General features: G+C 51.8%; 221 protein-coding genes, 3 pseudogenes and 1 riboswitch (2 of these 225 only partly in view). Of the genes and pseudogenes, 47 read left to right on the top strand and 177 right to left on the bottom strand.

The features are described 5' to 3' along the window. The 9 genes from H581_RS0115115 to ehuB form a co-directional block, all read right to left on the bottom strand. A protein-coding gene (locus H581_RS0115115; protein ID WP_028610745.1) for an ATP-dependent DNA helicase crosses the window boundary here: on the bottom strand, positions 1 to 582 show its start. 1,362 nt of this gene lie to the left of the window's left edge; only the first 582 of its 1,944 coding nucleotides appear in the window; the start codon lies at positions 580 to 582; its stop codon lies beyond the left edge, outside the window. A 153-nt stretch (positions 583 to 735) separates the two neighbouring features. Beyond that, the gene (thpD, locus tag H581_RS0115110) at positions 736 to 1,644 is read right to left on the bottom strand and encodes an ectoine hydroxylase (protein WP_028610744.1); all 909 of its coding nucleotides are present in this window, start codon (positions 1,642 to 1,644) and stop codon (positions 736 to 738) included. Positions 1,645 to 1,740: 96 nt separating this feature from the next. Then, complete coding sequence (locus H581_RS0115105; RefSeq protein ID WP_028610743.1) at positions 1,741 to 2,127, bottom strand: ectoine synthase; 387 nt, start codon at positions 2,125 to 2,127, stop codon at positions 1,741 to 1,743. A gap of 47 nt (positions 2,128 to 2,174) precedes the next feature. Continuing rightward, positions 2,175 to 3,491 (bottom strand): diaminobutyrate--2-oxoglutarate transaminase, encoded by a 1,317-nt coding sequence (gene ectB / locus H581_RS34105; protein ID WP_036718654.1) that lies wholly within the window; start codon positions 3,489 to 3,491, stop codon positions 2,175 to 2,177. Positions 3,492 to 3,505: 14 nt separating this feature from the next. Then, entirely contained in the window at positions 3,506 to 4,048 is a 543-nt protein-coding gene (ectA, locus tag H581_RS34100; protein WP_051250818.1) for a diaminobutyrate acetyltransferase, read from the bottom strand. A 36-nt stretch (positions 4,049 to 4,084) separates the two neighbouring features. After that, positions 4,085 to 4,936 carry an ectoine/hydroxyectoine ABC transporter ATP-binding protein EhuA gene (ehuA, locus tag H581_RS0115090; protein ID WP_028610742.1) on the bottom strand — a complete coding sequence of 284 codons (852 nt, stop codon included), beginning with the start codon at positions 4,934 to 4,936 and terminating at the stop codon, positions 4,085 to 4,087. Continuing rightward, positions 4,933 to 5,613: an ectoine/hydroxyectoine ABC transporter permease subunit EhuD gene (gene ehuD, locus H581_RS0115085; RefSeq protein ID WP_028610741.1), complete on the bottom strand. Its 681-nt coding sequence runs from the start codon at positions 5,611 to 5,613 to the stop codon at positions 4,933 to 4,935. Before ehuD ends, ehuA begins: the two co-directional genes overlap by 4 nt. A gap of 7 nt (positions 5,614 to 5,620) precedes the next feature. Then, on the bottom strand, positions 5,621 to 6,271 hold the full coding sequence (gene ehuC / locus H581_RS0115080) for an ectoine/hydroxyectoine ABC transporter permease subunit EhuC (protein ID WP_028610740.1): 651 nt from the start codon (positions 6,269 to 6,271) through the stop codon (positions 5,621 to 5,623). Positions 6,272 to 6,273: 2 nt separating this feature from the next. Next, complete coding sequence (ehuB, locus tag H581_RS0115075) at positions 6,274 to 7,104, bottom strand: ectoine/hydroxyectoine ABC transporter substrate-binding protein EhuB (protein ID WP_425414618.1); 831 nt, start codon at positions 7,102 to 7,104, stop codon at positions 6,274 to 6,276. 381 nt (positions 7,105 to 7,485) lie between these two features. Further along, positions 7,486 to 7,545: riboswitch (Fluoride riboswitch) on the top strand. Positions 7,546 to 7,609: 64 nt separating this feature from the next. Between ehuB and H581_RS34095 the strand changes: the two genes are divergently transcribed. Then, on the top strand, positions 7,610 to 8,797 hold the full coding sequence (locus tag H581_RS34095) for a voltage-gated chloride channel family protein (protein ID WP_051250816.1): 1,188 nt from the start codon (positions 7,610 to 7,612) through the stop codon (positions 8,795 to 8,797). A 48-nt stretch (positions 8,798 to 8,845) separates the two neighbouring features. Here the strand turns inward: H581_RS34095 and H581_RS0115065 are convergent, their stop codons facing one another. The 18 genes from H581_RS0115065 to sdaAB form a co-directional block, all read right to left on the bottom strand. Then, a complete protein-coding gene (locus tag H581_RS0115065) occupies positions 8,846 to 9,688 on the bottom strand; it encodes an undecaprenyl-diphosphate phosphatase (RefSeq protein WP_028610738.1) in 843 nt (280 codons plus the stop codon). Positions 9,689 to 9,814: 126 nt separating this feature from the next. After that, complete coding sequence (locus tag H581_RS0115060; protein ID WP_028610737.1) at positions 9,815 to 10,495, bottom strand: ABC transporter permease; 681 nt, start codon at positions 10,493 to 10,495, stop codon at positions 9,815 to 9,817. Continuing rightward, positions 10,488 to 11,411 carry an ABC transporter ATP-binding protein gene (locus H581_RS0115055; protein ID WP_028610736.1) on the bottom strand — a complete coding sequence of 308 codons (924 nt, stop codon included), beginning with the start codon at positions 11,409 to 11,411 and terminating at the stop codon, positions 10,488 to 10,490. Before H581_RS0115055 ends, H581_RS0115060 begins: the two co-directional genes overlap by 8 nt. A 159-nt stretch (positions 11,412 to 11,570) precedes the next feature. Next, positions 11,571 to 12,533 (bottom strand): sensor histidine kinase, encoded by a 963-nt coding sequence (locus tag H581_RS34090; protein WP_051250814.1) that lies wholly within the window; start codon positions 12,531 to 12,533, stop codon positions 11,571 to 11,573. Between the two features lies 1 nt (position 12,534). Beyond that, a complete protein-coding gene (locus H581_RS0115045; protein ID WP_028610735.1) occupies positions 12,535 to 13,239 on the bottom strand; it encodes a response regulator transcription factor in 705 nt (234 codons plus the stop codon). A gap of 16 nt (positions 13,240 to 13,255) precedes the next feature. Continuing rightward, positions 13,256 to 14,131, bottom strand: coding sequence for a radical SAM/SPASM domain-containing protein (locus tag H581_RS0115040; RefSeq protein WP_028610734.1), 876 nt, complete (start codon positions 14,129 to 14,131; stop codon positions 13,256 to 13,258). 132 nt (positions 14,132 to 14,263) lie between these two features. Continuing rightward, positions 14,264 to 14,941: a DUF4166 domain-containing protein gene (locus H581_RS0115035; RefSeq protein ID WP_028610733.1), complete on the bottom strand. Its 678-nt coding sequence runs from the start codon at positions 14,939 to 14,941 to the stop codon at positions 14,264 to 14,266. Then, complete coding sequence (locus H581_RS0115030) at positions 14,925 to 15,872, bottom strand: DoxX-like family protein (RefSeq protein WP_028610732.1); 948 nt, start codon at positions 15,870 to 15,872, stop codon at positions 14,925 to 14,927. The genes H581_RS0115035 and H581_RS0115030 overlap by 17 nt, the downstream gene beginning before the upstream one ends. Beyond that, a complete protein-coding gene (locus tag H581_RS34085) occupies positions 15,862 to 16,329 on the bottom strand; it encodes a thiol-disulfide oxidoreductase DCC family protein (RefSeq protein ID WP_036718650.1) in 468 nt (155 codons plus the stop codon). Before H581_RS34085 ends, H581_RS0115030 begins: the two co-directional genes overlap by 11 nt. A gap of 123 nt (positions 16,330 to 16,452) precedes the next feature. Next, positions 16,453 to 17,094 carry a response regulator transcription factor gene (locus H581_RS0115020; RefSeq protein ID WP_028610731.1) on the bottom strand — a complete coding sequence of 214 codons (642 nt, stop codon included), beginning with the start codon at positions 17,092 to 17,094 and terminating at the stop codon, positions 16,453 to 16,455. Between the two features lie 25 nt (positions 17,095 to 17,119). Next, the gene (locus H581_RS0115015) at positions 17,120 to 18,433 is read right to left on the bottom strand and encodes a sensor histidine kinase (protein WP_028610730.1); all 1,314 of its coding nucleotides are present in this window, start codon (positions 18,431 to 18,433) and stop codon (positions 17,120 to 17,122) included. Positions 18,434 to 18,555: 122 nt separating this feature from the next. Further along, positions 18,556 to 18,771 carry a cold-inducible protein YdjO-related protein gene (locus tag H581_RS0115010; protein WP_028610729.1) on the bottom strand — a complete coding sequence of 72 codons (216 nt, stop codon included), beginning with the start codon at positions 18,769 to 18,771 and terminating at the stop codon, positions 18,556 to 18,558. 45 nt (positions 18,772 to 18,816) lie between these two features. Then, a complete protein-coding gene (locus H581_RS0115005; RefSeq protein ID WP_028610728.1) occupies positions 18,817 to 19,899 on the bottom strand; it encodes a lactonase family protein in 1,083 nt (360 codons plus the stop codon). An 85-nt stretch (positions 19,900 to 19,984) separates the two neighbouring features. Beyond that, entirely contained in the window at positions 19,985 to 20,191 is a 207-nt protein-coding gene (locus H581_RS0115000; protein WP_028610727.1) for a hypothetical protein, read from the bottom strand. Positions 20,192 to 20,215: 24 nt separating this feature from the next. Next, entirely contained in the window at positions 20,216 to 20,935 is a 720-nt protein-coding gene (locus H581_RS0114995) for a DsbA family oxidoreductase (protein ID WP_028610726.1), read from the bottom strand. 150 nt (positions 20,936 to 21,085) lie between these two features. Beyond that, the gene (locus H581_RS0114990) at positions 21,086 to 21,742 is read right to left on the bottom strand and encodes a cell wall hydrolase (protein WP_028610725.1); all 657 of its coding nucleotides are present in this window, start codon (positions 21,740 to 21,742) and stop codon (positions 21,086 to 21,088) included. Between the two features lie 274 nt (positions 21,743 to 22,016). Then, the gene (sdaAA, locus tag H581_RS0114985) at positions 22,017 to 22,928 is read right to left on the bottom strand and encodes an L-serine ammonia-lyase, iron-sulfur-dependent, subunit alpha (protein ID WP_028610724.1); all 912 of its coding nucleotides are present in this window, start codon (positions 22,926 to 22,928) and stop codon (positions 22,017 to 22,019) included. Beyond that, positions 22,929 to 23,609 carry an L-serine ammonia-lyase, iron-sulfur-dependent subunit beta gene (gene sdaAB / locus H581_RS0114980; protein WP_028610723.1) on the bottom strand — a complete coding sequence of 227 codons (681 nt, stop codon included), beginning with the start codon at positions 23,607 to 23,609 and terminating at the stop codon, positions 22,929 to 22,931. Between the two features lie 372 nt (positions 23,610 to 23,981). Between sdaAB and xerS the strand changes: the two genes are divergently transcribed. After that, complete coding sequence (gene xerS / locus H581_RS0114975; RefSeq protein ID WP_028610722.1) at positions 23,982 to 25,076, top strand: tyrosine recombinase XerS; 1,095 nt, start codon at positions 23,982 to 23,984, stop codon at positions 25,074 to 25,076. Between the two features lie 188 nt (positions 25,077 to 25,264). Here xerS and H581_RS0114970 read toward each other — a convergent pair whose 3' ends face one another. Then, positions 25,265 to 25,807, bottom strand: a complete 543-nt coding sequence (locus H581_RS0114970; protein ID WP_028610721.1) for a hypothetical protein — start codon at positions 25,805 to 25,807, stop codon at positions 25,265 to 25,267. 192 nt (positions 25,808 to 25,999) lie between these two features. On the opposite strand from H581_RS0114970, the gene H581_RS0114965 reads away from it, so the two are divergent. After that, positions 26,000 to 26,995: a YpdA family putative bacillithiol disulfide reductase gene (locus tag H581_RS0114965; RefSeq protein ID WP_028610720.1), complete on the top strand. Its 996-nt coding sequence runs from the start codon at positions 26,000 to 26,002 to the stop codon at positions 26,993 to 26,995. Positions 26,996 to 27,656: 661 nt separating this feature from the next. Here the strand turns inward: H581_RS0114965 and H581_RS0114955 are convergent. The 6 genes and pseudogenes from H581_RS0114955 to H581_RS0114930 all read right to left on the bottom strand — a co-directional run bounded on the left by H581_RS0114955 (position 27,657) and on the right by H581_RS0114930 (position 31,567). Then, a complete protein-coding gene (locus tag H581_RS0114955; protein ID WP_028610718.1) occupies positions 27,657 to 27,848 on the bottom strand; it encodes a lipid II flippase family protein in 192 nt (63 codons plus the stop codon). Between the two features lie 35 nt (positions 27,849 to 27,883). Continuing rightward, positions 27,884 to 28,661, bottom strand: a pseudogene (locus tag H581_RS34080) (SDR family oxidoreductase). 58 nt (positions 28,662 to 28,719) lie between these two features. Next, positions 28,720 to 29,280 (bottom strand): methylated-DNA--[protein]-cysteine S-methyltransferase, encoded by a 561-nt coding sequence (locus H581_RS34075; RefSeq protein ID WP_036718643.1) that lies wholly within the window; start codon positions 29,278 to 29,280, stop codon positions 28,720 to 28,722. Positions 29,281 to 29,319: 39 nt separating this feature from the next. Further along, positions 29,320 to 29,886, bottom strand: coding sequence for a DNA-3-methyladenine glycosylase I (locus H581_RS0114940; RefSeq protein WP_028610717.1), 567 nt, complete (start codon positions 29,884 to 29,886; stop codon positions 29,320 to 29,322). Between the two features lie 62 nt (positions 29,887 to 29,948). Next, positions 29,949 to 30,559: pseudogene (locus H581_RS34070) on the bottom strand (transglutaminase-like domain-containing protein). A 63-nt stretch (positions 30,560 to 30,622) separates the two neighbouring features. After that, the gene (locus H581_RS0114930) at positions 30,623 to 31,567 is read right to left on the bottom strand and encodes an ornithine carbamoyltransferase (RefSeq protein ID WP_028610716.1); all 945 of its coding nucleotides are present in this window, start codon (positions 31,565 to 31,567) and stop codon (positions 30,623 to 30,625) included. A 202-nt stretch (positions 31,568 to 31,769) separates the two neighbouring features. Here H581_RS0114930 and H581_RS0114925 point away from each other — a divergent pair, with 202 nt between their 5' ends. Together H581_RS0114925 and H581_RS0114920 are read left to right on the top strand one after the other, a co-directional pair. Then, positions 31,770 to 32,654 (top strand): daunorubicin resistance protein DrrA family ABC transporter ATP-binding protein, encoded by an 885-nt coding sequence (locus tag H581_RS0114925; protein WP_028610715.1) that lies wholly within the window; start codon positions 31,770 to 31,772, stop codon positions 32,652 to 32,654. Further along, complete coding sequence (locus H581_RS0114920; protein ID WP_028610714.1) at positions 32,651 to 33,442, top strand: ABC transporter permease; 792 nt, start codon at positions 32,651 to 32,653, stop codon at positions 33,440 to 33,442. The genes H581_RS0114925 and H581_RS0114920 overlap by 4 nt, the downstream gene beginning before the upstream one ends. A gap of 104 nt (positions 33,443 to 33,546) precedes the next feature. Here H581_RS0114920 and H581_RS0114915 read toward each other — a convergent pair whose 3' ends face one another. Then, positions 33,547 to 34,332 carry a TetR/AcrR family transcriptional regulator gene (locus tag H581_RS0114915; protein ID WP_028610713.1) on the bottom strand — a complete coding sequence of 262 codons (786 nt, stop codon included), beginning with the start codon at positions 34,330 to 34,332 and terminating at the stop codon, positions 33,547 to 33,549. Positions 34,333 to 34,539: 207 nt separating this feature from the next. Here H581_RS0114915 and H581_RS0114910 point away from each other — a divergent pair, with 207 nt between their 5' ends. Both H581_RS0114910 and H581_RS0114905 read left to right on the top strand, forming a co-directional pair. Further along, a complete protein-coding gene (locus tag H581_RS0114910) occupies positions 34,540 to 34,830 on the top strand; it encodes an ArsR/SmtB family transcription factor (protein WP_028610712.1) in 291 nt (96 codons plus the stop codon). Further along, positions 34,827 to 37,301: a DsrE/DsrF/DrsH-like family protein gene (locus H581_RS0114905; RefSeq protein ID WP_028610711.1), complete on the top strand. Its 2,475-nt coding sequence runs from the start codon at positions 34,827 to 34,829 to the stop codon at positions 37,299 to 37,301. Before H581_RS0114910 ends, H581_RS0114905 begins: the two co-directional genes overlap by 4 nt. A gap of 172 nt (positions 37,302 to 37,473) precedes the next feature. On the opposite strand, the gene H581_RS0114900 is transcribed toward H581_RS0114905, so the two are convergent. From H581_RS0114900 to H581_RS0114825, 16 genes are all read right to left on the bottom strand, one after another. Further along, complete coding sequence (locus H581_RS0114900; protein WP_036719118.1) at positions 37,474 to 37,782, bottom strand: hypothetical protein; 309 nt, start codon at positions 37,780 to 37,782, stop codon at positions 37,474 to 37,476. Positions 37,783 to 37,844: 62 nt separating this feature from the next. Next, positions 37,845 to 38,723: a macro domain-containing protein gene (locus tag H581_RS0114895; RefSeq protein WP_028610709.1), complete on the bottom strand. Its 879-nt coding sequence runs from the start codon at positions 38,721 to 38,723 to the stop codon at positions 37,845 to 37,847. A 36-nt stretch (positions 38,724 to 38,759) separates the two neighbouring features. After that, entirely contained in the window at positions 38,760 to 42,104 is a 3,345-nt protein-coding gene (locus H581_RS0114890; protein WP_028610708.1) for an AAA family ATPase, read from the bottom strand. Further along, positions 42,091 to 43,845, bottom strand: coding sequence for a hypothetical protein (locus H581_RS0114885; RefSeq protein ID WP_028610707.1), 1,755 nt, complete (start codon positions 43,843 to 43,845; stop codon positions 42,091 to 42,093). Before H581_RS0114885 ends, H581_RS0114890 begins: the two co-directional genes overlap by 14 nt. 174 nt (positions 43,846 to 44,019) lie before the next feature. Beyond that, positions 44,020 to 44,661, bottom strand: coding sequence for a YfbR-like 5'-deoxynucleotidase (locus H581_RS0114880; RefSeq protein ID WP_028610706.1), 642 nt, complete (start codon positions 44,659 to 44,661; stop codon positions 44,020 to 44,022). A gap of 251 nt (positions 44,662 to 44,912) precedes the next feature. Further along, on the bottom strand, positions 44,913 to 46,256 hold the full coding sequence (locus tag H581_RS0114875) for a hypothetical protein (protein ID WP_028610705.1): 1,344 nt from the start codon (positions 46,254 to 46,256) through the stop codon (positions 44,913 to 44,915). After that, complete coding sequence (locus tag H581_RS34065; protein WP_051250812.1) at positions 46,253 to 47,395, bottom strand: DUF58 domain-containing protein; 1,143 nt, start codon at positions 47,393 to 47,395, stop codon at positions 46,253 to 46,255. Before H581_RS34065 ends, H581_RS0114875 begins: the two co-directional genes overlap by 4 nt. Positions 47,396 to 47,407: 12 nt before the next feature. Next, positions 47,408 to 48,367, bottom strand: coding sequence for an AAA family ATPase (locus H581_RS0114865; RefSeq protein ID WP_028610704.1), 960 nt, complete (start codon positions 48,365 to 48,367; stop codon positions 47,408 to 47,410). Between the two features lie 18 nt (positions 48,368 to 48,385). After that, positions 48,386 to 49,309, bottom strand: coding sequence for a polysaccharide deacetylase family protein (locus H581_RS0114860; protein ID WP_028610703.1), 924 nt, complete (start codon positions 49,307 to 49,309; stop codon positions 48,386 to 48,388). Continuing rightward, entirely contained in the window at positions 49,306 to 50,289 is a 984-nt protein-coding gene (locus H581_RS0114855; RefSeq protein WP_028610702.1) for a phosphotransferase, read from the bottom strand. The genes H581_RS0114860 and H581_RS0114855 overlap by 4 nt, the downstream gene beginning before the upstream one ends. Positions 50,290 to 50,304: 15 nt before the next feature. Next, on the bottom strand, positions 50,305 to 50,979 hold the full coding sequence (locus H581_RS0114850) for an MOSC domain-containing protein (RefSeq protein WP_028610701.1): 675 nt from the start codon (positions 50,977 to 50,979) through the stop codon (positions 50,305 to 50,307). 178 nt (positions 50,980 to 51,157) lie between these two features. Continuing rightward, positions 51,158 to 52,795 carry an amino acid permease gene (locus tag H581_RS0114845; protein WP_028610700.1) on the bottom strand — a complete coding sequence of 546 codons (1,638 nt, stop codon included), beginning with the start codon at positions 52,793 to 52,795 and terminating at the stop codon, positions 51,158 to 51,160. Between the two features lie 129 nt (positions 52,796 to 52,924). Beyond that, positions 52,925 to 53,533: a response regulator gene (locus H581_RS36460; RefSeq protein WP_051250810.1), complete on the bottom strand. Its 609-nt coding sequence runs from the start codon at positions 53,531 to 53,533 to the stop codon at positions 52,925 to 52,927. Between the two features lie 60 nt (positions 53,534 to 53,593). Next, positions 53,594 to 54,205 (bottom strand): DUF3298 and DUF4163 domain-containing protein, encoded by a 612-nt coding sequence (locus H581_RS0114835; protein WP_028610698.1) that lies wholly within the window; start codon positions 54,203 to 54,205, stop codon positions 53,594 to 53,596. A 15-nt stretch (positions 54,206 to 54,220) separates the two neighbouring features. Beyond that, entirely contained in the window at positions 54,221 to 54,736 is a 516-nt protein-coding gene (locus H581_RS0114830; protein ID WP_028610697.1) for a GNAT family N-acetyltransferase, read from the bottom strand. Beyond that, the gene (locus tag H581_RS0114825; RefSeq protein ID WP_028610696.1) at positions 54,733 to 55,458 is read right to left on the bottom strand and encodes a phosphonate ABC transporter ATP-binding protein; all 726 of its coding nucleotides are present in this window, start codon (positions 55,456 to 55,458) and stop codon (positions 54,733 to 54,735) included. The genes H581_RS0114830 and H581_RS0114825 overlap by 4 nt, the downstream gene beginning before the upstream one ends. Before the next feature lie 160 nt (positions 55,459 to 55,618). On the opposite strand from H581_RS0114825, the gene H581_RS0114820 reads away from it, so the two are divergent. Then, on the top strand, positions 55,619 to 55,843 hold the full coding sequence (locus tag H581_RS0114820) for a hypothetical protein (protein ID WP_036718639.1): 225 nt from the start codon (positions 55,619 to 55,621) through the stop codon (positions 55,841 to 55,843). Between the two features lie 427 nt (positions 55,844 to 56,270). Continuing rightward, complete coding sequence (locus H581_RS0114815; protein ID WP_028610694.1) at positions 56,271 to 57,005, top strand: HAD family hydrolase; 735 nt, start codon at positions 56,271 to 56,273, stop codon at positions 57,003 to 57,005. Between the two features lie 87 nt (positions 57,006 to 57,092). Here H581_RS0114815 and H581_RS0114810 read toward each other — a convergent pair whose 3' ends face one another. From H581_RS0114810 to pdhA, 11 genes are all read right to left on the bottom strand, one after another. Beyond that, positions 57,093 to 59,327 (bottom strand): type IA DNA topoisomerase, encoded by a 2,235-nt coding sequence (locus tag H581_RS0114810; RefSeq protein WP_028610693.1) that lies wholly within the window; start codon positions 59,325 to 59,327, stop codon positions 57,093 to 57,095. Positions 59,328 to 59,362: 35 nt separating this feature from the next. After that, positions 59,363 to 60,496, bottom strand: coding sequence for a glucosaminidase domain-containing protein (locus H581_RS36455; RefSeq protein ID WP_051250808.1), 1,134 nt, complete (start codon positions 60,494 to 60,496; stop codon positions 59,363 to 59,365). A 50-nt stretch (positions 60,497 to 60,546) separates the two neighbouring features. Further along, complete coding sequence (locus H581_RS0114800) at positions 60,547 to 60,867, bottom strand: hypothetical protein (RefSeq protein ID WP_028610692.1); 321 nt, start codon at positions 60,865 to 60,867, stop codon at positions 60,547 to 60,549. Positions 60,868 to 60,963: 96 nt separating this feature from the next. Beyond that, complete coding sequence (locus H581_RS0114795; protein WP_028610691.1) at positions 60,964 to 62,451, bottom strand: glutamate synthase subunit beta; 1,488 nt, start codon at positions 62,449 to 62,451, stop codon at positions 60,964 to 60,966. A gap of 288 nt (positions 62,452 to 62,739) precedes the next feature. Beyond that, entirely contained in the window at positions 62,740 to 63,246 is a 507-nt protein-coding gene (locus tag H581_RS0114790; protein WP_028610690.1) for a dihydrofolate reductase, read from the bottom strand. A 29-nt stretch (positions 63,247 to 63,275) separates the two neighbouring features. After that, a complete protein-coding gene (locus H581_RS0114785) occupies positions 63,276 to 64,235 on the bottom strand; it encodes a thymidylate synthase (protein WP_028610689.1) in 960 nt (319 codons plus the stop codon). A gap of 61 nt (positions 64,236 to 64,296) precedes the next feature. Next, positions 64,297 to 64,782 carry an acyl-CoA thioesterase gene (locus H581_RS0114780; RefSeq protein ID WP_028610688.1) on the bottom strand — a complete coding sequence of 162 codons (486 nt, stop codon included), beginning with the start codon at positions 64,780 to 64,782 and terminating at the stop codon, positions 64,297 to 64,299. A gap of 111 nt (positions 64,783 to 64,893) precedes the next feature. Then, complete coding sequence (gene lpdA, locus H581_RS0114775) at positions 64,894 to 66,309, bottom strand: dihydrolipoyl dehydrogenase (RefSeq protein ID WP_028610687.1); 1,416 nt, start codon at positions 66,307 to 66,309, stop codon at positions 64,894 to 64,896. A gap of 3 nt (positions 66,310 to 66,312) precedes the next feature. Beyond that, positions 66,313 to 67,629: a dihydrolipoamide acetyltransferase family protein gene (locus H581_RS0114770; protein WP_028610686.1), complete on the bottom strand. Its 1,317-nt coding sequence runs from the start codon at positions 67,627 to 67,629 to the stop codon at positions 66,313 to 66,315. Between the two features lie 15 nt (positions 67,630 to 67,644). Next, a complete protein-coding gene (locus tag H581_RS0114765) occupies positions 67,645 to 68,622 on the bottom strand; it encodes an alpha-ketoacid dehydrogenase subunit beta (RefSeq protein ID WP_028610685.1) in 978 nt (325 codons plus the stop codon). Between the two features lie 20 nt (positions 68,623 to 68,642). Then, positions 68,643 to 69,710 (bottom strand): pyruvate dehydrogenase (acetyl-transferring) E1 component subunit alpha, encoded by a 1,068-nt coding sequence (gene pdhA / locus H581_RS0114760; protein WP_028610684.1) that lies wholly within the window; start codon positions 69,708 to 69,710, stop codon positions 68,643 to 68,645. A 291-nt stretch (positions 69,711 to 70,001) separates the two neighbouring features. Here pdhA and H581_RS0114755 point away from each other — a divergent pair, with 291 nt between their 5' ends. Continuing rightward, positions 70,002 to 70,739, top strand: a complete 738-nt coding sequence (locus tag H581_RS0114755) for an alpha/beta hydrolase (RefSeq protein ID WP_028610683.1) — start codon at positions 70,002 to 70,004, stop codon at positions 70,737 to 70,739. Between the two features lie 64 nt (positions 70,740 to 70,803). Here H581_RS0114755 and H581_RS0114750 read toward each other — a convergent pair whose 3' ends face one another. Both H581_RS0114750 and H581_RS0114745 read right to left on the bottom strand, forming a co-directional pair. Then, positions 70,804 to 71,304 (bottom strand): low molecular weight protein-tyrosine-phosphatase, encoded by a 501-nt coding sequence (locus tag H581_RS0114750; RefSeq protein ID WP_028610682.1) that lies wholly within the window; start codon positions 71,302 to 71,304, stop codon positions 70,804 to 70,806. Next, positions 71,301 to 71,942, bottom strand: coding sequence for a trimeric intracellular cation channel family protein (locus H581_RS0114745; protein WP_028610681.1), 642 nt, complete (start codon positions 71,940 to 71,942; stop codon positions 71,301 to 71,303). The genes H581_RS0114750 and H581_RS0114745 overlap by 4 nt, the downstream gene beginning before the upstream one ends. 221 nt (positions 71,943 to 72,163) lie before the next feature. Between H581_RS0114745 and H581_RS0114740 the strand changes: the two genes are divergently transcribed. Next, entirely contained in the window at positions 72,164 to 72,802 is a 639-nt protein-coding gene (locus H581_RS0114740; RefSeq protein ID WP_028610680.1) for a thiamine diphosphokinase, read from the top strand. A gap of 58 nt (positions 72,803 to 72,860) precedes the next feature. Here the strand turns inward: H581_RS0114740 and H581_RS0114735 are convergent, their stop codons facing one another. The 22 genes from H581_RS0114735 to H581_RS0114625 all read right to left on the bottom strand — a co-directional run bounded on the left by H581_RS0114735 (position 72,861) and on the right by H581_RS0114625 (position 100,314). Then, entirely contained in the window at positions 72,861 to 74,810 is a 1,950-nt protein-coding gene (locus tag H581_RS0114735) for an endonuclease MutS2 (protein ID WP_036718635.1), read from the bottom strand. Between the two features lie 443 nt (positions 74,811 to 75,253). Further along, positions 75,254 to 76,030 carry an MBL fold metallo-hydrolase gene (locus H581_RS0114730; protein ID WP_028610678.1) on the bottom strand — a complete coding sequence of 259 codons (777 nt, stop codon included), beginning with the start codon at positions 76,028 to 76,030 and terminating at the stop codon, positions 75,254 to 75,256. Then, entirely contained in the window at positions 76,027 to 76,755 is a 729-nt protein-coding gene (locus H581_RS0114725; protein ID WP_051250806.1) for a hypothetical protein, read from the bottom strand. Before H581_RS0114725 ends, H581_RS0114730 begins: the two co-directional genes overlap by 4 nt. Beyond that, positions 76,718 to 77,293: a GNAT family N-acetyltransferase gene (locus tag H581_RS0114720; protein WP_084134652.1), complete on the bottom strand. Its 576-nt coding sequence runs from the start codon at positions 77,291 to 77,293 to the stop codon at positions 76,718 to 76,720. Before H581_RS0114720 ends, H581_RS0114725 begins: the two co-directional genes overlap by 38 nt. Positions 77,294 to 77,422: 129 nt before the next feature. Then, positions 77,423 to 78,283 (bottom strand): carbon-nitrogen hydrolase family protein, encoded by an 861-nt coding sequence (locus H581_RS0114715; RefSeq protein ID WP_028610675.1) that lies wholly within the window; start codon positions 78,281 to 78,283, stop codon positions 77,423 to 77,425. A 24-nt stretch (positions 78,284 to 78,307) separates the two neighbouring features. Further along, positions 78,308 to 79,666 (bottom strand): sensor histidine kinase, encoded by a 1,359-nt coding sequence (locus H581_RS0114710; RefSeq protein ID WP_028610674.1) that lies wholly within the window; start codon positions 79,664 to 79,666, stop codon positions 78,308 to 78,310. Continuing rightward, a complete protein-coding gene (locus tag H581_RS0114705) occupies positions 79,663 to 80,361 on the bottom strand; it encodes a response regulator transcription factor (RefSeq protein ID WP_028610673.1) in 699 nt (232 codons plus the stop codon). The genes H581_RS0114710 and H581_RS0114705 overlap by 4 nt, the downstream gene beginning before the upstream one ends. 137 nt (positions 80,362 to 80,498) lie before the next feature. After that, entirely contained in the window at positions 80,499 to 81,710 is a 1,212-nt protein-coding gene (gene chrA / locus H581_RS0114700; RefSeq protein WP_028610672.1) for a chromate efflux transporter, read from the bottom strand. A 13-nt stretch (positions 81,711 to 81,723) separates the two neighbouring features. Next, the gene (locus tag H581_RS0114695) at positions 81,724 to 83,274 is read right to left on the bottom strand and encodes an ABC-F family ATP-binding cassette domain-containing protein (protein ID WP_028610671.1); all 1,551 of its coding nucleotides are present in this window, start codon (positions 83,272 to 83,274) and stop codon (positions 81,724 to 81,726) included. 88 nt (positions 83,275 to 83,362) lie between these two features. Continuing rightward, the gene (locus tag H581_RS36450) at positions 83,363 to 84,991 is read right to left on the bottom strand and encodes a serine/threonine protein kinase (RefSeq protein WP_156889586.1); all 1,629 of its coding nucleotides are present in this window, start codon (positions 84,989 to 84,991) and stop codon (positions 83,363 to 83,365) included. 144 nt (positions 84,992 to 85,135) lie between these two features. Next, positions 85,136 to 86,167, bottom strand: coding sequence for a glycoside hydrolase family 88/105 protein (locus tag H581_RS0114685; protein ID WP_028610670.1), 1,032 nt, complete (start codon positions 86,165 to 86,167; stop codon positions 85,136 to 85,138). Between the two features lie 33 nt (positions 86,168 to 86,200). Beyond that, complete coding sequence (locus H581_RS0114680) at positions 86,201 to 87,037, bottom strand: carbohydrate ABC transporter permease (protein WP_028610669.1); 837 nt, start codon at positions 87,035 to 87,037, stop codon at positions 86,201 to 86,203. A 2-nt stretch (positions 87,038 to 87,039) separates the two neighbouring features. Then, complete coding sequence (locus H581_RS0114675; protein WP_028610668.1) at positions 87,040 to 87,939, bottom strand: carbohydrate ABC transporter permease; 900 nt, start codon at positions 87,937 to 87,939, stop codon at positions 87,040 to 87,042. 91 nt (positions 87,940 to 88,030) lie between these two features. After that, the gene (locus tag H581_RS0114670; RefSeq protein ID WP_036718631.1) at positions 88,031 to 89,365 is read right to left on the bottom strand and encodes an ABC transporter substrate-binding protein; all 1,335 of its coding nucleotides are present in this window, start codon (positions 89,363 to 89,365) and stop codon (positions 88,031 to 88,033) included. 115 nt (positions 89,366 to 89,480) lie between these two features. Beyond that, positions 89,481 to 91,037, bottom strand: coding sequence for a response regulator transcription factor (locus H581_RS0114665; protein WP_028610666.1), 1,557 nt, complete (start codon positions 91,035 to 91,037; stop codon positions 89,481 to 89,483). Next, on the bottom strand, positions 91,030 to 92,784 hold the full coding sequence (locus H581_RS0114660; RefSeq protein WP_028610665.1) for a sensor histidine kinase: 1,755 nt from the start codon (positions 92,782 to 92,784) through the stop codon (positions 91,030 to 91,032). The genes H581_RS0114665 and H581_RS0114660 overlap by 8 nt, the downstream gene beginning before the upstream one ends. A gap of 177 nt (positions 92,785 to 92,961) precedes the next feature. Further along, positions 92,962 to 93,978 carry a 23S rRNA (cytidine(2498)-2'-O)-methyltransferase RlmM gene (locus H581_RS0114655; protein WP_028610664.1) on the bottom strand — a complete coding sequence of 339 codons (1,017 nt, stop codon included), beginning with the start codon at positions 93,976 to 93,978 and terminating at the stop codon, positions 92,962 to 92,964. Positions 93,979 to 94,625: 647 nt separating this feature from the next. Next, on the bottom strand, positions 94,626 to 94,958 hold the full coding sequence (locus tag H581_RS0114645) for a cyclic-phosphate processing receiver domain-containing protein (protein ID WP_028610663.1): 333 nt from the start codon (positions 94,956 to 94,958) through the stop codon (positions 94,626 to 94,628). A gap of 39 nt (positions 94,959 to 94,997) precedes the next feature. Then, positions 94,998 to 95,816 carry an Fpg/Nei family DNA glycosylase gene (locus H581_RS0114640; protein ID WP_028610662.1) on the bottom strand — a complete coding sequence of 273 codons (819 nt, stop codon included), beginning with the start codon at positions 95,814 to 95,816 and terminating at the stop codon, positions 94,998 to 95,000. Positions 95,817 to 95,856: 40 nt separating this feature from the next. After that, positions 95,857 to 96,669 carry a TIGR01457 family HAD-type hydrolase gene (locus H581_RS0114635; protein ID WP_028610661.1) on the bottom strand — a complete coding sequence of 271 codons (813 nt, stop codon included), beginning with the start codon at positions 96,667 to 96,669 and terminating at the stop codon, positions 95,857 to 95,859. Positions 96,670 to 96,712: 43 nt separating this feature from the next. Continuing rightward, positions 96,713 to 98,032 (bottom strand): ribonuclease H-like domain-containing protein, encoded by a 1,320-nt coding sequence (locus tag H581_RS0114630; protein ID WP_028610660.1) that lies wholly within the window; start codon positions 98,030 to 98,032, stop codon positions 96,713 to 96,715. After that, positions 98,029 to 100,314 (bottom strand): DEAD/DEAH box helicase, encoded by a 2,286-nt coding sequence (locus tag H581_RS0114625; RefSeq protein WP_028610659.1) that lies wholly within the window; start codon positions 100,312 to 100,314, stop codon positions 98,029 to 98,031. Before H581_RS0114625 ends, H581_RS0114630 begins: the two co-directional genes overlap by 4 nt. A gap of 107 nt (positions 100,315 to 100,421) precedes the next feature. Here H581_RS0114625 and H581_RS37180 point away from each other — a divergent pair, with 107 nt between their 5' ends. Next, on the top strand, positions 100,422 to 100,697 hold the full coding sequence (locus H581_RS37180) for an ArsR family transcriptional regulator (RefSeq protein WP_084134592.1): 276 nt from the start codon (positions 100,422 to 100,424) through the stop codon (positions 100,695 to 100,697). An 80-nt stretch (positions 100,698 to 100,777) separates the two neighbouring features. On the opposite strand, the gene pyrH is transcribed toward H581_RS37180, so the two are convergent. The 3 genes from pyrH to metH all read right to left on the bottom strand — a co-directional run bounded on the left by pyrH (position 100,778) and on the right by metH (position 106,197). Beyond that, positions 100,778 to 101,518, bottom strand: coding sequence for a UMP kinase (pyrH, locus tag H581_RS0114615; protein WP_028610658.1), 741 nt, complete (start codon positions 101,516 to 101,518; stop codon positions 100,778 to 100,780). A 185-nt stretch (positions 101,519 to 101,703) separates the two neighbouring features. Then, positions 101,704 to 102,633, bottom strand: coding sequence for a ribonuclease Z (gene rnz, locus H581_RS0114610; RefSeq protein WP_028610657.1), 930 nt, complete (start codon positions 102,631 to 102,633; stop codon positions 101,704 to 101,706). A 117-nt stretch (positions 102,634 to 102,750) separates the two neighbouring features. Then, positions 102,751 to 106,197, bottom strand: a complete 3,447-nt coding sequence (gene metH / locus H581_RS0114605) for a methionine synthase (RefSeq protein WP_425414604.1) — start codon at positions 106,195 to 106,197, stop codon at positions 102,751 to 102,753. A gap of 139 nt (positions 106,198 to 106,336) precedes the next feature. Between metH and H581_RS0114600 the strand changes: the two genes are divergently transcribed. Next, positions 106,337 to 106,885 carry a 1,2-dihydroxy-3-keto-5-methylthiopentene dioxygenase gene (locus H581_RS0114600; RefSeq protein ID WP_028610655.1) on the top strand — a complete coding sequence of 183 codons (549 nt, stop codon included), beginning with the start codon at positions 106,337 to 106,339 and terminating at the stop codon, positions 106,883 to 106,885. Between the two features lie 91 nt (positions 106,886 to 106,976). Here the strand turns inward: H581_RS0114600 and H581_RS0114595 are convergent, their stop codons facing one another. The 8 genes from H581_RS0114595 to yneA all read right to left on the bottom strand — a co-directional run bounded on the left by H581_RS0114595 (position 106,977) and on the right by yneA (position 113,381). Continuing rightward, entirely contained in the window at positions 106,977 to 107,765 is a 789-nt protein-coding gene (locus H581_RS0114595; RefSeq protein ID WP_028610654.1) for an HAD family hydrolase, read from the bottom strand. Between the two features lie 24 nt (positions 107,766 to 107,789). Continuing rightward, complete coding sequence (locus H581_RS0114590) at positions 107,790 to 108,296, bottom strand: hypothetical protein (RefSeq protein WP_028610653.1); 507 nt, start codon at positions 108,294 to 108,296, stop codon at positions 107,790 to 107,792. Positions 108,297 to 108,320: 24 nt separating this feature from the next. Next, positions 108,321 to 109,310, bottom strand: coding sequence for an aldo/keto reductase (locus H581_RS0114585; protein WP_028610652.1), 990 nt, complete (start codon positions 109,308 to 109,310; stop codon positions 108,321 to 108,323). A gap of 46 nt (positions 109,311 to 109,356) precedes the next feature. After that, positions 109,357 to 109,548 carry a DUF896 domain-containing protein gene (locus H581_RS0114580; protein ID WP_028610651.1) on the bottom strand — a complete coding sequence of 64 codons (192 nt, stop codon included), beginning with the start codon at positions 109,546 to 109,548 and terminating at the stop codon, positions 109,357 to 109,359. Positions 109,549 to 109,669: 121 nt separating this feature from the next. Continuing rightward, complete coding sequence (locus H581_RS0114575) at positions 109,670 to 110,749, bottom strand: efflux RND transporter periplasmic adaptor subunit (protein WP_028610650.1); 1,080 nt, start codon at positions 110,747 to 110,749, stop codon at positions 109,670 to 109,672. Between the two features lie 26 nt (positions 110,750 to 110,775). Continuing rightward, positions 110,776 to 112,128: an ABC transporter permease gene (locus H581_RS0114570; protein ID WP_028610649.1), complete on the bottom strand. Its 1,353-nt coding sequence runs from the start codon at positions 112,126 to 112,128 to the stop codon at positions 110,776 to 110,778. After that, positions 112,115 to 112,837 carry an ABC transporter ATP-binding protein gene (locus H581_RS0114565; RefSeq protein WP_028610648.1) on the bottom strand — a complete coding sequence of 241 codons (723 nt, stop codon included), beginning with the start codon at positions 112,835 to 112,837 and terminating at the stop codon, positions 112,115 to 112,117. Before H581_RS0114565 ends, H581_RS0114570 begins: the two co-directional genes overlap by 14 nt. A gap of 169 nt (positions 112,838 to 113,006) precedes the next feature. Beyond that, entirely contained in the window at positions 113,007 to 113,381 is a 375-nt protein-coding gene (yneA, locus tag H581_RS0114560; protein WP_051250802.1) for a cell division suppressor protein YneA, read from the bottom strand. A 159-nt stretch (positions 113,382 to 113,540) separates the two neighbouring features. Here yneA and lexA point away from each other — a divergent pair, with 159 nt between their 5' ends. The 3 genes from lexA to H581_RS0114550 all read left to right on the top strand — a co-directional run bounded on the left by lexA (position 113,541) and on the right by H581_RS0114550 (position 114,781). Continuing rightward, positions 113,541 to 114,161, top strand: coding sequence for a transcriptional repressor LexA (lexA, locus tag H581_RS0114555; RefSeq protein ID WP_028610646.1), 621 nt, complete (start codon positions 113,541 to 113,543; stop codon positions 114,159 to 114,161). Between the two features lie 153 nt (positions 114,162 to 114,314). Beyond that, on the top strand, positions 114,315 to 114,518 hold the full coding sequence (locus H581_RS37175; protein WP_245600038.1) for a hypothetical protein: 204 nt from the start codon (positions 114,315 to 114,317) through the stop codon (positions 114,516 to 114,518). 56 nt (positions 114,519 to 114,574) lie between these two features. Beyond that, positions 114,575 to 114,781 carry a DUF6199 family natural product biosynthesis protein gene (locus H581_RS0114550; protein WP_245600037.1) on the top strand — a complete coding sequence of 69 codons (207 nt, stop codon included), beginning with the start codon at positions 114,575 to 114,577 and terminating at the stop codon, positions 114,779 to 114,781. 63 nt (positions 114,782 to 114,844) lie between these two features. Here H581_RS0114550 and glnA read toward each other — a convergent pair whose 3' ends face one another. From glnA to H581_RS0114445, 21 genes are all read right to left on the bottom strand, one after another. After that, positions 114,845 to 116,173: a type I glutamate--ammonia ligase gene (gene glnA / locus H581_RS0114545; protein WP_028610644.1), complete on the bottom strand. Its 1,329-nt coding sequence runs from the start codon at positions 116,171 to 116,173 to the stop codon at positions 114,845 to 114,847. 48 nt (positions 116,174 to 116,221) lie between these two features. Beyond that, positions 116,222 to 116,632: a MerR family transcriptional regulator gene (locus H581_RS0114540; RefSeq protein WP_028610643.1), complete on the bottom strand. Its 411-nt coding sequence runs from the start codon at positions 116,630 to 116,632 to the stop codon at positions 116,222 to 116,224. A 62-nt stretch (positions 116,633 to 116,694) separates the two neighbouring features. Then, positions 116,695 to 117,942: a methionine gamma-lyase family protein gene (locus H581_RS0114535; protein ID WP_036719097.1), complete on the bottom strand. Its 1,248-nt coding sequence runs from the start codon at positions 117,940 to 117,942 to the stop codon at positions 116,695 to 116,697. Positions 117,943 to 118,031: 89 nt separating this feature from the next. Next, positions 118,032 to 119,321 (bottom strand): GTPase HflX, encoded by a 1,290-nt coding sequence (hflX, locus tag H581_RS0114530; protein ID WP_028610641.1) that lies wholly within the window; start codon positions 119,319 to 119,321, stop codon positions 118,032 to 118,034. Between the two features lie 30 nt (positions 119,322 to 119,351). Further along, positions 119,352 to 120,338, bottom strand: coding sequence for an AAA family ATPase (locus tag H581_RS0114525; protein ID WP_028610640.1), 987 nt, complete (start codon positions 120,336 to 120,338; stop codon positions 119,352 to 119,354). A 102-nt stretch (positions 120,339 to 120,440) separates the two neighbouring features. Further along, complete coding sequence (locus H581_RS0114520; RefSeq protein WP_028610639.1) at positions 120,441 to 121,106, bottom strand: YdcF family protein; 666 nt, start codon at positions 121,104 to 121,106, stop codon at positions 120,441 to 120,443. Continuing rightward, positions 121,103 to 121,660, bottom strand: coding sequence for a ribonuclease FAU-1 family protein (locus H581_RS0114515; RefSeq protein WP_028610638.1), 558 nt, complete (start codon positions 121,658 to 121,660; stop codon positions 121,103 to 121,105). The genes H581_RS0114520 and H581_RS0114515 overlap by 4 nt, the downstream gene beginning before the upstream one ends. Positions 121,661 to 121,884: 224 nt before the next feature. Then, positions 121,885 to 122,532 carry a peptidylprolyl isomerase gene (locus tag H581_RS0114510; protein WP_036718626.1) on the bottom strand — a complete coding sequence of 216 codons (648 nt, stop codon included), beginning with the start codon at positions 122,530 to 122,532 and terminating at the stop codon, positions 121,885 to 121,887. 2 nt (positions 122,533 to 122,534) lie between these two features. After that, on the bottom strand, positions 122,535 to 125,030 hold the full coding sequence (locus tag H581_RS34045) for a PBP1A family penicillin-binding protein (protein ID WP_051250801.1): 2,496 nt from the start codon (positions 125,028 to 125,030) through the stop codon (positions 122,535 to 122,537). A gap of 151 nt (positions 125,031 to 125,181) precedes the next feature. Next, on the bottom strand, positions 125,182 to 125,427 hold the full coding sequence (gene hfq / locus H581_RS0114500) for an RNA chaperone Hfq (RefSeq protein ID WP_028610636.1): 246 nt from the start codon (positions 125,425 to 125,427) through the stop codon (positions 125,182 to 125,184). Between the two features lie 16 nt (positions 125,428 to 125,443). Beyond that, entirely contained in the window at positions 125,444 to 126,352 is a 909-nt protein-coding gene (miaA, locus tag H581_RS34040; protein WP_245600081.1) for a tRNA (adenosine(37)-N6)-dimethylallyltransferase MiaA, read from the bottom strand. Between the two features lie 101 nt (positions 126,353 to 126,453). Beyond that, positions 126,454 to 127,230: a class I SAM-dependent methyltransferase gene (locus H581_RS0114490; RefSeq protein WP_028610635.1), complete on the bottom strand. Its 777-nt coding sequence runs from the start codon at positions 127,228 to 127,230 to the stop codon at positions 126,454 to 126,456. Then, complete coding sequence (gene mutL / locus H581_RS0114485; protein ID WP_028610634.1) at positions 127,227 to 129,296, bottom strand: DNA mismatch repair endonuclease MutL; 2,070 nt, start codon at positions 129,294 to 129,296, stop codon at positions 127,227 to 127,229. The genes H581_RS0114490 and mutL overlap by 4 nt, the downstream gene beginning before the upstream one ends. Positions 129,297 to 129,330: 34 nt before the next feature. Then, positions 129,331 to 132,000, bottom strand: coding sequence for a DNA mismatch repair protein MutS (mutS, locus tag H581_RS0114480; protein ID WP_028610633.1), 2,670 nt, complete (start codon positions 131,998 to 132,000; stop codon positions 129,331 to 129,333). Between the two features lie 304 nt (positions 132,001 to 132,304). After that, on the bottom strand, positions 132,305 to 133,936 hold the full coding sequence (locus H581_RS36445) for a putative amidoligase domain-containing protein (protein WP_051250797.1): 1,632 nt from the start codon (positions 133,934 to 133,936) through the stop codon (positions 132,305 to 132,307). A 214-nt stretch (positions 133,937 to 134,150) separates the two neighbouring features. Next, entirely contained in the window at positions 134,151 to 134,717 is a 567-nt protein-coding gene (locus H581_RS0114470) for an outer spore coat protein CotE (protein WP_028610632.1), read from the bottom strand. Between the two features lie 207 nt (positions 134,718 to 134,924). Next, positions 134,925 to 135,893 (bottom strand): aromatic acid exporter family protein, encoded by a 969-nt coding sequence (locus H581_RS0114465; protein ID WP_028610631.1) that lies wholly within the window; start codon positions 135,891 to 135,893, stop codon positions 134,925 to 134,927. 38 nt (positions 135,894 to 135,931) lie between these two features. Then, positions 135,932 to 136,816 (bottom strand): ABC transporter permease, encoded by an 885-nt coding sequence (locus H581_RS0114460; RefSeq protein ID WP_051250795.1) that lies wholly within the window; start codon positions 136,814 to 136,816, stop codon positions 135,932 to 135,934. Beyond that, on the bottom strand, positions 136,809 to 137,606 hold the full coding sequence (locus H581_RS34030; protein WP_036718624.1) for an ABC transporter ATP-binding protein: 798 nt from the start codon (positions 137,604 to 137,606) through the stop codon (positions 136,809 to 136,811). The genes H581_RS0114460 and H581_RS34030 overlap by 8 nt, the downstream gene beginning before the upstream one ends. Positions 137,607 to 137,636: 30 nt before the next feature. Next, on the bottom strand, positions 137,637 to 138,647 hold the full coding sequence (locus H581_RS0114450) for an ABC transporter substrate-binding protein (RefSeq protein ID WP_028610629.1): 1,011 nt from the start codon (positions 138,645 to 138,647) through the stop codon (positions 137,637 to 137,639). Positions 138,648 to 138,802: 155 nt separating this feature from the next. Next, positions 138,803 to 140,317: a carboxypeptidase M32 gene (locus H581_RS0114445; protein WP_028610628.1), complete on the bottom strand. Its 1,515-nt coding sequence runs from the start codon at positions 140,315 to 140,317 to the stop codon at positions 138,803 to 138,805. Positions 140,318 to 140,458: 141 nt separating this feature from the next. Here H581_RS0114445 and H581_RS0114440 point away from each other — a divergent pair, with 141 nt between their 5' ends. Then, entirely contained in the window at positions 140,459 to 140,794 is a 336-nt protein-coding gene (locus tag H581_RS0114440) for an iron-sulfur cluster biosynthesis family protein (protein WP_028610627.1), read from the top strand. 23 nt (positions 140,795 to 140,817) lie between these two features. Next, positions 140,818 to 141,387 carry a beta-class carbonic anhydrase gene (locus H581_RS0114435; protein ID WP_028610626.1) on the top strand — a complete coding sequence of 190 codons (570 nt, stop codon included), beginning with the start codon at positions 140,818 to 140,820 and terminating at the stop codon, positions 141,385 to 141,387. A gap of 34 nt (positions 141,388 to 141,421) precedes the next feature. On the opposite strand, the gene H581_RS0114430 is transcribed toward H581_RS0114435, so the two are convergent. Then, the gene (locus H581_RS0114430; protein WP_028610625.1) at positions 141,422 to 141,955 is read right to left on the bottom strand and encodes a DUF309 domain-containing protein; all 534 of its coding nucleotides are present in this window, start codon (positions 141,953 to 141,955) and stop codon (positions 141,422 to 141,424) included. A 120-nt stretch (positions 141,956 to 142,075) separates the two neighbouring features. Here H581_RS0114430 and H581_RS0114425 point away from each other — a divergent pair, with 120 nt between their 5' ends. The 3 genes from H581_RS0114425 to H581_RS0114415 all read left to right on the top strand — a co-directional run bounded on the left by H581_RS0114425 (position 142,076) and on the right by H581_RS0114415 (position 144,875). Continuing rightward, on the top strand, positions 142,076 to 142,492 hold the full coding sequence (locus H581_RS0114425; RefSeq protein ID WP_028610624.1) for a hypothetical protein: 417 nt from the start codon (positions 142,076 to 142,078) through the stop codon (positions 142,490 to 142,492). A gap of 2 nt (positions 142,493 to 142,494) precedes the next feature. Then, positions 142,495 to 142,776 (top strand): YxcD family protein, encoded by a 282-nt coding sequence (locus H581_RS0114420; RefSeq protein ID WP_036718621.1) that lies wholly within the window; start codon positions 142,495 to 142,497, stop codon positions 142,774 to 142,776. Between the two features lie 179 nt (positions 142,777 to 142,955). Continuing rightward, positions 142,956 to 144,875, top strand: a complete 1,920-nt coding sequence (locus H581_RS0114415) for a glycosyl hydrolase family 18 protein (protein WP_028610622.1) — start codon at positions 142,956 to 142,958, stop codon at positions 144,873 to 144,875. Positions 144,876 to 144,922: 47 nt separating this feature from the next. On the opposite strand, the gene H581_RS0114410 is transcribed toward H581_RS0114415, so the two are convergent. After that, entirely contained in the window at positions 144,923 to 146,107 is a 1,185-nt protein-coding gene (locus H581_RS0114410) for an ATP-binding protein (protein WP_169507506.1), read from the bottom strand. Positions 146,108 to 146,562: 455 nt separating this feature from the next. On the opposite strand from H581_RS0114410, the gene H581_RS38605 reads away from it, so the two are divergent. The 3 genes from H581_RS38605 to H581_RS34025 all read left to right on the top strand — a co-directional run bounded on the left by H581_RS38605 (position 146,563) and on the right by H581_RS34025 (position 148,942). Continuing rightward, positions 146,563 to 146,679, top strand: a complete 117-nt coding sequence (locus tag H581_RS38605; protein WP_084134590.1) for a sporulation protein YjcZ — start codon at positions 146,563 to 146,565, stop codon at positions 146,677 to 146,679. Positions 146,680 to 146,864: 185 nt separating this feature from the next. After that, positions 146,865 to 147,224 (top strand): BlaI/MecI/CopY family transcriptional regulator, encoded by a 360-nt coding sequence (locus tag H581_RS0114400; protein WP_028610620.1) that lies wholly within the window; start codon positions 146,865 to 146,867, stop codon positions 147,222 to 147,224. Next, entirely contained in the window at positions 147,221 to 148,942 is a 1,722-nt protein-coding gene (locus H581_RS34025; RefSeq protein WP_084134589.1) for a M56 family metallopeptidase, read from the top strand. The genes H581_RS0114400 and H581_RS34025 overlap by 4 nt, the downstream gene beginning before the upstream one ends. Before the next feature lie 31 nt (positions 148,943 to 148,973). Here the strand turns inward: H581_RS34025 and H581_RS0114390 are convergent, their stop codons facing one another. From H581_RS0114390 to H581_RS34020, 3 genes are all read right to left on the bottom strand, one after another. After that, positions 148,974 to 150,107: a sensor histidine kinase gene (locus H581_RS0114390; protein ID WP_051250794.1), complete on the bottom strand. Its 1,134-nt coding sequence runs from the start codon at positions 150,105 to 150,107 to the stop codon at positions 148,974 to 148,976. A gap of 149 nt (positions 150,108 to 150,256) precedes the next feature. Then, positions 150,257 to 150,859, bottom strand: a complete 603-nt coding sequence (locus H581_RS0114385) for a GNAT family N-acetyltransferase (RefSeq protein ID WP_028610618.1) — start codon at positions 150,857 to 150,859, stop codon at positions 150,257 to 150,259. Positions 150,860 to 150,962: 103 nt separating this feature from the next. Continuing rightward, positions 150,963 to 152,171: an MGDG synthase family glycosyltransferase gene (locus H581_RS34020; RefSeq protein WP_084134588.1), complete on the bottom strand. Its 1,209-nt coding sequence runs from the start codon at positions 152,169 to 152,171 to the stop codon at positions 150,963 to 150,965. A gap of 296 nt (positions 152,172 to 152,467) precedes the next feature. Between H581_RS34020 and H581_RS0114370 the strand changes: the two genes are divergently transcribed. Next, the gene (locus H581_RS0114370; RefSeq protein ID WP_028610617.1) at positions 152,468 to 152,815 is read left to right on the top strand and encodes a hypothetical protein; all 348 of its coding nucleotides are present in this window, start codon (positions 152,468 to 152,470) and stop codon (positions 152,813 to 152,815) included. Positions 152,816 to 153,190: 375 nt separating this feature from the next. Here the strand turns inward: H581_RS0114370 and H581_RS0114365 are convergent, their stop codons facing one another. The 4 genes from H581_RS0114365 to H581_RS0114350 all read right to left on the bottom strand — a co-directional run bounded on the left by H581_RS0114365 (position 153,191) and on the right by H581_RS0114350 (position 154,605). After that, entirely contained in the window at positions 153,191 to 153,760 is a 570-nt protein-coding gene (locus tag H581_RS0114365) for a manganese catalase family protein (RefSeq protein ID WP_028610616.1), read from the bottom strand. A 28-nt stretch (positions 153,761 to 153,788) separates the two neighbouring features. Further along, positions 153,789 to 154,052 carry a spore coat protein CotJB gene (locus H581_RS0114360; protein ID WP_028610615.1) on the bottom strand — a complete coding sequence of 88 codons (264 nt, stop codon included), beginning with the start codon at positions 154,050 to 154,052 and terminating at the stop codon, positions 153,789 to 153,791. Beyond that, positions 154,052 to 154,279: a spore coat associated protein CotJA gene (locus H581_RS0114355; protein ID WP_028610614.1), complete on the bottom strand. Its 228-nt coding sequence runs from the start codon at positions 154,277 to 154,279 to the stop codon at positions 154,052 to 154,054. Before H581_RS0114355 ends, H581_RS0114360 begins: the two co-directional genes overlap by 1 nt. A gap of 140 nt (positions 154,280 to 154,419) precedes the next feature. Then, positions 154,420 to 154,605, bottom strand: a complete 186-nt coding sequence (locus H581_RS0114350) for a hypothetical protein (RefSeq protein WP_028610613.1) — start codon at positions 154,603 to 154,605, stop codon at positions 154,420 to 154,422. Between the two features lie 309 nt (positions 154,606 to 154,914). Between H581_RS0114350 and H581_RS0114345 the strand changes: the two genes are divergently transcribed. Genes H581_RS0114345 through H581_RS0114335 form a run of 3 tightly spaced genes read left to right on the top strand, consistent with a single transcriptional unit; the run spans position 154,915 to position 157,765 of the window. Continuing rightward, a complete protein-coding gene (locus H581_RS0114345; protein ID WP_028610612.1) occupies positions 154,915 to 155,781 on the top strand; it encodes a class I SAM-dependent methyltransferase in 867 nt (288 codons plus the stop codon). Further along, complete coding sequence (locus tag H581_RS34015) at positions 155,781 to 156,515, top strand: RluA family pseudouridine synthase (RefSeq protein WP_051250792.1); 735 nt, start codon at positions 155,781 to 155,783, stop codon at positions 156,513 to 156,515. Before H581_RS0114345 ends, H581_RS34015 begins: the two co-directional genes overlap by 1 nt. Next, a complete protein-coding gene (locus H581_RS0114335) occupies positions 156,515 to 157,765 on the top strand; it encodes a CapA family protein (RefSeq protein WP_051250790.1) in 1,251 nt (416 codons plus the stop codon). The genes H581_RS34015 and H581_RS0114335 overlap by 1 nt, the downstream gene beginning before the upstream one ends. 24 nt (positions 157,766 to 157,789) lie before the next feature. Here H581_RS0114335 and H581_RS0114330 read toward each other — a convergent pair whose 3' ends face one another. After that, positions 157,790 to 158,191: a MarR family winged helix-turn-helix transcriptional regulator gene (locus H581_RS0114330; RefSeq protein ID WP_028610610.1), complete on the bottom strand. Its 402-nt coding sequence runs from the start codon at positions 158,189 to 158,191 to the stop codon at positions 157,790 to 157,792. A gap of 206 nt (positions 158,192 to 158,397) precedes the next feature. Here H581_RS0114330 and H581_RS38380 point away from each other — a divergent pair, with 206 nt between their 5' ends. Beyond that, positions 158,398 to 158,565: a hypothetical protein gene (locus H581_RS38380; protein WP_169507505.1), complete on the top strand. Its 168-nt coding sequence runs from the start codon at positions 158,398 to 158,400 to the stop codon at positions 158,563 to 158,565. On the opposite strand, the gene gyrA is transcribed toward H581_RS38380, so the two are convergent. The 3 genes from gyrA to H581_RS0114310 form a co-directional block, all read right to left on the bottom strand. Next, positions 158,546 to 161,008, bottom strand: coding sequence for a DNA gyrase subunit A (gene gyrA / locus H581_RS0114320; protein ID WP_028610609.1), 2,463 nt, complete (start codon positions 161,006 to 161,008; stop codon positions 158,546 to 158,548). The two genes, H581_RS38380 and gyrA, sit on opposite strands and share 20 nt — an antisense overlap. 13 nt (positions 161,009 to 161,021) lie before the next feature. Beyond that, positions 161,022 to 162,992 carry a DNA topoisomerase IV subunit B gene (parE, locus tag H581_RS0114315; protein WP_028610608.1) on the bottom strand — a complete coding sequence of 657 codons (1,971 nt, stop codon included), beginning with the start codon at positions 162,990 to 162,992 and terminating at the stop codon, positions 161,022 to 161,024. Between the two features lie 260 nt (positions 162,993 to 163,252). Then, complete coding sequence (locus H581_RS0114310) at positions 163,253 to 163,528, bottom strand: YqkE family protein (protein WP_028610607.1); 276 nt, start codon at positions 163,526 to 163,528, stop codon at positions 163,253 to 163,255. Positions 163,529 to 163,806: 278 nt separating this feature from the next. Between H581_RS0114310 and H581_RS0114305 the strand changes: the two genes are divergently transcribed. The 6 genes from H581_RS0114305 to H581_RS0114280 are packed head-to-tail and all read left to right on the top strand — an operon-like array spanning position 163,807 to position 170,170. Next, positions 163,807 to 165,342, top strand: a complete 1,536-nt coding sequence (locus H581_RS0114305) for a spore germination protein (protein WP_036719081.1) — start codon at positions 163,807 to 163,809, stop codon at positions 165,340 to 165,342. Between the two features lie 25 nt (positions 165,343 to 165,367). Continuing rightward, the gene (locus tag H581_RS0114300) at positions 165,368 to 166,564 is read left to right on the top strand and encodes a Ger(x)C family spore germination protein (RefSeq protein WP_028610605.1); all 1,197 of its coding nucleotides are present in this window, start codon (positions 165,368 to 165,370) and stop codon (positions 166,562 to 166,564) included. 5 nt (positions 166,565 to 166,569) lie between these two features. Then, entirely contained in the window at positions 166,570 to 166,803 is a 234-nt protein-coding gene (locus tag H581_RS0114295) for a hypothetical protein (RefSeq protein ID WP_028610604.1), read from the top strand. A 17-nt stretch (positions 166,804 to 166,820) separates the two neighbouring features. After that, the gene (locus H581_RS0114290) at positions 166,821 to 167,921 is read left to right on the top strand and encodes a GerAB/ArcD/ProY family transporter (RefSeq protein WP_084134587.1); all 1,101 of its coding nucleotides are present in this window, start codon (positions 166,821 to 166,823) and stop codon (positions 167,919 to 167,921) included. Between the two features lie 34 nt (positions 167,922 to 167,955). Continuing rightward, entirely contained in the window at positions 167,956 to 169,080 is a 1,125-nt protein-coding gene (locus H581_RS0114285; RefSeq protein WP_028610602.1) for a GerAB/ArcD/ProY family transporter, read from the top strand. Continuing rightward, positions 169,070 to 170,170 (top strand): GerAB/ArcD/ProY family transporter, encoded by a 1,101-nt coding sequence (locus tag H581_RS0114280; protein ID WP_028610601.1) that lies wholly within the window; start codon positions 169,070 to 169,072, stop codon positions 170,168 to 170,170. Before H581_RS0114285 ends, H581_RS0114280 begins: the two co-directional genes overlap by 11 nt. 107 nt (positions 170,171 to 170,277) lie before the next feature. Here H581_RS0114280 and purT read toward each other — a convergent pair whose 3' ends face one another. The 11 genes from purT to leuC form a co-directional block, all read right to left on the bottom strand. Next, positions 170,278 to 171,462, bottom strand: a complete 1,185-nt coding sequence (gene purT, locus H581_RS0114275) for a formate-dependent phosphoribosylglycinamide formyltransferase (protein ID WP_028610600.1) — start codon at positions 171,460 to 171,462, stop codon at positions 170,278 to 170,280. A 134-nt stretch (positions 171,463 to 171,596) separates the two neighbouring features. Then, positions 171,597 to 173,420: an ABC transporter ATP-binding protein gene (locus H581_RS0114270; protein WP_028610599.1), complete on the bottom strand. Its 1,824-nt coding sequence runs from the start codon at positions 173,418 to 173,420 to the stop codon at positions 171,597 to 171,599. After that, positions 173,420 to 175,207 carry an ABC transporter ATP-binding protein gene (locus H581_RS0114265; RefSeq protein ID WP_028610598.1) on the bottom strand — a complete coding sequence of 596 codons (1,788 nt, stop codon included), beginning with the start codon at positions 175,205 to 175,207 and terminating at the stop codon, positions 173,420 to 173,422. Before H581_RS0114265 ends, H581_RS0114270 begins: the two co-directional genes overlap by 1 nt. A 295-nt stretch (positions 175,208 to 175,502) precedes the next feature. Continuing rightward, the gene (locus tag H581_RS0114260; protein WP_028610597.1) at positions 175,503 to 179,180 is read right to left on the bottom strand and encodes a dynamin family protein; all 3,678 of its coding nucleotides are present in this window, start codon (positions 179,178 to 179,180) and stop codon (positions 175,503 to 175,505) included. Between the two features lie 11 nt (positions 179,181 to 179,191). Then, positions 179,192 to 179,464 carry a hypothetical protein gene (locus H581_RS0114255; protein ID WP_028610596.1) on the bottom strand — a complete coding sequence of 91 codons (273 nt, stop codon included), beginning with the start codon at positions 179,462 to 179,464 and terminating at the stop codon, positions 179,192 to 179,194. Between the two features lie 5 nt (positions 179,465 to 179,469). Beyond that, entirely contained in the window at positions 179,470 to 180,165 is a 696-nt protein-coding gene (gene nth, locus H581_RS0114250) for an endonuclease III (protein WP_028610595.1), read from the bottom strand. 143 nt (positions 180,166 to 180,308) lie between these two features. After that, on the bottom strand, positions 180,309 to 182,786 hold the full coding sequence (locus tag H581_RS0114245; protein WP_028610594.1) for an S-layer homology domain-containing protein: 2,478 nt from the start codon (positions 182,784 to 182,786) through the stop codon (positions 180,309 to 180,311). A gap of 24 nt (positions 182,787 to 182,810) precedes the next feature. After that, positions 182,811 to 183,329 carry a GerMN domain-containing protein gene (locus H581_RS0114240; RefSeq protein ID WP_028610593.1) on the bottom strand — a complete coding sequence of 173 codons (519 nt, stop codon included), beginning with the start codon at positions 183,327 to 183,329 and terminating at the stop codon, positions 182,811 to 182,813. A gap of 19 nt (positions 183,330 to 183,348) precedes the next feature. Further along, complete coding sequence (locus H581_RS0114235; protein ID WP_028610592.1) at positions 183,349 to 184,788, bottom strand: N-acetylmuramoyl-L-alanine amidase family protein; 1,440 nt, start codon at positions 184,786 to 184,788, stop codon at positions 183,349 to 183,351. 157 nt (positions 184,789 to 184,945) lie between these two features. Beyond that, positions 184,946 to 185,545, bottom strand: a complete 600-nt coding sequence (gene leuD, locus H581_RS0114230; RefSeq protein WP_028610591.1) for a 3-isopropylmalate dehydratase small subunit — start codon at positions 185,543 to 185,545, stop codon at positions 184,946 to 184,948. 28 nt (positions 185,546 to 185,573) lie between these two features. Further along, positions 185,574 to 186,989 (bottom strand): 3-isopropylmalate dehydratase large subunit, encoded by a 1,416-nt coding sequence (leuC, locus tag H581_RS0114225; protein WP_028610590.1) that lies wholly within the window; start codon positions 186,987 to 186,989, stop codon positions 185,574 to 185,576. 166 nt (positions 186,990 to 187,155) lie between these two features. On the opposite strand from leuC, the gene H581_RS0114220 reads away from it, so the two are divergent. Further along, positions 187,156 to 188,049 carry a LysR family transcriptional regulator gene (locus H581_RS0114220; RefSeq protein WP_028610589.1) on the top strand — a complete coding sequence of 298 codons (894 nt, stop codon included), beginning with the start codon at positions 187,156 to 187,158 and terminating at the stop codon, positions 188,047 to 188,049. Here H581_RS0114220 and H581_RS0114215 read toward each other — a convergent pair whose 3' ends face one another. Next, positions 188,050 to 188,850, bottom strand: a complete 801-nt coding sequence (locus H581_RS0114215; RefSeq protein ID WP_028610588.1) for a carbon-nitrogen family hydrolase — start codon at positions 188,848 to 188,850, stop codon at positions 188,050 to 188,052. A 118-nt stretch (positions 188,851 to 188,968) separates the two neighbouring features. Here H581_RS0114215 and H581_RS0114210 point away from each other — a divergent pair, with 118 nt between their 5' ends. The 9 genes from H581_RS0114210 (at position 188,969) to H581_RS0114170 (ending at position 198,015) form a co-directional block, all read left to right on the top strand. Then, positions 188,969 to 189,439 carry a hypothetical protein gene (locus H581_RS0114210; protein WP_028610587.1) on the top strand — a complete coding sequence of 157 codons (471 nt, stop codon included), beginning with the start codon at positions 188,969 to 188,971 and terminating at the stop codon, positions 189,437 to 189,439. An 85-nt stretch (positions 189,440 to 189,524) separates the two neighbouring features. Continuing rightward, positions 189,525 to 190,721: a pyridoxal phosphate-dependent aminotransferase gene (locus H581_RS0114205; RefSeq protein ID WP_028610586.1), complete on the top strand. Its 1,197-nt coding sequence runs from the start codon at positions 189,525 to 189,527 to the stop codon at positions 190,719 to 190,721. A 332-nt stretch (positions 190,722 to 191,053) separates the two neighbouring features. Next, positions 191,054 to 192,163: a glutamate 5-kinase gene (proB, locus tag H581_RS0114200; protein ID WP_028610585.1), complete on the top strand. Its 1,110-nt coding sequence runs from the start codon at positions 191,054 to 191,056 to the stop codon at positions 192,161 to 192,163. 13 nt (positions 192,164 to 192,176) lie between these two features. Next, entirely contained in the window at positions 192,177 to 193,427 is a 1,251-nt protein-coding gene (locus H581_RS0114195) for a glutamate-5-semialdehyde dehydrogenase (RefSeq protein WP_028610584.1), read from the top strand. Positions 193,428 to 193,448: 21 nt separating this feature from the next. After that, positions 193,449 to 194,318 (top strand): pyrroline-5-carboxylate reductase, encoded by an 870-nt coding sequence (gene proC / locus H581_RS0114190; RefSeq protein WP_028610583.1) that lies wholly within the window; start codon positions 193,449 to 193,451, stop codon positions 194,316 to 194,318. Continuing rightward, positions 194,315 to 195,547: a 2,3-diketo-5-methylthiopentyl-1-phosphate enolase gene (locus tag H581_RS0114185; RefSeq protein ID WP_028610582.1), complete on the top strand. Its 1,233-nt coding sequence runs from the start codon at positions 194,315 to 194,317 to the stop codon at positions 195,545 to 195,547. The genes proC and H581_RS0114185 overlap by 4 nt, the downstream gene beginning before the upstream one ends. Continuing rightward, positions 195,526 to 196,224, top strand: a complete 699-nt coding sequence (locus tag H581_RS0114180; protein ID WP_245600036.1) for a 2-hydroxy-3-keto-5-methylthiopentenyl-1-phosphate phosphatase — start codon at positions 195,526 to 195,528, stop codon at positions 196,222 to 196,224. Before H581_RS0114185 ends, H581_RS0114180 begins: the two co-directional genes overlap by 22 nt. Beyond that, positions 196,221 to 196,871 carry a methylthioribulose 1-phosphate dehydratase gene (gene mtnB, locus H581_RS0114175; protein WP_028610580.1) on the top strand — a complete coding sequence of 217 codons (651 nt, stop codon included), beginning with the start codon at positions 196,221 to 196,223 and terminating at the stop codon, positions 196,869 to 196,871. Before H581_RS0114180 ends, mtnB begins: the two co-directional genes overlap by 4 nt. 124 nt (positions 196,872 to 196,995) lie before the next feature. Further along, complete coding sequence (locus tag H581_RS0114170; protein ID WP_245600079.1) at positions 196,996 to 198,015, top strand: MerR family transcriptional regulator; 1,020 nt, start codon at positions 196,996 to 196,998, stop codon at positions 198,013 to 198,015. A gap of 286 nt (positions 198,016 to 198,301) precedes the next feature. On the opposite strand, the gene H581_RS0114160 is transcribed toward H581_RS0114170, so the two are convergent. The 21 genes from H581_RS0114160 to H581_RS0114060 form a co-directional block, all read right to left on the bottom strand. Continuing rightward, entirely contained in the window at positions 198,302 to 198,982 is a 681-nt protein-coding gene (locus H581_RS0114160; protein ID WP_028610578.1) for a DnaD domain protein, read from the bottom strand. Between the two features lie 29 nt (positions 198,983 to 199,011). Further along, positions 199,012 to 200,223, bottom strand: a complete 1,212-nt coding sequence (locus tag H581_RS0114155) for an acetate/propionate family kinase (RefSeq protein ID WP_028610577.1) — start codon at positions 200,221 to 200,223, stop codon at positions 199,012 to 199,014. Then, positions 200,223 to 201,095: a 3-hydroxyacyl-CoA dehydrogenase family protein gene (locus H581_RS0114150; protein WP_028610576.1), complete on the bottom strand. Its 873-nt coding sequence runs from the start codon at positions 201,093 to 201,095 to the stop codon at positions 200,223 to 200,225. The genes H581_RS0114155 and H581_RS0114150 overlap by 1 nt, the downstream gene beginning before the upstream one ends. Before the next feature lie 149 nt (positions 201,096 to 201,244). Next, complete coding sequence (locus tag H581_RS0114145) at positions 201,245 to 202,738, bottom strand: AAA family ATPase (RefSeq protein ID WP_028610575.1); 1,494 nt, start codon at positions 202,736 to 202,738, stop codon at positions 201,245 to 201,247. A gap of 1 nt (position 202,739) precedes the next feature. Further along, on the bottom strand, positions 202,740 to 203,270 hold the full coding sequence (locus tag H581_RS0114140; RefSeq protein ID WP_084134585.1) for a hypothetical protein: 531 nt from the start codon (positions 203,268 to 203,270) through the stop codon (positions 202,740 to 202,742). Positions 203,271 to 203,385: 115 nt separating this feature from the next. Further along, on the bottom strand, positions 203,386 to 203,883 hold the full coding sequence (locus H581_RS0114135) for a cell wall elongation regulator TseB-like domain-containing protein (RefSeq protein WP_211231471.1): 498 nt from the start codon (positions 203,881 to 203,883) through the stop codon (positions 203,386 to 203,388). A gap of 32 nt (positions 203,884 to 203,915) precedes the next feature. After that, positions 203,916 to 205,217, bottom strand: a complete 1,302-nt coding sequence (locus tag H581_RS0114130) for an amidohydrolase (protein WP_028610572.1) — start codon at positions 205,215 to 205,217, stop codon at positions 203,916 to 203,918. After that, positions 205,198 to 205,854 (bottom strand): redox-sensing transcriptional repressor Rex, encoded by a 657-nt coding sequence (locus H581_RS0114125; RefSeq protein WP_028610571.1) that lies wholly within the window; start codon positions 205,852 to 205,854, stop codon positions 205,198 to 205,200. Before H581_RS0114125 ends, H581_RS0114130 begins: the two co-directional genes overlap by 20 nt. Continuing rightward, a complete protein-coding gene (gene dinG / locus H581_RS34010; RefSeq protein WP_051250788.1) occupies positions 205,851 to 208,760 on the bottom strand; it encodes an ATP-dependent DNA helicase DinG in 2,910 nt (969 codons plus the stop codon). Before dinG ends, H581_RS0114125 begins: the two co-directional genes overlap by 4 nt. Positions 208,761 to 208,776: 16 nt before the next feature. Next, positions 208,777 to 209,487, bottom strand: coding sequence for a tetratricopeptide repeat protein (locus H581_RS0114115; protein ID WP_028610570.1), 711 nt, complete (start codon positions 209,485 to 209,487; stop codon positions 208,777 to 208,779). 121 nt (positions 209,488 to 209,608) lie between these two features. After that, entirely contained in the window at positions 209,609 to 209,992 is a 384-nt protein-coding gene (panD, locus tag H581_RS0114110; RefSeq protein WP_028610569.1) for an aspartate 1-decarboxylase, read from the bottom strand. Then, positions 209,943 to 210,869 (bottom strand): pantoate--beta-alanine ligase, encoded by a 927-nt coding sequence (gene panC, locus H581_RS34005; protein ID WP_051250786.1) that lies wholly within the window; start codon positions 210,867 to 210,869, stop codon positions 209,943 to 209,945. Before panC ends, panD begins: the two co-directional genes overlap by 50 nt. Next, a complete protein-coding gene (gene panB / locus H581_RS0114100; RefSeq protein ID WP_028610568.1) occupies positions 210,866 to 211,777 on the bottom strand; it encodes a 3-methyl-2-oxobutanoate hydroxymethyltransferase in 912 nt (303 codons plus the stop codon). Before panB ends, panC begins: the two co-directional genes overlap by 4 nt. 258 nt (positions 211,778 to 212,035) lie before the next feature. Continuing rightward, positions 212,036 to 213,010, bottom strand: a complete 975-nt coding sequence (locus H581_RS0114095; protein ID WP_028610567.1) for a biotin--[acetyl-CoA-carboxylase] ligase — start codon at positions 213,008 to 213,010, stop codon at positions 212,036 to 212,038. Further along, on the bottom strand, positions 213,003 to 214,310 hold the full coding sequence (locus H581_RS0114090) for a CCA tRNA nucleotidyltransferase (RefSeq protein WP_169507504.1): 1,308 nt from the start codon (positions 214,308 to 214,310) through the stop codon (positions 213,003 to 213,005). The genes H581_RS0114095 and H581_RS0114090 overlap by 8 nt, the downstream gene beginning before the upstream one ends. 31 nt (positions 214,311 to 214,341) lie before the next feature. Next, positions 214,342 to 215,505, bottom strand: coding sequence for an N-acetyl-alpha-D-glucosaminyl L-malate synthase BshA (bshA, locus tag H581_RS0114085; RefSeq protein WP_028610565.1), 1,164 nt, complete (start codon positions 215,503 to 215,505; stop codon positions 214,342 to 214,344). A gap of 63 nt (positions 215,506 to 215,568) precedes the next feature. Beyond that, positions 215,569 to 216,267: a bacillithiol biosynthesis deacetylase BshB1 gene (gene bshB1 / locus H581_RS0114080; protein WP_028610564.1), complete on the bottom strand. Its 699-nt coding sequence runs from the start codon at positions 216,265 to 216,267 to the stop codon at positions 215,569 to 215,571. Then, complete coding sequence (gene mgsA, locus H581_RS0114075) at positions 216,264 to 216,686, bottom strand: methylglyoxal synthase (RefSeq protein ID WP_028610563.1); 423 nt, start codon at positions 216,684 to 216,686, stop codon at positions 216,264 to 216,266. The genes bshB1 and mgsA overlap by 4 nt, the downstream gene beginning before the upstream one ends. 33 nt (positions 216,687 to 216,719) lie before the next feature. Beyond that, the gene (gene dapB, locus H581_RS0114070; RefSeq protein ID WP_028610562.1) at positions 216,720 to 217,526 is read right to left on the bottom strand and encodes a 4-hydroxy-tetrahydrodipicolinate reductase; all 807 of its coding nucleotides are present in this window, start codon (positions 217,524 to 217,526) and stop codon (positions 216,720 to 216,722) included. A gap of 7 nt (positions 217,527 to 217,533) precedes the next feature. Continuing rightward, on the bottom strand, positions 217,534 to 218,079 hold the full coding sequence (locus tag H581_RS0114065; RefSeq protein WP_028610561.1) for a tetratricopeptide repeat protein: 546 nt from the start codon (positions 218,077 to 218,079) through the stop codon (positions 217,534 to 217,536). A 54-nt stretch (positions 218,080 to 218,133) separates the two neighbouring features. Then, positions 218,134 to 218,469 carry a nucleotide pyrophosphohydrolase gene (locus H581_RS0114060; protein WP_028610560.1) on the bottom strand — a complete coding sequence of 112 codons (336 nt, stop codon included), beginning with the start codon at positions 218,467 to 218,469 and terminating at the stop codon, positions 218,134 to 218,136. Between the two features lie 134 nt (positions 218,470 to 218,603). On the opposite strand from H581_RS0114060, the gene H581_RS0114055 reads away from it, so the two are divergent. Next, a complete protein-coding gene (locus H581_RS0114055; RefSeq protein ID WP_028610559.1) occupies positions 218,604 to 219,467 on the top strand; it encodes a YitT family protein in 864 nt (287 codons plus the stop codon). 2 nt (positions 219,468 to 219,469) lie between these two features. Here the strand turns inward: H581_RS0114055 and H581_RS0114050 are convergent, their stop codons facing one another. The 9 genes from H581_RS0114050 to H581_RS0114010 all read right to left on the bottom strand — a co-directional run bounded on the left by H581_RS0114050 (position 219,470) and on the right by H581_RS0114010 (position 226,054). Then, a complete protein-coding gene (locus H581_RS0114050) occupies positions 219,470 to 220,339 on the bottom strand; it encodes a sporulation protein YpjB (RefSeq protein ID WP_028610558.1) in 870 nt (289 codons plus the stop codon). Between the two features lie 42 nt (positions 220,340 to 220,381). Further along, positions 220,382 to 221,011 carry a DUF1405 domain-containing protein gene (locus H581_RS0114045; protein ID WP_036718610.1) on the bottom strand — a complete coding sequence of 210 codons (630 nt, stop codon included), beginning with the start codon at positions 221,009 to 221,011 and terminating at the stop codon, positions 220,382 to 220,384. 82 nt (positions 221,012 to 221,093) lie between these two features. Beyond that, positions 221,094 to 221,969: a menaquinol-cytochrome c reductase cytochrome b/c subunit gene (locus tag H581_RS0114040; protein ID WP_028610556.1), complete on the bottom strand. Its 876-nt coding sequence runs from the start codon at positions 221,967 to 221,969 to the stop codon at positions 221,094 to 221,096. 18 nt (positions 221,970 to 221,987) lie between these two features. After that, positions 221,988 to 222,659: a menaquinol-cytochrome c reductase cytochrome b subunit gene (gene qcrB / locus H581_RS0114035; RefSeq protein ID WP_028610555.1), complete on the bottom strand. Its 672-nt coding sequence runs from the start codon at positions 222,657 to 222,659 to the stop codon at positions 221,988 to 221,990. A 16-nt stretch (positions 222,660 to 222,675) separates the two neighbouring features. Continuing rightward, positions 222,676 to 223,209, bottom strand: coding sequence for a Rieske 2Fe-2S domain-containing protein (locus H581_RS0114030; protein ID WP_028610554.1), 534 nt, complete (start codon positions 223,207 to 223,209; stop codon positions 222,676 to 222,678). 240 nt (positions 223,210 to 223,449) lie between these two features. Continuing rightward, on the bottom strand, positions 223,450 to 223,872 hold the full coding sequence (locus H581_RS0114025) for a DUF2487 family protein (protein ID WP_028610553.1): 423 nt from the start codon (positions 223,870 to 223,872) through the stop codon (positions 223,450 to 223,452). Positions 223,873 to 224,058: 186 nt separating this feature from the next. Next, positions 224,059 to 224,241: an IDEAL domain-containing protein gene (locus H581_RS0114020; RefSeq protein ID WP_028610552.1), complete on the bottom strand. Its 183-nt coding sequence runs from the start codon at positions 224,239 to 224,241 to the stop codon at positions 224,059 to 224,061. A gap of 22 nt (positions 224,242 to 224,263) precedes the next feature. Then, positions 224,264 to 224,770 carry a gamma carbonic anhydrase family protein gene (locus H581_RS0114015; protein ID WP_028610551.1) on the bottom strand — a complete coding sequence of 169 codons (507 nt, stop codon included), beginning with the start codon at positions 224,768 to 224,770 and terminating at the stop codon, positions 224,264 to 224,266. A gap of 96 nt (positions 224,771 to 224,866) precedes the next feature. Next, positions 224,867 to 226,054 carry a hypothetical protein gene (locus tag H581_RS0114010; protein WP_028610550.1) on the bottom strand — a complete coding sequence of 396 codons (1,188 nt, stop codon included), beginning with the start codon at positions 226,052 to 226,054 and terminating at the stop codon, positions 224,867 to 224,869. Positions 226,055 to 226,392: 338 nt separating this feature from the next. Between H581_RS0114010 and H581_RS37165 the strand changes: the two are divergent. After that, positions 226,393 to 227,717: pseudogene (locus H581_RS37165) on the top strand (IS3 family transposase). Positions 227,718 to 227,793: 76 nt separating this feature from the next. Here H581_RS37165 and H581_RS0113995 read toward each other — a convergent pair. From H581_RS0113995 to H581_RS0113980, 4 genes are all read right to left on the bottom strand, one after another. Continuing rightward, entirely contained in the window at positions 227,794 to 228,375 is a 582-nt protein-coding gene (locus tag H581_RS0113995) for a histidine phosphatase family protein (RefSeq protein ID WP_028610547.1), read from the bottom strand. Between the two features lie 66 nt (positions 228,376 to 228,441). Further along, entirely contained in the window at positions 228,442 to 229,050 is a 609-nt protein-coding gene (locus H581_RS0113990) for an anti-sigma factor family protein (protein ID WP_156889584.1), read from the bottom strand. Next, on the bottom strand, positions 229,047 to 229,640 hold the full coding sequence (locus tag H581_RS0113985) for an RNA polymerase sigma factor (RefSeq protein WP_028610545.1): 594 nt from the start codon (positions 229,638 to 229,640) through the stop codon (positions 229,047 to 229,049). The genes H581_RS0113990 and H581_RS0113985 overlap by 4 nt, the downstream gene beginning before the upstream one ends. 428 nt (positions 229,641 to 230,068) lie before the next feature. Further along, positions 230,069 to 230,686: the 3' portion of a prephenate dehydrogenase gene (locus H581_RS0113980; protein ID WP_028610544.1), read on the bottom strand. It continues 474 nt past the right edge of the window; 618 of the gene's 1,092 nt are visible here — the last part of the coding sequence; the start codon falls outside the window, past its right edge; it ends in the stop codon at positions 230,069 to 230,071.

Raw genomic sequence — 230,686 nt, 5'->3', positions numbered from 1 at the left:
CTGGAACACGTCCCAGCCTACCCGCTTCCACTGCTCGTCGCCTAACACCGGATAATCCTTCCGGCTCCCGTAAGGGTAGAAGCTTTGCAGGGAATCCGGTTTATTCACGAAGCTTGGCAGCTCCCGGTAAATGCGTTCGTACAGCTCCGCGTCTTCTAACTTATTACGGGCATCGTCCAGTTTATTCAAACATATATACTGGTCGGCTGATTTGCCCAATCTCGCGTCCACCGTCAGATCCAAATGCCGGGCAAGCTTCGCGATATCGCCTTCCGGCTTCACGAGCTGCTCGATCAGCGATTCGTCCGCGCAAGCGATAATGGCGGGCTTTCTCGTATAACGGGCATAGCTGACCGCATAGAGCAGGTAGGCGAGCGTTTTCCCTGTGCCGACGCCCGCTTCCGCGAAGATCGTCTGTTTCTCGGCGTATGCCCGCTCCAGCTGGAACGCCATGTAAATCTGCTCGTCTCTAATTTCAAAACCGGCTTCAGGCAATTTTTCATAAAAGACATCGGCGATCCAATCGCTCGCTTGCTGAATGAACGGCTGATTCGGATCAAATTCAAACGGATAATTGTTCACGGATCGGTATCCTCCATATAATAGGCACAGAACGGCTGCGTGCAAGCACGCAGCCGTCAATGCGGTTCCCATTTTCCAAGCATACATTCTAATATAGCATTCTGTGCCATGCCAAGTCAAAGGGATTACTATATGTCCGGTTCACCATCCTGTCTATGTTCTGGAAGCGATGTAGCTTGGCCGCGGTTTTTGTCCGGAATACGGCTCCTGAAGCTTATTTTCGACCGAATTATAGACGAGAAACACATTACTGCGCGGGTCGGGCGTAATGTTGCTGTTGGAGCCGTGCATCGTGTTGCAATCGAACAATACGATAGACCCCGCAGCCCCGATCGTCGTATGAATGCCGCCTTCTTTGCTTAACGCCTCTAAGCTGTCCGGATCGGGCACGCCATACTCCTGACGGCGCAGCGATTGCTTAAAGTGGTTATCCGGCGTCTTCCCGATACAGGATATGAACTTCGTATGCGAGCCGGGTATGACCATAAGAGGGCCGTTATGATGGAAATTATCCTCCAGCGCAATCGAGCAGCTGAACGCGCGCATGGCCGGCATACCGTCCTCGACATGCCAGGTTTCAAAATCGGAATGCCAATAAAATTCTTTTCCGGTGAAGCCCGGTTTAAAATTAATTCTGGACTGGTGGATGTACGTATCCGAACCTAGCAAGTAATTGGCGATCGCTACCAGCCGGGGATGCGCTGCCAGCCGCTTGAAGATTTCATTGTTTTCGTGAACAGCGAAGATCGAACGCACTTCTTTGCTTTCCGGCTCGGCAATCACATGCTCCGCTTCCTTGTTCTGGTACTCGTCTCTCAGCCTCTTAAGCTCCATCCGCCACTGTGCAATCTCTTCTTTCGAGAAAAACTGATCCAGCACGAGGAAGCCGTTTTCTTCGTAAAAGGCTGTTTGCTCCTTGCTTAGCGGGCTGCTCTCCGTGTGGGTGGAGTAGACGACGGGATCCGACCGTTTGATGACCGTCGGGCGATCCTCCACCCGGGATGGATAACGGTCAGGGATAGTCCCTTTCATAACATGCTCGGTATTGGCAAAAGAACTCATAGCTTTCACTCCTTCATTATAATTTGCCTCAATAAAAACGATCTCTAAACGCGGTCAACTCGCTCATCCTCAAACGACTAAATTAGAAGTTTTTTTTCATTTCGTTTCAACCAATGGATAAACGCCGTCTGCATCATGCACTTCATCGCCGACTAACGGGGGATTAAAGACACAAATCATGCGCATTTGCGTTTTTGCCCGGAGCAGATGCTTCTCATGGCCGTCCAGCGCGTATAACATCCCCGCTTGAATGCCGTACACACTGCCGCCGACGACCTCGATTTCACCCTCGCCTTCGACGCAATACACCGCCTCCACATGGTTCCGGTACCAGATGAGCGTCTCGGTGCCTGCTTTAATAAGCGTGTCATGCATCGAGAAGCCCATTCCGTCCTTCTTTAATAAAAGGCGTCTCGCATTCCAGTTTTTCGTGTCGATATCGTCCTTCGTGCCAATGACGTCGGATAAATGTTTGACGATCATAAATGCAGCCTCCTCGTTATGCTTCATGCTTTAGATGCATCGATGTATTAAACCTTGACTTCTTCCTTCTTCCGCGTATCAGCCAAGCCGGCTTGCAGCGACTTCAACCCCTGCTCGACGATAGCGAGCCCCTGCTTCAGGACGGCATCCTCAATCGTCAACGGAGGCATAAGCTTGGCTACTTCGTCGAACGGTCCTGATGTTTCCATAATCAATCCGTTGCTGAAAGCGTAAGCGCATAAGGCGGATGCATGCTTCGGGTCATGGAATACAAGCCCTTGAATGAAGCCGCGGCCGCGCAATTGTTGAATCAGCTCCGGATATTCCGCCGCAAACCTGGTTAACGCGCTGCCGATAACGGAAGACTTTTGTTTGATGCTTGCCTGGAATTGATCGGATTCCCAGAAGGTCAGCGCTTCGGCTGCCGCAACAAAGCCGAGATTATTGCCGCGGAATGTCCCGTTATGCTCGCCCGGACGCCAGATGTCGTATTCCGGCTTGATGAGCGTAATCGCGAGCGGCATTCCGTAACCTCCGATCGACTTGGAGAGGCAGACGATATCCGGCTTGATGCCGGCCTCTTCGAAGCTGAAGAAGCTGCCGGTGCGGCCGCAGCCCATCTGCACATCATCCACGATGAGCAGCATGCCATGCTTACGGCAAATCCTTTCTACGCTGCGAAGCCAGGAGGCCGACGCCATATGGAGCCCGCCTTCTCCCTGAAGCGTTTCCAGAATGACCGCCGCCGGCAGGTCGATCCCGCTTCCGGGGTCATCAAGCAGCTTATCCAGCATCAAGCTCGTATCCTGCGACTCGCCGAAATATCCGTCATACGGCATAAAGGTCGTGCCGCTTAGATGCTGTCCCGCTCCGCTTCGTTTAAACCGGTTCCCGGTTGCCGATAAAGAGCCCTGCGTCATGCCGTGGAAAGCATTCGTAAAGCAAATCACATTCGTTCGTCCCGTCACTTTGCGGGCTGTCTTCAAGGCGCTTTCAACCGAATTCGTACCTGTCGGCCCGGGAAACATCACCTTATAAGAAAGGCCGCGCGGCTTCAGGATCACTTCGTTCAACTTGACCAGGAAGCTCTCCTTCGCCTCCGTCGCCATATCCAGGCTGTGCGCTACGCCGTCATTCATCAAATAGTCGACGAGCTTCGTCCGGATTCCCCGGTGGTTATGACCATAATTTAGAGCGCCGGCGCCGGCAAAAAAATCGATATAACTTTTTCCGTGAACATCCCACATGACCGCATTGCTGGCCTTCTTGAATACCGTCTGAAAGCTCCGGCAGTAGCTGCGAACCTCCGATTCCATCCGGTTAAACACGTGAAGATCCTGTGCTGCCGATTGTTTTGCATTCATATTGCAACCCCTCCTTATCCTTTTTTGTCAAGTGGCGGTTGGACATTGGCTGATGACACCAGCGGGCCGATCCGGTATAACAGCTCCTGATCATGCCTCATCGATTCGGGGAACAGGCTGACTCCGTATTGTTCGGCAACGGCGCAGCCGCACCCGTATTCTTCGGCCAGACTCCTGAACAATCTGCTTGAAGCCGCGTTCTCTGGACCGATGGTCGCCTCCACGAAACGGATACTTTCATTGCCTTTACGCGTCAATATTTCCCGTAGAAGAGATTTGGCAACGCCTCTGCCCCGCGCTTCAGCCGCAACGGCAACCTGCCAGACGAATAACGTATCCGGATCATCGGGCCTGCGGAAAGCAGACATAAAGCCGATCGCTTCCGTACCGTTCCTCGCAACTGCGCAGGTGTCGCGGAATAAATCGCAGAGCATGATATAACAATAGGGTGAATTCAAATCCAGCGTGCCCGCTTCTTTTATAAGCCGCCATACGGCCGCCCCGTCGCTCGCGTCAGTGACGCGGCAGCGATCGATTAGTCCGGAAGAAATACTCATTTCATTTCCCTCCTTTCGGGCGAGAAAATCGTTTCCTTACAGAAAACGCTGCAGAAACGACTTTAACCGGTCGCTTTGCGGATTCTCGAACAGCTGCTCCGGCGTTCCCTGCTCGACAATCCGGCCTTCCGCTCCGAATACGATGCGGTCGGCGACCTCTCTTGCAAATTCCATTTCATGCGTTATGAGCAGCATGGCCATATCGTCGTCTTCAGCTATATCTTTAATGACCGTCAGCACTTCCCCTACTAATTCGGGATCCAGCGCTGAAGTAACCTCATCGAATACCATCACCTTCGGCTGCATGACCAGCGCTCTCGCGATGGCAACCCGCTGCTTCTGTCCGCCGGACAATTGGGCGGGAAAGTCATGAAGCTTCTGCTCCAAGCCCACCTTGCGAAGCATCTCGACGGCGCGTTCTTCGGCCTCTTCCTTCGATAATTGAAGAACGGAACGGGGGGCGAGCGTGACATTTTTCAATACCGACATATGAGGGAATAGATTAAAATGCTGAAAAACCATGCCGATTTTGCTGCGAATCCGGTGCAGATGCTTTTCATTGGCCCGGACAATCTTCCCTTTCCTCTCCATTTGCCAGAGCGGCTCATCATCGATCAGAATCGATCCCGACGTAGGCTCCTCCAGGGTCATGAGCATCCGCCCGAGCGTCGTTTTCCCTGAACCGCTGGGGCCGATTAACGCGATTTTCTCTCCTGAGAAAATATCCAGATCAATACCGTTGATGACCTCAAGTTCCCCGAAGCTCTTGTGAATGGATTGATACCGCACAATGGGCTTCCGCTTCGCCGGCTGTTGACGGCCGAGCTTCTCGAGCCGAATAGAGGGCTCCTCTTCGGAGTACGGTCCTCTCTGCGCTTCCGCAATCATCGTTTTCCACCTCCCGTTAGTTGCTTCGTGCCGAAATATCGTCGTTCCAATAACCGGATGCCGAATGAAAAGAGCAGGCTCGTAACAAGAAATAATAGTCCTGCAAGCGTATAAGGCTCAAATACCCGATACGTTATGGAAGCTTCGCTCTTCGCGGTCAATAGCAGTTCAACCACGGTTATAGCCGATAATGTCGGCGTTTCTTTGAAAATAACGATCAAATAGTTGCCCATCACCGGAATAACCGGCGGCAGCGCCTGCGGTAGAATAACGGAAAGCCACGTCTTCCTTTTGGACAAATGAAGCGCTGTCGACGCCTCCCACTGTCCGGTCGGCACGGCATCAATACCGGAACGGAACACCTCCGACATATAGGTTCCATAATGAAGGCCAAGGCCGATGATCCCGGTAATGAATGCAGGCATCGCGAACGGCGTGAGCATAGGCAGACTGAAATACAGGAAGAACAGCTGCACAAGCAGCGGCGTGCTTCGGATAAATTCGACGACGGCGCGTACGATCCAGCGGACGGGGCCGATGGAAGAACGCGCAGCCACGGCAAATACCAATCCGATGACAATCGACAGCAGAAAGCCCGCAATCGTGGCGCCGAGCGTTACGCCGAACGCTTTGAGCAAGGAGGGCAGCAGGTCATTTACATAATCCCAATTCCACAATTCCCTCTCACCTCCAAGCCGTAAGCTTGCGTTCAAGCAATCGGAACGTCACGAATACGCAAGAAGATAGTATAAAATAAATGATCAATAACGATCCGAAAATTTGCGGCGTCCATGTGTAATAATTGTTCCGAATGACCATCGCCTCATAGGTCAGGTCCGATAAGGTAATAAAGTAAACAAGCGAAGTCGATTTCAACAATTCGATCAGTAGGTTGCCGAACGGCGGCAGCATCCTTGCCGCGGCCTGCGGCAGGATAATGCGAAGCATCCGCTCGTTCGGCGATAAATTTAGCGCAATTCCCGCTTCATGCTGTCCGCTCGGAATCGCCTTGATCGAGCTGCGGACGATCTCGGCGCCGTATGCGCCGATATTTAACCCAATGGCCAGTACAGCAGCCGTAACTTTTGACAGCTCGATGCCGAGGAACGGCAGAGCGAAGTAAACCCAGAACAGCAGAACCAGCAGCGAACAGGAACGAAACAATTCAACATAGCCGGTTGCAATCCCCCGAATGATCGCATAGCGGGATAACCGGGCGAGGCCTGCTGCTGCCGCCAGCAGCAGAGCAACCAATGAAGCCAGCAGCGTTACCTGGAGAGTAATGAGCAGCCCGTCAGCAAGCAAGGGCAATGATTCCAACCAAGGCGCATTCATCTTTAAGCCTTACAAAGCGCTTCGGCCGTCGCTTCTCCCGGAAGCTCCTGCTCGGTGAAACCGAACTCTTGCAAGATTTCCAGAAGCTCACCGGACTCCTTCATTTTCTCAAGCTCCGCGTTATATGCCTCCTGGAACGCTTCATCGCCAAACCGGAATGCCGTTGCGCCGTAACCGCGCACGCTTTCACCATCGATCACCGGCTGCTCGAAATCCATTACACGCTCCAGCTTGCTGTCGTTAGCGGCGGTTAAGCGCGATTCTAACGCCGGACCGGTCATCGTCATCGCATCCGCGCGACCGGATTGCAGGGCGCTGATCGCCGCATCCTGGTCAGGAACAATGACGATGCGATCTTCCGGTATGCCGGATTTTTTCAAATACTCGACCTCAACCGCTCCTGCCATTACCGCTACCTTCGCATCCGCATGGTCCGCTATCGCCTGATAGCTCGTTAATCCAAGAGGATTGCCTGCTTCCACGGCGAGCCCCTCGCCAATGCTGTACTCCGGATTTGCGAATAGCACGGCGCTGCAGCGGTCTTCCCTGATGAACATACCTGCCGTAATCAGATCAAACCTTTTGGCCTGAAGACCGGCGATCAGAGACGTAAATTCGGTCAACTCTCCGCGCAGCTCATCGATTCCAAGCCGTTTCAAAATCACTCTCGCAATCTCAACCGCTTCCCCCGTTAGTTCACCGTCGGCATTTTTGAAAGCATACGGATTCTCGTTCGCGAAGCCGACTGTAATGTAGCCTCTCTTCTGCGCTTCCGCAAGCGTATCCGCTGCCGCCTCCTCGCCTTTGTTTGCGCAGGCTGCCAGAAGCAGCATAGACAGAGCCATCAGAATGGCTATACCCTTTCTCACGCTTTCTCACATCCTCTGCTTTTTTTTCGTACACCTATAAGGCTACCATTCATTCGTTTGGAGGTCATTTCCAGAAATTTGTGATAATTCAGCGAATAAAGAGCTCTCGTTACGAGAGGGGGGATCAGGGGACTGATCCACCCAATTCCTCCCACATCCTCCCGAATCGTATCCGATACGACGGTTTTATCCAGCTGATTCGTATGTTATATAAGGATCCCTTATAGTCAGACAATTTGTCCGAGTCTCATTAATTCTTATTTGGTTCACCATCTTAAATATTATTTTTATTTATATTTTTTTCGTGCAATTGACCCCTGCCCGATTTCTAGCTATAATGAAACACATCATATCGGCGATGGAGTTCGCCATAATCGCCTTAGCGCTAATGACTCCTACCAGTCTTATTTGTTGCTGGTAGGAGTTTTTTTTGAATGCAAGGGGAACGAAATGAAAGGATCGTATCAGCATGGGGGTTCTAGTTCAATTCTCGTTAAAATGGCTGCTGATCGCCGGACTTGCCGGAGCTGCCGCAGGAAGCGCCTCCGCCCTGTTCCTCGCCGGCTTGGACTGGGTGACGAACGCGCGGGAAGCCAATCCCTGGCTGCTTTGGCTGCTGCCTGCGGGCGGTGCGATCGTCAGCTTCCTCTATTTGAAGGTCGGTAAAGAGGCCGGCAGAGGCAATAATCTAATCATCGAACAAATCCATAACGGATCAGGAGCCATTCCGCTGCGGATGGCCCCGCTCGTCTTATTCGGGACATTAACGACGCATTTATTCGGCGGCTCCGCCGGACGCGAAGGAACCGCCGTGCAAATGGGCGGCAGCTTGTCCGAAGGGATCGGCAAGCTGCTGAAGCTTAGCCCGCTCGACCGGAAAATCATTTTGATGTGCGGGATAAGCAGCGGCTTTGGCTCCGTGTTCGGCACGCCGCTTGCAGGCACGATGTTCGGCCTTGAGGTGCTGGCCATCGGCTTGATCAGCTATGAAGCGCTGCTTCCCTGTTTTATCGCGAGCTATGTCGGACATCTGGTCACGACGGCCTGGGGCATCGGACATATTCATTACGAGATGGGGCCAGTCCCCTCCCCGGATGCGCTGCTTATCGTCAAAATAACCGCCGCTTCGATTCTTTTCGGCTTAGCCGCCATGTTATTCACCCGTCTCACCCGCTGCCTTAGGCAGGTATTTGGCAGGTGGTTTAAAAATCCTGTCGTCAAAAGTTTCGTCGGCGGATCGATCATCATCATGCTTGTATATGTATTCGGCACGCGCGATTATTTGGGACTCGGCATTCCGCTTATCCAGCAATCATTTCAGGAAGCCGCGCCGCCGTTTGCTTTTCTCCTCAAAACCTTATTTACATCTATTACGCTCGGAACTGGCTTTCAGGGCGGCGAGGTGACGCCGCTGTTCGTCATCGGTTCTGCGCTTGGAAGCTCATTAGCCAGCTTGCTTGGCGTATCCGTACCTTTCCTTGCCGCAATCGGCTTTGTCTCCGTATTTAGCGGCGCAGCAAAAACACCTCTAGCCTGCTTCATTATGGGCATGGAATTATTCGGCTCCGAAGGCGCGGTTTATTTGTTTATCGGGTGCGTGATCAGCTTTCTGTTCTCTGGACGGACGGGGATTTATGAAGCTCAGCTCCAAAAATAAAGGCCTGCTTCCCTTCAAGGGAAACAGGCCTTTGCCGTTTACTTTTATTTAGAAATAAACGATATAAATAACCGCTGCAAGCACGATCCGGTAAATCGCGAAAGGGACAAGCTTAATCTTGTTAATTAGTTTCAAAAAGAAACGGATCGATATGACGGCGAATACGAATGCGCTAATAAATCCGGCGATAAAGAACGGAAGCGAATCCAGCGTGAAATACTCCCAATTCTTCGCAAGCGACAGCAGGCTGGCTCCAGCCATGATCGGCACCGCCATAATAAATGTGAAGTCCGCGGCGGCACGGTGGCTCATGCCGAGCAGCACCCCGCCTGAAATGGTCGAGCCGGAACGGGAGAAGCCGGGCCAAAGCGACAAGCATTGAATAAGTCCGACTGACAGCGCCTGCCTGTACGTGATCTGGTCTACCGACTCTACCTTCGGCTTCGAAGGACGCAGCCTGTCCGCGATGATCATAAATACCGCGCCGATCACAAGGCCGAACAGCACCGTTCTGATCGAGAATAAATACTCGTCGATATAATCGTCGAACAACAGGCCGAACACGCCGGCGGGAAGAAGTCCGACAATGACATGCGTCAGCTTAAGCTTGCTCTTCCGTTCAGCCGGTACGACTTCCGCCTTATTCTTGCCGAACCGCAGGCCGAGCAGCTCAATGAACCGGTTCCGGAACAAAATAACGACCGCCAGAATCGATCCGAGCTGAATGACGATTTTGAACGTATTCGCTGCATATTTCGTCAAAAATTGCTCCGATTGCAGCCACATATCATCCACAATGATCATATGCCCGGTTGACGATACGGGGGCAAACTCCGTCAAGCCCTCCACAATACCCAAAATAATCGCTTTTAAAATCGTTAAAAAATCCATGCGCGGCATAACTCCTAACTTTAATAATGATAGATTCATAGGACTAATAACCCGATTCAAATCATAACACAAATCGCACTAACCGACAAAAGCTGAAACGCCTATCTTTTTCCTTGTTTTCTATTTTTATAGAATGTCCTCGCGTACGGCTCTACGAATAGACAAGATAACCGCCAGCAGCCCGGCAGCGACGCAGCCTGCGGCCACGATCACCGCCAGCGCCCAATTATGCCCGCTCTCGTCGTGCGAACCGCCCAGGCCGAGGGCTAGGACAAAAGAGGCGATAATTACGGCGGATGCCGATTTCCGCAGCATGCCGATATAGAGAGGCAATATCGCTATTCCCGTTACGGCAAAGGCGTTAATGAATATACGCAGCGCTTCATCCGTCAGCAGCTCTGCTGTCAGCGGTTCCGTTATAAACCCGTTCTTGGCATTGGACAGAAGAAAAAAAGCTGCCACAAACGCATTGGAAACAATGGAAGCGGCAAAGGCGAAAATGGCCGTAACCATCAGTTTCGCGGTCAGAATTTGTTTTCTCGGAACCGGATACGTGAATAGCGCTGTAACGGTTTTCGACTTGTATTCCTCCATCATCAGCTTCGACATAAACACCGAAGAGTAAATAATAAACGTCATCTCCACGTAGGACCGGATACTGTAAAAGGCTTCGAGATAATTGCGAACGCCTTCGTTCGGAAGATTCGTTACCACCCACAGCGCAATGAGCAGATTAGCCACGGCAAACGACAACAGCCAATTGCGGGGCTTAATCTTCCTGAGCTCCAGCTTCATCAGCTTATTCATTCGGTTCGCCCCCTTGCATCCATTTCAGGAAATGCTCTTCAAGCGAAATGTTTTTTCGCATCAGCCCTTCCAGCCCGATCTCATTCATGACGAGCGCTTTCGCCAGCTCGGAAGCCGTCACACCGGGATCATAGACGCGTATCGTTTCATTCTCCATGACCTTATAATTCCGGATGCCTAGCTTATCCACCAGTACATAGGACGCTTGCTTCACATCAGTCGTAACGGCTTCAATATAAGCCGTCTGCTCGTTCCTCACCTGCTCCATCGATACCTCTTCGATCAGTTTCCCTTTATGGATCATGCCGATCGTGTCAGCCAGCTTTTCAATCTCATGCAGGATATGGCTGGAGATGAGCAGCGTGATCCCGTAATCCTTGCTTAATCGCAAGAACAACTCGCGCAGCTCGCGAATCCCGACCGGATCCATCCCGTTGACGGGTTCATCCAGAATAAGCAGCTCCGGCTTCGTGCAGACCGCTCTTGCGATGCCAAGCCTTTGCTTCATGCCGAGCGAAAATGCCTTAACCGGCTTGGAGCCGGCATCCTCCAGTCCGACCATCCGCAGCGCTTCTGAGACCGCACGAGGCTCATAGTAGCCCATATAAGCGCAATGAAGCTCCAAATTTTGAGACGCGGACAAATGCTCATAGAACATCGGGTATTCGATCATGCTTCCCATCCGCTTCTTCAGCTCGGAGGCTTCCGCGCCCATCGGCTCGCCGAACAGTTGAATCGTCCCGCCGCTTGGCTGCACGAGTCCCGTCAGCATTCGCATGATCGTCGTCTTGCCTGCCCCGTTCGGTCCGAGGAAGCCGTAAATCTCGCCTTTGCGGATGGTCATGCTGACGTTTGATACAACCTCTTTCCCGTTAAATGATTTACTCAGCTCATGCGTTCGCAGCAGTATACTCACAACCTAACCACTCCTTCGATCCTTCCGCGTTACATCTTTTTCTTCACCAATACAGTGTAACCGATCAAGCTGTCATTCCCGTTTCGCAAATCTTAAGAATGTCTTTCGAATGAAACGCAGAAAAAAAATCGCCGGCTGCCCAAGGGCATCTAGCGGCGATCAAGCTTTGGTTCGAGCTTTATTGGATTCGGCTGCCGGTTTGAGATTTAAAGTAAAAACGGTTTTCTCGTAAGGAATGCTGCGGACGCTAAGCTCGCCGCCAACGTTTTGCGCAAGCCGCTTGGATATGGTCAAGCCGAGTCCGCTGCCTTGATACAACGGGTTTCTCGAATCCTCAAGCGTATACAGTCTCTCGAAAACGCGCTGCTGATCCGTTTCCGCTATTCCCTGTCCGCGGTCCCATATCTCGACTATAACCGCCGACTCACCGCCGCGCAGCGCGAGTCCGACGATGCCGCCCTCGCTCCCGTACCGGATCGCATTCCCGATGAGATTGCCGAAAATCCGCTCGAGCGCCTCCTCGTTGCCAAGCGCGTACAGAGGGGTTTCCGGAATTTCAATCGCGACATCAAGACCTTTGGCCGTAATCGAATCGTAGAAGAATAACATCATATTTTGACAGAAAACATTCATATGGACTTTCGAAAGGGGGATAGGCTTGTCCTCTGACTCCAGTCTCGCCAGATCAAAAAACTTGTTCATCGACGCGGCCATTTCCAGCGCCTTCGCATGTATCCGGCTTAGAAGGCGGTCGCGCTCCCGATCGCCGATGGTTTGGTCTTTCGCAATCGTCTCCGTTAGTCCAAGCACGACGGTCAGCGGAGTCTTAAGATCGTGGGACATGTTCGTCAGCATTTTGCGCATCGAACGTTCCGTTCCCGCATACGCTGCCGTTGCTTTGCGATTGCTCTCGATCAGGCGGTTGATTTGGATTAGAAGATTCTGGAGCTCGCGGTCGGATGTAAACAGCAACAGCTGCTCCGGCGAGCCGCCTTCATTCGCCTCTTGCAGCTTGGCTCGTATATATGAAAGCTGCTTCGTTCGCGCAATGCGCAGTCGGATAAGAATGATCATAATGACCAGCATTGCCGCCGCGGCAGCAAGCGTTAGAGGCAGCAGCATGCTAGAACTCCCCCAGCTTATATCCGATTCCCCACACGGTTTTTATATATCGGGGCTTGGACGGATCATCCTCGATCTTGTCCCGCAGCCGGCTAATGTGTACATTGATCGCATTATCGTCCCCAAAATAGTCCTCGTTCCATACTGCCGTATAGATCTGCTCCTTGGAGAAGGCGCGCCGCGGATTGATCAGCAGCAGCTTCAAAATTTGAAACTCCTTGGTCGTCAGTCTAATATCATGCCCATTCTTGCTTAGCGTCAGCTGATCCGTATCAAGCGTCAGCTCGTGAATACGCAGTTGCGGACTGGCTGAGGTATCCGGCTTCCCTTCCTCCGCGTATACGGTTGCTCTGCGCAAAGCCGAGTTCACCCGCGCCGAGAGCTCTACGAGCGAGAACGGCTTCGTCATATAATCATCTGCGCCGAAGCCGAGTCCGAGCGCTTTATCCAGCTCGCCGTCCTTGGCGGATACGATAAGAACGGGAACGAAGCTCCGCATACGCACAAGCTTAAGAAATTCGGTTCCGTTCAGCCCGGGCAGCATCAGATCCAATACGATCAGATCGATTTTCTCTTGCTCGAACAGCTGAAGCGCCGATCTCCCGTCAACGGCATGGCTTATCCGGTAGCCGTCACGTAGCAGATAATCGGACACCATTTCGGCAATGGCGAGATCGTCCTCTACAATTAATAAGTGCTTTTGCATCCGCTGCTTCCTCCAATCAGCCGAACCGCTGGCGATACCCGCATTTGCGGCACAGCTCCTCGACGGCTTCCCTCCGGGAGAAGCCGTCGTGCAGGCGAGTCGACCGTTCGTTCCCGATGATGTCCGCGAAGGGAGTTTCATGAATATTGCCGAGATTAATGACGCCCTCGCCGTCAAGGCAGCAAGGAATGACGGTTCCGTCGATGAGAACCCCCGCTTGGTTGCGAAGCGCGTGGCAGAATCCTTTGCCGTCATCCTCGGGCTCCTTCAAATCCGGCCATTTGAATTCAGGGTCCTGATTCAGATAAATGCGGTCAGCGATTTTGACGCCGGTGCCCGGTTTAAACTTCTCTTCGATTTTGTAATCCAGCTGGAACGCCTTCTCGATCATGCTAAGCAGCTCACGGTTTTTGCTGCGCTGCAGGTTCGTCTCGTTATCCATTTCCAGGTTCCACAGCCGGAAGGATATAATGATGCTGCTTGCGGCAACCGCCTCGTTCACGAAGGATAAGATATCAGCCAAATATCCTTCCTTATCCTTAGATCCCGGATGGCCGTCGAAGCTGTGCAGCGAGAAATTAATTTGCCGCAAAGCGGGTTTATTAAGAAGTTTGGCTTTGTTTTTCGTAATCAGCGTCCCGTTAGACGTGATGTTGACCTTAAAGCCCTTCTCATGGGCAATGTCGAGCAGCTCGCCGATCTTCGGATGAAGCAGCGGCTCGCCCTTCACATGGAAATAAATATAGTCCGTAAAGGGCTTAATTTGATCCAATGTCTTCGTGAAATCCTCGATGCTGATAAAGCCCTTTGCCCGCTGCGTTGGCGGACAGAAAGTGCATGAAAGGTTGCAAATGCTTGTCGTTTCTATATAAAACTTTTTAAATTTCCTCATCTGCTTATAAGCTCCGTTTCCAATAGGCCGCGGTCCGATGCCGTTCCGATAACCTCAGCCGTCTATGACCAATCGGACCTATTATACTACGTCCGGCCGGAAACTGACAAAAAGGAATAAACGGTCTGCCGCTTATTCCCTGCGCTCGTACCGCAAAGGCTTGATGCCGACCGGTATTGCGCCGGACTCGGCCGCGATGAAAGCCGCCTGAAAGGCGCCTTCATAGAGAAAGATTCGTCCGACGACCGGATTCCGCACCTCAACCGTTATTTTGTAACAGCCTTCGCCATCGTCATACCATTCATGAACCTCGGCGCTTCCTGTCAGCCACCTTGGAAACCGGAAGCGGAACCGTCCCTCGTAGAATCGCTGCTCGCCGGATCGAATCCGTATGCCGCCGTTCGCATCTGCAGAAACGTCCAAATCAACGGCTAAATGTTGTTTATTGCCCAAATAATCGACGATCCTCTTCCGCTCGCCGCTGTAGATCATCGTTGCGTCAAAGCAGCGAACCTTCCGTGGGAATTGAAACCTCCGAACCCAGGTCACGGTCTCACGGCCGTACCGGTCGATATAAGCGTAATTTTCAATCGTGAAAGGAATGCCGCATCCTCCTTGCGGAAACAGGATGTGACGAAACGTGCCGATAAACAAAGGGAAAGCAACCAGCTTGTTATACCAGATTCGCTTCATTACACCGTATCCGATTGACGCGGTCCGGTCTTGGCTGTTGAACCCGAACCGCTGCCTGATCCGGGGATGCAGTTTCTGAAAGCTTTCTCCTAACGCCAGCTCATAAATGGATCTCATCGGACCGCCTCCTCGTCGTGCGTGCGCGGGACAACCGCCGGCTGCACCGCCTTGCGTCAGGCAAATGCCGCTTCGTTCCATTCGCCGCCAGGCATAAGGCGATCATAGGCAGCATTAACGTAAGCGGATTAAAGGGGGACCTGAATAGTTCGGGATTATAAATCATGGCCGGCAGCGTCACCGAGAGCAGAACGGCGATTTGCGCCAAGGCTGTCCATCGCCGTCGATGAAGGAAGGCGGTAATAAGACCGAAGCCGATCTCGCCAATGCCGAGCAGCTGCACGGCCTGCCGCTCCGCTCCGTCAAACCACCCGGTTTGGCTCATGAATGTCAGTTCGCCCCACTCGGGGAACAGCAGCTTGGGAACGATACCTTCATAACACCATAAAGCGCAGAGCAGAAAGACGCAGCCGTAATGAATAAGAGCCCGCTCGGCGGTCACAGACGGAGGGATCCGTTCCTCCAGCCAAATTCGCAACCGGTCAAAGCTCCATGCGGTTGCGTAGCCGAACATCGGCCTAAACAACCAGCGGTCGAGCAGCTGGCCCGCAATGCCGAAGCGCGTGCTGTAATCAAACAACGTAGAGAAGGTAACATGCCGCCCTTGCGGTTTGTATTGCCAATAGCCGCCGCCTTGCCGAATAAGCGATACCTTCTGCTCAGAAGCGAATGCTAAGGTCGAGAGCCGCTCTCCGCTCTTCTCGTCCGTTTCGCTCCCCGTTTCGCCGGTCCCTTCGATGCGGAGGCCGAACCCGATACGCGTCCGGTACAGAAATTTCTGGCGCTCCGCCTCGGCTGGCTTCGGCAAATATTGAATTTCTGAGAAACGAAGATCCCATTGCTCATGCAGCTCCGGCGTCTGCGTGCGCTCCCATAACTCCTCGAGTGAAGCATTTATATCCAGTTCGACATAAACCGGCTTATTTTTCATCTTGAGCCTCCTCCTTCTCCGGCGCTAATATGCCGTCCTTCACAAATCGGTCCCGTTCTTCTGCCGTCGGCAGTAAACAAGTATCCGACTTTCCGAACCAGCGGTAACGGTGTACGGCGATCCCATCGTATACCCGGTCCCGAATAGCAGCCGGTGTCAGGATCAACAGATAAAGCAACGGCCACAGCCCGTTCAGCTGACGAAATACGCGCAGCGCGGCATTCGATTTCGTATAAGTCCGGCCGTCTTTAATCATGACAAAGGTATAGAAATCATCAACCGGCAGTTGCGATTCCAATAAGTACCGTTTACCGGCTTTCGATTGCAGCGAAGCAAATCGAAACCGTTTATTTCTGTCCCTCTGAACGACGAATCGGGTAATGGCGCTGCAGAGCAGGCATTGGCCGTCAATAAGCAGTATGGCGGACTGCCGGTCATCCGTTGCGATTTCCTTCATGCTCCCGTCCCCTCCTCTTGCTGCTATTGTACGCGCCGCGCTTGCCCAACGGCAGTTCCAACTTTCGTAGAACAATACGTAAAGGGGTACTACATTTCGTAGTACCCCTTCGACATTCTTTCGCTATTCTTTTCTGTTTCTCGGCTCAAACAGCCCTTTCCGCCGCACCTTTTCCACGGCCTCCCTGCTGCTTCGCACACCGAATTTTTTCAGCATTTTGTTGATCTGATTTTTGAGCGTGCTTTCAGCTTTGTACAGCTTCCGTTCGATCTGAGGCTGCGTATAGCCGGCTTCGATCAGCTCGAACACCTCGCGCTCCGCGCCTGTCAATGCCTTGAGCTGCTCCTCGCGCTTCAGCCGTGCCAGCTCCTTAAGCAGCGCTTCCATCGGCGCGGAATGGTGATAAGCGGTTCGGATCGCTTGCGGCAGCTCCTGAAATCGCGTTTTCTCCAAATATTGAACGGCCCCCGCCGTAAAAGATTGCGTCATGGATTGCTCGTCGTTCAGCGAGGTAAGCATAATGATCTTGGCCGATGAAAGCTCATGCAGCATGACGGCCGTCCGGATGCCGTCCAGCTCGCTTCCCGCAAGTTGAATATCCATGAGCACAATATCGAAACGGATGCTCTTCGCCAGACTTAACGCTTCGTCGGAATTGGCCGCCGTACCAACGACAAGCAAATCTTCCTCCCGGTTCAAATACGCCGTGAGCGCCTTGACCCAATCCGCGTCATCCTCAACCATGAACACTCTGATTGAACTCACGTAAAATTCACTCCCTAAGCTAACGTCAAATGACTTTTTTGCGCGGCCAGAAAAACGAAACCCTCGTTCCTCCGCTATCCCTTCCGGCTAACGCTACGTTCCCGCCGCTTTTCTGCATCACGTTATATACATAGGATAAGCCTAGCCCGAAATTACGTCCTCCTTTGCCGCTGCTGTAGAACGGCTCGAACACTTGGCCAAGCTTATCGTCTGCGATGCCGACGCCGTTGTCCAGTATAGACAACTCCAGGCCACTCTTATGAGGCTCCAGGCAAATCTCGATTAAGCCCCCGCCCGGCATGGCTTCACAAGCATTCATCAAGACATTGCCGATAGCTTCGCTCATATGGATCGGATCGCATAAAATAACCGGTCGGATCGTATAGTCCGCGCTTATCCGCACCCCCTGCTTCTCCATCAATCCCTCATGCTGACGGATACAGGCATCCAATAACCGGTCAAGCCGGATTGGCTCTTCCTTGAGGATAATGTCTTTCGTTTGGCTATGGATGCGGGACATCATCTCCAGCATATGACGGGTGGCATTCGTAATAATTTGCATATGCTGCAGCGTATGTTCATTCTGGTCCGGCAGCATTCCTTTTAAGTTCTCGGTGCTGATTGATATTTTGCCGATCTCATTCTTAATCGTATGATTCAGCATCGTAGTGCCCGTGCTTACCGCCTTCATCGCGCTTTCCAGCGGATCATGTTCAATGCGGAGCCTTACTCCCAGCACGCCATACACGAATGTGCACAACAGAGCCAGCCCGAGCGAATAAATGATGAATACGGAAATGTAATTGAAAAATTCGAAGTTAGGAGAAAAAACCTTCGCCACATAAATAAAGACAAGCACCCCAAGCAGTGTCGGCACGATAATAATCGACGTAATGAACCGGCTTCGCTTAATCCTCGGATCCTGCTCTTTCCAGAAGGAAACCGTAAGAAGCCAACAGGATACAAGATAATAAGGCGCGCTCCATAAGAGCAGCAGCATAAAAAATAACCGTTCATCCGGAACAAGCAGCGTCTGGATGGCCATGAGGACAGCCGGCAGTATCAGCCAGAGCTTCAAGCTTCGCCGTGTGCCTCGATTGAGGCGTTTCCCAGCGTATACGATGCTAAAGACGAGCACCGCATAAGGCGTTACCGTGTAATTCAAAAATTGCAAAACTTCGGCTGTCGTCAGCCAATGTCCTGCGCGCAATAAATCCGTGAGCCCTCCAACGGACGCGCTGATCAAGAAGAAAGCGGCCCACCTGTTTGATTCATTGTTCCGGTTATTGAGCCATACGATGAAAGCCGCAGTAAACAAGGCCATAAAATAAAAAAGCATTATCCGGTACCGTCCTGATCAGTATTTGCTCCCTCTATCCTATCACATCCGGACAATGGAGAGTATACGTCAAAAAACCAACCCTGCTATGTCACAGCGGATTGGTTTTTTGACGTACCTTATCACAATTCCGATAAGGGCTTGCGCGGTTGAGGCTTCGCTTTATTTTGAACGGCCGGGAGATGACGCATGCTTCTAAGCATCGGGCCCTTGCAGATCGGACAGGACTGTTCCGCATCAGCGAACTCATCACGCACCCAGGCCTTGCAATCCTGGTTTTTGCATTTGAAAATTTTGGTCGGCTTTAATTTTGGTTTCTCTTCTCCGGTCGTTGACACGCTTATTAATTCTCCTCTTTTCTTACTCAAAACGCCATTAATTATTTATGCCATTAAATATGCGGGAAGCACACAAACCGGCTTGCTTACCTGGGTGCTTTTCCCTGTAGACTCGAGTGTTCCGCTCTCACGATCTACCGCGAAGGTAACGATATTGTCGGAGTCGCGGTTAGCGGCTAACAAATAACGGCCGTTTGGCGTCAGGGCAAAATGACGAGGATGCCCGCCACCCGACGGCACATGCTGTACAAGCGTCAGAAGACCGGTCTGCTCGTCGCTGGCAAATACAACAATGCTGTCATGTCCGCGATTCGAGCCATATACGAATTTCCCGTCCTTCGAGACGGTAATCTCGGCGCATGTATTTTCGCCATCGAAATCTGCCGGAAGCGTGTTAACGGTGCCTGTTGCATCAAGACGTCCGCTTGCGTCGTCATATGTAAATGAAGTAATCGACGAATCCACTTCATTAATGACATAGGCAAATTTGCCGTTTGGATGAAACGACAGATGACGCGGGCCCGCGCCGGGATGAAGCTTAACTTCGCCATGGCGAATGAATTTACCGTTATCAATCGCGTACGTCACGATAAGATCGAGCCCCAGATCCTGCACGAACAAGTATCGTCCGTCGGGACTATACATGGCGGAATGCGGATGCGGCCGGTCTTGGCGCTCCGGATGAACGCTGTGCCCCTCATGCTGCCGGACGTCCAGCATCTCCCCTACCGTCCCGTCTTCCGCAATGCGAATTAAACCGACCATCCCGCCGTGATAGCTGACCACCGTTAAATAACGGCTATCGGCATCGCGCTGAATATGACAGGTTGTCGAATCTACCGTTACCGCCCGATTCAATAAACGGAGCTTTCCATCAACCCCGTCAATGGCGAAAGAGGCTGCTTCGCCTACCTTTCTGCCGTCTTCGCTTACCGTCTCGGATATGGAATACAATATTTTTTTTCCGGCGTCTACATTTAGAAATGTCGGATTTTTAAGTCCGGCGAACTCGTCCTGCAACGTTAATGTACCCCATTCTTCATCTAAAGCATACACATAAACGCCGCTCTCCTCCGTTTCCGCATAAGAACCGGCGAATACGAGCAGCCGCTGCTGTTCAGTTGTCACAAGCTTTCCCCCCCAGAACCAAAGATTTACCAAGCATGCTCTATTATAAAACGTCAGTCCGTTTGACACAAACCCTTATCATTCATTACAGTGCTGATTCAGGCGCCATCCGGCGCCAGAGATTGCCCGACCAGACAACTCTGTCGCCGGGACAAAGGTCTGCCTCCGCCTTTATCAACGGGACGGAAATCAATTTGCCGTTAACGTCAATAATCACTGATTCCGCCCCGATTTGGATGACCTCGCCGGACCTTATGATTTGACAGCTGCTTTCCAGGGATTGATCATCCATTTCGACGCCTCTTTCCCGGATGATTCATTGCTGCGGTGCACGAGGCGCGCAGACGCCGTCGGCACATAGCAAGTCATCGTCTCCGTCTTTCACTTGATTCAATGCCGGATGCTTCTCATCCCATGCTTTATTCAGCGTATCCAGGAGTACCTCCGGCGATTGCGCTCCCGATACAGCGTATTTGCGATCGATGACAAAGAAGGGAACGCCACGGATTCCAAGGCGGCTGCCCTCCTCTTCTTCCTCCCGAACAACGTCTGCATACAGGCTTGATGCCAGCACCTCTGCAACTTCCGCCGTATTTAATCCGACTTCACCGGACAGCTCAGCCAGCTTTTCCCTGCTGCCGACATTAACCCCATCCGTGAAATAGGCTTTAAACAGCCTTTCCGCAAGCTCTTTGTCCTTGCCGTGCTCAGCGGCGTAATGGACAGCGCGATGCGCGTCGAAAGTATTCGTCTCAACCGTGCCGTCAAAATGAAACGTAAGGCCTACCGCTGCCGCCTGCTCAGCTACGTTCTTCGATGTAGCTTTTGCTTGATCAATGCTCATGCCGTATTTGGCAGCCAGCATGCTGTACGTGCTGATATTCGAATTCGGATCAGCGCCAGGGTTCAGCTCAAAGCTGCGGTAAGCTGTTTCGATTTTTTCCTTATGCGCGAACTGATCCAGCGCCGTTTCTAATTTTCTTTTGCCGATATAACAGAACGGGCATACGTAATCCGACCAAATTTCCACTTTCATTACAGGCACCTCCCTATAATAACCTTCATGATATCTTTTTTACATTGTAACATGTTTAGTTACTACTTTAACAATGGTCAATGCCTGCTTAACAAAGAAAAAAAGATCTTCCACTGAGCATGCTGCCCAATCGTGAAAGATCGCTTCTAATTATACTGCAAATATATGCTTGCCGATTTTCATCGTCTGCTTACGGGACCAAATCCATTCGGATGTCGCCGTATCCGGGTTGAAATAATAGAGGGCGCCGTTCGTAGGGTCATAGCCTTTAACGGCTTCTATAGCCGCCTTATAAGCGGTTGTATCCGGCTTTAATTGGTATTGCCCGTCTGCGACGGCAGTAAAAGCCTGCGGCTGTTCGATCACCTCTCGAATCGTATCCGGAAAGCTGGATGAGGCCAGGCGGTTCATTACGACCGCTCCAACCGAAACCTGCCCCTTATAAGACTCGCCTCGCGCTTCTGCGTATATAATTCTTGCAAGGAGATCCAGCTCCTTCTGGTTGACGGATACCTTCTTAAGCGTAGCCCATGTCTGCGGTCCGGCGATACCGTCGGAGGCGATTCCGTAATCCTTCTGGAATTTCATGAGCGACTCAAGCGTAGCCGTTCCAAAATGAGCGGATAAGTTTTCTTTGAAATAGCCGAGCGTCTTTAACCGGTACTGCAGATCAGGCACATCAACGCCTGTGCTGCCCTTCTTGAGCGTGGCCGGCGGAGCTGCTTCCACGTCTTGAGCAGGCACGCCAAAAGCCATCATGAAGATGAGAATGGCGGACAAACTATATTGAAACATTTTTTTGTTCATCTCAGAATGAACCTCCCTTTTCTTTTGCGCGTGCACGAATCATTCGCAAATTAGAATAAGTTTGGTAACCGTCGACTGGTTTTTACGAGTTTAGCACAGCCGTCAATGAAATGTAACCGTAAATAAACAATTACATATATTTACTAATTTACTTTTTCGGAAATCTGTGAAGGTGATGCCGTCTCCGATTCCCGCGAGCTTAGCTCCGGATAACGGTGCAGCCCGCGCCGAAACGGATAAGCGTTTCGCCCGCCCGATGACCCGCCTCTATTGTTTATTGAGGCGATCCCCCTTTGTTATTGCCGGTATTCTTCTTGCCGTACAAATCCCGAATGATGCGTTTGCCGGTAGGCGTTTGGGCTAGTCCGCCCATGCCGGTCTCCCGGTGCTTGTCCGGCATGGCGCCGCCCACCTCGAGCATCACCTGAATAACTTCATCCGACGGGATGACGCTGCGAACGCCGGCAAGCGCCATATCCGCTGCGGCAAGCGCGGTGACAGCTCCGAATCCGTTGCGGACGATGCACGGAATTTCCACGAGCCCGCCAACCGGATCGCAGATCAAGCCGAGCGAATTTTTCAGCGCCAAGCCGACCGCATGAACGGCCTGCACGGGCGTTCCCCCACGCATCTCCGTCAACGCCCCCGCCGCCATGCCGATAGCGGAGCCGACCTCGGCTTGGCAGCCGCCCTCGGCTCCGGATATGAAGGAGTTGTTGGCGATGACATATCCAATCGCGCCTGAGGCAAACAACCCCATTACCAGCTTGTTGTCATCCCAGCCGAACCTCTCCTGCAAGCTGACGAACACGCCGGGAATAATACCGCATGACCCGGCTGTCGGCGTCGCCACGATCCGGCCCATAGAGGCGTTTACTTCAGACACGGAAAGCGCATAAGCAAGCGCCATGCAAGCCTCTCTGCCTAAGGATGTCTCGCTGCCCTCCATATATTGCCTCACACGGCGCGCATCCCCGCCGGTAAGCCCGCTTCTGGAAGGTACCGGCTCATCGAGTCCGCGTCGGACGGCCTCCTTCATGATCTCATAATATTCCGCCATTTGACGGTATACCTGCTCTTCATCCTGTCCCGTCTCGATCGCTTGCTCCGAGAGCATGATACGTCCGATCGTCTTTTCTTCTTCCTGGCAGCATGCGGCCAGTTCGCTTAACGTTTTGAATTTCATTCAAACAACTCCTTTGGCCGTTAAATCGACAATACCGATGCGCGTAACCTCTTGCATGCCGCGGATGGTTTCCATCAGACTTTCGGATAAGGATTCATCGGTTTCGATTACGGTAAGCGCGTCGCCCAGACGACTTTTCCGGTCGACTTCCATGAAGCCGATATTTATACCCCCGCCCCCTAATAAACCCGTAATCTCGGCCACAATACCGGGCCGGTCTCGGTGAAAGACAAGAAGCGTCGGCGTTCTAACGGTGAAATTCACTTCGAATCCGTTGACGTCCGTCACTACGATATTGCCGCCACCGATCGACGATCCGACGATGACGTCCTCCCGGCCGCCCCCGCTCAGCTTGAGGCGGACGGTATTCGGATGGGAGAAGGGCCCCTTCCCCTTGGTGAACGAAATATGCATGCCGGTTTCCTCCGCGAGCAGCAGCGAGTCCCGGATTCGCATATCGTCTGCCTCGAAGTCCAGAAGGCCGGCGGCAAACGCCAAATCGCTGCCATGCCCTATATACGTTTCGGCGAAAGAGCCATAGAGCATAATTTCGGCTATTTCCGGACGCTGTCCGAATATGCGCCTGGCGGCGCGTCCGATTCGCAGCGCTCCCGCCGTATGCGAGCTGGACGGTCCTACCATACTCGGACCTATAATGGAAAATACGTCTTTGAACCGCACGGCGTTAGCCACCTCCAACTGTTTCCATCCTTTATTATTCGCTCAGCCACTCCCGAAGATGCGCTTGAACGGATACATCGTCATTTAGATGAAGATAGTCCTTATGGATCCCGATTCAGTGTTTGATTTCTTCGGGCAGTTATAATCCGGCATCCGTTTCAAACAAGGTTTTCGCAAGAACGTTATATGGAGGCAGCTTTATAACCATTGGGCTTGTTTTTTGTCATGTAACCGGTCGGGACATTGTCCCGCTCGGCTTTGCTTGCTACAATAGAACCGTAATTGTTTTTACTAACGGTCTGCAATAATAATTAACTCACTTATTTTACCTAGTAAATGAATGATGGCATTAAGTAATCGGGGTGATCGCGAATCAATATTTTAAAACAAAAGGATCGGTTAGAGCTCGACAGGAAGCTGCCGGCAATGCCCTGGTATATCGAGAAATTTATCAACTATAAGCTGCCAGATCTGTCTCCTTCGTCACTTGTTGAATACATGAGGGATTATGAAACGTTCCTGAGGTGGCTTATGGCTGAAGGCCTATCGGAAGCTGGCAGCATCAGAGAGGTTACCCTGCTCGAGCTGGAGAAGCTGCATATGGACAGCATCGACGGCTTCCGGATGTTCTTGTCGACGCATAAGGAAGAGCGCAACAGCAAGACGACGATTTCCCGCAAGCTCTCATCCCTTCGATCCCTGTTCCATTACCTGAGCCAAATCGCGGAGGATGAGAACTTCTATCCCTTGCTGAAACGGAACGTTATGGCGAAGGTTGCGATCAAGAGGACGCATAAGCCGAAGGATACGGCCGCCAAGCTTGAAGGCAAACTGCTTCAGGAGGAAGAAATCGCGGAATTTATGGCCTATGTCAAGCAGCATTACGGTACGGATATCGCATCGAATAAGCAGGCCTTATATGCTTACGAGCTGAACATGATCCGCGATGCCTGCATTATCAGCTTCATTTTGCATTCGGGCTTACGGGTTTCGGAGCTCGTTAATTTGAATGTCGACGATATCGATTTGAAGAAGAAACTGTGCTATGTTTACCGGAAAGGCAAAAACGACGACACGTTCAAGACGCCCGTCTATTTCCGTCAGGAAGCGGTAGAGGATCTGCAATCTTATTTGTCGCTTCGCGATGTGCGCTACAAGGCTCCAAAGCGGGAGAAAGCTCTATTCCTTGCCATTGCGAACGGAAAAAAAGAAGGTTCCCGCATGACGAAGCGCGCCATTCAGGAGATGGTCATCAAATATGCGAAGCGTTTCGGGAAGCCTTACCTTTCCGTTCACAAATTAAGGCATTCATTCGCTACCGATTACTACCTGCGCAACGATATATACAAGACGCAGGAGCAGCTGGGGCATGCTTCGCCGGAAACGACGCAGATATATGCTCATTTAACCGACAAAACGATGGCGCAAGCGATCGACCGAACCAAAAAAGAGGACGAGACAGGTTAGCGTGCTGCACGCTCCTGTCACGTCCTCTTTTTCAATCTGAAGCCGGCTCATACGAAGTCGAACTCGTCTGCATGACAACCGATTCCTGCATCCCCCTTATTCCTATTCCGAATGAAAATCAAGTCCTAACCCATCCAAATCTTAATATCGGAATTGACCGCTGCGCGAGAGGCTTTCACGAAAATTTATTAAAACCTGTCCGATTCGTTAAACTGCTCCAAATCGCTAACCGATATGCCTTCCTCTACGGCAAATTCAAAATCCTCGATATCGTACACTTGGACCGGCACTTCAGCTTCGATCAGCTTATCTTGATATTCGAATTGATCAGACAGCAGCGGGACATTCAGCTTCAACGCGGTCAGCAGCAGCTCCGTCTCGATCGGATCGAACATTTCGCCGTAATGCGCGTTATCGACGGCATGCACAACCGTGAACTGAATGCGGTCATTCAGGAGCAGTGGCGAACTCTCTCTCCATGGGACCTGCATCGCTTTCTCTATCTTCTTGCGGTTGAGCGAATCTTCGAAAAAAGTAATAAGTTCGTTTATTTTGCCCTTCACGTGACCGTCATCTTCAGGATCGTCCATAACGGGCTCCGCTCCGTCCCGCATTTCGTACAGCTCCGCGATCGATGAATACGGCACGACATAATCAATGGGACGGCTCGGTACGAGAAGATGTCCATACGTTGCCACCAAAACTGCTTCAATTACAAAACGCCGCCGCATGTGATCTCCTCCCAAATCAATTTCCAGTTTATAATAAAAACATTTCCACATTATTATACAATATTCCAATGCCTGTACAAGAGAGCCATATATCCAAATTTGCGCAATAGGCGCGCTTCGCAGTAAAATGATCGTTGAACCATCTGTCTGATTCGACTATGTTTGCACAGCATTTTGGGGAGGGAATAACAGATGCAACAAGAAGAAGCGATCGTCATTGGAGCAGGTCCCTGCGGTTTGGCGGCAGCGATCGAGCTTGAACGAGTCGGTCTTCATCCGCTCATTATAGAGAAGCGGAATATCGTACATTCGATCTCGCAATATCCGACATATATGCATTTCTTCAGCAGCCCCGAGCTGCTGGAGATCGGCGGCATCCCTTTCACGACGGCAAACGACAAACCTTCCAGGCTGGAAGCGTTGAACTACTACCGAACGGCCGCTCAGCGCAACCGATTAAGAATACAACCTTATACAGCCATTACCGGGATTCGAAAAGCGGAGGACGGCTTCCTCCTGACGGGGGAAGACCGGTTCGGACAAGCGTGCGCTTACCGCAGCCGTTACGTCGTTATTGCGACCGGTTACTTTGACCATCCGAACGAGCTCAGCATTCCTGGCGAGCAAATGGATAAAGTAAGCCACTTCTTCCGGGAATCGCATCCCTATGTCGGCATGAAGGTAGCTATTATAGGCGGCAGCAACTCTGCGATTGACGCAGCGCTTGAGCTGGAACGCGTCGGTGCCTATGTTACCGTCGTCTATCGCGGCGAGCAATACTCCTCCAGCATCAAGCCGTGGGTTAGACCGGGGTTTGAGAGCAAAGTTGCCAAAGGCGCGATAAGCATGCTTTTTCGCTCCGTCGTTACATCCATTGGGCATCATGATATTACGATCCGAGGACCGGAAGGCGAATTTCTCATTCCGAACGATTTTGTGCTGGCGCTCACGGGCTTTCATCCCGACCGCAACTTCCTGACCTTATCCGGCGTGACGATGGAAGCCGAAGGCTACCCGACCTTCCATGAAGAATCGATGGAAACGAATGTTCCCGGCATTTATTTGGCAGGCGTCGTCGCTTCGCGTCATGAGGCCAATGAGATTTTCATTGAATCCGGACGTTTTCACGGCCAGAAAATAGCGGAGCATATCGGCAAAATTAGAGGCCAGTCTGCAAATGGATGCTGACGTCTGAAGAAAACGAGAGCCCGACGCAGCGTCTCGGGCACTGAAGTTGAATGATACCGCCAGGAGGCAAACTCTATCCGACTTCGCCCCCGATGCAGCGGCATCATGCACCGCAGTTGAACAAGTCCGACCGGGACGGCCAACTTGATGCGTCTTCAATTACCATCGTTATTAGCAGCAATATCAAAACAACGGACGTCATCATCTCGCGTAAATCGTCTCGCTTTAAGAACGCACGAGATGGTCGTATTGCGTTCTTGCGTAAAGCCGACCTGATCGTCGTCCTCACAGAGAAGTCTGAAAACTGTTTATGAAGCAACTGTAATCTTTTTTAATGCGGTCATAAGCCGGGTTTCAGCTTGCTTTAAGGGAAAGAGCCTATACTGAAATCCAACGACTCCCTTTCCTGCTAGATAGCACGATTTGGACCCGCAGCGATGCGGGTTATTTTTTGAGGGATGGAAAAAAGCTGCCGAAGCAGCCGGAATTCCTTTATCTTTTATTTTTTTTGCAACGAATCAGTAGGAAAACAAGCAAGAGCATGCCTATCAACCATAAGGGGATCGTTATCGTCGTCCATTGGACGGGAGAAGGCCGTTCGAGTAGTTCAGCTTCTTTCTTCACGATTGTATTCGATTCCGTTGCGGGAGAGACGAGCTTCTCAACGGAATTTCTTAAGCGGAGCCTGTACCCTATTCGCCGTTCTTGAAACCAGCAGAATAATTCCCGATAAGAATAAACCATCCACTGTTTTCCCTAAACGTACGCCCGCCAAACGAAGAGAATAGGTAAGCGTCTCGGAGAGATGAATCACAAAAGTAAACAAAGGTACGAGCAGTACCTGTTCCGCCAATTGGACACCTCATATCGTTCCATCCGTTACGCGTTTCACCAGAACCCGCCGTCCGAATGGATGATCTGACCCGTCACCCATTCAGCGTCGTCGCTGGCCAAGAAAGCGATTAGCCGCGCGACATCCTCCGGTTGGCCGATACGCCCCATCGGGAATCTAGGTAACAGAAAATGTTTAATATCCTCTGTCATCCATCCGGAATCGGTAGGGCCGGGGTCAACGGCGTTTACTGTAATTTTGAGCGGAGCCAGTTCGGCCGATAATGATCTTTTAAAACGCCGATATGGCTCCCTTAGTGGTAACGTAAGCAATGTTCCCCGCCATAGGGGCTTTGTCCTGACCCGATACCATATTGATAATGCGTCCTCCGTGTTTCCCCTCCAGTCGACGGGCGAATTCCACGGATAACATACACGTCCCTCTAACATTGACTCCGTAATGGGCATCGAGTATATCATGATTTAACTGCCGAAAATCTACGTCTACGCTATAAGTAGCATTATTCACTAGAATTGTCGGCAGGCCCATTCTTGCTTCCACTTCATCCAAGAGTCTTGAAAATGAATCGTTACCCGATAAATCCAACTCCATATTTTCTGCCCTTACGCCAAACTTGCGTAACTCTTGCGAGAGTTGTTCCGACCAATCCTCTTCCGCATCGTCGTAATGAATGACATTTTTGTCATAGCTTGAAAAATGAGTAAAAAACAGGTCCGCGCCTTCATTTGCCAGCGTCCTGCATATGGCGGTGCCAATGCCTCTTCGACGACTGGCTCCCGTAACGATGGCTATTTTCCCTTTTAATCGGCTCATTGGAATCCCTCCTGCACGTTAACCGCTTATGAAAACTATTTTGCGCTCCATATCTTCATCAGAATTGAAACCGCGAATGGCCTTTATTGATGTATTCGTCAAATCCCTCCAACCGGAGCAATTCTTCCTTCACCTGCAATCCTCCCCTGTACCCCGTAAGTGCCGAGGTTTTGCCGATGACGCGATGGCATGGAATGATGAATGGAATAGGGTTTGCGCCGTTTGCCGCTCCTACGGCACGAACCGCATTGGGGCTGCCCACCGTCTCGGCAATATCCGAATAGCTTCGAGCTTGTCCGTAAGGAATACGGGTTAATGCCTGCCAGACGGAGACTTGAAATGCGGTGCCGCGCAGATCAAAAGAAAACGTAAATTCTTTCCGCTTTCCATCAAAGTACTCCAGCAATTGATGCGTATATTCGGACATCCGAACAGGATCATGTAGGAGCGTCGCATGAGGTATTTTTTTACCTACCCATTCTTCTAGCGTGTCAAACGTTACATGCGGCAAGGTTACCAGGCATAGTCCCTGATTCGTGGCTGCCAGATAAACAGGCCGGCGTTGAAAGATGGGATGAGCTAACTCATCCCAATACGCTTCCGTTATCGATTGGTTCATAAGAATAGAACTCCCTTCCAAACAACAGATCGTATAGCATTACTTCGCTCGAATCGTCGCGAAATCGCAGTCCAGCGTATGATCATTGACCATTCCGCAGGCTTGCATAAACGCATAACAGATCGTCGATCCGACGAATGTGAAGCCTCGTTTCTTCAAATCTTTACTCATCGCGTCCGATTGCGGAGTAACCGCCGGAACCTCGCTTTTATCCCGCCACCGGTTTACGATCGGTTTGCCGCCGACAAACTGCCAAATGTACGCATCAAAGCTGCCGAATTCTTCACGGACTTTTAAAAAACATTTCGCATTCGTAACCGCCGATTGAATCTTCAAGCGATTGCGTATGATTCCTTCGTTATTCATCAACTCCGCTACCTTGCCTTCCTCATAGAGAGCCACCTTGTCCGGATCGAATCCGTCGAAAGCTTGCCGGTAGCTCTCGCGTTTTTTCAATACCGTATACCAGCTCAAGCCTGCCTGCGCCCCTTCTAAAATAAGAAACTCAAACCAGGTGTGATCATGATGAACCGGAATCCCCCATTCGTGATCGTGGTAATTCATATACAAAGGATCTTCATTGACCCAAGCGCATCGAACGGGCATCTACGAACTTCTCCCCTTCCCCTCGTTGTTCGCCGCTTTAAGCGTTCGCGCAATGTCTATCTTCAATGTAAGTCGTCCGGCAATCCATGAAGATACATCGCTGTACAATCCGTATTTTGTATTAACGCCTTTATCGTTTTTGGATTTGGCTGCGCATATCGTATTGAATAATCGATTTCGTCATACGCTTCCCGTACCGAAAAAGCTAATTTTTCGTCATGCCGCGAGAATTCCGCTAGAACGCCTGCTTTATTTCCCCGTGCGTCAAGTCTGATCCATTTGTCCAGGGATTTCAGGTAAACGGCGTTTAGAGCATGAATGCAGTAGCCGGTATCCGGCGTATCGCCTATGGTCAGTCTTTGATAACAAAAACCGGCGGGAATCACTTTGCTCCGTAAAATAGCGCACAACAAATGAGACTTGGCGTAACAAATGCCTTCCTTGAGTAAAGAACCTCCGACGCTTTACATGTGATTCGCGTACTTTGAATATCCCATGAATGAGCTATCTCATCCCTAACAAAGGTATAGGCCCTTCGTATAAACTCTTCTTCGTTAGACGATGCCGAAAACAACTCGGCCGCTTTTTCTTTTATCGAAAGGTGGTTAAAATCAACTTCTTCCGATTCTGCCAAATAATCTTCAAGGGAATCCGATTCACCTGTCAAAATCAACGTTTTCACCTCCAAATTTATAGCTGTAGATATCGGAAATGACAGTCATCGTACCCGCTTTATTCATATTCTATCACCACTGCCGCCTGCATGGCTTTCAAATAAATGAATCAACAAGCTTTTTTGGACATGCATCCTGTTTTCCGCCTGCCGATAGATAACGGAGTTCTCGGATTCAATCAAATCCTCTTCGATCTCATATCCGGGATGAATTGGCATATCGTGCATAAGGTATGGGGAAAATCCATCCAGATTCTTTTTGTTAATCTGAAAAGGCATCATGAGCCGAATCCTTCTGTCCTTCTCCTCTTGATAATCGGGATTCTGGAAAAACTCCATGTCCACCCAGGTGTCCGCATAAATAAAATCCGTTTGCTTAACGGCTTCGGATAGGCTCTCCAAAATCTCAATATACCCGCTCCGGTATGCATCCTGCATAAGTTCTTCATCCCAGGATGCTTCATTAACGATCGGGGTTACGAGCAAAAGCCTAACGCCCAACGCGACGCAGCCCGCAATCAGCGAATTGACAACGTTATTATGGATGCCTACATACGTTACCGTCACGCCCGCGAAGGTTCCCCTTACTTCATATATGGTCATTAAATCGGCTAATGCCTGGCAAGGATGATACTTGTCGCAGCATCCATTGATTACCGGAACATTCGAGTACTTCGCTAATTCAACGATATCGGCATGCTTCTTTAACCTGGCCATCATGACATCGCAGTTCCTTGACGCGTAACGGGCTTCATACCGGATGGGCGACAGGCTGAAATTGCTCGAATCCCAGTCCATCGTTACGGCGTAACCGCCCATTTGATTGATGCCGGATTGGAAAGATAAATGAGTTCTGGTCGAAGTCTTCTGGAAAAGCATAAGCAGGCCTTTTCTTTCGCACGCATGGTAGTAATCGTTCGGATTGCGTTTAATCTCGATCCCTTTTTGAATAATGGAATACAACGTATCCTTGTCGAGTTCTCTTAAGGATAATAAATGCGGTTTCATCGGTTCACTCCCTGCGTTAGAATAATTATTCACATAAATGAATATTAATACATTCTATTGCAGCCCCCGCCTCATGTCAACAATTTCCTTTTTCTTGCATGTGACTACCGCTCTATCTGTTTTTATGAAATCAGCTGTTGCATAATTTCTGTATATATTGAATACTGTTTATATCATATACAATTAAAAAAGGAGATTGCTCATGAACGGATCCGCGATTGAAACGCAAGGACTTCGAAAATCGTTCGGCAGCCAAACCGTGCTGGATGGCGTTAATTTAACGGTGCAGTCAGGCACCATCTTCGCGCTGCTTGGCCCTAACGGCGCCGGCAAAACGACGCTGATCAACATCCTCTCCACGTTGACGAAGCCGGATGCAGGAACGGCACGCGTTGCCGGATACGATATCATCCGGGAGAGAGACGGAGTAAAAAGTTCCATCAGCCTCACGGGACAATTTGCAGCCGTCGACGATATGCTCACGGCCGAGGAGAATTTGCAGATGATGTGCAGACTATCCGGTTTTACCTCATCGCAAGCGCGAGCCCGGACGAAGGAGCTGCTGAACCTCTTCGATCTTGAAGCCAATGCCGGCAAACTTGTCAAAACCTATTCCGGCGGCATGCGGCGCAGGCTTGATCTTGCCGTCAGTCTTGTCGCCAGCCGGCCGGTGCTGTTTCTGGATGAACCGACGACCGGGCTTGATACCGTCAGCCGGCGCGCCTTGTGGGATACCATTCTTCAATTGAGAAATCAGGGCATGACGATTTTTCTCACGACGCAATATCTGGAGGAAGCCGATCAGCTCGCAGACCGAATCGCAGTGATCGCGAACGGACGCATTGTCGCATCCGGCACCGCGCAGGAGCTGAAGTCTCGCGTAGGCGGCGAGATGATCGAGCTGCGGGACGCCAATGAAGAAGTGATCACCGTCCGATCAACCGACGGCAGCATCCAAGATATACGAAGAACGCTGAATGAACTGGCGGGCAAGATTCCGCCTGAGACAAAAATCAGTCTGCGCAAACCAACCATGGACGATGTATTCATTGCTTTAACTACAACAGATCTGGAGGCAGCAAAATGACAACAAATCGGCAGCCCCTTCCAAAGAAAACCTCTATCGGCGTTACGAACGCCGTCTTTATCGGCCGCAGTATCCGTCTTAGCCTGCGCAATACCGAAGCGCTCATAATGGCCGTCATGCTTCCTGTCATGCTTATGCTTCTATTCACCTATGTCTTCGGCGGCGCGATTGATCCCGGGGGCGATTACGTTCATTATGTCGTTCCCGGCATTATTCTGCTCTGTGCGGGGTTCGGCTCGTCCAGTACGGCAGTAGACGTTGCCCAAGACATGACGAACGGAATCATTGACCGGTTCCGCACGATGCCCATTCGGAGCCTTAGCGTCATTACCGGTCATGTGGCAGCGAGCCTGGCCCGTAATTTGTTCGCAACCGGCGTGGTCATCGCGGTTGCTCTTCTCGTCGGCTTCAGACCGAACGCAGGCGTACTTGAATGGCTTGCCGCGCTTGGCGTCATTACGCTGTTTATCCTGGCTTTCACATGGCTGTTTGCGGCAATCGGATTGATTGCCGGCTCTCCATCCTCAGCTTCGGGCTATGGTTTCATTCTGCTCTTCCTTCCTTATCTGTCCAGCGCCTTCGTGCCGACGGATACGATGCCGGGATGGCTGCAGGGCGTTGCGAACAATCAACCGATTACGCCGGTTATCGAAACCATTCGAGGCCTGCTCACCGGCACTCCCATTCATCACAGCGCATGGTGGGCCTTCGGCTGGTGCTTCGCCATCCTGCTTCTCGCATTCGTATGGAGCCTCATCACGTTCCGCCGGAAAGCAGGCCGAAGATAGAACGACTGATCGCAAAGCGAACAACAAAAGCACATGGGTCCGCTTGTCAGCGACCGATGTGCTTTTTATCTTTTTTCCAGTACGCAGGCATTGCTCGAAATTCCTTACGGGTTCCTCTTCTGCTCCAGATACTGCTCGATCCCGTCCAATATGCGATCCAGCCCGAAATCAAGATCGTTGACAATCGGATTCTCCGCTTCCCTCTCGCCCGCATAAATCCCTGACATGACAATTGGAAATAAATCCGGATACTGTTCAGGCTTCACGAGCAGCTTAAGCGCTGCGCTGTAAGGTACGCCGCTGAAGTCGTCGGGAGCCGCACCTGCTTTCACTGCTTTGTTCATATCCGCACTAATCAACCCTATGGAACGACCATAACTGCTCAACAGGAGCACAATGGACATTTTCTCAAAATCATTCAGCGGAAAGGAACGCATACTCCGAAGCAGCCAATCGATCAGCTTTAAAATATTTGGCGAAACCGGGACACCTGTCACGGGTATTTCACCGTACCAGGGATGCTTGACGAAGATATCCATGCAGCCTCGTACGTACTCCCGCATGCCTTCCCGCCAATCCTGATTCTCATCCTCGGGCGGGATGGGAATAGCGCATGCGGCATCCTGCATAAGCAGCAGCAGGTCATCCTTGCTCGTTATGTATCTGTAAAGCGACATCGTCGTATAGCCTAAGGTTTGCGCGACACGACTCATGGAAACGGCCGAGAGCCCCTCCCTATCGGCAATTCCGATCGCGGCATCGACAATCTGCTTGATACTCAGCTCGCCTTTGGGACCTCGCTTTCCTTGTTTTACGATCCCCCAGCTTAAGGCTGCGCCGCTCGGCAGATTTTGCAGCGTCTCATGATTCAAGTCATCGCGGTTATCCATTGCTTTTTTTAATCCTCCATCATCCTGTTTGCCGAAATTGTTTACGCTATAAACAGTATATCATAATACCCGAATGGAACAAACCGGCGCACTCAGGTTTCGAGCATTATACTTTTCTCCCTTCGAAATTTAGTTAAGACTTGCATTTAAAATTGTAATATCGTAATATTACGATATATTGATTTTATAAAGCGAGGAAGTCAGAGAATGGATAACAATTTCAAACAATTTAACGAGGCCTCGGACATTTTGAAAGCCTTAGCCCACCCGGTACGTTTATGTATCGTAAAAGGACTTCTTAAAAAAGGTCATTGCAACGTTGGGTATATGCAGGAATGCCTTGATCTTCCACAGTCCACCGTATCCCAACATTTGCAAAAACTTCGCAACTTTGGCATTGTCACAACGGAACGCAACGGACTCGAAGTGAACTACACCATTGCTGACGACAGAGTGAAACAACTAATTCAAGTTTTCTTCGGGGAGGACAAATCATGAGTAAAAAAGTTTTAATTGTCGGCGGTGTTGCTGGCGGTGCTTCAGCCGCAGCCCGACTACGCCGATTAGACGAAGACGCGCACATTGTGATGTTTGAGCGAGATGAATATATTTCCTTTGCTAATTGCGGTCTGCCCTACTACATAGGGGATTCGATCAAAGACCGGTCTAAGCTGCTCGTTCAGACGCCGGAAACTATGCATAAGCGCTTTAATCTTGATATTCGGACAGAAAGTGAAGTAACAAATGTTGACCCCATTTCCAAAACAGTACGTGTAAGCAGCAAAGAACGCGGTGTTTACGACGAAAGTTACGATTACCTTATTTTGTCACCAGGTGCAAAACCTATTCGTCCTGCTTTACCCGGCATAGAAAGCTCTAGGATATACACATTACGTAACATAGCGGACACAGATCGCATTAAAAAACGAGTTACTGAAACAAAGACGAAATCAGCTATTGTTATAGGCGGCGGATTCATCGGAGTGGAAATGGCTGAAAATCTCAAAGAAATCGGACTCGATGTTACCTTGGTTCAATCCAGTAACCAGCTTTTGGCGCCGTTCGACATCGAAATGTCCCATGTTCTGGCTAAAGAATTAGAACAACATGGAGTGAATCTTCTCTTCTCAGAGAGCGCACAATCGTTCAAGGAAACAGGTGAGCAAATCCAAGTTGAGTTAGCCAGCGAAGCAACGTTAGTTAGTGATATGGTTATTTTGGCTATTGGTGTTACACCTGACACCGCCTTTTTAAAAGATAGCGGATTGGAACTTACTCCAAAAGGCCATATCATAGTGAATGAAAAATTAGAGACTAACCTGGATGGCGTTTTTGCCGTTGGTGATGCTGTGGAAGTCATCGATTTCATTAATGGGAACAAGACCGCTATACCTTTAGCTGGTCCTGCCAACAAACAAGGTCGGATAGCCGCGGATAATGTTTGCGGCTTGGGAATGACCTATAAAGGTTCACAAGGCACATCTATTATTAAAGTATTTGGCCTAACGGGAGCAGCCACAGGCAATAATGAGAAGACCCTTCATCTTTTGGGAATTCCTTATAACGTAACCTATGTGCATCCGAGTTCTCATGCTTCTTACTATCCGGGCGCCACTCCCCTTACGATCAAGCTGCTCTTTAATCATGCAGGTACGGTATTGGGCGCCCAGGCTGTAGGATTTGACGGGGTGGACAAACGCATTGATGATATCGCAACCGTTATTCGCTTCCGCGGAACAGTCAACGACCTGACTGAGCTGGAGCTTTCCTATGCTCCACCATATTCGTCTGCCAAAGATCCGGTAAATATGGCCGGCTATACGGCGGAAAACATACTTGCCGGAAGAACTGAAGTGTTCGTGCCTCAAGACTTGAGATCCAGTGATCCTGAAAAAATAATTCTGGTAGACGTTCGTTCGGAGATTGAGCATAACAATGGCCACATTCCCGGATCCAAACTAATTCCCATTGATGAGCTCCGCGGTCGCTTGAGTGAATTGGATATAAGTAAAGAGATTTGGGTTTACTGTCAAGTTGGTTTGAGAGGTTATACGGCATCCCGAATTTTAAAGCAGAAAGGTTTTAAAGTTCGGAATTTGACCGGCGGATACAAGACATATAAAATGGCCACTTACATGCCATCCGGCAGCAAGGCGCCTTTGCAGGCATCATCGACCACGGATAATCGTCAAGAAATAGCTGCGGCACTTGATCAGCAAGAGCAGGTATTGCGTGCTGATATCGATTTGGATGCTCGTGGGTTGTCCTGCCCCGGTCCGCTCATTCAAGTAAAACAGAAAATGGATCAACTGGCCAACGGTCAAGTGTTACGTGTAACTGCATCCGATCCTGGGTTTTATGAAGATATTCAAGCTTGGGCACAAATGTCGCGCAATCGAATGATCAAAGTAGATAAGACTCGAGGCGGTATGATTGAAGCTTTCTTAAGTAAAGGAAGCCCTTTTGTTCCTTCTGCATCTGATCCGGTGGCAACCCGTTCAGACGGCAGCTCAATGGTTGTGTTCAGCGGCGATCTCGACAAAGCCATAGCGTCCTTCATTATTGCTAACGGAGCCGCATCAAGCGGAAAAAAGGTGACCATGTTCTTCACCTTCTGGGGGTTGAACGTGATAAGAAAGCCAGAGAAAATACCTGTATCAAAAAGTTTTATCAGCCGCATGTTTGGAGCTATGATGCCTCGAGGCAGCCAAAAACTCTCTCTATCTAAGATGAACATGATGGGCCTAGGTACCAAAATGATCCGTGGTGTCATGAAGGAAAAAAACATTTCGTCTCTAGAGGAATTAATTGAATCTGCAATCCAACAAGGCGTCGAAGTGGTAGCTTGCCAAATGTCTATGGATGTCATGGGTATTACGAAAGAAGAACTGATCGACGGCGTAAAAATCGGGGGTGTTGGCTACTATCTCGGTAAGGCTGATACATCCGGTATTAATCTATTTATTTAATGCTTTATTCCGGTAGAGGATGAAGAATTTACAGGTGTTTACATCCTTAAAATCAACATATTTAAAACATAACCCTCATTCTTTCACCGTTTAACTCCAGTTACTTCAATAAACCAGAAGAGGAGCAGCCACGAAGCAGTTCCTCCTCTATCGTACCTGTTACTTCACAGAATCAAGGAATCTCGCCATGAGAGTAATAGCGGATAGCTTTCCCCTTCTCTTTCGCATACTGAATCTCTCTTCTGGTGCTGCTCCCTTTGTAACCGTCAACGTCAATTACGAATATTTCATCAGACATATCAATTTTCCTAAAATGCAGGTTTCCAAGTAATTCAGCTTGATCTTCCGTTATTTCAATCCCTTCGCTTTGCTCAAAAAAGGCAACGCTAATAACAATGTTGCCTTGTAGTGTAAGAAATGCATTGGCTTGTTCGAATTGCTCTTTGAATTTTGAAGAACCGCATAATGTAATGACTCTCATCATCATTCCCTTTCTTTAGTCCCCTCCGCCCGATAGCTCTCGTACCCTATCGCTGCTGCGGCTTACGCGCCGAATTTACAAACATAGTTCAAATACTCTTCCATTTCGTTTAAGGAATACTGATGCCGGATAAAAGAGTCCGGATGAATGACGATCGTCAGCTCTTCCGTAAATTTATTATGGTCAACCGCCTGCACGAAGCTTTGGACGATATCATGCATAAGCTCAAACCGGTTCAGGTTGATCCGATGCCTGCCGCTTCCCATGATCGGAATAACAAGCGGCTCCCTTCCGCCCCTTGCCGCGATATAGCCCCATGCGGCGATTAAGCCGTTCCTTAAATCGTCCCGGCTCGGAATCGCTCTTCCGAACGGATTAAGCCGGGCCGTCGCCACCAAATAGGCTGCCTTGATCGAACGGGATGGCGGTTCCAGCCTGATGACCGTACCGAGTGCATATTCTTTCACAGGCTCCCCGTTATAAGAACCCCTGACATGCGGCTCGTTCGCCAGCCGGCTCTCCGCCAGCCTGTTGAATTCCGCTTCGCTGCCGAAAAACCGGTCCCGATACTGGACTTGTACGGATGCTTCGGAAACATGATCCATCTTAAACCAATTATTAGCTGGGATGATAGCGACGCAGCCCTTCTGCCGGAAAATATCATCCACTTTAATATGTATCGCAACATCCTTATCCTTCAGCCTTACCGTACGCGTCAGGCGCGGGCGGCTCAGCCACCCGGCAATCAGAATGCCTGTCAGCAGCACGGACCACACCGGCGGATTCCACAAGTTAGCCTTCGCTTTGGCCGCGTAAAAGTCGGCAAAATCAATGAACGTCCACAGGATCGCAAAGATCGAAAACCATTGCAAAAAAAACCGCTTAAACGAAAACGAAACCTTCCAGGCATGTCGCGAAAAAAAAGCGCGAATCCGTTTCATCACCCGCTGATCACCCCCATTGCAACGAATGCCATGCTATAACCGGTAGCTCAGCACCGGCTTCTCAAGCTGCGGGACGAATTGCTGGACTTGAATCTGCACCGGTCCTTCCAGCAAGCGCTGGAAGTGATACGCCCTGAAGTCCTCTTTGAAGAAGCTGAATTTTCGCCGGAACAACGTCGCTACTTGCGGATTGGCGGTCGTAAAAAAGATTTGCGTGCCTTTCGTAACGGCAAGCTGCCTTAAGAAATCAAGCAAGCCAAGCACGTTCAGTTCGTCCATGTTGGCTACCGGCTCATCCAGCATGAGAAACTTCGGCGCCGTGTCCATCACCAGATGCATGACGAAGAAAATGGCCAAAATAACGGCTGTTCGCTGCCCCGTGCTCATCTGATGGATGGCGCAATGGCTGTTCAAGCTTTTACGGATGGCCGTAATCTGGTTATCGCCTGTCAAATGGAGGCCGGCGAATTCATTTGGCGCATGAAGCGCGACAAACAGCCTGCTGATCGCTTCGAAGTTGCTCTTCACGAAATCGGCGCCGTACTCGGCCAAAGGCCTTAGCCGGGAAAGCGCGTCCAGCGCTTGCCTGCACCGTTCATTCCTGACCGTTAATTGCCGAAGCTCGCTGCGATAGTCTTCGATCCGCCCCTCACGGTGTTCAATTAAGACCGCAGGCTCCAGCGCCTGTTTCAAGGAATCGGATTCCCGCTGCAGTTGCAGCAGGCATGAACGCCATTCGGACCAAGAATCCGAATCGCCTAATCTTACATTATTCTCGCTGAGCGAAGCAAAGGCGTCCCGGATGCGGTTCAGAGCTTGCAATCTTCCGGCATATTCATGAAGCCGTGCGTCCATTTCTTCCAGCTGCTCCTGATACTGCTGCTTTAGCGAATGGATCTGCCCGATCCGCTCTTGTAGCTCCGACTGGCTGTTAAGCAGCTGCTTAACCTCGCTCGTTAAGGCTTCTTGTTCGTGCTGAAGGACATATAACACCTGTTCGCTAGGCATTCCGCCATCGGTTTCTGCTTGGAGGAAAGCGAGCTCCGGATCTGTAAGCAGCTCGTCCAAGCCAGAAAGGGCCGCCAGCGTAAAACCATCATGATCGAGCTGATGAATCTCTTCGTCTACCCGCCTGAGCGATTCCCGATTTGCCTCCAGCCGGTCGTTCAGCTGCATGAAATAATTTTGCAAGGCTTCAGGTGTAAAAGACGGATAAGCTTGCATCCCCGCTTCGCCTGCTAATCCGGTCATGCGCTCGAACGCCGTTTTGTGTTCTTTGTACCGATTGATTTGCGCAGCCAAATCATTTCGGTCTTGCTCGATTTTAACGGCTGCAGCCCGTATTCGTTCCTGCTCTTTGAGCAGCTTGGCCAGCGCTTCGTCCTCGGCGAGAACTCCTTTGTCAACGGCCTCTTCCAGGATGAGGCGGTCTTCATGATCATGCCCGCACAACGGGCAATGCTTCTCTTCCGGATGATCACGCAAGTACTGCTGTCCTAGAAGCTTCAGCTCGGAAGCCAGTCTTTTTAGCTTGCCGACTTTCCCGTGATGAGCTTCCGCTTGCTTAGCCGCCTCTTCAAATCGCGACATGGCTTCCATATAGTAAGCTTCAAGCTCGGTTAATCGACGCTCTTCCCCGGGTAAATCGGCGATTTCAACCTTTTGCCCCATCAGATGCCGGTAATCGAAAAATACAGATTGAAGACGGGCTCCCTTATTCATTAATTCGGATTTGCGAGCCTGAAGCTCCCGCCTTAATTGCCGGCGTTGAGGATGATCGTATAGTTTCTTGTAGTCCTGGAAGCGAACCGCCAAATCAGCAAGACGTGCAATCCTCGCCGATCGCTGGTGACGGCTTGTCTCGTCCTCGGTTGCTTTTGCCTGCAGATCGCGGATATCCGGCAGCGCTTCGAGATTCCCGGCCATCTCTTGCTTGCTGCTTGCAAGCCTGTCCCCCTCCGTTTTCAATCGGATCAGCGAACTGCTTAAAGCGGCCGCGTTATCTGGCACATCCTTGCTATCACCAAGAAGGAACGAGCTTTTGACAACCAGCTGATTAATGATCGGAGCGAAATGCCGCTGCCATTCTTCGATCTCGCGGAGCGTTGCCCGGTCGTCCAATGTCGGGTAAGCAAGCCTGCACACATGGATCCATTTCTTCATGCTCATAGCGCCGGCTGCCGCCCGTTCCTGAATGATCCCCGTAGCTTGATAATCATCGCTTTGCTCGGATTCCATCGCCGCCGTCATTTCGCCGATCCGCTTCGATAGGCGGTTATTCTCGCGCTCAAACTCTCTTTTATATTGGATGTATCGCTTTTCCATCCGTTCAAGCTGCTCCCCGTATATGACCCTGGCAAAGTCGTTCCGGTAATCGGCTCGGGCATCCGGGTTGTAAGAAAATTGGTAAACGGCCTCGGAGGAAAAAAAGTTGTATTGATGGAACACACGGTTGATCTGGCTGCGGGCTCTCGGAGCAACCTTATGCTTATAATAAACCGTCTCCCTTTCTCTCCGCTCCTGCTCATTCGGCATGCCGTCAAACACTTGGCCGTTACCGGCAAACGTCATGATTCCGTCCCAATCCTCCTGTTCGCGCGACTGGGACAGCAGATTCCGCTGGACGTTGCCTGTAAAGGACAGCTCGATGCCCTCCAATACCGACGTTTTCCCCATGCCGTTTGGCCCGTATAATAAATTCACTTTCACAAAATCCAGCTTTGACGTATGGGATAAGAGATGGGGCCTGAACAAGGAGCCGAATTGCAAGGATTGGATGGGGCCAACCGGTTTGATGACAGGCTCATCCGACGGGTTTCCGCCGGTTGGCCGGATAGGAGGCTGTTGCTCTTCCAGCAAATAAGATTCCAGCCTGGATTCGCGGTAATCGTCCAGCAGGCAAAATTCCAATCCCAGAGGGGCCAGCTGCGTCTGCCATTCGACCGATGGATCGGCTGCCGCGTCTCCGGGCATACGATCCGGGATTTTGGCCGCCGGGAGTCGTTCACGCACATCGGACCAGCCGATGACGATTTTTTTTCCGTATTTCTTGCCTCTTTCCACTTGAGCCAGCTTGGCTAGCGGAACCTGCTCCAAATCGCGATCCGCAAGAATCAGGCATAAATACAAATTCCATCCCCAGTCTCCGCGAAGGCGGAAATAAAAAGACGACAGCGCGCTTTCCTCAAAAGCCGAATAGGAAGCAGAGTCCTCCGATACCGCAAGGAATTGCTCCAGGCTCAGAGGCACGAGCAAATATTGACCAAACGCTACGTTTTCCACCTTGTGGGTTGCCTCATAGAGGTCGATTCCGTCACTTATCCGATGCTTCCTTACATAGGTAAGGCCGCAATCGCGGATGGCTTCAATGATCTTCAATGGAGATCCCTCCCTGCGTAAAATCGGTTGATTGCTCTACCCGGTCAGGCGCCGATACGTCATCGTTATGAATCGGGTAGTGGTCGATATCGCCGCTGCCCCCTATAGTCGTGAAAACGCAAACCCGGTCGCGCATTAAAAATTCACTGTGCGTGTCGATCATTTTCTGAGCGATCCGTTTCATTTCCTTGCGGTTAACGGCATAAATGACGAGCGCCCCTTCGTTTACCTGCGGTAATTTGGACCGCAGGTTTAAAGGGAATTTTGGCGTGGCATCGAAGCGGTATCCGCCTTGTATGCGTCTGATTTGCGAAGGAAGCCGCGTCCGTTCAAGCCGCTTTAAACAACGGATCAGACTGGCGATTCTTTCCGCTTGTCCTTCGCGCAGGCTCTCGCAAGCTTCGTCGATATGGAGGCTGACTCTCGAGCTGAGTTCGTTGTCGTCGAGCGATAGCTCCTCCGCCACGTCATGCCCAAGGCAATAGCCGTAGAACAGGTCCTCCGTCTCAAAGCCCGACCGTTCCGGCAATCGGTAGTCGCCTGTCGCTTCCTTAGCCAGCGTCTCCGGTATGCCGCCTTGAAACGGAAGCTCTGCCTTCGTCCATCCGTCATCCGTATGATTCGGCACATACGTTTGGCAGGCTTGTACCGTTCCGTGCGGTCTGGTCAGCTCTACTCCTCCGCCATACGGCTTGCGCACAAGCGTGAGCTGCAGATGCTCGCTTTTATGGGCGTACCACACTTTGAGCTTGCGTTTCTTGGCAAAGCCGAAGCCGAGGCCATGCTTGCCGTTTTGCTCCCGATGATCGCGCAGCCCTTCCAGCCAGTGCCTTCCGCTGTAATTGATGTATCGCCGGTAGATGCTCGACCAAGGCGTTTGAATCGTCATGACGGGCTGCTCGCCGCGTTCCAGGCAGACCTTCGTGCCGGCAGCCCAATTGGCCGTCATATAAACCGTATGCTCGCCGCGCTCTTCAAAAAATAGATTGTTGCGCAAGGCGGCAAGCTCCTCATGCCTTGGCTGACTGCCCAGCTGGGGATGCAGAAGGATATATTTTTGCTCCCGGTCATCCGGGAAGAACAGCTTCGAGCTGCGTACGTCCGCATGGAAAGCGTCCGCGCAAATGACGGAGGCCAGCCGGTTCGGGCTGTCCTGCCCTAATACGATAATGTGACTGCCTCGCGTCAGCCCTATGCCTTCGCATACGTATAGCTCTTCCCGCATCGGCTGGAGCTTGCTCTGCGGCACGATGCACAGGCGGCCTCCATCATGGGATTGAAACACATACAGTAATACCCCGGCAAAATGATTGCCGGACCGGATGCTGTCGATCGGTTTTCTGCCTACATAAGCGAAGTCCGCCCATTGATTCATATGATCCTGGAATGCCGTCCATGACGCCCCTTCGCAGCAGAGGCACCATAATTTATGGGGAGGGGGCTGCAGGGATCGATCCATCGCCATTTCCCGGATGAGGGCGAATGGAATGCAATACTCCGGCGTTACAAACAGGTCCGCGTTCGCGTCTCTGGCGGCCTTGAGCGCTTCACGGCATTTGACGGTATGCTGCGGATCCGCCGCTTGCACGCCTGTGCTTTCGGAGGCGGTCAGCACCGCCTTAGGCTGCATGCGCATGAAGCGAAAGTCGGGTGAATCCGCTTCCAGCGCGTCGAACTTAGGAATAATCTGAATATCTGTCTCATAGAAGGAATCCTCTATCATGAAGATCGAAATACTCATATCGAATACTCCCTTGTTTTTGATATCTCTAGCTATCTTTTACAATTCGATGCATAATCCCGTGAACCTTCCTGCCGATGACAAAAAAAACCAACCTCAACCGCTTATCGGTCGATCGTTGGTTTTCGTTTCTTCCCGTTTGATTGGCCCGGAACGCAGTCAGACCTGGATCCGTTATACCGTAATGGGCTGGGCCAAAGCTTCTTCCGTAATTCGTCTTATATCGATCGATGAGGTAATCTCGTCGTTCACCATATCGGGCAATATGTTGTTCAAAAAATAATCCACGCAATATAAATCAATATTTTTAATTTTAATTAAAGCGTCGCGGTACATTTTAATAAATTCTTTCTCCGTGTTCCCTCTTTGCAGTTCGGCAAAGGCTTCATACACTTGGTCCATCTTGTCCGCCGCTTCCAAAATCAACCCTTCGACGGAACTGTCCTTCCCTTCGCGCAGCTGATTATGGAATATTTCTTTATATTCCTCGGGAATATGCTCCTCGATAAAGTTATACACCATTCCCTCTTCGACCTGTTGAATTAACGAACGCAGCTCGGGCGACGCGTGCTTGACCGGCGTTTTGATATCCCCGATGAAGATTTCGCCGTAATCGTGGCTGCTGGTAATCTCATAAAGCTTCTTCCAGTTGATGCGCGCGCCGTGTTTCTCTTCGATGTCCGCGAGCGTCTTGGCGTATTGCACCACCTTCCAGGAATGCTCCGCAACGCTGTGTTCTTCGAACTTGAATTTGCCAGGGCACCGGAAAATTCGTTCCAATTCGTTTAGAGACCTGAAATAAGTGTGGATGCCCATCATCCGAACCCCCTATCGGTTAATTATTGTACTTTCGCGAATCATACCGTCAGTTTATTCTTATCATGTTAAGCGCAGATTAAAATTAACCCTGCTTACGATTAAAATAATGGAAAGATTATTGCTTATACTTCCACCCGCTAATCACAAAATCAGCAGGCGTATACCGAGCACGCTCGGAGCGGATTGCGATTTGATGCAAAAAACAGCAAAAAACAGCGACCAACCGGTCGCCGTCGTTCAGATTGATATTATTTCTCTTCTTTGTAAAGCTTTACTTTAAAGGCGGAAACTTGTTCGTCCTCGATGCTCTTCTCGCCGTAACGCACCTGCTCGTATGCGTCGATAAAGCTGCTTATGCCGCTCCGTTGCATACCGTTCTCCTTCCTGTTCGACATGATCGCCCCTGTTTCCCGCGGAGTCAGATGAGCCTCGAAGCTTTGGCCACGCTTCATATCGGATCGAATAAGATACGAATATAGAAATCGGATGCGATCCGCATTCGACTTGAGATCATCCCAGGTTACGTTATATTTCTTCTTGGGAATCAACTTCTGCAGTTGATCGCCGATCTGCTTTCTCCAACTCGTTAATGTCATCAATTGCTCGACTTCATCGGTAAAGCCGGCATCTCCCTTGCGCAGCGCATCTCCCCGTTCCATAAGCTTGGCCATAAATCGCTTGGCCCATTGATATAGCTTCCGGGATAACAGGAACAACGCGATACATGCGACGATAATAACGAGCGCTATTCCGAAGATTTTCAAGATCTGCTCGAGCACGACCATCCATTCCGCAGGCGGCTTCGGAGCCTCCGCTCCGGGCATATCCGGCGGAGCCTGACTGACGGGGGGCTCCTCGATCGTCTCCTGTCCGCCCGGACGGTTAAGCCAAGCCATCAGCTTCTGAACGATGGAACGGAAGAAGCCTTCAATCGTCTGCTGGATTTGCCGGAACAACGCCAATATGGTAATGATTACAACGATAACGGCCATCAACAGCCGATTTTGCCGTTTGAAGGCTAAGGTTGCCTGCGATTTCGCATTGTCAACCGTTTCGCTGTTTAAATGCCTTTCGTTAGCAAAGAAGAAAAACAAGATAACCGACGCAATTCCGCATAGGAGCAGCGCGCCGTTATAGTCGGCCAGTCTTTGGAATGCAAACAGCTTCAGAAGCTGCGCAGCTGCGTAAATAACGATACCGACCAACAGATACGAATTGGGGAAGGATTCCGCCCAGCCCCGAAGCTTCATCGACATGCCTCTCATCGAGGTTATGGTACCGAAGAAGGCACAAATGATAACGGCGATCGGAGGCAGCCCGCCTACGGTGATGAAGATAATCAGGATGGCATGGACGGCTCCGATGGCAACTGCTAAGAGCAGCCTTATAAATAAACGAAGCTTTGGCCTGAGTTCAAGGATCGCGGATGCCAGCCAGTAACAGAGAGGCAAGGTCGCGATCCAGGCCCAAACCGCATGCGGCGGCAGAAAATATATAGTAGCCGTAAGCAGTACGGGCAGAAAGAAGAACAGCTCGGTTGCCCCTTGAGCAAGCGGGGTTAAGGACAGCGGATGTTTGGCGGCTGCTTTCATGCACTCACCTCTTCGCTGGTTATACGGTTACCGGCAGAGGCTGGGTCTCCGTCGTTACCAAGTGCCTGATCGGTAAGCAGCCAGACGGCTATCGCATTGCCGTTGGTCCGGAGCCGTTCTGCCTGCTGCTCCAGCGTGTCGTTCCAATAGGAAGTAATGATGAGCACATCCCGTTCGCTGAAGCCGCTGAGCGCTTCCCGCTCAAGCAACTGATGGAACAGCTCCGTCCGCTCAATCTGCAGCTTGGCCATCCATTCGTACATCTCAAGTAAATGCTCATGCCCCCCGCGCGGTTCGATGTGCACGCTTTCTCTCGTGCCCAATATCGGCATGTTGGCCCCAAAGCCGACGTCCATGCCGTGATCGATGACCGCCTCAGCAGCGCCCGCCGCCCATTCGATGCCGCGTTCGATAAGCGATTCATCGGTCACGCTGCGCCACATCCCTTCCGCGTCATCGACGTTCAAGTAGATCATCAGCCTGCGGTCCGCCGTGAAATCCTGCTGGTGCACCTGAAGCTGCCCCGTCTTCGCCGTCGCTTTCCAATTGATCTGTTTGAACGTATCGCCGGCCTGATATTGCCGGACGCCCGCGATGACGAACGGATCGCTGATGATCCATCTGCGTACCGATTGGTCGCCCTGCCAGCTGTGATATGGAAGCTCATGGACAGGCACCTGCGCCGGCTTCGGATAGACAAATAGCTGACCGCTTAGCGGAATCTGTTCCGAGTCATTGGTCATCCCGAGCACGTCTCCTCCGGTGAGCGTCACCGTCTGCAGCTGGTACCAGCCTCTTCTCGCGCAGGTAATCCGATGCTTCCGCGTAATTTTTGTATAGGGCGATAAGCTGAAGAAGCTTTTATGATTTTGATAGAGCTGACCGCTGCTCACCGAGAAATTTTCCTGTCTTTGAAAATGCAAATGCGTCGACAGCTGCGACTCTACGCGGAGCCAGGGAACCGGCAGCCACTTCGCATTCGATATTTGCTCCACGAGCTCAACCTGATCGCCGCGAAAGCACGCTTTCGTTTGAAAGTGCCGTTGGTACGTGATACGCCGCAGCACGTACCGTTGAAACAGACGGCTCTGCACGAACAATATCGCAAGCGCCGCGACGATAAACCAGAACAAAACCATCGGCCCCGCCGCCTAACGAACCGTTACGCCGGCTTCAGCCGGCACGGCGACCTGACGAATAATATCCTCGATGATCGCGTCCGCGTTGGCGGCCGTCCGCTGCATCCCTCGAATGGCAAGACGATGCGCCAGCACCGGCTTCGCCATCGCCTTCACGTCGTCCGGCGTGACGAAATCCCGTCCGCGCAGAATCGCATAGACCTGAGAAGCGCGAAGGAGCGCCTGGCTGCCCCTTGGGCTCACGCCGACGGACACCTCATCGCGCTTTCTTGTTGCCTCAACAATTTGCAGCAGATACATCAGCACATCGTCCGTCACCTTTACAGCCGCGTAGGACTGCTGCGCTTTCTGGATGAAGCTGATATCGGCAACAGGCTGAAGCGCGGAGAGCGGGTCGTTCTCTTTAAACCGCTTAAGAAGCTGAAGCCCTTCATCCGTCGTCGGATAGCCCATCTTGATTTTAAACAAAAACCGGTCAAGCTGCGCCTCCGGCAGCGGGAAAGTTCCTTGATGCTCAACCGGGTTTTGGGTCGCGATTACCATGAATGGCCGATCCAGCTGCTTCGTTTCTCCATCTATGCTGATTTGCCGCTCCTCCATGCACTCGAGCAGGCTCGATTGCGTACGCGGCGTAGCCCGGTTAATTTCATCGGCGAGAAGCAGATTGGTGAAAAGCGGACCTGCCCGGAACTCAAACTCGCCGGTTTTCTGATTATAGAAGTGAATGCCGCTTAAATCCGACGGCAGCAGGTCGGGCGTGAATTGTATCCTTTTAAAGGATAGGGTAAGCGATTTTGCGAGAGATTTGGCGAGCAGCGTCTTGCCTGTGCCGGGCACGTCCTCTAGAAGCGCATGACCGGAAGTGATGAGCCCGATCAGCAATAAATCGACAACCTCTTCCTTCCCCACGATAACACGGGCGATATTGGCTTTCACTTGCTCCGCCAACTGTTTGACTGCTTCAAATGACATTTCGAACAGCTCCTTTGATTAATTCGTACGGCCGGTCCTGCTTCGCTGCAGCTTCTGAAGCTCGCTCCAGCGTATGATGCGTATGCCCTCGTCCCGCAGCGTGTCCTTAATATCGTCATCCCGGAACAGCTCCAGTTCCATTCCCCGCTTCTCGGGCTGGAAGTGAAAAGCTAGCAGCTCTTCCGTTACGATAGACGGGTGAATGATAAGCTCCGTCACGCCGGGACGCAAGCCCTTTAACAGCTCCAACATGTCCGCTTTCAAGGAATCGTAGGTTTCCCCCTCCTGCAATTGGAAAGGCAGACCAACCAAATAGTCAAGAATGACAACTCCCTTCGAATCTGCCAGCATCGCAAGCTGCTTGGCCTGCTCCGCCAGCTCGGGCGGCGCAACCTGACCGGCCTCCTGCAACAGATATCGCGGAAGACGGAACGGCAGGCCGTAGGAAGCGCATACATCGAGGACTATCGGAAGGAAATTCCGCCCTGTAGCGAGTCCGTACAGACTGCCCATGTGATTGTCGGCATGGGTTGGATTCATGCCCATTGCCAGTGCCATCTCGATTTGGGCAATCAGCTCCTCCTTCACCTGCGCGGGATCCGCCTGCAGTTCGAAAGTTGCGGAGTCCTTCGGGAAATATCCTTCATTCGTAATCAGCGACGACATGCTGCCTTTACGGTGAACGGGGCCCCAGCGATAGGCGTCCCATTCGCTTGTAAATGTGAAATGTACGCCTACGTCGACCTGCGGATTGTCTGCGCTCCATAGAGCCGCTTCTCTCGCCCACGCGCAGGGCATCATTAACGTTGCCGAGCTGACCGCCCCTTCCAGAAGCAGCTGCCGGATTCCCGTATTGACCGAATGGCATAAACCAAAATCATCAGCATTCACAAGAAGCAGACGATCCTTCTCCCCATAACCGAGCGCTTGAGCCAAGTTCATCTTCTCACATCCTCCCAATTTTCATTAATCCAGCCGCAGCCGAATAGGGTCTGATCCATAATGCCGCACAGCACCTCTTCGCCGTCCAGTCCGTCTCTAAGCCGAACGGCAAAATGAAGAGCAACGTCGAGCAGCCTCAACTTCATTAATACCGGAAGCATCATGATCTCCTCCCCGGTTAAGCGGAACGATTCATGATATCCTTCAAGCAGACGTTTTACTTTCATCCCGCATGCCGGATCATCCGGCTTCAGCAGGTCGACGATAACAACCGCCAGCTCCATCGCTCTTACGTCGATCGTGCTGAACTCAAAGTCAAGCACGCCAATGATGTCGTCCCCTTGCGAAACCGTATTATTAAATACAAGATCGCCATGGATCCATTGCTTCGGAAGCCTCGAGACCGCCTCGCACTCCGCTCTTAAGCTCAGCCTCTCCTTTTGCAGATAGAGAAAACGGTTTCGCCTTGCAGCGAAAGCTTCGGACCTGTCCGCGATTGAGAGGAATGCATGTTCATCCATCGCTTCGTATGTGCTTTCCAGCTCATAATACGGGCTGTACAATGGTTTGCCGGCCGGATTGATTCTGCCAAGCGCAGCGGTCAGAAGCGCAGCCGTCCTGCCAAGCGCGAGCACATGCGCCGGATTTTCCGGATTCGGCCTGTCCCCTTCGATGTATTGAAATAATGCCGACAATGTCCCGTCACCAGCAGTACAGACCGTATCTCCGCGTTTGTTGCGAACGGGAATGGGCACCCGAAACGGCGGCTTCTGCTGCTGAAGCGCAGCTAGAACCTCATGCTCAAGCCTTACGATGCCGGCGTCCTTGTGATTGTTATAAATCCGGAGCACATATCGTTCTTGTCCCGATGCGATGATCCGTGTCGTATTGTTCATACCGCTCTCCCGATGTTCAACCTCATAGGGAGCCCCGAATTCGTATTCGCTCAAATAGGTGGAAAAATCAATGCCTTCCTTCAATCAAAGCAAGCCTCCCTAGCTTTCCTTCTGCAAACGCGACAGTCTTCCTCCTAGCTGCTCCTGCCAGCTCATGGCCAGCTCCCCGACCTCAAGCAATTCATGAATTCCTTGCATGTCGTTCTTGTCCGCGTACATAATGCGGTTGGCCTCGGCAATCGTCTTTCCTGCCGGATGCCTTTGCTTCAGCGTAAACTCCGCGCCCTTCTTCAAATGGCCTTCCCGGAGCACCCGGAAATAAAATCCCGTAAACCCCTGCGTCTGAACATGCTGAGGCAAATCCGGGAGCCCGTGACGCAAGCCAAGCTTATAGCAGGGCTGGCGTGGCTGGCTGACCTGCAGCAGAACTTCACCCGCTTCAACGATGTCGCCAATGCATAAGTCCTCTTCCGTCCACTGCGACAGCGTCAGGTTCTCGCCGAATGCCCCATAGTCAAATGGAACGGGGTAATGCTCCTTCCAGTAAGCATACCTTTTGTCGAAATAAACGCACACCGCTTTGTCGGGACCGCCATGATGGACCGTGTCGCCCTGGCCGTCTCCCTGCAGCCCGGTCGCGTGAATGTGATGAGTCTCTGCCGAAGGCTGCTTGAATATGCCCGTAACCACTTCTTTGGAACCATGCGCAATCGCCGACGGCATGCCGACATTCAAGGATAAGAGCCGCGCCGGCTCTAAGTTCCGCTTCATCATTGAGTCATTCTCCTTCCCCGTTCTCTTATCTGACTATTATAATCGCGGGAGGGAGAAGTTGGCAAAGAAAAATATCCGCATTAATTGTTAATGAGGTTATTTTAAGAATGCTATTGCATTCGACATGTTCTACGCCTGCGCGCCGCCGCTTTTGTCGAAAAGCTCTCTTTCCTGTAGCTTATTGCGCTTCCCCGGGAAATTTTTTCGGAATAGTTTGAATATTTCCTGTATTCTCTTTCTTCATTTCCAAGGCAGTTCCGTCTTTCAATTTTAATCGACGCAACCCCCGCAACCCCCGCATGCCCCATGCCGCTGCCAGCAATAGTGAGACCGCCGCGCTGACGGCGCCGGCAGGATGTATGAACATGGACGTGAGAACAGCCGTGGACATAAGCCAGGCGAGCGAAACGCCGTTCACCGGAATGCTCCAGCTCCCAAGCCGCCACGGCGCATCGAGCAGCAGACGATTTTGCCTCCCCTTGATCAGCTTTAACGAGATTGGAATCGCATAGGAGAGGTGCAGACATACGATCGCGATTGACAGCAAAATTGGAAGGTACCCGCCGCCCATGAAGGTATAAACGGCAACAATCATCGCAATTGCTCCCGCCGCGCTGAGCCAAACCGCCTGCAAGGGCGATTGCCGCCGTTCGGATACGGCTGACCACCTTCGATTGAACGGAAGCTCCCGATCACGCGCCAGGCTGTACAGGATGCGTGAACAGCTGCCCATCGACTGCAACCCGCTGAACCAAAGCGATAGAAGAATCAATCCCGCAATTACGGCGCTTCCCTCCCATCCTGCCGCCGCCGCTTGCATAAATACGCCTGCTCCGTCCGATTGAAGAGGAATTGCCGCTGTTAGAAGCATGAAGGTTAGCATGGCAATGCCAATCACATAAACATAAGAAGTAGACAAATAAATGGCCCAAGGAGCGCGGATTCGCGGATCCATCGTTTCTTCCGCCACATGACTCGCGCCGTCCATGCCGAGAAACAGCTTTAGCAGCAACAGCGTGCCGGTTATGAAAGCTCCCGCATGTACTTTTCCGCTGAACTCCGCATTCATGAAGTGATATAAGATAGCGGGAGAGTACCCGCCGGGCCAGAATAACCAGACAAGCCCGCCTAGCATGCAAATCGCCGTCAGAGCCTGGAGCCATACGCCTCCGGCCTGCAGCAAGCCCATAACCGATACGCCCCAATGATGAACGGCCCCCTGCAATGCGGTTAATCCCGCAACGACGCACCAAAAGCTCATCACAGAGGCCTCATAACCGAATTTCTCGGACAGGAAAGCTTCTAATAAAACGGCGCAAGAACTGTTTAACAGGGACAGCATGGCGAGATGCCCCAAAGCCTGAAGGTATCCCGCACGCCTGCCCCAGCTTCTGCCCCCCAGAACGGAAGTGGCGTGGTAGATTCCGCCCGCGGTCGGCACCGCGGATGCCAGCTCGGCGATCGATGCGCTTACCGCGAGCGAGAATAAAGCAAGGATCGGCAGGCCGAAGCCTATGATGGACGGTCCGCCCTGCTCCAAGGCCGGACCGAGCAAAAACGCCGAGCAGCCGACAACCCCCATGACGTTAAAGGAGCAGCCAAAAGCCGCAAGTCCTCCGCTGCGCCGCCTTAACAGCTGTACGAGTCCGAAACGCTTCAAATCTTGTTTATCCTGCAGCAGCTGGGTCTCCGCGCCATAGCGGACCATGCTCTGGTAATAGGATGATTTGACGGATTGTTGGGCTTTTATTGCCCCGGCCATAATGGCGGCCGAGACCGTAAACGTTAAGACTAATCCCGCGATAAGCGCTAGCATGCTAACACCCCCATACGCTACTGTATGAGTGGACGGCTGTACGCATGCAATCGGAGCTATGTTCGGCTGAACCGCCGAAACGACGCAAAAAAAGCTTCGCACCCCTGCGGTGCGAAGCTTCCGCTTCTATTAGGTCATAATTTCAAAACGCTTCTCGAGCAGCTCGAGTACGACCACTCTCAGCTCATCGATGTCTAACGGCTTCCTCAGCACGTAATTGACACCCAGCCGCGCCGCCTCTTTCAGCTCCGCCGGCTCCGCGTAGGCGCTAACCAATATAACCGGAATATCTTGGGAAATTTTTCTAATTTCCTTCAGCACTTCGATGCCATCCATGTCCGGCATCTTCAGATCCAGCAATACGCAGTCAATCGTGTGCTGTATCATGTGCTTCAAGGCAGCTGCTCCATGCTCCGCCGGGTATACATCCGCGCCCAGCGCATTGAAAAGCTCTGTGAGCAGCATGCGTATGGAGGGCTGGTCATCGACGACCAATATTCCGGCATGCAAACCATACGAACGCTCGGCGGCTTGCCATATCCGAAGCTGGTCAGCCGCAGCCGCGGAGCGTGCGGAGAAGGACTGTACCGCGGGCGAGGGCATTGGCGCCGCAGGAGGCGATTCAGCCTCTTGCCGGGGGCGGACGGCTCGCTTCTTCCTTTGACGCTTCCGGAACAGGACCAATGAGACGGCGGCAAATAAACCTGCCGCTGCTGCGAAGATAAGATAATATACCATAGGGGCGTCTCCTTAGGTAAGGCAATCATTCCGTTTCAATTCGAACGGTCTGGTGATCGTCTAATCATTCACAAGCATCGGACCGAGCGGCCCCTCCTCGTTGACGATGTCTTGGAGCTCATATACCGGAATGGGAAAATAAGCGAATCCGAACACGTAAGGCGCGAGCTCGTATAGCTGAAAGTAGATGACGAGCGAGCGGTCCGCCACGTAATAATCCTGATCGGACCTGATTGCGGTGAACGGTTCGAGCGTATCGATCGAACGCGCTTTGATCTGCGCGCTGACGATGGCGCTGATCCGCAACACATAATCCGAGCCCGGCTTGAAAAGCTGCGCAAGCGAATAATCTTGACCGGTCGATTGCTTGAACGTAAGCGAGTGCTGAAGCGTAATCCCGTGCGCGCCCCCCGTATAAGCATAATTAAATAACGACAGGCTGAGATAGTCCTTTTCGTTCGTCTTCTGCTCGAAATGCCCCAGCATTTCGGCTCTGGGATCCTCTAGCGAACCCTGGCTGTGAACCAGGTGCTGCACGTTTTCACGAATCTTTTGATTGATTCGTTTGTCTGCGGCCGCGTTCGGGCCGCCGTTAACATAAGGGATAAACAGCTCAGCCTTTGGAAATGCCGACTTTGCGGTTTGAACGATGACGGGAGCCTGAAATGGCATACGGAAGTCACCTTCCTATTCGGTAAGATGCTCCATTGTATGCAGCTCCCTGCTCATTTCATGCCATTCGATTCCTCCATGAGCGGAAGACGATAGGCCATGCCATATGAAGCCCTCCGCTTCATAGAAGCGGATAAGATGCTTCTCGCACATTAAAATCATCCTTTCGACGCCTGCTGCTTCGCAATGCAGGATCAGCTTCCGCAGCAGCAAGGAACCAATGCCTCTCCGGCGATAGCCGGGAAGAACCGCAACGGTTAAAACGCAGAAATTGCCGCCGCTTTCGGCATCCGGCTGATGGCCCTTCATCTCGTCTCCGCACGACGATTGCGATGTTCGTATGCCGTTCGTAATGCCGACGAGCTCGCCGCCTGACCAAGCCGACCAGAAAAATTGCCCGTAATGCTGAAGACGGTATTGGAACCCGCTGAGCGTCGCGGCTGCTTCCGGACTGTAACAGCGCGTCTCCAAGGTGATCGCGGCATCCAAATCTTTGGGCGTCATAAGCCGCAGCTCGATACCTCCGCTCACAGCAGAGCCTTCTCGCGTTCGGTCAACCGCCTTCCCCTCACGTCAAGCACAAGCTTCCCTTTGTTTAATCCAAGAATACGGTCTGCGAACCGCTCCGCCCAGTCGCCTTGGTGCATCACTGCGACGACAATAACTCCCTGCTCCCGGCATAGCGCTTTCAAATCGCCAAGCACCTGGTCCGCCGTATGCGGATCAAGGCCCGATACCGGCTCGTCCGCCGCGATGACCTTCGCCCCGTGAACGAGCGCTCTCGCGATCGCCATCCGCTGCTTCTCGCCGCCGCTCAGCGTGCTGGCCTTCAGATGGGCCTTTTCCAGCAGTCCGCGTTTCTCAATCATATCCATAGCGCCCATGTAATCGTCGTTCCGGACCATTCCGGTCCATCGGCGCCAGGCAGGCGTTTGCGTAACGGAGCCGATAATGACGTTTTTCAGGCCGGTCTTGTTCGGGAACAGAAAGGGCTTTTCCTCCACATACGCAACCTCGCGCTTCACTTTCATTTTCCCTTGCAGTCCGTCCTTGAAAACATCCTTGCCGTCGAACTGATAGGAGCCCGAGGTCCACTTCTCCTGCAGGGCCAGACAGCGAAGCAGCATCGACTTGCCGCTGCCGCTTTCACCTTTAATGGCAATAAAATCTCCAGGATATGCTTCAAAGCTAATATCGTCGAGCACCTTCGGTCCCCCGGGAATACGCTTGGTTAAGTTCTTTATTCTAATCATTGTCCGCGCTCCTTCTGTTAGCAGCAATCGTTTCTATGAATCTAGTTTACGGGAAACAAAAAACAGTTTCCACCCGAACAAATGTTTGGTATAATAAAAACAAGAACAAATGTTCTCGTGATAGACGAATTCAAATCATTTTGGAGGAGGCTTGATCACCATGAAAAACATCTGCGAAAATTTCCGATATGTAGAGGAAGGGCGTTCTGAACGCGATTTAACCTTTAAGTTTTATGCCGACGGACGGCTCGTCATTATCGACAACCTTGCAGAGGAGGTGATCTCCCCGAAAGATTTGAAAGGAAAATGCAGAGACTTTTACGTTCGCAAACGCATCGCGTTTATTAAGAATCAACTAATGGCGACTCAGCTCAAATACGCATAATTCATCTGAATGGGAGAGGGAACATTGCCCCCTCCCTTTTTTTTACCGCCAAATGATCGCACTGCGCAGAACCGGGCTTTATAAACATGCAGCTATCGGTTCGTGCGCATCATCAGCCTATTCGCTTGATACACTTGCCGACTACGGAAGCTGTTTGTTAATCCGGTTTAAACTAGGCGGACGCTTTGCGAATTTCTCTGTTCGCAACGTTGCTGTGTGATCACGCAAGCTGGAATGCATACGATGGCCATCCGCCGGTTTGTCTTTTTGATTTCCTGCCACACTCATCACCTCCATCTACATTATGTGATTTTAATTGGATAAGTATGTAAATCCCGCCTATTCCGCCTTAGCGGCATTGACTCGGCGCTTCCATTTGCGGTAGATTGATCATACGGTTTCAACTTCCGCAAAGGAGACAGATTAGATGAAGCAGCAGATTATGTTTGACCTGGACGATACACTCATTCACTGCAATAAATACTTTTATCTGGTGATCGATCAATTCATCGACGCCATGACAACGTGGTTTGCCGGCTTCCCCCTTGCAACGCCTCAAGCGATTCGGGATAAGCAAATGGAGATCGATATTGCCTGCGTAGCCTCCTTCGGCTTCAAGAGCGAGCACTTTCCCCAATCGTTTGTCGATACTTATGCCTATTTCTCGCATTTGACCGGCCGTAAACGTTCCAAATCCGAAGAAAGCTTCCTGTGGAAGCTTGGTTTAAGCGTCTATGAGCAAGAGACCGAGCCTTATCCCAATATGGAGCAAACGTTATTCGCTCTTGCCGATGCCGGTCACGAGCTTCATCTATATACAGGCGGAGAGCTGCTTATTCAACGCCGTAAGATTGAACGGCTGCAATTGGAGCGTTATTTCGATTCGCGCATCTATATTCGCAGACTGAAGAACAACGACGCTTTGGAATCCATTTTATCCACAGGGGAATTTGACCGGGGCCGCACCTGGATGATCGGCAATTCAATCCGTACCGACGTCGTGCCGGCGCTAACGGCAGGCATTCACGCCATTCACATGCGAGCCCAGACGGAATGGGAATATAATGTGATTGAGATCGAGGTCGAGCCGAAGGGAGCATTCCTTACCTTGGACCATCTGAAGGATGTTCCGGAGGCTATCCATCAATACGTGAAGGGATAATCATGCGAATAGACCCGACTCCGCTTTTATAGCATGAAGCGGATCGGGTCTATTTCTTATGAACCCTATTCTAATTTCATTGAAGAATTATGGTTCGATCGCAAGCTCGCCGCTGTCGATGTCCTTGAGGATCAGCCTGCCTTCCGCCGGCGTACCGTCTTCCAGCTGAAGCTTGAGCTTTGTTGTCTTGCCCTTCTCAATAAGCGCTTTGATTTGAGTGTCCGTTAAGCTTCGGCCAAAGCTCATCTTCCAAATAACAAATTTGCAGCCTTCTTTATAATGCGAGCAGCCGTACCCTTTGCGGCCCATAAATATCGATCCGCCGCACCCCGCCCGGGGACAAGCGGCAATAATCGCTGGACCGCTCGAGGAAGAAGCTGCTGCCTGAGCCGGCTTCGCCTTAGCTGCCGTCCGGCTGCGTGGAACAGCCGCGGATTTCTTGGCTGCTCCTTTCCCTTGTACAGCCGGCTCGCTTTCAAACGATGTCTTTGCCGCCCGCGATTGGACGCGGACTTTATCGACAATCATGGTCGCGAACTTTTTGACATTCTCCATAAACTGCCCGTCCGACGCGGATCCTCTGGAAATTTCGTTCAAGCGCCTCTCCCACAGTCCTGTCATTTCCGGAGAGGTAAGCAGGTCGATTCCCGCGCCGCGAATCAGTTCAATTGCCGTCCTGCCCTTCTGGGTCACCAGAATCCTCTTCCCTTGCATTTCCACGTAACCGACATTCTTCAGCCTTTCGATCGTAGCAGCGCGCGTCGCCGGCGTTCCCAGTCCGGAATCCTTCATCGCATCCCTAAGATCCTCGTCCTCGATCTGCTTGCCGGCGCTCTCCATCGCCTTCAGAAGCGTGCCTTCCGTATAATGCTTTGGCGGCTGCGTGTCCTTCTCCTTCACGATCGCATCCGAGCATAAAATGCCTTCATTTGCTTGAATGGTGAACGGCTCATTTACTTCGATCTCTTCCTCTTCAGCCTCTTCTTTATCCTTGCTCTTCGCTTTTGTTTTTTCTTTCTTCTGGTCGGCATAGATCGCCTTCCAGCCTAAGCTTAGCAGTTCTTTTACCGTCGTTTTGAACAGCTCATTCTCCACTTCCGTCATGACGGTATGCACCTTGTATTCGGCAGCGGGATAGAACTGCGACAGAAACCGTCTGACGATCAGGTCGTACAGCTTCTGTTCATCGGCGTTAAGTCCGTTTGCTTTGCGATTAGTCGGCAGAATGGCATGATGATCCTCAACCTTAGCCGGGTTGCAAATAAACTTATTCCCCTTATGAACAAGCCCGCGGTTCGCCTCTCTAACCAAATCGTCATATACGGTACCCTGCAGCGCGTTTAACGTCTTATGCATCTCGGAGATATTCTGCTCCGTCACGTAATTGGAATTCGTCCTCGGATACGAAATCACCTTATGCTTCTCATATAACGCTTGAGCGGTATCCAACGTTTTCTTCGCGGAAAAGCCGAATTTGCCGTTCGCTTCACGCTGCAGCAAGGTTAGATCGTACAGTTTAAACGGATATTCCTTTGTCTCTTTCACTTCATAGGAAGCGATCCGCCCTGTCTTGCCTTTTACTTTGGCTGCGAGCTCATCGGCTTTGGACTGATCCGTCATCCGTTCCCCCTGCCACATGCCCCGGTAGTTCATCTCATTTTGCGAGAAATGTCCCTCCAGCTCAAAAAACTTCAAGGAAGAGAAAGCCTCAATTTGCTTCTGGCGGTCATAGATGAGAGCGAGAACGGGCGTCTGTACTCTCCCGACCGAGAGCAGCACGTTATGCTTGGTCGTAAAGGCGCGAGATCCGTTCATGCCGATCAGCCAATCCGCTTCGCTTCGCGCGGTCGCCGCCCGGGTGAGATTATCGTACTCCGAGCCCTCCCGCAGCTCCGCAAAGCCTTTGCGAATCGTCTCCGGCGTAAGGTCGGATATCCACAGGCGCTTAACCGGCTGGTTGAGTTTCAAATGCCGCTGGATCAGCGAGAAAATATACTGTCCCTCCCGCCCCGCATCGCAAGAATTCACCAGCATATTGCTGCGTTTGGCCAAGTCGCCGATCACCTTAAGCTGATCGATCGTTTTTTTGTTCGGCACAAGCTTGAATTGGTCCGGAATGATCGGAAGATCATTGATATTCCACTTCTTATAACGGTCATCATAGGCATCAGGCTCGGCAAGCCCGATCAAGTGGCCGATCGCCCATGTAATAATGTAGTGCTCGCCTTCTATGTAGGAACGGTGATTTTTTGCTTTCGGATCGATTGCGGCGGCTATATTTCGTCCCATGTCTGGTTTTTCCGCAATGACTAATGTCTTCAAAAGATTATCGCCCCTTCAATGCAAGTAACATCTATTCATTCTATCGTTTCCGTTTCGATATAGGCCGTAATGGCAGTGAAAATAGAACGCACGCCGTCCGCCCAATTCGGATCCTCAGCATATTTGCGGTTAATCCATGTGAACGGGTCAACGTCTGAGGGTCTGTTTTTACTCAAGTTCGAGACGGTCCTTGCTGCGATTTCGGCGGATTGTTGAATGTTCGTATTGAATTCCTGCCAGCTGTGGAAGACGTTAAACGGATTATTGGCAATCTTCTTATGCTGCTTATCGGTTACCGGTACGAAGCCCTGCTCCTGACCGGTTATGGCAAATAAAAGAACGGGATGGAGATCAAATGATTCCGCTGCCGATATAATCGCGTCAAAATAAGGCTGCTCTGCAAGCGCGGACGATTTATTCTTCAAATAATCCTTCAGCCTGTCCCGATTAATCTCATGATATTGCAGCTCGCCAGGCATTTCGTTAACAGGCAAGGCTGCCGGTGTAACCGGCTTGGTCATGACCGGCGGCTGAAGCCTATTAACCGAAGGTTTACTTAATGACCATCCATATAATAGAGAAGAAGCTAGCAGCAATAGACTTAATAAACCGTATATAAATGCTTTTGCCCGATGCTTCTTCTTCAAGGCGGCTGTTTGAGCGTAAGGCAGTTCAAAAATATCTGCTGCCTGTAACACAGCGGCTGCCGGCTGCTCCATCAGTCCGTCCGCCGTTAGCAGGCCTTTAAGCTGCAGCCAAGATCCGTTCCGCCTCTCGCTTTGCAAGTTGTCTTCCTTTGTCAACTCGTCCAGCAGACGCCTCAGAACGGGCTTCTCGCAGCTAATCTTCAGCTGTTCCTCTACCCATTTATGCAGCGGTTCATAGTTTGACGATTCATTCAGGCTCATCCCTAAGCATATTTGAAAAATATCATCGGCTTTGACCGGCCTTTGCTGTTCAACCACGGACATGCGGATCAGCTCCGCTGTTACCGCGCGTTTCATCTTGTCCTCAAAATCGGGTAATTGCTTGTGTATGATTCGGCTAACCGCATCGGCTACGATCTCCGCTCTTGCTTCCTGAGGCATCGCGGCATATTTATGATGAACGTAGCTGCGAATTTTCCGAACATCTGTCGGAGACAGAACATATGCTTCCTCGGCTGGCATGACGAATCGCCCCTTCACGTCATCTCAACCCGATTTTACCACAACTTTCCTTATTGCGGTGAGCTTAGTTTCCGAATCTCCGTTTGAATCGCAGGTTGATTGATATAGGAAGCGATCTGTTCCTTCTCGCCTACCGTAAATTGGTATTCGCAATCGCAGCCCTCATCCTGAGGAACCATTTGTACGATCGTTCCATCCGTCGCACAAATGACAAGAGCCGTGAAATCAATTAAATCCTCCGGTACTTCAGCTCCGGGCGCGAGCTCAAAACGAAGCATAATATCGATCCACTGCTCGTCCCTTCGTTCAATGACGGGCTGAAAAGCTTGAAATCTCAATTCCGTTACGCGGTCAAGTCCGTATTTGATCATTGCAGCGGCAGCCTCCTATCGTTTCGACTATTATCTCAGCAAGAAAAGCGCCCGGAGGCGCTTCTCTTTATCCAATCAGGTTCATTATTCATCTTATTAAGGAAGCATCGACGAACCCATCAAGTATTTATCGACTTCACGGGCAGCCTCTCGGCCCTCGTTAATCGCCCATACAACCAAGCTCTGACCGCGGCGCATATCGCCTGCAGCGAATACTTTGTCTACGCTTGTCGCATATTTGCCGTATGCCGCTTTGACGTTCGTGCGGCGATCCTGCTCCAGTCCAAGCTGCTCGATCACCGTTTTCTCGGGTCCTTCGAAACCAACCGCGATAAACACGAGATCAGCAGGCCATACTTTTTCCGTTCCTGGAATTTCGCTGTAAATTTTACGGCCGGTCTCGTCGACGGTACGTTTAATTTGTACGGTATGAAGCTCTTTCAGCTTGCCGTTCTCATCGCCCACGAATTTTCTCGTCAGAACGGAGAACGCCCGCGGATCTTCGCCATACAATGCTTTTGCTTCCTCTTGCGCATAGTCGAGCGTATATACATTCGGGAATTGCGGCCAAGGATTATTAACTTGATCGCGCTCCAGCGGAGCCTTCGCATGGGTGCCGAATTGGGTAACCGATTTGCAGCCGTGGCGCAGCGCCGTTGCTACGCAGTCCGTTCCGGTATCGCCGCCGCCGATGACGATAACGTCTTTATCCTTGGCAGAGATGTAATTGCCGTCTTCCAGATTGGAATCCAGGTAGCTCTTGATCGTACCGTTCAAATAATCCATTGCCATATGAACGCCTTCCAAATCGCGGCCTTCGATTTCAACGTCCCGCGCTCGGGTCGCTCCGCCGCATAGCACGACGGCATCGAAGTTTTCAACCAGCTCGTTAGCCGTAATATCTTTACCGATTTCCGTGTTTGTAACAAACTCGACGCCTTCGGCAGCCAGTAAATCAACGCGGCGCTGAACGACATGCTTCTCAAGCTTCATCGTCGGAATGCCGTAAGTGAGCAAGCCGCCAATGCGGTCTGCGCGCTCGTATACCGTTACCGTATGGCCCGCTTTGTTCAATTGCGCAGCCGCCGCCATTCCGGCAGGACCCGACCCTACGACAGCAACCCGTTTGCCCGTACGCATCTTAGGCGGCTGAGGAACAACCCAACCTTCTTCGAAACCTTTGTCAATAATAGCTTGTTCAATCGTCTTAATGGTTACGGCATCCCCGATCAATCCAACCGTACAAGACCCCTCGCAAGGAGCAGGACAGACGCGGCCCGTAAATTCAGGGAAGTTATTCGTTTTATGCAGACGGTCGAGCGCTTCACGCCACAGCCCGCGATAAATGAGATTATTCCATTCCGGAATCAGGTTGTTTACCGGACAGCCCGAAACAGAACCTGCGAGCTCTATGCCCGTATGGCAGTAAGGCGTGCCGCAGTCCATGCAGCGAGCGCCTTGCGTCCGAAGCTGCTCTTCCGAAAAATGCTTATGAAACTCATTCCAATCCTTAATGCGCTCCAGCGGGTCGCGATCGGCCGGCAGCTCGCGTTGATATTCCATAAAACCTGTAGGTGTAGACATGATCGCAATTCCTCCATCCATATTTCCCGTTTACCGTCGTAACGATTCTATTATCAAACTATATCGGGAATCCATTAATTATTCAATATCAAACTTTATGCGAAACGCCCAAAATGTTCGGATTACTCTTATCTATTTTACCACATATAATAGCAACGCGGTCATGCTTCCACGACTTACTTCGATAGAAGTTTTCTCATAACATCCTAGCATTCCTGTCTCGAAACCGTTAATGGATTATCCGCACAATCATTTGCACTTTATGACATATCGTTCGCATATTATCGGTTATTGCGACTCAGATCCGGCAGAGCGCCGTTTATACGTTTGAAAGGTAAAAGAGAAAGCATTATTCTCGTCGCTTTCCCTTCTTACGCTTTCCGTTAGTTCCCACTCATCCGGTGAGAATGGAGGAAAAAAAGCATCGCCGCCGGCGATTTCGGCTTCAACCTCCGTCAATCGTATCGTATCCGCATAAGGAAGAAATTGTGCATAGATTTCTGCGCCGCCCATCACCATAAGCTCGTCCACTGCGCTGAGCGCAAGAGCGTCTTCCAAGGAATGAACGACCTCGCAGCCCTCAGGATGAAACTGCTGCTGTCTGGTCAGAACTACATTTCTCCTGTCCTTTAAAGGCTTACGCAGCGATTCGAACGTCTTGCGTCCCATGATGACCGTCTTTCCCGTCGTCATTTTCGTAAAATAAGCCATTTCCGCAGGCAAACGCCACGGCATCTTGTTGCCGACGCCGATCGTCCGATTATGGTCCATCGCGGCTATTAATGTGATAGACATCTACTCTCGCACCTCTCTATGAATAAACTCTATACAGCAACAGGAGCTTTGATTGACGGATGCGGTTCGTAGCTCTCGATCGCCACATCGGCAACCTCGAAATCGAATATCGATTGTTTATCGGCATTCAGCTTCAATCGCGGAAGCGGCTTCGGCTCCCGCTGCAGCTGAATGTGTATCTGATTCAAGTGATTTGCATAAATATGAGCGTCGCCGAGCGTATGAACGAAGTCGCCAACCGCCAGCCCGCACTCATGCGCGATCAAATGGGTCAGCAGGGCATAGCTTGCGATATTGAACGGAATGCCGAGAAAAATATCGGCGCTGCGCTGATACAGCTGGCACGAAAGCTTGCCTTCCGACACATAAAATTGGAACATCGTATGGCATGGAGGCAAAGCCATATTCGTCGGCACGTCCTCCGGATTCCATGCGGATACGATCAGTCTTCGCGAGTCCGGGTTCCGCTTGATCGTCTCGATAACATCCTTTAATTGATCGATCGTTTCGCCTTGCGACGTCTTCCACTCGCGCCACTGCTTGCCATAGACGTTCCCAAGCTCGCCGTAGGCAGCCGCGAATTGGTCATCCGTCAGCACCTTCTGTTTAAAAATGTCCATCTGCTCCTCATACAGAGCGGCAAAATCAGCGTCCGCAGCCGCACGAAGTCCAAAATTGGTCATATCCGGTCCTGAATATACGTCGCTCTCCACCCATTTCTTGAACGCCCATTCGTTCCAAATATTATTATTATGCTGCAGAAGATAACGAATGTTCGTATCCCCCTGGATAAACCAGATGAGCTCGCTCGCAATCAGGCGGAAAGGCACCCGTTTTGTCGTAAGCAGCGGAAAGCCTTCGCTCAGATCAAAGCGCATTTGATAACCGAAGGTCGAAATCGTTCCCGTTCCGGTACGATCCTCCTTCTTCGTTCCATTCTCTAAAACATATTTCAGCAGCTGCAGATAGGATTGCTCGCTCTTGCTCATATGAATAATTCCCCCACATCCAAGCATACAGAATTTCGACAAAATAACATTAATTATACCATCAATCGTTTCTTCTGTCCTGCTTTCGTTTCATTCTTAACTGATGGCGCTCCGGTGCGGAAGCGTGCAGTTTGATCTCCTCTTCCGATTCAGGCCGGACGGCTGGAACCTGTACGGGCTTGCCATCCCCGTCAAGCGCAACGAAAGTGAAGAACGCCGTCACCGTCTTCTTGCGATCGCCTGTAAACAAGTTTTCCGATTCTACCGATACGTAGATTTCCATGGAGCTGCGGTTGGTCCAGGTGACAAATGCTTCAACCTCGATTACTTCGCCTACCCGGATGGGCGCCAGAAAATCCAGACTGTCGGTCGACGCCGTTACGACCTGTCCCCGGGCATGCCTCATGGCCGCGATCGCTGCCACTTTATCCATATATTCCATCAGCTTGCCGCCGAACATCGTATCGTGCGGGTTCGTATCCAGCGGGAAAATGAGCTGCGTCATTAACGTGCGGGACGCGCTTGCCGGTAAAGATAATGGACTCATTATCATACACGCTCCTTCTTGCTAATCAGCTATCTGTATGCGCAAAGAGGCCCCGCGGCCGAAAAAGCCGCGTGACCTCTGTATTCGCAGAACCTCATCTATAAGAGCCGTTTATTTAATAAACGTGTGGATCGGGTGGCCCAGAGCAACCTCTGCAGCATCAAGCACGATCTCGCCAAGCGTCGGATGCGCATGGATCGTAAGCGCGATATCCTCGAGCGTTGCGCCCATTTCGATCGCTAGAGCAAGCTCGGCAATCATATTGGAAGCTTCAAGACCGATAATTTGCGCACCCAATACCAGACCGGAGTCTGCATCGGATACAAGCTTGACGAAGCCTTCGTTTGCGTTCAGAGACATCGCGCGTCCGTTGATTGCAAACGGGAATTTGCCAACCTTCACTTGATGGCCATTGTCCTTCGCTTCCTTCTCGCTAAGCCCGACGCTTGCGCATTCCGGATCTGAGAAGCAAACGGCAGGTACGCATTTATAATCGATGACGCTGGTTAAGCCGGAAATCGCTTCGGCAGCGATACGACCTTCGTACATCGCTTTGTGAGCAAGCGCAGGACCGGCAATAATATCGCCAATCGCATAAATATGCGGAAGGTTAGTACGGCATTGCTCGTCAACTTCAACCAGTCCGCGATCAGACATTTTTACGTTGATCAGATCGAGGCCGAGCTCGCCATCCGTGTTCGGACGGCGTCCAACCGTTACGAGCAGGTAATCGGCCGTAACCTTTTCTTCTTTGTCGCCTACGGCGTAAGTGACGGTTACGTCTTTATCCGTTTGCTCAGCGCTCTTCGCTTGGGCGCCGGTTACGATGTCCACGTTCGTGCTTTTCAGCTTCTTCGCTACGATCGAGGACATGTCTTTGTCAAAGCCCGGCAGAATCGTATCGGAGCCTTCAATCACCGTTACTTTCGTACCGAATTTCGAATACATTTGACCAAGCTCGATACCGATATAACCGCCGCCGATAACAACGAGGCTCTTCGGAATTTCCGGCAAGGACAAAGCGCCTGTCGAGGATACGATACGTCCGCCGTAAGGGAATGCCTTTAGCTCAATCGGACGGGAGCCTGTTGCGATGATGCAGTTCTTGAAACGGTAGCGCGGCGCTTCTTGATCGTTGAAGACGCGCGCTTCGTTTTCGTTAATAAACATCACTTCGCCTTGGAAATATTGGACTTTGTTTGCTTTCAACAAGGAAGCGACGCCGCCTGTTAGTTTCTTGACGATGCCGTTCTTAAACTCCTGCACCTTGCTGAAATCAACCTTCGCTTCACCGACTTCGATACCGAAAGCGGAAGCGTGGCTGATCGATTCATATTGATGCGACGCGGAGATAAGCGCCTTCGACGGAATACAGCCAACGTTCAAGCAAACGCCGCCTACGTATTCCTTATCTACGATGAGAACATTTTGACCAAGCTGAGCAGCGCGAATCGCCGCCACATAACCGCCTGGACCCGCACCAATGACTAGAGTATCGATATCTAGGGAAGCATCACCTACGACCATGTCTTATACCTCCATTATGAACAGTTCCGGTTGGCCCAGAAGAGTTTTGATGTAATTCATAAAGTTTTGTGCCGTCGCACCGTCAATGAGGCGGTGGTCAAAGCTGAGTGATAGTGCCATTACGGGAGCTGCAACGATCTCGCCATCGCGTACGATTGCTTTCTCCGTAATTCTGCCTGTACCAAGAATCGCAACTTCAGGGAAATTGATAACCGGAGTGAAGAACATGCCGCCGGCGGAACCGATATTGGAGATCGAGATCGTGCTGCCTTTCAATTCGTTTGCAGCAAGCTTGCCGTCGCGTCCGCGAGCGGCCAGGTCGCGGATAGAATCCGCAATTTTGAATAGGTTTTTACGGTCAGCGTCCTCGATAACCGGAACGATTAGACCGTTATCCGTATCTGTTGCAATACCGATATTGTAGTATTTGCGCAAAACGATTTCCTGGTTTGCCTCGTCAAGCGTAGAGTTCAAGATCGGGAACTCGCGGCAAGCTGCCACAAGAGCCTTCACGATGAACGGCAGATAGGTAAGCTTGGAGCCTTTTTTCTCAGCATACGGCTTGTATTTTGCGCGAAGCGCTACGAGCTCGGTGACGTCGACTTCGTCCATAATCGTCACATGCGGAGCGGTGTATACCGATTTCGACATCGCATTCGCGATGATTTTGCGGATCCCCTTGAACGGCACGCGTTCTTCCGGACGGTACGCCGTGCCCGAAACTGCCGGTGCAGCCGGTTTAGCATCCGCCGTTGCCTGTTGTTCAGCCGAAGGTGCTGCTGCAGCGTCTGCCGGCGCAGCTGCCGGCGCGCCCCCAAAGTCGTTCACATCGTCGCGGGTAATACGGCCGTTCTTGCCTGTACCGCCAACCTGCGTCAGGTCTACACCCTTCTCGCGGGCCAGCTTGCGCACGCTTGGCGTAGCCAGAACAATGCCGCCGGTTGCTTTCGGAGCTTCAGCCGCAGCCGGTGCCGCGGTTGGCGCTGCAGCAGGAGCAGCAGCCGCTGGTGCAGGCGTTGCTGCCGGAGCCTCAGCTTTCGGAGCTTCAGCCGCAGGCGTTGCCTGCTCCGGCAATTCGCCTTCCGCTTCGATTAACGCAACAATTTCGCCAACATGGCATACTTGACCGTCCTTCACACGCACCTCAAGCACTTTGCCGTTTACCGGGCAAGGCACTTCGACGATCGCCTTGTCGTTCTGAACTTCCATAATAATATCATCATCTGTAACCGTATCGCCGACTTTAATATGCACTTTGACGATTTCGCCTTCGTGCAAACCCTCGCCCAGCTCCGGGAAACGATATTCGAATTTAGCCACCGCTAGCAACCTCCTCTAAAAGTTCATTACTTTTTGAACCGCTGCAGAGATACGAGCTGCGGATGGAAGCCACGCATCCTCAATCTGAGCGAATGGATATACGGTATCCGGACCTGCAACGCGAAGCACTGGCGCTTCCAGATGCAGGATTGCTTTTTCATTAATTTGCGCAATAACCTCAGCTGCTACACCGGATGTTTTTTGCGCTTCCTGGACGACGATCGCCCGGTTTGTTTTTTGAATCGAAGCGACAATCGTGTCGATATCGAGCGGCAGCAGGGTGCGCAGATCGATAACCTCCGCTTTCACGCCTGTTTTCTCCAGCTCTTCCGCCGCTTTGACTGCGGTGTGAACCATCATGCCGTAAGAGATGATCGTTACGTCGCTGCCTTCGCGGACGACATTTGCTTTACCGATTTCAACCGTATATTCGCCTTCAGGCACATCAGCCTTGAACGCGCGGTAGAGGTTCAAATGCTCCATGAAAAATACGGGGTCGTTGTCGCGGATCGCGGAAATCATCAAGCCTTTTGCATCATAAGGATTCGATGGGATGATGACTTTAATACCTGGTGTTTGAACGGCAAGCCCTTCAAGCGAGTCCGTATGAAGTTCCGCCGCCTTAACGCCGCCGCCGAACGGCGTGCGGAATACGATTGGCGCGTTGTAACGTCCGCCGGAACGGTAGCGCATTCGGGCCGCTTGAACGAACATTTGATCCAGCGCTTCATAGATGAAGCCGACGAATTGAATTTCTGCGATCGGGCGGAAGCCTTGCGTTCCCATGCCAACCGCCATACCTGCGATAGCCGATTCGGCAAGCGGTGTATCGAATACGCGGTCCTCGCCGAATTCCTCTTGCAAACCTTCCGTTACGCGGAATACACCGCCAACCTTGCCAACGTCCTCACCGAAGATAAGCACGTTTGAATCACGCTTCAATTCTATGCGCATCGCGTCGCGAATCGCTTCCAACATATTCATTTGAGCCATGATCGTCTATTCCTCCTCTACTATTGAAAATCGGCCTTCTGCTCTTCCAGATGCTGCGGCGTCGTCTCGAACATCGAATCGATCAAGCCGACAACCGTCATTTTCTCAGCCGCTTCCGCTTTCTTGATATGCTCGTTAACCGTCGCTTTCGCTTCTTCTTTCACGCGGTTTGTATCTTCTTCGGTCCAAAGACCTTTTTTCTCCAAAAATTTGCCGAAACGGACAAGAGGATCTTTAAGCGCCCACTCCGCTTCCTCTTCCTTCGTGCGGTATTTTGTCGTATCGTCTGCCATAGAGTGCGGACGGAAACGGTAGGTTAGAATTTCGATCAGCGTTGCGCCTTCCCCGTTGCGGCCGCGTTCTGCAGCTTCCCGTACCGCTTTGATAACGGCCAGCACGTCCATGCCATCAACCTGAACGCCGTGAACGCCGGCGGCAACCGCTTTATGAGCGATCGACAGCGCAGCCGTTTGTTTCGCGAATGGAGTCGTAATCGCATAGCCGTTGTTCTGCACGGCATAAATAACCGGCAGTTTATAAACTCCGGCAAAGTTCAAGCCTTCGTAGAAATCGCCTTCCGAAGATCCGCCGTCGCCCGTGTACGTGATGGCAACGCGTTTCTCGTTCTTCTTCTTGAATGCCATTGCAACGCCGGTTGCGTGCAAAATTTGAGCGCCGATGATAATTTGCGGCATTAGCACATGTACGTCCTGCGGAATTTGTCCGCCGTGCTGGTGACCGCGGGAATATAAGAATGCTTGGTAAAGCGGCAGTCCGTGCCATACCAGCTGCGGCATATCGCGATAGCCCGGGCAAATAAAATCGTCTTTGTTCAGTGCATATTCGCTGCCGACCATCGATGCTTCCTGTCCGGATACGGGCGCATAGAAGCCCAATCTTCCTTGACGGCCCAGGTTAACGGCACGCTCATCCCAAGTGCGGGTAAATACCATGCGGTACATAACTTCTTTTAATTGTTCGTCTGTCAGTTCCGGCATGAAGTCCGGATTAACGACCTCGCCCTCAAGCGACAAGACGGATAGCGGTGTTACCGGTTCCGTTTGAACTTCGTATGGCAATTTGCTCATTTTGAACGCTCACCTCAATCGAAAAATTTGAAAATCGTTTACCTCTGTTATAGAATTATTATAAACCTGTTTAACGAAAATGGTCAAAGCAAAAAACAAAAAAACCGTTGTTTTTTCGCTAATAATCATCTTTCTGTTAAGAAATTGTATATGCTACAGATTTATTTTTGGACTGTAACAGCATAATACAACTAAGCTGATTTTCTCAATTGTTCCTTTTCATACCTTTCTATTGTTTTCCCACAACCGCAGCATTCCATTCAAGATTACAAAACGTAAGGAGATAAAGAAATGACCGATGAACGATATTTGAAGCGCACCATAGTGAAAGAAACGGTGCCAAGCCGTTTTTTGCCCGAGCAAGTCCGAAATTTACGTATTTTCCTGCCTCCGGGCTACAATGAATTGCTTAGTTACCCGGTTGTCTATTGCCAGGACGGCGAGGATTTTTTTAATTTCGGCCGAGTCGCGACAACGGCTACCAAATTGATTCTGGATGAAGGGCTGGAGCCTTTTATTATTGTGGGAGTAGATGTCGACAAGAAGATTCGCACGGATGAATATACGCCTGACGGCAGCCGTTACGACGGGTATATCCGATTTTTCGGGGAAGAGCTTGTCCCATTTATTGAGGAACGGTATTCGGCGAGACAGGACCCGCAGCATCGGGTGCTGGCCGGCGACTCTCTCGGCGGTTCGGTATCGCTCCATCTCGCGCTCGCCTATCCTCATTTGTTCACTCGCGTCATGTCGCTGTCCGGCGCCTATTACGGCGTTTCTCAAAATATCATTTCCGCGCAGGGCGACCTCAGCTGGCTCAATGTTTATATGATCGTAGGGCTTCAGGAGGACGCTTATGAAACCGATCGGGGCATGTTTGATTTTGTAGCCCTGAACCGCAATGCGAAAGCGCTTCTGGAGCATAAACAGGCGACCGTCGCTTATCAGGAGAAAGACGGCAAGCATCAGTGGGGCTTCTGGCAGAAGGAGCTTGACCAGGCGCTTTCCTATTTTATCGATGTAGAATAATAAATGGCAAAGAAGCTGTCCGTTCGGCTCAAGGTGAACCGCGGGACAGCTTCTTTCATGGCCGTTATCGTTTCAAATCCGCTTGAACGCGCTTCAGCAGCTCCTTGCAGCCGCCTTCCACCAGTTCGTATACGTACGGGAAGTTTCCGTCATAATAAGGATCGGGCACATCCTTAATCCCCTTGTCAGGGAGAAGCTCCATGAAGGTGAACAGCTTCCTCTCCGGCGCTTGCGCTTCGTCGGAATTGCCGGCCGCGTGCTGCAGCAGCTTGCGAACGTCGCGCAGATTATTCGTGTCCATGCAAATGATATATTCGAATTCGCTGAAATCACGATCGCTCACCTGTCTGGCTTTCATCCCTTGATAGGATATATTCTGGTCGTCCAGCAGCTTGCGCGTTCCCTCATGAGGAGGATGACCGATATGCCAGTCGCCCGTACCGGCGGAATCCACTTCAATCGTGCCGGATAATCCCGCTTTCTCAATCTGATGTCGCATAACCGCTTCCGCCATCGGCGAACGGCATATATTGCCCAGACAAACAAAAAGTATGCGTGTTTTCACTGCACTTCTCCCTTCCTCTCCGTTTCAATAATAGCCGTTCGAAGCGATCGTCTCGGCAGCTTCCATTTGAAATAGACCGACAGCATCCGAAATGTAATAATGACGACAAATAGAAATAATAACTCAAACGTCGTCTGAAACCATCCGATTCCGATCGCAAGTCCCGCCAGCATCGCCCATACCGCGTATATTTCATCTTTCAAAACAAGCGGTTTCCGTCCGGCGAGCACGTCGCGGATAATGCCGCCGCCTATACCGGTCAACATAGCGGCAACCAGGACCGCACTGAGCGGATGCTTCATTTGAGTCGCGTACAGCGCCCCCTGGATCGCAAAGGCAGATAAGCCGATTGCATCGAAAAAGGCTTCGCTCCGCCGCCAACGCTGAATCCATGCGACAGGCAGCAAGAAGGCAACCGTCATTGCGATAATCGCAATTTTAAGCAAATAGCCCTGGCTCCAAAGCGACGTTACCGGCATGCCGATTAACAAATTACGAACGACCCCACCGCCGAATGCCGTTACCAGCCCGAGTACGAACACGCCCAAAATATCGTATTCCTCCTCCATCGCCACGATCGCTCCGCTGACTGCGAAGGCAATCGTGCCGATAATGCTGAATATGCCGAAAATATCCATATCCACCGCCAAACTCCCCCGCTTTCCGTCCGTTTCGCCGACAATTGTCATCGGCACTTCCTTCCCCATTTTAGCTGGGAGAACCGGGTTCCGCAACGACAAATTTCGCCATATCCTTAATCGGTTCGGCTTACCGTAAATCAAACTCTAGTTATTATGGATCAAAAGGATTTATACTTAGAATGCGGTACATTCCCCCTACAAGAAGAGAGGACTTATTCATGCAGCAGCGCATCGTCATCTGTACAGGCGGTCAATTAGGGCCCTGGGCCCTGGAATATATACAATCGGGCGATATGCTGATAGGAGCGGACAGCGGCGCACATTTCCTCGTTGCGCAAGGTCTTCGGCCCGATATATCGATCGGGGATTTCGATTCGGTAACCGAAGAAGAGCTGGCTTCGATCCGGAGCAGCAGCGGTCAGACCATCGCCTGCGATCCGGTCGACAAGGATTATACCGATACCGAGATGGCATTCCGGTTAGCTTTGGACCTTAAGCCTCAAGAGCTAGTGCTGCTCGGGGCGCTAGGAACAAGGTTCGACCATTCGCTTGCGAACGTCCATCTGCTTGCGCTTGCAGCCGAGCAAAATGTCCGGGCGGCCATTATCGACGAACATAACATAATCATGCTGACCCAAAACGAAATGAAGATACAGAAACAAGGCTTCCCCAATGTCTCCTTGCTGCCCTTGTCGATGAGGGTGAAAGGAATTACGCTTACGGGCTTTCAATATCCGCTCACAGATGCGACGCTGTCCATCGGTCAATCGCTCGGAATCAGCAACGTGCTGCTTACTTCTTCCGGAACCATTCGGATCAGCGAAGGCCGGCTCTTAATTATTCAAAGCCGCGATTAACGGCTCTTCCGCATGCAAACAGCCAAGATCTTCGGGATCTTGGCTGTTTCGCGCTGCTTTAATACATATCTTCCTCCGGCGTAACGATCGTAAGGCCTTCTACATACTTCCTGTTCATCAGATTGCGCGCCTTCCTGTTTTCCTTCGATTCAAATACGATATCCAGATCGTACTCCTCGCCGGGATAAAGCTCAGTTTTTGCGATATACAGCTTAAGCCGCTTATGGTTAAAGGTAAGCTTCTGCTCCTGGATTTGAACGATGACATTTCCCCGTTCATCCGCCGGCCGAAATACGACTCCCGCCCTTTTCAAAGGATATATCCATACGGCGTCGCCCTTCTCGAAGGGCTTCTTCTTGGGTTTTGCCGCATCTTCAAGCTTCTCAGCCTTGGGCTCCGCCGGCCTCGCAGGTGCAGCCATGGCCGTCTTGGCGGGCGCAGCATGCTCCAGCGCTTGCCCTGCTCCGCTGTCAACCGGATGTTGCTTCCGTACGAGAAGCTGTTCGGCACGCAGCATGACATCCTCGGACAGACCAAACCTTCTTGCAATAGCAAAAGCATGACTGTCCCCAGCTTCGCCGATCTCCAAACGGTAAAGGGGCTTTAGCGTTTCCGGATCGAATGCCATTTTTCCATTCTGGCAACCGGCCGTCCGTGCGGCGAACGATTTTATTTCGTTAAAATGCGTGGTCGCCGCGGCAAGCGCCCCCCGCTCAAGCAGCTGTTCAAGCAGGGCGATCGACAACGCGATCCCTTCGGAAGGATCCGTCCCAGCCGCCAGCTCATCGAGCAGCAGCAGCGCTCTCGGGCCTGCGAACTTCATCATTTCCTTCAGAACGGTAATGTGCGAGGAGAAGGTGCTTAACGACTGTTCCAAACTTTGACCATCGCCCACATCCGCGATGATATGCTGGAATACGCCGATAACGCTGCCGCTCTCAGCCGGAACGAGCAGGCCGGATTGGACCATCAGCGCAAACAGCCCGATCGTTTTCAGCGTAACGGTCTTGCCGCCTGTATTGGGGCCTGTAATAATCAGCTGTTTCCAATCATACCCAAGCTCTACGTTTAAAGCGACGCTATCCTTCCCCAGCAATGGGTGACGCGCCCCTCTGAGCCGAATGACCGGCTGATCCGAGAGCGCAATGCGCTTGCCGTCATAAGAACGCGACAGCTTCGCTCGGGCAGTGATGAAATCAAACGTCGCCATCGCTTCCACGTTTCGGTGCAGCTCGAACGAGAAGGACTCCGCCAGCTCGGACAGCTTTGCCAAAATAATCGTACGCTCCCGTTCCTCTTCCGCCTTCCATTGCTGCAGCTCCACCTGAAGCTCCGCTGCGTCAAGCGGTTCTACGAATAATGTCTGTCCGCTTGATGATTCATCCCACACCGTGCCGGGAACCTGCTTTCTCAGCTCCCGCTTCACGGCGATGACGAACCGGTCGCGACGTTTGCTGATAACGGGCTCCTGCAGCGCTGTTCGATACTTATGCAGCGCATGCTCCATTTTTTTCTGAATTTTATCTTCGGAAGCGTAGATATGCCTGCGGATATAAGAGAGATCGGCGCTCGCCTGGTCGGTTAGCTGGCCGTACCGGATGGATCGGTTCAGCTCCTCGCGCAATGCCGGACAATCGTACATCGATTCCGCATAACCGGCAATCGTCGGCGCAATATGGCGTTTGCTGTTCATATATTTCTTCATTTGCACCACCGACGTCAGCCATACCGACAGCTGATCCAGCTCCGTCTCGTTGTATATGCGTCCTTTGCCTAGCAACGCCATAAAGGGATCAATCCCGTCCATTGCGGACAGCGGAATACTCGCCCCGCTCGCCAGCAATTCGGACGCTTCCTCTGTCTCCTGCAGCCACGATTCAATTTGCCGTTGTTTCGTGCTAGGTTCGAGACGCTCTGCCAGCGCCTTCCCTGCAGGCGAGACCGTATGCCGAATGACGTTTTCCTTCACCTTATCGAATTCCAATCTTCTCCACGACGCTTCATTCATCACTTGTTAAATCCTCCTTTGTTATGCGGAAAATAAATAAAAAAGACAGGAACAGAACGCGAGTGCGCTCCATTCCTGTCTTGATCGACGTATATGCCCCTATCCGTACCTGCTCTCATTGAATACGCGCATAGGCGCATACAAGAAAAAGGGTACAAAAAAACCGTGCTTATGAGCACGGTGATTAGGCCTGTGTCGAATAGCATTCAGGCGGAAATCCTCATGTCCAGAACTCTTGGCGTCAGATGACAAAATAAGCCCTGCTGCAGCGTGTTTTTTTTGCGCGACTGCTCATTAGCAAGACCAGTTAATCAACTGACCATATCCAATTTATGAGTTATGGACACCAGCAAACATTAAAATTTCCCCTTTCATGCCTTACTTCATAAATGTACAAAAAAGCCGGGTCGGTTGTCAACCCGGCAATCGCGCATTTGAAGAAATTATATAGTAAGAGTCAGACCGGTATTGGCGAATTGCATCGTATCCGGTAGCGGATAGTGTTTCCTCTGGTCAATATCATGCGACAAATGCGTAAGCAAGGTGCGCTTGACCCCCCACTTCGCCGTTAGCTCGACCGCTTCCGTCACATCGTAGACAGACCGGGTTTCATAAGCAAATGGTTCATGATAGAAGCTGGTGCCGAGCACCAGCAGATCGAGTCCGAACAGCGGCTTCTGCTGATCCTCCGTCAGCCCGATGGAATCGGAGCAGTAAGCCCATTTATAACCGTTCGACCTATGCTCGAACAAGAACGCGTACGCGTAGCCGTTCTTGCCATGGTTAACGCGCCAGCTGGAAACTCTCCAGCTGCCGAGCGTGATCGCTTCGTCAAAAGACTGGAACGAGATTTGATTGGCAAGCCACGGAAACCGTGCCGAAATTTCCTGGATAACCTCGGAAGGAGCGTAAGCTACGCCGCGTTTCTTCTGCCAGCGGCAGGCGTCGGCCCACTCCGGCAAGCCGCCGATATGGTCGAAATGCGCGTGGGTGATGAGCATCGTGTCAATCTCAATCAACGAAGCCTGTTCCATCTGCTTTCCCCAATCCGGTCCGCAATCAATCCATATGGTGCCTGCTTCGCGGTCCTCGATTTGCATGGAAGACCGGTAGCGCCGGTTCGTATTCGTCGTTCTTGCTTCCTCACATACTTCGCATCTGCAATAAACGCGCGGCACGCCCATGGAGTCGCCTGTACCGCGGAAAATTAGCTTTGTCATAGGGGCAGCAGCTCAATCGTCTCCGATGCCCGGATATGATCCATCATGCTATGCCACTGCTCCGGCTTATTCGGGAGTGCCGAATAGTAGCCCTCCAGGAATGACGCAACAAGAGACGCATCAATCGTTTGTTGCCCATCGTCCGCAGGCAGGAAGCCAAGGTCGAGCTCGGTTACGGCTTCGCCTGCATGATCCCAAGAGGGATGCACATAGGATAAATTTAATCGTTTGTAGCCGATATGCGACAATACTTCACGGCGGACATACGGATTCATCGGCGATATGCCCCCGAACGAATGGTCTGCCGCCCGGAACGGGTCATAGATCTCGGCGAACATCCCAATGGACGTCGTACCCGATTGCTCGGCTAGCCGCTGCAAGTCGCGCTCTCGGTTCCGCAGCAAGAAACGACCGATACCGAGCTGCGCTTTACCGATAATTGTAAAGTCAGTCATTGCTACCCGAAGTTCGGGATAATACCGGTACTCCGTCGAGCCTACGACCTCGCCTTCGTATATGGCTGCATACACATGGATCGACGGGTCCTCCAACGGTTCCTTCCATAGCTCGTAAGCAAGAACTTCCTCCGGCGGGAATATGGTTTGAAGCAGCTTATGTAAGGAACCGAAATACGGGTCTCGAATGGAAGTAATGCGATGATAAGTTAACAAATGAATGCCCTCTCCTTCATTTAAACGGATTGCGCCATTCCATAAGAACGGCATGGTTCCCGGATTGCTCATCTTCCAAATAATTTCGCGCAATGCCAACCGGCATACGGCCGCAGCGCAGCAAAAAACTGATTACGGGGTCCTTCCATATACCCATCAGCACGTTTTCCAAATATTGTTCAGGCGAAACCTCAAGCTTACGCGCGCCGTATCCCGGCATCCGCCCGCCACCGAGCAGTCTGAGGAGCCCATGCTGTACAACCGTCTCGTACATCGTCTGCATCAGCCACTTGCCGATGCCTGACTGGCGATACTCCGGTATGACGCAAATATCGACGACATATAGGGTGTCCCCGTCCGGATTATGGTTGCGGATATATCCGCCCCCGGTGATCGACTCCCAATCATGCGAATGTCCGTTATCCTTCAAAGCCACGATCAGTCCCGTCATCGAACCGATTAACCGCCCTTCGATTTCCGCGCATATCGCTCCTTCGGGGAAACGGGTAACATGCTCGTTCAATTGTTCCTCGTTCCACCAAAGCTCTTCCGGAAAAGGCGGCGGGAAGCTGGCTCTCTGCACATCGATCATGGATTGAAAATCGGGTCTCCCATAATTGCGGATAACGGCTCTTTGAGGTTTTCCGTCTACGTACAAATACAGTTCTTTGCGCAGAACAGTCCCTCCCTTCGTACCGGCTTGTCAAAAGATCGGGAATAGTCAGCTCCAGTCGGGATATAAATCAGTTCGGCGATCGCGCCAGGTCGTAACCGAGCCCTTAACCCTTACTTCCTCCAGAAGCGCAAGATCAAGATCCGCGACAACCAGCATATCGTCATTGACGACTCCTTCGCATAAGATGCCTGCAGGCGGGAAAGGGATGTCATTCGGTGCGATGACCGCAGCCTGGCCGAAATTGGCGCGCATGAAATCAACCTTGCGAAGTGAACCGACCGTCCCCGTAGTTACGATATATACCTGGTTCTCAACCGCTCTTGCATGGCAGCAGTACCTGACCCGGTAGAAGCCGTGCCTGTCGTCCGTACAGGAAGGGCAGAAAATGACGTCCGCTCCCTTCGCCCGCGCCATACGAACGATTTCAGGAAACTCGATATCGTAGCAGGTAAGCATCGCAATCGTGCCAAACGGCGTTTCGAAAACGTCCAGGCCTTCGCCCGGAGACATATTCCATTCGCTTACCTCGGTGGGGGTCAAATGAATTTTGTGCTGCACGTCGACCTTCCCGTCCGGGTGGAACAGATGCGCGGCATTTCTGCGCTTGCCATCCTCCATCTCTACAACATGCGTTCCACCGACGATGGATATGCCGTACTCCTTCGCTAATGAAGTGAACAAATGCAAATAAGCTTCCGTAAAATCGGGCAATCGCCCGATCGGAAGCGCACGCCCCCTCCCGTCTCCGATGGATAGCAATTGCGTCGTCATAAATTCGGGAAACAAAATAAACTGAACGCCGTATTCGGAAGCGTTCCGCACATAATGCGTCACCTGCTCCGCGAATTGCTCGAACGAGCCGATGTCCTCCAAATGATATTGTACCGCTGCCGTGCGAAACTTCATCCGGCTTCCCCTCCGTTGCCGTAGTTATTGCTTGCGCTGCTTGAATTGCAAAGTGATCGTCGTACCAAGATCCGGCAAGCTGAATACATCGACCTTGCCTTCGTGCAGATCAATGATCCGCTTCGCAATGGATAATCCCAGCCCGACTCCGCCGGTCGCGCGGCTTCTTGCGCCGTCAACGCGGTAGAACCTTTCGAACAGATGCGGGATCTCATTCTCCGGAATGCCCATTCCTTTGTCCTTAACCTCGATCTTAACAATATTTCTTACGAGCGTTACGGTGACATCGATCGGATCCTTCGAATACTTGATCGCATTGTCGAGCAATATGACGAGCAACTGCCTTATTTTATCCTTGTCGCCCACCATCTTGACCACCTTCGAGAACGCTTTGACCCGAATCGGCCGTCCGAAAGTCGTCTGCAGCATCGTGGAAAGCTCATCAACCACTTGGACGACATCAAAAAGCTCCAGCTTCAGCCAATCCTCTTGTTCGGCCTCGGCAAGCATCAACATCGATTTTGTCAAATTTTGCAGCCGGTTCGCTTCTTTGTCGATCGCCTCGATCGCTTCGTCGCGCAAGCTTTCATCATCGCGTCCCCAGCGCTTCAACATGCCGGCATAGCTGCTGATTACCGTCAGCGGCGTCTTCAGCTCATGAGACGCGTCGGCGACGAACTGCTTCTGCTTCGCGAACGTCCGGTCGAGCCGCCCGATCATTTGATTAAAAGCGCGGACGAGCTGAAGCAGCTCTGCAGACTCTTCGCGGTTGCTCAGCTCAATCTGCCTCAGCTTCCCGCTCCGGTCGATCTCACGCATCGTATTGACCATCTGTTGAATGGGCGCCGTCAGTCTGGATGTAAACCAATAGGTACCGAATATCGCAAACAAAATCGCGCCGCCGCTCGTTATGCTAAGCGCAGCGACAAGCACCTGCAGGTAGTTATCCAGCTCATCCAGGATACGGTTAATCTCAAGCATCGCAATGACGCGGTTTCCCTCGTAAAGGGGGACGCGCATATACAAGATGCGCTCCCCGCCCTTCATAATCTTGCCGGTCGTATGCTGGGCCTCAAACGCTGCCGGAAGCTGCAAGAGAAGCGGATCGGAGCCTGTAATATTCACGACTCTATTATTCGGTACGATAATACGAATCATTTCGTTCACGTTATAATATTCGTTGAGCAGCTCCGGCGTATTGAGTCCTCGGCTGCTCTGAATTCTGGGATTCTCCAGCATAAGAGTGACCTTGTTGGCAATCACTTCTTCTTCGCTTTCCGTCGTGATCTTAATCACATAGAAATAAACGAATATATTAAATAAAATCAGGATGAATATGAACCAAAAAATCGTAAACAGCGTAAACCTTTTGCGGAGCGTCATGCATCGGGCTCCTTAACCATGTAACCTACGCCGCGTACCGTATGAATGAGCTTGTGGCGGTAGCCTTTATCCAGCTTCTGCCGCAAATAACGGATATACACGTCGACCAGGTTCGTCTCGCCGATGAAGTCATAGCCCCATACTTCCGATAAAATGTCTTCCCGCGATTTTTCCTCATTTTTATTCTCAACCAAATAAACAAGCAGCTCGAACTCGCGCGGGGTCAGCTCGATCAGAATATCCTTGCGGTACACCTTGCGTGTTCGCAGCTCGATCGTCAGGTCGCCCACCTTGATCATATCCGAGCCTTCCGCCTCGCGGGGATGCTGCTGGAAAATACGCAATATGTTACGGACCCGGGCAAGGAGCTCCTCCATCGCAAACGGTTTCGTTATATAATCATTCGCGCCGTGCTCGAATCCACTTACTTTATCGGGCACCGTATCTCGTGCGGTTAATAATATAATAGGCACCGGGTTGCCGGCCTGCCGAAGCAGCCTCAGCACCTCGATCCCGCTCATCTCGGGCAGCATCACATCAAGCAGCACGAGCTGCCATTCTCCGGAGGAGGCCATTTCGTATCCGGTGCGGCCGTCGGCGGCCGTCCCCACCGTGTAGCCCTCATGCTCCAGCTCCAGCTGCAGGATGCGGGAAATCCCTGTTTCGTCTTCCACGACAAGAATACGTTCTTTCATCTAAGAGGTTCACCAACTTCCGGTTGTCAATTAATGGTTGAAGTCAAGTATTAGCATTTATTAAAAACCGCCGTTCTTACACAAGAACGGATATTTTCATCATAATGAAGCTGTATCACAAATGCAAGTAAGCCGATCTACAGGATCAGTAGACCGGCAATCGCCGCAAGCAGGACCGCTTGCCACGCAGGACGCTTCCAGAACTGAAGAAAAGCAAACAAAATCAGAACAAACACCAGCTGTTTGGCGGAAGTTACCGTGTCGACAAAAATCGGATCATACAGGGCTGCAAGCAGAATGCCGACGATACCGGCATTCACTCCCATTAAAGCCGATTGGGCGAGCCTGTTCCTCTTCAGTGCCTCCCAGAAAGGAAGAGCTCCTATTACTAGCAGAAACGAAGGCAGAAAAATGGAAAGCAGCGCAATGACGGCATACCCGATTCGCATCGGTCCCGTCTGCATCGCTGCGCCGATGTAAGCCGCAAATGTGAATAACGGACCCGGTACCGCTTGCACCGCACCGTAGCCTGCCATAAATTGATCGCTTGTTAACAGCTGCTGCTCCGAACTTAGCAGCTCTGTTTCCAGCATCGGCAATACGGCATGTCCCCCGCCGAATACGAGTGAGCCTGCTCGGTAGATGCTGTCGATTAAGGATAAAAGAGGGGAGCCGGACCAATAGCTGACGACCGGCAGACCGATAAGGAGCAGGAAAAAAAGAGCAAGCATACTGACGGCAAATCCGCGGCCTATTGCACGCTGACCGTCAACAAACGCCGATTCGCCTTTCGTATCCGTCCCCGGTTTAAAGACAGCAATGCCAATGCCGGCGCATAGAAGAAGCAGTACCAATTGACCCGCCATCGTGGGCCAAAGAATCGCAACGCTTGCGGTGACAAGGACGATTGTCGCACGCAGCCGATCCGGCGCCAACGATCGCGACATGCTCCAAACCGCCTGCGCTACGATCGCTACGGCCGCAAGCTTCAATCCTTGCAGCCAGCCTGCTTCATCTGCGACTAACGATTGCGCGCCATAGGCAAAAGCGATCATCAGCACCGCCGAAGGAAGCGTGAAGCCGATCCACGCGGCAATTGCGCCGATTACGCCTGCCCGCTTCGCGCCAATGGCCATCCCCAGCTGGCTGCTGGCCGGTCCGGGGAGGAATTGGCATAACGCGACTAAATCCGCGAAGTTGCGATCCGTTACCCATTTCCTGCGCGTAACATATTCCTCGCGGAAATAACCTATGTGGGCAATGGGACCGCCAAACGAAGTAAGACCAAGCTTCAACGCGGCCAGAAACACTTCTCCAAGCGCTCTCAGGCCAAACGCTCTTTCAGCCATTATCGGTTCACCCCTAGCTCTGCATGGACCAAGCTTCAACATCCCATATCTTTGAAACCCAATCCTCATAGAATTCCGGCTCGTGTGAGACCAGCACGACCGTCCCTTTGTAAGCTTGAAGGGCGCGTCTCAGCTCGGCCTTCGCCACGACGTCCAGATGGTTGGTCGGCTCATCGAACAAAATCCAGTTGCTCTCGCGCAGCATGAGCTTGCATAGGCGTACCTTCGCTTGCTCTCCCCCGCTCAATTGATTAAGCGAACGCGTGATATGTTCGTTCTTCAGACCGCAGCGCGCAAGCGCGGCCCGTACCTCATGCTGGTTCATGAACGAGAATTCGTTCCAGACATCGTCCAGCGGCGTAAGCGAAGGCGCCTTCGCCTCCTGCTCGAAATAGGCCGGATTTAAGAAGTCGCCAAGATATAATTGCCCTTCCAACGGAGGGATGACGCCTAGAATCGTCTTCAAGAGCGTTGATTTGCCTACACCGTTGCAGCCGACGATCGCTATTTTGTCGCCGCGTTCAATAAGCACATTCATCCTTGGCAGAAGGGGCTTCGAATAACCGATAACCATGCCTTCGGCTTCAAAAACCGTTTTGCCGCTCGTTCTCGACTCTTTAAAGTTAAACGTCGGCTTCGGCGCCTCTTCCGGGCGGTCGATCCGTTCGATCCGGTCCAGCTGCTTCTCCCGGCTCTTCGCGCGACCGGAGGTTGAAGCCCTCGCTTTATTCTTTTGAATAAAGTCTTCCTGCTTCTTAATGTAGTCCTGCTGCTTCTCATAGGCTTCGAGATGCTGCGACTTATTCATGTCCGCCATTTCCAGAAACTTCTCGTAATTAGCGGAATATCGGGTTAGCTTCGCAAATTCCAAGTGGTAAATAACGTCAACCACCTGGTTCATAAAGCCCGTTTCATGCGATATAAGAATAAAGGCGTACGGGTAGTTTTTCAAATAGTTCGTCAGCCAATTGACATGCTCTTCGTCCAAATAGTTCGTAGGCTCGTCAAGCAATAGGACCGTAGGCTTCTCCAGAAGAAGCTTAGCCAATAAGACCTTCGTCCTTTGTCCGCCGCTAAGCGCGGCAACGTCGCGATCCAAGCCGATTGCGCTGAGACCGAGACCGTTGGCCATTTCCTCGACTTTCACATCGATCAGATAGAAATCTCCGATTTCCAGCTCCTCTTGAATTTCCCCCATCCGGATCAGCAGCTGGTCGAGCGTATCCGGATCCGCATCTCCCATCTGCAGTGCGATCTCGTTCAGCTCCTGCTCCAATACGAGCAGCGGAGCGAACGCATCCTTAAGGACATCGCGGATGGTTTTGCCCGTTTCCAGCTTCGTATGCTGGTCCAGGTAACCGTAACGGACGCGGGGCGTCCATTCCGCCTTCCCTTCGTCCTTCAGCAGCTTTCCGGTCAAAATGTTCATCAACGTTGATTTTCCTGTGCCGTTCGCCCCGACAAGTCCGACATGCTCGCCCGCGAGCAGCCGGAAGGAAACATTTTTAAACAAAACGCGATCGCCAAACGTATGTGATAATTGCTCTACTGTTAACAAACTCATGTTATGATTAGCTCCATTCTTGCAACTTCCATACTCAGGCATGAATGCTTATGCCTTATATGCACGCATCATTGTACCATAAATACGTCTATTTTGTGTTAAATTCATTGTAAATCGCAGCCATCAGAGGCTTCATTGCTTGATGCAGCTTTTTTCCTGACTTAGCCGCGCCGGTTAGCCGATCGCCGTTCCAATGAGCATTTAGAATGTCTGCCGATGGCAGATGCGGAATAACGGCCGCCGGCCTGACCGGAAACAACGACAGCCATTCGTTCCGGCCGCGGAAGCTGACGTCCTTGTTGGCGGCCCAGATGAGCGATCTGCCGTTCTGCCTCAGCTCCTGCTGGATGCTTGCAAGCTTCTGCAGCCCGGACGCCTGCCACTTATATACGGCCGGATCGCCTACTGCGAGGACGATTCTAGCTTGAAGCAGCAGCTGCATCGCCTCCGGCTCCCCCCACTTGCCGGACAGGTCAAGCAGCTGTACGGCACTGCCTGATTGGCGCAGCATCTGTTCGAATTTCTGCCCTTCCCCTCCGATGGTCGGGTTTTCCTTGAAGCTCGGCTCTAACGCAAACCAATTCAAGTCAAAATCCCGCTGCTTAAAATGAAAATAACGATCATCAAATGCCGTATTTTCCGGAGCAGCCGCTTTCCGGTTTTGAAATTGACGGGTTAGAAGGGCATGCCACTCGGGCCGCAAGCCGCCGTATTCCGCGGCCGTTACCGATAAACCCGCCTCCGCTAACAAGGATGCCATAGTAAGTGTCAGAAACGTCGCGCCTGCGCCGGGAGCGATCGAAACGACGCAGATCCGAAAGCAGAGATTTGCATGAAAGGAAGGTTTGAGCCTATGCTCCGCAGCGTAATTACATGTCTCCAGGTTCCCGAGCGCCAATTGTTTGAGATCCTCCTCCGCTTCCCCCATCGTTTGATACCTGTTCGAAGGCTTGGCCTGCAGCATTCGCTCAAGTATCGGCTTGAGACCCGGCCGCATGTCCGTCTGCGCTCGCTTAAACTGATCTCTTGCGCTTATACTCCCATCCGGGTGTTGAAAAAGCGCTCCACCCGTAACCATGAAATAAAGCAGCGATCCAAGACCGTATATATCGGTTCTCGCATCGCTCTGGCCGCCTCCGGCTTGCTCCGGCGCCGCAAAGCCTACCGTCCCCAGTTGAACCGTATCCTGCGTCCCGTCCTCCTTGTACAGTCTGGAAATGCCGAAATCAATCAGCTTAACCTCTCCCTTCCCGTCTATCATCACATTGGAAGGCTTCAAATCCCGATGGACGATCGGCGGCGACTGCTGATGCAAATACCGTAAAGCGGAACAAAGCTGCAGACCGATGTATACGATTTGAGAAAAATGAAAGCGCACATAAGATCCGCCGTAATAAGACGAAATCGTCTGACCGTGAAAATAATCCATCACAAGCGCGTCGCAGCCATGCTCCTCCATTCGAAAATAATCGATTAGATGCGGGAGATGAGGATGATTCAGCTTCATGAGCATTTGAGCTTCATCCGTAAAGGCGTGATTGGCGTCCGGCGGCATTCGGGTTATTTTCACGGCTCTAAGCATGCCTCCAAGCTTCAAATCCTCCATCGCATATACCGCACCCATTCCGCCGCGTCCGATCATTCCCGCAACGCGGTAACGCCCCCCGACGATATCGCCTTTATTCAGGATTGGGAAAGGCGAAAATTGACTGTTCATAAGCTCCGCTCCTTTCGAAATAACCAAAAAAGCATCCTGAACCCGCCCGCAACAGCGCAAGCGTTCCCTGGATGCTTTCCCGTTAATGGATATTTAATGCAACATTATCATAAGTCCTTACCAACCGACAACCTTATTTCCCTCTTAAAATACTCTTTTTTTGGACTGGAGCAGCTCTGCCAGGAAAGCTAAAGCAAGCCCTTGTCCCCAGCCTTGAACCCGCTTATGGGCAACATCGCGGTAGCCTTGCAGGTCATTCATCACTGCCGTGCCTGCGGATACGTTCAGAACCGAGCCATCTTCCGTAATTTGACCTAAAATCCCGCTAATCGAGCGTTGGATATATTTGTTATAGAGTGAACCGAATACGAACAAACTAGCGGCTATACCCGCTGAGCCGGATGTTTCGCAATACGAAGTGTCGTCGTTGAGGACCGTATGCCATAGACCGTTATCATCTTGCAGTCGAACAAGCGAGCTGAGCTGATCGCGCATGGAGCCCTCGATAATCATGAAGGACGGGTGCTGCACCGCGATATGAGGCAGTGCTTTCGCCATTGTCAGAGCGGCCCAGGAGTTGCCGCGCGCCCAGAAGATCGAAGACATATGATTTTGCGCGATATTGTCCCAGCCGTGATAATACAAATTGGATACCGGATCCTGCAGGAAATGCTCATGTCCGTGATATTGCTTTAGGCCGTCCTCCAAATAGTCGGTTCGATTGAGCAAATGCCCCATGCGAACGAGGAAATAACCGGCCATCATCATCGTGTCGACCCAAGCCTGCTCCGGAAAATTGTACGTTTCCGAATTGACCGTATGCTGGAAAACGCCATCCGCGAACCGAACCGCATCATGCTTTAAGTATTCCGCCATTTGAATGGCGACGTCTAAATATTTTTGGTCGTCGGTCGCTTTATAAAGAGAGATAAGTGAATGGCCGATCGATACGCCGTTCACGGACAGCTTTGGCAGCCCGTCTTCCAGCTTCTCGTCTACCCATTCCTTTAGCAATTGAATGTAACGCTCGTTGCCCGTTGCTTCATAAGCTTCGGCCACGCCGTAGAAAGCAACGCCGCCAGGCCAATCCCAACTGAAGTCCATTCTAAAAGTACGGTCTACTACACGGTCGATTACGTCACGAATGTGGTTTTCGTCAAATTGAAGCTGCGGCATTTCCATCTTCCTCTCCCTTGAGCTTTCCAAATATTATTTCAACCCGCTTGTACTGATTCCTTCAACGATGTACTTCTGAAATGCGAAGAAAATAGCAAGTACAGGAATCAGACTGACGATCGACATGGCGAACATCGCTCCCCAGTTCGATACCGTATCGCTGTCCAGGAACATCTTCAGGCCCATCGATACCGGATACAAGCTTGGCCGGTTTAAGTAAAGAACCGGTCCGAGCAAATCCTCCCAGCGCCAGTAGAAAGAAAATATGGATGCCGTCGCTAGCGCAGGCACAACCAGCGGCAGAATGATCCGGAAGAACAGCCTGAACTTCCCGCAGCCGTCGATCGTAGCCGCCTCGTCCAGCTCATTCGGGATTGTCCGGATGAACTGGATGAGCAGGAAAATAAAGAACGGAATGCCGAAATATTGCGGAATGACGATCGGCTTAATGGAATTCAACCACTCCAGCTTCGCAAACAAAATATATTGCGGCACCAGCACGACGTCATGCGGAAGCATAAGCGTCACCATCATAATACCGAACCAGAACGTTTTGCCGGCGAAATTCAATCTTGCAAAACCGAAGGCGATGAATGCGGAAGACAATACGGCGCCGATGGTCGACAGTACGACAATTTCAAGCGAGTTCATGATGAAATTTCCGAAAGACTGGCCCGCGATGCCGATCCAGCCGATCTTATAATTCTCCCATATCCACGGCTGCGGAATAAGTGAATCAGCGGTAGCGAATATCAGATTGCTTTGTTTAAACGAGCTCATTAACAACCATAGGACGGGATAAACCATGCCGATTGCCAGCAAGGAAACGAAGATGTGATAAACAGGCCACTTCAGCTTTTTCAACATCATGATTAATGGCCACCTTTCGACTCGTAATGAACCCATTTCTTAGATGTCCAGAACAAGATTCCCGTAAGAATCGCGATAATGATGAGCATAACCCATGCCATCGCGGACGCATAGCCCATATCGAAATAGACGAATGCCTGACGGAATAAATACAAGGAATACAGCAAGGTTCCATCAAGCGGACCGCCTTCTCCTTTGGAAATGATGTAGGCTGGAACAAATGTCATGAACGCCCCGATCGTTTGCATAATCGTGTTGAAAAGGATGATCGGGCTCAGCATAGGCAATGTTATTTTGAAAAAACGCACGATAGGACCTGCTCCGTCCACATTAGACGCTTCGTATAATTCCGGCGGAATGTTTTTCAATCCGGCAAGGAAGATGAGCATAGACGAACCAAACTGCCATACCGACAACGTAATCAACATCCAGAGCGCTGCTACCGGTTCTGCGAACCATCTCACGCTATCTAAACCGAGTACATTCAGGAAATGGTTAATAACTCCCTCATCCCCAAACAGGTTGCGCCACATAATGGATACGGCGACGCTTCCGCCGATAATGGATGGGAGATAATAAACCGTCCGGTATAACCCGATTGCTTTCGAGGCTGTGTTTAATATCATAGCTATAAATAAGGCAAATGCTAAGCGAAGCGGCACTCCGATAAATACATACAGAAATGTTACCTTAAGCGATGCCCAATACTTCGAATCATCCGTGAACATAGACGAATAGTTTTCAAAACCGATAAATGCCGGCGTAGATAATAGATCATAATCCGTAACCGAGAAATATAACGATGCTATCGCGGGAACAAGGGTGAATAATAAAAACCCGATAACGAACGGACCAATGAAGGTGTATCCGATCAAATTATTTTTGAGTGATAGCGATTTCATCTTCTCCAACTCCTATGCGTCGGCTAACGCGCCAAGTATGAAAGAGCGACGGCCGATCTAACGACCAGCCATCGCCTCTGCTCAAACAATTTTACTTGTTTTTCTTAAGAATGGCGGTTGCTTCATCTCTAAATTTCTTAGCAGCCTCTTCCGGCTTGATTTTGTTGTAATTCATTTGCTCAGCCAAGCTTGTAAGCGATTTAAATACTTCAGCGGAACCGATCGGATCGGCTGGATCCATTGGCGAGCTGTTCGCTTCTGCCCAAGCTACATAGTCGTACACTTGAATTTGAGCCTCAGTGGAAACCTCTTTCAAAGCTTCTTTTACTTTAGCGGAGACCGGAACGCCGCGGTCGCCCAAGATCAATTTGTTTGCTTCGATATCGTTGACGAAGAAGCTGATAAACTTAGCCGCTTCTTCCTTCGCTTTCGAGTTCTCCGAAACGGAGAAGAACATGCTTGGCTTCAAGAATAAACCCTTTTCCATATTAGGACCCGTCATCGGAGCGATCGCCATCGGACGGTTAGCAACCTGCTGCAAGCCAACGTATTGATTGGACCATTGCCATACGCCGATCCCTTGATTGAGCACAAGATGGCTGTCTTCAGCGCCCTTAATTTGAGCCAGTACATCCGGTGCCGGAGCCGCGCCGTCGATAACCAGCTTAGCCAGCATGCCGAAGAAATCAGTGAACATTTGATCGTCTTCATAGCCAAGGCCATTGCCTTCCGCATTAAACAGGGTTTTGCCTAGAGTACGAAGGTAATATCCGAAGAATACTTCCGCCCGCATGCCGCTATCGAAGTATAGGCCAGCCGCTTTGGCTTTGCCTGCCATCTCAACGTAGTTGTCCCAAGTCCAGTTTTCAGGAATGGAATCGATGCCTGCTTTCTTAAGAAGAGTCGGATCATAATTCAATCCCAGCGCATTTACGCCAAGGTTGATGCCGTACAGCTTATCGCCCAGCTTGCCGCCGTCGATCGCATTTTGCGAAATGTCGGTAACGTCGATCTGATTGTTCAGATATGGCGATAAATCGGCCAGTTGATTTCTGCCTGCGTATTGCGAGTAGTTTTGCGTATCGATTTGAATGATGTCCGGCAGCTCATTCGCAGCCGCTTGCGGAGCCAGCTTCTTCCAATAATCGTCATAGTTCGCATATTCCATCTCGATGGTGACATGCGGATTTTTTTCCTTGTACATTTCGATAACTTTCATCGTGTAATCGTGACGAGGCTGTCCGCCCCACCAGGCGATTCGCAGGGTGACCGGCTTAGCTTCCGCCGTTTCGTCTGTCCCATCCGTCGCCTCTGTTCCCGAGTTTGTGTTATTCGCTGCATTGTTCGAGTTCCCGCCGCCGCAAGCGCTTACGAGAACGAGAGCGAAAGCCATAAGCAGTAAAAGCATTTTTTTCCGTGCTTTCATTGTGTTACGCCCCTTCCAGACTCTTTAATGTTGTTTACAAGTTTATTATAGGCGGATTGTCGAAACGTAGGAATTCAAAAAACCGCTTTCTTTGTTAAAAAAACAGAGGTCGCCATTATGGCGACCTTCTGTACTCGGACGGCGTGCAGCCTGTATATTTTTTGAATACTTGGCTGAAATACTGCGGATTGTCTCCAAAACCAAGCTTCTCCGCCAGCTCAAACACCTTCACGTCTCCGGTCTTCTCGATCTCTTCCATCGCCTTATCCATCCGAAGCTTCACCACGTAATTCGAAAACTTGTCGCCTGTTTCTTTCTTAAACAGCTTGCCTAAATAATCCGCGTTCATATAAAGAATTTCACTTGCCACCCAGCCGAGCGACAGGTCCGGATTGCCAAGCTGCTCCCGGGCGATTCCGAGCATCTTCTGAATAATCGTGGAATGCTTCCGCGTTTGGGAGCGATAATTGTTCAAACAAATCTGCTCCGCGTTTTCCGTGACGAACTGTTCAATCATCCTCAGCGTATGAAATTGGTCAAAGCTTGCGATTTTTTTGACATAATCATTAATTTCCTCGGGATTTCCCTGGCGTACGATCGAGATATATAACGGGATGACATAAGATTTGGATAAGTTCGTATCCATCCGGCTGTCTGCCAGCAGATTAAAATAGTTCTGAAGCTCCGCCTGCACAAAAGCCCAATCTCCTGACTTGACATGCATGCAGAGCAGCTCTTCATCGTAGATAAACGGCTTAAGGTCCGTCTCTTCTTCCCGGTCGATGTCCTTCTTCGTAATAATGCTGCCTTCACCCAAATAATACTGGTAGTTTAAGCACTCCAGCGTTTCGCGGTACATCTTGCGCGCCTCGATGATTTGGCCGGCGTCGCTGAGTGCGACCGTCGCATCCATTTTATAATAAGCCGTAAAGGTTTGTTTAATTTCAATCAACCGGGCGAATAAAGTCTCCGTTTCATCCATCGCCTTAATGAGCAACAGGACATGCTTGCCGATCGTTGTGCCGAGCAGGACGATGGATTTGCCGAGAACATCCTGCGCTATGTTTTTGATCGCGAACATATGCTCGAACTCGAAGGCTCCTTCAATTTGAAAGAGCAGCAGCCGCACCCGATCATTATCGACCTTGATCCGGAACATTTGGCCGTAATCATCCCACTCGCGCTGCCCGTAAGTCTTATTCGTGACGAGCTCCTTCAAAAACTGTTCCTTTGCGTGGGGGAGCACCTTCGATAATTCCGTTTGGATGTTCTGCATGAAGGTTTCCTGCGTCTGCTGCTTCTCCAGATCGCCTATGATCTCGCTCATTGCCTGCGTAATCGTATTTTCATTGCAGGGCTTCAACAAATAATGCTTGACGCCGAATTGCATCGCCGTGCGGGCATAGTCAAACTCGCTGAAGCCGGATAATAGAATAAATGCGATATGCGGAAATTGTTCATGTACTTTTTCAACCAGCTGCAAGCCGTTCATTCCCGGCATTTTGATATCGGAGATTACGATGTCCGGCAGATGAGTTTCAATAAAGGACAACGCTTCGATCCCGTTACGGGCCGTTCCGACTAATTCGGTATTGAAAGCTTGCCAGTCCACCGTGCGGGATATGCCTTCAACGATAATTCTCTCGTCATCGACCAGCAGCACCTTATACATGGAAATCCCTCTTTTCATAAGGAAGCATCAAGATCACCTTCGTCCCTTCGTTAGGCGCGCTTTCGACGGATAAACCATAGGCTTCGCCATACAGCAGCTTGATACGGTCCTCGATATTTTTAAGTCCTAGCCCGGATCCTTTTGTTTTCACCTGTCCGCCCAGCAACTGCTCGACGAACGAGATCTCCATCCCCGGACCGTTATCCTGTACCGTAATGAATAACAACTCTTGATCCGTATAAGCATGAATTTTTATCGAACAAGTGTCAATCATTTGCTCCAACCCGTAATTAATCGCATTCTCGACGAGCGGCTGCAGGGACAGCTTAGGAATTCGGCAAGTCAGAAGCATATCCGGAACATCGATGTGGAAGTCAAGCCTCTCCTCAAAGCGGTACTTCTGGATCGTGACGTAATGGCCGATAATCTCCAGCTCTTGGGATATCGGAATGAGCGGTTCCTTCTGATTGATGGACGTTCTAAGCAGCGAGCCGAGCGCTTCGACCATCTGTGAAATATGCGTCTGGTTACTCAGCTTGGCCGACCAATTGATCGATTCCAGCGTATTGTACAAAAAGTGCGGGTTGATTTGAGCCTGCAGCGCCTTGAACTCCGTATCGCGGATCGTGAGCTGCTTCACGTAGTTCTCATGAATGAGCTCGTTAATTCGCTCCACCATAATCCTGAAATTCCGGTGCATTTGCCCCGCCTCGTCCATCGCCAGCGCCCGGTCGCCCGGCTCGTCCGCATAGTCGAAGTTGCCGAGCTGAACCTTTTTCATTTTTGCATTCAGCCGTTCGATCGGTTCCGTTATGCCGTTCGCGAAGCCGACCGCTACTAATAAAATCGCGACAAACAGTACGATAAAAATGATGATAATCGTATTCTTCACCTTCACGACCCGGTCAAATATACTGTCGAACGGAATGAGCGTGAAGTAAGTCCACTCCGTTTTGGTTGACGCCATGTACGTGACGAAATACTTTTTTCCGTCCGTGCTGATGATTTCATAACCTTCTCTGCCGGTAATCTCGTTAAGCCGTTCGATCGGAAATTCCGAAGCTTCAGGGTAGATCGCTTGCTTGTCCTCCATGATGATGAGCCGGGCGTCGTTGCTGTTCATCCCTTTGGCAAAATCGCTGAAGAGCTTATTCATATCGATCCGCAGCGCCAACGTTCCGATATTATCCAACTTGAGCTGCTGGAACGAACGAACCTCGCGTGCGGCGATGAGCGATTGATCTTTGCCGCCTGGCGCAATCCACGTCATGCCGCCCTGGTTAACGGCCGTCATCGTTTTGAATTGATTTAAGCGTTCCATGCTGACCGTGATCGAATTCGCGCCAACGGCATATTCGTTATCATTCACGTCATAGAGCTGTGACGACAGCACATATTTATCCAACGCTCCGATATTGACCATTCGTTCCTGAACCGTTGTTCGCACGACATAATTATCGTAATCGGATAGTCCGCTTTTAATCGACCGCAAATAATGCTGGATCGTCGGATCGGTCGCGAGCATGAAGGTGAGCTTCTCCATCTTCTTCAATTCGTTCTCGATGTTCAGCGTGGACAAACGAAGCGCTTTGGACGATTGCTGATAAATTTCCTGATCGTAGAAATCGAAAGTATATCGCTGGACAACGATGCCAAGCACCGCGACTACCAGCATGATAACGGAAATAAGGACGAACATTTTGTGCTTGATTCGCAAATTCATATAAAGCGCTTTCAGGTTTGACATGGCAAAACTCCCCTCTCTGTATAAGCGCAGGTATACGAGAAATCGACGGATGAGCTTGGATAGAAAAGATCGCCCTCATGAAAGGCCGTAATCAAGGGTAATCGTATGACCGAAATGATGATTTACCCGGAAACGGGCTTGTGCCGTAGGAACGGCACAGTACCGAGATGCGTTTCCTCATTTTTTTTGAAGGTACAACGTTATTTCTTCGCGATTATGGAACAGCTGCTTTGCTTTCTGCAGCACGAATTCCGTCGACAATCGGGAGATGACATCACGTATCGTCTGCAGCGGCTTGCGGTGCATCAGCTTGACGGTGATAATGGCAGTCGCGTCCTTCGTCAGGGCCGGCTCTAGATCGAGAACAAGCTTGCACATCAGCATCGGACTCCAGCTCATATCGCAGACGAGCAGATCGAAAGTGCCAGGTTCTAATTTCACCTCGGAAGCGTTCCGCTTCAGATAAGTTAACGTAGGATAAGCCATTAATGACGGATGCAGCTCCGCGGGATCGATTGCGGTAACCCGCAGACCCCGCTCGAGCAGCAGCGAAGTCCAACCGCCGGGAGCAGCCCCGACATCCAGCGCATGCCGATGCTTCGCGTATTGTAGTCCAAATTCCCTTTCCGCCTCCAAAAGCTTAAATTTGGCACGGGATATTTGACCTTCCTCCCGCTGAAACCGAATGGCGCCGCCCGGCCAGTCAGACAGCATGTCCTTCGGCGAACCAAAACCGACGTATAGCTCATTAACTGCAGCATAAATAGCAATAATCGTCTCCGGCTGTTGAACGACAGGCTCTGAACCGAGCTCTTCAAGCACCGCATCCAGGACGGCCTTCGTATCGGCGGCGGAGTAAAGATATTCTGTTTTGGATGTGCGGCGAACATGTACGGCCGTCCGTTTATTCTCGAACGCAAGCACCGCATTTCGCACCATACCGGACAGCTGCTCTAAATCATTGGCATTTCCGGCAATTTCTATCGTCCGATCGACCGGCTGTATATGCCGCAAAAAAATCGGCTCCTGCTGCCGGATCGCCTGCAGCGTCTCCTCCCGCCCCAGCGGGCTGCTTATCAGGAACACTTCCCCCGCCGCAAGCTGCGTGAAGGACGCGCCGTCTAACAGCCGCCGCAGTTCCTCTATCGCATATGGTGCATAACCTTGATTAGCCGTACCGATCCATTGTGTCACTTTTTATGCCTCTTTCATTGTGATTTAACGACCAAAACCCTTCAAAGGCGCTTCGAACCCACCCAAACCCTCCCTTCCAAGGGAGGGCCCCAAGGACTGCGTTCCTCTGGACACACCTGCAATTGTACTAACGCCGGATTTGCTGTGACGGTTGTAAGCTTCGTTTGGTGAATAATCGCTTTCGTCCCTGCGGGACACCCTTTACTTTTGGAGGGATCTTACGAGCTTCGTTCGATGTATGATCGCTTTCGTCCCTGCGGGACACGCTTTACTTTTGGTGCGCCGAGGTATGTCCCGATCGATTAATCTCATCATTTGATACTAATCTGACCTTGAGCCGCTGTTGGATGGGTTTAATTGCATGTTCTGAACTTAAATACGATCTTTGTCGTCTACAAAGCAAAAATAAGGCCGATCGTTTAATTATTGGTTACTATTTGAGGTTCTTTCTATTTGTTCCCCGTTTAGTTTCATTAAATAACATTATTCTCCCTGTCTTATGAGGGCTTGTCCGGTTTCACGCCGCAACACCGTTAACCTTGGCTCCTTCGCTGGCCTTCATAGAAATCACCTGCTCAGAGGGTTTGGCCACGTTAAAGAGCTCACAATGTGAGCTCGCTTAGCCTTGCGTTACCCGGCTGCCACCGCTAAAGTTCGGCTATCGTATGAATAACAGCGTCCGGCATGGGGCCGTTATGGAGTTTAATATGGGAGGGCGCGTTGGTTGCGAGCAAATGATACATTTGCATGCGGCCGGCGATACTGGAGGTGTGCAGGTAGATTTGCTCCGGGTAACGCCCGGTCTCCACCATGTGAAGCACCACTTCGTAGCCGGTCGGCTGAGCCCAGCCCAGGTCGTAATCCAGTGACAGGATGCCGATCTCTTCGATATCCAGCAGCCGTTTGCATTCCTCCGCGCTCAGAGCCGGCACGAATCCTTTCGGACAGGCGCGATAATCGTCTAAGTAAACGTGAATCATGAATGAAGCCTCCATTCCAATGATGGATTTAAAGCTTGCTTATTCATTGATTGTCTGGAAGCCGGGACTGAAAAACGCTTTCCGGCCGGAAACCTCCATTCTCTCAATCACTGCGCCGGTTTGGCTGCAAAGCTGGCCTTCCCGATTGTGCACCTGAAGATGGGGGGCATATCCGCCCGTCAAGCTGTCGCCCTCTGCAAAAGGATGCTCCCCGATACCGCCTAATGAAATCGCTTCCTTTAGTACTTTATGCATCGAATGATACAGCCGTGCCCAGTTATCACGATCCAGCAACGGAACTTTTGCGTCCGGCCGAATCGCTGCGTCGAAGCAGATTTCATCCGAGTACACGGAGCCGATACCTGTGATGACATGCGGGTCCATTAGTGCGGACTTTATGGATCCGCGCTTTTTGGCAAAACGATCCATAAACTTCTCAACTGTCAACCGTTTGTCGAACGGGTCAGGGCCAAGGGCGCCTAATAACGCTTCAACCTCTTTCACCGTTAGCAGCTGCATATCGCCTGCGCGCATTCCGACGAAATATAAGATCCGCTCGCCAAAATAAAGCTTGACCTGCGCCGTCCGGCCTGGCCGATCTTCTTCATTCCCGGCATATAAGTAAGCGCCTTGACCAAATTGCGCAAGGAGCCGTTTGCCGTTATCCAAATGAAACAACAAATGCTTGCCGCGGCGCTCGATAAACCATACGCTCTTCATAACGGCGTCGCGCTCCAGCTGTTCCTTGCCCGCTTGCAATACCTTCTCGTTGACGACCTCGATACCGGTCATTTGAGCCCCGGCGAATCGCTCGGTCAGCATATCCCGAATTACTTCCAACTCCGGCAGTTCCTGCATGAAAGCTCTCTTCCTTCCTATAGCCTTCGTTTTCTCTCTACTATATCTCCCTGTGGTCAGATATATACGAACGAAGCTCTTCTAAATGATTGCAGACCACATCGGGCTTACAGCCGGCCTGCTCCATATAATAATCGATGTTTTGAGCGGTGGTGAGACCGGTTAGCACGAGCAGCGTTCCGCAGCCGGCAGCTTCGCCGAAAGCGATGTCCGTTGCCAGGTTATCGCCGATTACCCATGCTTCTTCTGCGGCAAGTCCAATGCTCTTCAATGTATATTCCATCAAAATTGGCGAAGGTTTGCCGATCAATACGGGCTCCTTGCCGCCGGCCGCCTTCAGCATCGCTCCGATTGAACCTGCCCCGGGAATCAGACCGTCACCCGAAGGGATCAGCAAATCCGGATTTGTTAACACGTACTGCGCTCCGCCGTGAATATAACGAACGGCCTTGGTCAACCTTTCGTAGGTGAGCTTCCGGTCAATGCCCTGCAGGACAAAATCCGGCTGTTCATCCGTTAACGTTAAGCCGGCTTCCCGGGCAGCGCTTGTCAGCCCCGACTCGCCTACAACAAATACGGATGCGCCTGGACGGATTCCGGAAATATATCCGGCCGCAGCTTGAGCAGAAGTGCACACCTCTTCGGCTGCCGCCGGGATTCCCATCTTCAAAAGCCGTTCCGCTACATCCTCCGGCGATGCCGCCGAATTATTCGTTACGAATCGAAACGGAAGCTTGGTATCGCGTAAATACGAGATCAGTTTATCCGCACCGTCGATCATATGTGTACCGTGATATAAGGTGCCGTCCAGATCTATTAATAAACCGTGCATTTTAGGCCGATTATCCGTCATAGATGCACCTCCCTCGCAAGCATAACGACCGTCACTTGCTTATCTATAAGGTCTGCATGCCTGCTTTGCGGCGCAAGCGGGCTATCCGGTTCCGTAAGGAATCGAGCTCCGCTCGTTTCTTGGCGTCCCGCCTGACGAGCATCGATTGATTTAACGCTTGCTCGAAAGCGGTACCGGCATGTCCGAGCGCCGATTCAAAATCCTTGAGCTTATGCTCATAATACATGGCCAGCTCAACGCTTGCTTCCATGGCTGCCGCCCCGAAATTCGGCGAAGTACGTATAACAGCCTTCTGCCACAATAACACAGCGCGTGCCCAATTTCCAGCTTTCTTATCGCGCGCCGCCAGCATTACCAGCGTTGACGGCCCTGCAGTTTCCGACCTGGCAGCCATCTCGAACAACGGCTCGGACAGATTCGTCTTTCCCATCTTCTCCAGCCACAATCCGGTGCGAACCATCTCCTCCGGCTCCTCCGGCAGCGGAATGTAATCGACCAGATTACCGTTCAATAGATGGCCGAAGCGGATCGCCAAGCAAGCAAGCGACAGCATATCGGTTTCATTATGGCGGAATACCCCTTCAAGAGGGGCAGGATTTCCGTCCGCCAAAAACTGAAAATAAAGCTGAGGCGCTAGCGAGCCCGGCACGTCGTCCTCTCTCTGAATGCCAAGCCGCTCCTCTTCGACATGGCTAAGCCTGCAGGAGACTAGCGTATTTCGCCAAACCGACCTTGCCGGATGGAGAAAATCAATATGAAGCGGCTCCCAAAGCTTGCGTCCGAGCCCGTTCATAATAAATCGGTTTTGCACGAGCGGCCAGTCAAACGTTCTGCCGTTATAGGTTGCAAGGTACGTGTACTGCGGGAGCTTCTCCGCCAAATAAGCGAGCATTGCCCGCTCCTCGGCCGGATGCCTGATCAAGGCCTGTTCAATCGTAAACCGTTCCTGCGTTATATAACCGATCCCGATCATAAAAGGTACGTTGCCCGCTCCGACGCCTAGCCCCGTCGTTTCTAGATCGAGAAACAGCACCTGCTCTGCGAATGTATCATGGTTTCTTGCATGAAAGGCGTTCAGACCCGAGGAAGCCAGGTGCAGCTCGTTGATCGCGTGTTGCCCATGCCTGTAATCAGCCGGATATTCGATCCTGCGGAGAAGGAAGCTGCCGGTCTCATTCGTATGAAGCTTCACGCCAAAACGGTCCCATACCGGGGAAATCCATTCTTCGGCTTGTTCAGCCGCTTCCAGTTCGCCCTGAACGTTCTCCGCTTCGTTTGTCAGCCATTCCGCCGCAGCGTCCTCGGCCGTCTTCCCCGCCTGTTCGCCCCGCAAGCGGTTCATCCGGTCCCGCAATCCGCTCATCGCGCGCCTCCCGCTTCATTCAGAAGCTCAAGCGCCTGCTGCTTGCCGAGCAGACCGACCTCTTCGATCGGCCCGACGCATGCCGGGCACCCGCTTAGGCAAGTACAGGAGCGAATAAGCGACTTCGCCTGGTTAATTAACTCGTCATGCACCTCGAACAACCGTTCGCTCAACCCGATTCCGCCGGGATAACGGTCATAGAAATAAATCGTCGGCTTCTTCGTATGCACCGCTTTCACCTGCGGCACAACCCGAATATCGAACGGATCGCACATCAAATAAAGCGGAGCGATATGTACGAGAACGTTCGCGATCCCAAGCAGCGCAAATTGCATTTCGTTCTTGCTCTTGCGCGCGGCCGCATCCTCGCTGAAGGAGAACCAATATCCGCTCGTGTGAAGCTCCTCCTCGGGCAAATGGATGGGACCGGAGCCGATATTCTCGTGCGTGCGGAGCTTGATTTTTTTGAAAATCGTCGGTTTCGCGTTTACGGTCAGCTCCCCAAACTGCCGGACCAGCTCACCCGACTCGCGTTCCTTATCTACGTGCAGCACCTTCAGCTCGACCGCTAGATTCGCATCGGTATAATAATCGACGCTGACCTCCCGGACGTAGGCTTTTTTCTCGGGGTAATCGAGCTTCTCCACCTGATATTGCACGCCCTCGTGGATATAGATCGCTTCCTCGTGTATTAACGTCGGCGCGCTGAACCGGTCGACCTCTCCGAGCACCCTGCTGCCGTTCGTATTGTCGATGATGACGAAATTTTCCTGTGCCGCCGTACGCAGTGAAATGTTATGGGCCGGAAAGGACTGCTCCATCCAGTACCATCTGCCTCCCGATTTGTGCAGCACCTTCTCCTCAACGAGAAACTCCATCATATCCTCCAGTTTCTCCTCGCCGAATTGCTCTCCGGCCTCGAACGGAAGCTCATACGCGGCGCATTTCACATGATCGATCAGCACGAGCAAATTATCGGGATGAATCAACGCCCGCTCAGGAGGCCGGTTAAAGAAGAAATCGGGATTTTGTATCATGTATTGATCCAGCGGATTGCTGCTTGCAACCATGAACGTGATCGAGCTTTCCTGCCGCCTTCCGGCACGGCCCGATTGCTGCCAGGTGCTTGCGATCGTCCCCGGATAGCCGTTCAGCACGCATGCCTGCAGCTGTCCGATGTCGATTCCGAGCTCCAGCGCGTTCGTGCTGACGACTCCGCGGATTTCGCCCGACCGCAGGCCGCGTTCGATTTCTCTCCGAAGCTTCGGCAAATAACCGCCCCGGTAGCCGCGGATCGACTTATCGTTCAGCTTATCGCGGATCAGCTCCTGCAAATACGTGAGCAGCAGCTCGACCCGGACGCGGCTGCGCGCGAAGACGATCGTCTGTACGCCCTGATTCAGAAGAAGCCCGGCAAGCTTGCGCGTCTCAAGGACGCTGCTGCGGCGAATGCCGAGCTGCTTGTTCACGACCGGGGGATTATAGAACACAAAATGCTTCTCGCCCATCGGCGCCCCGTTATTGTCCACCAGCCTTACCTTCTCGCCGATTAGCCGCTCCGCATGCTCCTGCGGATTATCGATCGTTGCGGAAGCGCATATAAATTGCGGATTCGATCCGTAAAACCGGCAAATCCGTTTCAAGCGGCGAACGACGTTCGCCACGTGGCTGCCGAATACGCCTCTGTAAGCATGGACCTCATCGATTACGATAAACTTAATATTTTCGAACAGCTTGACCCATTTCGTGTGATGCGGCAGTATAGCCGAATGCAGCATATCCGGATTCGTTACGACGATATGTCCCGCATTCCGAATCGCCGTTCTTACCGTAGGCGGCGTATCGCCGTCATAGGTATGCGTCTTAATGCCGACGTCCATCAGATCGGCGAGCGCTTGCAGTTCTGCCACTTGATCCTGTGAAAGCGCCTTGGTCGGAAACAAATAAAGCGCCCTGCCCTCTTCGTTCTCGAGCAGCGACTGCATGACCGGCAGATTGTAACAAAGCGTCTTGCCGGAAGCCGTCGGCGTCACGGCAACGACATGATGACCGTCGCGCGCCGCGCGATAGGCTTCCGCCTGGTGCGTATATAATTCGCTGATCCCCCGGGACCGAAGCGCTTCCTTCCATGCATGGTGCAGACCTTCCGGCAAAGGGGCTGTACGCGCCTCTCGCGGAGCCAGGGTTCGCCAGTGCGTTACATTGTCCATAATGTCGGCGTTTTGCCGCACCTGCTGGAGCCATTCCTCCAAGCCGGAGGTTTTTCCCGTAAACCGGTTCATAACCGTCCCTCTCCCATCAAACCTATGTTGCTTTTTATTTTACAGAATACATGTTCGGTCTGCAATTTTAATTTTCCGGAATAATTAGGCTGGTCGTGGGTTGATAGATGCTTATTGTTCTTGACTTATTGCGCGAGCGCGATATAACGGCGGGTGAAATCGCCGATCATATTCAAATGACGAAGCCCGGCATCTCGCATCATCTCAGCCTGTTGAAGCAAGCAGTAGACCTCGGATGGAATGAGCGGCAGGGTTCAGCACAAGCAGAAACGCCTGTAGGCGTCCCTGTCAGAGGACGCCTACCGTTTACTCCGTATTTTCAGAAGCAGCTCATGAAGCGGCTTACCCTGAATACGGTATCGCAGAGAATTCTAAGCGCATAGAAGTGTAAAACTTATTCATTCCTTGGAATTTGAGAAACGGCAGCCCGGAACACGATGTTCCCGGCTGCCGTTCCCGTCGACTACCCCTCTAACTGCATGACCGACCCGCCGCTTATAATCGTCCCGTTAGGAGCCCCCTCGCAAATTTGCTTCATCGACCCGGGACGGTCGAAATTAAATACATGAACCGGCAAATTATAATCCCTTGCAAGGATAAAGGCGGACTGGTCCATGACCTTTAGATTGCGCTGAAGCACATCGTCGTAATGAAGCGACCTAAACTTTTTGGCATCCTTATTATACTTGGGATCCGCGCTTAGTACGCCGTCAACGCCTTGCTTGGCTACCAGCAGCGCGTCACAATTGACCTCGATCGCCCGTTGGACGGACGGGTAATCGGTCGTGACGAAGGGCTGTCCGTTACCGCCGGCAAAAATAACGATATAACCCTTTTCCAAATGATGAATCGCCCTCAATCGAATATACGGCTCGGCAACCGATGTGACGGGAAGAGCGGTCATGACCCTTACCTCTTTGCCGGTTTTTGCCTTCAGAACCCCCCTAAGCATAAGGCTGTTTATAACGGTCGCCAAGGTTCCGATATTATCGGCCTCCGCTCGTTCAATCCCCCAGCTGTCCGCCATGTTTCCCCGAAAAATATTGCCGCCGCCAATGACAAGCGAGACCTCCACGCCCATGTTCACAACCGATAAAATCTCGCCTGCGATATGCTCCAGCCGCCCCGGCTCGAAGCCGAACTCGCTGCTTCCGGCTACGGCGCCGCCGCTCAATTTAATGAGAACCCGTTTATACATGCTCAACCGACTCACCTCCGTAAAAAAATAAAAACACTAAAGCGATAAACGCCTTAGTGTTTCAATGGAAGAAGGAGATGAATGCTTACAGAAACGGTATACGCGGCCGTATATGGATCTCATAAGCTCACCCCTTCCAATATTTATGTCACTCCACTCTATCATGGATTACGGTCTCTCCGCAACAAAATCTATTCACGTTTGATTTCAATCATCAAGAAATCAACAGCTGCCGTAACGGACTCGAAAATCGCTCTGGCCTCCGATTCAAGCCGGACCAGATCCTCATTGCCGTAACGGCTGCTGAAATGCGTCATGATCAGCTGTTTAACGCCCGCGGATGCTGCAGCCCCGGCTGCTTCCACCGTCGTGCTGTGACCGAATTCATGCGCCTTTTCCTCATTTCCGGCTGCGAATGTCGCTTCATGAACGAGCAGATCGGCGCCTCTCGCAAGCATCTCCACCGTCCCGCAGGGCTTCGTATCGCCTAGAATCGTCACCACCCTGCCCGCTTTCGCGGCGCCGGTCACATCCTCCGAACGCACGACGGTTCCGTCTTCAAGCGTAACAGACTGCCCTTGCTTCAGCTTGCCGTAGAGCGGACCCGCTTCGATGCCGAGCTCCTTCAGCTTATGAACGAGCAGCTTGCCGGGCTGGTCGTGTTCCGTCACGCGGTAGCCCATGCAAGGGACGCGATGCTCCAGCGGTCCCGCTTCGACTTTGCAGGCGCCATTATCCCATATGATCCCGTCGGTATCCGTGATCTCATGGATATGCAGCTCATATTCAAGCTGCGTTCCGCTCACGGCATAGACGGTCTCGATGTATTGCTTCAAGCCGGGAGGACCAAACAGCTGGACCGGCGTGACGCCGCCGACGAAGGAACGGCTGCTGAGCAAGCCCGGGAGCCCGTACAAATGATCGCCATGAAGGTGGGTAACGAATACCGCCTCCAGCTTGTTAAGTTTGAGCGGCGTGCGCATCAGCTGATGCTGCGTCGCTTCTCCCGCATCGAACAGCCACCAGCCGCAGCTCGGCTCAGGCAGTTGGAGCGCGATAGCCGTTACATTCCGGTGCTTGGCCGGCCGGCCGGCGCCCGTTCCCAAAAACCAAATATTCATTACCCGTTCACCTCGCTACTAGCATCTGCCTTGCAACGGACGATTATGAAACGAAGAACCCCCGCTAGCTCGGTCATCCGAATGCCGGAGGGTTCTGCAGGTCTATTTTACAGCTGCTTACACTTTCTCAACGTTAAAATATTGCGCTTCCGGATGTGCGAATACCATCGCGGATACGGACGCTTCCGGCTCCATCATGAAGCCTTCGGTCAGCTCGACGCCGATATCCTCCGGCTTCATCAGATCGAACAGCGGCTCCTGATCCTCCAGATTCGGGCAAGCCGGATAGCCGAAGGATACGCGAATGCCTTGGTATCTAGCGCCGTGGCGCTGCTTCATCGTCATTTCCGCCGGGTCCGGATAGCCGCAAATATCGCGCATCATATGGTGGACGCGTTCGGCAAGGCCTTCGGCAACCTCGAGTGCCACCGATTGCAGCGCGTGAGATCTTAAGTAATCGCCGCTGTCCTTCCACTGATTCGCAAGATCGCGGATGCCTTGTCCGGCGGTTACGACCAGGAATCCCACGTAATCCATCACGCCGCTCTCAACCGGCTTCAAGAAGTCGGCTAAGCATAAATACGGTTCAACGTTCTGGCGGGGAAAAGTGAAACGCTTGATTTCCTTCGCCGTGTCCTCCGGATTATAAATGATGACATCATTGCCGGAGGATTGGGCCGGGAAGAAACGGTACATGCCATGCGCGCGGATGTATCCCTCCGTGCCGCCCTCGCGCAAAATCTCATCCACGGCCGCTTTCAATTGCACCGCTTTCTCATTGCCTTCGTTGAGCAATTGTTCGACGTTGCCTTTCAAGCCAAGATGATGGCCGAGCAGCATTTGCATATTCACGTACGGTATGACGTGAGGTATCGGAACGTCGCGCAGCACATGCCGGTCGAGATCAGGCGGCGCGAATACCGGCGCGTCTGCCGAAATGCTGGAGCGCACGGCGCGCGTTAATTGCGGCAGCGCTTTTTTCTCATCTTCTCCGGCTCCGCCTGAAGCTTTATATTCCGCCATCTCATCCTCGAGAAGCGAGCGGTGGGACGGATCCATCAGCTTATTGGCAATATCCAGGCCGTCCATGGCGTCCTTCGCATAGAGAACGAGACCGTCGTATTCCGGACCTATTCTAGTCTTCGTAAACTTGCGCGTGAGCGCCGCCCCGCCGACGAGAATCGGTGCGTCAATGCCCGCGTTTCGCAAGTCTTGCGCGGTAATAACCATCTGCTGCGCGGATTTGACGAGCAAGCCGGACAAACCGATCGCGTCTGCTTTTTCATTACGATACGCTTCGATCAGCTGCTCTGGCGGTACTTTAATCCCCAGATTTATTATTTTGTAGCCGTTATTCGATAAAATGATTTCAACCAGGTTCTTCCCGATGTCATGCACATCGCCTTTTACCGTCGCCAAAATGATTTTGCCCTTAACGGAAGATTCGTTCTTCTCCATGAATGGCTCTAAATAGTTGACCGATGCTTTCATGACCTCGGCGCTCTGCAGCACTTCGGCTACGATGAGCTCATTATTGTTAAATAAGCGGCCGACCTCTTCCATGCCGCGCATAAGCGGACCGTTGATGACGTCCATTGCCGAATATTTGCCCAGCGCTTCATCCAAATCGGGAAAAAGCCCTTCCTTCGTTCCTTCCACTACATAGGAAGCCAGCCGCTCTTCCAGCGATAGGTTAGAGATTTTCTCCTTCTTCTCCACCTTCTTGTCCCGGAATGCCGCGACGAACGAAGCGAGCGTCTCATCCGTTGTATTGTAAATAAGCTCCTCGGCCAGTCTGCGCTCTTCCTCGGGTATGGAGGCGTATCGTTCCAGCTTCTCCGTATTTACAATCGCATAATCGAGGCCTGCTTTTGTCGCATGGTACAGATAGACCGAATTAAGCACCTCGCGGCCGGCATCCGGCAGGCCGAAGGAAATATTGCTGAGACCGAGAATCGTCTTCGCAAGCGGGAATCTTTCCTTAATCATCCGGATTCCTTCAAGCGTTTCCACGGCAGAGCCGATATATTGCGGATCGCCGGAGCCGACCGGAAACATATTCGGATCGAAAATAATATCCTCCGGATTCATGCCGTATTTATTGACCAGCAGATCGTAAGAACGTTCGGCTACCTCCATCTTCGCCTCGCGGGTAACGGCTTGGCCGCGCTCATCAATCAGAATCATTACAACCGCGGCACCGTAACGGTGGATGAGCGGAAGAATCTTCTCGAACTTCGACTCGCCATCCTCCAGATTAATGGAGTTAATAATCGCTTTTCCTTGCGAATATTTTAAGCCTAGCTCGATAATATGGTCATAGGTGGAGTCGAGCATGAGCGGCGCCTTGATCTTCTTCACAACCTGAGGCAGAAATTGATGCACGGCGTACGCTTCATCAATATCGGTATCCTGCAGGTTGATATCAATGACATGCGCTCCGCCTTTGACCTGCGCTCTCGCAATTTCCGAAGCTTCATCGAATTTTTCTTCTTTAATCAGCCGTTTAAACTTCCGCGAGCCCGATATATTCGTACGTTCGCCGATCATGATCGGCCGGTTCTCCGGTTCGATGTAAACCGTATCGATCCCCGAGACCGCGTCCGGATGTTCGCCAAGCTTCGTGCGCGGCTCATATGCCGCCATCGTCTCCGCCATGACGCGGATATGCGCAGGCGTCGTGCCGCAACAGCCGCCGGCAATATTCAGCCAGCCCTGCTCGGCGAAGGCGGACATTTTCTTGGCAAGCGATTCGGGCGATTCGTGATAGTTTCCGTTCTCATCCGGCAGACCGGCATTCGGGTAGCAGCTGACCGCCGTTCTGGAAATGTCGCTGAGCGACCGGATATGGTCGCGCATAAACTCCGGTCCCGTCGCGCAGTTGAGTCCGATTGAAATCGGCTTCAAATGCTCCAGCGAAATATAGAACGATTCGATCGTCTGGCCGGCCAGCGTCGTCCCCATCGGCTCGATCGTTCCGGATATCATAATCGGCAGCTCGCGGCCGAGCGTTTCGAACGCTTTCCGTATGCCGATGCTGCCCGCTTTCACATTAAGCGTGTCCTGCGACGTTTCAAGCAGCAGCGCGTCAACGTCTCCTTCGATCAATGCGATCGCTTGCTCATAATAGCTGTCAACAAGCTCATCGAACGTCACCCCGCCGGTAACCGAAAGCGTCTTTGTCGTTGGACCGAGCGCGCCGGCAACATAACGGGGTTTATCCGGCGTGCTGTATTTATCGCAAGCCTCGCGCGCGAGCTTCGCGGCAGCCAGATTGATCTCTCTCGCTTTCTCCGGAATATCGTAATCGGCCAAGACGATGCTAGTCGCGCCAAACGTATTCGTCTCCAGAATGTCCGCTCCGGCTTCCAGGTACTGCTCGTGGATCGACTGTATGACATCCGGACGGGTCAGAACGAGCATCTCATTGCAGCCGTCCAGCTCCGGACCTCCAAAGTCGTTCTCGTTTAAGTCCGCTTGCTGAATCATCGTTCCCATTGCGCCGTCCATAATAAGGATGCGCTTCTGCAGCATTTGTTGTATGGTCGGTTTCGACAATTTCATACATCCTTCCCCCCGAAATCATTAACCTATAGTGTAACAGAATAGCCCCTTAGTGAAAAGGAGCATCCATCGACATTCCCTATGATTTGTTTTATAATGATTATATCATTTAATCTCTATAGGAAAAGAGGGAATGTTCATGGCGGAGATAAGAATTCGCAATACGGAGGAACGGATCCGGGGAGAAGAAAATGTTCGGGCATTTCTTGAGAAACAAGAGGTTTTGTACGAACATTGGGATCCTACTAAATTAGCAGAAGGCTTGCAGGAAAAGTTTGTCCTCACCGATGAAGACAAGCAGCAAATATTAGCGGCATTCGATGAGGAAATTCGTGATCTTGCCGAGCGCCGCGGCTACAAAACGTGGGATGTTATCGCATTGTCCGACGCCACCCCGAACCTGGATGAGCTTCTCAAAAAATTCGAAAACGTCCATACGCATACGGAAGACGAGGTTCGCGCCATTACCGCCGGCAAAGGAATCTTTATCATTAAAGGTACGGACGATGTCGGCTATTTCGACGTCGAGCTTGAAGCGGGCGACGTTATTTCCGTTCCGGAATACAAGCCGCATTTCTTCACCTTGATGGAGAACCGCCAGATCGTAGCCGTTCGCCTCTTCATTGAGACAGAAGGCTGGATCGCGCATCCTTTCGCGGACGAATCCTTCTCTTCCAGCAAAGCTTAATCGCAATACCGACATAACGGAAGCCCCCCGGAAACAGCAGACGCTGTTTCCGAGGGGCTTTTATTCATTCTAACAAATGATAGAATTCATACTACTCTTCCAGCAGCTTTAGCAGCTCCTCCAGGTGCGTGATCTCATGAGTCGGGACTATCTCATCGTTACGCACGGCGCCGTGGCGATTGACCCATACCGAGGTCATGCCGATCGTATTCGCTCCCAATATATCGGTCGTCAGCTTATCGCCAACCATAATGCCATGCTCCGGCTCAATCCCGAGCCGCTCGAGCGCGTGCTTGAATATGGAAGCCGCCGGCTTCCCTTCTCCAAATTCGCCCGAAATAACAATATGATCAAAATAAGGCACGAGCTGCGGAACGCCCGCAAGCTTCTCTCTCTGCAGATCCGGAGAACCGTTAGTCAGAAGCAGCAGCTTGTACTTCCCTTTGAGCGCATCTAGAAGACGGAACGTCTCTTCATATACGATCGGGCGGGCGCGCCGTTCGGCAGGGAACTGCTCGGCAAGCTTCGCTCCGAGCTGCTCATCATCATAGCCTAACGCTTTGAGGCCTTGCGTCCACGCTGCCTTGCGGTATGCGGGAGCAAGCTGCTCGAGCTTGCGGAATTCCTCCTGCTCGCCTTCGCGGAACGGCGCCCACAGCCCTTCGAAAGGGTTGATGCCGATCATCTTGGTGAACGGGTAAGTCTCATACGATTCATATAAGGCTCTCGCTTCGCGGCGGACCGACTCCTCCAATGCTTCCGGGTCAACGCCCACCGCTGCCGCTGCCGCTTCGCATGTTGCTTTAAACGCTTCATTCACGCTGCGGTCATCCCACAGCAGCGTGTCATCCAAATCAAATAATACCGCTTGTTTAATCATTATGGTAAGAACTCTCCTGACAGTTTATTTTTGCTGATAAGGGATGCTGTTCGATTGCGCGAACGCCCTCAGCTTCTCAGCCATTTCATCGGTCGGGTATCGGTTCATGACCTTCGAAAATACCCAATTTGCGCCTTTGACCGGCTCGATAACCACATAACCGGATTGTATGTTGATGCCCTTTATTCCGGAAGCGGGCAATCGCTTATCTCCCGTCAACCGGCGCGTTTGTACGTAATCCTTGCCGATCGTCAGATACGGCCTGCGGAAATAGAACAATGCCGCTAACAGCACATAACAGCCGATCGTAATCCAGAACATCGTGTCTATTTTGAAACCTTCCGTGTTTTGCATGAGGATGACATACATGCCGATGAACAAGATCAACAGTATAGGAGCGATAAAGTTGCGTCCTACGATTTTCTCCGACTTATCGGCGTTAAACACGATTTGGCCTGTGCCCTGCTTCTTCCGCTGTTTATTGATAACACTCATGTTCTTGCGCACCTTGCGCTCCCAAGATCGTGACAAACTGACTCCTCCTAAGTAATGAACCTATTCAAACGGCCTGCGGAACTTTTCAATAAAGCGGTTCGGATAATCATCCGGAAGCGCGCTTACCTCATCCAGCCTGCTCCAGACTTCAGCCGGCATCTCCCAACCTGCCGCGCCGATATTATCCTCAAACTGCTCCAGCGTGCTGGCGCCGAAGATCGGCGAAGTAATGCCGTCCCGCTGCAACAGCCATCTGAGCGCAACCTGGGCAGGCGATTTTCCAAGCTGGGAAGCCGCCTCCAGCAGCGTATCCAATATGACGAAGTTTTTATCCAATGCGCGGTTAACCCAGGCGCTCTCGCCTACCTTTGAGGTCAAGCGTCCCTCGGTCGGCGTATTCCGCGAGTATCTCCCCGTGAGGAAGCCTCCGCCCAGCGGGGCCCATGGAATGACGCCAACCTTTTCTTCCAGGCAGAGTGACATCATCTCGCGGTCCATTTGCCGGCTGACCAGGCTATACTGCGGTTGAATCGAAACGAATCTCACGTACCGGCTTGCGTCGCTGCAAGCTAGCGACTTCATCAATTGCCATGAAAAAAAATTCGAACAGCCTATGTAACGAACCTTGCCCGATGAGACCAAATCGTCAAGCGTTCGCAGCGTCTCCTCGATCGGCGTGGCGTGATCCCACACATGCACCTGGTATAAATCGATGTAATCGGTTTGAAGCCGCTTAAGGCTTGCTTCAACGCCGTCCATGATATGCTTGCGGGACAAACCTGCGCCGTTGATGTTGCTCGAGGTCGTCATTCGCACCTTCGTCGCGAGCACGATGTCCGAACGTTTGTTCTTCATCGCTTTGCCTACGATTTCCTCCGATCGGCCGCTTACATATACGTCCGCCGTATCCAGGAAATTTCCGCCCCGATCGACGAAGCGGTTGATCATTTCGATCGAGTCCGCTTCGCTCGTCGTATTGCCGAACGTCATCGTGCCTAGACACAGCTCAGATACGGCGAGGCCGCTCCTGCCTAAGAGATTATATTTCATCTAATCACCCTTTCCCGGATATTAAATGAATGAACGACGGCGGCAACTAATGCTTAATCGCGTCGTCACCGTCGACAATCGTAATGGTATCTAGCTGCTGACGAAAGTTTCTCTTGAAATTGTTTAAATATTTTTGGCGCAGCTCCGCTCTTTCCGCTGTTTCCGCATCGGTCAAGCCAACCGTTTTATTTTTTCGAGAAAGCTCGTTTATGCGCGCGATTAATTTCTCGATCTCCATAATTCCGCTCCACCCCTCTCATGCTGACAAAATGCTCTACTCTCTACTTTTACATTTCAACACTCTGTTGTCAAGGAACCGATAGACGCGAAAGACCGTATATGCTCCGGCAATTATGCCATTAAGGCAGGGCAACCTGATCGCCTTCTTTCAAACCTTCAAGCACCTCCGTCTTCTCGGGCGTTTCCAGACCGATCTTAATTTCCTTCCGCTCAAAGCTGCCGCCGGAGTTCAACAACGCATAATGTTTGCCTTCCTCCCTAATAATTGCGATAGACGGCACTACGGTGGCCAGCTCCTTACGTTCGGTTTCAATCGCCCCGTTCAAGCTTAAGCCGGCAATTAAATGGTCATTCGGCTCGAGCGCTATGATGATTTCAAACTGGGCCGCCTGGTCGAGATTGTTCTGGTCCGTTCCGGTTTTGGCGAATTTGGACACCTTCTGAACAGTCCCTTTCAACTCCAAATCCTTCATGGCGTTCATTTTAACCTTCACGGGCATATCCGGCTTAATGCGAAACACATCCTGCTCACCCACCAGCGCGATGAACTGGAGCTTCTTTAAATCCACGACCTTCCCGATATAATCGTTCTCTCCGACGGCTTGCGGACGTTTGCCGGGACTTTCGTACAAAAAGATGCCGGCAGCCGGCGATTTATAGTCCGCTTCCTTCAGCTTCGCCTTTTTCTGCAGGAGCTCCTGCTCTTGAATGCTTGCCGTCACGTCGTTCACTTCATTTTGGAGACGGGCCACTTCCTTCGCGACCAGCGTCTTCTTTCTCTCTTCCTCTGAGGCTTCAAGCGGCGTCCATTCGTTAGCGGCCTGATTCAAGTATTGGTTAAGCTCCGACTCGAGCTTCGCTTTGCGAAGGGTCGCTTCCATTTGCGAGATTTCGTTCTGCGCGGCCTTCTGATCAAGGCGAAACAGGACGTCTCCCTTCTTAACCTGCTGACCGTCCTCCACCGGCCACTCGAGAACCTCCGAACCGAAAGGGGCGTATACGAATGTCTCCTGCTCGTATAAAGACTTCCCTTTCACCTCGATCGTATTTACCAATGTTTCCTTCGTCACTTGAAAAGTAATTTGCTGCGATTCGTCTACGACCGTTGTCGGGCGGGATGGATTGCCCATCCGATATAAGCTGAAGCTGATAGCAATTATAATAACGCCGATAATGCCCCATTTTATTTTTTTCTTCATCGTTTGCTTCTCCCTTTGTCTTTATATTAATCGCGTCGAATAGCCGTTAATGCGTCCGTCCGCGATGCGCTGATAGCAGGATAAATGCCGGAGAAAACTCCTGTTGCCAGCGCGAACGCCATCCCGACAGGGATCGTTGCCAGCGGAATAAAGATAATAACCGAATCCTGCTCATCGGCCAGCCGGTAGATCAAGCCGTTAATTCCCCATACGATCCAATAGGAGAAAAGCACGCCCAGCAAGCCGCCAAGAAGTCCCAGCAGAGCCGCTTCTACGATAAAAAGATTGCGGATTTGGCTTAAGTTTGCGCCCAGCACCTTCATGATTCCGATCTGTCTTCTCCTCTGATAAGTAGACATCGTCATCGCGACGACAATCGAGATGGATGCGATGATCAATATGAATACGCCGATCCCGAGCGCCGCCGCCTTCAAAATTTTGAACTCGCCGGCCAGTCTTTCCTTCTGATGTAAATTCGTTTCCGTCGTTACGGTCAGCTTCTGGATTTGCCGCTCAACCTGCTCGATATGATCCTGATCGTCAACCTTTACGATAATCGAGTTAAAATCCCCGCTGATCTCCCCGCCCAGCTTAAGCTCCTTCTGCAGCATCTCGGCGGTCTGAAGCGAGACGTATCCCTTCTTGTCATAGGCTAGGTTATCCTCGCTAACTCCGCTTGGCTTCCGCAGAACGCCGACGACGCGCAGCGGACTGCTGTACGCTTCCCCTTCCGGCGTATAGAAGAGAAATCGCACCTGCTTCTGGTACAAGGCTGTCGGAATGCGGTTATAGCTGTTCATTTGATCGATAACGGCTTTGTCATAATAATTTCCGCTCATTTGCTCCTGCAGGCTTTGCTTTGTTTCTTCATCCATTAAGCCTAGCGTTGCGCCGTAGTTAAGCACAATCGTCCCCGCCAGATCGGACGGCCCGCCGTACAAAAACGAATGGCCGAATGCGGTCAGCGTATCGAAATCCGTGCCCAGCAGCTCCGTCGAGTACTGTGAGGTCAAATGATCAAGCGTTGACAATTGCATATGGCCAAGCTGCCGATAAGGAGCGGCTGCGCTTACTTGGGAGATTTGGCGCATTATGTCAAGCTTCTGCCTCGTCAGCAGCCCTTTCTGCAAAGCTTCGTTGTCCGCGGCAGATCCGGAGTTGTCCGTGAATGCGCCGCTATTCGCCCTTACCGTTATTTCATCCATGTTCAAGTAGCTGTTCATCTGCTTCTCGATATAGAGCTGCGCGGATTCCCCGATGCTCATCGCCACGATGATGGCGGCACAGCCGATCGAAATGCCGGCTGCGCATAGCGCGGTAACGACCTTCCGGCGTTTTACCTGATCCCATGACAGGCGTGAAATGTCACTTAGTCTCAATGGCTATTCCTCCTGAAGGCAAAACTTCTGCGACTTTTTGCCGGTCCGTAACAAGAGATCCGTCGCGAAGCGTCAGGATATGCTCGGTCTGCGCAGCAACCTCCCGTTCATGCGTAACGATGATAAATGTCGTATGGAGCGTTTGATTCAAAGTCTTCAGGATCGCCAAAATTTCTTCCTCTGTTCTCGTATCCAAGTTTCCTGTAGGCTCGTCCGCGAAAATGACGGACGGCTCCGTAATCAGCGACCGCGCGATACTGACGCGCTGCTGCTGCCCGCCGGAAAGCTGAGAAGGAAACAGATCGGCCTTATCGGGAATGCCGACCTTCTCCAGCAGCTCCAGCGCCTTCTTCCTCCGAACGGAAGGTTGTACCGATTGAAAGACGAGCGGAAGCTCGATATTTTCCCGGACGGTCAAATTAGCCAGCAGCTCATAAGCTTGAAAAATAAAACCGATGTGCTTGCGTCGAAACTCGGCCAGCTTATTCTCATTCATGGCGGAAATGCTGTGTCCGGCTATAAAAATATTGCCTTCCGTCGGCTTCATCAGACCGGCCATTAAGTTAAGGAGCGTGGATTTGCCTGATCCGGAGCTGCCAAGCAAAGCGACCATTTGCCCTTTATGTACCCGAAAGCTGATATCGTGCAGCACGGCAGTTATTTCATTGCCATTCTTGAAGGAATGACTCAACTCTTCTACTTGTAACAAATTAGTCTCTCCTTTCCTTCCCCTTTTTAATAGACGATAAAAATCATACTATACCCTGCGCAAAAAGCAAAAAAACTTTCCAAAACAAGCGAATATCTCCATTCCGCTTGAAGGAAAGCTTTACAAGTAAGTTATATGAGCCCGAATATATATCGGGAATAAGCATTTCTTATATGGAAGGTATGATAAGCTTCTGGCCTGGCTTAATATCTGAGGATTGCAGCTCGTTCCGGTCTTTAATCAGAAAGATGACGAATCGGATATCCTTGCTCTCGTTGCCGAACCGCTTCGCAATTGTCCACAGCGTATCACCGGCTTGGACGGTGACGACTTGCTCTTGTGCCGAAGCCGGCGCAGGAACTGTACCCGACGCATCGGTTCCCATCATCAAGAAACTTGTGAACAGCAAGACAAAGACGGCAAGGCTAACTGCCAGCTTAACCGCATGGCGCCTTAACAACTGCTTGGTGATTCGGCTGGCCTTCGCCGAACCGCTTCCATCCTGCCTATGAATTGTTTTATAAAAACTTGGACTTGTAATCATTATTCAGCACCCCAAACGTTTGTTCTGTTTTTAGAATACACGAACAAGCGTTCTCTGTCAATCATTTAAATACGAACCTCTGTACTTGAGAACTTATGTTTGTACGAACTCCGGTTCTATGTTATAATTTGCTACAAACCTACTAATGGAGTGATCGCAGTGTCGAAGATTTCGAACCGGCAGCATTCAATTCTTGAATTTATTAAGAATGAAGTCCGGGAGAAAGGCTACCCACCCTCCGTTCGAGAAATCGGCGAAGCTGTTGGATTATTGTCAAGCTCAACCGTACACGGTCATTTGGACCGGCTGGAGAAGAAAGGTCTTATCCGCCGCGACCCGACGAAGCCGCGCGCAATTGAGATTTTAGACCAGGAAGGCGTTGACGGGATCATCCCGCTCGCCGTGGCCAAGGTGCCGATCGTCGGCAAAGTAACGGCCGGCGTGCCGATTACCGCTACGGAGAACATCGAGGAGTATTTCCCGCTTCCCGCCCATTTTGTCGGCGATAACAGCGTGTTCATCCTGAACGTCATTGGCGAGAGCATGATCGAGGCCGGCATTCATGACGGCGACTATGTCATCGTCCGCCAGCAGCAGACTGCAAATAACGGCGAGATCGTCGTGGCCATGACAGAGGATGACGAAGCGACGGTCAAGACGTTCTACAAGGAGAAGAACCATATCCGCTTACAGCCGGAGAACTCCGCCATGGAGCCGATTCTGCTCCCTAACGTCACCATTCTTGGCAAAGTCATCGGATTGTTCCGCGACATTCACTAACTAACCGCGTACTAGCGGCACATCAAGAAGAGGCTGGTTCCGAACGGGTTGAGCTTTAACCCGGAACCAGCCTCTTCTTGATGCTAACAGGCCTGAAACCTGCCAAGCCAAGTAAACGTACTGTAAATTAAACAACCGGAAAGGAAGCGATCTATGATGAAGTATAAAGCGGGGGATTCACTGCTGGTTTGTCCTTGCTGCAGGAACGATACCTTCGATAAGGACTATCGCCAATTGAATTCAAGAGGCGCCACTTTTTTCGGTGTCGACTGGGCAAACAAAAATGCCGCCATTCTCATATGCCGCCATTGCACCCATATTTCATGGTTTATGAACGAACCATCCGAGGTAAATTGACCCTATAAGCATTTCCCTAACGAAACGCGCCAACTGCGAACGACAAGGAGTCGATAATGATGCACATTTTCATATTTGTGATGTTAATCCTTATCGGTATCGTGAATATCATCTTCCCTTCTATCGGCTGGTATTTGAAACACGGTTGGGCGGTTGACGGCGATTCGGAACCAAGTGACACTTACCTTTTCATGACAAAGTTTGGCGGCGTAATCGCTGTCGTTATCGGCTCAATATTACTGATTATCAGCTTCTTTATTTAACCGGCGAGTTCAGTCCTTCAACTAAAAATCCCTTAACGCTTAAGCGTTAAGGGATTTTGGTTGTTAGTACAGAGTCAAATACTGATCGCGTTCCCACTGGTGAACCTGGGTGCGGTACATATCCCACTCGATTTCCTTCAGCTCATAGAAATGGGCCAAGGCATGATCTCCAAGAGCTTCGCAGACGACGTCGCTCCGAAGCATCTCATCCAGCGCTTCCTTCAAATCAAGCGGCAAGCTTGGAATTCCAGCGTCCTGGCGCTCTTCTTCCGTCATGATATAAATATTGCGGTCCGTCGGCGACGGCAAAGGCAGCTTGCTGACAATGCCGTCAAGTCCCGCTTTCAGCATAACGGCCAGCGCCAGATAAGGGTTCGCCGCAGGGTCCGGGTTACGAACCTCAACCCGTGTGCTCAGGCCGCGCGAAGCAGGGATACGGATCATCGGCGAGCGGTTGCTTGCCGACCATGCTACGTAGCAAGGCGCTTCATAGCCGGGAACAAGACGTTTGTAAGAATTGACCGTCGGATTCGTAATGGCAGCCATCGCGCGGGCGTGCTTCAGGATACCGGCCATATATTGACGCGCTTCCGCACTTAAACCAAGCTTGTCCTTCTCGTCATAGAAAACATTCGTATCGCCTTGAAACAACGACTGGTGACAGTGCATGCCGGAACCATTCACGCCGAATAACGGCTTAGGCATAAACGAGGCATGCAGGCCATGCTCGCGGGCGATCGTCTTGACAACCAGCTTGAAGGTTTGTATTTGGTCTGCCGCTTTAATCGCATCGGCATATTTAAAGTCGATTTCATGCTGTCCAGGGGCAACCTCATGGTGAGACGCTTCAATCTCGAAGCCCATTTCCTCCAGCGTGAGCACGATTTCGCGACGGCAGTTCTCCCCCATGTCCATTGGAGCAAGGTCGAAATAACCGCCTTGGTCGTTCAACTCGGTCGTCGGCTCTCCGCGGTCATCCGTCTTGAACAAGAAAAATTCCGGTTCAGGCCCAACGTTCATGGCGGTGTAGCCTAGCTCTTCCGCTTCTTTCAGGGCGCGCTTCAGAATGCCGCGCGGATCGCCTGCGAACGGTGTGCCGTCCGGCATATAAATGTCGCAAATCAGGCGGGCAACACGGTCCTCCGTAACCCATGGGAATACGACCCAAGTATCTAAATCCGGATATAAATACATGTCGGATTCCTCTATCCGAACATACCCTTCAATGGAGGATCCGTCAAACATCATTTTATTATCGAGTGCTTTATCCAGCTGGCTGAAAGGGATTTCAACATTTTTGATCGTGCCCAGCAAATCGGTAAATTGCAGACGAATAAACCGCACATTTTGTTCCTGCGCAATACGTTTGATGTCTTCTTTGGTGAAACTCACAGAATCATCTCCTTTGTTTGCAAATCAATTGTTAATGTAGAATGTCTCTTAACGCTTATTTAAGAAACGGGTAAGCTGGCCTTGAATAAGCGAAGCTTGGCCCGGCCTTTTCTCGAGCAGCTGCTGCTTCAGCATGCGGTGAAGCTGTTGGTCCGAAAGCTCTCTGCGCTTCACTTCGGACTGCTCGCTGACGATCGTTGCTTCCTCGGATTCCTTCGAAACCGGATTCATGACCTGCTTGATGCCCGCAATGTTAACGCCCTTCTCGATTAAAGATTTAATCTCCAGCAGCCTCTCCACGTCGTTGAACGAAAATAACCGCTGGTTCCCAGCCGTCCTTGCGGGCACAATCAACTCATGCTGCTCGTAGTAACGGATTTGTCTCGCCGTCAGATCCGTCAGCTTCATTACGATGCCGATCGGAAATAAGGCCATATTTCTGCGAATTTCATCAGCCATGTCGCATCAACCTTCCAGTCGCTCATTTATATGTTCATTCTATACGTTATACCGTAAATGTGTCAAGTTATGTGAGGTTTAATCACAATTAATCCGCTGTTCACAAGTCGATATAACGCCGTCAGAACACCATATTTCGCATGAGCGTATGTCAGCCCGCCTTGCATGTACGCAATGAAAGGTTCCCGAATCGGCGCGTCCGCCGATAGCTCCAGGCTGCCGCCTTGGATGAAAGTGCCGGCCGCCATGATGACCGGATTCTCATAGCCGGGCATATCCCAAGGCTCGGGAACAACATGCGAATCCACGGCCGCCGCCTGCTGAATGCCCTGCACGAAGGCGATGAGATGCTCGGCTTGTCCGAAGCGGACCGCCTGAATCAGATCGGTGCGCGGCTCATCCCAGCTTGGCTTTGTCTCAAAGCCAAGCTCCTCGAACATCGCGGCAGCCAGAACGCTTCCTTTAACCGCTTGTCCGACAAAGTGCGGAGCCAGAAACAAGCCCTGGAACATCGCTCGCATCGTACCTAGCATAGCCCCCACCTCGCCGCCGATACCGGGGGCTGTCAGCCGGTAAGCCGCAGCTTCAACCGCTGAGGCTGTCCCTGCAATATATCCTCCGGTTTCGGCCAATCCTCCTCCGGGATTTTTAATGAGGGATCCTGCCATCAGATCGACGCCGGCCTGCGTCGGCTCCAGCGGCTCCGTAAACTCCCCATAGCAATTATCGACGAATACGAGCACATCCGGTTTTATAGCTTTGACTCTCTTCACGATAGCTTCAATTTCAGCCACAGGAAATGAAGCGCGCCAATCATAGCCGCGCGATCGCTGGATGCCGATCACTTTCGTCTTCGGCGTAATCGCCCGCTCGATGCGGACCCAATCCAAGCCGCCGTCTTCCAGGAGCGGAACCTCGGCATATGTCACGCCCCAATCCTGCAGCGACCCCTTCCCGTCTCCCGGCTTTCCAATCACTTTGTGCAGCGTATCGTATGGCTTGCCTGTCACATACAGTAGCTCGTCTCCCGGGCGCAGAACGCCGAACAGAGCGCAGCTGATCGTATGAGTGCCGGAGACGAAATGCGGTCTTACGATCGCCGCCTCCGCCCCCATTACATCCGCGTATACGAGATCAAGAATTTCGCGTCCGCGGTCGTTATAACCGTAACCCGTTGAGCCGTTAAAATGAAAATCGCTCACTTTATGTCGCTTAAACGCTTCAATCACTTTCCACTGATTGCGTTCCGCTATCTGATCCGCGCGCCGGAACGCCTGACTGGTCTTCTGTTCCGCTTCCTCGGCCAGCATCTCCAAACGTAACCATACCTGCTGCTTTTCTTGCTGCTCATTCATTCCGATATCTTCTCCCTAAAATCGTTCTAAATCATTTGAAATATTTACTCGCGATAAGGCTGCAAAAGATGACCGTGCTGCTCGTATTGCTGTTTGCTTACTTGCACCGTCAGCTTCAGCAAATCCTCGTTGACCTCCTGCTGCAGCACTTCTCCGCTCCTGTAGGCCAAAGCAATCAAATCCCCCCGCTCCGCCGGAACGGCGAACGTCAGCGTATCTCCGCTTATCTTCTCTTGAATGGTCATACGCAGAAGATCAAGATCTCCCGGTTCATAGGCGCTGATAACAAGATTGTCTCCTCCTGTAATCGGCAGATCGGATAATGTTCCGTTTACGGAGCACAAATCCTTCTTGTTATAGACCATGACATACGGCTTGCCGGAAGCGCCTAACTCTCCTAAAATTTTATTTACGACCGCGATTTGCTCGTCCCGCATAGGCGAGCTGCTGTCAATGACGTGAAGCACGAGATCCGCTTCGTTTACCTCCTCGAGCGTTGCCCGGAATGCGGCGACGAGATCATGAGGCAGATTTTGGATAAATCCTACCGTATCGGTCAGCACCACCTCGCGGCCGTTCGGAAGCTCAAGAATGCGCGAAGTCGGATCAAGCGTAGCGAACAGCTGATTTTCGACATAAACGTCCGCCTGCGTAAGCTCGCGAAGCAGCGTCGATTTCCCGGCATTCGTGTACCCTACCAACGCGACCTGCACAACGCCGGATTTCTTGCGGCGCTCCCGGTGCAGCTTGCGATGCCGGACGACTTCCTCCAGCATGGCTTTCAGATCGGTAATCCGGTTCCGGATATGGCGCCGATCCATCTCGAGCTTCGATTCACCCGGTCCGCGGGTCCCGATGCCGCCGCCGAGACGGGACAGGTTTTTGCCATGACCCGATAAACGGGGGAGCAAATAGCTAAGCTGGGCAAGCTCAACCTGAATGATGCCTTCGCGGGTTTTTGCCCGTCCGGCAAAAATATCAAGAATCAGCTGCGTGCGATCCACGATCTTCAGATCCAGCGCCTCTTCCAAATTCCGCACCTGCGCGCCGGAAAGCTCCTGGTCAAAAATGGCCGTCGTTGCGCCAAGCTCATCCGCGAGCGCCTTCACTTCCTGCACTTTTCCTTTGCCGATGAACCACTTCGAATCGACCGATTCTTTATTCTGCGTCATCGTCGTCAGTACTGCGACGCCGGCCGTTTCCGTCAGCTGAACAAGCTCCTGCAGGGAATGCTCGGGATCTCCGCCCTTTCTCTTATCGCCTGCTGTCACTAGGCTGATCAATATCGCTTTTTCGGACATATTCGTATTCGTATCGTATGTTTTTTCGCTCATGACATGCTCCTTTTGATAGACGGCCTCTTATTACGGCCTGTTCTCCCATTTCAGATCCTCCGGCCGGATAAGCATCAGCTCCTGCTTCGGAGGAACGGAATTCGCGTACTGGCTGAGCAGGCGGACAGCTTGATACCGGATCGCTTTCTCAATCGAATTTCTGACGTACCTCGCATTGCTGAACGAGAACATCGAGCTTTGTTTCTCCTGCATCAAATGCTGCCTTAATTTAAATATGGTCTGCGGCTGCAAAATATAATCGCGATCCTTCGCCATCAGTTCGCTGATTTGGATTAATTGATCGACCGAGTAGTCCGGGAATTCAATCTGTATCGGAAACCGTGAAGGCAGACCCGGATTCGTGAGCAGAAAATCTTCAATCTCCGCGGGATAGCCGGCCAAGATCAGCACGAATTGATTGCGATGATCCTCCATCGCCTTCACGAGGGTGTCGATCGCTTCCTTTCCGAAATCCTTCTCCCCGCCCCGCGCAAGGCTGTAAGCTTCATCCACGAACAGCACGCCGCCGATCGCTTTGCGCACGAGATCACGCGTCTTCTGCGCGGTATGGCCGATATACTCCCCAACAAGATCGGCGCGTTCGACTTCGATCAAATGCCCTTTCGTCAGAACGCCCATCTTCTGAAACAGCTTCGCCACGATGCGGGCGATCGTCGTCTTGCCCGTACCCGGGTTTCCTTTAAATATCATATGATAAACCTGGGAGCCCCCGGATAATCCGGCTTCCGACCGCATCCGGCTAATATATAGCAATGCATAAATTTCATATACGAGCGATTTGACATTGTCCATGCCGATCATCGGCTCCAGCTCTTTCTGAATATCGGCATACTGGTCCATGCTGGGCAGCGGCTTGACCGTCGGAAGCGATTCGGATTCCAAGGCATGGGCAGAAGCGCCCGTAGAGAATGTATCCTGGCTTCTAAGCACTACGTTAATTTGGCGGGAAGGTCTTGCGGATCCATTTCCGGGCCCTGATATGATGTGTCCACTCATAAGTCGCATCACCTATCCTTTGCATCGAAAGCTATGGCGGGCTGACCGCACTACAAGTTTATTCTAGCTTGCAGCCGCATATTAGCAGATTCACAGCATCGATTAGGAGGACCTTATTCCGAGCGTGATAAGCAAGGAGTCCAGCTTCCATTTCGTGTAGGCAAGCACTTCCCGGGTTTCATTCAGAACGGGATTCAATACCTCGGATTTTGTGGCTGCCACTTGAAAGTGCTTGTAATGAAGCTTTTTCGCCACTTCCTTCGCTCTTGCCGCATGGTAATCATGCGTGATGATGACCGACCTTGTTATTCCGTTCGCTTCAGCCACCGCTTTGCTGAACAATAAATTTTCATAGGTGCTGGTTGCTTCTTTCTCTAGTAACAGCTTGTCAGCAGATATACCTTTTGCGGTCAGATAATCGCGCATACCCTCCGCTTCGGTTTTCGTCGCCCCGTTCAGGTCCAGCCCCCCCGACAAAATAAGCTTGTCCACAATTCCGTCCTTATACAGCTTAGCCGCATAATCGAGACGTTCCTTAAGAGCGGGGCTTGGCACGTCATTCCAAAGCGCTGCGCCAAGCACGATGCCCGCCTCGGCCTTGGCAATCTGTTTATCCGCGGGGTACCCGTTAATCAGCCACAATAAATAGCCGCACCAGAAAAGACCTGCACAGATCATCCAAGCGGCAGCACGAAAAAGGAGCAGCCGCGAACGTTTTTTTTTCGCACGTTTGCCCGGTCTGCTCCTGCGGCTTACGGCTGCCGTCATGACTCGCTTAGCTCCCCTGTTTTTTCGAGCAAGCTCTTCCTATGCTTAAGGCTAAGCGTAAAATAACGAAAGCGGCCGTTGCGGATGCTTGAAAGCAATCTGCCGGCCGTTTTGCGGGCTAGAGCCACATCCTTGCCGTTTACGTCCCCTTGGCGCAATGCTTCCTCCAGCTCATCCTCGTCCATCAGAAATACTTCTCCGCTCGGAAGGACGACGACGTCCAAATAAAGATCATCGAACCAAGGCACCTGCTGATCCGTTAAGCCCTGCGTCTTGCACACATCGATATACCACTGCACAACGCGTCCCTTATCATCGAACATCGTTGTAACGACAAAATGCTCGCCCTTCGGAAAATGCTGCATCCATAAATAACCGCGGTCAGCCAGGCATAGGCGTCGGCCGTTGTATTCTTTCCATAGCGGTTCCCGCAATTCGTGTATCCGGTAAAACGTAACAAGACCTTTGAATTCCTCACCGTCGAGCGCCAGGCAAGAATAGCTCTTGCGCAATATACGCCGCCAGTTGGCGCGATCTGAAAATTTTCTCTTCATACGGAACGTACCTTTCCGTTCATTTTGGAAAAGCCCGCAGCAATTTGCGACTGCTACTCTTTGTAAGTTCAAACAAACTTTACCCAGTGAAAAACGACGATTGACAACATCCTATAAAAAAAGATTACCATATCTTTACGTCCATCTCCACCCGACAGATAAAATAAACCAAGCTGCCCGCTGCAATTAAAAAAATCGCCACCCGGCCGGGTGGCGATTTGTCGTTAACTTTCTTCAATGTGGATCGAATCAATGATGATCTTTTCGGTTGGCATGTTGTTTTTGACAGGCGTTTGGGCGATCTCCCGCACAACGTTCATCCCGCTTTCCACTTTGCCGAAAATCGTATAATTCGGTTCCCGGTTCAAGTTAGCAGCATCAGGGCCCGTACAAATAAAGAATTGGCTTCCGCCGGAATTCGGCCTGCTGAGATTCGCCATCGCAACAATGCCTTCTTCAAACTTCAGATCCGTATCCAGCTCGTCCGGTATGGAATATCCCGGGGTGCCCGTCCCGTTTCCTTTCGGATCGCCGGATTGAATCATGAAGGATTCGATAATGCTGTGAAAGGTTAAACCATCATAGAAGCCCTCGCGTGCGAGAAAAACAAAATTATTCACCGTTACCGGCGCCTCGTCCGCATATAAGCGCACCGTGAATTCGCCTTTGCTCGTCTGAAACCTTGCCTTGTATGTCTTGTTGAGGTCAATCGTCATCTCCGGCATCTTGCTCCAGCTCAATGTTTTGACGGCTGAGCCTGCGTCGCCGCTCTGCTTCAAGCCGTCATTCTTGCCGCCGCATCCGGCAAGCAGCAGCGCAATTGCCGCAGCTGCCGCTATCAACCGGAATATCGCTTGATTGCTTAACGTCATGACTAACCACCCGTTCCTTGCGTATTGCCTCCATTGTCAGCATTGCCTATTATACCGCCGGCATTTCCGATAACCGACCCATCATTCGTTCCTGTATCGGGAGGAGGAGTTCCCTGACCGCCATCACCAGGATCCGTGCCGTCCGGCAGCTCCGGAGGGAGCGTCCCGCCCGGATCAGGCAGATTCTCGCCGCCGTTCCCAGGATCCGGATTCTCCCCGCCGGGAAGCTCCCCGTCAGGGTTCTCTTCACCGGGAAGGTTCGGATCAGGCTCCATCGGAATTTCGGGAACTTCAATTTCCGCTGCCGGAATCTCAACCTTAATCGTTGGAGTCGGCTCGCTTCTCAGGTTGTTCTTGGCGTCGTAAGCTACGACATAATATTCGTATGTCATCCCCGGGAAGACGCTCATGTCATCCACCGTCGACTTCAGAGAATCAACAAAAAGGGCGAATTCCTGCTCCGAAGCTTCTTTCCTGTGTACCTCGTACGTGATTTCACCTTCAGTGAGCGGATCCCAAGACAGCTGAACTTTCGCTTCCTCCGGAAGATAGACCGCGTTGAAATTAGAGACCGTTGCGGGAGGCTTGTTTTCCTTCACCCCTTGCGGCTTTTTAAAGCTGTCATTCGGTACGCCCTTCATCGCATCCCGCATGACCTTCGAGAACAAAGCAGCAGACTGCACGCTGCCGTTATCCAGCACATGGTTTTCGTCCGTCTTATCGTAGCCCATCCAGACCGCAGCTGTCCATTCCGGCGTGTAGCCGACGAACCATGCGTCGCGAACGCCGGAACCCCGCGTTCCGAATTGGGTCGTACCCGTTTTGCCCGCTACCGGACGATTGATAGCCGCTCTCGCGCCCGATCCGCCCTTCTGGACAACCGTCTGCATCATTTCCGTCAAATACCAGGCCGTCTCCGGCGACATCAGTTGCTTGGATTCAGGCGCCTTGTACGTATACGGATCACGGTCTTTTCCTTCGATTTTTATGATCGAATGGGGATCAACCGACTTGCCGCCGTTCGCGAAGACGCTGTAAGCAGTCGCCATCTGCATCGGCGTCGCTGCATTCGAACCGAGCGCAAGCGTCAGGTTATAATCATTCTCGCTAATCGTAAAACCTAGCTTCTCCGCAAATGCTTTGCCGCGTTTCAAACCAATCTCGTTAAGCATCCATACGGCGGCAAGATTACGCGAGTCTTTGATCGCCTGCGTCATCGAAACGGAGGTCGCTCCCCAGCGGTCATACGGACAATAATCGCCGAAGCATTTTTGATCGTTGTCAAGAATGGTCCAAGGGTAAAAATCGCCTGTCTCCAGCGCAGGCCCGTAAGCGACGATCGGCTTGAAGGATGAGCCCGGCTGACGGGTTACATTTACCCGGTTCAACCCTTTCTTCACGTAATCGCGGCCGCCGGTCAAGCCTTTAATCGCGCCGTCGCGATGGTCAATAATGACCATGGCCCCTTCAACCTGGCGGTCGTCCTTGCTTTTCTCGAAATTATCGTCATCGTCGAATTGCTTCTCAATCGACTTCTGAGCTTGCGGGTTAAGCGTCGTATAGATCCGATAGCCGCCGATCCGCAGTTCCTCCTCGGAGAGATTCGTCACTTCCATCGCTTCTTCGACCACATAGTCGACGAAGGCAGGGTAAGGTTCTCCGGTATTTTGCTCCAGATGAGCCGGAGGCACGTAGACGACCGCCTTCGCCTGCTTCATCTCTTCAGCCGTGATGTAGCCTTGCTCGTGCATGAGCTTTAATACGACCGCCCGGCGGTTCATGGAATCTTCCGGATTCTTGATCGGGCTGTAGCGGTTCGGTGCCTTCGGCATCGCCGCCAGCGTCGCAACCTGCCAGAGCTCGAGATCCTTCAGCTCTGCATCGAAATAATAGCTTGCGGCATGCTTCACGCCGTATATGTTTTTGCCAAAGAATATCCGGTTCAAATACATCGTCAATATTTCCGGCTTGGACTTCTGATGCTCCAGCGCCACGGCGATCGACGCTTCGGTCGCTTTCCGGAAAAACGTCTTGTCCGCCGTCAGGAATACGTTCTTCGCCAGCTGCTGCGTAATTGTGCTGCCGCCCTCCACCGCGCTTCGGGCAATGACGTCCTTCACAATGGCTCGGCCGATCGCGAAGAAGTCGATGCCCGAGTGCTGATAGAAGCGCTGATCTTCCGTCGCGACGATCGCGTTGAGCATCTGCTCCGGTATTTCGGAGAATTCGGCCAGCTCGCGATTCTGTTCCGAATCCATTAATCTTGCAATTTCATTCTTATCCGCATCGTAAATGATCGAAGCTTCGCCGAATTCGAGCTTGTTCGCATTTTCGGACAGGATTCTCTCTCCATTCAGAACAATTAGCAAATACCCGATAATTCCGCAGATGATCGCGATGACCGCCGTAAAAAACAAGCCATAGAACCAAGTGCGTCCCGACAATCTTCTTTTTTTCTTCTTTTTCGGTGCAGTCTTGCTGCGTGGTCGCTCAGCCATTGCCGACTCCCCTCCTGTTGAGACGTAGTCCGTCTACTCTAGTTTTGCCGCGAAATGAAAAGAACAACCCAGCTTGGAGCGGGTTGCTCTTCCATGCCGCTATCTAGTTAAACGAAGCACGTTATTAGAAAGTTTCACTTCATACGCCAACTTAAGCTTCGGAACCGCCCGGGTCCTGCTGCATAAGAGATACATTCCGCTGCGGTGTAAACGTGGAAATCGCATGTTTATATACCATCTGCTGACGTCCTTCGCTGTCGATAATGATCGTAAAGTTATCGAATGCTTTAATAACGCCCCGAATTTGGAATCCATTCATTAGAAAAACCGTCACCGGTATATTGTCTTTGCGCAGCTGATTTAGAAACGTATCTTGAATATTGATTGATTTGTTCATTGGACGTTACCTCCGTCTAAAAAGATTGATTAGAATTATATTCAAGATCAACTTGAAACTTTCCTGCTATTATACCATGAATGGACAGCAAATTGTTGTGAAAATTTTCCCCCATGTCGATCCAATGAATATCCTTCATATGCCGGAACCAGGAAAGCTGGCGCTTGGCGAACCTTCGCGTATCCCGTTTCAACCGCTCCACGGCAGCCTCAAGCGTGCAGTTCCCGTGCAAATACTCCGCGATTTCCTTATAGCCGAGACCTTGCATGGCCACCGCATTCGGAGGCAATTGGCGCGCAAGCAGCCTCTCAACCTCTTCCACCAGACCCATCTCCATCATCAGATCAACGCGCTGCTCAATCCGGCGGTACAATTCGGCGCGGTCCATCGTTAATCCGATAAGACATAATTCGTAGGGCGATTCTTTTTTCTGTCCCGCCTGCTGCCCGGAGAACGTTTGTCCCGTCAAATGATGCACCTCGAGCGCCCGGATGACGCGTCGCCTATCGTTCGGATGCAGCCGCTCTGCCGCTTGCGGATCCACTTCCGCGAGGCGTTCGTGCAGCGCGTCCGCACCGTATTCAAGCGCATATTGTTCCTGCGCGAGCCGAAACGCTTCATCCGAGCCGTTATCGGCAAATTGATAGCCGTAGCATACCGATTCGACGTAGAGTCCCGTCCCCCCAACGATAAAAGGAAGCTTGCCCCGGGCCGCGATCTCCCCGATCGCGCGCGCGGCGCCCGCTTGAAAGTCCGCGGCGGAGTATGGCTCCTCCGGGTCGCATATATCGATTAAATGATGCGGAATGCCCTCCCGCTCCTCCGGGGCGATCTTGGCCGTACCGATATCCATTCCGCGGTAGACCTGCATGGAATCGCCGGAAATGATCTCCGCATTCCATGCTTTAGCTATATCAAGGCTCATCCGGGTTTTTCCTACCGCGGTAGGGCCGATCAGCGCGAGCAGCGGCTGCTTGCGCTTCGGTCCTTCATCCGCCGGCTGGCTGGCGCCGTTAAGTTGTTCATTCAAAGCTCGATCACTCCATATGCAATTTTCGACGTGTTCACATGCTTCCGTTCAAAACCGAGCCGGCTGAATTCGCCGCTTGCCTGATGCTCCTTCAGAATAACGCTTTTGCGGGCGACGCGCTTGGCTTGCTCCACGTTCTCCAACGATAAAGCGTCCATATTCGCGATTGCACGCAGCGGCTCCATAGCGCTCGATTCATGGATGGGCCGCCTGAACATCGGATCGAAATAGATGATATCCGCGCTGTTGTCCGGCAATGACTTCAAATAATCGGCATGGTTCATGCAGCGGATTTCGATTCTTCTCATCGCGGCGTTGACATCCGGAAGTCCGGTATCGTATGCCGCGAGTCCTTCTCGAACGATCGCGCACAGAACAGGCTCGCTCTCAATCGCCGTGACGCTTCCGCCAGGACCGGCGGCATACGAGAACACCAGCGAATCGGCGGCAAGACCCGCGGTGCAGTCGATCACCCGATCCCCTTCCTTGCAGCCGGACAGTTCGACTAACGGATCCGACTCCCCTCTGCGCAGCCGCTTCACGCGAACAAAGGCCATGCTTGGGTGAAAATATAGCGGGGTCTCTGTTTGCCCTTCATAATAACGCACCTCTTGCTCGGTAACGACGATGAGCCTATGGTCCGGACTCATGTCCATAAGCCTGCGGACCGTCTGATTGCCGCGCGGCTTGAGCCGCGCGTCAAGCTCCTGCGCCAGCCGAGCGGCTTGCGCTTGCGCCCGTTCAGAGGGCTTGGAGGTTGTTGTTACGATCACGACATCACCCGCTTGAACATTTTCTCCAGCTGATAGGTGGAGAGATGCACGATGATCGGACGCCCGTGCGGGCAGGTATAGGGCTGCTCGCAGCGCGAGAGGCGCGCCAGCAGCGTCTCGCCTTCCTCGCGGTTCATCCTGTCATTCGCTTTAATTGAAGCTTTGCACGCGCACATAATCGCCGCTTTCTCGCGCAGCTTGGCAATGTTAATCGACTTTCGCTCCGTGATCAGCAGCTCCGCCATTTCCTCGAGAAGCGCCTTCTCCTCGCCCTGCGGCATCCATTCCGGATAAGCGCGGACAAGAAACGTCTGCGCGCCGAACGGTTCAAGCTCGACGCCGGCCTGAGTGAAAAGAGGAATAAGCTCACGCAGCTGCGCCGCTTCGCCAGGCGTTAATTCCAAGGTAAGCGGGACGAGAAGCTGCTGGCTTGCAGCTTCAGGATTCCCAAATTTATGAAAAAAGTATTCATAATTGATCCGTTCGTGCGCTGCATGCTGGTCAATTAAATACAGGCCGTCCTCCGACTGTGCGACGATATACGTTCCATGGTGCTGCCCGATCCAGTGAAGCTCGGGAAATACGGGCAACGCCTGTTCATTTGCTTCTGTCGGCGCATGCTCCGGTGTCTGTGCCCTATTATTGAGTTCTGCGACATCATCCACTGGTGACTCCGCTGTAGTATACCCGGCGCCGACAGACTCCGGAGACAGCGCGTCGGGCAGAAAAGTTGGCGCGGAATGCTCTCGAGGCAACGAGGCTGGCGCAGCCTGCTCCCAAGGCGCAGTCACTTCCCTGACAGCCAGCAAGTCCTCCTTCGCCGCCTTCGGAGGCGCGTACAGCTTCTCCGCCGCATCACGGGGAACATATTCGCGGTCAAGAGGCTGCGGCTTGTGTGAGGAAGCCGATGATCTATTCCCGGTTTGACCTGGTTGTCCAGACTGCGTAAAAGGATTAGGCTGTGCCGGCCGGACAGCCTCCTCCTGCGGCGCAGGACGATGAAACGAAATGGCATCCTGCACGAATAACGGCTTGGAGCGCTCCTGCCGATGGTTCGATTCCGGCCCCGGGATATGTCTCTGACGGGCGAGCACTTTCTTGACGGCATCCTCGATCAGCGCGCGCAGCTCGGCTTCCTTGCTGAACCTTACCTCCATCTTCGACGGATGCACATTCACGTCCAGAAGCCCCGGGTGCATCCCGATCTCCAGTACGGCCAGCGGGAACCGGTTGATCGGCAGCAGCGTATGGTACGCCTGAAGCAGCGCTTGATTAACCGCATGGCTGCGAATATATCGCCCGTTAACGATTGCGGTAATGCCGTTCCGGTTCGCCCGTGTGAGCTCCGGCTTCGATATATATCCCCTCAGCTCGTAATCCGAATTTTCCGCTTCCACCGGCAGCATGACCTTAGCCGTGTTTGATCCGTAAACGGCGGCGATCACTTGCAGCCTGTCCCCCGTTCCAAGCGTTCGAAGCAACGCGTTGCCGTTATGCTTGAACGTAAAGGCGATTCCCGGGTGCGCAAGCGCGATCCGGTTCACGTAATCTGAAATATGGCCAAGCTCGGTTTGGATCGCTTTCATATATTTAAGTCGCGCCGGCGTGTTATAAAATAAATCCCGCACGGTCATATCCGTTCCTTGCGGCGCATTAGCCGGCTCATCAACCGTCACGCGGCCGCCTTCGATCATAATGCGGCGGGCGAGTCCGGTAGACGTATCCGACGAGATGCATTGAAGCCGGGAGACGGCGGCAATACTCGGCAGCGCTTCTCCCCGAAAGCCGAGGCTGGCAATGCGGAACAGATCGCTGCTCGTCGCTATTTTGCTGGTGGCATGGCGTTGGAAAGCCGTTGCGATGTCTCCCGCCTCAATGCCGTAGCCGTTATCGGTAACGCGAATGAAGGTAAGGCCGCCTTCCTCGATCGTAATATCGACCGTCGTGCTTCCGGCATCGACGGCGTTCTCGACCAGCTCCTTCACGACAGACGACGGCCGTTCTACAACTTCGCCGGCTGCGATCTGGTTAGCCAGCTGTTCATCCAGCACCTTAATTTTCCCCATAATGCGGCCGCTCCCCCTTTCATCCTAACTTGGATTAGCTGTTCAGCTTACTCTTCATATCATTTAACCACTGCATCGCCTGCATAGGCGTCAGATTGAACAAATCAAGCTTGCGCAGCTGCTCCGCGAGCTGCTCCGCCTTCGGACTTGCTTTGCGCAGCTGCTCCGCGAGCTGCTCCGCCTTCGGACTTGCTTTGCGGCGTCCGGCTTCCGGCTCGGCTGCCGCAGCCGGCTCGTCGAATATCGACAGCTGGAAGATTCCCCGCGCTTCAGCGACGGCTTCCGGCTGCTTCCTGCGGGGAGCTGCCGCTTCGGCATGCGCCGGTTCGGATTCGTCCAGCAGCTCGTACGCCCTGCCGATAATGGATTGCGGCAGCCCTGCGAGCTGCGCGCAATAAATGCCGTAGCTCGTGCTTGCCGCACCTGGAATCAGCTTGCGAAGGAACGTTACATTATCGCCGCTTTCCTCGACGGCCATACGCGCGTTCGTCAGTGACGGAAGTGAATCCTCAAGATGAGCAAGCTCATGGAAATGCGTCGATACGAGCGCTTTGCACCCGATGTGATGATGAACGTATTCGATAACGGCTTGCGCGATCGCCATGCCTTCGCCCGTCGAGGTGCCGCGGCCCAGCTCGTCGATAATGACGAGACTGTTCGAGGTCGCCTTCTCGGTCATCGCCTGAATGTCTTTCATCTCGACCATGAACGTGCTTTGGCCGCCGATCAAATCATCCGCCGCGCCGATCCGGGTGAAGATCCGGTCGATGAGCGGAATAACCGCCGATCTTGCCGGCACGAAGCAGCCGATCTGCGCCATGATGCAAATGAGGGCGACCTGCCGCATGTACGTGCTTTTCCCGGCCATATTCGGGCCGGTGATCAGCAGCATCCACTGCTTGTCCTTCTGCAAAGACGTCCCGTTAGCTATGAATGGCGCACCATCCATCATAGCCTCGACAACCGGATGTTTGCCTTCTTCAATGAGAAGATCATAGCCCTCGTTAACCCGCGGCCGCGCGAACCGGCGTTCCGCGCTGACCGTTGCCAGCGACTGATAGACGTCCAGCTCGGCAATGACGCCGGCCGCCTTCTGCAGGCGGTGCAGATGGAGAGCCAAATGGTCGCGCAGCTCGATGAACTTCTCGTATTCCAGATCGACCATTTTGTCCTCGGCTTCGAGAATGAGCCGTTCCTTCTCCTTCAGCTCCGGCGTTACGTATCGCTCCGCGTTCGCAAGCGTCTGCTTGCGCTCGTACCGCCCTTCGGGCAGCATATGAATATTCGCTTTGGAAACCTCCAAATAATAGCCGAAAACTTTGTTATAGCCGATTTTAAGCGATTTGATCCCCGTTGCCTCGCGCTCCTGCCGCTCAAGCTCGGCAAGCCATTTCTTCCCGTTCATGCTGGCTTCGCGCAGCTGGTCCAAATACGCGTCGTAGCCGCCCCGAATCATCCCGCCCTCGCGGATGGACACCGGCGGCTCATCGACAAGCACCGTCTCGATCAGATCCGCCAAATCGGCGCAGTCGTCCGTTCCCTTGACAACGGCCTGCAGCACCTTCGAGCCGGATTGCTCGCAAAGCGCGGTCAGCCTCGGGATGCGCCGCAGCGAGCTCCGCAGCGCATTCAAGTCCCGCCCGTTCGCGTTGCCGAATGCCACCCGCCCTACCAATCGTTCCAAATCATAAATCGGCTGCAGCTCGGAACGGATATCGTCTCTCAGGATCAGATCCAAATACAATGTTTCTACCGCGTCAAGACGCGCTTCGACAGCCGCGCCGCTCAGCAGCGGCTTGTCGATCCAGCGGCGAAGCAGACGGGCGCCCATCGAGGTCTGCGTGCGGTCAAGCAGCCACAGCAGGGAGCCCTTCTTGTTCCGGTCGCGCACCGTTTCGGTAAGCTCCAAATTTCTGCGCGTATAGTGGTCCAAAATCATAAACTGATTCGGCTCGTAAGTATGTATGGTCCTGACATGCCCGAGCGAGCGCTTCTGCGTTTCTTCCAAATAACCGGTCAACACGCTGACTGCCAGCAGCCGGGCGCCGGTCAGCCGCTTCAGCTCGGCTTCCCCGTACTGTTCGGCCAGCTTGTCCGCCGCCATCGGTTCCCGCGGCGTCATGGCAAGCTGACGGTTCCAGACGGCTGCCGCCTGCGTTTTATCCAGCAGTTCGCCGTCTCCGATGAGTTCCGAAGGCTGATACACGTTTATTTCGTCGATTAACGACTCCAGCTGCTGCGGGAACGAGGTGACGTACAGCTCCCCCGTCGACAAGTCGCAAGCGGACAAACCGAGCATGCCCCCTTCGCAGACGACCGCGGCAATGAAATTATTCGTTTTGCCTTCCAGCGCTTTCGATTCCATGACGGTTCCCGGCGTTATGATGCGGACGATTTCCCGGCGCACCACGCCTTTGGCTGCGGATGGATCTTCCACCTGCTCGCAAATCGCGACTTTATAACCTTTTTCGACGAGCCTGCTTATGTAATTCTCGGCCGAATGATAGGGAACGCCGCACATCGGAATTTTCTGTTCGCCGCCGCCCTCGCGTCCGGTTAACGTGATCTCCAGCTCCCTTGAAGCATGAATCGCGTCATCAAAAAACATTTCGTAAAAATCGCCAAGCCTAAAAAATAAAAAAGCGTCCTTCGCTTCTTCCTTTATCGCAAGATACTGCAAAATCATCGGAGTATATCCAGCCATCCCGATCCTCCTCAAAAGTAAACATCAGATACCTATTATACCAAGCGGAACAGATGTGCGCCATCATCCAATGATAAGGGGGTCTTTGGGGTGATAGGAATGATAGGTTGGAGGTAAGAATGATTTTGCTCTCACAGCGGCAACGGCAGACGCGAGCCATTCGTTCAGCTTCTAAAGCTGTCAGATCCGATGCGTAAAAAACAAGCATAAAAAAGCATGCTCAGCGGATCAAATCATTCGATCTGCTGATCATGCTTCTTACTGCCTCATGCCTATGCGATCCTACCCATTTGCGTCGGCAGTTTCATTTCTGCATCGGAATCCGCCACTTCAAGCGGATATCGCTGCGTTCGTCCCAGCACTTGCCGCGGCGGGCCGCTTCGAGGAGCGGCTCGATGTAAGGCGCCAGCCCGGCATAGCCGGCGGCGGATGAGACGGCGGCCGCCACGCCGTCGAGGCAGCCGGCCAGCGTATCGCGGTCGCCGGCGTAATAAGCCTCAACATACCGCTCCTCCAGAGCAGGTATGTAGGTCAGGTTCATCGCTTCGCGGGCGCATAAGAGCGTCAGCGCGAAAGCGGCCTTGGCCGCTGCAGGCGAGATCAGCCAGCTGGGCAGCGTCCGATATTCGAACCCGCCATGCGGCTGCAGGCGGAAGTCCCCGAGCGTCCCGTACCTCGGACGGCGGGCCCGCCCGGCGGGGTCCTCTACCAGAGCGAGCGGGAAAGCCGCGAAGCTGTCCAGCAGGCGGAGCAAGCGGCCGGTAAGCGGCGCTCCGCTAATATGGATGTGCCCGCCGAGCGCCAGCCCCGGTACGGGCATTGCTCCGGCGGCCCAGCGCAAGGCGGGGGCGCCGACCTTGTCGGCGGCGCGCAGAAGCAGCCGCCGCAAGTTCGCGGCCAGCGCGGCCGGGTCCTCGGCCGGCTCGGGCCGCAGCTCGGCGACGGGATAGAGCAGCCGCCGCCGCACGAGCACGGCGTCGGCGCCGGCCGACCCGCCGGCGCCTGCGCCAAAGAAACGCGACGCCGGGGCAATCCGCCCTGCCGGCGTCACAAGCACAAACTCGGGATCGGCGCCGATCAGCAGCGGGCGCCGACCCGCATAACCCGCTCCCGCCGCCGCGTGCCACGCGGCGAACCGCTTCAGCGCTGCCGCCTCCAGCCTCGCATCCCTCAGCTTCGGCCATGCGGCGCGGACGGCGGTGCGCCCGTCCCCGCCCAGCGCGACCTCGGCCTCGCCGATATCGAGACCCAGCGCGTAAAGCGCCTGCACGGCGGTTCGAGCCGCACGCCGCATGGCCGGATCCTCCGGCCAATGGCCGACAGCCGGTACGGCGCCATCGTCCAAGCCCGTTACCCGCATAATCCCGTCTTTCCCGGTCTCCGCGCGTTCACTCTCAACCGCTGCCGCTTCCCGCCAGGGAAGCTCGTTAACCCGCAGCAGCGGTCCAGCCGCTGCTGCGGACCGCTGCTGCAGCGCGTCTTCTTCCCGCATGCCGCCAGTCTTTACAGACCTCCAAGTATCCTGCTCCATAAGCTTTACCACCGGCTTACCGTCCATTGTTCTGCCTGACCGGTCAATCCGTACCATTTCCACCGGCTCCAAATGAACGATGCTCACAAGAAACAACCGCTCGCTCTCAAGCGGTTTCCCCCCGCATAAGCCGGCACGCTGCCATATTCGCCGTTTCTCTTCCTCCGGCATCCGCGCGGCTTGGCTGCCGTTAACGTTCAGCACCCAGGCGCCCGGAAAGCGGCTGCCGTCAATCGGGCGGACATCCGACCAGGCGAGTACCGCGTCCCCGGCTTTAACGGCTGTCCAGGGCTTTGCCGCAATCGGCTGCCCGTTCCGTTCGCCTGACCAATTCAGCTGTCCCGCTTCGAAGGTGATCAGCTCAAGCCTGTCGTAGCTGCCGCGCCAAATCCACGTCGAAGCCATAGGGATACCCGCCTTTTCCTATCTTTTTCTCCAAATAACCGCCGATTTCGCCGCTGCGATATATTAAGGCGATCTTTATCGCACATCGTACGCGTTCGCCCGTTAGCCGCGAAATACAATAAAATCCGTTGCGGTAAAAAAAAGGAGGGCTTTCGCCCTCGAATTTGCCGCTCCCGCAGCATATGATACATAAACCGCAAGTTTCCCGGCTTGCTTACAGCTCGTCGTCCAGCAAATCCGGATCCAGATCCTCATAATCGTCGTTATCGCCGAGGCTGAACTCCAAGTCCTTGCCGTCCAGGTCGCCGCAACCGCCTGGAAGAACCGCTACGCACACTTTAGTCTCGGCAACGAGCTCTACCGAATACTCCCGCTCTACGCGAACCACAACGCCGGAACCGTTCGAAGAAATGTTCGCTTCGATGCAGTTCGGCTCTTGAATCACATCGGCAGACACTTCCTCTGTAGAAGGCCGATGCTTCGGATCTACATAGGAGAGGTTCACATGCTCGACATAATGCACTGATTCCTTTGCAACGTCCGTTTGCGAGTTTTTGCTGTACGAATACCAGATGTTGATATCGTAAGTACCAATAACCTCAATCCCGTCGCCCGAACGAACCGCCTCATACTGATGGTTGATAATCCATGCACCCAGAATGCTGGTCGGATGATGAGGCGGTGTCACGGTATGGGTTACAGTGGAAAACTTACGACCTTTGCCGCAGACAGCTTTCGTAATTATTTCTCTGTACTGGAGCTGTTTATCTGCAATAGTCATTGATTTAACCTCCTCCATACAATCATTCATTTAAAGTGTATGCAGGACATTCGTCTAGGGTGACTGTTTCTTTATCCGAAATATAAGAATCTATAAGCTTTACTCTTATATCGATTCCTATATCTCTTCGCGAAACGCATGCTGACCGCTAGAGATCGGCTGCAGCCGTTTACGTCCGCCTCGCAACGAATTTTTTCCCTCTATATTCTATGGCCGAACCTCGCTTGTCATGACTTTTCTTTTTTTCAACCGTTTCGCGATGCCGAGGAATCTCTCCAGCTCATGAAGCAGCATGCGCAGCGAAGCACGAACCTCGAACTCGTCCCTCGTCTTCGGCAGCTCCATCGCCCGGAACAGCTGTGCGAGCACGTGCAACCTTTCTTCGACCGTACCTTGATACACGTCGGATTTCACGTCGCCCGACAGCCTCTCGAACAGCTCGGCAATCATGGCGGCCTGCGGCACCTTCTCGAACACGTGCGCAAGCGATACAAGCATCTGCTGGATCGATTCCAGCTGCTGACGCCTCATCTCGAAATATGTGGACCAGTAATGCTCCTGGCCGAACAGCCGGTTTTCCCGGTTCCATACCGAACGTTTAGCGCCTTCTTCAATCATATGAAACGCTTCAAGTATTTCATTGCCGTTCCATATATGCGCCGGGTTGCGCAGCGTCAGCGCCATTTCCTTAAAAATTCCGCTAAAGGTATGCTCGATTTCCGACCGGTAAAGAGTAAGCTGATGTTCATCCTTCGGCATATAGATGATGTTAAGAACCGTCGCCCAGCCAAGACCGGCGATCAGAAGCATGATTTCGTTGCCGATCACTTGGGTCGTGACCTCCGCGCGGTCGAACAGATGAAAGACGATAACCGAGCTCGTAACGATGCCGTCCTTCAGCTGGAACCGCGAGAGCACCGGGAAGGTGAAGAGGATAAACAACGCGACCGCCCAAATATGGAAGCCGAACAGCGTAAAGATGAACGATGCGAAAAAAAGGCCAAGCACGGATGCAATGAAGCGGACAAAGGCGCTCTTCAGCCCCTTCATCCGCGTTACTTCCACGCCGAGAATAGCCAATATTCCCGCGCCAAGCGGAGGCTCCAGTCCTAAATAAACCGCGGTATAAATTGCGGCGATTGCCGCCAAAGCCGTTTTGACAATCCGAATTCCCATAGCAAAACCTCGCAAGCGGTAAGATGTATTCCTACATCCTAACGCTCGCGCCAGCCTGCCGTCAACCGCCGTTCAAGCATTGTGACCAGCTGGTACATAATCGTCGCGACAACGGCAATGACGATTAAGCTGGAAAGCACTAGCGTGAAGTTGAACACCTGAAAGCCGTATATGATCAAATACCCTAATCCGATATTCGCTACCAGGAATTCGCCGACGATGACGCCTATCCAGGCGAGCCCGACGTTCACCTTAAGCGTCGAGATGATGACGGGGAAGGAGCCCGGCAAAATGACAAGCCGGAACAGCTGCCAACGCGAAGCGCCGAACAATCGGACGACCCTGATATAGCCGCTGTCGATCTCCCGGAACTGGTTGTATATATTTAATGTGGTAATAATGACCGTCACGGATAGAGTAACGGCCACGATCGATATAAAGCCGGGTCCGAGTCCAACGATAAAGATCGGGCCGAGGGCCACCTTCGGCATACTGTTTAATACGACGAGATAAGGATCGAACACCCGCGATAGGAACGGAAACCACCATAGCGCTGCCGCAATGAGGGTGCCCAGCAGCGTGCCCAGCACAAAGCCCGCAATCGTCTCGGAAACCGTAATTCCGATATGCGGCCAGATCGAACCGTCCGCCATCGTCTTCCACAGCTGATCCAGCATCTTCGACGGGTAGCTGAACAAGAGCGGATCGATCCATTTGTTCCTGCCCGCCGCTTCCCATAAGCCTGCAAATAATAGCAAGAGGATGATTTGGGACCCCACGACCGCAGCCGTTATCCGGCGCTGCCGCTCTTTGAACCGGGCATGAAGCTCAAACATCCAATCGCGCCGGTCTTCTTGAACGCCCGACACGGACGCAAAATCCTGCTTATCCTGAATAGAAGGCTTCTCTCTAAGGTCATCCATGCCCTTCCCCCCCTTCTTCATCCTCCTCATCCAGTTCCGACCATAATTGTTCGAACAGCTCCTGAAAGCCGGGCAGCTTGCGCGCGGTCATCGGAGGGGCTAGCCTCAGCTCCCCAGGTACGATCACCTCGCATCGGATATGGCCGGGATTGCGGCCCAGCACGATGACGCGATCGCTCATCGCCGCCGCTTCCGCTAAATCATGCGTGACGAGCACCGCTGTTTTGCTGAGCCGCTTAAGCGTCTGTTGGACCAGATCCTCCAGCTGAAGCTTGATATGCAGATCAAGCGCCGAGAACGGCTCGTCAAGCAGGAGCACCTCCGGCTCCGTCGCCAGCGTCCTCGCCAGCGCGACGCGCTGCCGCATCCCGCCGGACAGCTCATGCGGATAGCGGTCCCCGGCTCCCGGCAGACCGACAACCTCGAGCAGCTCGTCTACGGCTTTAAGCGTGAGCGCTGTTTTCCTGCCGCTGATCGCCAAGCCGACCGCGGCATTCTCTCTTATCGTGCGCCAAGGAAACAAATAATCTTGCTGCAGCATATAGCCTACTTTTGGCGAAGGACCGGAGACCCGCTCGCCATTCAGCAGCACCTGGCCCTTGGTTGGCGGAAACAATCCGGCCAGCAGGCTGAGAACCGTCGTTTTCCCGCAGCCGCTGGGGCCGACCAGGCTAATAAATTCCCCTCGCGAGACGGAGAAGTTAATGTTCTCGACAGCGAGCGAAGCTCCTTTTTCACTCACGTAGACATGTGATAACTGCTGCAGCTCAAGCACCGGTTCATTATTCATGCCTAAGCCCCCATTTCCTGCCGAACACGGTTATTTCACCGCTTCGATCGCTTCCTCCGCATAGCTAGTATCTACCAGCTCATGATGCTCCGTCCGTTTGTCCAGCTCTCCCGCCGACGTGATGACGTCAAGCAGATTGTTCCATTCCGCTTCGTCGATGATCGGATCCGCCGCGAAGGAGCCTTGCTGCTTATAACGATCGATCGAGCTGACTAATATATCGCGGTCGACGTTCTCAAAGTATGGGAGCACCGCATCCGCAATGGCTTCCGCATCGTTTGCTTCCACCCACAGCTGTGCCTTATGAATCGCGTTCGTAAACGATTGAACGGTCTTTTTGTTTTTGTTTATATAGCTTTGCTTCGCCATGAAAACGGTGTAAGGCAAATGTCCGCTTTCCGCTCCGAATGACGCGACGACATGTCCTTGACCCTCTTTCTCAAAGATCGATGCCGTCGGCTCGAACAGCTGTACGTAATCGCCGGTACCGGATGCGAAGGCTGCGGCAATATTGGCGAAATCAACATTTTGGATGAGCTCCAGATCCGCCTTCGGATCAATGCCGTACTTCTTCAGCGTAAATTCGCCCGCCATTTGCGGCATGCCGCCGACACGTTGTCCGAGGAACACGCTGCCCTTCAAGGAATTCCAATCGAAGCTGTCATCCGCTTCCCTCGCGACTAAGAACGTGCCGTCGGTCTGCGTCAGCTGAGCGAAGTTGATGATCGGGTCGTCCGTACCCTGCTGGTACACATAAATCGACGTCTCCGAGCCGACGAGCGCCACGTCGATCACATTCGAGAGCAATGCGGTCATCGTTTTGTCTCCGCCCGGCGTCGTTGTTAATTCAACGTTCAGGCCCTCCTCTTCAAAAAAGCCCTTCTCAATCGCAACATATTCCGGAGCGTAGAACAACGAGCGCGTTACCTCGCCGATCCGGACGGTCGCCTTCCCCGAATCTCCATTGCCGCAGCCGGCCAGCACAGCCGTTGCAGCAAGCACCGCTGCAAGCAGCAGCGACAAAAAACTTCGTTTATTCATATTGCGTCCCTCCTGCGCATTCGCGTGTAATCGATGTATTCCAACCTATGCGTTTGCAAGCTTTGCGGTGAATGGACGCACGAAAAGAAAGCTGCCCGCATATCGTCCTCCGACGACAGGGCAGCCCGCTGGTTTTCAAAAAGATACAGTTGTTATTAAAGCTTGTAGATGTCCGTATATTTATTCGTCAGGTACGATACCAGATGCTGCGGATCAAGCGGCTTGCCGGTCACCTGATGAATCAGCTCGGACGGCGTTCTCAGCTTGCCGTATTTGTAGATTCGTTCGGTTAACCACTGCTTGATCGGGTGAAGCTCCCCGCGTCCGACTAGCGTCCAGAAGCCTTCGAGCTCGCGTTCCATCGTCTCCGCGATTTGAGCCGCGTACATATTTCCGAGTGAATAGGACGGGAAATAGCCGAAGGCGCCTCCAGACCAATGCACGTCCTGCAGTACCCCTTCCGCATCGTTAGAAGGAGCGATGCCTAAGTACTCCCTGTATTTCTCATTCCAGATCTCCGGCAAGTCCGAGACGCGCGCGCCCCCGTTGAAGATCAGCTTCTCCATCTCATAGCGGATAATGATATGCAGGTTGTAGGTGAGCTCGTCTGCTTCGATCCGGATGAGAGACGGTTTCACCACGTTATTTCCGCGGTAGAATTGATCGACGCTCACGTCCAGCTGTCCCGGAAAACGTTTCTGCAGCTCGCCGAAATAACGGTCCCAGAACGGTCTGCTGCGGCCGATAACATTTTCCCAGAAGCGGGATTGCGATTCGTGGATCCCCATCGAGGTGCCCGTGCACAGCGTCGTGCCGATCAGCTCCTCCATTATATTTTGCTCGTAGAGGGCATGCCCGCCTTCATGGATCGTGCCGAACAGCGCGCTTGTCACGTCGTTCTCCAAGTAACGGGTCGTAATCCGGACATCGCCGGGGCTTAGCCCTGTCGCGAACGGATGCACGCTTTCGTCGAGGCGGCCGGCCTCAAAGCTGTAGCCCATCTGCCCCAATATGTACAAGCTGAAATCCTTCTGAGCGGCTTTGTCGAAGTTCTGGCTTAGGAAAGCCGTATCCGGCTGATGCGGGGAAGCGGCGATTGCAGCTGCCAGCGGCACCAACTGGGAACGCAAGCCGCCAAACACGCGGTCGAGCTCAGCCGACGTCATACCCGGCTCGTATTGGTCGAGCAGCGTGTCGTACCGGGTCGCCTTCGGCCCCCACAGGTCGATAAACTGATTCGTATAGGATATCACTTTTTCCAAATAGGGCTGAAAGCCGGCGTAATCGTTATTCGCCTTTGCTTCCTCCCACTTCGATTCCGATTGCGAAGCGATCACGACATATTCCTGGTAAAGCTTTGGCGGAATTTTGACGCTGCGGTCATATTCTTTTCTGGTCTCCGATACAAGCCTTTGCTCGATTTCGGATAAATGTTCAAAGACGGAGCTTTCCTCAAGCTTCGAGAGCCGATCGCCAAGCTCGGGCGAGGTGGAGAGCTTGAACATGTCGCCGGATAGGACGCCGATTGCCTCTGAGCGGTTATCCATCCCTTTGCGCGGGGCTCCCGTGCGCAGATCCCAATACAAAACGCCAAGCGCTTCCTCGTAGCTTTTTATTTTACGAATCGTTTCTTTGAAGCTTTGCAGCGATTCTTCATATGTTGCCGGCATCCTCATTCCGCCTTTCCAGCTTTAAAATAGGGTATTCCATTCATTGGAACATAACTTGATCTTACTTATTCCAGTCTTTATAATCAACATAAAACTGACGAAGCACCATTTCCGTCAGAGAGAGAGGGAGAGAACCCGCAAATGCAAATTACATTCTCGCAATCGGCCGTCCGGCGGCTTACGCCCTACTTAACCGGCGGGACGAAGCGGCTCAAGCTGCTTCACGATACGGAAGGCTGCGGCTGCGTCGTCAGCGGCGTCCCGGCGCTGCAGCTTATCGAGGAGCCTTCGGTGGACGACAAGCTGGCTCATGGCGATCCGTTACCTTTTTATTACGAGCCGCGTCATGAAGTGTATTACGAACCAGAGTTGAAAGTTGATTATAATGAAGAGCAGAGCAGCTTTAGTCTAAAGAGCGACAGTCAAATCTATACGCTGCATCTTCGTTTCTTGAGTTCATCCAATCCTGTTGTATAATCGATTCGAGGAGGAAGCGCCGCTTGAGCAATATTGATGATATCTTGTCCTATAATAAACAATTCGTCGGATCGCTTGAATACGAGAAATATTCGACGAGCAAATTTCCGAATAAACGCATGGTCATCGTCACCTGCATGGACACGCGTCTTACGGAATTGCTGCCGAAAGCGATGAATCTGAAAAATGGCGACGCCAAAATCATTAAAAATGCCGGAGCGATCGTTACGCAGCCTTTCGGCAATATAATGCGCAGTATCCTGGTTGCCATCTACGAATTGCAAGCCGACGAAGTATTCGTCATCGGTCATCATAACTGCGGAATGACGGGTCTCAACCCGGAAGCTGTCATTCATCATATGGAGGACCGCGGCATATCCACCGAAACGATTACCACGCTTAAGCATTCCGGATTAAACCTGATGCGCTGGCTGACCGGCTTCGATAATGTCCGGGACAGCGTTTTAAACAGTGTTAGCATTATTCGCAATCATCCCCTGCTTCCGGCAGACATTTTGGTTCACGGTCTCATCATTGACCCCGATACGGGACAGCTTGAGCTCGTGGACGGCGCTGCCGGCAGACAAGCGTAACAGCATTTAAAAAGGAGCTTGACGGCTGTTCATTTCAGTCGCCACGCTCCTTCTTTTTGGCATGCCATGCCTCCTGCCTCGCCGCAATCACCTCAGAACGGTCTCTCAGCTTATGGCGATGTATGATCGACGCATCCTTCATCGGACTTGGCGATTCCCACTGCAAGCCGCGCTCCTCGCATTCCGCTTGGCACCTTGCCATCAAATCTTTATCGAGAATCCTCAAGTTTAAATCGACATACGCCGGCCGATGCTCTCCCGTTAGAGCTTCTATTCTTTCCGACACCTGCTTGACGACGTTCACCCTATCGATGCCGAGCGACTCAAGTAAGGGCAGCGACAATCGGGGCTCCGCTTGTTTCAACATTTTCAAAGCGCCGCGAACATTGCCCCTTCGCTCATGATAAAGCGCTACTGCAAGCTGGATCAAGCCGACCCAGACATCGGCCCGCGTATCCTCCGGATGCTCCTTCCAATACTCCTCCAGCAGCTCGTGGCATTCGAAAAAATCCCGCGATGCATGAAATTCCACTAAATAGGAAACATATGAATTAGGAAAATTTGTCATGTCTTCCTCCCGGCAGGCTTATACTTAATGAAACAAAAAAGTGAAACCTCTGTCTATCTTAGCCGTATTTTACGATGTTAGCAATGCTCGTCATCCGCACTACAGGAGGAGAAAAAACAGATGAAAAAGGGATTTTTGGTCATGCTGGCGCTCGCTTTATTCGTAACATTAGGATTTGGCCAATACGCCGACGCAAAACCTAGAGGCGGTATAAAATCACCGAAACAGGGCTATACCCAAACGCCGAAGAAAAATGAAAATACGAGCCAGACCAATCCCGGCGCCAGAACGGGGACGACAACGGGGACGACGAAACCGGGCTTTTTCGGCGGCGGAAGCCTAATGAAGGGCTTGATGCTCGGCGGCTTGGCCGGATTGATGTTCGGCGGACTGTTCGCGGGAATGGGCGCTTTCGGCCAGATTCTCGGGCTTATGATTAACCTGCTTGCCATCTTTGCGATTATTATGCTGATCCGGGTCGCGTTCGTCTACTTACGCAGCAAACGTAACCCGCCGGATCAACGGAGACCCTATTAATCGTGCGGATCTATACAGATGAGATTATTAACGCGGTCTGTCTCCATATGGCTGACAGACGAGGCGTTAAGCCGTCTGACGTAGAGGTTCAGCTTTCCTGGGAAGAACAATACGGCTTCACCGCCGAGGTGTGGGTGAACGGCCGAAGCCAATTCATCATCGAAGCGAACATCCTCGAGGCTATCGAGCAGTATATGTTCAAGCAATACAACCGCCGTGTATTCCGCTCCAATATAACGCTGGACGCGGATGAGGAGTTTTGGGCGGATATCGCAGATTCATAGATGTAAAGCATTCCGAAGAACTCCCGGTCACCGGTCGGGATTTCTGAAGGATGCTTTTTTTCGTGCGTTCTACTTTCTTCCGGGAATTTCCATTGGCGAATCAACCAGATTAAGAGAAACATCCTCCCTCCTCTTGCGTCTAATAGATAGATTGTGAGAGGAGTGTGGTTTGGAAAGCTATGAAGAGAAAATTAAGCGCAGCCCTGCTGCTGCTGCTGTTCTGTCAGACGCTCATGACGGGAGCCGCCGGCACCGCCGACGCAGCTTCTACGCAAATGACCAAGTATCGGGTCTATCAGAACGACAAAGCGCTCCGTGAATTTAGGGCGGAGGCGCAGGCCATCGACTATGCCCGGAAATTCGGGTACAGCCATGTGGAGACGATATCCGGCCGGAACTGGGTATGGGATAATTTTCCCCGGTACAAGGTTTATCAGAACGGCGTAACGAACGCAAAATGGGAATTCAGAACCTATGAGCAGGCGCTCGCCATTGCAAAAACGTTAACGAATGCGCATATCCGCGACCTGGAAAACATCGGTTGGAAATATGAAACCTATGCTAATTTCACCTTATATCAAGGGGATAACACGCAGGAGAATTGGTCGTTTCCTACTCTTGATGCCGCTAAGCGCGAAGCCAGGAAATGGGGTAACGCCCATATCATCGATTTATCGACGAATAAATGGGTTTGGGGCAATCTGACCGCAGCGCAAATCAAGGCGCAGCGCGCTGCGGTCCCCGTCTATCAGATTATGGCTGACGGCTTGCCTGTACAGGAGGAGAACTTGTATTCCTTCCTCTATGATGCCGTCCATGCTTCGGCCTCTATCCCAAGCAGCGAGATTCTAAACACCGCAACTGGAAAAATCGTGTTTTCGAACGTCCCTGCTTATAACGTCATCCAGAATGGTTCAGCAGTCGGCTCGTTCATCAGTCTGAATGCCGCGGTTCAGGCAGCCAAGAAAACCCCGTATGCAGAGGTTCAGCATAACGGCCGGGTCCTCTGGTCCGGCATGCCATACTTAACCGTCTATCAAGAAGACAACAAGCTGCGGATGTTCAATACGCGAAGCGGCGCAATCGACTTTGCGAAGCATTATGCGAACAGCTCGGTCCGGAATGCGGATGGCCGTTCGATCTGGAACAATTCGAAGAAGCTCGCCTATCTCGGCTGGAACGGCAGCGCGACCAGCCAAACCGTGCTTGACCACGTCGCTAACTCGCAAGGATTGTCGATTGACGCGCCTAGCTGGTTCGAGCTTTCGAACGCAGACGGTTCAATGAAGGATACGTCAGACATAACTGTCGTACAGACGTTGAAGGAGCAGGGCATTCAGGTCATGCCGCTTGTCCATAACCAGTTCGACCGAAAATTGACGACAGCTTTTCTGAATAACGAGTCCGCACAGCAAGTCTTTATTAACAAGCTCGTCGGACGCTTAGTCCAGCTTGGGGCGGCAGGCGTCAATCTGGACTTCGAAGAGGTTGCGGCAAGCGACCGGGCTTCTTATACCGCCTTCGTCACCTCGCTATCGAAAGCGGTGCAAGCCAAAGGAATGCAGCTATCCATCGATCTTCCGAGAGGCAGCATCAGCTGGAACCATCAGACCGCTTATGATCATGCGGCGCTTTCAGCTGTTGTCGACACGATAATCATTATGGCTTACGACGAGCATTGGAGCGGAAGCAAGATACCCGGCTCCGTTGCGGGCTTGAGCTGGACCGAAGAAGGCATTAAGCAGTTTTTGGGCTATGGCATCCCCCGCAGCAAGCTGATGCTTGGCATCCCCTTCTATGTCAGGGAATGGAAGCTGGACGGTACAGGCAAGCTGGTCGGTAACCGTGCGGTCTATATGAAAGAAATTCCTCAGCTTATCGCGGATACCGCCGCGAAGGGCGTGCTCGATGCCGAATCCGGTCAAATGAAATACACATACAAGAAGGACGGCTTTACTTATCAATTTTGGGCGGAGACGGAAGCTACGGTCAAAGCACGCATCAACTTGGCCAAAGCTTATGATCTGGCCGGAGTAGCCGCGTGGCGGCTCGGATATGAAAGCTCGGACCTGTGGACGATGATGCTTCAATTGAAATAAGGCGCAATAACGGTAAAGACCGCTTACAGCATTCGCTGCAGCGGTCTTTATGGTTTATATGGTGCTGCGGGCAGTCGGATCGTCACTTTTGTCCCCACGCCTACCTCGCTTTCAAACGTTATTTTTCCATGCATGGCTTCAATAATCCGAATCGTAACCAGAATGCCGAGACCGGTTCCCGAATCCTTCGTCGTAAAGAAGGCTTTCCCGATATGGTCCAAATTTTCTTTCGTCATGCCAATCCCGGTATCGATCACTTCAATGACGATTTCTTCATTGCGATAATAGGCATTTACGGTAACATCGCCTGTTGCTGGAATCGCCTCGACGCCATTTTTAATTAAATTCAAAATAACCTGCGTCAGTCGTGGCTTGTCCGCTAATATGAACAGGTCCGTCTGATTGCAATTAAGATGCATCGCAACGTTTTGGATTAGGCTGTATGAATTCATGATTTCCACGGTGTGGTTCAAAAAGTCCGAAACCTCTATAATCTCTAAGTGCTCCGCTTGCGGCTTGGCCAGGTTCAGATAATCGGATATGATAAATTCCGCCCGGTCCAGCTCCGACAAAGCGATTATTAAATATTCTTTCTGTCTATCGTCTACCGATCCCTTCAGCAGCTGAAGAAAACCCTTTACAACGGTAAGCGGATTTCGCACCTCATGGGCTACCGAAGCTGCTATTTGACTGACGATCTTCAGCTTCTCGCTGCGCTCCAGTTCCAGTCTTAGCAACGCGCTTTCAATGATATGCTCATTCAGCAGTGCGGAGATTCCCATTCCGATTAAAGAAACGAGTGCCATTACTGAAATCGCAAAATAACGATATGTAGGTTGTTCAATGATGTGGGAACCCATGTTTTGATGAATAACCAAAAGCACGATCATCACTAGAGTCGAATATAACGCTAAGGCTAAGCTTACGGCTACCCGCTTGATGGGAGGACTTTGCGCGAATGACTTGGCGAATAAGAAGCTTGGCGCTATCATAAACGCAAAGCCAATCATAATGAGTGCGGCTGCATCGCCTCCGGCGCAATATCCGTATAGCTCGACAATGAGCGCCGAAATGATGCCCGGGATCCATTTGCCCTTGCTGTACACGATGGAAATGATTACCGGAATGCAGCGAAGATCCCATTGGAAATCTGCCGTCAGGTTAACCGGAAACGCCATGCATAAAGCAGCCGAACCGCCGAACATAATCCCATTTAACAGCTGATATCGCAAGCTGTCCGCCGCTATTTTTTTCCGAGAGAAAAAGAACTGTTGGATAAATATGGGAAACAATATGATTATGAGTTGTAAAAGCAGCTGATTAACCATATGTGCTGATCAATGTCCTCTCCCTTTACAATATTTGCATAGTACTTGAGAACTAAAGCCCACTCTTTTATATTAACACATAAATAATAAGCATATCATTATTTTTTTGCGTAAAACATCCCCGTATCCATGCCAACCTGCATGAATACGGGGATGTTCTTATTCGTATAAATGAGAAATGAAGCCAATCGGCGGGACATTATTTCGAAATAGAAGCTGCCAGGGATCGCTTGTCTACATATTTCGTCGCCATTTTCAGGAAGAGGGCTAATGTCATGCCGTAACAAACACCTAGGTCATGAAGGAATTTTAATGCATAACCTACATAGTATTCAGGAAACAAGGAGGTGCATTGGATAATGTCAGGTAACGTAGGCGGTGCTTTTACTAGTACTGGAGCGATCCTTGTTCTGTTCATCTTGTTGGTGATTATAGCTTGCAGCTGCGGAATTTTCGGCGGCGGATACGGCTACTAATCGAGCCCAAAGACTTTGCCACCGAATGTCTATTCCTAAAATATCTCCAAAGAGAAAGCCCATTTATGGGCTTTTTCTGACGTTATGCGATTTTTTATGCCTTCTTGACATTCCAGGTCTATCAGGATAAACTTAACAGCAACAAGGTTTATTCGAATAAACTAACTTATTTTGGAGGTGAAGCCATGGAATCGTATAAACTATTTGATGCGGAATATAAATTCGCCAGCTTGATTTGGGAGCATGAACCGATAAACTCGACTGCGCTGGTCAAGCTTTGTCAAGAGAGGCTGGGGTGGAAAAAATCCACGACCTACACGGTTTTAAGAAAGCTGTGCGAACGCGGAGTACTTCGAAACGCGGATGCGGTCGTCACCGCCGTTATCAAAAAAGAAGACGCGCAAAGATATGAAAGCCAATCGGTCATGGAAAGAGCGTTTAACGGATCTCTGCCGCAGTTTATAACCGCTTTTCTGGGCGAAAAGAAGCTTTCGAAAAAGGAGGCTGAAGAGCTGAAACGAATCATTGAGGAGGCAAGTAAATGACCGGCTTTTTTACAACGATATTAAACATGAGCATTACAGCAAGCTATGCAGCTATAGCCGTTATGGTTGGGCGTATTTTCTTTAAAAACCTGCCGAAAATTTTCTCCTATGCCCTTTGGATGGCCGTGTTGATCAGGCTTGTGTTTCCGTTCAGCTTTCAATCGGCGTTTAGCTTCTTACATTTGCTGCCGCCAAGAGAACAAGCAAATCCAAGCGTCATGGAAAATGCACCCGGCAGCATCGGCCTCATCCCAGTCGAAACGATGGATGCCGAAATGGACGGTAAAGCTCAATCTTTACTCTCCTTGATCCATCCGGGCTCGCCGGAATTGAGCGCTTATCCTTTACAATCCCTATTGGAGATTGCGAGTATCTTATGGCTTGCAGGTGTCGCCATACTGCTTATTTACAGCCTCGTCTCCTACATAAGAGTGAACAGCAATGTGAAGACGGCTACGCTGGTCAAAGACAATATTTTTGAAACAGACCGCATTACGTCGCCATTCGTGTTCGGTTTGATAAAGCCCAGGATTTACATCCCGGTCGGTTTGGATAAAGATGAGCTTTCGTATGTGATCGCACATGAACAAACGCATATTAGAAGACTGGATTACCTGGTGAAGCCATTTGCCTTTGTCACCCTCATTGTTCATTGGTTTAATCCCGTCCTATGGCTTGCCTATTCCTTAATGAGCAAGGATATGGAGATGTCGTGCGATGAAAGTGTCATCAGAAAAATGGGGACGGATCAGAAAGCCAGCTATTCCCGCTCCCTGCTGTCCCTCTCCGTCAAACGGAACGGCTTGTTGACGGGCAGCCCTCTCGCCTTTGGCGAGAGCCATATTAAGTCCCGGATCAAAAATATTTTAACTTATAAAAAGCCTGATATATGGGTTATAGCTGCCGCCGTACTCGTAACGGCCGCGTCGATTGCCCTGCTGACGGCAAATCCGGAATATGAGGCGAAGGCTGAGCCGAATTCCTCTGCAGCTTTATACGATACAAAGCTATTAATGGCTAATAAAACGCCTTATGTAGGCAACCAAAGCAAAGTGGTGGCACTGATCGAAGCGATGCCATTCCCTTCAGGTTATAGAAGAGATACGGTTGAACTTCAAACCGTTCAACCGCCTTATGGATTAACGATCCATGTAATTGGCGCGTCAACTTCTGAAACTTTGCAGCATACGGATTTTGAGGATGTTTTTTTTCCAAATGCTGTGCTGCTCTTTAGTTTAATTGATAATGTTGATGTCATTTCCTACAAAGCTGCGGATAAAGGCGGCCAAGGAGAAATAACTGGCTTTACGTACACAAGAGATAAGGCTGAAGAATGGAACGGCGGGGATGTTCGCTATCACGCTGACAGCGCCGAAGCCCTTAATAAACTTATTGCCCGGATGTTTAATCATTCATCCGAGTCTATTGCAATAGGTACTCAAATTGAGAAATCGCTTGAGATCATTCAATCCTCGCCCAAGTTTTCTTCTAATCCAGGCGATTATATCGAGGCGCACCGGGATGAATATGAGCGAATCTTGAGGACGGATGAAGAGGCTCTTGCTTATCTGTTTGCCGAATTTGAGAATGGCAACATCCAAAATGATCTTCGCGGCCATATTATCATGTCCGTATGCAAAGACTTATTGGGTGAGCGGGACAATGTGAAGGACGAGAGCTTGCTCCCGCTGCAATGGTATGATGAGCTCGTGTTATAGAGGCGCAGGGTTAGCTCAACCGAGCTAACCCTTATTTGCGCGCAAGCGCGGCAAGATGGAATACCATCATAAACGTCGTTTCCTCGGGATTCGAGGTAAATAGAATGTCGCCTTGATTTCGATTCATGATCTGCTTGCTTATGGCAAGTCCAAGCCCCGTCCCTTCCTTCTTGCTCGTCACAAAAGGCGTGAAAAGCGAATCTTTTATCGAACTAGGAATTTCCGGTCCGTTGTTGGTCACGGCGATGATATAATTTTCCTCCTCAAGCCTGCCGGATACACTAATTTTTCTTCCTCCTTCGATTTGGTACATGGCGTCTATGCTGTTAATTAATATATTGGATAAAACCTGTTGGATGGCGATTTTTTGAATATGTAGGGTTGTGTCCCGGATAGAATCAAAGACAAGCTCGATGTTTTCATCAATGATCCGCGGCTGGATTAATGAAATAACGGTCTCGATGACCGATCTGGATGAAACATCAATAAACGATTCTTCGATTACGTCTTTTTTGGAGAAGCTTAAAAATCCGGTAATATGCATCTGTATGTTCTGAAACTCGATTTCGATGATGTCCAAATAAGGAATGAGCTTGTCGTAAGAACGGTCGGATATTTGATGACGGATCATTTTGATAAACCCGAGAACCGAGGTTAACGGGTTTCGTATTTCATGGGCCATGCTGGCAGCCATCTTTCCGATAATCGTCATTCGAGCCTCGTGCAGCTCCGTAATGGTGCTCTCCTTATCTGCTATGAGACGATTCGTACACTCGTTATAATAATCGAATACGTAACGTTCAAATTGATCCAGCCGGTGATTGATTTTTCTAACCGCATGCATAGGAATACGCTGATCGTGCAGCTCCTCCTCTATAAACCGCATCAGCGAATTTCTCCATATGTGGTTGCTGCGGAGCAAGTCGCTGCTTGATATTTTATTGTCAAAAAGGTTCTTATAATAATACGGAACCCGCTTCACATGCTCATGCTCCTCAAAAGGAATATCAATATCCATCATAAAGGTGAAATAGCTGTGCGCTTCCTGCAAAAAGCTTGTCTCCTCATAAATGCGTAACCTGTTTTCATGAAACTCATGCAGCCAATTATGTATGATTAGATCTCTATTATTTCGTAAAACCGTCATGAATTGTCGTTCATCCATTATTATTAGCTCCTTGAAAGTGTTCTTGTTAGTTTCGATAAATTTCGCTCAACTCCTTTTTTGCAAATGAAATGCTCACCGTATCCCGAACGGCTAAACAGCGAAAAAGCCCTTTACGCCGCATCATAAGGGGCTTCACTTTCTTCACTTTATGGAGAGTTTCGCATTTCGTATTCAACACCGCGAATTTTAGAGAAAACCATCGTATCCCTAAGATTCCCGTCGACATCGCATCGATCGTTCCGCAGAATGCCGTCCAGCTTGAAGTTTGAGCGCTCGGCGACCTTTGCGCTTCGGTTATTGCGCGAATCACAGCGGATTTCAATGCGATTTGCCTGCAGCTCCGCTACAGCAAAGCCGGTAATCGCATTTACCGCTTCGGTTATATATCCTTGTCCGGCATAAGCTGTGCGTACCCAATAGCCGATTTCGAATTTCCGCGCCTGCCAGTCGATCCGGTGCAGTCCGCTGCACCCGATAAGCCGGTCCGTATCCTTCGATACTATGAGCAGCATCAGATCCGACCGTTCCAGAAATTTCAGGCGGGCTTTCCGAATAACAATTTCAGACTCCTCAAGGTCTGGAATTTTATTCGCCCAGGGCATCCATGGCCGTAATTCATCAAGGCTTTCTCTTACAGCCTCATTAAGCTGGGCTCCGTCATTCCACAATGGCGCCCGTATGAGCAGACGACTGCTTTCAAAGCTTTCAGGGATCGAATACAGAATCGGGTTCATCTCCATTTGGCTCATAAACGACCTCCCCGGAAAAAAATATTTCCGATAACCGTAACACATCTCTCACGCTTCGGCAAGACTTTAAAAAAAGCTTGTTGGCGCTTCCGGCTTTCCTGCTTCATCTGCAAAGCTCCAACCGTTCAAATTCGTTTGCAAGCGAAGCTTGAAAGGGTTCTTCTTCCAAATGGCGATAATGATTATTCAGCTCATTGATTTTACCGAGCGCATATCGTGCGGATTGCTTAACCGAACACTGCTTTGCTTTTTCCTTCATCTTACCAAGCAGCTCCCTGTCATGGTACAGTCTCATGAGCTGCAGCTGCAGCTGCCTGAAATCATTAGCTTCAAGAGCCGCTTCCCGGCGTACCAGGTAGCGCGCATTATCCTGCTCCTGACCGGGAAGCGGCTTGAATAGGAGCATAGGCAGCTCCATTGCCAATGCTTCTGACGTGGTAAGTCCCCCCGGCTTGGTCAATACGAGATCAGACAACGCCATCAGTTCTTGGATATGATCCACGTAGCCTGCAATCGTAACCCTCTCTTTCCGGCCGGACAGTTTCTTACTCAGCCCTTGCTGAAGCTTCTTGTTGCGTCCGCAAATCACGATAAATTGCATGGCAGGCGGAAGCTCCTGGTTTTGCAGCCATTCAACCAGTTCGCTGTCAATCATCCCCAGTCCGCCGCCCATCACCAATACGACAAATTGAGAGCCGCCGATCCCGTAGTGAGCGCGAAGCAGCTGCTTATCGAAGGATTGGCTGAAGGATTCGCGGATTGGAATGCCCGAAACTGTAATCTGCCTCTCGGAAATATTCCGAAGGATCAGTAATTGACGGACATCTTCCGAGCTTACCAAATAATGATCGGTATGAGGATGGATCCAGTAGCTGTGGTCTGTATGGTCCGTAATCACCGTTACGCTCGGCAGGTCTGTCAGCCCGTAGCTTTTCAATAACGACATGGCGGCGGCCGAAGACGGGAACGTGTGCACGACGATCGACGGCTGCACCTTCTGCAGAAGTTTACGCATTTTTTCAAGATTGAATAGCTGCAGCTGCTTCAGAAAATGAGAGTAGGGGTTATCCATGCGCGTTTTTTGAAATAGATAACCATATACCGATGGAAAGTGCTTGATCCACTTTAAGTAACAATATGAACCGAGGGCGGACAAGCGGGGATGCGTCCATTTCATAAAATCAATCACTTCCACCTCAGCATCCGAATGATAGAGCCCGGCAGCTTCATATAAGGCCTTGGCGGCCTGTACATGTCCGTCTCCTAGGGCGCCGGACAGAATTAATATTTTTTCCTTTTGCGCAGCTTCCATTCCTATTCACCTCTTCTACCATTTTTATGCTCCGATGGCTTAGGCTAGTCCTGCAAGCGACAGCCCCTGTAAACACGTGATCATTCAACTCATATTTATTTACAAATGTCTTCTCCGTTTCATCAGCCACGTCATAGATTGACCAGTTCAGCCTATGTATTTCAAACTGTGCCTTCATTAATATATTCGCGGCAGCACCGAAATAAATTCATTTACAATAGATCATAATTCAGATAAAATTCTTTATAGCGAACGAAAACGTTCTCATATAAGAAAAGCAAGGAGGTGTTGATGTGATGTCCAGGCTAAAAAAAATCATTTGCCTCACTTTATTATTATGTATCTGCGTGTTCCCCGCCTCCGCGTTAGCTTCATCGGGCAAAACTTCATCGGACAACAAGAACAACCTTTTTTCGAATATATTTTCTTTCTTCTCGGTATCCGGCAGTCAGAACAATTACAACAATCATTCGAGCCAGCCGGATAAATATAATAACGATAAAAATTGGAATAACAAAGGTTGGATTGATTGGTTCGACAAGGATGACTGGTGGGATAAGGACCGTTGGTGGGATGACATCTGTTGGTGGGATGATGACAAATATGACTCCTTCAAGCTGTGGGAGAGGTATTATTGCTATTAGTTAAAATGGAAAACCGTTGGCGGACGTCAACGGTTTTTCCAGCCATCCGGAGGGGCGGCCTGCAAATAAATACATTCTGCCGTTTCACTAGTTCACGGTCTTTCGGTCATATGTATCCGGTATCAATTTCTTCACGTCATCCCTATGAACGGAAGTACTTCATCCATTCATTTTGCCATACCGGATGAACGCTGTACTCGCGCCCGGGTTGGATTTTATATTCATCCTGTAGTCGGATAACTAGCCTGGACCTGTCATGTAGTTTGACAGACGCGAAGGAGGCTGTTTACCGCAATTTCTGGTTTACGACAAAAAACCCACATTTGGCCAATAACGCAGCTTCATGTAGGGCTTTGTATGTTCCGCATTCGCGATTCAATAATAGATTTTCTCGTCCCTCTTTTCCTTGAGAATCTCAACCGCTTCGCGGAATCGAAGCGAATGTACGACTTCGCGCTCCCGCAAATATTTTAATCCGTCTTGCAAATCGACATCATCCGTAAGATCGATGAGCCACTGATAGGTAGCCCTCGCTTTCTCTTCGGCGGCAATATCCTCATACAGGTCGGCAATCGGGTCCCCCTTGGCTTGAATATAAGCAGCTGTCCACGGCACTCCTGACGCATTTTGATAAAATAAGGCGTTGTCGTGCGCGGCATAATGATCGCCAAGTCCTGCTGCTCTCATCTGATCGGGCGTTGCGTCCTTCGTTAATTTATAAACCATCGTAGCAATCATTTCCAAATGCGCAAATTCCTCCGTGCCTATGTCCGTCAACAGTCCGACAACTTTGTCCGGAATCGAATAGCGCTGATTCAAATACCGAAGCGCCGCTGCAAGCTCCCCGTCCGCCCCGCCATACTGCTCAAGTAAAAATTTAGCCATCATAGGGTCGCATTTGCTGACGCGAACCGGATATTGAAGCTTTTTCTCATACACCCACATTCACGATACCTCCTCACAATTATTCGCGTTAGACCTGCCACGGCCAAGGGGCATCGATCCAGTTGAAAGGAGTGCCGGAATAGCTTTGCCCGAAATTTTTCAAAGGACCGTATTGGGACTCGTATTTGTGAGCGATTTGATGCCTTAGCTGAGAATATTGGTTGAATTGCTGGATCGCATTCGCGTCGCCCGGATGAGTATCCAGATATAAATTAAGCTCAACCAAAACAAAATCAACGGCCTGCAGCTCATGCAGCAGCTTATAATAATTTTCGTCCAGCATTTTTTGCATCAGGTTTCACCTTCTTCTTGCCTGAAGTTTTTTGGGTTGTATGGGCTATATAAAGCCGGCCATAATGTCCCATACTTTAACGCTTCGAACGGCGTAAACTGTGGCAAGTTAGGCGGTTGGAAGGGAATAAACAATTGCGGCGGTGTGCTGTAGCTTTTCACGCGGATGGGTGGACAAGGATCGAATGGACTGACGAAAGGCTTCCAATAGCGCACCTGGTCTTTCACGTTCGCAGTCTCCTCTCATAAATGTACTCCATCCAATCTATATGTCCCTCCGCTTGGCCAAAATGACAAACCAAAGACATATAAGATGAGAAAAAGAGACCGCTCCAAGCCTAGGCTTAAAGCGGTGCTTTAAAAAACGATTAGGTTTGATCCAGCTTGTACGTATAACCGCAGAAAGCACAGCGGAATAACACGCTTTTATCCCCAACAATTACGGAGAGCCTGTCATCATCCTCAAGCTCGATATACTCTCTGCCCTGCTCGTCCCGGTCCCCCGTAGCGAAGAACACTGCTTTATTGCCGCACTCGCACTCTATACTCATCATGGTGAAGCATCTCCTCGTTTCGAACTCGCAGCATGAGAAATGATCATAATGACACTAATGGCGCCTACACCCGCCATATAACCGGCGAGAATATCCGATATGTAATGGCTTGTTCTGGTTCGCCTAACGCTAATACAGCGAACACAACCATACTGGACGTTAATACCAGGATCCATACATTCAACTGCTTTCGAATAAATACCATCCCCCGTTTGTGTCGATTCATTGCTTCATGGTGTTAGCTTCGATATAATTATCGATGACATTTATTATATTACAAAAAAAGAGTCAAGGAAGGGTAAAGAAAATATGTACATAGCAGATAAATGGGTCGATTATGAGGTTATTGATACGGGGGACGGAGATAAGCTGGAGCGTTGGGGCAATTACACGCTGCGCCGCCCGGATCCTCAGATTATTTGGCCGATCGCGAATGAAACCGGACTTTGGAAAAAAACCGACGGACACTATCACCGCAGCAGCTCCGGCGGAGGCCAATGGCAGATGAGCCCGTCGCTGCCGGAGCGCTGGACGATCTCGTACGGCGAGCTGAACTTCCATATTAAGCCGACCAACTTCAAGCATACGGGCTTATTCCCCGAGCAGGCCGTGAATTGGAGCTGGATGATGGACAAAATCAGATCCGCGGGCAGACCGGTCCGCGTATTGAACCTATTCGCCTACTCGGGCGGCGCGACCGTCGCGGCGGCTGCCGCAGGAGCCGAGGTATGCCATGTAGACGCAGCCAAAGGCATGGTTCATTGGGCGAAAGAAAATGCGCAGCTGTCCGGACTTGATTCGGCACCTATCCGTTACATTACTGACGATGTGTTTAAATTCGTACAGCGCGAGCAGCGCCGCGGCAAGCAATATGACGCCATCATCATGGATCCGCCGTCTTACGGCCGCGGGCCAAGCGGAGAGACTTGGAAGCTGGAAGAGAACCTGTTTCCGTTTCTGCAGACCTGTACGACCATTTTATCGGATCATCCGTTATTTCTGCTGATTAACTCGTACACGACCGGTTTATCCCCGTCGGTGCTTCACAATTTGCTGCATATGACGATGCATGCCAAGTACGGCGGAGAAATCAACTGCGGAGAGATCGGACTGCCGATTACGAATTCCGGCTTGAATCTGCCCTGCGGAATTCTGGGACGCTGGGAGTCGAGATAATGGCTATCCCGATTTTGTATGAGGATAACCATGTTCTTGCTGTCGTGAAGCCGCCCGGCATTCTTTCCCAGGAGGATGAAACGGGAGATCCGGATATGCTTACGCTGCTGAAGCGGGATTTGAAGGAGCGGTATAATAAGTCTGGGAATGTTTATCTGGGTCTAATCCATCGTCTGGACCGAACCGTAGGCGGTGTCATGGTTTTTGCCAAAACGTCGAAAGCGGCCTCGCGGCTGTCCGAGGCCGTGCGCAGCCGCCAATTCGGCAAGAGCTACGTCTGTGTCGTTCAAGGCGTCCCTGCAAGGCCGAGAGCACGCCTCACGCATTATATACGCAAGGACAGCAGGCTGAATCAAGTGACGGTATTTGACAAACCGGCCGTTGAAGCGAAGGAAGCAATATTGGAATACGAGGTTGCTGCTGCCTCGGACCGCTATTCGCTGGTGGCCATCCGGCTCCATACCGGCAGACCGCATCAAATTAGAGCGCAAATGGCGCATGTCGGCTGCCCGCTCGTCGGGGATCTTAAATATGGAGCGAGCAAGACGAACGGGATATCTGACATTGCGTTATGGTCGACCTCCGTATCGGCTCCGCATCCCGTCAGCAAGGAAATGATGAGCTTCCGCTCCATTCCGGCCGGATCAGACGTCTGGAGCTGGTGGACGGCCGACCAGCTCGAGGCAGCCTCCTTCATGCTGACCGGCATGCCATTAGAAAGGGCGGACCCTTAATGCGACGCAAGAGCAACAAACATCGCAAGCTTCAAGCTCTTTTATTGCTATTAAGTCTCATCGGTTTGCTTATTATTTTCTTCGTGCCCTCATTGCATGTTAGAGCTCCTTCCCCTTCTGAGGATGCTCCCGCAAGTCCGGCAGAAGAGACTGCGGTATCTCACACGCCTTCCCCCATTGTCATCGAGACGCCGACGGCGCCTCCGGAACCTGTTTATAACGAAGCCGTTTGGATGGCGGTCGGAGATATTATGATGCATACGCCTCAACTGCCGGGCTCTTATGACAAGAAGACCAACCGCTACAATTTTGATCCGTTTTTTGCCGAAGTAAAGCCGCTGCTCGAGCAAGGAGATTGGGTCATCGCCAATTTGGAGACGCCGGTTGCCGGCCAGGAATTCGGCTACAGCGGTTATCCGACGTTCAATGCGCCTGTCGAGCTCGCTGAAGCGCTGAAAACGGCCGGTTTCAACTTGATAACAAATGCGAATAATCACTCTCTCGATAAGGGAGAGAAGGGCGTACTCGGTACGCTGGAAAATCTGAAAGCGCTTGGGCTGCCCTCCGTCGGCACCGCATCGTCGCAGGAGGAAGCCGATAAGCTGCTTCTGACGGAGAAGAACGGCATCGTTATGGGACTGCTCGCATACACCTACGGGACAAACGGTATTCCGATTCCGGAAGGCAAGCCGTATTTGGTTTCTCTTATCGATGAGGAGAAAATAAAGAACGATATGAGCAGGCTTCGTCAAGCGGGGGCGGATTTCATTACGGTCTCTCTCCACTTCGGCACGGAGTATCAAACGGCGCCGAGTGATGAACAGAAACGGCTGGCCAGAGCTCTCATCGCAGCCGGCGCGGATATTATTGCAGGGTCGCATCCGCATGTGGTTCAACCGTATGAGGTCGTGGAGACAAGCGATAAGAACGGCCGCGCCAGACAAGGACTAATTATATATTCCATGGGAAATTTCATCTCGAATCAGCGGGGCGACACGAAGGATTACGGGGTTATTTTTAAAGTAAACATACGCAAGAACATGACGGACGGCTCCGTTGCGTTCACCGAAATCGAACCGATTCCGACTTGGGTTCACCGTTACAAGCCGGATCACGCTTTTCGTTACCGCATTCTTCCGATTGAAGAAACGATCGCTTCAGGGACCGATACCTTATTAACTCAAGCCGATTACTCCGGTCTTAAGAAAAACTACGAACTGCTTCGCAATCGGCTCGATTCTATGAAATAAAAGGTTCTGTACTTCCCGGCGTTACTAATTCGCCACTTTGCCAAGCAAGTAAACCAGCAGCTGCTGGTTATGAGAGGAAATGCGGTCCAGCGATTGCTCGATCATTTGAGACCTTATCGCTGTACCGCGTTCGGCCTCCGTCCTGCCCTTCTCCGACACCGATACCCATACAATTCTCCGGTCATTGTTATCCCTCGACCGTTCGATCAGCTCATTGCGCTCCATCCGGTCGAGCAGCGTTGTAATTGCGGCAGGCGTCGTTGCCAAATACTGAAGCAGGTCAGACGGCTTCATCGGCTGATGCTGCATGAGCAGCTCAAGCACGTTCAACTGTCCTTCTGTCAATGGAGCAAGCGATTGCTCCATGTTGTTTTTCCATTCCCGGGAGAGCTTCGTCCACAATCGATTAAATTCATCAGATACCATACCCTCACACCCTCTCTTTGTCATCTTTCACCTATTTGCTCCCTATTATATCAATCTTTCATGTCGAATAAAAGGTTAACACAATTAATAATTTGCGATATTAATCGATACATTCATGAACATTCCGACAGCATTAGACATACAATGTGGCGAAGGCCCGGCTCGGTGTCTATTTTTGCGAGGGCGAGTAAGGAGCGTGCACGCAGATGAACGAGAGAAAAGCGGAAATCATTCAGAAAATTAAACGATACGGCATAATAAAAGACCCGCAATGGCTGGACCGCCCGGATGAGCTGGTGCCATTGTGGGTCATGCTTGAAGCTTTGCTCGAGGTCATCGAACGTTTTGATCCGCCTAATCGGCCTTTTGACTAAGACCAAACGCAGAACGGGACAACGTTTCAACGATGACGTCATTTTTCTCGACAGGGAACATTAGTTTCCCGATGGATTTGCGTTCTTCGATCGGCGCTTTCTCGGAATCGGCAACAAGTTTCGCTCCGGAGGCTGTAACGGCGATGATTTCTCGCGAATCCTTGCAGTAATAGGCGGCAACCAGCGAATCCCCGTTGGATCTCACTCGTTTGCCTTCTTTGAACTCGAACGTCTGAACGCCTTTCCCGCCTCTGCCCTGAATCGGATAATCGAGCAGCAGCGTCCGCTTCGCATAGCCGATGTCTGAAATGACGAGTAATTCGCCTTCATCCTCAGCCACCCATTCCACAGCTATAAGCTCGTCTCCGTCCTTAAGCTGCATGCCTCTGACGCCGGTTGCCGCCCTTCCCATCGGATTAACTTCGGATTCGGCGAACCGTATGCTCATTCCCTGCTTGGTTATCAGCATGATTTGTTTCGTGCCGTCGCTTATGGCGACTCGAATAACCTCATCGCCTTCCGATACCTTGCAGGCAACAACGGCCGTAGACCTGGTCGTTGCATACTCCTTAAGCTCGGTTCGCTTGACCTGTCCCCGTCTCGTGACAAACACCAGCGACGCGGATGCAGCGCTTATATCCTTGACCGGAATGACGCTGACGATCGAATCATCCTTCGGCATCGGCACGACATTGACGATGGCCGTTCCCGTATCCTTCCATTTAAACTCCGGAATGTGATGGACGGGCAGTAAGTAATACTGGCCTTTTCGCGTGAATAACAGCAAATTGTCAATTGTGTTCACTTCAAGCAGCTCGCGGATAAAGTCGCCTTCCTTCACGCCAGCGCTTTGCAGCTCGCCGCCTGATCTGGTGAACGAGAGCATGCTTGTCCGTTTGACATAACCGTCATGGCTTAACGTCACAAGCACGTCCTCAGACGCAACAAGAACCTCCAGATTGACCTTCAGCTCTTCGATTTCGCCGCGCAGATCCGAACGGCGGTCAATGCCGTATTTGTCGCGAATTTCGATAAGCTCGTCCTTAATCACGCCAAGCAGCTTTTTCTCGCTCTCCAGAATCGACTTTAAATAAGCGATCTTCTTCAGCGCTTCTTTGAGCTCCTTCTCCAGCGTCGTAATTTCCAGATTCGTTAGCCGGTATAGCTGAAGCGTTAAGATAGCATCCGCCTGTCGCGCGGTAAATCCGAATTTCGCGATCAAATTATCCTGCGCATCCGCACGGTTCTTGGAAGCTTTAATGGCCGCAATGACTTCATCCAGTATATTAAGCGCTTTGACTAAGCCTTCAACCACATGTGCCCGGTCCTCGGCCTTCTCCAGCTCGTATTTCGTGCGGAAGGTAACGACTTCCTTCTGATGATCGATATACGCGGTCAAAATTTGTTTCAGGCCGAGCTGCATCGGCGTTTTGTTCACGATTGCAACCATATTGAAATTATAGGCGACCTGCAGATCGGTTTTCTTAAGCAAATAGGCTAAAATCCCTTGCGCATCCGCTTCCTTCTTGAACTCCACGACAATTCGAAGTCCATTGCGTCCGCTCTCGTCGCGAACCTCGGCAATGCCCTCCACCTTTTTCTCCAGACGGATATTTTCGATAGCAGTAACAAGCCGCGACTTCACGACTTGATATGGAATTTCGGTAATGACAAGCTGCTGCTTGCCCCCGCGCAGATCCTCAAAGGCCGTCTTCGCGCGCAGATAGATACGTCCCTTGCCGGTCGCGTAAGCTTCCCGAATGCCTTCCTCGCCCATTATCGTTCCGCCGGTTGGAAAATCCGGTCCTTTCACGAACGCCATAAGCTCCTCCAGCGTCATGTCTGATCTCCCCATTAGCGCAATGCAGGCGTCAATGACTTCGCGCAGGTTATGCGGCGGGATTTCCGTGGCAAAGCCGGCAGAGATGCCGCTGGTCCCGTTAACAAGCAAATTAGGGTAGCGCGACGGCAGCACGACCGGCTCTTTCGTCGTATTATCGAAATTGTCCTTGAACAGCACCGTCCGCTTGTCGATATCCCGGAGCAGCTCCATCGCAATCGGCGAAAGGCGTGCTTCCGTATACCGCATCGCAGCCGCCGGGTCGTCATCCTGCGAGCCCCAGTTGCCGTGGCCGTCAATCAGCGGATGTCCCATCTTCCACGGTTGCGCCATCCTGACCATTCCTTCGTAAATGGATGAATCGCCGTGAGGATGATAATTGCCCATAACGTCACCGACCGTTTTGGCCGATTTCCGGTACTGCTTGTCCGGCGTATTGCCCGAATCGTACATCGCATACAGAATACGGCGCTGCACCGGCTTCAAGCCGTCGCGGACATCCGGGATCGCACGGTCTTGAATAATATATTTTGAATAGCGTCCGAAGCGGTCTCCGACAACCTCCTCGAGAAACGCCGGCAAAAACTGTTCCAGCATACCCATGTGTCAGTCCCCCCTATTCCTCGTATTCCATAAAATCGACATTCTCGACGATCCAGCGCTTCCGCGGATCGACCTTATCGCCCATGAGCGTAGATACCCTGCGCTCCGCTTTGGCCGCATCCTCGATTTGCACCTGCAGAAGCGTCCGCTTCTCCGGATCCATCGTCGTCTCCCACAGCTGATCGGGATTCATCTCCCCAAGTCCTTTATAACGCTGAAGCTCGTAGTTTTTGCCGTATTCCTTTAAATAATTTTGCAGCTGCTCGTCCGTCCAAGCGTAACGGATCGTCTCCAGCTTGCCCGATTTGCGGGTAATTTTGTATAAAGGCGGCTGCGCGATATAGACGCGGCCCAAGTCGATTAGCGGCTTCATATACCGGTAGAAGAAGGTAAGCAGCAGCACTTGAATATGGGCGCCGTCCGTATCCGCATCCGTCATAATAATGATTTTATTGTAATTGCACTCTTCCGCTGCAAATTCCGATCCCACACCGGCTCCGATAGCTGAAATAATCGCTTTATACTCGTCGTTTTTCAAAATATCGATCAGCTTGGCTTTCTCCGGATTCATCGGCTTGCCCTTAAGAGGCAGCAGAGCCTGGTATTTCGAATCGCGGCCCTGCTTAGCCGAGCCTCCGGCAGAATCCCCTTCGACGATAAACAGCTCTGTCCGGGTATAATCCTTCGACTGGGCCGGCGTAAGCTTGCCGTTCAGATTCGAGCTTTCGCTCTTCTTCTTGCCGCTGCGGATTTCCTCTCTGGCCTTGCGGGCCGCTTCCCGCGCCTTGGAAGCCTGCAGAGCTTTTTTGAGCAGCATTTGGGCGATTTGCGGATTTTCCTCCAGAAAAACCTGCATTTTATCGGATACGATCGCATCCACCGCGCTTCGCGCCGACGCGCTTCCGAGCTGGTCCTTCGTCTGGCCGACGAACTCTACCTCGGACATCTTAATGTTGATCACAACCATCATGCCTTCGCGCAAATCGTTGCCTTCCAGGTTTTTGTCCTTTTCCTTCAGCATCGCCGCTTTGCGGGCATAGTCGTTCATGACGCGGGTATATGCGGTTTTGAAGCCCGTCTCGTGCGTTCCGCCGCCACGCGTCGGGATTGCGTTAACGAAAGAAGCGATCGTCTCGGTATATCCGTCGTTATATTGGAGCGCAACCTCCACCTCGATATCATCGCGTTCGGCCGCAAAGTGAATGACGTCATGCAGCACGGTCTTGTCCTCATTCAGAAATTGAACGAACTGCCGGGCGCCGCCCTCGTAATGGAAAACATCAGACTTGCCGCTTCGGTCGTCCTTGATCGTCACCTTTAATCCCGAGTTCAAAAACGCGATTTCCTGCAGCCGCTCCGCCAAAGTATCATAACTAAGCGTGGTGCTGTTCTGGAATACGCGTCCATCGGGCTTGAACGTAACCTTCGTGCCCGTGCGGTTCGTCGAACCGATGACCTCAAGGCCGCGAACGGGCTCGCCGACATGCTCTTTGCCCGCTTCGTCTACCCAATACTCAAACCTTTGCTTATGGATTTTGCCGTCGCGGAAAATTTCAACCTCCAGCCATTCCGAAAGCGCGTTCGTCACCGATGCGCCTACCCCGTGCAGGCCGCCGGACTTCTTATAGCCCCCGCCGCCGAACTTGCCTCCAGCGTGCAAAATCGTAAACACAACCTGCGGTGTCGGAATACCGGTCTTATGCATGCCGGTAGGTATGCCGCGTCCGTTATCATGAACCGTAACGGCACCGTTCTTGTGCAGGGTAACTTCAATCGCCGAACAAAATTTAGCCAAATGCTCGTCGACCGCATTATCGACGATTTCCCATACAAGGTGATGCAGCCCCGAGCTGCTGGTGCTTCCTATGTACATGCCTGGCCGTTTACGAACGGCGGTCAAGCCTTCTAACACCTGTATATCATCGGCCTCGTAATTCCGCTCCGCGGCCGCTGTATTTGCAAAAAGATCTATTTGCTCTGACATGAGCGCCCCCCAATCTGTAGTTCACGTTTCCGCATCTTCAAGCTATTTTAATGCAAGTTGTCCTGTTTCGTAAAGACATCTAAATAAACGGCCCATACCCCAATCGCTGAAACCGCCCGTCCTGAATAAGATTTTAAAGTCGATTTTATCAATAAAAAGGATAGATGTTACCATGTTTTGCATTTCATCATTGCATTATCCCGCCAAACATAAAAAAGAAGATGTCGATTCGGCATCTTCCCTGAGAGAATGCTCGTTCTTCACTTGTACTTCGACCAATTGGCATCGCTGTTCTCCAGCAAATACGCAAAGTCATTCTCGCGTTTTTTCTGTTCCTGCCTCTTTTTCTCTTCTTCCTGCTTGCGCAGTGCTTCCTTTCGAACGGTTTCTTCCTCGGACAGCTCCTCCGCCTTCGCTTTCAGCTTTTGTACGATATCGGCGCTGAGCAGCTCATTTAACAGAACAGGTTTTTCCTTATCTCCCTGCGGCGCTGATTTCCCCGGAAAGGCGGCAGCCGTATTTTTCTTTTTGCCCATGCTTCATTCACTCCGCTTCCACTCTCGTCGATTGCAACAATATAACCTTATTTTATCACAGTCCCAAACTTTAAGCCCGTTTATGCCTGCATAAAATTGGACATTGAATTGATACTATAAAAAAATCGCAGATCACTGGGATTTTTCATAGTTTGAAGGACCGGGACCCGTTCTATTATATTCTACAGCCTGATTTTGTTTTGATGAACCGCCGGGTTTATAAGCAGACGCTTGTCGCTAGGCCCTCGTATACATTAGAAATTCAAAGGAAAGAATGGATGCATATGACGAACAACCATGTTCAGACAGAACCGCTCAAGGACAAGCTGGAAGATAATTTAAATAAAATCCGAAATGAATTAGGCGGCAGCGACGATATCATCATTCGCGAAATCGGATTCGGGAAGGACCGGATAGCCCATGCGGCGGTCATCTATACGGATGGTTTGGCGGATACGAAACTGATTACAGACTTTATATTAGACTCCCAGACGCAAGGAAATCATGCGGAAGAGATTGATCATGCAACCGACGAGGATAACCTGCTGGATGCGTTAAAATCACTCGCTTTAAACTTAGGCGACCATAAGGAGATTACAGACTTCGCAGGGCTGTATTCCAATCTCCTCTCGGGGAATACAGTCCTGCTGTTAGATGGTTTTGCACGCGGCATAGCGGCAGGCACGCAAGGATGGAAGGGCCGAAGCGTGTCGGAGCCTGTCGCGCAAAGCGTTGTCCGCGGCCCTCAGGAAGGATTCACCGAAACGCTTCGTACAAATACGTCGATGGTCAGGAGGAAAATTAAGGATCCGAATCTATGGCTGGAGACGATGCAAATCGGCAAAGTGACGAAAACCGATGTTGCGATCATGTACATAAAAGGAATCGTTAACGATAAAATCGTCGAGGAAGTGCGCGCCAGGCTGGGTCGCATCGATATTGACGGCATTCTGGAGAGCGGCTACATCGAAGAGCTCATTCAGGATGAAGCCTATTCGCCGTTCCCGACCGTCAGTAATACGGAACGGCCTGATTCCGTGGCAGCCGAATTGCTGGAAGGACGCGTCGCTATTCTCGTCGATGGAACTCCCTTTGTGCTTATCGTCCCGACTTTATTTATTTCCTTCTTCCAGACCGCAGAAGATTATTACCAGCGCGCCGATATCAGCACCCTTCTGCGGATCATTCGTTTCATCAGCTTGTTTATCGCCATGGTAGGACCGGCACTCTATATCGCGATTACAACCTTTCATCAGGAGCTCCTGCCGACGCAATTGCTTATCAGTTTGGCTGCGCAGCGGGAAGGCGTCCCCTTCCCCGCCTTTATCGAAGCATTGATGATGGAAGTGACCTTTGAAGTATTGCGGGAAGCGGGCATTCGAATGCCCCGACCGATCGGACAGGCCGTATCGATCGTTGGTACCCTCGTCATCGGTCAAGCGGCGGTGGAGGCCGGCATCGTATCGGCTTCGATGGTAATCGTCGTATCGATTACCGCCATTTCCAGCTTTGTTATAACCGGGTACAGCATGGCGATATCTATCCGGATGATCCGTTTTGTCATCATGGGACTAGCAGCTGCCTTCGGCATCTTCGGAATCGTGGTCGCTATGATCGCACTTGTCCTGCACCTGTGCAGCCTGCGCTCCTTCGGGATTCCGTTCATGAGCCCTTTCGCTCCGTTTATACCTGCCGACCATAAAGATACGATTTTCCGGTTTCCTCACTGGGCTCAAAGCACGCGTCCCCGGTTGATTAATCAGAAGAATACCACCCGCGAGCTTATGTCAAGGCCGACGAAACCGGAAAAATAAAATTACTCATGGAAGGAGATCCCTCATGGTTCGTTTGCTATCCGTGTTGGTAAGCGTCTTCCTGCTGCTCTCCCTGTTATCCGGATGCTGGAGCCGGCGGGAGTTGGATGAGCTCGGCATTGCCGTTGGAATCGGGGTCGATAAAGCCGCTAACGGCTACCGGGTTACGACGCAAGTCGTTAGTCCCGGAGAGATTGCTGCAGCTAGACCAAGCGGCAACCGGACTCCGGTAACCGTATATGAAACAACTGGCTCCACCATTTTTGAAGCGATTCGCAAAATAACGACTAAGAGCTCCAGAGAGATTTATTTGGCTCATCTTCGGGTTCTTGTGATCGGTGAAGCCTTGGCGAAAGAGGGTATTCATAAGGCGCTCGATCATTTCTCCAGGGATCATGAGGTGCGGACCGATTATTTTGTTATTGTCGCGAAGGGGGCAACCGCTTCGGATGTCTTGAAGGTGTTAACGCCAATCGAGAAAATTCCCGCGAATTATCTATATCTGGCCCTCGATAGTTCCCAGAAGCTATGGGCTCCCACGGCAACGATTACACTGGATGAGCTTATTACCGATATTACCAGCGAGGGGAAAAATCCGGCATTATCAGCCGTCAGAGTGATAGGAAAGCAAATTAGCCAGACGCAAAAAAACGTTGAAAGCATCGAGCCTCCCGGTTTTTTGAAATATTCCGGCCTGGCCGTATTCAGAAAGGATAAATTAATCGGCTGGTTAAACGAAAAGGAAAGCAAGGGCTACAGCTACATTACCAATAATGTAGAGAGCACGGTTGGAGCAATCGCGTGCCCCGGAGGAGGAAAAATTGCGGTTGAGGTAATAAAGTCCAAAACGAAAATCAAAGGGAAAGTGAGGAATGGAAAGCCGAATATCGATATTGTCGTCAAAATGGAGGAAAATGTGGGCGAGGTCGAATGCGAAATCGATATGACAAAACGGGAAACGATAAGCGAACTTGAGTATGCGGCGAAGCTGCGTGTGGAAAAGATCATTAAGAATACCATCAAAAAGGTGCAATCCGATTTAAAGGTGGATATATTCGGCTTTGGCGAGGCGATACATAGAGCTGATCCTGCGGCGTGGAAAACATTAAAACAAAATTGGGACGAGCAATTTGCGCAGCTGGACTTCAACGTAAACGCATCTGTGAAAATCAGGCGCATCGGAACGGTTGCCAACTCTTTTCATAAAGAAGGGGTTGAGTAATCAGGATGTGGATGATCGTTGGGATCGTTGCTACAGCCTCATTTTTCACAATGATCGAAGCCCCTCCGCTCTTTAAAGCGAAGAAGAAGAAGGAGCTGTGGTTGTTTTCGATTCTGCTCTTGATCGGTACGGGTTTATGCATCTCGGTATCCCTCGATATCGTAATTCCGAATCCGCTGGATCTTGTTTATGTGGTCTTCAAACCAATGAGCCGGCTGCTGGACAACCTGTTAAAGTAAACACGGGAGAAGGGTAAATGATGACGAGTAATGCGAAAATATCAATACGGCAGTTCTCCGTGCTTATTATGTTCTATACGATCGGCACAACGATTCTCGTTATCCCCTCTTCTCTTGCCGCAGACGCTAAACAGAACGCTTGGATAGCGGCTATCGCCGGCTGGTTGCTAGGTCTATTGATTGTTGCCGTATATATGGTTTTAGGAAAGCTGTTTCCACATATGAATATCATCCAATATCTCGCGCATGTGCTGGGAAAATGGTTCGGCAAGCTGATTGCTTTAGGTTTGATCTTCTTTTCGTTCATAGGAGCAGCCACTGTTATTTTCTACATGGGTAATTTCATGACGACGCAGGTCATGCCCGAAACGCCGATCGAAGCCTTTATCGTGCTTTTCGCAAGTCTTATCGTGCTTGGGCTCCGCTTGGGGCTTGAAGTGCTGGCACGAACCGCTGAAATTTTGTTTCCGTGGTTCGTCATACTGTTTGTTATTTTAGCCCTCTTCCTAATCCCGGAGATCGAATTGGAGAAGATTATGCCGATCACGGAGTTCGGCATTAAACCCATCATGAAGGGCGCCGTTAGCTATGCCAGCTATTCTTCTCTTCCGCTTATCGTTTTTTTCATGATATATCCAGCTTCCCTGAATCGTAATAAGGAGGCCGGAAAAGCGTTCTTCATCGGTACATTTCTCGGCGGAATATTCGTCATTATCGTTACCTTTTTAAGTATCTCGATATTAGGCGTCGATTTCACGGAGCGAAACATGTATCCAAGCTACGCTTTGGGAAAACAGATTATTATAGGGAATTTTATCCAAAGAGTTGAAATACTCATAGCCGGGATTTGGTTTATGACCATTTTTTTTAAATCCGCGCTTTATGCTTACAGCTTCGTGACGGGTCTTGCGCAGATTTTCGAGTGTAAAGATTACCGTCCGCTCGTCCTGCCTTCCGGCATGATTTTGGCGGCCTATTCGCTTATTGTTTATCCGGATGTCGTATATATGATGGATTTTGACACAACCGTTTATATTCCGTTTTCACTGGTTTTCGGTCTCTTGCTTCCGCTGATGCTCTTAGGAGCCGGCATCCTGCATAAAAGAATGATCAAATGAAAAAGCGCTGTGATTAGTCTGGGGTGAAGAAACGATGGCGAACAACGTGAAAATATCACTGCGTCAATTTACCGTGCTTATTATGTTTTATACGATAGGCACGACGATATTGGTTATTCCGGCACCTCTTGCCGCCGATGCCGGCCAGCATGCATGGATTGCCGCAATAGTCGGTTGGCTGCTGGGTTTATTGGTCGTCGTCCTCTACGTCTCTTTGGGCAAGCTATTTCCTCAGATGACGTTCATTGCCTATATCGAGCATACTTTCGGGAAATGGTTAGGCAAGCCGATTTCCCTCTTTTTTATTTTTTTTTCGTTCGTAACCTCTTCCATCGTTTTGTATTATATCGGAAATTTCATGACAACGCAGATTATGCCGGAAACGCCGATCGGCGCTTTTGTCATTCTTTTCGCCGGAATTGTCCTTATGGGACTGCGGCTCGGACTTGAAGTGCTGGCCCGTACAGCTGAAATATTATTTCCATGGTTTTTATTATTGTTCACAACATTAACCTTGTTCCTTATTCCGGAGATTGAAATCCAGAAGATTAGGCCGATTATCGAAATCGGATTCAAGCCGGTCATAAGGGCAGCGCTGGTTTTCGCCGGCACGGCTTCCCTTCCGATGGTTGTATTCTTAATGATCTATCCGATGTCTCTAAACGAAAAAAAAGGGGCGGGGAAAGCTTTTTACACCGGCACTCTAATTGGCGGAATTTTCATTATCATCATCACCTTCTTGAGCGTTTCTATCTTGGGTGCTGAGCTTAGCGCTAAAAACATGTACCCGAGTTACGCGTTGTCTAAAAAAATAAATGTCGGAAATTTTATTCAAAGAGTTGAGATTCTGATGGCAGGCTTATGGTTTTTGACCATCTTTTTCAAAGCAACCTTTTATGCTTACGGTTTCATTTCAGGAATTGCGCAGGTATTCGGTTGTAAGGATTACCGTCCATTCGTTATCCCATGCGGAATGATCATGATCGCGTTTTCGCTTGTCGTTTATCCCGACGTCGTTTATATGAGTGATTTCGAGTCCACCGTATATATTCCGTTTGTGATATCGGCCGGTTTGTTGCTGCCGCTGTTCGTCCTCATCACCGGCTTGATCAGGAAAAGAATGATGAATAACCAGGGAGTTGAGAGTGATGACGAATAACGTAAAAATTTCGATACGTCAATTCACCATACTAATGATGTTCTATACCATCGGAACGACAATTTTGGTCATTCCTTCGACTCTTGCAGCCGATGCCAAACAGAATGCTTGGATTGCCGCCATTGTCGGCTGGCTGCTTGGATTATTAATTGTTTACCTCTATTTTTCCATAGGCAAGCTATACCCGCAAATGACGCTGATCGGTTTCCTCGAGCATACGCTCGGAAAATGGTTCGGCAAGTTGGTTTCCCTTATTTTCATTACATTTTCGTTTTTAGGCGCCTCTACCGTCTTATTTTATTTAGCCAATTTTATGACTACTCAGGTGATGCCGGAAACACCGATCGGCGCTTTTATCATTCTATTTGCCGCCCTCGTATTTATGGGAGTGCGGTTAGGGCTTGAAGTGCTGTCCCGCTCCGCAGAAATATTATTTCCGTGGTTTTTAATTTTGTTCGTCGTTTCTTCGATCTTGCTCATCCCGGAGATTGAGATCCAAAAAATGAAGCCGATCATGGAAATAGGTATAAAGCCGACCATAAAAGCCGCATTAGCTTATATAGGAACAGCGTCATTGCCGCTCGTTCTCATTCTTCTAATCTTCCCGTCTGCCCTTAATCAAAAAAAAGGGGCGGGTAAAGCATTTATGATCGGTACGCTGCTCGGCGGAATCTGTATTATTCTCATCACCTTCCTCAGTATTTCGATATTAGGCGCCGATTTCAGCTCGAGAAACATGTATCCAAGCTACGCATTGGCCAAACAAATAAACATTGGAAACTTTATTCAAAGGGTAGAAATTTTAATGGCCGGCATGTGGTTTATGACGATCTTTTTCAAGGCCTCCTTCTATGCCTATGGCGTCGTGGCAGGTATTACGCAATTATTCGGCTGCAAGGATTACCGGCCATTCGTCTTTCCGTGCGGAATGATCATTGCCGCCTACTCGCTTGTCGTCTACCCGAACGTTGCTTATATGATGGATTTCGATTCCACCGTATATATTCCGTATGTGATAACGATTGGGTTATTACTGCCGCTGCTGCTGCTTGTGATCGGCTCGATCCGCAAAAAAATGAGCAGCCGTTGACCGTAACTCTGGAACAGTTTCGAAACGCGTCTCTCTCGAAGAAGTTCACGCCGGTTAACATGCAGCAAGCCCCGAACATCGTCGTGGACGATGTCGGGGCTTGTTTCTTATTTAGGATTGTATTCGATATAAAGGGCTTGAGCTGCGCGGCCTGCCGTATCGCGCGCTTGCTCGGCACTGGCTGCCGTGCTGAGCGCAACAGCCATCCGGCGGCCGGGCTTGGTCTCCGGTTTACCGAAAATGCGAACCTGCGTATTCGGCACGGAAAGAGCCTCCTCGATCCCGCCTATCCGGAAATCCGCGGCATCCCTGTCCGCCTTTAACGTATGGGAAGCGCCGGGACTGAGCAGCCGTATCGAAGGAATAGGGAAGCCTAGAACCGCCCTCACATGAAGCGCAAACTCCGACAAATCCTGGGTAGCCATCGTCACCATTCCCGTATCATGCGGACGCGGCGACACTTCGCTGAACAGAACGCCTTCCTGCGTGATGAACAATTCGACTCCGTAAATGCCGTAGCCCCCAAGTTCATTCGTGATCTTTAGCGCGATCGCCTCGGCCTGCGCGATTTGTTGCTCCGTCATCTCATGAGGCTGCCAGGATTCGATGTAATCGCCGTCCTTCTGGACATGTCCGATAGGCGGACAATAGGCTGTTCCGGATACGGAACGCACGGTGAGCAAGGTAATCTCGGACTCAAACGTCACAAATCCCTCGACGATAATGCGCTGCTTCTTCGCGCGGCCTCCCTCCATCGCATAATTCCAGCAGGAATCGAGCTCCGCTTCGGAACGGCAGACGCTCTGTCCTTTGCCTGAAGAGCTCATAATCGGCTTGATCACGCATGGGAAACCTAATTCTGCCGCTGCCAGTCTAAGCTCGTCCAGACTGTCGGCGAAACGGTAAGACGCAGTCGGCAAGCGAAGTGTCTCCGCCGCCAGGCGGCGAATCCCTTCGCGGTCCATCGTAAGGCGCGCAGCCCGTGCCGTCGGTATGACGCGATGTCCTTCCTTCTCCAGCTCCACCAACGTTTCCGTTGCAATCGCTTCGATTTCGGGAACAATGAAATCCGGACGCTCCCGATCGATAATGCGGCGAATCGCCGATCCGTCCAGCATATCCGTCGTGTAGCTGCGATGCGCAACCTGCATGGCCGGGGCATGGTCGTAACGGTCGACGGCAATCGTTTCAATTCCTAGGCGCTGGGCTTCCAGCGCCACTTCCTTGCCAAGCTCCCCGGAGCCAAGCAGCAATAGCTTGCGTGCATTTGATGTGAGCGGTGATCCATACATAAGCAAAAAGAACCTCCTGGAAGCGTGCCGATCCGGCTGCCGAGCGATAGAGCGCTGCGGCGGGCGGATCGGTCCTTTTTTCTTCCATTGTGGAGGTTCTCTATGCAAAAATCAACCATTATCCGATTCGGTTCTTACAAAAACCGGTATTGCGCCTCAATGAGGCCGTTATAAACGCCCCGCTTCGCGATCAATGATTCATGGTTGCCCTGTTCCACGATCCGGCCGTGATCCAGCACAATGATTTCATCCGCGTGGCGAATCGTCGACAATCGGTGTGCGATCATAAAGGAGGTCCGGCCTGCCAGCAGCGCTTTGAGCGCTTCCTGAATTTTGAGCTCCGTCTCCGTATCGATGCTTGCGGTTGCCTCATCCAGGATCAGAATGCGGGGATCGGCGAGCAGGGCGCGGGCGAACGACAGCAGCTGTCTTTGTCCCATGGAGAGTACGTTCCCGCGTTCCTCTACCTGCGTATCGTAGCCGTCCGGCAGGTTCATGATATAATCATGCGCGTTGACCGCTTGAGCCGCCTTCACGATCTCCGCGTCCGTCGCATCGAGACGACCGTAGCGGATATTATCGCGAATCGAGCCCGCAAAGATAAAGGTATCCTGAAGGACGATGCCTACCTGCGAACGCAAGCTTTCAATCGTAACGTCGCGAATATCGATGCCGTCAATTAACACGCGGCCCTGAACCGGATCGTAAAAGCGGCAGAGCAAGTTAATAATCGTGCTTTTGCCTGAGCCGGTATGTCCGACAAGCGCAATGGACTGGCCTGCCTTCACGTCGATCGAAACGCCCTTGAGCGCGGGTCTGCCCTTCTCGTATTCAAACACGATATTGTCGAACTTCACATCGCCTTTAATTTGGCTTAGCGGCTTCGCTTCCGTTAATTCGGCAACGGTCGGCTCTTCATCGATAAATTCGAATATACGTTCCGACGAAGCCATCGCGATAAGCAGCTGGGAGTACATTTGACCTAACCGGTTAATAGGCTCCCAGAAGTTGCCGATGTAATTCGCATAACCGACGAGCAAACCGACCGTAATGATGTTATTCTGAATCAGGTGAGCCCCGTACCAGAACAGGATAAATGTCCCGATCGCGGAAGTTATCTCGATCACCGGTCCAAACGTCTGATTAAGCGCAGAAGCCCTATCCCACGATTTGACGTTGACCGTGTTCATCTGATTAAAGAAGCCCATGTTGTCTTTCTCCTGCACGTAAGCCTGGGTAACCTTCATCCCTTGAATGCTCTCATTCAGATGAGAGTTGATGCGGGACTGTTTGATCCGCACGTCCTGCCAGGCGAAGCGGATCCGCTTGCGCAGCGAGGTGGAGACCAGGAACATTAACGGCACCGTGATCATCACCGCAAGGCCAAGCTTGAAGTTCCATACGAGCAGAATGATGACGATGCCGAACAGCTGCACGCAGTCCATCAGCAGATTGACAACCCCGTTTGTGAACAGGTCCTGCAGCGCATTGACGTCATTCGTTACCCGGACGAGTACCGAACCTGCAGGACGTTTGTCATAGAATCGGAAGGAAAGCTTCTGGATGTGCTGAAACAAATGCTTTCTCAGGTCATAGATGACCTTCTGGCCGATGATATTCGTAAATTTAATCCGGTACGTGTTCGATGCCCATTGAATAACATATAAGAAAAGCATGATGCCGGCGAATGTAAGGAGCTTAGGGACGCTGGTCTCGCCGTTAACCGGCGAGATCGCTTCATCGATGGCCAGAATAACTAACGCTGGCACGCCAAGGCGGGTAAGCGTTCCAAGAATCATCATCAGGATGACGGGCGTGAGCTGCTTGGTATACGGCTTCATATAAGCGAATAACCGGCGCAGTTGTCCCCAGTTAAACGGCTTCTCGATCAGCTCGTCGTCCTGGTACACGAAACGTTCATTTTTGTCGATTGGTTTAGCTTTCATACTCGCGCTCATTATACGGTACTTCCTTTCCGTTCGATCGCTTGTGCGGGTTGTTCCAAAGCTTCTAGCGGGATATCGGCATACTGAATATTATAGGTATCGCGGTAATGGCCTTCCTGTGCGATCAGCTCCGCGTGAGTGCCCCTCTGTACGATATGCCCTTCTTCCAGCACGATAATTTCATCGGCATGGCGCAAGGACGAAATCCGGTGCGCGATAATAAAGGTCGTGCGTCCGGCCATCAGCTCCTTGAAGCCCGCTTGAATATCGTGTTCGGTTTCCATATCAACGGCGCTCGTCGCATCGTCCAGAATCAGAATCCGAGGGTTCTTGATCAAAGCCCGCGCGATGGCAATCCGCTGCTTCTGGCCGCCGGATAAGCCCATGCCTCTCTCCCCGACTATCGTATCGTAACCCAGCGGCAGCTCCATGATGAAATCATGCGCTTTGGCGAGCTTGGCGGCATTCTCGATCTGCTCCTGCGTGACATCCTTCACGCCATACGCGATATTGGCGCGGATGGAGGCCGAGAACAAAAAGGTTTCCTGGAATACCGGCGCAATTATGCGGCGCAGGCTCTCCACATCCAGATTGCGGATATCGATGCCGTCCAGCGTGATGGTGCCTTGCTTGACGTTATAAGCGCGCATAAGCAGCTGAATGATCGTTGATTTACCCGAGCCTGTCGATCCGAGCAAGCCGATGACGGAACCGGCGGGCGCGTCAATGACAAGATCGGTTACGGCAGGCGCTTTATCCGGATAGCTGAACGTGACACGATCGAAGCGAACATGGCCCTTCACCGTTTCGCTGCTTACCTCGATCGCATGCTCCGTACTTTTGACATGCACATGCTCATTCAATAGACCCAGAACCCGCTCGCCCGACGCTTTAAATTGCGTATAGTTGTTAATATGGAAGCCTAGACCCCACATAGGGCCGATAATGTACCATATCAGGCTGAAGAATGCAACGAATTCGCCGAGCTTAAGCGAACCGTTAATGACGAGCATCCCGCCGGTAACGAGCAGGATGACCGCGCTCAGGTTGGCGACAAGCTCCATGACCGGGAAAAATTTCGCCCAAATTTTTGCCGCGCCTACCTGGTTCGTCTGGTAAGCTTCGCTCCGAACCGAAAATTTCGTAACCTCATGGTTTTCCCTTGCGAAGGATTTCACCGTTCTAACGCCGGTAATATTTTCCTGAACCGCCGTTGTCAGGTTGCTCATCGCCTGGCGCATTTCACGGAAAGCCGGGTGAATGTTGCGTTCGAAACGAATGGCCGCAAATCCGAGCAGCGGAATCGTAACGAGCGTAATTAGCGTCAACTGCCAATGGATCGACAGCATCATCGCTCCGCCGAAACCAATCATAAGCACCATGTTCAATATTTGCGCAAAGCCGAAACCGAGAAATTGGCGGATGGCCTCCAGATCCGCCGTCAGGCGAGACATCAAATCCCCTGTTTTCGCTTTATCGTAGTATTGAAAGGACAATGTCTGCAGCTTCTCGTATAAAGCATTGCGCAGGTTGAAAGCTACCCGGTTGCCGAGCCGGCCACCAAAAAATCCGTGTAGAAACTGCATGCAGCCTTTAAAAGTCACAACACCCACAACTGTGAACGCGAGCGTCGGTACCAGTTCGAATTTGCGCGGCGTAATGACGTCGTCAATTAGGTAACGCAGCAAATTCGGATAGACCAGTCCGAGCGCCGTCGCGCACACCAAGCAAATAATCGAAGAGAAAAGAAACTTCCGGTCCCCCCAATAAAATGCTTTCAACTGCCTGAACACGTCCAAGTAAATCCATCTCCCCGTATCTATTTTGTAAGCATGAATGAATATTATCAGCATCGGTAAATGGTAGCAAACTGTAGAAAATTGCGAATTTTTGAATGAAACCGCTTATTGTGGCGATATGGAAATTGGAAACCCTTTATACTTTCAAATGGTCTTAAATCGTGACGAATATGTGCCAATTGCTCACTTTTTGCATAAAAACACACTAAAATAAAAAATGCTTTTGCGGGGCGTACTTGCACCCGCAAAAGCACTCAGCTATAAATGCGATGAAACCTGCTGTTTTCATTTACGTTTAGAGATGAATCAGCTTGCCGTACAGCTCCTTCAGTTCCTCCGTATTCGCGCCGCCGGTAAGCGAGCTCCGAATGCCATCCGCATAAGAAAGCATATCCTCCTGAAGCGTGCTGCCCGAATGCTCTGCCGCCAAAAGCCAGCTTTCCTCATAGAAGCCGTTCCAGGCGATCGACTGTTCCGCCATCCAGCCGTTCAAGGATGGCGCCAGCAGCGTTTCCAGCTCCTTCCGGAGCAAAGCCTTGCCCTCGCCCTCAAAGAAATGCCGCGGCGACTTGAAGCGGCTCCACAGCAGCTTCGCATCGACGGCATCCGTTTCCCAGGTTTCCCGTTCCTCCGGCGTCGGCAATTCCGCGCCCGAATAGGGAACCGCCCCGTAAGACGCAATCATTTCTTCCGCTCGATGCATCAAGACTTCATACTGTTTTTTCATTAAGGAATGGATTCCCCGCTCCATCCGAAGCGAGGTCGCCAGCATTTCCTGCGACAGCTCCAGCCGGACGAGCCGCTGCAGCTCCAGCCACGACGTCCAGAGCGCCTTGCGCAGGTCGCGCCCGTCCTCTTGCAGCGAGGCCGGATTAAACGCATAGTTGTAAAACTCGCCGAACCGGAATTGGATCCGCTGCACGACATAATACAGCAGCTCGCTGAGCTCTTGCTTCAACTGCTCCGGCAAAGGGGCGCTCCGGTAAGCGGCAAGCTCCTCCGTAACCTTCTGAACAGCAGCCTGCAGTCCGTGCAGCTCCGCTTCACGCGCCGCCGCATCCCCTTCCGCGCTCTTCAGCCAGCCCGCTACCGCCGCAGCCGCGCGCTGCAAATCCTGCTCGGCCGAATCAACGGCTAGCCGTCCAAGATCCTGCTGGATAAAGGAAAGAAAGGATTGCTCGAACGCCCCAATCCCGGAACGGGCGAGCAGTTCGGCATTGCCTTCCGTCTTGCCGTCGAGAGCCTGCAGACTGGATACCGGAAACAGGCGCGGATGGCGGATCGCATGCCGGAGCAAATTCTCTTCCACATGCTTAAGCACGCCTGCCAGCTCCTCCCGGTCCGCCGCCAGGTCGGCCGCATTGACGAGGAAAAACATTTTATCCAGCTCGAATTGATCCTTCACCCGGCCCAGCTGCATGAGAAATTGCCGGTCGGCCTGGGAGAAGGCATGGTTGTAATACGTAACGAACAGAACGGCGTCCGCGTTCTTCATATAATTAAAGGCTACTCCCGTATGTCTCGCATTAACCGAATCCGCACCCGGCGTATCCACAAGGACAATTCCCTGCGAGGTTAAGCCGCAGTCGTAATGGAGCTCGATCTCGCTGACGAAGCACGATTTCGACTCCTCCGCGACGTAACGCTCATATGCGCTCTGATCGACGGAAAGCTGCCTCCCAAGCAGTTGTTCATGCTCGGCCCAGCCTGCGCGGGCAGCCCGCAGAAAGCTGTAATGCGGACGGCCGCCCGCTGCGATCGCATCAGGCGACAGGCGGTCAATGGCCCGCATGATCGCTTCGGCGTCAGGCACTTTATCCGCCGCCGCTTCTTCCCCGAGCAGCGCCAGCGAGTAGCGCAAGTCGTCCATTAGGGCGGCGCGCGACTTCATGACGATGCGCGCCGTGCCGTGACCGTGCTCCGCCGTAGGGGGCACGAGCTTGTTGATCGCGGCCGTCGTCGGATTAGGCGAGACCGGCAGCACCGGTTCGCCGATCAGCGCGTTCGCGAGCGATGATTTGCCGGCGCTGAAGGCGCCGAACAACGCGATGGTGAAGCGGCTGTCCCGCAGCCGCTTCGCCTTATCGCGCATCGCGTGCGCAGCCGCGGCCAGCGCCGCGTGCGGCGCGAGCAGCTCCGCCGCGCGAGCCAGGCGCGCGGCGGCGCCGTGCTGCTGCGCGAGCGCGGCTCCGCCCGCGAGCGCTTGCGCCGCTGGCGCCCGCGGCGGCGCGCCAGCGCCGGCAGCGCCTGCGGCGCCCTGCCCCAGCGGGGCTCCGCCCGCTGGGGTGCCGCTCTGCGCCGGCTGCTTCGCGCCGGCGCCAGCGGCTTCGCCTGCCCCGGCTGCGCTTGGGGCAGGCAGATCCGGCCGTGCCGGCGGCTGCGGCAGCATGCCTGCCAGCCGCGCCTCGTGCTCGGCCGCGCGCTTAGCGAGCGCGGCCAGCGCCTCAAGAGCGCCGGCTTGCGCGCGGAGCGCCGCAAGCCGCGCCTCCGCCGCGGCGGAGGCCGCTTCGCCCGCCGCGGCGGCGTGATCCGCCAGCGCGTCGATGAGCGCCAACGCCCGCTGGCGGAACACGCTCTTCACATCCGCGGCCAGCTCGCGGCAATAGGTCATCGTATATTCATTGCCGATAACGGCGCCGGCTTTCACGCGATCCGTCAGCCATTCCGGCTCTGCCAGCCAACCCAGCGTCTGCGCCATCTCTTCTTCAAGCCGATCGCCGTCAAAGCCGATCTTCTCCGAAGCCGTTCGCAGCAAATGCTTCACATGCCAATCGATCGAAGCGCTGATCAAACCGTTCAGCTCCTCGCGGAATGCAGATAGCCGGCGCTCCTGCTCGGCGGCCGTCTTCGCAGCGGCGAAGAGCAAGCCTGCTTTAAAGCCCGGTTTGCGGCTCTCCAGGAACGTCTGTGCCAGATCGCGTAAGCCGGCAGGCGTGATGTTCGCATTGTCGAGCAGCGACTGCAGCTCCTTGCGCAGTTCCGCCCGGTATACTTCCCTCTCGCCTTGCACGCGGCTGATGACCGCTTTCAGCCGTCCCATTTCTACGTTAACGAGCTCCGCCGCTTCCTCTCCGCCAGCTTCCGTCAACAGGCGTTCGCGTTCAGGCTCCGATTCATGCTCGCGCCATTTCAAATGTCCGGCGACAAGATGACGCAGAGACGCATCTACGCTGTAAGCGCACAACGGCTCCCGCAGCGTCTGAAGACGGTCCAGCAGAGCAAGCAGCTCCTCCCATTGCTGATAAGGATGGTCCGGCTCGCGCAACGACAAATAAACGATCCCCGCAGGCTCTAAGTGCCAAGCATGGAACGCTTCCTCAACACTTTTGCGGTAGTTGGCGAACGAAAGCTCGCGGTCGCGGTGTTTATCGATCTGATTAACGATAAAATATAAGGGCTTGCCCCAGTCCTTCAACTGCTTGGCGAAAGAAAAATTAATTTCGGACTGCACATGATTATAATCCATCACATAAAACACGACATCGGCAAGATGCAGCGCCGATTCCGTCGCCATCCGGTGCGCGTCGTCGGTCGAATCGATCCCCGGCGTATCCAGCAGCACGGTGTGCGTGCCAAGCCTCTCGCTGGGATATACAATGGATACCGACGTATACGATTCCCCGTCCACGCAATAGCGGTCAAGCTCCTCGATCGGCACCTCCGCCTTACCCGTAATGCCGTCACGTATTGTCTCTACGGCAGCATAAGCGCGATCGCCGCCTCGGATCGATACGACGTTCGCGCTGGTCGGGATCGGGCTGGAAGGAAGCAGCTTCGCTCCGCACAGCCGATTGATCAAGGTAGATTTCCCCGCGGAAAAATGTCCGCAAAAAGCGACAGTAAGCCGACCCTCGGTCAGCTTACTGTTCAGCTCTTGCGCTTGCTTTGCGTGTTTTGCGTCTCCGGCTGCCTTCATAGCGCCGGCTGTTTCATATAAAGCTCCCGCTAAGCTTTGCAACGTCGCTTGTGTCATCTCGCTGCTCCCTAAACGGCTTCCTCTTCTTCAGACGGCAAACAAATTTCAAATACGTTGCCATGCTGCAGAATCATGATGTTGCGCTCCTTCTCCCTCATCACAACCACCTCGGGCTTCGAGCGCATCCGTTCGATGTATTGATCCGGCACCTCGCCCGATCCGCTGACCGTAATGCCTTCAACGACGATATCCTCATGCTCCTGCGGGGGAGATTCAAGAACTTGCTCATAGATATCGGAGAAAAGCTCAAAATTGTTCGTGTACACGGAAATACATTTCATTTTCATCATCCTTCACTGGCTATTTTCGGTGTCTTGCTCTTATTTTTTGTTTTTTTGCTAGACTTCATACGCAGCTTTCCTTCTTTACAGCTGTCTAGCAGCGGGCATATCGGGCATTGCGGGCTCTGTGCTTTGCAATGATAGCGGCCGAAGAAGATGAGTCTATGATGCGTAAGCGTCCACTCTTCGAGCGGAACGAGCTTCATCAGCTTCTTCTCGACTTCAAGCACCGTGTCGTCCGGCCCGGCGAATCCAAGCCGCTTCGACACCCTCTCCACATGCGTATCGACCGCAATGGCCGGTACGCCAAACGCGTTAGACATGACGACATTCGCCGTTTTACGGCCAACTCCCGGCAGCTCCGTCAATCCTTCGTGGCTTTCGGGCACTTCCCCGCCATATTTATCGATAATGATCCGGCATAGCTTCTGAATATTGGAAGCCTTGCTGCGAAACAAACCGATGCGCCTTATATCCTGCTCCAGCTCCTCCAGCGGTACGTTTAAATAATGCTCCGGACGTTTGTATTTCTGAAACAAAGACGCCGTCACCTTATTTACCGTTTCATCCGTACATTGCGCAGAAAGCAATACGGCGATCGTTAGTTCAAATGGATTGCTGTGATTCAGCTCGCAGTGCGCGTCCGGGAACATGTCGGCCATAACGTCCAGCACGTGGCGCATTTTTTGCTTCGCGTTCATCGTCTTCTCTCCTAATCCATACACTATCGTTCAAAGTGTAGCGAAATTTGTCACGGTTAGCAACCGAAAACAACCCGATTCTATAAAAAAACTGCCCCAAAGGGCAGTTTTTTCACAAAAATATAAATATCTCGCTCCAAAACTTACTTCTTAACGATTTCCAAAGCGTTGTTCCTGAAGCCGTATATAAAAATTTGATCTCCCGGCTTAAGCGATTGCAGCGTAATCGCACTGCCGTTTTGCGTATATTTTGTACCGTTTGTGACATTGAAATAATTGCGGTTATCGGAGCTTGTGAGCTTTTCTGTCCAAATTTGGCTGTCGCTGGCGTTGTAGCTCATGAACAAACGGCTCTCCGCTACCGCGGCCGTAAACTGAATTTTGTTTTTCTCGGTTTTAACGACTTCAACGTAATCCCCGACGGACAGCAGGCTCGAAGACGTGCCCTGCGCGGTACCTTTGTAAACGATAAAACCCGCGTCCCCGCTGTATGAGATCGTGTTGCCCGAAAGGTCCGTTATCGTCACGTTGTTTTCCGTGACGGTTTGCACCTTGCCTTGCGTAACGTTGATCACCTTGACGCTGGTAGCCTGTTTACCGATATAGGTCGTGTTGATGATAGCGCCGGCCGCAATCTGATTCACGGTCAGCGCAGCGCCCGCCTCATTCGTCAGCTGCGTGCTTAATACCGACAATTCAAATAATGCCGTTGAAGCGTTTTTGACGCGAAGCTTCTTATTGACGGCGTCTACCGACATGACTTCATATTGCGAAAGCGTGTGTACTCTAATATTCGCGACCCGGTCCTGGCTTGAGTTCAAATCCAGCGTGAGCGTGTCGCCGATCTTCAGATCGCTCAGCGACGCCGTCGTGATGCCTGCGATTTCGATGCTGGCCGACTGATACGGCAGCGTCACATCGGCGCCGCTGGCCAGCTTCACCGACATTGTGCCGGATGTAGTATTGATCGCTGTCAAAGCGCCGGTATAGCTCGTTACGAATTGCAGAGACACAATCGTATTGCCGGTATAGCTGATGACAACCTTCCGGTTCTGGGACAGCAGGCTGCTGGCCGACGCCAGCGTCATCGCCGTTCCGTTATGATCAATTTTTGTTTTATCCGTAAAATATAAGGCTTGCGCATTCAAACCGTTTGCATCCACGATCGTGAGCAGCTTTTTGTCATATAAGAAGCTCGCTACTTGAGCGCCTGCGATTACTTTCACATTCCGGTTGGCTACTTTGATTTTGGTAACCTCGCCGTTCGCGTTCAGGCTAAGCTCCACCTGATCGGCTTCCTTCAGAAGGTCGCCGGCCGTTGCGCCGGTCATGCCTTCGATTTCAACGGTCACGTCGCCGGTCATGAACTTGGACACCAGGCTCGTGCCCTCCATGATCGTGATGGTATCCCCGACGGTTCCATAGAAGGTGCCCTTCACCATGGTTGGCGAGGAGACGGGAGCCGCAACAATTTTAATTGTCGCAGGATTTTCGCGGAACGTGTCCTGTACGATACTGATAGGTGTATCCCTCTTCAGATCGCTGAGCGAGATCGCCTTACCCTCATTATCGACAACGGTCACCTTATCCGAATAAAAAAACGGTTTTGGATCATTGTTGATCCACACATAAATTTTATTTTCAGCGGCGATGACACGGTCCAGCGTGCCCGAAACCGTCTGAATATGCTGCGTTTCGCCTTTCACCTCAACGTAGAGCGCTTTTCCGTCCTTCGCAATAACCGATACGTCGCCGTATTCAAGCAGCTGCTGCTTTGTTACCGCTTTTTCGGAATTATAGTGATAAAACAGCGTATCCGAGCCGATGGCGTAGGTCGTCTCCGTTCCATTGCTGTAAACCGTCATCGAAGAATCGGATCGTTTAGATACGATGCCGTCGGTCTGCCCCTCATAATCAACCGGAAACAGCTTTTGAGCGCGGCTGAAGAGCGTTGCGAGACTCGCTCTGGTCACATTTGCCTTCGGATCGAATTTATCTGCCGTCACGCCTTTGATGAGCTCCAGCTCGGAAGCCGCATTCACGTACCCCTTGTACAGGCTGTCCATTTGACCGGCATCGGAGAATGCGGAAGCCGCATCCTGAAGGCGGGCAGCCTCGTCTTCTTTATCGATCGCCCGGATCATCAGCTTGGTAACCCATTCGCGGGAGGCAGGCTTGGATCCCCAAGCAACTTTGGCATCCTTGGCCGCGTTCGCGTATTCTTCTTGCTGGTCGAGCAAGCCGAGCGAGAAGGCCAGCAAGATATACGGTTTAAAATAATTGCTTACGGTGAAGGATTCGGAAAAGCCGATGATCGCATTCTCGTCCACCTGATCGTCAAGACCTGCAAAACGCAGAGCCATAAGGACGGCCTCCTGCTGTGTGACGCTTTGATTCGGCATAAATACGAACGAGCTGCCGCTCGTATAACCGGTAATGATGCCTTGAAGCGCCAGCTTGGCAACATGCTTCTCGGCCCAGTGCCCGCTGCTAATGTCTGTAAAAGGCGTGTTCAAGGCAGCTGCCTGCACATGAATCGGAGCCGTTAAGCCGCTCCCCGCCAGAAGCGATAATGCCAATGCTCCAACCAAAATTTTTCTGCCGGCAAATTGCGATGTCATAAATTGAAATTCCCCCTGAATGAATTATTCTTTCTTGATCGGATGCTCCAAATCTACATGTCCCATCAGGCTTTCGACAGCATCGCCGTCTACAAGCAGATCGATCGACTGAACAAACTCGAATTGGAACAGCGTTTTTTGCAGCGTTTCGATAACGAGCATTTCACCGGGCGCTCCGAGGCGAGCTTCATCCGGGATATGGATGTCCAAGTTCACCTGGCCATCGGTCAGGCCGACGGAAGTAATTTCGATCGGCTTCCATAAGGCCTGCGCGTTACCGCCCGCCTCCTGCCGCAAGGCTTCTACGGCAGCCTTCACGAGCTCCTCGTCCGTCGAGTAAGACAGTTTGACGGATTGCTCCACTGTCTCCAGCAGCTCCGCGTCGGTGTAGTAAATGACAGCCTCGCGTTCCTGTATGGCTGCCGTCGGCTCTTCAATCGCATTTCCCGGATTTTCAGCAGGACTTTCCTGAACCCCGCAGCCTGCCAGCGCACTAGCCAATACGATGAAAGCAAGCAGCCCCCGCGTCTTAGATCCTGTCATATCGCTGAACACCTGCTTTCTATTTTATTTTCAAATATTCCTTAATGCCTGCCACGACCTCCGCTGCAATCCGGTTCTGAACCGCATCGGAGAAAAGCGAATTCGAGTCTCCCGTGTTAGTCAGGTATCCCGATTCAAGCAATATGGCGGGCATTGTCGTTTCTTTGATTACTTTAAAATTCGCCTGCTTAACGCCGCGATCCTTCAAACCGGCTCCAGTTAATAAATGTTTATGGACGATATCGGCGAAAGGCTTGCTCGACGCACGGCTGTAATAGGTTTCCGTCCCCGACACAGACGGCTTGTCGATTGCATTCGCGTGGATGGATACAAATAAGTCCGCTTTCAGAGCTTCGGCAAATTTCACGCGGTCGATCAGCTCAATGAACGTATCGTCCGTTCGCGTCAAATGACCCTTCAGCTGTTTTTCCTTGTCAAGCAAAGCTTTAATTTTGAGCGAAACGCTTAAATTAAACTCCTTCTCATACTTCTTCAGAACGCTGTAGGCCCCCGGATCCTTCCCGCCGTGACCGGCATCGATCACAATGTCGTAAACGTTGTCTCCCGCTGGCGGATTAGGCTCCGTTACCGGCGGTTCTTCCGTAACCGGCGGATTGACCGGCGCGTTCGGGTCAACCGGAATTTCGCTTGCAGGCATAAGCTCCAGACGAATCTCGCCGACATTCACCGTCATGACGAATCCGATCCCGTCGATTACGTCCAGAACAAGCCTCGATTTCGCAGGCTCAAATAAGGAGTAACGGTAGGATGTCAACAAAGGATTGTCAGGCGTTAACGATTTGATCTCGCCGTTCAGCTGCGCAGTGATTTCATCGGAATAAACCGTATTCGGAAAATCAAGCACGATCCGCTTCGGGTCATCCAAATATAACGGCTTGTCCGCCTTCAAGATTCCTTCATAGCTGATCGTCAACGTTCTCATACCGTCGAACGAAACCTGCTTAATCCATCCGGTCGGTTCAGTCGGTACGACCGGTTCTGTCGGTTCTGTCGGCATAGCCGGTTCTTCCGGCTTCTCAAACATATGTACTTCTTTCTCTTGGTGCTTCCACTCGAAGTCCAAGCCGAATTGTGTGCCAATGAAGCTGAGAGGCACCATTGTCCGATTACTAATCAATTGCGCTTTCGTCTCCATTGTAACCGGCTCGCCGTTAACGGTTGCGGTATTGTCATTGATTGACAATACGATGCTGTTTCCGCCGCTCATGACGGTAACTCTCTTCGCCTCATGCTCCCATTCGTACGTATAGCCCAATCCGTCGGACAAAACCGCGAGCGGAACCAGGGTATAGTTATTCACGAGCTGGGGACTGACATCGGACTTAATAAGATTGCCGTTCAAAAAAAGCTTGGGGACGACCGCGGCAGCTTGTCCAACTGCGGCGAACATCGTGAAGAACACCGACATAAACAACAACATGGATACAAATTTTTTCATTTCCCACCTCGATGACTGAAATTGCCCGCATCGAATGAGCGCATTCGACTTTTACAGACGAAAATATAGACGCGGTTTGTCAGAAAAAGTTGCGCATATAGGAAAAAAGAGGGCAATTCGCCGTTTCCGGTCGAAATGCCCTCTCTGGGGTTCTTCGTTATCCAAGACGAGCGGCATGCTTTTGCTCGTATGCCGTAATTTTGTCCTCGTACTGAAGCGTAAGCCCGATATCGTCAAGTCCTTGCAGAAGGAATTGGCGGCGATGCTCGTCAAGCTCGAATGAAATCGTCAGACCGTGCTCGTCGGACAGCTGTTTGTTCTCCAAATCAACCGTCAGCTTGTAGCCTTCGTGCTTAGCCGTACGCCGGAACAGCTCTTCAACCTGCTCTTCGCTCAGCTTGACCGGCAGAATGCCGTTCTTGAAGCAGTTGTTATAGAAAATATCCGCGTAAGACGGAGCGATAATCACTTTAAAGCCATAATCAAGGATAGCCCAAGGCGCGTGCTCGCGGGAGGAGCCGCAGCCAAAGTTCGCGCGGGAGATCAGAACGGAAGCTCCCTCGTAACGCGGCTTGTTCGGTTCGAATTCCGCGTTTACCTCACCGTTCTCGTGAAAGCGCCATTCGAAGAACAGAAATTGACCGAAGCCGCTGCGCTCGATGCGCTTCAAAAATTGTTTAGGAATAATAGCGTCTGTGTCGACATTCACCCGGTCGACCGGAGCGACGATGCCTGTAATTTGTTTAAACGGTTCCATATCCTGTATACCCCTCTCCTGCGTCCAGTTAGTTCAACACTTCGGTTTTAATTTCCCAATCGCGCACGTCTGTGAAACGGCCCATTACCGCTGCGGCTGCCGCCATCGCTGGCGATACCAGATGCGTGCGTCCACCGCGGCCTTGGCGGCCCTCAAAGTTGCGGTTGGAAGTCGATGCGCAGCGCTCGCCCGGCTTCAATACGTCGGGGTTCATAGCCAGACACATCGAGCAGCCTGCGTCGCGCCATTCAAAACCGGCTTCCGTGAAGATTTTATCGAGGCCTTCCTGCTCCGCTTGAATCTTGACGCGGCCGGACCCCGGAACGACGATTGCCGTTACTCTCTCGCTAACTTTGTAGCCTCTTGCGATTTCGGCTGCGGCGCGAAGATCCTCGATGCGGCCGTTCGTGCAGGAGCCGATAAATACATAATCGATTTCGATTTCGGTCATTGGCGTGCCCGGCTTCAGATCCATGTACTCAAGCGCCGCTTCCGCCGCTTTGCGCTCATTCTCGGTCGGCAGCTCGGCAGGAAATGGAACGGATGCCGTAATGCTCGTACCCATGCCCGGGCTTGTTCCCCAAGTCACTTGCGGAATTAGCGCGTCAACGTCGAACGGAACGACTTTATCGTACTGCGCGCCTTCGTCCGTCGTGAGCCGCTTCCATGCTTCAACCGCTTCATCGAAATTGGCCGGGGCGTATTCGCGTCCGCGCAAGTAGTTGAATGTTGTTTCGTCAGGAGCGATCAAGCCTGCGCGAGCGCCTGCTTCGATCGACATGTTACATACCGTCATACGCTCTTCCATCGTCAGGCTCGTAATCGCTTCGCCGGTGTATTCAATAACGTAACCGGTCGCAAAATCCGTGCCGTATTGCGCGATAACGCCAAGAATCAAGTCCTTTGCGGTTACGCCAGGCTTGCGTTTGCCGTTGAAGCGGACTTCCATCGTCTTTGCTTTCGATTGCTGCAGGCATTGGGTTGCCAGCACATGCTCAACCTCGCTTGTACCGATACCGAATGCCAATGCGCCGAAAGCGCCGTGAGTAGACGTGTGGCTGTCACCGCAGACAATTGTTTTGCCCGGATGCGTAAGACCGAGCTCAGGCCCCATAACGTGAACGACGCCTTGGTCGATGCTGTCCAGATCGTATAGAGTTACACCAAAATCTTTGCAGTTCTGCGTAAGCGTGTCGATTTGCTGCTTCGAGATGGGATCGGAAATATTAAAGCGGTCCTTCGTCGGCACGTTATGGTCCATCGTCGCGAACGTCAGGTCAGGACGGCGTACCTTGCGGCCCGATAAGCGAAGCCCTTCAAAGGCTTGCGGCGAGGTTACCTCGTGCACAAGCTGAAGGTCGATATAAATAACGCTTGGCTTGCCTTCTTCTTGATGAATGACGTGATTATCCCAGATCTTCTCAAACATTGTCTTTTTCGTCATTATGTTCACCCCATCGTTTCATTAAAAGAATCTGCTTTTGTTAACTGAACCTACTATAACATTTCTTTCTTCATTGAACCAAGATATAATATCTATAACGTCTATAGGAAATAGCTATAATGGAAGTTTAGGAGTCACGCTCCAATAGAGAAGGGAGTCACCGATTATGGAACTAAGACAATTAAATTACGTCATTCAAATCGCGCATGAAAAAAACTTCTCCAGGGCTGCGGAGAAGCTGCATATCGCCCAGCCTTCGCTAAGCCAGCAATTATCGAAGCTGGAGCAGGAAATCGGCGTCCTCTTATTCCGGCGCACCACCAATTCCGTTGAGCTTACGCAAGCCGGGCAGGTGTTCGTCGAGAAATCGCAAGGGATTCTGGATGCCGTGGAGCAGCTCAAGCAAGAAATGGACGATATGGCCCAAATGCGCCGCGGCCGTCTGGTCGTCGGTACGCTGCCGATCACCGGCTCTCATATTTTGCCGCTTGTTCTGCCGGTTTTCGGCGCCCAGTATCCCCAGATCGAAGTCGTGCTTGTCGAGGACACGACGGCCAAGCTGGAACAGCTGACCGCCAGCGGCGGTACGGACCTAAGCTTGCTGTCGCTTCCGCTCATCGATCATTCGCTTGCTTATGAACCGTTTCTGGAGGAAGAAATATGCCTAGCCGTCCCTCCCCGGCATCCGCTTGCGGAGCGTGACGATCCGATTGAAATCGCTGATCTCCGGGATGAGCCGTTCATTGTGCTCAAGCGCGGGCAAGGCTTCCGGCAAATTACGGTCGATCTGTGCGAGCAAGCGGGATTCCAGCCGCGAATCGTGTTCGAGAGCAGCAATATCGAAACGATCCAATCGCTTGTCGCGGGCGGCATGGGAATCGCATTTGTGCCGCAAATGCTTACGCGGGTGAGAGGCGCCGATTTCGTTCCCCGCTATTTATCCTTGCGCTCCAAACCGACCAGAACGCTTGTTATCGCCAGCCGCAAAGGAAGATACCTGTCCAAAGCGGCCGACGCCTTCATTCGGACGTTGAATAAAACAATAAGCAATCTCCGTTAATTACGCTTCGTAGATCGACGGACGCCGATCCTCGAATACGGGAATTTTCGTCCGGACCGCATCTACGAGGGATAAGTCGATGTCGGCATAGAGGATCGTCTCGGTCTCGCCGGCCTCGGCAACGGCTTCGCCCCATGGGTCGAGCACAAGGGAATGACCGAAGAAATCGGTGCCTCCGCTCGACCCCGTCCGGTTGCAGGCGATAACGAACATTTGATTCTCGATCGCCCGCGCGGTAAGCAAGGTGCGCCAATGGTGAAGACGCGGATGCGGCCATTCCGCCGGCACGAACAAGAGTTTCGCTCCCTCAAGCGCAAGCTTGCGGGCAAGCTCGGGAAATCGGATATCATAACAGATCATCATGCCCGCCTGATGGCCCTCGATCTCCAGCTTGCCAAGCTTATCCCCCGCCTTTAAATATTTTTCTTCTTCCATTAAACGGAACAGATGGATTTTGGAATAATCGGAGACCTCGCTTCCCTGCCGGTCAAAAGCATATATCGTGTTATAAACAGCGCCGTCCTTCAGCTCCGCGATCGACCCGGCAACAATGTGAACCTGATGCTTCCTGCTGAAATCGGATAGTAACGCCTTTGTCCGATTCCCTCGCTCGTCCGCAATCTCTTCGATTTCCGTCAGCGCATAACCCGTATTCCACATTTCCGGAAACAGGATCACATCCGGCTTCCTCTCTCCGCTAACCGCCTTCTCGAGCATCGCTGCGAGCTTCGCGAAGTTCGCTTCCGGCTGTCCCGCTTTTATATCCATTTGCAGCAGGGCCAGCCGCAATAATTGACTCATGTATATTCCTCCCGCATTTGCTTTTTTTCCTAATGATACCGTCTCATGGTTCTGTGTCAAGATGGGAACCCTACCAGAGAAGCAATCCCACTTCGAGAAAAAAAGGAGAATGTCCCTTATGGTTTTCAAACGATTAACTGCAATGCTAATCGCTTGCTGCTCGCTATTCCTTTACGCTCAATTGGCTTTTGCGTCGCCTGACGGGGCCCATCGCATCGAACATGCAACCGAGACCGGCCTGAAGCCGGTTCAAGTATTCGACGTTCAAGCAGGCAAAGTCGTTAAAACGATTCCGAACGACCAGCAGTTTCAAGCCTTCGCCGCTTCATGGACAAGCTCCATCACCGGCCTTGCGCCCCAACTGACAAGCGACGCAAGCTGCAGCTACGTATACCGGGTTCCGCTGGAGAAGCCGGTCACGATCAAGGTTAACGAAGTAATTGTCGCCTCTGACGATCTGTTTCTGTTCTATTGCAAGGACAAACCGCCGCTCCTGCTCGTTTTTGACGAGAACCGCAAGCCGTTTTTATTTCTGTTCAGCGCCGATATTACGCCGTTTATCAAGAAGGTCGGCATCCCCGCTTCCTGACCTGCCGCTTCTCATCTCCTCACATTCATGCTACATTAAAGCTACTGTCTAACCAATAGCGATATTGTCATGTGGAGTGTGAAGAATGGATACGCAAATCGGTCAACACCTTATTCAGCCTGCGGATCGGATGAACGGACTTCCGACGCAGTTTTTCGCCAAGCTGGTCGCCAAAGCGAATGCTCAGACCGCTAAAGGGCGCGACGTCATCAATCTGGGGCAAGGCAATCCGGATCAGCCGACCCCTCCCCATATTGTAGCCAAGCTTCAAGAGGCCGCGGCTAATCCGTTGTACCATAAGTATCCCCCGTTCAGCGGCTACTCTTTCCTGAAGGAAGCCGCGGCGACGCGATACAAGGAAGATTACGACGTGGATATCGATCCCGCAAGCGAAGTCGCGATCTTGTTCGGCGGTAAAACCGGCCTCGTCGAAATCAGCCAGTGCCTGTTGAATCCGGGGGATGTCTGCCTCGTACCCGATCCCGGTTATCCCGATTATTGGTCGGGCGTTGCGCTGGCCGGCGCAGAGATGTCGTTTATGCCATTAACGGAGCAAAATCGGTACCTGCCGGATTACGGCTTGATCAGCACGGAAATCGCCGGCCGCGCAAAGCTGATGTTCATGAACTACCCGAACAATCCAACCGGCGCGGTCGCGGATGCCGATTTTTACGGACGGACCGTCCGATTTGCCGAGCAGCACGGCATCGTCGTCGCCAGCGATTTCGCATACGGCGCGATCGGCTTTGACGGCAATAAGCCGGTCAGCTTCCTTCAGACGCCAGGGGCCAAGGAGGTAGGCGTCGAGTTCTACACGTTGTCCAAAACGTATAATATGGCCGGCTGGCGGGTTGGCTTTGCCATTGGCAACGCACAGATCGTGAAATTGATTAATTTGATTCAGGATCATTATTACTGCAGCCTGTTCGGCGGCATACAAGAAGCTGCGGCTCTTGCGTTAACGGGCCCGCAGCAGTGCGTGGCGGAGCTTAGAGCCATCTATGAGAGCAGACGCGAAGCCTTGTTCGGCGCTCTTGACCGGATCGGCTGGAAAGCGGCGCGCCCCGGAGGCTCTTTCTTCTGCTGGCTGCCCGTTGCGCCCGGTTATACGTCCGAATCATTCGCCGATCTGCTTCTTCAGGAAGCGGACGTGGTCGTTGCTCCTGGCGCTGGCTTCGGCAAGCACGGCGAGGGATATGTCAGGCTCGGCTTGTTAACAACCGAAGCAAGGCTGCGGGAAGCTGTGGAACGGATCGGCAGGCTGAATCTGTTTCAAGCCTAAACGGCTTGCGACTCGCTTTACAGAGGTACCGGATCATGATATGCTTATAAGAATTGAACATGAAACGTGATGACGGGACTAGTAAGCTTGTAAGGTCGCGATCAGAGAGTAAATTCCATCGGCTGCGAGAATTTACCGAAGGCCGCTTGCTGAACCTACCTCCGAGCGGCCGGCGATGAGCCGGACAGCGCCTTCTGTTATAGGCTTAAGCTGGATGATCGTTTTGACCTTGGATCATCAACAAAGGTGGTACCGCGGAAGCATAGGCTTTCGTCCTTTATGGACGGAAGCCTTTTTTGTCGTCACGAAACAAGCATAGGATGGGATCGATGATGTCAGAACGTATAGTCGTAAAAATCGGCAGCAGCTCGCTGACCTCGGAGGAAGGCGGCTTAAACCGAGAACAGACCCGCTTCTTCGCCGCGGAACTCGCTTCCCTTCACAAGAGAGGCGACGGCGTCATGCTCGTAACGTCCGGCGCGGTTGCCGCGGGCTTTCGTCAAATCGGATACGCGGCGAAGCCGAAGCTCGTACACGAGAAGCAAGCAGCTGCGGCAGTCGGCCAGGCGCTGCTTATGCAGTCCTACCAGGAAGCCTTTAGCCGGTATGGCATCGTGTCCGCGCAAATTTTGCTGACCCGTGCCGACTTCTCGAATCGCCGCAGAATCCAGAATGCGCTGATGACGATCGAAGAGCTTCTCAAGCAGCGTATCATTCCGATCATTAATGAGAACGATACGGTCGCAACCGATGAGCTCGTGCTCAAATTCGGTGACAATGATAATTTGTCCGCCCTTGTAGCGGCAATGACCAAGTCGGCAAAGCTAGTCATCATCACGGACATGGACGGCTTATATACGGAGGATCCGCGGAAAAATCCGCAAGCCGTCAAAATCGAGCGCGTCGAGCAAATATCCGAGGATATTATGAAGCTTGCCGGCGGCGCCGGCTCTTCCGTCGGCACAGGCGGCATGCGCTCGAAGATTGAAGCTGCGCGCATCGCGATGCGCGGCGGGGTTCATGCTTTTATCGGCAAAGTGCAGCAGGAAGGCGATCTTACGCTCGCCGTTACGGGGAACGGCCGCGGCACCTACTTCGATACGAAGCTGCACAGCCTTCCGATGAAGAAGCAGTGGCTTGGCTTCCACTCCATGCCTCAGGGCAGAATCATGGTAGACGACGGCGCGGTGCGTGCGCTGCTTGAAGGCGGCAAGAGCCTTCTCCCTGCGGGCGTAACGGATATTCAAGGAGATTTCCACTACGGCGATGTCATTGAAGTATTGAATCGCCATGGCGAGACACTCGGCCGCGGAGTCGTAAACTATACGGCTGAGCAAATGCAGGCAGCTGCAGGGTTATCGACGGAGGAAGTGCGGCGCAGATTCGACGTCTCCCGCATTGAGGTCATTCACCGCGATGAATGGATTACATTGAAATCATAAGGAGGTTTTCCGCATGACCAGTGAAGTGAGAAAAAAAGCGGCGCTAGCCCAAGAAGCGTCCGCCATTATGAATCGGTTATCCACGGAACAAAAGAACGCTGCGCTCCTACATATGGCCGATGCTTTGCTAGCAGAGCAAGAAGCCATTATTGCAGCGAATAAGCTTGATCTGCAGCGGGGGCAAGAGCAAGGCACGAGCCCTTCCCTGCTTGACCGGCTCACCTTAAACGGCGAGCGGGTCGCAGCGATTGCGGAGGGGCTGCGGCAGATCGTCGCGCTCCCGGATCCGGTCGGCGAGCTGCTGGAGCAATTTGACCGTCCGAACGGGCTGAAGGTGCAGAAGGTCAGCGTACCGCTGGGCGTTATCGGAATGATTTATGAAGCCCGGCCGAACGTGACCGTCGACGCCGCCGGACTATGCTTGAAGACCGGCAACTGCGTCGTCCTGCGAGGGGGCTCGGCGGCCATCGAATCGAACCGCAAAATCGTCGAGGTTCTAAAAGAAGCGTTACAGGCAACCGCCATGCCGCCGGACGCCATCCAGCTTATTGAAGATTCGGACCGCGCATCGGTGAATGAGATGCTGAAGCTGAACGGCCTGCTTGACGTGGTTATTCCGCGCGGCGGAGCGTCGCTTATCCGCAATGTCGTCGAAAATGCGACCGTCCCCGTTATTGAGACCGGAGCGGGGATCTGCCACACTTTCTTGGATGCAAGTGCTGATTATAATATGTCTTCAGAGATCGCTTTTAACGCCAAAGTCCAGCGCCCTTCCGTCTGCAATTCCATGGAAACGCTGCTTGTTCACGAAACGTTTGCCGAGAAGCATCTTGGCCGGCTAGCCGAAAGGTTCGTTCAGGCCGGCGTAGAGCTGAGGGGCTGTAAGCGTACCGTTCAACTGCTGGCAGGCGCCAAGCTTGCTACCGAAGAGGATTACCGTACGGAGTATAACGACTACATTATGAACATCCGGATCGTAACCGAATTGGATGAGGCGCTTGAGCATATCCGCCGCTGCGGCACGAAGCATTCGGAATGTATCGTAACCGGGGACGCCGGAAACGCCGAGCGGTTCATTCAAGAAGTGGATGCCGCGGCGGTATACCATAATGCGTCCACCCGCTTCACCGACGGGTTTGAATTCGGGTTTGGCGCGGAGATCGGCATCAGCACGCAGAAGCTGCATGCCCGAGGCCCAATGGGCCTTCCTGCCTTAACGTCAACCAAATATCGCATATACGGAAACGGACAAATACGGGGCTAAGGACAGGAGGAGAACAAAGAAATGAGCTTATTAACGCAAACGGGGATTGCCAGTCTCCAGCTTTGTTTTTATGGAGCGGGCTCGATGGCCGAGGCGATCGCCAGAGGACTTATTAACGAGAAGCTGGTCGAACCAGGACGAATTTCCATGCTGAACAAGCAGAATCGGGAGCGGCTGGCCGAGCTCCACGAGCGTTACGGCGTGCAGACAGTCGTTCAAGGCTCCAGCAATGAAGCCTATTTGCAGGGTGCCGACATTATTTTTCTGGCCATGAAGCCGAAGGACGCAGCCGACGCGATTGCCGCGATCAGACCTTACCTTTCGCCGAAACAGCTGATCATTTCGGTTATTGCCGGGCTATCGATCAGCTCCATCGAGTATTTGCTGGGTCCGGAAGCGGCGATCGTCAGAACGATGCCGAACACATCCAGCACGATTGGACTCGGAGCAACCGGGATCAGCTACTCCGAATCCGTCACACCTCAGCAGAAGCTGCTCACCGAGGCTATCATGGGCTCGGTCGGCATTCATGCCGTCGTTGAAGAGTCGCTTCAGCAGGCCGTAACCGGGGTATCCGGCAGCGGTCCCGCTTACGTCTATTATTTCATGGAAGCGATGATTGATGCCGCATGCCAGCTCGGTTTGGCGCAAGAACAAGCAAAAGAGCTGGTCGTTCAGACCGTGCTCGGGGCGGCCGAGATGGTGCGGTCGACCGGCGAAGAGCCTGCCGAACTGCGCCGCAAGGTCACTTCCCCTAACGGAACGACGCAAGCCGCGCTTGAAGTAATGGCAGAGAACCTTTTCTCCGAAACCATTCATAAAGCCGTCCGCCGCTCCGCCGAACGCGCAGGCGAACTCGGCGAAACGATTGAAAGGAGCATAAGCGAATGAGCAGCGTTTGTATCGCAACCTATCGCTCTTACGATGATAAAGCCGATTTTAACAAAAAAGCGCAATCGATTGCGGTCGGATTAACGGTCGGCAGCTGGACGGAGCTCCCCGAAGCGCAAAAAGCCGAAATGGAGAAGCACCTCGGGAAAGTTATTTCCGTTCAAGTGCATGAGCCGGCGGGCGCTGCGCCGGGCGAGCGTTATGCCGATATTCAAATCGCATATCCGGACATTAATTTCAGCCGCGATCTCCCCGCCCTTCTCGTTACCGTATTCGGCAAGCTGTCGATGGACGGCCGGATCAAACTGCTGGATCTTGATGTATCCGAGCATTTCGCTTCCGCCTTTCCAGGTCCGAAATGCGGACTAACCGGCATTCGCGAACTGCTGGGCGTTCAAGACCGCCCGCTGCTCATGAGCATATTCAAATCGGTTGTCGGCCACGATCTCGCGAATTTGCAGGACCAGTTCTACAAGCAGGCGTTAGGCGGCGTCGATCTGATTAAGGACGATGAGATTTTATTCGAGAACCCGCTGACGCCGCTCGAGAAACGTGTAGAGGTTTGTATGGGGGCAGCGGCTCGCGCGCAAGCCGAGACGGGCCAGAAGCTATTATATGCCGTTAATTTAACGGGCCCAACCTCACAACTTGCGGCAAATGCCCGCAGAGCGATAGACGCCGGGGCTAACGCGCTGCTGTTTAACGTATTGGCCTACGGTTTCGATGTCCTGCATGAACTGAGCAGCGACAAGTCGGTCAATGTACCGATCGCGGCTCATCCCGCCTTGGCGGGGGCATTCTATCCATCGCCCCATTACGGTATCGGAGCGTCGCTTCTGCTCGGCAAGCTGATGCGCCTGGCAGGCGCGGATCTCGTCCTCTTCCCTTCTCCCTACGGCTCCGTCGTCATGCCGAAGGAAGAGAACCTGGCGGTGAAGGACGCTTTGCTCGCTCCGCTTCACGGGCTGCGGACAAGCTTCCCCGTACCTTCGGCGGGCATTCACCCCGGACTTGTTCCGCTCATCCTGAAAGACTTCGGAACAGACGTCGTCGTCAACGCGGGCGGAGGCATTCACGGGCATCCGATGGGGACGGCTGCGGGCGGACAAGCCTTTCGTCAAGCCATCGCAGCAACGTTAGAAGGAACGCCGCTGCGCGAGGCTGCGCCGCTTGCCGGCAACGAGCCTCTGCAAGCGGCGATAAACGCATGGGGGATCAAAGAGGCATGACCAACCAGACAGCTAAGAAACGCATCGTGTTCTGCGATTTTGACGGAACGATAACGGTCAACGATAATATTATCGCGATCATTAAGCATTTTAACCCGCCCGGGTGGGAACGGATCGCCGAACGGACTATCGCGCAGGAGATCTCCATTAAGGAAGGCGTTGGGCAGCTTTTCCGTCTCCTCCCTGCTTCCATGGAGAAGGAGGTCGTCGAATTCGGCATATCCAACGCCCGCATCCGTGAAGGCTTCACGTCTTTTTTGACCTATTGCAAGGAGCATCAAATCGAGTTTTATGTCACAAGCGGCGGGATCGATTTTTTCGTTTATCCGATTCTTGAACGATTCGGCATTGCCCGTGACCACATTTACTGTAACGGCGGCGACTTTAGCGGCGATCAAATCGAAATATTATGGCCGAATCCTTGCGACGGACATTGCACGAACGATTGCGGCATGTGCAAAACGACCATTATGCGCAACTTTCCGGCTGACCGGTACGAGCGCATCATTATTGGCGACAGCGTGACCGACTTTGAAGGCGCCAAGCTCGCCGATGTCGTTTACTCCCGCTCTCATTTAACAACCAAATGTAAGGAGCTCGGCTTGCCGCATTACGAATATGAAACGTTCCACGATATTATTAAACAAATGAATGCGGAAAGGACGCTGTCGAAATGAGCTTTCAACAAATCGCATTAGAGGATAAGCAGCGGGCGCTTGCCGAGCTCCGCGAGGTAAAGGAATTATTCGCTAACCGCGGCTGGTTCCCGGGTACGAGCGGCAATCTCTCTATCCGGGTCGGAGATTTTAATGCCGAGGAATTCCAGTTTGCGATTACGGCAAGCGGCAAGGATAAAACGGTTCATACGCCCGAAGATTATTTGTTTGTTGACCGGGAAGGCAAACCTTGCGAATCGACGCGGCTGAAGCCTTCCGCAGAAACGCTCATTCATTGTGAGATTTACAGGCTGACGGGCGCCGGCGCGATTTTTCACGTCCATACGATCTTCAACAACGTCATCTCCGAATATTTCTGGGATCGCAAATCCGTTCCCGTGGACGGCGTTGAGCTCATCAAGGGCTTCAACATCTGGGAGGAAGAGGCGCATATCGACATCCCGATCGTTTCCAACTTCGCTCATATCCCCTCTATCGTTCCCGAAGTAACCGAGAGGATCGCGCAGAACATTCCCGGCATTCTGCTTCGGAAGCATGGGATATACGCATGGGGCGCGAATGCCTTTGAAGCAAAGCGTCACCTCGAAGCTTTTGAGTTTATTTTCGAATACGTGTATCGTTTGGAGCTGCTGAAGAAAGGTAACTAAAACAAGCTTTCAACGTGCATGAAGAGCGGTTCCGGGACAATAATTTCGCCCCTGAATCGCTCTTTTTATTGACTTTAACGCAGCGGCAAGGTTCATAATAGTTCCGGGAGGCGATTGCTTGAAGGTGCACGAAGCCGCGAAGACGCTTGGGGTCACGCCCAGGGCATTGCGTTATTATGAAGAAAAAGGCTTGATTCGGCCAATGAAGGAAATCGAGAACGGCTACCGCATCTATTCGGAAGAGGATATGATGAGGCTGCAATGGATCGTTACGCTCAGGGAATTGGGACTGCCGATAACGGCCATTTCAGATTCGCTGGACTCGCTGGCCGATCCCGCTGCTTTCATTCGCAAGATGGACGGAGCACGGGCTGAAATGTACGAAGAATGGGTGAGCGTCACCCAGACGCTGCAGGCGCTTGACGACACGATCGCAGCTTGGCACCAATCCGATTCCGTCCGTATCGCGCAAGCCGAGCCGGCCGCTAGCCGATTAAAGCAAAACAGGCTGCTCCGCTCTTCCTGGAACGACCGGTGGAATTATGACGAACTGGCTCGCCGGTACGGCATCGTAGCGCCGTACGTTCATTTAGAAGGCTTGCTGCCCGAAGAACATTACTACCAAGCGCTTGCCCGAACAGCCGACTGGCTGGATCCTCAGACGGGCGAAAGGGGCCTCGAGCTGGGGGCGGGCAGCGGCAACTTAACCGTATTGCTTGCGAGCGGCGGCGCAAAGCTTACCGTTATTGAGCAATCGGCCGAGATGCTCGCCATCCTTCGGGACAGGTTACCTCAGGTGAACGCCAGGCAGGGAAATCTGCTTGCTCTGCCCCTAACCTCACAAGCCTATGCTTTCATTGGCTGCAGCTTCGCTCTGCATCACTTGAACCGGTCCCAACAACTATATGCGCTTGGCGAGATGGACCGCGTGCTGATGAGCGGCGGCCGCATCGTCATCACCGGTTTAATGTTCGAGGCTCATGACCGCGAGCAGAGACCATCCAGCCTGAAGGAGCTTGACTCCTTGGAAGTTACTCCGTCCCTCCTCTGCGAGCTAATCGAATGGTTCGAGTCCCGGGGCTATTCGACCATCACGGAGAAGCAGCATGCGTATACGCATCTTGTCTATGCCGTCAAACCATAAAAACAACACTCCACAATAACAACAGGCCGGCAGCAGCAGCTGTCGGCCCGTTCGATATCTTGACGGTTTACTTCGATTTTTTCTTGGCTGCGGATCTTCCTTGCTTCTTCGGATCATTCGATGGAGGCGCGGCATGCTGTGAGCCGTTTGGCTTAATCGAATCGTCGCCCATGTGCAGTTCTCCTTTCCGCTGGCTTCCCCTTTACTATTCGCTAAATACGGGGAATCTATAAGACGGGCCTGTGTCATCGAAGCGTATAAAAGGAAAGAAGCCAAGCCTATCGGCTCAGCCTCTTCCACCCCGAAACTTCTGCGAGTGCGCGCGCGCTTCCTCTTCATTCGTCACCCGGTTCCGGCTCCATTCGATTAAGATCCGGTCAATATAGCGGAAGCTTAGCTTCCCGGCGAATACGGCTTCCTTCAACGCGAAACGGATTATTTCTTCGGTATACCGGTCTTGATCCAGCCACCCGGAAATCGTTTCGCATTCCATCGGGGACAGCAGCCGTCCGAATTCCTGCTCGAATACGCTGAACAGGTCCGAAGAGGCTGCGGATAACGGTCGAATCGCCTGACGCTCCGTTTTCTTTGTTTCCCGCTTCAGCTCCGCCGTTAGTTGTGCCGCTTTAAACAACCAGCCGCTCCAGTTGTACCGTTCTGCTTGCATTCCTGTCGCGCTGTCTATATATTCATCAATGGTCAGAAAATCATCCTTCATCAGCCTGCCCAGCATTTGACCTACGTCCCTGACGGATAAGCCCATTCGCCCGGCAAGCTCCTCCGGCGTCGGAAAATCGTTTAAATCCGCTTCCATATACACCATGATTTGCAGCAGCAGCATCGCTTCCGTATCCGACAAATCCAGCTGGCGATAGGTGCGCAGAAGCATGGCGGACACATGCACGCCACCCTCTTGAAGCGCTGCGGCCATCCCATGCGTGTACGCCTTCCAAATCTCGTTGTTCACTGCGGGCTGTCCCTCCAACTATACGCCGATTATGAGGTTTGGGCTTGCTTGACAAGGTTATACGTATCCCGTGCGATCAGCAGCTCTTCGTTGGTCGGTACGACAAGCACCTTCACCCGTGAGTTGTCCGTCGAAATTTCCCGTATATCCTTGCGCCGCTCCGCATTGCATTCCTCGTCCAGCTCGAGGCCCAGGAACGTAATTCCTTCGCAGACCGCTTTGCGCAGAGCGGCCGAGTTCTCGCCGACGCCTGCCGTAAATACAAGCGTATCCAAACCATTCATCGCTGCGGCGTATGATCCGATATATTTTTTGACGCGGTACGCGTACATGTCAAAGGCGAGCTTCGCGTTTTTGTCGCCATCCCGCATCGCTTCCGTAACCTCGCGCATATCGCTGCTGATGCCGGAAACAGCAAGCATACCGCTATGTTTGTTAAGCATAGAATTTACTTCATTCAATGTCAATTCTTCTTTATTCATCACGAATGGGACGATAGCCGGATCGAGATCGCCGCTTCGCGTTCCCATCATCAGCCCTTCCAACGGAGTCATCCCCATGCTGGTGTCATACGATTTTCCATCCAAAATAGCGGTGCAGCTCGCCCCGTTCCCGATGTGGCAGGTAATCATTTTAAGCGATTCCAGCGGCTTTTTCAAATAAGCTGCGGCCTGCGCGCTGACGTAGGAATGTGACGTGCCGTGAAAACCGTAACGGCGAATTTTGTGACGGCGGTATAGAACCGTAGGGATCGGATATAAGTACGAAGTGTTCGGCATCGTTTGGTGGAAGGCCGTATCGAAGACGACTGCCTGCGGCACATCCGGCATATTCGTTTCTACCGCCGTAATCCCCATCATGTGGGCGGGATTATGGAGCGGAGCCAGATCGAACAGCCTGCGGATTTCGAGCTTAACTTCCGGGGTAACGAGCACCGAGCTGCTGAATACCTCGCCCCCGTGCACGACGCGATGGCCGACCGCTTCAATTTCATTCATATGGGAAATCGCTCCGAATTCCGGATTGGTCAGCATTTCCGTTACTCTCTTAACAGCCGTAACATGATCCAGAATTTCGCTGACTTGACGGACCTCTGGCTTATCAACCGGCTCATGCGTAACGATCGAGGAATCCATTCCGATTCGCTCGACGCGGCCGCTGGCAAGCACCGATTCATCCCGCATGTCATACAGCTGATATTTCAAAGAAGAGCTTCCTGCATTAATAACGAGTACCTTCATTAGATTCGATCCCCATCCTTATCGTATTTGAAGAAGCCGACGCCTGATTTGACGCCCAGATGACCGGCTCGTACCAGCTTCTTAAGCACGATGGAAGGACGGTATTTCAGCTCCCCGTATTCGCGGAACATCCGCTCGAGGGCGGCAAGCACGGAATCGAGGCCGAAACGGTCACACATTTCAAACGGGCCGTGCTGGAACGAATAGCCTATACGCATGGCGTTATCAATGTCCTCGGCTGAGGCTACGCCTTCCTCGAGAACATGCAGAGCCTCGTTGATGAACAGGCAAATAAGCCGGGTCGTCACAAACCCGGGAGACTCGAATACCATGACCCCTTTTTTGTGAATGACTTCTTCAACGAAATGCTTTGTTCTCGCAAAAGTCTCCTCGGACGTCTTCAATCCCCGCACGATTTCGACCAGATCGATCTTCGATACGGGATAAATGAAATGGGTGCCGATTACCCGGTCCGGGTGCTTTGTTGCGCTTGCAAGCTCCGTCAAGCTAAGGGTGGAGGTATTGCTGGCCAAGATGACGTCGGGTCCGCAAATTTGATCGATTTCCGCGAAAATCGTTTTTTTGCTCTCCAGGTCTTCGGTTATCGTCTCGATAACTAGCTCGCAATCCTTAAGCCGGTCATAGCTGAGCGTCGGCTCGATACGATTCATAATCAGCTTTTTCTCCGCTTGCGTAAGCGCCCATTTCTCGATTTGCTTATCCAGATTAATTTCGATCATTTGCTTTCCATATGCAAGACGCTCGTCCGAGCGTTCAATAATAAGGACGTCCAATCCCTTCGAAGCCAGCATTTCTGCGATGCCCTGGCCCATTGTTCCTACTCCGACCACTCCGACCTTTTTTATGTTCAATGTGATAGCTCCTTTATGTGGTGAGATTGCGCTTATAACCTATTGCGATGCAATTTTTGTGAATAAGGTTCAATCTCATTATAACGATTTTCATCAAAAATAGAAGGCGGAAGCAGGCTCCGCCTTCAAATTGTAATATTGTAAACGTTTTACGCGGCTGTATCGGCGTTCAAAAGGTGCCGAAACTCATCGCCGCTCAGCGTTTCCTCGCGCAATAGCGTCTCCAGGGAACTTGCAAACACTTCGCGCTTCGCTTCAAGCGTTTCTTTGGTTCGCGACATTAGCTTATCTAAAATGGTCCGATTTATGTTAGCCCAGGCTTCTTTCGTCATCATAGAGGCGTCTATGATGCCAAGATCCGTCAAGCCCGACTCGACTAACGTTTTTACGATACTCATCGATTGCTCAAAATCGTTTTTCGAGCCGGTGCTTCTGCCGCCGTAAAACATTTCCTCAGCCGCAGCGCCCCCGAGCGCAATCATAATTTGACCGTTTAGAAACGATTCCGTATAGAGGTACTGATCCTGCAGCGGATTATGTCTGACATAGCCGAGCGCCTGGCCGCGCGGGGACAAAGCGACCTGCGATACGCTTCCCGGCCGAACGATCTCCGCCATAATGGCATGGCCGAGCTCATGAAGCGCCACTCGCTCGCGTTCTTCCTTGGATGACTCGCGATCCGTCTTCTCGCCCATCATGACCTTATCGATTGCCATCGACAAATGATTCTCGGTAATCTTGTCCGTATTTTCACGCAGCGCATAGATAGCGGCTTCATTCATAACGCTTTCAAGCTGGGCGCCGGAGAAACCGAACGACTCCGATGCGATACGTTCCAAATGAACATCCTCTGCGATCGGTTTATTGTTTGCGTGAATGTTTAAAATATGCAGTCTGCCCTTCTTATCCGGCAGATCGACGCTAATATGCCTGTCGAAGCGGCCCGGACGCAGCAGGGCGCTGTCCAGCATTTCCTTGCGGTTCGTTGCCGCGATCAGCAGGATCCTCGGCGACTCGTTCGCATGGATGCCGTCCATTTCCGTTAAAAGCTGATTCAGGGTTTGATCGTATTCACGCTGTTGGCCGCCGTCGCGCTTGCCGCCGATCACTTCAATCTCATCGATAAATATGACGGCGCTGCTTTTTTTGGCTTTATTCGCCTTCGTTCGAGCTTCCTTGAACAGGTCGCGGATGCGGCCCGCTCCGACCCCGACGTACATTTCGACGAATTCACTGCCGGAAGCCGCCAAATAAATCGAATCCGTATAATGAGCGGCCGCTTTCGCCAGCAGCGTTTTACCCGTTCCCGGAGGCCCCGCCAACAGAATCCCCTTGAGCGGACGAATGCCGAGCTTCGCGATTTGCTCCTGCTTCACGAGAAAGTCGAGCGCCTCGATAAGCTCCTGCTTTGCCCTCTCCTGGCCGCCGATTTGCTCAAACGAGAACGGTTCGGCTTTCGTGCCCGGACGGCGCTGCTGGCCGGTCATGGCCGTCATCTTGCCTCTTCCGCGCGCCGCATAGAAGACGACAAAGCCAAGCGCGCCGAGCATGAGTACCGGTACGACGTTCTGGCCGATAAAAATTAAAAAAACGATAAGAACAGGCACAAGACCTATAGCGATTTCGGGCAAATACTTTCGCATGCTACCACACCTCCAATTTGGCGGGAATACGCGGAAGCACGACATACTTGACCGTTTTCGAATCTTTCAGTGTAATATATACGTTTGTTTCATCCATTTCCGCCGATACCGTTACGTCTTCATACGCTTTCGCTGCTTCATTCATCGCTGCTGGAATGCTGGAATACGTCTTGGTCTCCATTGCTTCCGCAACAAGGAACAAGGATGCAGACCACAGCTCCTCCAGCTGCTTGCTCGATTCCGACCGGATATTCAATTCAAGCTCCCGGGCGCCGAACAATTCCTTGCCGTTTTCTTCAATAGCCGCATATATGTTTCGGACATTCGCGTCCGGTTCCAGAACGAGTTCAATCGTCACCCGCTCATCGTTCATAACGGGCTTGCTTGAAGAAACGACGCCGTCCACTTCTTGCGTTACCTTCTCTAACGGGGCTGCGATCGCAACCTGATTATATATCGCCCATCCGCCAAACAACAGGCAAGCCGATATGGCGGCTGTAATCAATACGGGAATCACTCGCGGTTTCATCATCTTCAAAAATCCCTCCCGCTGCCAATATTATATTTATTCGTATATCAATTCCGCTATACGAAAGTATATCATAGTTAGCAGCAGGTATGGCGGTGTAAAAATAGGAAACGGAGCCCTATGGCTCCGTCCCGGCCGGCAATTTATATTCCTCAAGAAATTGTCCATTGTCAAATCGGTAGAATTCATAATAATAACGATCCGGACTGCCTTCTACGCTGTAAAAAATTTCCCAGACCCGGGTATTTTGCAGCAGACCCGGTTGGATCCGTTTAATATTCGCCTGCGGCTTGGAGATTTCGAAGGCATCCTTCAGCTTTTTCTGCGCAAACCCGTCGGATGCATGAATGATTTCCGGCTGCTCGTCATCCGCCAACCACACGAACACCTGACGGCCTTCTTGATCCAGACCTTTGACGATCCAGCTTTCCTTATCCCATATATGATGATAAACCTCTTCGACCTCCGCCAGATTCCCCGCTTCAATTGCCAGCTCTTCGGCTTCGCGGTCTGCAGACCACTTCGGCATTTGAATTTCGCGAAAGTAAATGCCGAAGGCTGTGCCGGCCGCAAGCAGAATTGACACAATAACGAACAGCCAGCGCTGCGTTGTCATGAACGGCGGACGCTTCTTCGTTATGACCCGCATTAGGCTTGCAGCAGACGTTCGAAGCTCGCTTGCGCCTCGTAACGAATTTTCTCCTCGTCCAGCATGGTGCACGCCCCGTTCCGCACGACCTGGCGGCCGTCGATCCATACATGCTTGACGTCGCGGCCCGAACCGGAATAAACCAGATGGGATACGATATCGGTCTTCGGATAGAAATGGGGCTGTTCGATATCAATCGCGATGAAATCCGCCTTCAGCCCTTCGCGAAGGGCGCCAATCCGATCCTGCTGCCATACCGCTTTTGCCCCATTTACGGTCGCAAGCTTCAAGGCTTCCATAGCAGGTACGGCCGTAGGATCTCCGGATGCTCCTTTATGAAGAAGAGCGGCAAACCTGATCTCCTCGAACAGATCCAAATTATTATTGCTGGCGGCGCTGTCCGTCCCAAGGGATACCGTCACGCCTGCGCGCAGCAGATCAGTCACGCGGGCAATGCCGCTGGCCAGCTTTAAATTGCTGACAGGGTTATGCGAGACGGCAACTCCCTTCTCTGCAAGCAGCTCAATTTCCATGTCATTCAAATGAACGGCATGGGCTACCAGCGAAGGCCGCGAGAAGAAGCCGAGACGGTCCAGATGCTCTACAGGCCGGAGGCCGTAGTCCCGAACGTTCTGCTCCACCTCGGCCAGCGTTTCCGACATATGCGTATGAAGCGGCAAATTATAATCATGCGCGGCTTGTACGAATTTCTCGATATAAGCCGGAGGGCATGTATAAGGCGCATGAGGAGATATCATCGTCGTAATGCGGCCGTCCGCCTTGCCGTTCCAATCGCGTGCGAAGGCGATCGCTTCCTCAAGCTTCGCTTTTTGAACGTCCTCCGGGCATAGTCCTATAACACCGCGGGTTAGAATGCCGCGAATACCGCCTTGCTCCGCCATCTCGGCTACCTGATCCATGCGGTCGTACATATCCACGAATGCCGTCGTGCCGCTGCGCAGCATCTCCACAATAGCCAGCGCGCTGCCTGCCCGCGTATCCCGGTCCATATACTTGCCTTCCATCGGCCACATCTTCTGCTCCAGCCATACCTGAAGATTCTGATCGTCGGAATAACCGCGGAGCAGGCTCATCGCTGCGTGGCCATGCGTATTGATGAGACCCGGCATAAATGCCAGCTTGCTCCCGTCCACTTTCTGCACGCCGCTTTCCAACTGCTCGGGCGCTTCCGCGCCAAGATACGTAATCCGGTCATTTGTTACGACCATATGGCCGGCGATCGAAGGACTAGCATCGTCCATCGTAATAAACAACCCGTTCTCAATCCAAATCTGACTCATATTGCGCGTCTCCTTCTCGATTTAAATAATACGCCAAACTAAGCAATTCCTTCGTGAAATCGGCATTATGTATGCGAACGGCATCCGGAACGCGTAAGATGGCGGGCGCAAAATTCAATATCCCTTCGACGCCGGCTTCCACGAATTGATTCGCGACATTCTGAGCCTCGAAAGCCGGAACCGTAATAATGCCGATTCGGATATTCTGAACCGAGACCGTCATAGAAAGCTCGCTCATCGGCAGCACCTTCAGGTTGTTAATATGCATTCCGATTTTACTCGGATGATCGTCGAATACCGCGGTGATCTGCATATTATCCTTCGAATATTTATTGTAATTGCACAGGGCATGTCCCAGATTGCCGGCGCCGACCAACGCGACCTTGATCGGCTGGTCCACCTTTAATATTTGCCGGATCTTCTCGATTAAGTAAACGACGTCGTAGCCGACGCCCTTGCGGCCGAATTCGCCGAAGTAAGCGAGATCCTTCCGGATTTGGGCGGGATTCAGATCAAGCTTTACGCCTAATTCTTGGGATGAAACGGTTTGAATCTCGCGGGCATGCATCTCGTTCAATACTTGAAGATAGATGGGAAGCCTTCTGACGACGGCTTCCGAAATTTTAGCCTGCTTCATCGCATATCCTCTTCTTCCTCTGAATTTGGCGCTGTGTCCAACGTCAACCGCTGCGACTGGTGTTCGGTCGCCAGCCACTCTCTCATCCGGTTTACCATTTGCTCGGTATGCATGGTTTCGATTTTGGGACCGGGCAGCGAATACAAGAAATGCTTGCCGTAATACGTATCAATGACGCGCGTATCATAAATAATAACGATTCCTTTATCCCTGGAGGTGCGTACGAGACGACCAAAGCCCTGCTTAAAACGGATGACTGCCTGCGGGATCGAAAGCTTCATAAAAGGATTTTGCTTCTGCCGCTGCAGCATCTCGGCTTTCGCCTCCGCAAGCGGATGGTTCGGCGGCTGAAAGGGCAGCCGTACGATCGCCAGGCAAATTAACGCCTCGCCGGGAATGTCCACCCCTTCCCAGAAGCTGCTCGTTCCGAGCAAGACCGATTCCGGCGTCTGCCGGAATCTTCTGGTCAGCTTCGTCCGGTTGCCGCTGTCAATCCCTTGGCCCAGCACTTGAATGCCGGATTCCGAAAGCATCTCCTTGAGCGGCTCGTAGACCTGCTTCAGCATGCGGTACGAAGTAAACAACACCAGCATTCTGCCCCTTGTTTCCTTCGCGGCGTCCGCAAGCGATTTCGCCAGCATATCCAAATAAGAATCATCCACCGCAGATCCCTTCAACATCGGGAAATTGCGCGGAATAACGACGAGTGCCTGCTCGCGGTAATTAAATGGAGACGGAAGCTGCACCGTTCTCAATCGTCCCTGCTCCTCATAGCCTGCAAGGCCAAGCTGCTCCGCCGCGTATTGGAACGATTTTTGAACCGACAAGGTTGCCGAAGTCAGCACGATGCTCTCTTTGACGTCGAAAAAATACTTTTGCAGCTGGGAGCTCACATCGACAGGCACGCCGTACAGTTGCACCGACCGATAGCGGTAGACGCTGCTTGCTTCGATCCAGAACACGGAGTCGGGCAGCTCTAATTTGATAAACGTGCGCAGCTCGTCCTTCACTCGGGATAAATCCCGGATCGCGCCGTTAAGGTCGGTAATAATCGCCTGTACGGCGGGATCGTCGATACGATCCTTAATGTCCGTCATCATTTTCTCAACCGTACGCACGACACGGTTCAATTCGGTATGAACGTTAGCTTCAACTTCAACCGCATCCTCCCAGCCGCCCGGCAGCTGATTCTTCTTCAGACGGCACACCGATTGACCGTTATCGGTCGGGCTGTCCCCGGAGCTGGCCGTGAAGCTGTAGAACAACTCGAATAATTTATCCCAGTGCTCCTTTACCTCTTGGAAGACCGGAATAACCGTTTCTATCGTCTCCAGCCAGGAAGCCTGATGAGCATCGTCCTCGTTCATCAGCTTCTGGCGAAGCGCGGGCAATAATCCCGAGCGTGCATCCTTGTATAAGCGAAGCACGACCTGTGCGAGGGAAAAGTAATTGTTCTGCATGCCCAGATGCTTGCCTGCTACCTCTTCCACATGATGAGCCTCGTCAATGACAAGATGGGTATACGCGGGCAGCAATCGGTGATCGGCTTGAATATCCGTAAACAGCATGGAATGATTCGTTACGCAGACATCCGCAATGTTAGCTTCATGCTTGGCGCGGTGATAGAAGCATCTCTTGAACCATGGACATGAGCGGTTAAGGCAGGAATCCGTGTCGCTCGCCACGCTTTGCCAGAAATCCGCCCCCTTGTTGCCGAAGTTTAGCTCTTCTTGATCGCCCGTCTCCGTTTCACTCAGCCATACGATCATTTGGGCTGCGGTTACGGCATCTTCGATCGGCGAAACAAGGTCCTTCATATTTACCTTGCCTTCAAACTTGCGCAAGCACAAATAATTGCCCCGTCCCTTGAAGATCGATGCTTTGAACTCGAAGGGCAGAACTTCCTCCAACAGCGGAAGATCGCGCTGCCTTAGCTGCTCCTGCAGATTAATGGTATGCGTGCTGACTACAACTTTTTTTCCGTTCTGGACACCGTAATACAAGGCCGGAATTAAATAGCCCAGCGACTTGCCCGTGCCCGTGCCGGCTTCTATCAGCAAATGCTGGTTGCTGCTCAGTGCGCTGTATACCTCCTGGAACATAGCCGCCTGCGCTTCGCGTTCCTCATAATTCGGGTATTTCTGCTCAAACCTCATCTTGACTTCCGCTAAGTATTGATCGAAGGCTACGTCGCGCAGCGGTTCGTCGTTGCTTCCTGCGCGAGGAGATTCCTCCTCCGGCCATTCGCTTACCTTTAGAGCGAACTGGTTAAAATATTCATATTCGTTCGACTCGAATACGGTACGTATTTCCATGCGCTGCAGCGTTTCGCTTATAAACCAGCTTAAATCGCTTCCGTCATCAATAAGCGCGGATAGCCGCTGCAAAGTGAGCAGCGGCATTTTCCGGAGCTTGCTGACTGATTCGATAAGCAGGAGAGCGGTCGCCATCGCATCGCTGTCCGCTCGGTGATGCCGGTCATGGGCAATGCCGAACAGCTCGGAGACGGCGCCAAGCTGATACGTATTAATCGTCGGATATAAAATGCGGAGCAGTTCGATCGTGTCGAGTCTCCGGCCCGCGAACGGATGGTAGCCGCAGCGGTCGAAGGCTTGATTCAAAAAGCCCGCATCGAACCCGACGTTATGGGCGACGAGCACGGCGTCATCGAGCTGCGGAATAAGGTTAACCAGAACTTCGTGCAGCTCAGGCGCATCCGCAACGTCCGATTCGCTTATTCCCGTCAATTGCGTGATGAATGCCGGTATTGGGATATTAGGCCGAACGAAGGAGCTGAAGGTGCCGGTCACTTCCAGCTCTTCTGAAACGATGACCAGCCCGACCTGCAAAATGTCATCCTCCGGGCTGTGTCCCGTCGTTTCCAAGTCTAATACTGCAAATTTCATTCATTCCCCGATCCTCTCACAAACAGCACAGCTCCGTGCTTCCGAAATATAACGATAATTGCTGGGGTGTTTCCTGGCATGATTTTAAATTGTTCAGCGCGTCTTTGAAGCTCGGGCAAACATCATAAGCCTTCTTAAACAGCTGCTCTGCCTGCGCCAGATTCATGTGCACCGCTTGGATGCACCCTAGCGCATTATAGCCCATCGCCAGCCATTTGGGAAAGTCCGTCAACGCAATCAGCAGTTGAAAATGCCGCTGCGCTTCGTTCCAATTTTGAAGATGCATATGCGTCATGCCCAGAAACAACCTCGCCAGATTACATTCCGGCGATTGAACGATAACCGTTTGAAATTGTAATGCCGCTTGACGAAACATAAATAACTTATAATAGCCTTGACCTTTGGAAATAATCTCTGCAGCCTCATCCGGAATTTCCAGATCCGCTGCATTGCAGCTTACAGCTGCGATGACGGGGAGCTTCATGTCAGTTGACGGCGAAGCCATTATTTCCGGTACTTCCGATAAATCCGGATTCGCTTGCCGCTCCTTGAAATCAGCAAACTTCTCCTCAAATTCAAGCCATTGTTCGATGAAGGTGTCGCTTACTTTTTTTAACTCGTTTAGCTGCTCCTCGTATTGCTTCTTTTCCTGTGCGCCCGCTTTTTCGTACTGACCCATAATCTGATCGAGCATTTCATTCATTGAAGCAAACATGTGCTGGAACATACCGCATCCCGCCTTCGCTAAAGAATTAAGGAGTGTTATGTTCATTTTTTGTTTTAACGAGGTATTTCATACGGTATGCCAGCCGTTACATAACGGAGGGGCGGCTCCTCCAATCAAGCAGTTACAGGATTGCGCCGTGCAGCTCCGCATTAAGCATCCGCAGCGGCCGGTTCTTCTCGTCCAGAATGGTAACGATCGGCTTATGCTCCTTTGCTTCTTCGTCCGTCATCATGGCATAGGAAATAATAATAACCTGATCGCCTGGCTGCACTTGTCTTGCGGCCGCGCCGTTCAAGCAGATGACGCCGGATCCGCGTTCACCGGTTATGATATACGTCTCGAAGCGTGCGCCGTTATTATTATTTACGATTTGCACCTTTTCATTTTCCCACATATTAGCCGCATCCATCAAATCCTCGTCAATGGTAATGCTGCCGACGTAATTCAAGTTCGCTTCAGTAACGGTTGCCCGGTGCAGCTTTGACTTCATCATCGTTCTGAACATGCACATTCACCTCGTTTGCGTGTAATAACCGGTTATCGATTAAGCGCGTTGCGCCGAATTTAACGGCAAGCGCCAAGATTAAAGGCTGGTTTAGCGTGTTTATAGGCGCATTCGCGGCGGGCGGCTGCAAGCTTGGGTAATAAAGCAATTCCGCGTAGTCGATAGCCGTCTCGGCGGCTTTATCGATTTGCACCTTCACCCTCGCCAGAAGGCGCTCCACGGTCATCCCCGGCTCCTTCAACCAATCGGAAGCTTTCTCCAGGGTCTGCGACAGGACAACCGCTTGCTGCCGCTGCTCCGCATTCAAATAAACATTGCGGGAGCTTAAGGCCAGGCCATCCGGCTCCCTGACGATCGGACAAGGAATAATATCGACCGGAAAGTTTAGATCGTTGACCATTTGTTGTATAACGGCAACCTGCTGCGCATCCTTCATGCCAAAATAGGCTTTGTCCGGCTGAACCAGATGGAACAGCTTACTGACTACGGTGCCTACACCGTCGAAGTGTCCGGGTCTCGATGCGCCGCACAGCCGGTCCGTGACCTGATTCACGATGACCGTTGTCAGCGGTTTCGCAGGATACATCTCCTGAACGGAAGGCATAAATACGATATCCGTTCCGCACTCCTCGGCAAGAGCAAGGTCGCGTTTCTCGTCGCGGGGATAACGATCCAGATCCTCGTTCGGCCCGAATTGGAGCGGATTAACGAATATGCTTAGCACAGTCGCATCGTTGTCTTCTGCCGAATAGCGCAGCAGACTGGCATGACCTTCATGAAGATAACCCATCGTCGGGACAAATCCGATGCTTTTTTCTTTTTTGCGCAGAAGACCGATTTGCTCCTTTAATTCCGTTATCGTACGGCAAATGATCATGTCAGCTTGACCCCTTTCACCGAAACCTTGCTGTCCTGCTGCCGTTTGTCCTCAGCGGCTTTGTCGCTGCCTCCGTAGATAGCGCCGACCGAGGTCTGCGACGCCTGGAACGAGTGTGCTTCTTCCGGGAAAGCGCGGGATTTCACGTCTTCCACGTACGAGCTGATCGCATTTCTTATCGTTGAGCCGATATCGGCATATGTTTTCACGAATTTTTTCTCGAAATAAGGCGAAGCGTATTGCAAAATATCATGATAGACAAGCACCTGGCCGTCGCAGCCGCGACCGGCGCCGATGCCGATGACCGGAATGGATATCGATTGGCTGATCAAGGTCGCAAGCGGCTCGGTTACGAGCTCCAGCACGATGCTGAACGCCCCGGCATCTTCAAGCGCCTTCGCGTCCTCCAAGAGCTTCTCGGCTTCCTGATCGAGCTTCCCCTGCACCTTATAGCCGCCCAATTGATGAACGGATTGAGGCGTAAGGCCGATATGCCCCATCACCGGTATGCCTGCCTTGACGAGCGCCGCTACATCCGAAGCGATATCCGCGCCGCCTTCAAGCTTAACGGCTTGAGCGCCGCCCTCCTGCATGATTCTCGCTGCATTGCGAAGGGTCGATTCGCGTCCGATGCCATACGTCATGAACGGCATATCGGCCACGATAAAGGTTTGCTGCGCCCCTCTTGCAACCGCCCTTGTATGATAGACGATATCATCAATCGTAACGGGTATGGTCGTATCGTATCCCAAGACGACATTTCCAAGGGAATCGCCAACCAGTATCACATCGATTCCCGCTTCTTCGGCAAGCTTCGCCGAAGGATAATCGTAAGCTGTAAGAACGGAAATCGCATTGCGTTCCTTCTTCATTTTCTTCATGGACGTAATTGTCAGTCGTTTCCTCATCAGCTTCATCCTCCGATCAATAATTTAGGATAAACACAAAAAAACCTTTTAGCCGCTGCTAAAAAGGTCCCCAAACTGAAAAGGAAACGATTGCTTGTCGTGCTTCCTTCTGTCTCGGTCCCTTCGGCTCAGAGCAGAGTGGTGCATTCCCAATCTTTAACGCATTATGATCCGTTACCAGTGCAGCTTCACGCAAGAATACCGCCTGATAGTTGTAGTGTAACAAATTTTAAGCAGGACGTAAATGAAATTCAATCCCTATAGAGGTTCGCCCATTTCCGCCGAAAATACGGATTTGAAAGTGCCGTCCGCCAGCTCCACCCGGATCGCTCCGCTTTCCTCGAGCCCGACGGGTACGCCGGCAATATCGCCTTGCGGCGTAATGAGACGAACCTGCTTGCCCAGCGAAACCGACAAGGCTTCCCACAATGTGATAACGGGTCCGAAGCCCTGTTCCTGATAGAGCAAATAGAGCTGCTCCCATTCCTTCAAAAAGTCGGCGACGACTTCGGTCCGTTCCCATTTCCGCCCGCCGGCGATTCTAAGCGAGGTCGCTTTCGCCAATAATTCCTCCGGATAATCGCTTTCCTCCAAATTAACGCTGATGCCGATTCCGGCGATCACGTACCTCAGACGCTCATCCTCCGCCGCGGATTCCAATAAGATGCCGCTAATTTTTTTCCCCTCGATCAGAAGATCATTCGGCCATTTGATTCCAATCGACAGGCCCGTTATCCGTTTCAAGCTTCTGCACAGCGCAACAGCCGTTAATAACGTAAGCTGCGGAGCAAAATGAATCGGAATGGTCGGGCGCAGCACCATGCTCATCCATACGCCTTGTCCGCGCGGAGAAATCCAGCCCCGGCCCATGCGTCCCCGACCGCTTACTTGCTGCTCCGCGATAATGAGCGTACCTTCGGGCGCTCCTTCTTCGGCCGCGGCGCGGGCGATATTCTGAGTCGATTCGACCGAATCGAACAGCTGCAAGGATTTGCCGAACACGTCGGATTTCAAGCTTAATCCCAGCTCTTCGGCGGAAAATAGGTCAGGTACGCTCATTAAGCGGTATCCCAGCTTTCTCGATGCTTCGAACCGGTATCCTGCCGCTTCAAGCTTTCGGATTTGCTTCCAAACCGCCGTTCGGCTCACGCCGAGCTCTTGGCTGATTCGCTCGCCTGATACATACACGCCCGAATTGTTATCAAATAACGATAGAATTGCTTCATTATTCATGATTAGTTTCCTCTTTATCCCATGATTCGGCCTGTTCAAGCAAGGCCTGCTTCTCATTCGGCAGATGGCCGAGCGCGGCCTCGAGCAGCAGCCGGTTTAACCATTCGCTAATCCAAGGACCCGATTCCCGGTCTAAGTGTTCCGTAAGCTCTCTGCCGCTTACATGAAGCTGCTTTAAGGTTGTGATAGATATTGCGTCAAGCCAATCCTCCAATCGCCTTACATGAACGTTCAGGCCGTTTAGAAGCGACGGCTGCAGGGCATTTACGATTTCCAGCCATTGACCCGCAAGCTTCTTGCCATACATTAAAATCATTTCAACCCACCTTAGGCGAATGGATGGCTCGTCCTTATTAATTGCAGCGTCAAGCATTTGCTTGTGGATACTCAAGATGGAGATCATCGTTTTGATTCTCAGCTTTGAAAAACGCAGAGATTGCAGCGTCTGCTCGGCGGAATCGCCGGCAAGCGACAAGCTCATTAAAACTGCTGCCCAGCGCAGATCAGTCTCCTTCAGCCTATTCAGCTTACTGAACGATTCGTCGGCGCACCTGTTTCCGTATGCCTCATCAACCGCAAGTACCGCCTCTTCCGGCATAGGCTCCTTCAGGTAGTGAAGCAGTCCGCTTGCCGCAGTAAAATAAAGCGCCCGTTCAGGCGTCTTTCCTGCCATCATTTTATCCAGCTCAGCCAGCACTCGCTCCATCGCGATATATTTCATTAGCTTACGGTAACGAATCAGCGCCTGCCATGACGATTGGGATGGCCTCAGGTTATAGGCGCCAATGAATCGAACGGCCCGGAGCATTCGCAAAGCATCTTCTTGAAATCTGGCATTCGGGTCGCCCACGCAGCGCAGAACGCCATTCTTCAAATCCTCTAGGCCTTTAAAGGGATCAATGAGCCCGCCTTCCTCGGTCAAAGCCATCGCATTCATCGTAAAGTCCCTTCGCTGCAAATCGCCTTCCAGGGACGATATAAACTGCACGCTTTCCGGCCTGCGGTGCGTCTCGTATTTCGACTCCCGTCGATAGGTCGTCACTTCATATGCCGACTTGCCGGACAATACCGTTACGGTACCGTGCTGCAGGCCGGTAGGGATGCATCGTTCAAATAGCTCAAGCACCTGTTCCGGACGGGCCGAAGTTGCGATATCCACGTCTTTGACCGGTAAGTCAAGAACCGTATCCCTGACGCAGCCGCCAACAAAGACGGCTTCGAATTGATGCTCTCGAAGCCGCTTAAGGACAGGTAATGCGGTTGCGATTGATTCCGGCAGCGTAAGTTTCAATTGATTCACCGTCCCTTGAGAGCGGGAGCCTTCATAGCTGCTATTCGGTGCACACCGCCACCGGCAGATCCGCTTCGATGCCAAGCACCCCGTAATAAATATGCTCATATTGCGTCGTAATAATGTCATTGCAAAATTCGTTTCTGGCTCTAAACATACAGGCCTGCCGAAATCGTTCATGAAGCTTCTCGTCGAGCAATAACCGCTCTACGTTATGTGCCATGTCCTCAACGTCTCCGACTTGCGACAGGAAGCCGGTCTCTCCATGCGTAACCAGCTCCGGAATGCCGCCCGCAGTCGAGCCGACGGTCGGTACGCCGCATGCCATTGCCTCCAGCGCCACCAGACCGAAGCTTTCTTTCTCGGAAGGCAGCAGCAGTACGTCAGCCAACGAAATCACCTGCGCGACGTCATCCTGCTTGCCGAGGAAATGGACGCGGTCCTCAAGCCCAAGCTGCCGTATTTTGCATTGCATTTTGGACTGCTCCGGCCCTTCCCCTACCAGAAGGAGCTTTGACGGCACCTTCTGCGATACGCGGGCGAAGATGTCCACGACATCGCCTACGCGCTTGACCGGGCGAAAGTTTGAAATATGCATCAGTATTTTCTCATTCGGTTCCGCGAAATCCGATCGCAAGGATGTCACGTCCCGAGGATAGTAGATACGCTTATCCACGAAATTATAGGTTAGTTCGATCGGCGTCGTTATATCCAGCAGCTGTCTGGTTTCTTGGATTAAGTCATTGGATACGGCCGTGACGGCATCGCTCTGGTGAATGGCCAGACGGATTAAGTCTTTCAGCGACTCATCCTGCGCCAGTACCGTAATATCGGTGCCATGCAGCGTGGTAACCGTCTTAAGCCCGTCTCCGTTCATCTGCTTCGCCAAATAAGCGCAGACGGCATGCGGCACCGCATAATGCACGTGAAGCAGGTCCAACTGCTGCATTTTAGCGACCTGCGCCATTTTGCTGGCGAGCGCCAAGTCATACGGCGGGTAACGGAACACATAATAATCATTTACTTCCACTTCATGATAGAAAATATTTTTATGAAATTTGCCTAACCGGAAAGGAATGCTGTGCGTTATAAAATGAATCTCATGTCCGCGTTCCGCAAGCAGCTTCCCTAATTCGGTCGCAACGACTCCTGATCCTCCCAGTGTCGGATAGCAGGTAATCCCGATTTTCAACTTTCTCGCCACCGTTGCCGCACCTCCTGTGTTCGTCACGTACTCTAGTGTATTCGATAAGAGCTGTACGATTTGTCAAAAAAATTGTACGGCATGAGGGCGCTTCAAAGCAAAGCCCTCTGCGTATGTCCAGCCTTGGGCTTGTCCGAGCAGCGAATCACGCGCTTCCACGCGTTCAATATAACGGTTCGTAAGCGGCGTTGCAACGCGGTCGGCGCCGGCTGCAGCCGATTCGAACTGCGACCGGTAAGCCATAAGCGCATGGCGCTTCGTCTGATAATGTTCGCTTATGTCGACGATAAGCGATACTTGCCCGCTATCGTTTATATAATAATAGATGAGCTGCTCCACTTGTACGGCAGGCAGATCGGGCATGTAGCGGCGAAGCTTCGCATTAAAAACCGCCTCCTCGATCAATCGGCTGCAAGCCACGTGATCCGGATGACGATCCACCCAATAAGGCGCGAATACGACCCTCGGTCTACCGTTTCTAATCTCGGCGACGATTTGTTCGATCTGGCTTCTTGACGGCTCCAGGCCGCGGTCGGGCAGACCAAGATTCGAGCGTTTGCTCAAACCAAGCACTCTCGACGCTTCAGCCGCTTCCCGCTTGCGCAGCTCCGCATTGCCGTTCGAAGACATTTCTGCCTCCGTGAGATCACAGACGCCTACGCGGTAGCCGGCCTGAGCATGCTTCGCGATTGTGCCGCCCATCCCGATCTCCGCATCGTCCGCATGAGCGCCGAATACGAGAATATCCAGCGATTCCGTCATGATTCAATACCCGGCTTATATTTGTGCACAAGCTCGCGCCAAGCAAAATCACCGCGTTCGAGCGCTTTAACGAGCAGCTCGGCCGTCGCTACGTTAGTGGCGACCGGAATGCCCTGCACGTCGCATAACCGAAGCAAAGCGATAATGTCCGGCTCATGCGGCTGCGCCATCAACGGATCTCGTAAAAAGATGATAAGATCCATCTCATTTTGCGCCACTAAAGCACCGATCTGTTGATCGCCTCCGAGAGGCCCTGACATAAAACGATGTATGGATAAATCCGTTTGCTCCATGATCCGAGTTCCCGTCGTACCGGTAGAATACAGCTTATGCGGGACGAATACCTTCTCGTAAGCAATGACAAAATTGACGATTTCCTCTTTCTTGCGATCATGCGCGATAAATGCAATATTTAACATGCTGACGTACCCCTCTCCCGCTGCCGGATGAAACTAATCCATAATATGTTCAAAGCCGTAAATCAAACCGCTGTACGTCATGACCTTCTTCACCGCAACGTTAACGCCGGGCATGTAGCCGGCCCGGTCATACGAGTCATGGCGAATTTTGAGCGTTTGCCCATGGCCCCCGAATACGACCTCTTGCTGGGCGAATACGCCCGGAAGCCTTACGCTATGTATACGGAACCCGTTATAATAGCCGCCGCGCGCCCCTTCAATGACTTCTTCTTCCTTCGGGTTTCCTTGGCGTAGTTCTTTGCGTGCCTGAGAAATCAGCTCGGCTGTTTTGATCGATGTGCCTGACGGGGCGTCCAGCTTCTGATCGCCGTGATATTCGATAATTTCAACATGAGGCATATACTTGGATGCTTCCGCGGCGAATTTCATCATCAGGATCGCTCCGATAGAGAAGTTAGGCGCGATTAATCCGCCAAGCTCTTTCTTCTTGCAGAGCTCGTCCAACTCTTCAATCTGCCCGGGCGTGAACCCGGTTGTCCCGATGATCGGACGGACTCCGTATTCGATCGCCGTTCTTGTATTACCGTAAGCCGCTTGCGGGACAGTGAAATCAACCAGCACGTCCGCATGAGAGCCGTTCAACGCTTCTTCAAGCGTTGCGCTGACGATAACGCCGGTTTCCCCCTTGCCGGCGAAGACGCCCGCATCGACAAGTCCTGCTGAAGGAGCGGCCGCTGCGACCAATTGTAGCGCGTCGTCCTCCAGCACCATCTTCACAACCTCGCGGCCCATTCTTCCGCTGGCTCCTGCTACTGCTACCTTAATTTTGTGTGTCGGCATGCTATGATCACCTGTTCCTTTTCCTATTTCGTGCATTGATCCTGACGCGCAGCATACGCTTCTTCCGATTGACTTCGGACAACAGCCTGCGGGCAGCGGAGTGGCTTGGATCAAGCCGTAACGCTTCCCTCGCATTTGCCGCTGCGTCATCCAACAGATTCAGCGAAACATAGATGACGCCTAGCTTATAGAAAGCTTCAAAGCTTAACGGATCAAGCGCCGCCGCCTGATTCAGCAGATCCGCCGCATCATGAAGCTTCGGCGGCACTGCCCCAAGCAGAAGATCAGCTTCCGACTGCAGCAGCTTTGCTTCCACCGTTTGCAAATGATACTGATATTCGGCATGCTCCGGATCCAGCTTAACGGCCATTTCCGCGTTTTGCTTCGCTTTCGCCCATTTTCCGCTGCGCGCGCAAGAAACGGCGCATTTATGATAATAAGATGCATTCTCCGGCTCGGCAGCGATCGCTTGCTCGAACCAATAAATGGCTTGCTCGAAATCGCTGTTGAAGATGAATTCGTATGCTTTCTTAATGCAGCTCTCTCCATCCATCCGCCCATCCTCCTTGTACACAGGTTGATGGTACAGCATATGTAGGGAGCTTGTTTACTGTTCGGTCAATTTCTTCGTCCACCGGTCCGCGTCGCGGGTTTTGAACTTATGCATCACTTTATCGTGCGCTTCCGTCAAATCGATGTTTAGCGAATTGGCGAAGCAGGATAATATAAATAAAATATCGCCTAACTCCATTTCGACGGAATTTTCCGCTTCATCCGCCTTTTTCGGCTTCTCGCCGTAGAAGTGGTTTACCTCTCTGGCAAGCTCGCCAACTTCCTCCGACATTCTGGCCATCAGCGCAAGCGGGCTGAAGTAGCCTTCTTTGAATTGAGAGATGTAATCATCGACTTCTCTCTGTATTAAAGCGAGCGTCTTATCTGACATCGAATCCGATTCCTTTCCGTCAATGGCTATACATCCCTATGTTAACGTAAACGCATATTTAAAATCAATGTTTTTCGAATGGCGGCAATGTGCCATACTACACTAGTATACATAACCAGAAGGAGTGCACGAACATGTCGAAAATATTTATTCATTTGCGCAATGTTATCCCGATCCTCATCGGCACGGCCATCTATGCATTCGGGCTGCACTATTTCGTTATTCCGAACCAGCTTATGGAGGGCGGCGTTACGGGAATCGCCGTCCTGCTCAATTATGCCGCCGGCTGGCCTCTGTCCATTTCAACGCTGCTCCTTAATATTCCGTTGTTCTTATTAGGATGGAAGGCGCTCGGACGCGGGCAGATGATGTACACCTTGCTTGGCATCGTAGCCCTGTCGGCCTTCCTGGCGTTAATGGAACAATTAATTGGCAAAGGCATTCTTATCCCGTTCCAGAGTTCCAATGATTATATGCTTGTCGCTCTGTATGCGGGCGTCTCGCTCGGAGCCGGTCTAGGCATCGTCTTTCGTTTCGGCGGCACGACGGGCGGTGTCGATATCGTTGCCCGTATCGTTACCCGTTCGAAAGGAATAAGCATGGGGCAATTTATTTTAACGATGGATGCCATTATTATCGGTATTTCTTTGCTTTACATTCCGATGGCCAAAGTGCTGTATACACTCGTGACGGTATTTATCGCTTCCAAGCTGATCGATTTTATTCAGGACGGCGCTTACGCGGCGAAAGCATTTTCCATCATTACGGATCATGGAGATGCGATCGCAAGAAAAATTACGGTTGAGCTGGAGCGCGGGGTGACTTTGATTCCGGCAAAAGGAGTATTCTCGGGACAGCAAAAAGAAGTCGTGTATTGCGTCGTTCAAAGGCAGGAAATTCGCCGTTTGAAAGCGATCGTACGCAATACCGACCCCCGTGCTTTTATCGTAATCAACGAAGTGCAGGATGTGTTGGGCGAAGGCTTTAAGGAAGAATAATTTCAGGATAGGGGCTTGCTGTCGAATGGATTCATTTTATATTTCCTCCACCCCGAGTAGGTAAGCACCGCGGAAATGATCGCGCCGAGAAACAGCGTCCATCCAAGCGGATGAGCGGCTGCGGGCGGCGCTACAGCCGGCAGCGAGGCCTCGGCCCCGCTCTGTTCGAATATACGGTAAATAGAAAATTTTAAAGCTTTCAGGGATTGCTCCACCATCGCTTCATTTCCGGAGCTTGACTTCGCGGAATCGAGCAGCTGATTCGTGTATCTAATCCGCTCGCTTAGTTCTGTATAACGCATGCTTCCATATAACAGACTAATAGCCGGCTCAATCCGTACGGCATGCTCCTGGAGGCTGTTCATCGAAGCCCGGGCCGCTTCGGCGGCATCGTCGGTTTGCCGCTTCCATGCCTTCTCAAGCCGTGTCAGATCATCCAGCATGACGCTTTCATATTGAAGCCATAACGCATGATCCGAGCGCGACAGCGCATCCGCCGCCAAGCGGATGCGGGCAGCCTCCTGAAGCCAGACGGAATGTGCGCCTCTGCTCGTTAGTTTCAGCTTAATCGCATCCGCGTCCTGCTTCATGGATTCCCAGCCGTCCCGGTTGCCCGCTGCGTATTTAAGCTCGCCGCCGATCATCCGTTGAAGCTGCTGTACATATTGAAAGCCGGCTTGGCGATTATTCGTATAAGCCGCTTGATATAAGGAATTCGCGATCTCATCCATTCTGGAAAGCTGCATCTGCGATTGAGGCGAGAAAATCGATGTTAGCCGGTCCAAGGAAGAAGAGCTTCCCCACACGGCTCCCGCGCCTCCGATCGTCATGACGATACAGATAACGAATGGAATAATGATTCGTACCTTCATGGACATCCCCCCCTAAATCAATCTATGAGGGGATGTCCACCCTTATACCTTCTTTCTAAAGCGCCATACAAGCCAAGCAGCAGCAAAGCTGATGATCGATAACGCGAATGTAAAGGCGCGAACGGCCGACAAATCATCATCAAGCTCATCCGCGAGATACGGAAATATTCCAAACGTATAGTCTACCGTATCGTTAAGCAGCAGCCATCCCGTTCCGACCGCCAGAGCCGCTGTGCCCGCTTTCATAAAACGGAAAAAAAGCAGCGCTTCGAACGCCATTCCCAAATGGGAAGCGATCAGCATGTAATGCTGCCAGTATAAATCCGCCCCCTGCCATGCACCCGCAACGATCATCGCAACAGCCCAAATCCCGTATTTAACCGAACAAACGACGGCTAATGCTTCAATGATAGAACGGCCTATGGATGCGATTCGATTCGATGGGCTCGGCGGGTACAATAAATAAAGCAAGGCCAATGTAAAAAATAAGCTCGCCGTCGGCGAGTCGGGCACAAAGACGATACGCCATAACGGATGATGCTGCAGCGTATCGAATAATTGGCCCTCGTACCAGATGTAACCGTATATCGTCCCCGCGAGGTTGACCAGGAACAAGAGCCATAAGAACGATCGGTTAAGCAGAAACTCACGGCTCCAAAAAACGGAGAGCATCTCTCTACACTTCCTCTCTCGATGTGTCATTCAAAAAAAACCTGACCGCATAATACGATCAGGTTTTTTATCGGGCGGCTGACTATTCAGCCGCCGTTTTTTGTTTGGAAAGCCATGTTGCCAGCTGATCGATTTCTTCAGAGGACAACGAATCCTTAAAGGCCGGCATTGCGCCATTGTTGCGTCCGTTCGTTATAACTTCCGCTATTTCTTCCTTCGAAAGGATGTCGCCAACGCCAGTCAATGGAGGAACCGAGCCTTGACCCTTCAAGTCAGCTGCATGACAGCTTACGCATTGCGCTTGCTTGGCAATGTCCATGGCCGGGTCGTCAGCATCGACCAGTGAAGCCACTGGGGCAGGCTTCGTATAATTCGGCCGCTCCTTGCCTGCTTCCGCTGCTTCGCGCGCCTTCTCTTCCCGTTCAATATGCTCTGGGATCTGACCGTTTGCTTCCAGCGTATGCTGGTAGTGATCCCAAGACACTACGGTCAAATAAACGCATGCGATAAGCGAGAGAAACATAAGCGATGAAGCGATCGGACGGCGGTAGAACCGGCGCTCCTTACCTGTGTCCAGGAACGGAGCAAGCAGCAAGCCGCCGAACAAAACTCCGGGAACACCCAGCGTTCCAAGCAAGATATAATCCTGCGAAACGTATGGGTATTTCAAAAATTGATACAAGAACAAGAAATACCAGTCCGGCATCGGGACGAAAGCGGCATTCGTCGGATCTGCAGGGTAACCAAGTGGAGCCGGCTCTGCAATCGTCCATGCTAGAAAACCGACCAAAACAACGCAACCGACCATCCATTCCTTCAGCAGGAAGTTCGGAATAAAAGCTTCCGATTTTCCCGGGAATGCGGTGTAATCCGGAGGGATGTTCGGATGGTTGCTTTTCTTCACACGCGAATCGCCGACATAGACAACCTTCTCGTTCGAATTATGACCATGCGCCATAAGTAAGCCCTCCTTCGCTTAAAGTGGTCCAGAAATACCTTGTTTCCGAATCATGATAAAGTGCGCCGCAAGCATCGCGATCAATGCGCCAGGCAAGAAGAATACGTGGATCGCAAAGAAACGGGTGAGCGTCTGCGCGCCTACGATATCGCCGCCGTACAGGAAATCTGCGATATACGGCCCAAGTACCGGAACGGATGCGGCTATTTCGACACCGACCTTCGTTGCGTAGTAAGCTTTATTATCCCATGGAAGCAGGTAGCCCGTGAACCCTAGGCCTAACATGATGAAGAAAATGAGCATTCCGACTACCCAGTTCATTTCGCGCGGCGCCTTGTAAGAACCGGTAAAGAAAACTCTCAGGGTATGTAGGAACATCATAACGATTACAAGGCTTGCCCCGAAATGGTGCATTCCCCGCACGATTTGCCCGAAAGCAACCTGGTGCTGTAAGTAGTCAACGCTCGCATAAGCATTGATGATGTCTGGAACGTAATACATCGTCAAGAACATCCCGGACAAAATTTGAATTACGGTTATGAAGAACGTCAAGCCGCCGAAGCAATAGACGAAGGCGGAGAAATGATGCGCAGGGTTGACGTGCTCGGGCACTTCGTGGTCTGCGACGTCTCTCCAAAGCGGCGTAATGTCAAGACGTTCGTCAATCCAGTTGTATACACTTTTAAACATCTGCAATACGCCCTCCTTAACCCAATCGTGTATTCGGCATTACCGGACCCAGGTATACGAATCCGTTCTCAACTTTCACTTCGTATTCATCGAGCGGCTTCGGCGCAACGGTAATATTCTTCCCGTCTTTCGTATAACGGGCGTCATGGCAAGGGCAGTCATACTCGTTCTTGCCCTTCGTGTTCCAACCGATCGTACAGCCTAGATGCTTACAAACCGGCGAAAGAGCAAAAATCGCATTGTTCGCATCCTTCGAGATCCATGCGGATAGTTCAGGATCGCTTTCATACCAGCCGTCGACCTGATGAATTTTAAATTTGAATTCTTGAGGCTCATTCGTAATTTTGCTCTCTTCCACAACTTTTACGTATGTGCCGCCGGTCTTCTTCACGAGGAGCGGATCCACTGCGAAACGAACCATCGGCAATACCGCGCCGCCCATCATAAATGCAGTCGTGCCGCCGAGCGTATATGACAAAAATTGACGCCGGGACATCTCTTTGCGCTGAACCGGTTTATGCGCGGACTCATGTTGTTCATGGTTACTCATCTTCTGTTCTAACCCCCTTTGCCAACCATATCTCGCGTCTTGCCGCACGGCAAAAACACATGACGAACTAGGACATAACTTATAATAGCCTAGGTGCTTGGGAGCGTCAAGAATATGGCCATACATTTGCGTCGTTATCAAAAAGCCGTTCAATAATTTGTTATTATTTTGTCACATTTGATCTTGTCTGGCATTTGTTTTCCCCAAAATAAGAACATATTATTCGGAATTTCCAATCTGTCAGACGGCTTGTCCGTTCCACATCGAACGAATGGCGTCCGACACGTCGGCCTGTGCCGGCAAGCTGCCGTCTTCATTCGGAAGAAAGCTTAAATTCATGGCCGGGCAAGCCAGCTCCAGCTCCTTGTTCGCCGTCACTACGATCGCATAACGAAATCCCGCCCGCTTGGCGGATTCGCACCACTCGTTCACCATCTCCGGTAAATTTCCGCTGCCGGTAATATAATGCCAAGCCGGGTATGTGACAACTCTGCCCTTAAACGGAATTTCGATTAAATCCATCATGTCTCTCAATCGCTCCAGCCATTCTGTCGCCTCATAGGGCTTCTCACCGCCCGCCATGCCCGTCACGGGCAGGAGGCAGGTATCCAAGTAAGGACTCAGTTCGTCCCACTGATCGGCTGTAATTTCACTAAACTTCATGCTCCCCATCCCACTCCAAATATTATTGTGAAGCAAAACTTCGCTTCTCCTATGTTAACGTTCTTCCTTCCCCTTGCCAATCCTTAGATTCAAAAAAAAGCCTCCATGCCGGAGGGACAACTCTGTCCGCCCGTACATGGAAGCTTTCGCCACTCCCCGCCAGAAAGTTAATCTAGCAGAAAGAAACTATCTTTTTAAAGCATTCAACTGTTTCGCAAGACGGTAAAACGTATCCTCGTCGCCTGCCGCCAGCGCTTTATCGATTGCAGCATAAATTTGATTCGTCTGAAACTTCAGCACCGCTTCATCGAGCACGAATTCCGCAGCCAGACCGAGCATGGCTTCATACGTTACCTTCATTTTGTCCATAGGATACACCTCCAAACCGGCGTTAAGAGATCCTATATTCTATTCCTTTCGTCACGTAGCTCTCCATCGTTCTTTTCATTCGCTGCAAATCATCTTCTGTTAATTCTCTTACGACTTTGGCGGGTGAACCAATTGAAAGAGTATAGGGTGGTATTTTTTTATTCTCTGTAACAATCGAACCGGCTCCTACTAAAGCATATTCACCAATGTCTGCGCCGTTAAGTACGATTGCCCCCATTCCGATTAATGTGCCTCTGCCTATCGTGCAGCCATGTATAATGGCGCCATGTCCGACGGAAACCTCATCTTCTATCAGCAGGGGTTGGTTTATATTAACATGGCCGATCGTTCCGTCCTGCAGGTTGCAGCTGCGGCCGATTCTAATCGGGGCAAGGTCGCCGCGCAGCACGGCGTTAAACCAGACAGTGCTTCGCTGTGCAATGGCGACGTCCCCTATAATTTTTGCGCCTTCCGCTATGTAAACATCCTCGTGAATGGCAGGCAGGATGCCTTTGTACGGCAATAACATGTATCATCCGCTCCTTCTGCATCGAATTATAAGCTCGCATAAGCATCTTGTATCTTATACTCTACCTTATATTCCGACCAGCACCAAATGCGTGCTTTATAGCTGGCGCGATGAAACCGGCTTTTGCTCGTCCATGCCAACTCCAGCGACAAGCGCTCTTCCCGCTTTCGTCATTTTGACGACGGCGCCGTGAATCGGATGCTCGCCTAACCGCAGCATGCCAAGGTGAACCATCATGGTCAGGATCCGCTGCTCCAATATCGTATTCGCGTCGTCGTAATAATAAGGCTTGATGAAAGGCACGAGCACCTCTCGCAGCGACTCGACCGTCACCCATTGCACCGCAAGCGAGTCTATCCAATGAACAAGCGCGAGAATATTCGTGACCGGCCCTTTGTACAGCTTCAGCCAGAAACGATAAAGCTGCTCCGGTTCGCCGGGAGGTCTTGAGACAAGCCTTTCCTCTCCCGCCGGCAATAATCCCAATACCGTTTGACTCTCATTTATGTATTTGCTCGCCAGGGAGTAATCGTAGATGAACGAGAATCGGTTCGGATAATGGTTGAAATGCCTGCCGTATCCGAAGCGCCAGGCTCCTTTGGCCGGCATCTCTTCCTGAACGCCGAACCGGTCCAGGATTTGCTGCGTAAAACGTTTATACATGGATCCGTCGGCCGTCAGCTGCACTTCATTGTGATAGGAGTAATGAAGAAACTGGGTGATATCATCATGAATGAGCAGCTGTTCATCCCGGTACACCGGCGGTTCTTCCGTGTAGATAAGATTTGCCGCGAACCGTCTTGCCAGCGTCTCGCGAAACCGGGACTTTAGATCGTTGGGCACTTGAAACAAATAGCGGTTCGGTCCGCTAAAACCGTTAAACAGCCAGCCTTGGTGCTTAAACTTGGCAATCATCTCTCTTGGGCTTAACGGCTTTTCGTCGGTCCCGGACTTTCTTTTGCTCTTTTTTGTTTTTTTAACCGGTTCTGTCTCTGCCTTCGCTTCCGCAGACCCTTCGCCAAATCTGCTGTGCTGCACGCGCGCAATCAAGTCCTCTAGGCTGAAGGAGTTTCGCGTCTCGAACAGTAAGGAATTCAGAAATCGCAGGTCCTCAAGCTTCATGCTGCTGATTTGCGCTTCAAAGACATCGTTTCGACTTACAGTAGAGAGAATGGATTGAATCAAATCGTTTTTGGAGTTTCCATTGCACTCGCATCGGTAAACATCTGCAATTCTGCTAAGCTGCTGTATATCTGCGTAACCTAGCATATCCGATAAATTCATAGCTCTCTCCTTTCCACTTGAGTCCGGCTTTCGATGAAAAGGGACTCGCTACTTCAGCCTTTTATGCGGTGGATAAGCGTTTGTTAGTACCATTATGGGAAAATATGATTTATTTTATAACCTCGTACTTCCGATTTCCTAGGAAACTTATAAATTCACGATGAGGTCACAAGCAGAAACGCCTGACGGCGTCCTATCTGAGGACGATTTTTTAAAAAAAGAACCCTCCCCTTGTGAACTGTGACCCGTAAGAAGGACACTTTGAAAAAAGTGACCCTCTTGTGGGTCATTTGTGTTTTAATCGAGATACTGGGAAGAGGAGTGAGGTCATGGGAAAGTTGAAACGAATCGTTTTTACGGAGGAGCAGATACGAAAGTTGGAAGCAAACCCCAACGTTCAAAAGGCGTCGGAGTCAGCCATTACGTACACGCCTGCGTTTAAATTGGAGGCTCTTCAAGCCTACAAGGCGGGGCAGCTGCCTTCGGAGATTTTTATTCGTGCAGGCTTCGACCTCGATGTCATCGGACATCAAAAGCCGAAAAAAAGCTTAAAGCGTTGGCGCGAAACAAACGATCTGTACGGCGAAGAAGGGTTGGCTACTGAACGGCGCGGTAAGAACAGCGCAGGTCGAAAGCCGGCTGGTGAGTTGTCGGTGGAAGAAGAGTTAAAGCGAGCCCAGGCCAAGATCAAACTGCTTGAAGCGCAGGTGGATTTGCTAAAAAAGGTCGAAGCGCTCGAGCGGCAGAAGAAGAAGCGCTAACGGCCGCTGAGCGCTTTGAAATCATCAACCGTACCATTCGGGCATATGGCCTAAAACGCATGACGCGTTATCTGTGTGAGCTTGTGGATGTAAGTCCGAGCGGTTACTACAGATGGCTTGCAACCGAGGATCAATGCCAAATTCGGGCAGCGGCTGACGAAGAGGACATCGTTCTTATCAGACACCACTTTGAGGCACTGAACGGCAAAGCCGGTGCGCTGGTCATAAAAATGCGTCTTGAGCAAATAAGCCATGTCATCATGAATCACAAGAAGATTCGGCGTCTCATGCGCAAGGCAGGCCTAGTCGCGGTCATACGGCAGGCTAACCCATACCGGAAGATGGCCAAGGCAACTCACGAACACCAGACGTGCCCTAACCTGCTAGAGCGCCAGTTTGATCAAGGTGAGCCCGAGAAAGTATTTCTCACAGACATCACTTATTTACGTTATGGAGGCGGTCAGTGGGCATACCTTTCCTGTGTAAAGGATGGTGCTACCAGACAGATCCTTGCCGAATGCGTGGCAGCCACGCTTGAACTTCCTATTGTTGAACGGACACTTCATCGCCTTTTAGAGCGATTGGACGGGAATCTCCATCCGGAGGCCATTATACACTCCGATCAAGGGATGCATTATACACATCCTAAAACCCGTCATTTCATAGCGGAGGCGGGTTTTAAGCAATCGATGTCGCGCAGAGGCAACTGTTGGGACAACGCCCCTATGGAGTCGTTCTTCGGTCATATGAAAGACGAGGTTGATTTTATCGATTGCCAAACGATTGAGGAGGTACGAGTTCGAGTTAGGGATTACATCAGCTACTACAACTCAGAAAGATACCAGTGGACATTAAAAAAGATGACCCCCGATGAATTCAGAGGTCAACTACTTGCTAGTTGAGCTTAGGGCTCTTTATTTTATTCGTCTACAATCCGGGTCACAGTTCATTGTTTCGGAGAGAGTCCTTCACTTCAGATTACAGTCCATTCAGATGTTGAATACAGTTATAAAGCCTTGGCTGCCACTTATTATTCTGATGCTCCAAAATGGAGTAGGAAAGATTGTGCAAGTGCTCATCCGCCAGCTCCGGACAAAGCTCAGTCAGAATATCAGCCAGCAAGCTGCCGTGCGAGACGACAAGCAAATTTCGTCCTTGATGCTCCGACTGCAAATCCTTAAGCGCTTTTAATCCGCGCGCCTTCACATCGGCTGATGGCTCCACGCCCTTCGCGGCGCTTCTCCAATCCTTGCCCCAGCGATCATGCCTTTCCTGCTCCTTCATGCCTTCCGCTTCGCCGAAATATCGCTCACGCAGGCGCAGATCGCCTTCCAACAGCGGGATTTCAAGGCGGTCCGCAATTATGCCAGCTGTCTTATACGCCCGCTGCAAATCGCTTGCAGCAACCGCGTCCCACAGCCGTTCTTCACTGCTCAGGCGTGCGGCAAGCGCATGGGCTTGCCGAATGCCTTCCTCATTTAAAGGAATATCTGTCTGTCCTTGTATTCTTCCTTCCGCGTTCCAATCCGTCTTCCCGTGTCTTACCCATCCAATCAGCATCTTTCTGCTCCTCTCCTTCTCTATAAACAGCAAAAGCTCCCTAAGGAGCTCTGTAATCTTCTATCATTAGCTTCGCGTTCTGGAAAGCCAATTCAAGATAAGCAGCGTCATGACGATCCCGAGTAAGGATAAAGCTACATAATATTGAGGAAACGCCGGAATTACCTTCAACACGAACGGGTCGCTTATGCTTGCTACCGGAACTTCCGAGAATACGCCGGCCTTTACGACCAATCCGTCTCCGGAGACGTTAGCTGTATCCATCAAGCCCGATAGCTCCGAAACTTGCGCCTGCGACGCGCTGCCTTGACTATCAAATACGAACATGAAGAACGCACAGGTAAACATGGCCATGCAGGCGGCAACGATCAGCGCGAAATTGCGGCGAAACGATTTGGAAAACTGATAGCTCTTATGAGGAACCGGCATCAACCATGACTGCTCGGCGTAAATACGCTCCATAACGCTTCGGTTTACATGCTCCGTAGGACCGATAGCATCTTCTTCTTCGGATAAAAAACGAATCAGCTCTTCGCTCTCTTCCCAAATCTGAAATTGTTCGGCACAATCTTTGCATTCCATTAAATGACGGTCAACCGCCATCCGGATTTCATCATGTTCTGATAAATCCCAATATTCGCCGAATTTGTCTTGCGCATCGTTGCAATTCATCATGTATTCATCCCTTCGAATTCTTCCATCAGCGGCGTCTGTCCGAAATAGGGTTCCAGCTGCGACTTCACGCTTGCCCTGGCCCGGAATAGCAGCGATTTTACGGAACTGACCGTCTGCCCTAATATATTCGCGATTTCTTGATAGTCCAGCTGGTCATATTCCCGAAGAATAAGTGCTGAGCGTTGCTTCTCAGGCAAATTATTGATAGCCTCTCTGACCATAGCCATTCGCTCATTTCGCAGCACAAGCTGCTCCGGCGCCGCATCAAGCGCAGCCACCGGCTCGAATCCCGATTCGTCCAGCGACATATGCGCCGTTTTCTGCTTCCGCAACTCGCTTAACACGGTGTTGCGCGCGATCGTATACAACCACGTTGAGAAAGAAGCATCCAGCTCCCGGAACGAATGCAGACTGCGGTAAGCTTTATAAAAAGTTTCCGAGCATAAATCCTCAGCCAATAGCTCCAGCTTCGAGCTCTTCAGCATATGATAAATAAAGGCTAATATCTTCCGTTGATAGCGTCGCATAAGCTCGGAGTACAGCTCGACGTTGCCATCCTTAATCTCACGTATTAGTTGGGAATCAGTCATGACAGGCGAACCTCCTCCACCTGCGGATTATTCCCGGGCCTTATAGTAATATTGTACCGGCCCGGGAACTAAAAGTTGCGGTCTATATCATAAAAAATTCGAAAAATACGAGTATACATATAATTCGTGTCACGTGGTCAAATTCCTGCCTCTTTCGACAAAAAGGATATAATACAATTTTTTTACAAATTAGGGTGATGAAAGTGGATGGGTTCGACCCTGAACCGATGTTTTAATGGACAAAAAAAAACCACTCCGAGGAGTGGCCAGCGCTCATGATGAGAGCTATAGGATTTGGATAGGAGTGGAGAGAAACCATACTGTACTTTTATTATATGTATACGCTTCCATGTTGTCAATAAGCGTTTTCATAATTATCGAAATTATTTTGAAAACGCTTTTTTTTGCCTTTGCCATTCGTTTAACCGTTATACGTGTACTTCAAAACCGCTTCCGGCGAGAAGCAGCATCGCCTGATCCAAATCCTCCTGCGTACGGAACGAAAGCCGGAGAACGCCGGGTACGTCCTCTCTGCTTTCAATAATTTGGATGTTGCTCAAATTGATTCTGCTGTTTCCCAGCTCGCTTGTAATTTTACCGATGATGCCCGGATGGTCCGGAACGTCTACATAACAGTCGTATGCGGATAAGATCACGCCTTTGCGCCGTTCCGGCATTCGGCTGCGGAAGGCTCCCGCCTTCTCGAAGGCTTCCTTGATCGCCTCGCCGTCCTCCCGTTCGAGCATATCGGCGAATTTAGCCGTTTCCATGCTCCAATCACGCAGCAGTTCCAGAAGTACCGTACGGTTATTAATAAGTATATCCCGCCATACGACCGGATCGCCTGAAGCGATTCGCGTTATATCGCGGAAGCCGCCGGCCGCCAGCGATTCATAGAGGCCGTTCCCCTCGCTGTAACCGCGCACTTGATTGACAAGCGATACGGCAATCATATGAGGCAAATGGCTAATGGCGCCGACGATCTCATCGTGGGCGATCGCATCCACCTTCACGATATTTGCCCTTGTCCAGGTCAGCAGCTCCGT

It is taken from the genome of Paenibacillus harenae DSM 16969 (genome assembly GCF_000422465.1).
Taxonomy (GTDB): Bacteria; Bacillota; Bacilli; order Paenibacillales; family Paenibacillaceae; genus Pristimantibacillus; species Pristimantibacillus harenae.
Note: the sequence above shows the minus strand (reverse complement) of the source record. Positions and strands in the feature narration are given on the sequence as shown.

Coding starts and splice junctions, on each gene's coding strand:
- dapB (WP_028610562.1), bottom strand. CDS start 217,526: ATGCCGACACACAAAATTAAGGTAGCAGTAGCAGGAGCCAGCGGAAGA.
- H581_RS0114525 (WP_028610640.1), bottom strand. CDS start 120,338: ATGAGTGGACACATCATATCAGGGCCCGGAAATGGATCCGCAAGACCT.
- H581_RS0114705 (WP_028610673.1), bottom strand. CDS start 80,361: ATGAAAGAACGTATTCTTGTCGTGGAAGACGAAACAGGGATTTCCCGC.
- sdaAA (WP_028610724.1), bottom strand. CDS start 22,928: ATGAAATTCAAAACGTTAAGCGAACTGGCCGCATGCTGCCAGGAAGAA.
- H581_RS0114390 (WP_051250794.1), bottom strand. CDS start 150,107: ATGGATGAACGACAATTCATGACGGTTTTACGAAATAATAGAGATCTA.
- H581_RS0114895 (WP_028610709.1), bottom strand. CDS start 38,723: ATGAAACGGATTCGCGCTTTTTTTTCGCGACATGCCTGGAAGGTTTCG.
- metH (WP_425414604.1), bottom strand. CDS start 106,197: ATGAAATTGTCGAAACCGACCATACAACAAATGCTGCAGAAGCGCATC.
- H581_RS0114520 (WP_028610639.1), bottom strand. CDS start 121,106: ATGACGGCAGCCGTAAGCCGCAGGAGCAGACCGGGCAAACGTGCGAAA.
- H581_RS0114115 (WP_028610570.1), bottom strand. CDS start 209,487: ATGTTCCAGCACATGTTTGCTTCAATGAATGAAATGCTCGATCAGATT.
- H581_RS0114440 (WP_028610627.1), top strand. CDS start 140,459: ATGCAAATTACATTCTCGCAATCGGCCGTCCGGCGGCTTACGCCCTAC.
- H581_RS0114640 (WP_028610662.1), bottom strand. CDS start 95,816: ATGCAGGAACTGCCGGAGTTGGAAGTAATTCGGGATATGCTGACCGAG.
- H581_RS0114270 (WP_028610599.1), bottom strand. CDS start 173,420: ATGAGCGCGAGTATGAAAGCTAAACCAATCGACAAAAATGAACGTTTC.
- pdhA (WP_028610684.1), bottom strand. CDS start 69,710: ATGAGCAAATTGCCATACGAAGTTCAAACGGAACCGGTAACACCGCTA.
- H581_RS0114600 (WP_028610655.1), top strand. CDS start 106,337: ATGGCGGAGATAAGAATTCGCAATACGGAGGAACGGATCCGGGGAGAA.
- H581_RS0114825 (WP_028610696.1), bottom strand. CDS start 55,458: ATGATTAGAATAAAGAACTTAACCAAGCGTATTCCCGGGGGACCGAAG.
- H581_RS0114550 (WP_245600037.1), top strand. CDS start 114,575: ATGATGCACATTTTCATATTTGTGATGTTAATCCTTATCGGTATCGTG.
- H581_RS0114860 (WP_028610703.1), bottom strand. CDS start 49,309: ATGAACTTGGCTCAAGCGCTCGGTTATGGGGAGAAGGATCGTCTGCTT.
- H581_RS0114280 (WP_028610601.1), top strand. CDS start 169,070: ATGACGAATAACGTAAAAATTTCGATACGTCAATTCACCATACTAATG.
- parE (WP_028610608.1), bottom strand. CDS start 162,992: ATGTCAGAGCAAATAGATCTTTTTGCAAATACAGCGGCCGCGGAGCGG.
- chrA (WP_028610672.1), bottom strand. CDS start 81,710: ATGGCTGAAAGAGCGTTTGGCCTGAGAGCGCTTGGAGAAGTGTTTCTG.
- H581_RS0114370 (WP_028610617.1), top strand. CDS start 152,468: ATGTCCAGGCTAAAAAAAATCATTTGCCTCACTTTATTATTATGTATC.
- H581_RS38605 (WP_084134590.1), top strand. CDS start 146,563: ATGTCAGGTAACGTAGGCGGTGCTTTTACTAGTACTGGAGCGATCCTT.
- rnz (WP_028610657.1), bottom strand. CDS start 102,633: ATGAATATTTGGTTTTTGGGAACGGGCGCCGGCCGGCCGGCCAAGCAC.
- H581_RS0114850 (WP_028610701.1), bottom strand. CDS start 50,979: ATGATGAAGCGGAACTTAGAGCCGGCGCGGCTCTTATCCTTGAATGTC.
- H581_RS0114065 (WP_028610561.1), bottom strand. CDS start 218,079: ATGGATGGAGAGAGCTGCATTAAGAAAGCATACGAATTCATCTTCAAC.
- H581_RS0114595 (WP_028610654.1), bottom strand. CDS start 107,765: ATGATTAAACAAGCGGTATTATTTGATTTGGATGACACGCTGCTGTGG.
- H581_RS0114055 (WP_028610559.1), top strand. CDS start 218,604: ATGTCGAAAATATTTATTCATTTGCGCAATGTTATCCCGATCCTCATC.
- H581_RS0114290 (WP_084134587.1), top strand. CDS start 166,821: ATGATGACGAGTAATGCGAAAATATCAATACGGCAGTTCTCCGTGCTT.
- H581_RS0115045 (WP_028610735.1), bottom strand. CDS start 13,239: ATGCAAAAGCACTTATTAATTGTAGAGGACGATCTCGCCATTGCCGAA.
- H581_RS0114915 (WP_028610713.1), bottom strand. CDS start 34,332: ATGGATAACCGCGATGACTTGAATCATGAGACGCTGCAAAATCTGCCG.
- H581_RS34025 (WP_084134589.1), top strand. CDS start 147,221: ATGACCGGCTTTTTTACAACGATATTAAACATGAGCATTACAGCAAGC.
- panC (WP_051250786.1), bottom strand. CDS start 210,869: ATGATCATTTGCCGTACGATAACGGAATTAAAGGAGCAAATCGGTCTT.
- H581_RS0114780 (WP_028610688.1), bottom strand. CDS start 64,782: ATGAGTCCATTATCTTTACCGGCAAGCGCGTCCCGCACGTTAATGACG.
- H581_RS0114125 (WP_028610571.1), bottom strand. CDS start 205,854: ATGAAGCAGGCTAAAATTTCGGAAGCCGTCGTCAGAAGGCTTCCCATC.
- H581_RS0114580 (WP_028610651.1), bottom strand. CDS start 109,548: ATGGAGATCGAGAAATTAATCGCGCGCATAAACGAGCTTTCTCGAAAA.
- nth (WP_028610595.1), bottom strand. CDS start 180,165: ATGAACGCGAAGCAAAAAATGCGCCACGTGCTGGACGTTATGGCCGAC.
- H581_RS0114865 (WP_028610704.1), bottom strand. CDS start 48,367: ATGTCATTTGAAGCAGTCAAACAGTTGGCGGAGCAAGTGAAAGCCAAT.
- H581_RS0114670 (WP_036718631.1), bottom strand. CDS start 89,365: ATGAAAGCACGGAAAAAAATGCTTTTACTGCTTATGGCTTTCGCTCTC.
- H581_RS0114215 (WP_028610588.1), bottom strand. CDS start 188,850: ATGAGTCAATTATTGCGGCTGGCCCTGCTGCAAATGGATATAAAAGCG.
- H581_RS0114790 (WP_028610690.1), bottom strand. CDS start 63,246: ATGTCTATCACATTAATAGCCGCGATGGACCATAATCGGACGATCGGC.
- H581_RS0114630 (WP_028610660.1), bottom strand. CDS start 98,032: ATGAGCGGATTGCGGGACCGGATGAACCGCTTGCGGGGCGAACAGGCG.
- H581_RS36450 (WP_156889586.1), bottom strand. CDS start 84,991: ATGAACAGTCAATTTTCGCCTTTCCCAATCCTGAATAAAGGCGATATC.
- H581_RS0114030 (WP_028610554.1), bottom strand. CDS start 223,209: ATGAGTAACCATGAACAACATGAGTCCGCGCATAAACCGGTTCAGCGC.
- H581_RS0115040 (WP_028610734.1), bottom strand. CDS start 14,131: ATGAGGAAATTTAAAAAGTTTTATATAGAAACGACAAGCATTTGCAAC.
- mgsA (WP_028610563.1), bottom strand. CDS start 216,686: ATGTTAAATATTGCATTTATCGCGCATGATCGCAAGAAAGAGGAAATC.
- ehuA (WP_028610742.1), bottom strand. CDS start 4,936: ATGATTGCGGAAGCGCAGAGAGGACCGTACTCCGAAGAGGAGCCCTCT.
- H581_RS0114460 (WP_051250795.1), bottom strand. CDS start 136,816: ATGGATGACCTTAGAGAGAAGCCTTCTATTCAGGATAAGCAGGATTTT.
- H581_RS0114430 (WP_028610625.1), bottom strand. CDS start 141,955: ATGACAAATTTTCCTAATTCATATGTTTCCTATTTAGTGGAATTTCAT.
- H581_RS34075 (WP_036718643.1), bottom strand. CDS start 29,280: ATGAACCAATCGATAACGGAAGCGTATTGGGATGAGTTAGCTCATCCC.
- H581_RS34045 (WP_051250801.1), bottom strand. CDS start 125,030: ATGGCTGAGCGACCACGCAGCAAGACTGCACCGAAAAAGAAGAAAAAA.
- H581_RS0114720 (WP_084134652.1), bottom strand. CDS start 77,293: ATGATCGATGTGCAGAGAGCCAGCTTCCCGCCGCCTTTTCCGGAAGAG.
- H581_RS0115105 (WP_028610743.1), bottom strand. CDS start 2,127: ATGATCGTCAAACATTTATCCGACGTCATTGGCACGAAGGACGATATC.
- H581_RS0114095 (WP_028610567.1), bottom strand. CDS start 213,010: ATGAATAATGAAGCAATTCTATCGTTATTTGATAACAATTCGGGCGTG.
- H581_RS0114815 (WP_028610694.1), top strand. CDS start 56,271: ATGAAGCAGCAGATTATGTTTGACCTGGACGATACACTCATTCACTGC.
- H581_RS0114310 (WP_028610607.1), bottom strand. CDS start 163,528: ATGGGCAAAAAGAAAAATACGGCTGCCGCCTTTCCGGGGAAATCAGCG.
- H581_RS0114330 (WP_028610610.1), bottom strand. CDS start 158,191: ATGGTATCTGATGAATTTAATCGATTGTGGACGAAGCTCTCCCGGGAA.
- H581_RS0115065 (WP_028610738.1), bottom strand. CDS start 9,688: ATGGATTTTTTAACGATTTTAAAAGCGATTATTTTGGGTATTGTGGAG.
- H581_RS0114135 (WP_211231471.1), bottom strand. CDS start 203,883: ATGACAACGCAGCGCTGGCTGTTCGTTATTGTGTCAATTCTGCTTGCG.
- H581_RS0114625 (WP_028610659.1), bottom strand. CDS start 100,314: ATGAACCGGTTTACGGGAAAAACCTCCGGCTTGGAGGAATGGCTCCAG.
- panD (WP_028610569.1), bottom strand. CDS start 209,992: ATGTTCAGAACGATGATGAAGTCAAAGCTGCACCGGGCAACCGTTACT.
- miaA (WP_245600081.1), bottom strand. CDS start 126,352: ATGAGCCTTGATATAGCTAAAGCATGGAATGCGGAGATCATTTCCGGC.
- H581_RS0114765 (WP_028610685.1), bottom strand. CDS start 68,622: ATGGCTCAAATGAATATGTTGGAAGCGATTCGCGACGCGATGCGCATA.
- H581_RS0114195 (WP_028610584.1), top strand. CDS start 192,177: ATGACCAGTGAAGTGAGAAAAAAAGCGGCGCTAGCCCAAGAAGCGTCC.
- H581_RS0114020 (WP_028610552.1), bottom strand. CDS start 224,241: ATGGACAAAATGAAGGTAACGTATGAAGCCATGCTCGGTCTGGCTGCG.
- mutS (WP_028610633.1), bottom strand. CDS start 132,000: ATGGCTGGATATACTCCGATGATTTTGCAGTATCTTGCGATAAAGGAA.
- H581_RS0114155 (WP_028610577.1), bottom strand. CDS start 200,223: ATGAAGGTACTCGTTATTAATGCAGGAAGCTCTTCTTTGAAATATCAG.
- H581_RS0114785 (WP_028610689.1), bottom strand. CDS start 64,235: ATGAGCAAGAGCGAGCAATCCTATCTGCAGCTGCTGAAATATGTTTTA.
- H581_RS36455 (WP_051250808.1), bottom strand. CDS start 60,496: ATGCCAGCCGAGGAAGCATATGTTCTGTCTCCGACAGATGTTCGGAAA.
- H581_RS34015 (WP_051250792.1), top strand. CDS start 155,781: ATGGCTATCCCGATTTTGTATGAGGATAACCATGTTCTTGCTGTCGTG.
- H581_RS0114515 (WP_028610638.1), bottom strand. CDS start 121,660: ATGAAGAGAAAATTTTCAGATCGCGCCAACTGGCGGCGTATATTGCGC.
- bshB1 (WP_028610564.1), bottom strand. CDS start 216,267: ATGACGGAATCGCTGGATATTCTCGTATTCGGCGCTCATGCGGACGAT.
- H581_RS0114180 (WP_245600036.1), top strand. CDS start 195,526: ATGGGGGATCAAAGAGGCATGACCAACCAGACAGCTAAGAAACGCATC.
- H581_RS0114130 (WP_028610572.1), bottom strand. CDS start 205,217: ATGAGTCAGATTTGGATTGAGAACGGGTTGTTTATTACGATGGACGAT.
- gyrA (WP_028610609.1), bottom strand. CDS start 161,008: ATGGGTATGCTGGAACAGTTTTTGCCGGCGTTTCTCGAGGAGGTTGTC.
- H581_RS0114845 (WP_028610700.1), bottom strand. CDS start 52,795: ATGCTAGCGCTTATCGCGGGATTAGTCTTAACGTTTACGGTCTCGGCC.
- H581_RS0114725 (WP_051250806.1), bottom strand. CDS start 76,755: ATGCCGTTCTTATGGAATGGCGCAATCCGTTTAAATGAAGGAGAGGGC.
- dinG (WP_051250788.1), bottom strand. CDS start 208,760: ATGAAATTTGCAGTATTAGACTTGGAAACGACGGGACACAGCCCGGAG.
- H581_RS0114715 (WP_028610675.1), bottom strand. CDS start 78,283: ATGAAGTTTCGCACGGCAGCGGTACAATATCATTTGGAGGACATCGGC.
- ectB (WP_036718654.1), bottom strand. CDS start 3,491: ATGAATGCAAAACAATCGGCAGCACAGGATCTTCACGTGTTTAACCGG.
- H581_RS0114295 (WP_028610604.1), top strand. CDS start 166,570: ATGTGGATGATCGTTGGGATCGTTGCTACAGCCTCATTTTTCACAATG.
- H581_RS0114350 (WP_028610613.1), bottom strand. CDS start 154,605: ATGATGAGTATAGAGTGCGAGTGCGGCAATAAAGCAGTGTTCTTCGCT.
- H581_RS0113995 (WP_028610547.1), bottom strand. CDS start 228,375: ATGCTGATTGGATGGGTAAGACACGGGAAGACGGATTGGAACGCGGAA.
- yneA (WP_051250802.1), bottom strand. CDS start 113,381: ATGATTACAAGTCCAAGTTTTTATAAAACAATTCATAGGCAGGATGGA.
- H581_RS0115015 (WP_028610730.1), bottom strand. CDS start 18,433: ATGCTTTTTTATTTTATGGCCTTGTTTACTGCGGCTTTCATCGTATGG.
- H581_RS0114820 (WP_036718639.1), top strand. CDS start 55,619: ATGAAAAACATCTGCGAAAATTTCCGATATGTAGAGGAAGGGCGTTCT.
- H581_RS0114050 (WP_028610558.1), bottom strand. CDS start 220,339: ATGAAGGTACGAATCATTATTCCATTCGTTATCTGTATCGTCATGACG.
- H581_RS0114015 (WP_028610551.1), bottom strand. CDS start 224,770: ATGTTATTGCCGTACAAAGGCATCCTGCCTGCCATTCACGAGGATGTT.
- H581_RS0114995 (WP_028610726.1), bottom strand. CDS start 20,935: ATGAAAGTGGAAATTTGGTCGGATTACGTATGCCCGTTCTGTTATATC.
- H581_RS0114285 (WP_028610602.1), top strand. CDS start 167,956: ATGGCGAACAACGTGAAAATATCACTGCGTCAATTTACCGTGCTTATT.
- H581_RS0113990 (WP_156889584.1), bottom strand. CDS start 229,050: ATGATGAATTGCAACGATGCGCAAGACAAATTCGGCGAATATTGGGAT.
- H581_RS34095 (WP_051250816.1), top strand. CDS start 7,610: ATGGGGGTTCTAGTTCAATTCTCGTTAAAATGGCTGCTGATCGCCGGA.
- H581_RS0114510 (WP_036718626.1), bottom strand. CDS start 122,532: ATGACGTTAAGCAATCAAGCGATATTCCGGTTGATAGCGGCAGCTGCG.
- H581_RS0115035 (WP_028610733.1), bottom strand. CDS start 14,941: ATGAGATCCATTTATGAGCTGGCGTTAGGAGAAAGCTTTCAGAAACTG.
- H581_RS34030 (WP_036718624.1), bottom strand. CDS start 137,606: ATGAATAATGAACCGGTGCTTGAGCTGCAGCAGTTATCACATGTCTAC.
- H581_RS0114220 (WP_028610589.1), top strand. CDS start 187,156: ATGGAACTAAGACAATTAAATTACGTCATTCAAATCGCGCATGAAAAA.
- H581_RS0113985 (WP_028610545.1), bottom strand. CDS start 229,640: ATGACTGATTCCCAACTAATACGTGAGATTAAGGATGGCAACGTCGAG.
- H581_RS0114835 (WP_028610698.1), bottom strand. CDS start 54,205: ATGCCATTTCAGGCTCCCGTCATCGTTCAAACCGCAAAGTCGGCATTT.
- thpD (WP_028610744.1), bottom strand. CDS start 1,644: ATGAGTTCTTTTGCCAATACCGAGCATGTTATGAAAGGGACTATCCCT.
- H581_RS0115000 (WP_028610727.1), bottom strand. CDS start 20,191: ATGGATGATCAATCCCTGGAAAGCAGCTGTCAAATCATAAGGTCCGGC.
- H581_RS0114735 (WP_036718635.1), bottom strand. CDS start 74,810: ATGAATGAAGCGTCGTGGAGAAGATTGGAATTCGATAAGGTGAAGGAA.
- H581_RS0114585 (WP_028610652.1), bottom strand. CDS start 109,310: ATGAAATATAATCTCTTAGGCAGGAGCGGCCTCGCCGTATCTGAGCTG.
- H581_RS0114365 (WP_028610616.1), bottom strand. CDS start 153,760: ATGTGGGTGTATGAGAAAAAGCTTCAATATCCGGTTCGCGTCAGCAAA.
- H581_RS0114905 (WP_028610711.1), top strand. CDS start 34,827: ATGAGTAAAAAAGTTTTAATTGTCGGCGGTGTTGCTGGCGGTGCTTCA.
- H581_RS0114300 (WP_028610605.1), top strand. CDS start 165,368: ATGGTTCGTTTGCTATCCGTGTTGGTAAGCGTCTTCCTGCTGCTCTCC.
- proC (WP_028610583.1), top strand. CDS start 193,449: ATGAGCTTATTAACGCAAACGGGGATTGCCAGTCTCCAGCTTTGTTTT.
- H581_RS0114360 (WP_028610615.1), bottom strand. CDS start 154,052: ATGCAAAAAATGCTGGACGAAAATTATTATAAGCTGCTGCATGAGCTG.
- H581_RS0114470 (WP_028610632.1), bottom strand. CDS start 134,717: ATGACTATTGCAGATAAACAGCTCCAGTACAGAGAAATAATTACGAAA.
- H581_RS0115030 (WP_028610732.1), bottom strand. CDS start 15,872: ATGAAAAATAAGCCGGTTTATGTCGAACTGGATATAAATGCTTCACTC.
- H581_RS0114635 (WP_028610661.1), bottom strand. CDS start 96,669: ATGACGGATAATCGGCCTAAAATGCACGGTTTATTAATAGATCTGGAC.
- H581_RS37175 (WP_245600038.1), top strand. CDS start 114,315: ATGATGAAGTATAAAGCGGGGGATTCACTGCTGGTTTGTCCTTGCTGC.
- H581_RS0114875 (WP_028610705.1), bottom strand. CDS start 46,256: ATGAAAGCAGCCGCCAAACATCCGCTGTCCTTAACCCCGCTTGCTCAA.
- proB (WP_028610585.1), top strand. CDS start 191,054: ATGTCAGAACGTATAGTCGTAAAAATCGGCAGCAGCTCGCTGACCTCG.
- H581_RS0114185 (WP_028610582.1), top strand. CDS start 194,315: ATGAGCAGCGTTTGTATCGCAACCTATCGCTCTTACGATGATAAAGCC.
- H581_RS0114925 (WP_028610715.1), top strand. CDS start 31,770: ATGAACGGATCCGCGATTGAAACGCAAGGACTTCGAAAATCGTTCGGC.
- H581_RS0114645 (WP_028610663.1), bottom strand. CDS start 94,958: ATGATTCACGTTTACTTAGACGATTATCGCGCCTGTCCGAAAGGATTC.
- leuD (WP_028610591.1), bottom strand. CDS start 185,545: ATGGAACCGTTTAAACAAATTACAGGCATCGTCGCTCCGGTCGACCGG.
- panB (WP_028610568.1), bottom strand. CDS start 211,777: ATGAGGAAACGACTGACAATTACGTCCATGAAGAAAATGAAGAAGGAA.
- H581_RS0114540 (WP_028610643.1), bottom strand. CDS start 116,632: ATGGCTGATGAAATTCGCAGAAATATGGCCTTATTTCCGATCGGCATC.
- H581_RS0114880 (WP_028610706.1), bottom strand. CDS start 44,661: ATGGGCATCCACACTTATTTCAGGTCTCTAAACGAATTGGAACGAATT.
- H581_RS0114400 (WP_028610620.1), top strand. CDS start 146,865: ATGGAATCGTATAAACTATTTGATGCGGAATATAAATTCGCCAGCTTG.
- H581_RS0114060 (WP_028610560.1), bottom strand. CDS start 218,469: ATGTCAGATAAGACGCTCGCTTTAATACAGAGAGAAGTCGATGATTAC.
- H581_RS0114140 (WP_084134585.1), bottom strand. CDS start 203,270: ATGATGAAACCGCGAGTGATTCCCGTATTGATTACAGCCGCCATATCG.
- H581_RS0115060 (WP_028610737.1), bottom strand. CDS start 10,495: ATGAATAAGCTGATGAAGCTGGAGCTCAGGAAGATTAAGCCCCGCAAT.
- H581_RS0114800 (WP_028610692.1), bottom strand. CDS start 60,867: ATGATCAAATACGGACTTGACCGCGTAACGGAATTGAGATTTCAAGCT.
- H581_RS36460 (WP_051250810.1), bottom strand. CDS start 53,533: ATGGTATATTATCTTATCTTCGCAGCAGCGGCAGGTTTATTTGCCGCC.
- H581_RS0114680 (WP_028610669.1), bottom strand. CDS start 87,037: ATGATGTTGAAAAAGCTGAAGTGGCCTGTTTATCACATCTTCGTTTCC.
- qcrB (WP_028610555.1), bottom strand. CDS start 222,659: ATGTTTAAAAGTGTATACAACTGGATTGACGAACGTCTTGACATTACG.
- H581_RS0114535 (WP_036719097.1), bottom strand. CDS start 117,942: ATGCTGGCCGAGGAAGCGGAACAGAAGACCAGTCAGGCGTTCCGGCGC.
- H581_RS0114385 (WP_028610618.1), bottom strand. CDS start 150,859: ATGAGCCAAATGGAGATGAACCCGATTCTGTATTCGATCCCTGAAAGC.
- H581_RS0114930 (WP_028610716.1), bottom strand. CDS start 31,567: ATGAAACCGCATTTATTATCCTTAAGAGAACTCGACAAGGATACGTTG.
- H581_RS0114755 (WP_028610683.1), top strand. CDS start 70,002: ATGACCGATGAACGATATTTGAAGCGCACCATAGTGAAAGAAACGGTG.
- H581_RS0114710 (WP_028610674.1), bottom strand. CDS start 79,666: ATGACGCTCCGCAAAAGGTTTACGCTGTTTACGATTTTTTGGTTCATA.
- H581_RS38380 (WP_169507505.1), top strand. CDS start 158,398: ATGAACGAGAGAAAAGCGGAAATCATTCAGAAAATTAAACGATACGGC.
- H581_RS0114665 (WP_028610666.1), bottom strand. CDS start 91,037: ATGTATAAGGTGCTGCTGGTCGATGACGAGAGAATTATCGTTGAAGGC.
- H581_RS0114795 (WP_028610691.1), bottom strand. CDS start 62,451: ATGTCTACACCTACAGGTTTTATGGAATATCAACGCGAGCTGCCGGCC.
- H581_RS0114040 (WP_028610556.1), bottom strand. CDS start 221,969: ATGGCGCATGGTCATAATTCGAACGAGAAGGTTGTCTATGTCGGCGAT.
- ehuB (WP_425414618.1), bottom strand. CDS start 7,104: ATGCTGCTTCTGGCAGCCTGCGCAAACAAAGGCGAGGAGGCGGCAGCG.
- H581_RS0114910 (WP_028610712.1), top strand. CDS start 34,540: ATGGATAACAATTTCAAACAATTTAACGAGGCCTCGGACATTTTGAAA.
- H581_RS0114990 (WP_028610725.1), bottom strand. CDS start 21,742: ATGAACAAAAAAATGTTTCAATATAGTTTGTCCGCCATTCTCATCTTC.
- H581_RS0114260 (WP_028610597.1), bottom strand. CDS start 179,180: ATGACACAAGCGACGTTGCAAAGCTTAGCGGGAGCTTTATATGAAACA.
- H581_RS0114740 (WP_028610680.1), top strand. CDS start 72,164: ATGCAGCAGCGCATCGTCATCTGTACAGGCGGTCAATTAGGGCCCTGG.
- H581_RS0114145 (WP_028610575.1), bottom strand. CDS start 202,738: ATGCGAAAGTATTTGCCCGAAATCGCTATAGGTCTTGTGCCTGTTCTT.
- H581_RS34065 (WP_051250812.1), bottom strand. CDS start 47,395: ATGGTTTTGTTCTGGTTTATCGTCGCGGCGCTTGCGATATTGTTCGTG.
- ectA (WP_051250818.1), bottom strand. CDS start 4,048: ATGAGTATTTCTTCCGGACTAATCGATCGCTGCCGCGTCACTGACGCG.
- mtnB (WP_028610580.1), top strand. CDS start 196,221: ATGAGCTTTCAACAAATCGCATTAGAGGATAAGCAGCGGGCGCTTGCC.
- purT (WP_028610600.1), bottom strand. CDS start 171,462: ATGTATGGATCACCGCTCACATCAAATGCACGCAAGCTATTGCTGCTT.
- H581_RS0114205 (WP_028610586.1), top strand. CDS start 189,525: ATGGATACGCAAATCGGTCAACACCTTATTCAGCCTGCGGATCGGATG.
- H581_RS0114675 (WP_028610668.1), bottom strand. CDS start 87,939: ATGAAATCGCTATCACTCAAAAATAATTTGATCGGATACACCTTCATT.
- H581_RS0114010 (WP_028610550.1), bottom strand. CDS start 226,054: ATGAATTTATCGGATATGCTAGGTTACGCAGATATACAGCAGCTTAGC.
- leuC (WP_028610590.1), bottom strand. CDS start 186,989: ATGACGAAAAAGACAATGTTTGAGAAGATCTGGGATAATCACGTCATT.
- H581_RS0114415 (WP_028610622.1), top strand. CDS start 142,956: ATGAAGAGAAAATTAAGCGCAGCCCTGCTGCTGCTGCTGTTCTGTCAG.
- H581_RS0114425 (WP_028610624.1), top strand. CDS start 142,076: ATGAAAAAGGGATTTTTGGTCATGCTGGCGCTCGCTTTATTCGTAACA.
- H581_RS0114045 (WP_036718610.1), bottom strand. CDS start 221,011: ATGCTCTCCGTTTTTTGGAGCCGTGAGTTTCTGCTTAACCGATCGTTC.
- H581_RS0114965 (WP_028610720.1), top strand. CDS start 26,000: ATGCAACAAGAAGAAGCGATCGTCATTGGAGCAGGTCCCTGCGGTTTG.
- H581_RS0114240 (WP_028610593.1), bottom strand. CDS start 183,329: ATGACAGGATCTAAGACGCGGGGGCTGCTTGCTTTCATCGTATTGGCT.
- H581_RS37180 (WP_084134592.1), top strand. CDS start 100,422: ATGCTTATTGTTCTTGACTTATTGCGCGAGCGCGATATAACGGCGGGT.
- H581_RS0114730 (WP_028610678.1), bottom strand. CDS start 76,030: ATGACAAAGCTAATTTTCCGCGGTACAGGCGACTCCATGGGCGTGCCG.
- H581_RS0114245 (WP_028610594.1), bottom strand. CDS start 182,786: ATGACATCGCAATTTGCCGGCAGAAAAATTTTGGTTGGAGCATTGGCA.
- lpdA (WP_028610687.1), bottom strand. CDS start 66,309: ATGGTCGTAGGTGATGCTTCCCTAGATATCGATACTCTAGTCATTGGT.
- H581_RS0114660 (WP_028610665.1), bottom strand. CDS start 92,784: ATGTCAAACCTGAAAGCGCTTTATATGAATTTGCGAATCAAGCACAAA.
- H581_RS0114900 (WP_036719118.1), bottom strand. CDS start 37,782: ATGAGAGTCATTACATTATGCGGTTCTTCAAAATTCAAAGAGCAATTC.
- H581_RS34090 (WP_051250814.1), bottom strand. CDS start 12,533: ATGCTGCTGCCTCTAACGCTTGCTGCCGCGGCGGCAATGCTGGTCATT.
- H581_RS0114970 (WP_028610721.1), bottom strand. CDS start 25,807: ATGCGGCGGCGTTTTGTAATTGAAGCAGTTTTGGTGGCAACGTATGGA.
- H581_RS0114695 (WP_028610671.1), bottom strand. CDS start 83,274: ATGAGTTTGTTAACAGTAGAGCAATTATCACATACGTTTGGCGATCGC.
- H581_RS0114745 (WP_028610681.1), bottom strand. CDS start 71,942: ATGGATATTTTCGGCATATTCAGCATTATCGGCACGATTGCCTTCGCA.
- H581_RS0114685 (WP_028610670.1), bottom strand. CDS start 86,167: ATGCCGCAGCTTCAATTTGACGAAAACCACATTCGTGACGTAATCGAC.
- H581_RS0114235 (WP_028610592.1), bottom strand. CDS start 184,788: ATGAAAAAATTTGTATCCATGTTGTTGTTTATGTCGGTGTTCTTCACG.
- H581_RS0114210 (WP_028610587.1), top strand. CDS start 188,969: ATGGTTTTCAAACGATTAACTGCAATGCTAATCGCTTGCTGCTCGCTA.
- H581_RS0114465 (WP_028610631.1), bottom strand. CDS start 135,893: ATGGGAATTCGGATTGTCAAAACGGCTTTGGCGGCAATCGCCGCAATT.
- H581_RS0114920 (WP_028610714.1), top strand. CDS start 32,651: ATGACAACAAATCGGCAGCCCCTTCCAAAGAAAACCTCTATCGGCGTT.
- H581_RS36445 (WP_051250797.1), bottom strand. CDS start 133,936: ATGGCTTCGACGTGGATTTGGCGCGGCAGCTACGACAGGCTTGAGCTG.
- H581_RS0114940 (WP_028610717.1), bottom strand. CDS start 29,886: ATGCCCGTTCGATGCGCTTGGGTCAATGAAGATCCTTTGTATATGAAT.
- H581_RS34085 (WP_036718650.1), bottom strand. CDS start 16,329: ATGAAGGAAATCGCAACGGATGACCGGCAGTCCGCCATACTGCTTATT.
- H581_RS0114575 (WP_028610650.1), bottom strand. CDS start 110,749: ATGAAGAAAAAAATAAAATGGGGCATTATCGGCGTTATTATAATTGCT.
- H581_RS0114335 (WP_051250790.1), top strand. CDS start 156,515: ATGCGACGCAAGAGCAACAAACATCGCAAGCTTCAAGCTCTTTTATTG.
- hflX (WP_028610641.1), bottom strand. CDS start 119,321: ATGAGCGAAAAAACATACGATACGAATACGAATATGTCCGAAAAAGCG.
- hfq (WP_028610636.1), bottom strand. CDS start 125,427: ATGAACAAATCAATCAATATTCAAGATACGTTTCTAAATCAGCTGCGC.
- H581_RS0114345 (WP_028610612.1), top strand. CDS start 154,915: ATGTACATAGCAGATAAATGGGTCGATTATGAGGTTATTGATACGGGG.
- ehuC (WP_028610740.1), bottom strand. CDS start 6,271: ATGAATGCGCCTTGGTTGGAATCATTGCCCTTGCTTGCTGACGGGCTG.
- H581_RS0114305 (WP_036719081.1), top strand. CDS start 163,807: ATGCATATGACGAACAACCATGTTCAGACAGAACCGCTCAAGGACAAG.
- mutL (WP_028610634.1), bottom strand. CDS start 129,296: ATGGGGAAAATTAAGGTGCTGGATGAACAGCTGGCTAACCAGATCGCA.
- H581_RS0114885 (WP_028610707.1), bottom strand. CDS start 43,845: ATGAGTATTTCGATCTTCATGATAGAGGATTCCTTCTATGAGACAGAT.
- H581_RS0114025 (WP_028610553.1), bottom strand. CDS start 223,872: ATGAAGTTTAGTGAAATTACAGCCGATCAGTGGGACGAACTGAGTCCT.
- H581_RS0114445 (WP_028610628.1), bottom strand. CDS start 140,317: ATGCCGGCAACATATGAAGAATCGCTGCAAAGCTTCAAAGAAACGATT.
- H581_RS0114450 (WP_028610629.1), bottom strand. CDS start 138,647: ATGAATAAACGAAGTTTTTTGTCGCTGCTGCTTGCAGCGGTGCTTGCT.
- H581_RS0114255 (WP_028610596.1), bottom strand. CDS start 179,464: ATGAAATGTATTTCCGTGTACACGAACAATTTTGAGCTTTTCTCCGAT.
- H581_RS34020 (WP_084134588.1), bottom strand. CDS start 152,171: ATGGAAGCTGCGCAAAAGGAAAAAATATTAATTCTGTCCGGCGCCCTA.